The 230,686-nt window shown below is 38.4% G+C and carries 197 protein-coding genes, 2 tRNA genes, 1 pseudogene and 1 riboswitch (1 of these 201 cut by a window edge); of the genes and pseudogenes, 97 read left to right on the plus strand and 103 right to left on the minus strand.

The annotated features are described in order from the left end of the window. Window positions 1-250 precede the first annotated feature (250 nt). Window positions 251-2,563, minus strand: a complete 2,313-nt coding sequence (locus tag ND2E_RS19065) for an AAA family ATPase (protein WP_033092239.1) — start codon at window positions 2,561-2,563, stop codon at window positions 251-253. A 545-nt stretch (window positions 2,564-3,108) separates the two neighbouring features. Between ND2E_RS19065 and ND2E_RS19060 the strand changes: the two genes are divergently transcribed. The 4 genes from ND2E_RS19060 to ND2E_RS22895 all read left to right on the plus strand — a co-directional run bounded on the left by ND2E_RS19060 (window position 3,109) and on the right by ND2E_RS22895 (window position 5,500). Further along, a complete protein-coding gene (locus ND2E_RS19060) occupies window positions 3,109-4,020 on the plus strand; it encodes a TolB family protein (protein WP_052056202.1) in 912 nt (303 codons plus the stop codon). Window positions 4,021-4,449: 429 nt separating this feature from the next. Continuing rightward, window positions 4,450-4,944, plus strand: a complete 495-nt coding sequence (locus tag ND2E_RS0121160; protein ID WP_052056203.1) for a nuclear transport factor 2 family protein — start codon at window positions 4,450-4,452, stop codon at window positions 4,942-4,944. A 71-nt stretch (window positions 4,945-5,015) separates the two neighbouring features. Then, window positions 5,016-5,228, plus strand: a complete 213-nt coding sequence (locus ND2E_RS22890) for a hypothetical protein (RefSeq protein WP_150113696.1) — start codon at window positions 5,016-5,018, stop codon at window positions 5,226-5,228. A gap of 68 nt (window positions 5,229-5,296) precedes the next feature. After that, the gene (locus tag ND2E_RS22895) at window positions 5,297-5,500 is read left to right on the plus strand and encodes a hypothetical protein (RefSeq protein WP_150113697.1); all 204 of its coding nucleotides are present in this window, start codon (window positions 5,297-5,299) and stop codon (window positions 5,498-5,500) included. Between the two features lie 187 nt (window positions 5,501-5,687). Here the strand turns inward: ND2E_RS22895 and folA are convergent, their stop codons facing one another. From folA to rplU, 4 genes are all read right to left on the minus strand, one after another. After that, complete coding sequence (folA, locus tag ND2E_RS19055) at window positions 5,688-6,200, minus strand: type 3 dihydrofolate reductase (RefSeq protein ID WP_033092240.1); 513 nt, start codon at window positions 6,198-6,200, stop codon at window positions 5,688-5,690. 101 nt (window positions 6,201-6,301) lie between these two features. Next, the gene (gene cgtA / locus ND2E_RS19050; RefSeq protein ID WP_033092241.1) at window positions 6,302-7,465 is read right to left on the minus strand and encodes an Obg family GTPase CgtA; all 1,164 of its coding nucleotides are present in this window, start codon (window positions 7,463-7,465) and stop codon (window positions 6,302-6,304) included. Between the two features lie 163 nt (window positions 7,466-7,628). After that, window positions 7,629-7,886 carry a 50S ribosomal protein L27 gene (gene rpmA, locus ND2E_RS19045; RefSeq protein ID WP_033092242.1) on the minus strand — a complete coding sequence of 86 codons (258 nt, stop codon included), beginning with the start codon at window positions 7,884-7,886 and terminating at the stop codon, window positions 7,629-7,631. Window positions 7,887-7,901: 15 nt separating this feature from the next. Then, a complete protein-coding gene (gene rplU, locus ND2E_RS19040) occupies window positions 7,902-8,213 on the minus strand; it encodes a 50S ribosomal protein L21 (protein WP_033092243.1) in 312 nt (103 codons plus the stop codon). A gap of 272 nt (window positions 8,214-8,485) precedes the next feature. Between rplU and ispB the strand changes: the two genes are divergently transcribed. Next, on the plus strand, window positions 8,486-9,469 hold the full coding sequence (gene ispB, locus ND2E_RS19035; RefSeq protein WP_033092244.1) for an octaprenyl diphosphate synthase: 984 nt from the start codon (window positions 8,486-8,488) through the stop codon (window positions 9,467-9,469). Window positions 9,470-9,584: 115 nt separating this feature from the next. Here ispB and mdh read toward each other — a convergent pair whose 3' ends face one another. Beyond that, on the minus strand, window positions 9,585-10,520 hold the full coding sequence (gene mdh / locus ND2E_RS19030) for a malate dehydrogenase (RefSeq protein ID WP_033092245.1): 936 nt from the start codon (window positions 10,518-10,520) through the stop codon (window positions 9,585-9,587). Window positions 10,521-10,751: 231 nt separating this feature from the next. On the opposite strand from mdh, the gene argR reads away from it, so the two are divergent. Further along, on the plus strand, window positions 10,752-11,225 hold the full coding sequence (gene argR / locus ND2E_RS19025; RefSeq protein ID WP_033092246.1) for a transcriptional regulator ArgR: 474 nt from the start codon (window positions 10,752-10,754) through the stop codon (window positions 11,223-11,225). Window positions 11,226-11,245: 20 nt separating this feature from the next. On the opposite strand, the gene ND2E_RS19020 is transcribed toward argR, so the two are convergent. Both ND2E_RS19020 and ND2E_RS19015 read right to left on the minus strand, forming a co-directional pair. Further along, window positions 11,246-14,656 (minus strand): PAS domain-containing hybrid sensor histidine kinase/response regulator, encoded by a 3,411-nt coding sequence (locus tag ND2E_RS19020; RefSeq protein ID WP_033092247.1) that lies wholly within the window; start codon window positions 14,654-14,656, stop codon window positions 11,246-11,248. 143 nt (window positions 14,657-14,799) lie between these two features. Further along, window positions 14,800-16,221 carry a PhoH family protein gene (locus ND2E_RS19015; protein WP_052056256.1) on the minus strand — a complete coding sequence of 474 codons (1,422 nt, stop codon included), beginning with the start codon at window positions 16,219-16,221 and terminating at the stop codon, window positions 14,800-14,802. 265 nt (window positions 16,222-16,486) lie between these two features. Here ND2E_RS19015 and rapA point away from each other — a divergent pair, with 265 nt between their 5' ends. From rapA to ND2E_RS19000, 3 genes are all read left to right on the plus strand, one after another. Then, window positions 16,487-19,414, plus strand: coding sequence for an RNA polymerase-associated protein RapA (rapA, locus tag ND2E_RS19010; protein WP_033092248.1), 2,928 nt, complete (start codon window positions 16,487-16,489; stop codon window positions 19,412-19,414). 82 nt (window positions 19,415-19,496) lie between these two features. Continuing rightward, a complete protein-coding gene (locus ND2E_RS19005) occupies window positions 19,497-20,180 on the plus strand; it encodes a pseudouridine synthase (protein WP_033092249.1) in 684 nt (227 codons plus the stop codon). Between the two features lie 88 nt (window positions 20,181-20,268). After that, entirely contained in the window at window positions 20,269-21,207 is a 939-nt protein-coding gene (locus tag ND2E_RS19000) for a DUF3530 family protein (RefSeq protein WP_223303511.1), read from the plus strand. 109 nt (window positions 21,208-21,316) lie between these two features. Here the strand turns inward: ND2E_RS19000 and djlA are convergent, their stop codons facing one another. Continuing rightward, window positions 21,317-22,144, minus strand: coding sequence for a co-chaperone DjlA (gene djlA, locus ND2E_RS18995; protein WP_033092251.1), 828 nt, complete (start codon window positions 22,142-22,144; stop codon window positions 21,317-21,319). A 218-nt stretch (window positions 22,145-22,362) separates the two neighbouring features. Between djlA and ND2E_RS18990 the strand changes: the two genes are divergently transcribed. The 7 genes from ND2E_RS18990 (at window position 22,363) to ND2E_RS18960 (ending at window position 31,409) form a co-directional block, all read left to right on the plus strand. Beyond that, entirely contained in the window at window positions 22,363-24,624 is a 2,262-nt protein-coding gene (locus ND2E_RS18990; RefSeq protein ID WP_223303512.1) for an LPS-assembly protein LptD, read from the plus strand. A gap of 35 nt (window positions 24,625-24,659) precedes the next feature. After that, window positions 24,660-25,982 (plus strand): peptidylprolyl isomerase SurA, encoded by a 1,323-nt coding sequence (surA, locus tag ND2E_RS18985; RefSeq protein WP_223303539.1) that lies wholly within the window; start codon window positions 24,660-24,662, stop codon window positions 25,980-25,982. Next, window positions 25,982-26,962, plus strand: coding sequence for a 4-hydroxythreonine-4-phosphate dehydrogenase PdxA (pdxA, locus tag ND2E_RS18980; protein ID WP_033092254.1), 981 nt, complete (start codon window positions 25,982-25,984; stop codon window positions 26,960-26,962). The genes surA and pdxA overlap by 1 nt, the downstream gene beginning before the upstream one ends. A gap of 18 nt (window positions 26,963-26,980) precedes the next feature. Next, window positions 26,981-27,886 (plus strand): 16S rRNA (adenine(1518)-N(6)/adenine(1519)-N(6))-dimethyltransferase RsmA, encoded by a 906-nt coding sequence (rsmA, locus tag ND2E_RS18975; protein ID WP_033092255.1) that lies wholly within the window; start codon window positions 26,981-26,983, stop codon window positions 27,884-27,886. Window positions 27,887-27,889: 3 nt separating this feature from the next. Further along, window positions 27,890-28,756: a symmetrical bis(5'-nucleosyl)-tetraphosphatase gene (locus ND2E_RS18970; RefSeq protein ID WP_033092256.1), complete on the plus strand. Its 867-nt coding sequence runs from the start codon at window positions 27,890-27,892 to the stop codon at window positions 28,754-28,756. A gap of 142 nt (window positions 28,757-28,898) precedes the next feature. Continuing rightward, entirely contained in the window at window positions 28,899-30,917 is a 2,019-nt protein-coding gene (locus ND2E_RS18965) for a methyl-accepting chemotaxis protein (RefSeq protein ID WP_033092257.1), read from the plus strand. A gap of 285 nt (window positions 30,918-31,202) precedes the next feature. After that, the gene (locus ND2E_RS18960) at window positions 31,203-31,409 is read left to right on the plus strand and encodes a cold-shock protein (protein ID WP_033092258.1); all 207 of its coding nucleotides are present in this window, start codon (window positions 31,203-31,205) and stop codon (window positions 31,407-31,409) included. A gap of 368 nt (window positions 31,410-31,777) precedes the next feature. Here ND2E_RS18960 and murA read toward each other — a convergent pair whose 3' ends face one another. From murA to mlaF, 7 genes are all read right to left on the minus strand, one after another. Then, entirely contained in the window at window positions 31,778-33,040 is a 1,263-nt protein-coding gene (murA, locus tag ND2E_RS18955; RefSeq protein WP_033092259.1) for a UDP-N-acetylglucosamine 1-carboxyvinyltransferase, read from the minus strand. 108 nt (window positions 33,041-33,148) lie between these two features. Next, window positions 33,149-33,412, minus strand: coding sequence for a BolA family protein (locus ND2E_RS18950; protein ID WP_033092260.1), 264 nt, complete (start codon window positions 33,410-33,412; stop codon window positions 33,149-33,151). A 32-nt stretch (window positions 33,413-33,444) separates the two neighbouring features. Next, window positions 33,445-33,747, minus strand: coding sequence for an STAS domain-containing protein (locus ND2E_RS18945; protein WP_033092261.1), 303 nt, complete (start codon window positions 33,745-33,747; stop codon window positions 33,445-33,447). 3 nt (window positions 33,748-33,750) lie between these two features. Then, window positions 33,751-34,521, minus strand: a complete 771-nt coding sequence (locus tag ND2E_RS18940; RefSeq protein WP_033092262.1) for an ABC transporter substrate-binding protein — start codon at window positions 34,519-34,521, stop codon at window positions 33,751-33,753. A 4-nt stretch (window positions 34,522-34,525) separates the two neighbouring features. Next, the gene (gene mlaD / locus ND2E_RS18935) at window positions 34,526-34,999 is read right to left on the minus strand and encodes an outer membrane lipid asymmetry maintenance protein MlaD (protein ID WP_033092263.1); all 474 of its coding nucleotides are present in this window, start codon (window positions 34,997-34,999) and stop codon (window positions 34,526-34,528) included. Window positions 35,000-35,087: 88 nt separating this feature from the next. Next, the gene (gene mlaE, locus ND2E_RS18930; RefSeq protein WP_081961960.1) at window positions 35,088-35,864 is read right to left on the minus strand and encodes a lipid asymmetry maintenance ABC transporter permease subunit MlaE; all 777 of its coding nucleotides are present in this window, start codon (window positions 35,862-35,864) and stop codon (window positions 35,088-35,090) included. A gap of 26 nt (window positions 35,865-35,890) precedes the next feature. Further along, a complete protein-coding gene (gene mlaF, locus ND2E_RS18925) occupies window positions 35,891-36,721 on the minus strand; it encodes a phospholipid ABC transporter ATP-binding protein MlaF (RefSeq protein ID WP_033092265.1) in 831 nt (276 codons plus the stop codon). 266 nt (window positions 36,722-36,987) lie between these two features. Between mlaF and ND2E_RS18920 the strand changes: the two genes are divergently transcribed. From ND2E_RS18920 to mgtE, 12 genes are all read left to right on the plus strand, one after another. Beyond that, the gene (locus ND2E_RS18920; protein ID WP_033092266.1) at window positions 36,988-37,971 is read left to right on the plus strand and encodes a calcium/sodium antiporter; all 984 of its coding nucleotides are present in this window, start codon (window positions 36,988-36,990) and stop codon (window positions 37,969-37,971) included. Window positions 37,972-37,993: 22 nt separating this feature from the next. Then, window positions 37,994-38,959: a KpsF/GutQ family sugar-phosphate isomerase gene (locus ND2E_RS18915; protein WP_033092267.1), complete on the plus strand. Its 966-nt coding sequence runs from the start codon at window positions 37,994-37,996 to the stop codon at window positions 38,957-38,959. After that, on the plus strand, window positions 38,959-39,504 hold the full coding sequence (gene kdsC / locus ND2E_RS18910) for a 3-deoxy-manno-octulosonate-8-phosphatase KdsC (protein WP_033092268.1): 546 nt from the start codon (window positions 38,959-38,961) through the stop codon (window positions 39,502-39,504). Before ND2E_RS18915 ends, kdsC begins: the two co-directional genes overlap by 1 nt. Next, on the plus strand, window positions 39,501-40,070 hold the full coding sequence (gene lptC, locus ND2E_RS18905; protein WP_033092269.1) for an LPS export ABC transporter periplasmic protein LptC: 570 nt from the start codon (window positions 39,501-39,503) through the stop codon (window positions 40,068-40,070). Before kdsC ends, lptC begins: the two co-directional genes overlap by 4 nt. After that, window positions 40,057-40,695, plus strand: coding sequence for a lipopolysaccharide transport periplasmic protein LptA (gene lptA, locus ND2E_RS18900; RefSeq protein WP_223303513.1), 639 nt, complete (start codon window positions 40,057-40,059; stop codon window positions 40,693-40,695). The genes lptC and lptA overlap by 14 nt, the downstream gene beginning before the upstream one ends. A gap of 19 nt (window positions 40,696-40,714) precedes the next feature. After that, window positions 40,715-41,440: an LPS export ABC transporter ATP-binding protein gene (gene lptB, locus ND2E_RS18895; RefSeq protein ID WP_033092684.1), complete on the plus strand. Its 726-nt coding sequence runs from the start codon at window positions 40,715-40,717 to the stop codon at window positions 41,438-41,440. Window positions 41,441-41,546: 106 nt separating this feature from the next. Then, window positions 41,547-43,064, plus strand: a complete 1,518-nt coding sequence (locus ND2E_RS18890; RefSeq protein WP_033092271.1) for an RNA polymerase factor sigma-54 — start codon at window positions 41,547-41,549, stop codon at window positions 43,062-43,064. A gap of 26 nt (window positions 43,065-43,090) precedes the next feature. Then, window positions 43,091-43,378: a ribosome hibernation-promoting factor, HPF/YfiA family gene (hpf, locus tag ND2E_RS18885; protein WP_033092272.1), complete on the plus strand. Its 288-nt coding sequence runs from the start codon at window positions 43,091-43,093 to the stop codon at window positions 43,376-43,378. 100 nt (window positions 43,379-43,478) lie between these two features. Next, window positions 43,479-43,931, plus strand: coding sequence for a PTS IIA-like nitrogen regulatory protein PtsN (gene ptsN, locus ND2E_RS18880; protein ID WP_033092685.1), 453 nt, complete (start codon window positions 43,479-43,481; stop codon window positions 43,929-43,931). Window positions 43,932-43,970: 39 nt separating this feature from the next. Next, the gene (gene rapZ / locus ND2E_RS18875) at window positions 43,971-44,825 is read left to right on the plus strand and encodes an RNase adapter RapZ (RefSeq protein ID WP_033092273.1); all 855 of its coding nucleotides are present in this window, start codon (window positions 43,971-43,973) and stop codon (window positions 44,823-44,825) included. A gap of 15 nt (window positions 44,826-44,840) precedes the next feature. Further along, complete coding sequence (locus ND2E_RS18870; protein WP_033092274.1) at window positions 44,841-45,116, plus strand: HPr family phosphocarrier protein; 276 nt, start codon at window positions 44,841-44,843, stop codon at window positions 45,114-45,116. Window positions 45,117-45,320: 204 nt separating this feature from the next. After that, on the plus strand, window positions 45,321-46,679 hold the full coding sequence (mgtE, locus tag ND2E_RS18865) for a magnesium transporter (protein ID WP_033092275.1): 1,359 nt from the start codon (window positions 45,321-45,323) through the stop codon (window positions 46,677-46,679). 118 nt (window positions 46,680-46,797) lie between these two features. On the opposite strand, the gene pmbA is transcribed toward mgtE, so the two are convergent. Then, window positions 46,798-48,159, minus strand: a complete 1,362-nt coding sequence (gene pmbA, locus ND2E_RS18860; RefSeq protein WP_223303514.1) for a metalloprotease PmbA — start codon at window positions 48,157-48,159, stop codon at window positions 46,798-46,800. Window positions 48,160-48,504: 345 nt separating this feature from the next. On the opposite strand from pmbA, the gene yjgA reads away from it, so the two are divergent. Continuing rightward, the gene (yjgA, locus tag ND2E_RS18855) at window positions 48,505-49,074 is read left to right on the plus strand and encodes a ribosome biogenesis factor YjgA (protein ID WP_223303515.1); all 570 of its coding nucleotides are present in this window, start codon (window positions 48,505-48,507) and stop codon (window positions 49,072-49,074) included. Between the two features lie 89 nt (window positions 49,075-49,163). Here the strand turns inward: yjgA and tldD are convergent, their stop codons facing one another. From tldD to ND2E_RS23525, 16 genes are all read right to left on the minus strand, one after another. Further along, window positions 49,164-50,609: a metalloprotease TldD gene (gene tldD / locus ND2E_RS18850; RefSeq protein WP_033092276.1), complete on the minus strand. Its 1,446-nt coding sequence runs from the start codon at window positions 50,607-50,609 to the stop codon at window positions 49,164-49,166. Window positions 50,610-50,660: 51 nt separating this feature from the next. Further along, window positions 50,661-51,482 (minus strand): carbon-nitrogen hydrolase family protein, encoded by an 822-nt coding sequence (locus tag ND2E_RS18845; RefSeq protein ID WP_033092277.1) that lies wholly within the window; start codon window positions 51,480-51,482, stop codon window positions 50,661-50,663. After that, a complete protein-coding gene (locus ND2E_RS18840; RefSeq protein ID WP_033092278.1) occupies window positions 51,475-55,419 on the minus strand; it encodes a YhdP family protein in 3,945 nt (1,314 codons plus the stop codon). The genes ND2E_RS18845 and ND2E_RS18840 overlap by 8 nt, the downstream gene beginning before the upstream one ends. Window positions 55,420-55,770: 351 nt before the next feature. Further along, complete coding sequence (gene rng / locus ND2E_RS18835; RefSeq protein ID WP_033092279.1) at window positions 55,771-57,228, minus strand: ribonuclease G; 1,458 nt, start codon at window positions 57,226-57,228, stop codon at window positions 55,771-55,773. A 22-nt stretch (window positions 57,229-57,250) separates the two neighbouring features. Beyond that, window positions 57,251-57,880, minus strand: coding sequence for a Maf family protein (locus ND2E_RS18830; RefSeq protein WP_052056204.1), 630 nt, complete (start codon window positions 57,878-57,880; stop codon window positions 57,251-57,253). A gap of 45 nt (window positions 57,881-57,925) precedes the next feature. Then, window positions 57,926-58,405 (minus strand): rod shape-determining protein MreD, encoded by a 480-nt coding sequence (mreD, locus tag ND2E_RS18825; protein ID WP_033092280.1) that lies wholly within the window; start codon window positions 58,403-58,405, stop codon window positions 57,926-57,928. Next, window positions 58,405-59,280, minus strand: coding sequence for a rod shape-determining protein MreC (gene mreC, locus ND2E_RS18820; RefSeq protein ID WP_033092281.1), 876 nt, complete (start codon window positions 59,278-59,280; stop codon window positions 58,405-58,407). Before mreC ends, mreD begins: the two co-directional genes overlap by 1 nt. Before the next feature lie 218 nt (window positions 59,281-59,498). Beyond that, window positions 59,499-60,542, minus strand: coding sequence for a rod shape-determining protein (locus ND2E_RS18815; RefSeq protein ID WP_033092282.1), 1,044 nt, complete (start codon window positions 60,540-60,542; stop codon window positions 59,499-59,501). Between the two features lie 307 nt (window positions 60,543-60,849). Further along, the gene (locus tag ND2E_RS18810; protein WP_033092283.1) at window positions 60,850-65,544 is read right to left on the minus strand and encodes a DUF6701 domain-containing protein; all 4,695 of its coding nucleotides are present in this window, start codon (window positions 65,542-65,544) and stop codon (window positions 60,850-60,852) included. A 179-nt stretch (window positions 65,545-65,723) separates the two neighbouring features. Beyond that, entirely contained in the window at window positions 65,724-66,092 is a 369-nt protein-coding gene (locus ND2E_RS18805) for a hypothetical protein (protein WP_033092284.1), read from the minus strand. Between the two features lie 146 nt (window positions 66,093-66,238). Next, a complete protein-coding gene (locus tag ND2E_RS18800; protein WP_033092285.1) occupies window positions 66,239-66,841 on the minus strand; it encodes a hypothetical protein in 603 nt (200 codons plus the stop codon). 164 nt (window positions 66,842-67,005) lie between these two features. Then, window positions 67,006-67,446 carry a PilX N-terminal domain-containing pilus assembly protein gene (locus ND2E_RS18795; protein WP_033092286.1) on the minus strand — a complete coding sequence of 147 codons (441 nt, stop codon included), beginning with the start codon at window positions 67,444-67,446 and terminating at the stop codon, window positions 67,006-67,008. Continuing rightward, window positions 67,436-68,185, minus strand: coding sequence for a PilW family protein (locus ND2E_RS22305; protein WP_052056205.1), 750 nt, complete (start codon window positions 68,183-68,185; stop codon window positions 67,436-67,438). The genes ND2E_RS18795 and ND2E_RS22305 overlap by 11 nt, the downstream gene beginning before the upstream one ends. After that, window positions 68,185-68,748, minus strand: a complete 564-nt coding sequence (locus ND2E_RS18790) for a prepilin-type N-terminal cleavage/methylation domain-containing protein (RefSeq protein ID WP_033092287.1) — start codon at window positions 68,746-68,748, stop codon at window positions 68,185-68,187. Before ND2E_RS18790 ends, ND2E_RS22305 begins: the two co-directional genes overlap by 1 nt. Continuing rightward, window positions 68,738-69,313, minus strand: coding sequence for a prepilin-type N-terminal cleavage/methylation domain-containing protein (locus ND2E_RS18785; protein ID WP_033092288.1), 576 nt, complete (start codon window positions 69,311-69,313; stop codon window positions 68,738-68,740). The genes ND2E_RS18790 and ND2E_RS18785 overlap by 11 nt, the downstream gene beginning before the upstream one ends. Then, window positions 69,313-69,828, minus strand: coding sequence for a type II secretion system protein (locus ND2E_RS23525; protein WP_033092289.1), 516 nt, complete (start codon window positions 69,826-69,828; stop codon window positions 69,313-69,315). Before ND2E_RS23525 ends, ND2E_RS18785 begins: the two co-directional genes overlap by 1 nt. Before the next feature lie 200 nt (window positions 69,829-70,028). Here ND2E_RS23525 and ND2E_RS18775 point away from each other — a divergent pair, with 200 nt between their 5' ends. Continuing rightward, the gene (locus ND2E_RS18775; protein WP_052056207.1) at window positions 70,029-71,675 is read left to right on the plus strand and encodes a PglL family O-oligosaccharyltransferase; all 1,647 of its coding nucleotides are present in this window, start codon (window positions 70,029-70,031) and stop codon (window positions 71,673-71,675) included. A 216-nt stretch (window positions 71,676-71,891) separates the two neighbouring features. On the opposite strand, the gene ND2E_RS23530 is transcribed toward ND2E_RS18775, so the two are convergent. The 12 genes from ND2E_RS23530 to ND2E_RS18715 all read right to left on the minus strand — a co-directional run bounded on the left by ND2E_RS23530 (window position 71,892) and on the right by ND2E_RS18715 (window position 83,398). Then, window positions 71,892-72,365, minus strand: coding sequence for a type II secretion system protein (locus ND2E_RS23530; protein ID WP_052056208.1), 474 nt, complete (start codon window positions 72,363-72,365; stop codon window positions 71,892-71,894). Window positions 72,366-72,415: 50 nt separating this feature from the next. Next, window positions 72,416-73,090 carry a type II secretion system protein gene (locus ND2E_RS18765; protein ID WP_052056209.1) on the minus strand — a complete coding sequence of 225 codons (675 nt, stop codon included), beginning with the start codon at window positions 73,088-73,090 and terminating at the stop codon, window positions 72,416-72,418. A gap of 208 nt (window positions 73,091-73,298) precedes the next feature. Then, a complete protein-coding gene (locus ND2E_RS18760; protein ID WP_033092290.1) occupies window positions 73,299-73,790 on the minus strand; it encodes a hypothetical protein in 492 nt (163 codons plus the stop codon). Window positions 73,791-73,801: 11 nt separating this feature from the next. Then, entirely contained in the window at window positions 73,802-75,028 is a 1,227-nt protein-coding gene (locus tag ND2E_RS18755) for a type II secretion system F family protein (RefSeq protein ID WP_033092291.1), read from the minus strand. Between the two features lie 53 nt (window positions 75,029-75,081). Next, window positions 75,082-76,794, minus strand: a complete 1,713-nt coding sequence (locus ND2E_RS18750; protein WP_033092292.1) for a GspE/PulE family protein — start codon at window positions 76,792-76,794, stop codon at window positions 75,082-75,084. Window positions 76,795-76,802: 8 nt separating this feature from the next. Further along, window positions 76,803-77,999, minus strand: a complete 1,197-nt coding sequence (locus tag ND2E_RS18745; RefSeq protein WP_033092293.1) for a tetratricopeptide repeat protein — start codon at window positions 77,997-77,999, stop codon at window positions 76,803-76,805. Next, window positions 77,996-78,898, minus strand: a complete 903-nt coding sequence (locus tag ND2E_RS18740; protein WP_033092294.1) for an ExeA family protein — start codon at window positions 78,896-78,898, stop codon at window positions 77,996-77,998. The genes ND2E_RS18745 and ND2E_RS18740 overlap by 4 nt, the downstream gene beginning before the upstream one ends. Before the next feature lie 54 nt (window positions 78,899-78,952). Next, window positions 78,953-80,755 carry a pilus (MSHA type) biogenesis protein MshL gene (gene mshL, locus ND2E_RS18735; RefSeq protein ID WP_223303516.1) on the minus strand — a complete coding sequence of 601 codons (1,803 nt, stop codon included), beginning with the start codon at window positions 80,753-80,755 and terminating at the stop codon, window positions 78,953-78,955. A gap of 20 nt (window positions 80,756-80,775) precedes the next feature. Then, the gene (locus ND2E_RS18730; protein WP_033092295.1) at window positions 80,776-81,150 is read right to left on the minus strand and encodes a hypothetical protein; all 375 of its coding nucleotides are present in this window, start codon (window positions 81,148-81,150) and stop codon (window positions 80,776-80,778) included. Then, window positions 81,143-81,835: a hypothetical protein gene (locus ND2E_RS18725; RefSeq protein WP_033092296.1), complete on the minus strand. Its 693-nt coding sequence runs from the start codon at window positions 81,833-81,835 to the stop codon at window positions 81,143-81,145. Before ND2E_RS18725 ends, ND2E_RS18730 begins: the two co-directional genes overlap by 8 nt. Continuing rightward, window positions 81,835-82,440, minus strand: coding sequence for a PilN domain-containing protein (locus ND2E_RS18720; RefSeq protein ID WP_033092297.1), 606 nt, complete (start codon window positions 82,438-82,440; stop codon window positions 81,835-81,837). Before ND2E_RS18720 ends, ND2E_RS18725 begins: the two co-directional genes overlap by 1 nt. Further along, window positions 82,427-83,398: a hypothetical protein gene (locus ND2E_RS18715; protein ID WP_033092298.1), complete on the minus strand. Its 972-nt coding sequence runs from the start codon at window positions 83,396-83,398 to the stop codon at window positions 82,427-82,429. The genes ND2E_RS18720 and ND2E_RS18715 overlap by 14 nt, the downstream gene beginning before the upstream one ends. Before the next feature lie 268 nt (window positions 83,399-83,666). On the opposite strand from ND2E_RS18715, the gene ND2E_RS18710 reads away from it, so the two are divergent. Beyond that, window positions 83,667-84,614, plus strand: coding sequence for a 1-aminocyclopropane-1-carboxylate deaminase/D-cysteine desulfhydrase (locus ND2E_RS18710; RefSeq protein ID WP_263281867.1), 948 nt, complete (start codon window positions 83,667-83,669; stop codon window positions 84,612-84,614). 53 nt (window positions 84,615-84,667) lie between these two features. Here the strand turns inward: ND2E_RS18710 and ND2E_RS18705 are convergent, their stop codons facing one another. The 12 genes from ND2E_RS18705 to gspC form a co-directional block, all read right to left on the minus strand. After that, complete coding sequence (locus ND2E_RS18705) at window positions 84,668-85,423, minus strand: type II secretion system protein N (protein WP_033092300.1); 756 nt, start codon at window positions 85,421-85,423, stop codon at window positions 84,668-84,670. A gap of 46 nt (window positions 85,424-85,469) precedes the next feature. Then, complete coding sequence (gene gspM, locus ND2E_RS18700; RefSeq protein WP_033092301.1) at window positions 85,470-85,940, minus strand: type II secretion system protein GspM; 471 nt, start codon at window positions 85,938-85,940, stop codon at window positions 85,470-85,472. After that, window positions 85,940-87,280, minus strand: a complete 1,341-nt coding sequence (gene gspL / locus ND2E_RS18695) for a type II secretion system protein GspL (protein ID WP_033092302.1) — start codon at window positions 87,278-87,280, stop codon at window positions 85,940-85,942. Before gspL ends, gspM begins: the two co-directional genes overlap by 1 nt. Beyond that, the gene (gene gspK / locus ND2E_RS18690; protein WP_052056211.1) at window positions 87,280-88,368 is read right to left on the minus strand and encodes a type II secretion system minor pseudopilin GspK; all 1,089 of its coding nucleotides are present in this window, start codon (window positions 88,366-88,368) and stop codon (window positions 87,280-87,282) included. Before gspK ends, gspL begins: the two co-directional genes overlap by 1 nt. Further along, on the minus strand, window positions 88,368-89,030 hold the full coding sequence (gspJ, locus tag ND2E_RS18685; RefSeq protein WP_033092303.1) for a type II secretion system minor pseudopilin GspJ: 663 nt from the start codon (window positions 89,028-89,030) through the stop codon (window positions 88,368-88,370). Before gspJ ends, gspK begins: the two co-directional genes overlap by 1 nt. Further along, the gene (gspI, locus tag ND2E_RS18680) at window positions 89,030-89,413 is read right to left on the minus strand and encodes a type II secretion system minor pseudopilin GspI (RefSeq protein ID WP_033092304.1); all 384 of its coding nucleotides are present in this window, start codon (window positions 89,411-89,413) and stop codon (window positions 89,030-89,032) included. The genes gspJ and gspI overlap by 1 nt, the downstream gene beginning before the upstream one ends. Next, window positions 89,406-90,035 (minus strand): type II secretion system minor pseudopilin GspH, encoded by a 630-nt coding sequence (gspH, locus tag ND2E_RS18675; RefSeq protein WP_033092305.1) that lies wholly within the window; start codon window positions 90,033-90,035, stop codon window positions 89,406-89,408. Before gspH ends, gspI begins: the two co-directional genes overlap by 8 nt. A 130-nt stretch (window positions 90,036-90,165) precedes the next feature. After that, a complete protein-coding gene (gene gspG, locus ND2E_RS18670) occupies window positions 90,166-90,597 on the minus strand; it encodes a type II secretion system major pseudopilin GspG (RefSeq protein WP_033092306.1) in 432 nt (143 codons plus the stop codon). 58 nt (window positions 90,598-90,655) lie between these two features. Further along, window positions 90,656-91,894: a type II secretion system inner membrane protein GspF gene (gene gspF / locus ND2E_RS18665; protein WP_033092307.1), complete on the minus strand. Its 1,239-nt coding sequence runs from the start codon at window positions 91,892-91,894 to the stop codon at window positions 90,656-90,658. An 85-nt stretch (window positions 91,895-91,979) separates the two neighbouring features. Further along, window positions 91,980-93,509, minus strand: a complete 1,530-nt coding sequence (gspE, locus tag ND2E_RS18660) for a type II secretion system ATPase GspE (RefSeq protein ID WP_052056212.1) — start codon at window positions 93,507-93,509, stop codon at window positions 91,980-91,982. Next, window positions 93,509-95,602 (minus strand): type II secretion system secretin GspD, encoded by a 2,094-nt coding sequence (gene gspD, locus ND2E_RS18655; RefSeq protein WP_150113698.1) that lies wholly within the window; start codon window positions 95,600-95,602, stop codon window positions 93,509-93,511. The genes gspE and gspD overlap by 1 nt, the downstream gene beginning before the upstream one ends. A 109-nt stretch (window positions 95,603-95,711) precedes the next feature. Next, a complete protein-coding gene (gene gspC / locus ND2E_RS18650; protein ID WP_033092308.1) occupies window positions 95,712-96,641 on the minus strand; it encodes a type II secretion system protein GspC in 930 nt (309 codons plus the stop codon). Window positions 96,642-96,916: 275 nt separating this feature from the next. Between gspC and ND2E_RS18645 the strand changes: the two genes are divergently transcribed. The 4 genes and pseudogenes from ND2E_RS18645 (at window position 96,917) to ND2E_RS23030 (ending at window position 100,601) form a co-directional block, all read left to right on the plus strand. Then, window positions 96,917-97,321 (plus strand): RNA-binding S4 domain-containing protein, encoded by a 405-nt coding sequence (locus ND2E_RS18645; RefSeq protein WP_033092309.1) that lies wholly within the window; start codon window positions 96,917-96,919, stop codon window positions 97,319-97,321. 5 nt (window positions 97,322-97,326) lie between these two features. Further along, a complete protein-coding gene (gene hslO / locus ND2E_RS18640; RefSeq protein ID WP_033092310.1) occupies window positions 97,327-98,199 on the plus strand; it encodes an Hsp33 family molecular chaperone HslO in 873 nt (290 codons plus the stop codon). A gap of 336 nt (window positions 98,200-98,535) precedes the next feature. Beyond that, the gene (gene pckA / locus ND2E_RS18635) at window positions 98,536-100,146 is read left to right on the plus strand and encodes a phosphoenolpyruvate carboxykinase (ATP) (RefSeq protein WP_033092311.1); all 1,611 of its coding nucleotides are present in this window, start codon (window positions 98,536-98,538) and stop codon (window positions 100,144-100,146) included. Between the two features lie 176 nt (window positions 100,147-100,322). Then, window positions 100,323-100,601 (plus strand): annotated as a pseudogene (locus ND2E_RS23030) (hypothetical protein). A 19-nt stretch (window positions 100,602-100,620) separates the two neighbouring features. On the opposite strand, the gene envZ reads toward ND2E_RS23030, so the two are convergent. The 3 genes from envZ to ND2E_RS18620 all read right to left on the minus strand — a co-directional run bounded on the left by envZ (window position 100,621) and on the right by ND2E_RS18620 (window position 103,572). Then, window positions 100,621-101,910: a two-component system sensor histidine kinase EnvZ gene (envZ, locus tag ND2E_RS18630; protein ID WP_033092312.1), complete on the minus strand. Its 1,290-nt coding sequence runs from the start codon at window positions 101,908-101,910 to the stop codon at window positions 100,621-100,623. Window positions 101,911-102,127: 217 nt separating this feature from the next. Continuing rightward, window positions 102,128-102,850, minus strand: coding sequence for an osmolarity response regulator transcription factor OmpR (gene ompR, locus ND2E_RS18625; RefSeq protein WP_033092313.1), 723 nt, complete (start codon window positions 102,848-102,850; stop codon window positions 102,128-102,130). Between the two features lie 203 nt (window positions 102,851-103,053). After that, window positions 103,054-103,572 carry a hypothetical protein gene (locus ND2E_RS18620; RefSeq protein ID WP_033092314.1) on the minus strand — a complete coding sequence of 173 codons (519 nt, stop codon included), beginning with the start codon at window positions 103,570-103,572 and terminating at the stop codon, window positions 103,054-103,056. A 110-nt stretch (window positions 103,573-103,682) separates the two neighbouring features. Here ND2E_RS18620 and ND2E_RS18615 point away from each other — a divergent pair, with 110 nt between their 5' ends. Then, a complete protein-coding gene (locus ND2E_RS18615; RefSeq protein WP_033092315.1) occupies window positions 103,683-104,159 on the plus strand; it encodes a TlpA disulfide reductase family protein in 477 nt (158 codons plus the stop codon). 244 nt (window positions 104,160-104,403) lie between these two features. Here the strand turns inward: ND2E_RS18615 and ND2E_RS18610 are convergent, their stop codons facing one another. From ND2E_RS18610 to ND2E_RS18595, 4 genes are all read right to left on the minus strand, one after another. Beyond that, the gene (locus ND2E_RS18610) at window positions 104,404-105,186 is read right to left on the minus strand and encodes a PepSY domain-containing protein (RefSeq protein WP_033092316.1); all 783 of its coding nucleotides are present in this window, start codon (window positions 105,184-105,186) and stop codon (window positions 104,404-104,406) included. 104 nt (window positions 105,187-105,290) lie between these two features. Further along, a complete protein-coding gene (locus tag ND2E_RS18605; protein ID WP_223303517.1) occupies window positions 105,291-105,749 on the minus strand; it encodes an FMN-binding protein in 459 nt (152 codons plus the stop codon). A gap of 205 nt (window positions 105,750-105,954) precedes the next feature. Then, window positions 105,955-107,133, minus strand: coding sequence for a porin (locus ND2E_RS18600; RefSeq protein WP_033092318.1), 1,179 nt, complete (start codon window positions 107,131-107,133; stop codon window positions 105,955-105,957). A 220-nt stretch (window positions 107,134-107,353) separates the two neighbouring features. Then, window positions 107,354-108,181, minus strand: coding sequence for a mechanosensitive ion channel family protein (locus ND2E_RS18595; protein ID WP_033092319.1), 828 nt, complete (start codon window positions 108,179-108,181; stop codon window positions 107,354-107,356). A 161-nt stretch (window positions 108,182-108,342) separates the two neighbouring features. On the opposite strand from ND2E_RS18595, the gene ND2E_RS18590 reads away from it, so the two are divergent. The 5 genes from ND2E_RS18590 (at window position 108,343) to ND2E_RS18570 (ending at window position 114,007) form a co-directional block, all read left to right on the plus strand. After that, window positions 108,343-110,910: a DUF748 domain-containing protein gene (locus ND2E_RS18590; protein ID WP_033092320.1), complete on the plus strand. Its 2,568-nt coding sequence runs from the start codon at window positions 108,343-108,345 to the stop codon at window positions 110,908-110,910. Window positions 110,911-110,988: 78 nt separating this feature from the next. Continuing rightward, entirely contained in the window at window positions 110,989-111,837 is an 849-nt protein-coding gene (locus ND2E_RS18585; RefSeq protein WP_033092321.1) for a VOC family protein, read from the plus strand. After that, a complete protein-coding gene (locus ND2E_RS18580) occupies window positions 111,837-112,064 on the plus strand; it encodes a hypothetical protein (protein ID WP_033092322.1) in 228 nt (75 codons plus the stop codon). Before ND2E_RS18585 ends, ND2E_RS18580 begins: the two co-directional genes overlap by 1 nt. Before the next feature lie 60 nt (window positions 112,065-112,124). Beyond that, a complete protein-coding gene (locus ND2E_RS18575; protein WP_052056214.1) occupies window positions 112,125-112,847 on the plus strand; it encodes a potassium channel family protein in 723 nt (240 codons plus the stop codon). A 53-nt stretch (window positions 112,848-112,900) separates the two neighbouring features. Then, complete coding sequence (locus ND2E_RS18570) at window positions 112,901-114,007, plus strand: AI-2E family transporter (RefSeq protein WP_033092323.1); 1,107 nt, start codon at window positions 112,901-112,903, stop codon at window positions 114,005-114,007. 106 nt (window positions 114,008-114,113) lie between these two features. On the opposite strand, the gene ND2E_RS18565 is transcribed toward ND2E_RS18570, so the two are convergent. The 4 genes from ND2E_RS18565 to ND2E_RS18550 form a co-directional block, all read right to left on the minus strand. Continuing rightward, window positions 114,114-116,168 (minus strand): glycoside hydrolase family 3 protein, encoded by a 2,055-nt coding sequence (locus ND2E_RS18565; RefSeq protein WP_223303518.1) that lies wholly within the window; start codon window positions 116,166-116,168, stop codon window positions 114,114-114,116. Window positions 116,169-116,180: 12 nt separating this feature from the next. After that, window positions 116,181-116,837, minus strand: a complete 657-nt coding sequence (gene elbB, locus ND2E_RS18560) for an isoprenoid biosynthesis glyoxalase ElbB (protein WP_033092324.1) — start codon at window positions 116,835-116,837, stop codon at window positions 116,181-116,183. Window positions 116,838-116,857: 20 nt separating this feature from the next. Continuing rightward, window positions 116,858-118,069 (minus strand): Bcr/CflA family efflux MFS transporter, encoded by a 1,212-nt coding sequence (locus ND2E_RS18555; RefSeq protein ID WP_033092699.1) that lies wholly within the window; start codon window positions 118,067-118,069, stop codon window positions 116,858-116,860. A gap of 68 nt (window positions 118,070-118,137) precedes the next feature. Further along, on the minus strand, window positions 118,138-119,613 hold the full coding sequence (locus ND2E_RS18550; protein ID WP_033092325.1) for an aminotransferase-like domain-containing protein: 1,476 nt from the start codon (window positions 119,611-119,613) through the stop codon (window positions 118,138-118,140). A gap of 131 nt (window positions 119,614-119,744) precedes the next feature. Here ND2E_RS18550 and ND2E_RS18545 point away from each other — a divergent pair, with 131 nt between their 5' ends. Continuing rightward, window positions 119,745-120,674, plus strand: a complete 930-nt coding sequence (locus ND2E_RS18545; protein ID WP_033092326.1) for a DMT family transporter — start codon at window positions 119,745-119,747, stop codon at window positions 120,672-120,674. A gap of 192 nt (window positions 120,675-120,866) precedes the next feature. After that, on the plus strand, window positions 120,867-121,835 hold the full coding sequence (locus ND2E_RS18540) for a class 1 fructose-bisphosphatase (RefSeq protein ID WP_033092700.1): 969 nt from the start codon (window positions 120,867-120,869) through the stop codon (window positions 121,833-121,835). An 86-nt stretch (window positions 121,836-121,921) separates the two neighbouring features. Here the strand turns inward: ND2E_RS18540 and ND2E_RS18535 are convergent, their stop codons facing one another. The 4 genes from ND2E_RS18535 to ND2E_RS18520 all read right to left on the minus strand — a co-directional run bounded on the left by ND2E_RS18535 (window position 121,922) and on the right by ND2E_RS18520 (window position 127,210). After that, on the minus strand, window positions 121,922-123,211 hold the full coding sequence (locus ND2E_RS18535; protein WP_033092327.1) for a YdgA family protein: 1,290 nt from the start codon (window positions 123,209-123,211) through the stop codon (window positions 121,922-121,924). Window positions 123,212-123,260: 49 nt separating this feature from the next. Continuing rightward, window positions 123,261-124,016 (minus strand): 23S rRNA (guanosine(2251)-2'-O)-methyltransferase RlmB, encoded by a 756-nt coding sequence (rlmB, locus tag ND2E_RS18530; protein ID WP_033092328.1) that lies wholly within the window; start codon window positions 124,014-124,016, stop codon window positions 123,261-123,263. A 54-nt stretch (window positions 124,017-124,070) separates the two neighbouring features. Then, window positions 124,071-126,497: a ribonuclease R gene (gene rnr / locus ND2E_RS18525; protein ID WP_033092329.1), complete on the minus strand. Its 2,427-nt coding sequence runs from the start codon at window positions 126,495-126,497 to the stop codon at window positions 124,071-124,073. A 77-nt stretch (window positions 126,498-126,574) separates the two neighbouring features. After that, window positions 126,575-127,210: a tetratricopeptide repeat protein gene (locus tag ND2E_RS18520; protein ID WP_033092330.1), complete on the minus strand. Its 636-nt coding sequence runs from the start codon at window positions 127,208-127,210 to the stop codon at window positions 126,575-126,577. A 418-nt stretch (window positions 127,211-127,628) separates the two neighbouring features. On the opposite strand from ND2E_RS18520, the gene ND2E_RS18515 reads away from it, so the two are divergent. Then, a complete protein-coding gene (locus tag ND2E_RS18515) occupies window positions 127,629-128,786 on the plus strand; it encodes an HD-GYP domain-containing protein (RefSeq protein WP_033092331.1) in 1,158 nt (385 codons plus the stop codon). 156 nt (window positions 128,787-128,942) lie between these two features. On the opposite strand, the gene ND2E_RS18510 is transcribed toward ND2E_RS18515, so the two are convergent. The 4 genes from ND2E_RS18510 to ND2E_RS18495 all read right to left on the minus strand — a co-directional run bounded on the left by ND2E_RS18510 (window position 128,943) and on the right by ND2E_RS18495 (window position 134,831). Further along, window positions 128,943-132,089 (minus strand): efflux RND transporter permease subunit, encoded by a 3,147-nt coding sequence (locus tag ND2E_RS18510; protein ID WP_033092332.1) that lies wholly within the window; start codon window positions 132,087-132,089, stop codon window positions 128,943-128,945. Window positions 132,090-132,097: 8 nt separating this feature from the next. Next, window positions 132,098-133,261, minus strand: coding sequence for an efflux RND transporter periplasmic adaptor subunit (locus tag ND2E_RS18505; RefSeq protein ID WP_223303519.1), 1,164 nt, complete (start codon window positions 133,259-133,261; stop codon window positions 132,098-132,100). 204 nt (window positions 133,262-133,465) lie between these two features. After that, on the minus strand, window positions 133,466-133,807 hold the full coding sequence (gene erpA / locus ND2E_RS18500; protein ID WP_011045350.1) for an iron-sulfur cluster insertion protein ErpA: 342 nt from the start codon (window positions 133,805-133,807) through the stop codon (window positions 133,466-133,468). A 307-nt stretch (window positions 133,808-134,114) separates the two neighbouring features. Continuing rightward, on the minus strand, window positions 134,115-134,831 hold the full coding sequence (locus ND2E_RS18495) for a DUF6776 family protein (RefSeq protein WP_033092702.1): 717 nt from the start codon (window positions 134,829-134,831) through the stop codon (window positions 134,115-134,117). Between the two features lie 23 nt (window positions 134,832-134,854). Here ND2E_RS18495 and ND2E_RS18490 point away from each other — a divergent pair, with 23 nt between their 5' ends. The 6 genes from ND2E_RS18490 to hemL all read left to right on the plus strand — a co-directional run bounded on the left by ND2E_RS18490 (window position 134,855) and on the right by hemL (window position 142,137). After that, on the plus strand, window positions 134,855-136,579 hold the full coding sequence (locus ND2E_RS18490) for a chloride channel protein (RefSeq protein ID WP_033092333.1): 1,725 nt from the start codon (window positions 134,855-134,857) through the stop codon (window positions 136,577-136,579). After that, the gene (gene hemJ, locus ND2E_RS18485; protein WP_033092334.1) at window positions 136,579-137,025 is read left to right on the plus strand and encodes a protoporphyrinogen oxidase HemJ; all 447 of its coding nucleotides are present in this window, start codon (window positions 136,579-136,581) and stop codon (window positions 137,023-137,025) included. The genes ND2E_RS18490 and hemJ overlap by 1 nt, the downstream gene beginning before the upstream one ends. A gap of 38 nt (window positions 137,026-137,063) precedes the next feature. Beyond that, window positions 137,064-137,414, plus strand: a complete 351-nt coding sequence (locus tag ND2E_RS18480) for a hypothetical protein (protein ID WP_033092335.1) — start codon at window positions 137,064-137,066, stop codon at window positions 137,412-137,414. Window positions 137,415-137,538: 124 nt separating this feature from the next. Beyond that, window positions 137,539-139,641, plus strand: a complete 2,103-nt coding sequence (locus ND2E_RS18475) for a trypsin-like serine protease (RefSeq protein WP_033092336.1) — start codon at window positions 137,539-137,541, stop codon at window positions 139,639-139,641. Window positions 139,642-139,797: 156 nt separating this feature from the next. Beyond that, window positions 139,798-140,811 carry an aspartate carbamoyltransferase gene (locus ND2E_RS18470; RefSeq protein WP_223303520.1) on the plus strand — a complete coding sequence of 338 codons (1,014 nt, stop codon included), beginning with the start codon at window positions 139,798-139,800 and terminating at the stop codon, window positions 140,809-140,811. Between the two features lie 42 nt (window positions 140,812-140,853). Further along, complete coding sequence (hemL, locus tag ND2E_RS18465) at window positions 140,854-142,137, plus strand: glutamate-1-semialdehyde 2,1-aminomutase (RefSeq protein WP_033092337.1); 1,284 nt, start codon at window positions 140,854-140,856, stop codon at window positions 142,135-142,137. Window positions 142,138-142,266: 129 nt separating this feature from the next. On the opposite strand, the gene ND2E_RS18460 is transcribed toward hemL, so the two are convergent. Together ND2E_RS18460 and moeA are read right to left on the minus strand one after the other, a co-directional pair. Continuing rightward, window positions 142,267-142,668 (minus strand): hypothetical protein, encoded by a 402-nt coding sequence (locus ND2E_RS18460; RefSeq protein ID WP_033092338.1) that lies wholly within the window; start codon window positions 142,666-142,668, stop codon window positions 142,267-142,269. Window positions 142,669-142,774: 106 nt separating this feature from the next. Next, window positions 142,775-144,007: a molybdopterin molybdotransferase MoeA gene (gene moeA / locus ND2E_RS18455; protein ID WP_033092339.1), complete on the minus strand. Its 1,233-nt coding sequence runs from the start codon at window positions 144,005-144,007 to the stop codon at window positions 142,775-142,777. A 223-nt stretch (window positions 144,008-144,230) separates the two neighbouring features. Continuing rightward, window positions 144,231-144,421: riboswitch (molybdenum cofactor riboswitch) on the plus strand. Here moeA and moaA point away from each other — a divergent pair. The 10 genes from moaA (at window position 144,408) to ND2E_RS18405 (ending at window position 151,363) form a co-directional block, all read left to right on the plus strand. Next, window positions 144,408-145,379, plus strand: a complete 972-nt coding sequence (gene moaA, locus ND2E_RS18450) for a GTP 3',8-cyclase MoaA (protein WP_033092340.1) — start codon at window positions 144,408-144,410, stop codon at window positions 145,377-145,379. (Overlaps the previous riboswitch by 14 nt.) A 2-nt stretch (window positions 145,380-145,381) precedes the next feature. Then, a complete protein-coding gene (gene mobA / locus ND2E_RS18445; RefSeq protein WP_033092341.1) occupies window positions 145,382-146,026 on the plus strand; it encodes a molybdenum cofactor guanylyltransferase in 645 nt (214 codons plus the stop codon). A 92-nt stretch (window positions 146,027-146,118) separates the two neighbouring features. Then, a complete protein-coding gene (gene moaB / locus ND2E_RS18440; protein ID WP_033092342.1) occupies window positions 146,119-146,661 on the plus strand; it encodes a molybdenum cofactor biosynthesis protein B in 543 nt (180 codons plus the stop codon). Beyond that, window positions 146,661-147,188, plus strand: a complete 528-nt coding sequence (moaC, locus tag ND2E_RS18435; RefSeq protein WP_033092343.1) for a cyclic pyranopterin monophosphate synthase MoaC — start codon at window positions 146,661-146,663, stop codon at window positions 147,186-147,188. Before moaB ends, moaC begins: the two co-directional genes overlap by 1 nt. A 21-nt stretch (window positions 147,189-147,209) precedes the next feature. After that, a complete protein-coding gene (moaD, locus tag ND2E_RS18430; protein ID WP_033092344.1) occupies window positions 147,210-147,458 on the plus strand; it encodes a molybdopterin converting factor subunit 1 in 249 nt (82 codons plus the stop codon). 3 nt (window positions 147,459-147,461) lie between these two features. Further along, complete coding sequence (moaE, locus tag ND2E_RS18425) at window positions 147,462-147,932, plus strand: molybdopterin synthase catalytic subunit MoaE (protein ID WP_033092345.1); 471 nt, start codon at window positions 147,462-147,464, stop codon at window positions 147,930-147,932. 1 nt (window position 147,933) lies between these two features. Continuing rightward, window positions 147,934-148,758 (plus strand): molybdate ABC transporter substrate-binding protein, encoded by an 825-nt coding sequence (gene modA / locus ND2E_RS18420; RefSeq protein WP_052056215.1) that lies wholly within the window; start codon window positions 147,934-147,936, stop codon window positions 148,756-148,758. After that, window positions 148,755-149,459: a molybdate ABC transporter permease subunit gene (modB, locus tag ND2E_RS18415; RefSeq protein ID WP_033092346.1), complete on the plus strand. Its 705-nt coding sequence runs from the start codon at window positions 148,755-148,757 to the stop codon at window positions 149,457-149,459. Before modA ends, modB begins: the two co-directional genes overlap by 4 nt. 2 nt (window positions 149,460-149,461) lie before the next feature. Continuing rightward, window positions 149,462-150,586, plus strand: coding sequence for a molybdenum ABC transporter ATP-binding protein (gene modC / locus ND2E_RS18410; protein WP_033092705.1), 1,125 nt, complete (start codon window positions 149,462-149,464; stop codon window positions 150,584-150,586). 27 nt (window positions 150,587-150,613) lie between these two features. Then, window positions 150,614-151,363 (plus strand): HesA/MoeB/ThiF family protein, encoded by a 750-nt coding sequence (locus ND2E_RS18405; protein ID WP_052056216.1) that lies wholly within the window; start codon window positions 150,614-150,616, stop codon window positions 151,361-151,363. Window positions 151,364-151,375: 12 nt separating this feature from the next. Here the strand turns inward: ND2E_RS18405 and ND2E_RS18400 are convergent, their stop codons facing one another. Then, window positions 151,376-151,918 carry a DUF1285 domain-containing protein gene (locus tag ND2E_RS18400; RefSeq protein ID WP_033092706.1) on the minus strand — a complete coding sequence of 181 codons (543 nt, stop codon included), beginning with the start codon at window positions 151,916-151,918 and terminating at the stop codon, window positions 151,376-151,378. Between the two features lie 289 nt (window positions 151,919-152,207). Here ND2E_RS18400 and ND2E_RS18395 point away from each other — a divergent pair, with 289 nt between their 5' ends. The 5 genes from ND2E_RS18395 (at window position 152,208) to ND2E_RS18375 (ending at window position 161,117) form a co-directional block, all read left to right on the plus strand. Then, window positions 152,208-154,268, plus strand: coding sequence for a S9 family peptidase (locus tag ND2E_RS18395; protein ID WP_223303540.1), 2,061 nt, complete (start codon window positions 152,208-152,210; stop codon window positions 154,266-154,268). Window positions 154,269-154,460: 192 nt separating this feature from the next. Further along, the gene (locus ND2E_RS18390; RefSeq protein ID WP_223303521.1) at window positions 154,461-155,156 is read left to right on the plus strand and encodes a substrate-binding periplasmic protein; all 696 of its coding nucleotides are present in this window, start codon (window positions 154,461-154,463) and stop codon (window positions 155,154-155,156) included. Between the two features lie 140 nt (window positions 155,157-155,296). Continuing rightward, a complete protein-coding gene (locus ND2E_RS18385) occupies window positions 155,297-156,703 on the plus strand; it encodes a TolC family protein (RefSeq protein WP_033092350.1) in 1,407 nt (468 codons plus the stop codon). A gap of 2 nt (window positions 156,704-156,705) precedes the next feature. Beyond that, on the plus strand, window positions 156,706-157,992 hold the full coding sequence (locus tag ND2E_RS18380) for an efflux RND transporter periplasmic adaptor subunit (RefSeq protein ID WP_052056217.1): 1,287 nt from the start codon (window positions 156,706-156,708) through the stop codon (window positions 157,990-157,992). After that, window positions 157,992-161,117 carry an efflux RND transporter permease subunit gene (locus ND2E_RS18375; RefSeq protein WP_033092351.1) on the plus strand — a complete coding sequence of 1,042 codons (3,126 nt, stop codon included), beginning with the start codon at window positions 157,992-157,994 and terminating at the stop codon, window positions 161,115-161,117. The genes ND2E_RS18380 and ND2E_RS18375 overlap by 1 nt, the downstream gene beginning before the upstream one ends. 241 nt (window positions 161,118-161,358) lie before the next feature. On the opposite strand, the gene ND2E_RS18370 is transcribed toward ND2E_RS18375, so the two are convergent. Together ND2E_RS18370 and ND2E_RS18365 are read right to left on the minus strand one after the other, a co-directional pair. Continuing rightward, complete coding sequence (locus ND2E_RS18370) at window positions 161,359-162,606, minus strand: HAMP domain-containing sensor histidine kinase (RefSeq protein WP_190277795.1); 1,248 nt, start codon at window positions 162,604-162,606, stop codon at window positions 161,359-161,361. Between the two features lie 117 nt (window positions 162,607-162,723). Further along, a complete protein-coding gene (locus ND2E_RS18365; protein ID WP_033092353.1) occupies window positions 162,724-163,383 on the minus strand; it encodes a response regulator transcription factor in 660 nt (219 codons plus the stop codon). Window positions 163,384-163,601: 218 nt separating this feature from the next. On the opposite strand from ND2E_RS18365, the gene ND2E_RS18360 reads away from it, so the two are divergent. From ND2E_RS18360 to ND2E_RS18300, 14 genes are all read left to right on the plus strand, one after another. After that, entirely contained in the window at window positions 163,602-165,644 is a 2,043-nt protein-coding gene (locus tag ND2E_RS18360) for a TonB-dependent receptor domain-containing protein (protein ID WP_033092354.1), read from the plus strand. A 71-nt stretch (window positions 165,645-165,715) separates the two neighbouring features. Continuing rightward, complete coding sequence (locus ND2E_RS18355) at window positions 165,716-166,471, plus strand: DUF3450 family protein (protein ID WP_190277796.1); 756 nt, start codon at window positions 165,716-165,718, stop codon at window positions 166,469-166,471. Then, window positions 166,468-167,739 carry a MotA/TolQ/ExbB proton channel family protein gene (locus ND2E_RS0121170; protein WP_052056218.1) on the plus strand — a complete coding sequence of 424 codons (1,272 nt, stop codon included), beginning with the start codon at window positions 166,468-166,470 and terminating at the stop codon, window positions 167,737-167,739. Before ND2E_RS18355 ends, ND2E_RS0121170 begins: the two co-directional genes overlap by 4 nt. Continuing rightward, a complete protein-coding gene (locus ND2E_RS18350) occupies window positions 167,729-168,121 on the plus strand; it encodes a MotA/TolQ/ExbB proton channel family protein (RefSeq protein ID WP_033092356.1) in 393 nt (130 codons plus the stop codon). The genes ND2E_RS0121170 and ND2E_RS18350 overlap by 11 nt, the downstream gene beginning before the upstream one ends. Then, complete coding sequence (locus tag ND2E_RS18345) at window positions 168,111-168,515, plus strand: ExbD/TolR family protein (RefSeq protein ID WP_033092357.1); 405 nt, start codon at window positions 168,111-168,113, stop codon at window positions 168,513-168,515. Before ND2E_RS18350 ends, ND2E_RS18345 begins: the two co-directional genes overlap by 11 nt. Before the next feature lie 14 nt (window positions 168,516-168,529). Further along, complete coding sequence (locus ND2E_RS18340) at window positions 168,530-169,141, plus strand: energy transducer TonB (RefSeq protein WP_150113699.1); 612 nt, start codon at window positions 168,530-168,532, stop codon at window positions 169,139-169,141. Beyond that, entirely contained in the window at window positions 169,138-170,472 is a 1,335-nt protein-coding gene (locus ND2E_RS18335) for a tetratricopeptide repeat protein (RefSeq protein ID WP_033092359.1), read from the plus strand. The genes ND2E_RS18340 and ND2E_RS18335 overlap by 4 nt, the downstream gene beginning before the upstream one ends. Next, a complete protein-coding gene (locus tag ND2E_RS18330) occupies window positions 170,473-171,048 on the plus strand; it encodes a PepSY-associated TM helix domain-containing protein (protein ID WP_033092360.1) in 576 nt (191 codons plus the stop codon). 24 nt (window positions 171,049-171,072) lie between these two features. Next, window positions 171,073-171,564, plus strand: coding sequence for a DUF2271 domain-containing protein (locus ND2E_RS18325; protein WP_052056220.1), 492 nt, complete (start codon window positions 171,073-171,075; stop codon window positions 171,562-171,564). A 2-nt stretch (window positions 171,565-171,566) separates the two neighbouring features. Beyond that, window positions 171,567-172,382, plus strand: coding sequence for a DUF4198 domain-containing protein (locus ND2E_RS18320; RefSeq protein WP_033092361.1), 816 nt, complete (start codon window positions 171,567-171,569; stop codon window positions 172,380-172,382). A 282-nt stretch (window positions 172,383-172,664) separates the two neighbouring features. Beyond that, window positions 172,665-172,740, plus strand: a tRNA-His gene (locus tag ND2E_RS18315). Between the two features lie 46 nt (window positions 172,741-172,786). Beyond that, window positions 172,787-172,863 (plus strand) — tRNA-Pro (locus ND2E_RS18310). Between the two features lie 344 nt (window positions 172,864-173,207). Beyond that, window positions 173,208-174,197, plus strand: coding sequence for a lipase family alpha/beta hydrolase (locus tag ND2E_RS18305; protein ID WP_033092362.1), 990 nt, complete (start codon window positions 173,208-173,210; stop codon window positions 174,195-174,197). A 69-nt stretch (window positions 174,198-174,266) separates the two neighbouring features. Further along, window positions 174,267-175,322, plus strand: coding sequence for a lipase secretion chaperone (locus tag ND2E_RS18300; RefSeq protein ID WP_052056221.1), 1,056 nt, complete (start codon window positions 174,267-174,269; stop codon window positions 175,320-175,322). A 20-nt stretch (window positions 175,323-175,342) separates the two neighbouring features. On the opposite strand, the gene ND2E_RS18295 is transcribed toward ND2E_RS18300, so the two are convergent. Next, a complete protein-coding gene (locus tag ND2E_RS18295) occupies window positions 175,343-177,619 on the minus strand; it encodes a bifunctional diguanylate cyclase/phosphodiesterase (protein WP_033092363.1) in 2,277 nt (758 codons plus the stop codon). Between the two features lie 376 nt (window positions 177,620-177,995). Between ND2E_RS18295 and ND2E_RS18290 the strand changes: the two genes are divergently transcribed. Together ND2E_RS18290 and ND2E_RS18285 are read left to right on the plus strand one after the other, a co-directional pair. Next, window positions 177,996-178,871 carry a helix-turn-helix domain-containing protein gene (locus ND2E_RS18290; protein WP_033092364.1) on the plus strand — a complete coding sequence of 292 codons (876 nt, stop codon included), beginning with the start codon at window positions 177,996-177,998 and terminating at the stop codon, window positions 178,869-178,871. 88 nt (window positions 178,872-178,959) lie between these two features. After that, window positions 178,960-179,823 (plus strand): nuclear transport factor 2 family protein, encoded by an 864-nt coding sequence (locus ND2E_RS18285; protein WP_033092365.1) that lies wholly within the window; start codon window positions 178,960-178,962, stop codon window positions 179,821-179,823. Window positions 179,824-179,948: 125 nt separating this feature from the next. On the opposite strand, the gene ND2E_RS18280 is transcribed toward ND2E_RS18285, so the two are convergent. The 5 genes from ND2E_RS18280 to ND2E_RS18260 all read right to left on the minus strand — a co-directional run bounded on the left by ND2E_RS18280 (window position 179,949) and on the right by ND2E_RS18260 (window position 185,442). After that, the gene (locus tag ND2E_RS18280) at window positions 179,949-180,641 is read right to left on the minus strand and encodes a response regulator (RefSeq protein ID WP_033092366.1); all 693 of its coding nucleotides are present in this window, start codon (window positions 180,639-180,641) and stop codon (window positions 179,949-179,951) included. After that, entirely contained in the window at window positions 180,641-182,170 is a 1,530-nt protein-coding gene (locus ND2E_RS18275) for an ATP-binding protein (RefSeq protein ID WP_033092367.1), read from the minus strand. The genes ND2E_RS18280 and ND2E_RS18275 overlap by 1 nt, the downstream gene beginning before the upstream one ends. 108 nt (window positions 182,171-182,278) lie before the next feature. Then, entirely contained in the window at window positions 182,279-182,659 is a 381-nt protein-coding gene (locus tag ND2E_RS18270) for a hypothetical protein (protein WP_033092368.1), read from the minus strand. A 118-nt stretch (window positions 182,660-182,777) separates the two neighbouring features. Beyond that, complete coding sequence (locus ND2E_RS18265) at window positions 182,778-183,311, minus strand: hypothetical protein (protein ID WP_052056222.1); 534 nt, start codon at window positions 183,309-183,311, stop codon at window positions 182,778-182,780. A gap of 13 nt (window positions 183,312-183,324) precedes the next feature. After that, a complete protein-coding gene (locus ND2E_RS18260) occupies window positions 183,325-185,442 on the minus strand; it encodes a YHYH protein (RefSeq protein ID WP_033092369.1) in 2,118 nt (705 codons plus the stop codon). Between the two features lie 583 nt (window positions 185,443-186,025). Between ND2E_RS18260 and ND2E_RS18255 the strand changes: the two genes are divergently transcribed. Continuing rightward, on the plus strand, window positions 186,026-186,244 hold the full coding sequence (locus ND2E_RS18255) for a TIGR02922 family protein (RefSeq protein ID WP_033092370.1): 219 nt from the start codon (window positions 186,026-186,028) through the stop codon (window positions 186,242-186,244). Between the two features lie 164 nt (window positions 186,245-186,408). Here ND2E_RS18255 and dsdC read toward each other — a convergent pair whose 3' ends face one another. Continuing rightward, window positions 186,409-187,368, minus strand: coding sequence for a DNA-binding transcriptional regulator DsdC (gene dsdC, locus ND2E_RS18250; RefSeq protein WP_033092371.1), 960 nt, complete (start codon window positions 187,366-187,368; stop codon window positions 186,409-186,411). Between the two features lie 228 nt (window positions 187,369-187,596). On the opposite strand from dsdC, the gene ND2E_RS18245 reads away from it, so the two are divergent. Then, complete coding sequence (locus ND2E_RS18245; protein WP_033092372.1) at window positions 187,597-188,928, plus strand: D-serine ammonia-lyase; 1,332 nt, start codon at window positions 187,597-187,599, stop codon at window positions 188,926-188,928. A 66-nt stretch (window positions 188,929-188,994) separates the two neighbouring features. On the opposite strand, the gene lhgO is transcribed toward ND2E_RS18245, so the two are convergent. Together lhgO and glaH are read right to left on the minus strand one after the other, a co-directional pair. Continuing rightward, window positions 188,995-190,194: an L-2-hydroxyglutarate oxidase gene (gene lhgO / locus ND2E_RS18240; protein ID WP_033092373.1), complete on the minus strand. Its 1,200-nt coding sequence runs from the start codon at window positions 190,192-190,194 to the stop codon at window positions 188,995-188,997. 278 nt (window positions 190,195-190,472) lie between these two features. Continuing rightward, entirely contained in the window at window positions 190,473-191,432 is a 960-nt protein-coding gene (glaH, locus tag ND2E_RS18235) for a glutarate dioxygenase GlaH (RefSeq protein ID WP_150113700.1), read from the minus strand. A gap of 206 nt (window positions 191,433-191,638) precedes the next feature. Here glaH and ND2E_RS18230 point away from each other — a divergent pair, with 206 nt between their 5' ends. Then, a complete protein-coding gene (locus ND2E_RS18230) occupies window positions 191,639-192,520 on the plus strand; it encodes a LysR family transcriptional regulator (RefSeq protein ID WP_033092375.1) in 882 nt (293 codons plus the stop codon). Between the two features lie 134 nt (window positions 192,521-192,654). Here the strand turns inward: ND2E_RS18230 and ND2E_RS18225 are convergent, their stop codons facing one another. From ND2E_RS18225 to ND2E_RS18215, 3 genes are all read right to left on the minus strand, one after another. After that, window positions 192,655-194,010 carry an aspartate aminotransferase family protein gene (locus ND2E_RS18225; RefSeq protein WP_033092376.1) on the minus strand — a complete coding sequence of 452 codons (1,356 nt, stop codon included), beginning with the start codon at window positions 194,008-194,010 and terminating at the stop codon, window positions 192,655-192,657. Between the two features lie 79 nt (window positions 194,011-194,089). Then, complete coding sequence (gabT, locus tag ND2E_RS18220; protein WP_033092377.1) at window positions 194,090-195,376, minus strand: 4-aminobutyrate--2-oxoglutarate transaminase; 1,287 nt, start codon at window positions 195,374-195,376, stop codon at window positions 194,090-194,092. A 103-nt stretch (window positions 195,377-195,479) separates the two neighbouring features. Continuing rightward, complete coding sequence (locus tag ND2E_RS18215) at window positions 195,480-196,964, minus strand: NAD-dependent succinate-semialdehyde dehydrogenase (protein WP_033092378.1); 1,485 nt, start codon at window positions 196,962-196,964, stop codon at window positions 195,480-195,482. Window positions 196,965-197,069: 105 nt separating this feature from the next. Between ND2E_RS18215 and ND2E_RS18210 the strand changes: the two genes are divergently transcribed. Beyond that, window positions 197,070-197,993 (plus strand): LysR family transcriptional regulator, encoded by a 924-nt coding sequence (locus ND2E_RS18210; RefSeq protein ID WP_033092379.1) that lies wholly within the window; start codon window positions 197,070-197,072, stop codon window positions 197,991-197,993. Window positions 197,994-198,137: 144 nt separating this feature from the next. Here ND2E_RS18210 and ND2E_RS18205 read toward each other — a convergent pair whose 3' ends face one another. Both ND2E_RS18205 and ND2E_RS18200 read right to left on the minus strand, forming a co-directional pair. Beyond that, a complete protein-coding gene (locus ND2E_RS18205) occupies window positions 198,138-199,322 on the minus strand; it encodes an acyl-CoA dehydrogenase (RefSeq protein ID WP_033092380.1) in 1,185 nt (394 codons plus the stop codon). 58 nt (window positions 199,323-199,380) lie between these two features. Next, the gene (locus tag ND2E_RS18200) at window positions 199,381-200,553 is read right to left on the minus strand and encodes a CaiB/BaiF CoA transferase family protein (RefSeq protein ID WP_033092381.1); all 1,173 of its coding nucleotides are present in this window, start codon (window positions 200,551-200,553) and stop codon (window positions 199,381-199,383) included. Between the two features lie 739 nt (window positions 200,554-201,292). Between ND2E_RS18200 and ND2E_RS18195 the strand changes: the two genes are divergently transcribed. The 6 genes from ND2E_RS18195 to ND2E_RS18170 all read left to right on the plus strand — a co-directional run bounded on the left by ND2E_RS18195 (window position 201,293) and on the right by ND2E_RS18170 (window position 209,556). Further along, window positions 201,293-202,711: an aldehyde dehydrogenase family protein gene (locus tag ND2E_RS18195; RefSeq protein WP_033092382.1), complete on the plus strand. Its 1,419-nt coding sequence runs from the start codon at window positions 201,293-201,295 to the stop codon at window positions 202,709-202,711. Window positions 202,712-203,215: 504 nt separating this feature from the next. Further along, window positions 203,216-204,301 (plus strand): polyamine ABC transporter substrate-binding protein, encoded by a 1,086-nt coding sequence (locus ND2E_RS18190; protein WP_033092383.1) that lies wholly within the window; start codon window positions 203,216-203,218, stop codon window positions 204,299-204,301. 183 nt (window positions 204,302-204,484) lie between these two features. After that, a complete protein-coding gene (locus ND2E_RS18185) occupies window positions 204,485-205,615 on the plus strand; it encodes an ABC transporter ATP-binding protein (RefSeq protein WP_033092384.1) in 1,131 nt (376 codons plus the stop codon). Continuing rightward, a complete protein-coding gene (locus tag ND2E_RS18180) occupies window positions 205,612-206,565 on the plus strand; it encodes an ABC transporter permease subunit (protein WP_033092385.1) in 954 nt (317 codons plus the stop codon). Before ND2E_RS18185 ends, ND2E_RS18180 begins: the two co-directional genes overlap by 4 nt. Beyond that, on the plus strand, window positions 206,565-207,368 hold the full coding sequence (locus ND2E_RS18175; RefSeq protein WP_033092386.1) for an ABC transporter permease subunit: 804 nt from the start codon (window positions 206,565-206,567) through the stop codon (window positions 207,366-207,368). The genes ND2E_RS18180 and ND2E_RS18175 overlap by 1 nt, the downstream gene beginning before the upstream one ends. 82 nt (window positions 207,369-207,450) lie before the next feature. Beyond that, on the plus strand, window positions 207,451-209,556 hold the full coding sequence (locus tag ND2E_RS18170) for a methyl-accepting chemotaxis protein (protein ID WP_033092387.1): 2,106 nt from the start codon (window positions 207,451-207,453) through the stop codon (window positions 209,554-209,556). Between the two features lie 94 nt (window positions 209,557-209,650). Here ND2E_RS18170 and ND2E_RS18165 read toward each other — a convergent pair whose 3' ends face one another. Together ND2E_RS18165 and ND2E_RS18160 are read right to left on the minus strand one after the other, a co-directional pair. Further along, window positions 209,651-210,934, minus strand: coding sequence for an NAD(P)/FAD-dependent oxidoreductase (locus tag ND2E_RS18165; protein ID WP_033092388.1), 1,284 nt, complete (start codon window positions 210,932-210,934; stop codon window positions 209,651-209,653). A gap of 38 nt (window positions 210,935-210,972) precedes the next feature. Further along, window positions 210,973-212,343: a glutamine synthetase family protein gene (locus ND2E_RS18160; RefSeq protein ID WP_052056223.1), complete on the minus strand. Its 1,371-nt coding sequence runs from the start codon at window positions 212,341-212,343 to the stop codon at window positions 210,973-210,975. A 249-nt stretch (window positions 212,344-212,592) separates the two neighbouring features. Here ND2E_RS18160 and ND2E_RS18155 point away from each other — a divergent pair, with 249 nt between their 5' ends. The 5 genes from ND2E_RS18155 (at window position 212,593) to ND2E_RS0121190 (ending at window position 219,916) form a co-directional block, all read left to right on the plus strand. After that, window positions 212,593-213,363: a gamma-glutamyl-gamma-aminobutyrate hydrolase family protein gene (locus ND2E_RS18155; RefSeq protein WP_223303522.1), complete on the plus strand. Its 771-nt coding sequence runs from the start codon at window positions 212,593-212,595 to the stop codon at window positions 213,361-213,363. A 77-nt stretch (window positions 213,364-213,440) separates the two neighbouring features. Further along, on the plus strand, window positions 213,441-213,983 hold the full coding sequence (puuR, locus tag ND2E_RS18150; protein ID WP_033092389.1) for an HTH-type transcriptional regulator PuuR: 543 nt from the start codon (window positions 213,441-213,443) through the stop codon (window positions 213,981-213,983). A gap of 321 nt (window positions 213,984-214,304) precedes the next feature. Then, window positions 214,305-214,970: a TorF family putative porin gene (locus tag ND2E_RS18145; protein ID WP_033092391.1), complete on the plus strand. Its 666-nt coding sequence runs from the start codon at window positions 214,305-214,307 to the stop codon at window positions 214,968-214,970. A 343-nt stretch (window positions 214,971-215,313) separates the two neighbouring features. After that, on the plus strand, window positions 215,314-218,391 hold the full coding sequence (locus ND2E_RS0121185; RefSeq protein ID WP_052056224.1) for a diguanylate cyclase domain-containing protein: 3,078 nt from the start codon (window positions 215,314-215,316) through the stop codon (window positions 218,389-218,391). Window positions 218,392-218,860: 469 nt separating this feature from the next. Then, window positions 218,861-219,916, plus strand: a complete 1,056-nt coding sequence (locus ND2E_RS0121190; protein WP_052056225.1) for a GGDEF domain-containing protein — start codon at window positions 218,861-218,863, stop codon at window positions 219,914-219,916. 498 nt (window positions 219,917-220,414) lie between these two features. Here the strand turns inward: ND2E_RS0121190 and ND2E_RS18140 are convergent, their stop codons facing one another. From ND2E_RS18140 to ND2E_RS18120, 5 genes are all read right to left on the minus strand, one after another. Then, window positions 220,415-223,249 (minus strand): FAD-binding and (Fe-S)-binding domain-containing protein, encoded by a 2,835-nt coding sequence (locus ND2E_RS18140; protein WP_033092393.1) that lies wholly within the window; start codon window positions 223,247-223,249, stop codon window positions 220,415-220,417. Between the two features lie 21 nt (window positions 223,250-223,270). Beyond that, complete coding sequence (locus ND2E_RS18135; RefSeq protein ID WP_052056226.1) at window positions 223,271-223,957, minus strand: LutC/YkgG family protein; 687 nt, start codon at window positions 223,955-223,957, stop codon at window positions 223,271-223,273. 4 nt (window positions 223,958-223,961) lie between these two features. Further along, window positions 223,962-225,440 carry a LutB/LldF family L-lactate oxidation iron-sulfur protein gene (locus tag ND2E_RS18130; protein ID WP_033092394.1) on the minus strand — a complete coding sequence of 493 codons (1,479 nt, stop codon included), beginning with the start codon at window positions 225,438-225,440 and terminating at the stop codon, window positions 223,962-223,964. After that, entirely contained in the window at window positions 225,437-226,222 is a 786-nt protein-coding gene (locus ND2E_RS18125; protein WP_033092395.1) for a (Fe-S)-binding protein, read from the minus strand. Before ND2E_RS18125 ends, ND2E_RS18130 begins: the two co-directional genes overlap by 4 nt. A 458-nt stretch (window positions 226,223-226,680) precedes the next feature. Then, window positions 226,681-228,375 (minus strand): L-lactate permease, encoded by a 1,695-nt coding sequence (locus ND2E_RS18120; protein ID WP_033092396.1) that lies wholly within the window; start codon window positions 228,373-228,375, stop codon window positions 226,681-226,683. Between the two features lie 127 nt (window positions 228,376-228,502). Here ND2E_RS18120 and ND2E_RS18115 point away from each other — a divergent pair, with 127 nt between their 5' ends. Continuing rightward, on the plus strand, window positions 228,503-229,405 hold the full coding sequence (locus ND2E_RS18115; RefSeq protein WP_033092397.1) for a LysR family transcriptional regulator: 903 nt from the start codon (window positions 228,503-228,505) through the stop codon (window positions 229,403-229,405). A gap of 33 nt (window positions 229,406-229,438) precedes the next feature. Here ND2E_RS18115 and ND2E_RS18110 read toward each other — a convergent pair whose 3' ends face one another. Further along, window positions 229,439-230,686, minus strand: the 3' portion of a protein-coding gene (locus ND2E_RS18110; RefSeq protein WP_033092398.1) for a methyl-accepting chemotaxis protein. 354 nt of this gene lie beyond the right edge of the window; only the last 1,248 of its 1,602 coding nucleotides appear in the window; the start codon falls outside the window, past its right edge; it ends in the stop codon at window positions 229,439-229,441.

A 230,686-nucleotide genomic window follows, 5' to 3' on the forward strand; every position in this document is an offset into this window, starting at 1 on the left:
ATGCGAAAAAAACTAAATTCCTTGACTGATGCCGATCACTCAAGTTAGATTTTACTGAGGTCTACTGGCAGACAAAAAAGTGATCGGCTTGAATGGTATTGAGCGATCGGCATCATAGTATTACGCAGTTATTTACCAAGCTATTCAAAAAGGACTTATTGAGGATGGAATTACTAGTGTCATTGACTCTAAAGTTAATAGTTACAATTACTAAAAGCCTTCATTAATTCATATGAGTACGGAACTTAAATTACAGGCCAGTGATAAACTGTAATGTCTCTTTTGCGTATGATTGAACAGTTTGAAAATCAAGTTCTTGGATCTTTGTATCAAAGCCGTCCGCATGGTGATAGTCTTTGGAGAACTCATTTATTTTAGCTATTGAGTCAATTCTCCCGTTAGTGTCGAAGAAGTGACTATTATTATCTGTTTCTTCACGGAACATAGTAATCATTCCCCCCAACCAAATATTTTCATCAAAATCTTTTGGATATAGGAATCTCAGGTGAGCTTCTAGGATAGGTCGAATTGAACGAGCGACCTCAACTTTTTCTGATTCACTCCCAACGGAAACAAAATCCCAAAGCTTATTATATTCTTTGTGATATGAGTGAAGAACATATGAGTCATAGTTAGCCTTATCAACCAATTTACTAGAGATATACTTAGTGCTATCGGGAGCAAGCGGATTTGAATCCTTATATGAAACTTCAATCTCAAAACACTTAGCGTGTTGGGATAATATTGAATGTTTATAAATATCAGATAAGAAAAACGCATCGTGGCTTAACACAATAGTCTGATAGTTATTGTTAACCAGTTTTTCAATTTGAATGATGGTAGCGTCTTTTCGATAACTATCTAGTGAACTCATTGGGTCATCTAGAATGATGATCGAATTATCATCATTTGTCCTCGAAAATCGTGACAAAAAAAATGCTAATGCAAGGGCGGATCTATCTCCGAGGCTTAAAACATGCTCAAATATGTGTCTGTTTTCGTTCTCGTTTTCTACCGATAATTCTTTACCTATAAAAGTAATGACATACTTCAGTCGAGTAGAACCACCTTTACCTTTGTTATCTTTACCTAACTCTTTGAGACGAATCATAGAATGAAAATTCTTCAATATTTCATTGATAGAATCTTTATGAACTTTAATATTATCTTCTTGCTCTTGATTTATCTCTTCACGAAGTTTTTTGACTTTTTTGGTTTTAGCAGACTTATCATCACTTAAAGTCTTATGATTAGCTAAATCATCTACAACATCATTAGTGAATCGCAACTTAGTCTCATTAATGGTATCGATCTGAGATTGAAGTGGTTGAGTTGAACCTGTTGCCAAACCGCTAATGAATGAAGTGATGGAGGTGTTAAAATCAGCTACGGCTTTGTTGTATTCAGTGAAATCCAACCCGTGAAAAATCTGGTCAAATATCTCGTTGAACTTAATTAAATCTGTAATTGAAAGAAGATCTTTCTGTTTGTTTTTGATAAGTGTAGAGCACTCTAATGATAGAGACGTTGTTCGCTTTTGTTGTTCAGAAAAATCAAAATTCAGTGGGATAGGGTCGATTCGGTCTAACCATTCATTGATGATTTCATTGTTTGTTTCGACAAGCTTTGCAAGAGTTTCAAGCTTAATTCCAATATCAAGCACACTTGATTCCAGCTCACCGCTTTGCTTTTCAAAATTATCGCTTGCAGTTAGGTATGATTCGTTAATGAACTCTTGATATAGCCCAAAAACACTTGAGTCTGATAGCGGTTGAGAGCAGAAGGGACAATTACCTGAATCTGTTATTAGCTTAGTTCCAGTTTCAATCCATTGCTTATTTTGCTCTTTGAGATTCTTAGTAATGTGCTCATCTACTTTTTCTTGAGCTTCTTTAGATAGAGACTCGATGTTTAAAGTAAATACGCTAGTATCAAGTTCAGGCTTATCAAAACTCAGTTGAGAAAGGGTTCTACGCTTATTGAAGTGTTCAACGCTTTTAAGATCTTGAATTTGTGATTCTAGTTTTGTTATCTCTTCATCAGCATTTGGAGTTGCTTTAATTTTGCGTATTTGAGTAGGAGTTTTAGACAAGAATTTGGTAGTGAGTCTTGTGGTTATTGGGCTTAACTGACTTGTTAGTGTGTCAATTTCCGCTTTAAATTGCTCAATCTGTTGTTCTTTCTGAACAGACACACTACCAAGCGAAAACTCATAATAATTAGCTAGTTGGCTACGATCCTTAGCGTTAGAGATATAAAGGTTATTGTCAATAAACTCTTGGTTAAAAACCTGAAATCTATGCGTGGCTTGTAAAGCGTTCAGAGTTACGTTTGAGCCACCAATTCGAAGAGTTAGGTTCTGGTTTCCGTTTGACTCTATAGGTTTCAATGCTTCGATACTTGGTTTGTTATCTTCGTTGATAAAGTTGAATAGTTTACAAAGAGTAGACTTACCAGAACCATTTCGCCCGTAGATCAAGTTTAGCTTATCAAAGCTTTGATTTAAGCCGCCTTTATGTTGCCATTGCTTGATGTTTTCAATTTTTATTATTTTTTCTAACATTCTATATCCTTATAATGTAATGCAAATAAGTAAACTTCTATAGGCTAAAGCATACGCCCTATTGAGATTTAGATCGAGTGTCTGCTCATGGAGCTTTGAAGTAAATTCAAACTAACGGCTAACAGCATGACTGGCTCCTTTGGTGGCTAAGCGGACTATTTGTTGTGATAAATTCCAGCCGGAATTAAGACCGCTTGGTGGCATTTTCTGTCATGTCTTCATCGTGCGCATTGTTGACGTTAGAGTTTGCTCTACTAACGGCAGTTCCAAAACTTAAAGCAGTCGTTAGCATTAATGACTCCCTTATGACTTCTGATCCGACATTACTGTCATTCGTTCTAACTCGTTTTTGAACCAAGGTGAATTATCAATGGCCATTTTTTAGTACCAATAAGACACTCACAAGTTATTCAACGTGAATTCCGCCACTTTGGTCTTGTTTGTACTACGACTATGTTGACCTTCATCATGTGGACGTAATATTAATAGGTGTTATTAGAGCCAGATGTTTAGCATTCTACTGAATATAGAATAAGGACAATAATATGAAATATATTGGTATTTTAATTACTCTGCTATTTTTTATTCTAGCTTGCAGTAGCAAGAGTTATAGTCAGGATCAGTTTCCCATCCCAGATGGTCCCTATCTCGGTCAAACGACACCAGGCTCAACACCTGAGATTTTTGCACCAGGTATTGTTAATAGAGAAGAATCTACCGATCTTGAGGGCATGTTCGGATCGGACATAAATACCTTTTATTTCGTTAGAGAAGGTGAAGAATATGGCGGCGTAGTTAAAGTTGGAGCATTTAAAGGAGATGAAGTTTCCTATGGACTGGCAGTCATTGAATATAAAAATAATAAATGGCAGCATTCAGTTGTCGCGAAGGCCGTGAGCGAACCATCTATCTCTCCCGATGGAAATACCATTTTGTTCAAAAATGGATATATAGAACGCACAAGCGACGGTTGGTCAGAGATGAAAAGTCTTGGTGAACCTTTCGCAAGTATCGGCATTATGCGGTCTGCTATTTCCTCGAACGGAACCATTTATTTTGATACCTATACTAGAAAGTTGGATACGCCTCTGCGCTATTCACGTTTGGTTGACGGTAAATATGAGACGCCGAAGTCACTGGGCCCGCAGTTTGGCATCGGCAAATACAATGCCCACCCCTTCATTGCACCGGATGAAAGCTACATTATCTTTGATAGCATCAGAGAAAGTGGATATGGCAGATCTGACCTATACATCAGTTATAGAGCGGCAGATGGTTCATGGGGCCCTGCCATCAACTTGGGCGACAAGATCAATACCGATGCCTCTGAAAAAAATCCAAGTGTATCACCCGATGGCAAGTTTCTTTTCTTTGATCGTCGGGTAAAACGCGGAAACGCAGATGTGACTATCTATTGGGTGGATGCTCAGATTATTGAGACACTCCGACCCAAATAGCAAACCATATAACAAGCTACTCCAGCGGAGCAAGACTCGCTACGCCCCATTGCCCGCAGAGTAGAGCGTTATCGATACAAAATCTAATGAAAATGAACAATTTCATATAAATGGCAAATGTCTTCAATGTGGCAAAAGTGATTATGTCTCGATCCATTGAATTCACCGCGCTTAGCTGACACTAGTAATTAATCTTTCTCCAATATTTTCTAATGAATAAATCATGTGTGTTACTAAGAAGTTTTAGTAACACACATCGAACAGTACAATATTTTATTTAAGCATATGAAAATAATGCAATAAGACTTTGAAATTAAAGAATATTGAGTTACTTTATTTAACCATTAAGTGGATGAGAGTTACTGAGAGATCTGCATAATAAGCTACTATAGGCATTTACCTTCTGATACAGCTGATATAAGGGAATATATGAATACTGGAATGATATCTATTAAAGCTACGCTCTTTGGGATTTTCACGCTTACTTTAGGCGGTGAACTTCATGCAAAAGAAAGCGAAAGAACAACTCTAGAGGAGTCGAACCTAAATAAAGCTTTGTATTGTATGGAAATACTTGAAAATCGCCCCGATCTTGAGTCATCGCATCGGTTAGATATTTTGCGTAATAAATGCTATAGCGAAAACTTTATTGAGCATGCACCGAACATACATGATGGGCGAGATGCATTATTAAGCTTATTTGCAAGTAGATATAAGAAATACCCTGAACTTTCAATGTCTATCAAGCGAAGTGCTTCCGAAGGTGATCTTGTTTGGCTCCATCTTCACGTCAAACATACACCTAAATCCCTTGGTGGTGCAGGCATCCATATATTTCGAATGAAAGAGGGTAAAATTGTTGAACATTGGGGAGTTGGGCAGCCTGTTCCAAAGGAGTCGAAAAATAATAACACAATGTTTTAGGCTAGTTTATGGGTTTATTATCCATACAAGAGCAATAAGCGTTATGTGTTTAATCAAACTCAGGAATAGTTATGTATTTTTGGAATACAAAAGCACTATCGGAAGATATAAAAAATAGTAAGTTAACTGATAATGACTGGAAGAATTATTATTTAGCTGGATCGATATTTTTAACGTTATCAATTTATATAATTGCGTTAAGTCCTAGAGAAAGTATTACCCCAGTCCGTCGAGGCAATATTGATGATTGGAGTTCTTATTTTTGGCGTCAGTGCTACTTTTAATACTCATATAGTCGGCAACAATAATGTTGCAAGTTATATATCAAAAATGACTGCTTTGTCATTTCCACTTGCGGTCAAATTCTTTACTCTTTCCTTTGTTATGGGTTTTCTTATGGGTATTTTTTGAAGATGCCGTTTTATCAACTGAATTTTCCCAAACATGGTTAGTTGTCGTGTTATCTGTATCTGTATCTGTATCTGTATCTGTATCTGTAGAAGTGTTAATGTTTTGGCAGTTAAATACTCACTTAAAAAGCATCAATACAGAATAAGACGCTCAAGCGGATATCTTAGGTTGCCTAATCTTGTAACTCACAGCTTTTATCTTGATACAAGCTTATCTAAACCTCAGTTCTCTGAACAATAAAAAAGGGCACGTTAATAACGTACCCTTTTTATATTTTCACAACTTGGTATATCTCTTTATCGAGTCAAAGAGCTGCTCTTACTCAAGTTTTGCTAGCCAGCTATGCGCTCATAAACGCAAAAGTCTAATTGATGGGCATTCTTTTCATCGCTGTCTCTAACGTCACTATTAACTTTTTTCCAGCTACCATCATCATAGTTGGGGAACTGGGTATCACCATCAATTGCCGCTTTAATATGGGTAACATATAAACGGTCTGTCTTTGCTAAACAATGTGCGTAAATAGCACCGCCGCCAATCACCATGATTTCTTCAGCACCTTCACTACCATCGCTGCCATCAACTAAGGCGAGTGCTTGCTCAACTGAAGTAACGCTATCAATGCCATCTGCTTGATAATTTTCATCCCGAGAAATAACGATATTACGTCGACCGGGCAAAGGTCTACCTATGGATTCAAACGTTTTACGTCCCATAATAATTGGCTTACCTAAGGTAACTTTTTTAAAATAGGCTAAGTCTGCTGGTAAATGCCAAGGCATATCATTATCTTTGCCAATTATATTGTTATCAGCCGTCGCAACTATCATCGATAAAATGGTCATACAAAACTCTCAAAATTATTTTCTATATTATCGCTAAAAAAAAGATAAAAAAAAGCCCTTGTTTATAAAAATAAACAAGGGCTTTATGTCAACAGGTAATGTTATTGACGATATTCTACTTCAACATCGTAATCATCTTCATCCCAGTCGTCGTCATCTAAGTCATCACCTAAAGTATGAGCAGCGATAGTTTCTTCGTGATAAGTATCCCATTTAAACTCAACGGTTTTACCATCAATCACTTCTTCAACTTCTTCAGGTAATTCTTCAATAAAGGTCATCACTTTTTGTGTTAACTCTTTAGTACCTAACTGGTTAAATGCAGAGATACTATGCACTTCACCTTGCCAATCAAGCCCCTTCAGAATAGCATCAGTAATTTCTTTCGCTTCTTCTTCTAAGACTAAATCAAGCTTGTTAAAGACAATCCAGCGTGGTTTCCCTGCTAGTTTTTCATTATGCTGCTCTAGCTCACTAATAATAACTTTAGCGTTCTCTAATGGGTCTGAGCCATCCACAGGCAAAATATCAATAACGTGAAGTAATATACGACAACGTTCAAGGTGTTTTAAGAACTGTGTTCCTAAACCTGCACCGTCTGCTGCACCTTCGATAATGCCAGGAATATCGGCAATAACAAAACTACGTTGTGAGTCTAAACGTACTACACCTAAATTAGGCACTAACGTGGTAAACGGATAATCAGCTACTTTTGGTGTCGCTGCTGAAACACTGCGTATTAAGGTAGACTTACCTGCATTTGGAAGACCTAAAAGGCCTACATCAGCAAGTAACAATAACTCTAATTTAAGGTTGCGAATTTCACCTGGCGTACCATCAGTTCTCTGACGAGGTGCACGGTTAGTACTACTTTTAAAACGTAAGTTACCTAAACCATGCCAGCCACCCTTAGCAACAAGTAGCTTTTGGCCTTTATGCGTTAAATCACCAATTTGCTCACCAGTATCTTGATCGATAGCACGCGTTCCAACAGGTACTTTTAAAACTAAGTCATCAGAGCTTTTACCCGTACAGTTTTGCGGCTGACCATTTTGGCCACGTTTCGCACGATGAAAACGTTCAAAACGATAATCAATTAAGGTGTTTAAGCCTTCGTCAGCGATCAAGAATACATCACCGCCATCGCCGCCATCACCACCATTAGGGCCGCCGTACTCAATAAATTTTTCTTTACGGAAACTGACACAGCCGTTGCCGCCATCACCCGCTTCAACTCTGATCTCAACTTCATCAACAAATTTCATGGAATCTCAATAACCCTAATATGGTAATTTTTGTTCAATTATCGCTAGTATAAACTATTTTTGACCGACTAAAAATGAATCTCTAATTAGTCTCGAATAAGTCAAAAAAAAGCTAAAAAAAAACCTCGCTATGAAGCGAGGTTTTTGGAGTTCTCAGTTCTTATTAGTCAGCGATGATGCTAACGAACTTACGACTCTTTGGACCTTTCACTTCAAATTGTACTTTACCGTCAGATAAAGCAAATAAAGTATGATCTTTACCGATACCCATGTTGTTACCAGCGTGGAAACGAGTACCACGTTGACGAACAATAATGTTACCAGCTAAAACAGATTCACCACCAAAACGTTTAACACCTAGGCGTTTTGCTTCTGAATCGCGACCATTTCGAGTACTACCCGCAGCTTTCTTATGTGCCATGTCTAAATGCTCCTATTAGCCGTTAATACCAGTAATTTTCACTTCAGTGAACCATTGACGATGGCCCGCTTGCTTACGTGAATGCTTACGACGTTTGAATTTAACAATGGTAACTTTAGGAGCACGAGCTTGTGTAACAACCTCAGCAACTACTTTACCACCAGCAACGTAAGGCGCGCCTACATTGATGTCTTCGCCATTAGCGATCATTAAAACGTTATCAAATTCTACTGTTGCGCCTACTTCAAGCTCAAGCTTTTCTAGACGAACTGTTTGTCCTTCGGTTACACGATGCTGTTTACCACCGCTTTGGAATACCGCGTACATAGCTACTCCGTACTGCGTCATCATATTAGTGACGCTAAATTTAAAAATATAGGGCGCGAATTCTACGCGAAGAAAACACCAAGGGCAAGCGTAAAAGTGATCATTTATTAACTTTATTGGTCATTTTTCGCTTTTAATTACTTTTACGCTAAGAAATTGGAACTAAGCTATCAGAAAGCTACTTTTGCCTACAATTTAGTGTAAACTTTAACATCTCAACTAATTGAATACTTTTGATTAATAATCAATCAATACAGCTAAAGAAAAGTAGTATGGGCAATAAAGTAAATATTAAAGCAATACAGGCATTAGCGCAAAGCGATATGACAGCAGTAAATGATCTTATTTATGATCAATTGCAATCAGATGTCGCACTCATTAATCAACTCGGTATATACATTGTTAACGGTGGCGGTAAGCGTATGCGCCCTATGTTAACAGTGCTTGCAGCCCGAGCATTAGCATACCAAGGTGAAAAGCATTGGGAAATTGCAGCAATTATTGAGTTTATCCATACGGCAACCTTACTCCATGACGATGTCGTTGATGAATCAAATATGCGTCGTGGCAGAGAAACGGCTAATGCTTTATTTGGTAATAGTGCCAGCGTATTAGTTGGTGATTTTCTTTATACTCGCTCTTTCCAAATGATGACTAAATTGGGTGATATGCGCATTATGGATATTTTATCTGATGCGACAAACATTGTTGCTGAAGGTGAAGTATTGCAATTAATGAATTGCAACGATGCAAGTACCACTGAAGAAAGTTATATGCAGGTTATTTACTGTAAAACAGCTAAATTGTTTGAAGCCGCAACGCGTCTTGCAGCGGTAATAGCTAAGCAAGACAGTAAAATAGAACAAGCTATGGCTGATTATGGCAAGTACTTAGGCACGGCTTTTCAGTTGGTTGATGATATTATGGATTATACCGCTGATGCTAAAGAAATGGGCAAAAATGTCGGTGATGACCTTGCTGAAGGAAAACCAACACTACCCTTGTTGTATGCCATGGAGCATGGTAGTGAAGCCCAACGAAAATTAATTAAAGAAGCTATTGAGCTTGGCAACGGCATGGATAACCTTGAGTTAATTCTTGCCGCGATGGAAGAGACAGGTTCTTTACGTTATACCCAGAAACAAGCTGAAATTGAAGCTGACAAGGCCATTAAGGCACTTGAAGTCATTGCTGATAGCGAACACAAAGAAGCACTTATTGCGTTAGCCCATATTGCTGCTAATCGCAGCCATTAAGTTCAAAATAAAAACAACAAGCACCTATTGCTTGGCTTAAGCAACAATTTCTGGCAACAAAAAAGCCCCGTTATCGATTGATAACGGGGCTTTTTATATTTTCGTTTACGGCAGCTTAGCTAGCCATAAAGTCAACACCTTCTTTGATGTCTTTCTTTAAAGTATCAAGCATATCTTCTTTTGCTTGTTGTTCAAAAGCGCTTAACTCACCGTAAGGTAAAATTTCAATCACACCGTTAACGCCTAAACGTACTGGTTGTGCGAAAAATTGTGCATCAGCACCATTGCCTTCAACATAAGCATAATCTACAACATCTTCACCTTGTAGGCCTTTCACTAAAGACATACAAAAACGTGCCGCTGCAGCGCCCATTGAAAGTGTAGCAGAACCGCCACCAGCTTTTGCTTCAACTACTTCAGTACCTGCGTTTTGGATACGAGGAGTTAATGCTGCAACTTCTTCATCTGAGAAAGTAGCGCCTTCAACTTGAGATAATAATGGTAAAATAGTTGTGCCTGAGTGACCGCCAATAACTGGTACTTTAACTGTTGCAACATCTAAGCCTTTAAGTTCAGCAACAAATGCTTCACTACGGATAACATCTAAAGTAGTTACACCGAAAACACGAGCAGCATCATAAGTACCTGCTTTTTTGAATACTTCAGCAACAATTGGTACAGTGCCGTTAACAGGGTTAGTAATAACACCAACTAATGCTTTAGGACAGTTGGCAACAATGCCTTCAGCCAATACTTTAATAATACCAGCATTTACGTTGAATAGATCTGCACGGTCCATACCTGGCTTACGAGGCATACCTGCTGGGATCAAAACAATATCAGCACCAGTTAATGCACCGCTAAGGTCGTCACGACCAAAACCTGCAACTTTAACGTCAGTTGGGATGTGTGATAAATCTACGGCAACACCTGGAACTACAGGCGCAACATCATATAAAGACAACTCAGAACCTGCTGGTAATTGAGTTTTTAATAATAATGATAATGCTTGACCAATACCGCCTGCGGCGCCTAAAACAGCTACTTTCATGTGATCTCTCCGGAACTAAGTGAGTTTAATTGTTGTAAAATTTGTTATTAAAATATTATTTGAGTAAATACGTTAATTTTTTGCTGCCCAAAAGATATAGCATAAGCAAGTAAAAAACAATTGTTATACTCAGATATTAACTTTCAGTATTCTGATGCGATGACGTATACTATCTTTATTTACACTGATTACAAACGCCACTTTAGTCTACTACAGGGTTGATTACGCATTATGAGCGGTTTACAAAAACAAGAAGCACTCGTACAAGAATTCAAAGATTTATTAAAACAAGAACAGTTTGGCTCTCAAGGTGAAATCGTTGATGCGTTAAAAGCCAATGGTTTTGATAACATCAGTCAATCAAAAATATCTCGTATGCTCAGTAAATTTGGCGCCGTGAGAACGAGGAATGCTCGTCAAGAAATGGTCTATTGTTTACCGGCAGAGTTAGGTGTTCCTACAGCACAAAGCCCTCTTAAGCAACTCGTCTTAGAAATAGAGCACAATGAGGTTATGATCATCATTCAAACGAGTCCTGGCGCAGCACAGCTCATTGCCAGACTACTTGATAGTTTAAGTAAAAGTGATGGTGTTCTTGGTACTATTGCCGGAGATGATACTATTTTCATTGCGCCAACTGATGTGAGTAAAATTAATGAAACCATCAAAAAATTAGAGCAACTATTCTCTAAAAACTTAACTTAAAAGTATGATCTAAACGCTATTTATACGGCGCTTAGGTTACTTAGTACTTTCTTTATGCTGCTGAGCAAAGCTTGTCCTGTAACGGGCTTAGACATATGTAAGTTCATTCCCGCCGCTAAGCTTTGCTGCTTGTCTTCTTCTCGCGCATGGGCTGTCATGGCGATGATAGGTAAAGATTGATGCTTATCTTGTGCTCTAATATGTTTAGCTGCCGTAAGCCCATCCATAATCGGCATTTGAATGTCCATTAAGACGACATCAAAACGTTGTTCTGCTAAGAAATCCAAAGCCCCTTGACCATTATCAGCTATCGTCACTTTCGCCTGCATCTTCAATAATAGTTCTTTAGCCACTAATTGGTTAACTAAGTTATCTTCGACTAATAAAACTGACACACCTTGCAAATTCTGTTCATCAGGCGTCATCAAGCGTTCCTGAAAATCAGTATCAGGCTCTTCCAAGACTTTCAGTCGATTAACCGGATCATTGTCAGCGACAAGTCTATTCTTGTTATTCTGTTGCCCAGTGTGATCTACGTTATCAAATAATGTTTGTGATATTTGGTCAAGCGCATAACGGAATAAAGGCATATCCACCAGAAGGTAAGGTATAGAAAGCTGGTCCAAATAATGGCAGGTTTTATTGTCTAACTGTATCAAAGCAGGTTGGCACAAACAAAGTAATCTAAACTCAGCTAAAGGTACTTTTAACTCTCGTTCACTTTGTTGCTGAACAAAATCCGTCTCATTTATAAGCAAGACACTATTTTTTACTATCTTCACATGGCGTAATGCTTCAACATTACTAACAACATGCAGCTGCCAATTCATTTTAGTAATACTTCGGGTAAAGCTAGTTGTAACGTTTTGATTAACGACATAAACAGTAATATTAGATAATAATGGCTGACTTAGCTCAGCAGGCAATTTTGGTTCGGACTCGGCTGAGATTTGCTGAGCAGCCTCGCCTTCTATCACTGTTTTTTGCTTATTGAGAACATCACGTTGCACAAGTTGGAATGGTAAAACAAAACTAAGTTCACTGCCTTTACCTAACTGACTAGTGAGTTCAATTTTCCCACCAAGCAGCTTAATTATTTGTTGGCAAATAGACAAACCTAAACCAGAGCCACCATATTTACGCGTCATAGATTCATCGGCTTGACTAAAAGCTTGAAACAGGTGCTTTTGATTATGACTGGCAATACCAATGCCAGTATCGCTCACTCGAAAACGTAATTTGGCCACGGTATCATCTATTGATAGCACATCAATTGATAACCTAATTTCGCCTTGTTCTGTAAATTTTATTGCATTGTTAAATAAATTAGCCAGCACTTGTACTAGACGCATTTCATCACTGATAACATTACTAGGAACATCGGCACTCATATCAACAATGATTTCAACGCGTTGATGATCAACATTAGCAATATTAAGTTTTAATGCTTTATTAATAACAACTGGCAGATTGACTGCATCTTGGGCGATAACCATTTTGCCTGCTTCTATTTTAGATAAATCTAAAAGCTCATCAACAAGATGCAGTAAGATTGACGAGGCACTTTGTGCATTCAGTAAATAATGCTGTTGACGAGTATCTAGCGAAGTCTGAGCTAATAAGTCCATCATACCCTGCATGGCATTGATGGGCGTTCTCACTTCATGGCTCATGTTGGCAAGAAATTGAATTTTCACACGGTTAGCATACTCGGCTTGATCTTTCGCTTTTTCCAATGCCGATTGTGTCTTTTGTTGTAAGGTGACATCTTGAAAAATACTGATAGTACCGAGAATGTTACCTTGTTCATCAGTGAATTGATTACAATAACCTTGATAGATAAACTCGCCTGCTTTTATCAAGGCTTGTTGAGGGTAAACATTATCATTCAAAGCATTGAGTATTTTAATTTCTTCAGCCAGAGGGGTTGGCATAAAACTAACTGAGTGCCCTCCTAACATTTGCTCAACTGAATGATTAGTCAAGCGTTCAAAAGCCTTATTACACCCCATTAATCGTCCATCGGGATCATTAAAAACAATCAATTCAGGAATAGCATTCATTACCGATCGCAACAGCGCGTAATCTCGTTGATGTTTAGTACTCGTTTCCTGTAGTGCTTTGGTCTTTTCAATAACACGACTATCTAATACATCATTTTGCTCTGTAAGTTGTAGTAACAAACTACGGTTTTGGGCAAAAATATCCTCAACCACTTGAAACCAATGTAACCAATCTGCTGCAGGTGAAACTTTACCAGGATCTCCTACAGCACAGTATTCAATATGACTTATAAACTCAGTAGTAGGCTTAATAAATGTACGCTTTGTCATGGTATTAACTAACATCAGAAACGCCAATAAACCAATAAAAAGCATCGAAAAAACAAAAATAAAATCACTATATTGAGGCGCTGAAAAATCCTCATATTGCTGATATTTAAGTAAAGTCCAACCATTAGCTGTCAGCAACTGCTTTTCAATAAACCAATCACCTAAACGTTCATTGTCGCCTATTGTAGCTAAATGCTCGGCAGTTAGGCCTTGAAGTGATTCAGGTAACAAATCTTGCCAAGAAGCACGGTAGCTTAATGACTCCTTCCCTAACCGCTTAGAAAGTAAAACGTCATTCTTTTCATTATATAAAACAAAACCTTGAGTATTTAATTCTAACTCAGGCAAACTAGCATGTAATCGAGATAAGTTTAGGTCAATAACTACCGAACCTAATAACTTGTCTTGATGAAAAACACCTGTGCCTAGTGAAGCATTCATCCCTCCGCCCGCAGCATCTAAATAAGGGGGCGACCATATAACCCGATTGCTTTTTGCCGTTAACCCCCTCATCGATTTGTTGTGATGACTATCAAGGGCTTTTTCACTGAATTGCCATATTTCACGATCCACCCAAGGGTATATGTTCACAAAGTTATCCAAGGAAATATAATAAAACCAGGTTGCTTCTTTGATAATATTTTGCGCAGCAACAAATGCAGGTGTTAACGCATTAGCCATGGCTATTTCTTGTTTTTTTAGCGCTCTAAACTGACTTATTTGCCCTAAGCCAGTAATATTACTGCTTAAGCGCTTCCCTTGTTGAATCACATCATGAAGAGGCTTATTTAAATAAAACATGTCTTCCTCTTGTAACAAGGAAGGCATAGGGATATTAATTTCATTGGGGTGTTTTAGCAGGTATTCGGCATATTCTTGTATACCAACTACTGCTTCTACACTTTGTTCTAACATCAGATTTAGCTGCAGAGCTTCTTGTTTTAGCTCTGCTAAACTTTGCTGTTTATGGTGTGAAATTTGATTGAAATAACGAAAAGAAGCGGCTGAAAAGGCAATAAGTATAATGACAATAAAGGCAACTACAACAGTGATATTATAGCGCCTAAAAACTGTATTAATACCTGCTTGGTAATACACTAAAATGCCTTAACTATTCGTTTACATAGTGAGATAGCCTGATAAGTTAAAGCAGTCTCCCAATTTAAACAAGGATTAAACAAGAGTTGAGCAAGGAAAAGTAACGTATTTTACAAAGTTACTTTTCCAAGTACATAAATCAATTATAGATTTTCCTCCGCAAATGAAGCCAGTCGACTACGTACTACACCGTTTAAGTTAACAGTAGCCGAGCCAGGAAAGTTTTTAAAGCGCTCTACAATATAGGTCAGTCCAGAGGTAACCGCTGTTAAATAATTACTATCGATTTGCGCCAAGTTACCCGAACAAACGAGTTTAGTACCTTCACCACACCGAGTAATAATAGTTTTTAATTGAGCTGCCGTTAAGTTTTGACATTCATCAAGCAAGACTAAAGCGTTTTGAATACTGCGCCCACGCATAAAGTTCACCGACTTAAATTGGATATTCGCTTTATCCATAATATAATTTAAGCTGCCATGCATACTTTCATCTTGTTGGTGTAGTACCTCAAGAGAATCAGTTATAGCAGCAAGCCATGGCGCCATTTTTTCTTCTTCGGTGCCCGGTAAGAACCCAATAGACTCTGCAATTTCAGGAGTACTTCGTGTCACAATTATTTTGTCGTAAAGCCCTCTTTCTATGACTTGCTCTAAAGCAGTTGCTAAGGCCAGTAACGTTTTACCACTTCCTGCTGGTCCTGTGAGAATAACCAAATCAATAGTTGGATCTAGCAAAGCATCCATTGCCATGCCTTGATAAATATTTTTAGCATTAATGCCCCAAGCACTTTTCGCTAACAATCGGTCACGTCCAAGGTCTAAAATGGAAACTTTATCATCATCCCAACCAGTCACTTTACCAGCAAAATTGTCACCTTCATCAAGTAAATATTCATTTATATAAGTGAAAGGGATTGTCTCTTTAGCAATGTAATGAGTCGTGTTTCTTCCTTCGGTTTCACTATCAACAGCATTAATGTGTTGCCAAAAGTCGCCTTCAAATTGGTGATAACCTTTAGTTAGGAACTGTATATCATCAATGAGTTGATCGGTTCTATAATCTTCAACATGGGCTAAGCCTGCTCCCTTAGCTTTCAATCGCATGTTGATATCTTTAGTAACTAAGACGATTTTTTTATTCGGCGTTTTTTCTTGAATATGTAATGCCGCATTAATGATGCGGTTATCATTTTCATTAAAAGATAGTGTATGAGCTGTTTTCTCAAGTGCATAATCATTAATAATGGCAAGACAGCCACTGGGGTGTTGATCATCATTTTGAGGTAACTTTACTCCAGTAAGTACTTGTTCAGGACTCGCATCTCGCAGCGTGTCTTCAAGCGCCCGAATGGCTACTCTAGCATCTCGACTAACATCTTTACGTCTATCTTTAATTGAGTCGAGTTCTTCTAACACTGTCATTGGAACAACAACATCGTGTTCTTTAAAAGATAGAAAGGCGAAGGGTTCGTGCAAAAGGATGTTGGTATCTAATATATAGATTATGGGTTGATCACTTGTCTCTTCGATTTGAGACGTTTGGTTTAAATTATCACTTAACATATTCTCATTAATCATATTCTCTTTAGTCATGAGCAATCTCCGTGAGTCACTGACAAAACAAATATAAAAGAACAATACTGTATTTGAAGTATAGCCTATTCACAATAATATCTTAATAATCACTAAGCAAGCATAATTTTTTAATGATTCCGTCTATGATTAGGAGTACTATAGCGCTTTTTTTTTACCCCTAGTTTTTAATGTTTAGTCTCGCTTTAAATCAAAGACAAAGTAATAACTAAGCAATCGTTGGAGAAGTAAGTTTATGCCATTTCAGGTAGGTCAGCGTTGGATCAGTGACAGTGAATCAGATCAAGGATTGGGAACGGTAACAGGGGTTGAACACCGCTTTGTTAATATTGTTTTTACTGCCACAGGTGAATCGCGCAAATATGCCAAAGATAACGCGCCTCTAACACGTGTTATTTTTAATAAAGATGATCTAATCCCTAGCCACGAAGGCTGGTCTTTAAAAGTAATTTCACATAGTGAAAGCCAAGGCATCATCAGCTACGAAGGCATACGACAAGATACCAATGAGCAAATAGTCTTAAGAGAAGTGATGATAGATCATTTTATTAAGTTCAATAAACCTCACGACCGTTTACTCAATAGCCAAGTTGATCGTTTAGACTGGTTTCGTTTACGAAAAGATTGTCTACAACATCAATATCAGCAGCAGCAATCTGATTTAACAGGTTTGACTGGTGGCCGAGTTAGCGTAATACCTCATCAACTTTACATAGCTGATGAGGTTGGTAATCGTTTTGCCCCTAGAGTTCTACTTGCCGATGAAGTAGGTTTAGGTAAAACGATTGAAGCAGGACTAATCATTCATCAGCAATTAGTTACTGGTCGGGCAAAACGAATTCTGATCATAGTGCCTGAGTCATTAATGCATCAATGGTTGGTAGAAATGCTGCGCCGCTTTAACCTTAACTTTAGTATCTTTGATAATGAACGTTGTGTTGAAACAAGCCAAGATAACTATGTTGATGGCAAAAAAGCAAATCCCTTTAGTTCAGAGCAATTGGTCTTAGTAAACCTAGGTTTTATTACCAATAATCCCGAGTGGTATGAAGCACTCGTTAGTGAAGACTGGGACTTGATGGTTGTCGATGAAGCACACCATTTAAATTGGCAACAAGATAACCCAAGTATTGAGTATCAATGTATTGAGCAACTCGCCCAAGTTATCCCTGGTGTTTTATTATTAACGGCGACGCCTGATCAATTAGGTCATGAAAGTCACTTTGCTCGCTTACGCTTACTTGATGCAGACCGCTTTTATGATTATCAAAAGTTTACCGAAGAAGAGTCTCATTATAGCGAAGTGGCTGATGCTGCCAATGCGTTAGTCGAAGGCAACAAGCTTTCCAATGAACAAGAAACAACGCTCACTGATTTATTGAAAGAAGCCGATATCAGTAGTCAGCTTGCTAATTTAAATCAAGCAGATGACGAGCAATCAGCAAAAGTACGCCAAGGCTTGCTAAAACAATTATTGGACAGACACGGTACGGGTCGTATCTTGTTTAGGAACTCTCGAAATACCATTAAAGGTTTTCCTGCTCGTCAAGTCGTGCCTGCAGCACTGGAAATGCCGGAGCAATATCAAGACAACATTAATGAGTTTATGCTCAGTGATTGTCCAGAAGCGTTAGCAAAATCAAAACAAGCTAAGTATCTTTTCACCCCCGAAATGCTACACGGTTTAGAACAACAAAGTGAAACGTGGACTGATTTTGACCCGCGTGTAGATTATTTAATTGAATTGTTACAGTCACTTAAAAAAGAAAAAGTCTTAGTCATTTGTGCTCACGCCCAAACAGCGATGGATTTAGAAGCCGTACTTCGTATAAGAGAAGGCATTCGCAGTGCAGTGTTCCATGAGGGGCTATCTATATTTGAACGCGATAAAGCTGCCGCTTATTTTGCCCAAGACGAAGATAGTGCACAATTATTACTTTGTTCTGAAATTGGTAGTGAAGGCCGCAATTTCCAATTTGCTCATCACCTAGTATTGTTTGACTTGCCTAGTAACCCAGACTTATTAGAGCAACGTATTGGTCGTTTAGATCGTATAGGACAAACTGAGATAATTCGTATACATGTGCCTTACTTTGAAGATTCAGCACAGCAGTTATTATTTGATTGGTACCAACAGGGTATGCAAGCATTTGAACAAACGTGTATTACCGGTCGCGTCGTTTTTGAAACCTTTGGCGAGCAATTACTTTCATTAGCGTTAACTTGCCAACAGCAGTCAGCTGAGGCGGAATCACTCATCAGTAATAGTTGGCAGAAACATTTATCAATTAAAGCAGAATTAGAGTCTGGCCGAGATAAGTTATTAGAGCTGAATTCATCTGGCCAAGGACGTGCCCTTGAATTAGTTAATAAAATTCAAAAAGTCGATAATGACATAGCTTTACCTCAATTTATGTTTCAGGCACTCGATGTGTTTGGTGTGCAGCAAGACGACAAAGCCGATAACGCTATTGCCCTTAATCAAAGCGAGCACATGCTTAATAGTAATTTTCCTTGCTTACCAGAGGATGGCACTACCGTTACCTTTGATAGGGACACTGCCTTAGTTAATGAAAATTATCAATTACTAACTTGGGATCATCCTATGGTTCGCGGTGTGTTGGATTTAGTCTTGAGTGATGAAATTGGTAATGCCAGTATTGGGTTATTAAAAAATGAAGCGCTACCCGTAGGCACCTTTTTCCTTGAATGCTTATTTACTGTTGAAGCAACGGCACCAGCTCACTTACAACTGGGCCGATACTTACCAACAACGCCAATACGCATTTTAGTAGACAAAAATGGCAACAATTTAGCCGATAAAGTCAGTGAACAAGTACTTGATAAACAATTGTCACCTGTTAAAAAACAGATGGCATTACAGCTTATTAAAGCACTGAAATCACAAATTACGCCTTTGGTTGCTAAAGCAGAAGCACATGGCACACAACACATTGTTGCCATCCAAGAGAAATCGTTAACGGCAATGCAAAACAAGCTTTCATCGGAGCAACAAAGATTAACGGCACTAAAAGCTATTAATCCTAGTGTACGCCAAGAAGAGATTGACTTTATTAGTCAGCAACAAGAGGAATTAACTCACTATATTGATAAAGCGCAATTGACCTTTGAAGCAATTCGCATGATAGTGGTTACCCACTAATGCCAGCGGTCTAACTGGCTACCCATTAACAAATTATAGGGCTAAGTTCACCAGAACATAGCCCTCTATTTCTGAGAAAGTAATGAGCGCAAACCCTGATTTTATCTACCTCCCTCCTATGTCTCCTTATCTTGATATTATTTACCAAGATGATGATATTGTTGTCTTAAATAAAGCAAGTGGTATTCTGAGCGTTCCTGGTCGCTTACCTGAACATAAAGATTGTTTACAAAATAGAGTACAAAGAGTTTTACCTACTGCTACGGTTGTTCATAGGTTAGATATGGCAACATCAGGCATAATGATTATGGCATTGAACAAACCTGCCCATGTTGCTATAAGCCGTCAATTCGAACAAAGAAAAACTCAAAAAAGCTATCTTGCTCGTGTCTGGGGTTTAGTCGAACAAAATGAAGGCAGTGTTGATTTACCTTTAATATCAGATTGGCCTAATAGACCAAAGCAAAAAATTGATCATGAAAATGGTAAAAAGTCATTAACGCATTATCGCGTGCTTAGTCACAATAATTCTACCGAGGAACACGCAAGTACTTTGCTTGAATTGACACCGGTTACCGGACGCTCTCATCAGCTTAGAGTTCATATGTTAGCCTTAGGTCACCCCATTTTAGGCGATAAACTTTATGCACCTAAAGAAGCGTTAATAATGAGAAGTAGATTACAACTACACGCCTTAACTTTGAGTTTATTCCACCCAAATACAGAACAAGCAATTACGTTTAATGCTCCTTGCCCCTTTAATTAATTCTTTTTATGTCACGCTTTTTATTCTATGGTCGTTATAGAATCATTGCTAACGGATAAACACCCTTGAGACCACTAAGGAAAAAAAGTTGCATATAGTAGGTTTACCTGACATCAGCCGAAATAAACTCAGCCCAACGTTAATCGTTGCGCTTATGTTTACACTTCTTTTTATTAGCTGCGCGAGCATGGCAGAAGAGAAAAAGCCTGAGAGCGCGACAGAAAATAAGCCAAAAGTAGTCAATAAAACTACTGCTATTAAAAAGCCGATCGAATTAACCAAGCAGCATAAAGAAGACTTAAAACACTACCTAGCAACTGAGCAAGTGCAACCTCTTCTCGCTGGGCCTGATGACTATTTAACCTTAGTGAAAAGGTATACCAGTGCAAACAGTAAAGGCGTTGTAATTTTATTACCCGAATGGCAACAAGGTGCTACTAATCCAAAGGCAATTAATTACTTACGAAATGAATTGCCTGCTAAAGGCTGGAGTACTATTGCCATTCAACCGAGTAATAAACCTGAAGGATACCCCTCATCAGCCATTACCGTGGAGCAACAAAAAGAAGAAAACCAGTTAACGCTAAAAGAGTATAAAAGTAAACTCAATAGCATGCTTAATGCCGTCATGAATACCGCAAGAAAATACCCCGGAATAGTACTAGTGATTGCTCAAGGTAATAATGCCGCCCTACTCATCGATATATACAGTCAAGATAGCAGCCTACAGCCTAATGCACTTATTATGCTAAGTAGTTACCGACAGAGTAACCACGCATTCATTAATAGTCTCAATGAACAGTTTGCCCATCAGGTTGCTTCGAGTGAATTGCCTATTCTTGACCTTTACCTTAAATACGATAATCCACTTGTATTAAACAAAGCAGCACAAAGAAAAGCCTTTTCAAAGCAAGAGATGAAAGTATATTATCGCCAACGTCAGCTGAACAATACCGTGACGGGCTATTATCCCGAAGAAGAATTATTTAGCCAGATTAACAGCTGGCTAAAAGCTATTGGTTGGTAGAATACCTTCCGAGATAGGAAAAAAGGCTATTCGATTCAAAATAGCCTTAAGATCTCAAAAAAAGTTGGTATTAGAAATTACGAGTATTGCCACAAAGGTACTTTCGTGGTTATTTTTTCTGTTTTTCAATTAAATCATATGCGGCTTGAATTTCTTGTGTTTTCTGTTTAGCGCTTTCCATCATTTCTGGCGGTAAGCCCTTAGCCATTAACTTGTCCGGATGATGTTGCGACATTAATTTTTTATAAGCCTTTTTAATGACCTTTATTTCTGAGTTTTTATCGACACCAAGTACTTTAAAAGCATTATCTAATTGTTGCCCACTTGCTGGTATATTGCCCGTTCCTTGTTGGCGATAACTTCTGCTACCTTGTTGTTGATGAAAATTAGCTCCAGCAATAATCATTTCAAGTAATTTATCAAGCTCACCAGCGGAGTAACCTAAAAATTTTGCTATGGTGTGTAAAACAGAACGTTCCGAATCATCTAATTCTCCATCGCTAAAAGCCACTTGAACTTGGATTTCTAAAAACATTAATAACAAGTCATGCCTGTTACCCATCAAACGTTTAAATTTGACCAGACGGTCTTTAAGCGGAAATCCTGCTGACTTTCCTTCACGAAAAGCATCTTGTGCCTGTTCACGCAGTTCACTGCTTAACCCCAACTTATCCATATAGGCACTAGCGAACATAATTTCATGGCTAGTCACTTGCCCTTTGGCTTTAGCAACATGGCCCATTACCGAAAAAGTAGTATAGAAAAACGCAGCTTGTCGAGCTATCTCATCTTCTTTACCACCAGCTATGCCATTAAAATTAAAACCACGACCTCGATCAAACATATGACCAAGCCAAAGACCTAATAAAGCGCCAAACAGGTTTTTACTGAGCATGAAGCCAAACAAAAAACCTAAAATCTTACCCCAAATATGCATTTTTTTAAGCATTCCTTACAATAATATCTAACCAACTGATGAACTATGCCATAAGAAGTTAGTCCAACTGAAAAAATTGCTATATCATAAAGCAATTAGCCGTTAAAATACTTGATTCATCGCTATAAAATCAATTTATAAATACTTTTACCATTTCCGGACAATAGATGTTTTTTTCCCGCACATTAAATTTTAGCCTAGTTACACTATTAGTTTGCTTGTCATCAGTAGCTCAAGCTAATGTAGAAAATACAAGCCCAATGCCTGAAACTCGGGTAATGATGTGTCCATTGCCCGTATTTGATGATATTGCCATTGGCATGCCAGAGGTGCTTGATAGCACAATCCGTATATCCTCTTTAGAAGCAAGCATTGAACAAGATCAAACCGCACTTTTTAATGGCTCTGTTATTCTAGTAGACAAAGACCAAAAGATTATTGCCGACAAACTTTCTTTTAATCGTTTAAAAATGCAAATTGAAGCCATTGGAAATATTCATTACCAAGGTAAACAAATTAATATTTTTGCTAAGACACTAAAAGCGAGTAAAACGGATAGATCAACCGAAATGACTGCGGCATCATATCAATTAGATGGTAACCCAGGCCATGGTCAAGCAGGGAAATTATCCATCAACAATGATGGTATGATGAGTTTAACCGATTCAACCTTTACCACTTGTTTACAAGAAGTTCCCGATTGGCAAATAAAAGCCTCTGAGATTAACCTCTCTGCAAAGGGAGATTTTGGTGAAGCTTATCATGCCCAATTTAGAGTACTCGATGTACCTATTCTTTATGTTCCCTACTTTTCTTTTCCAATCTCTAAAGAGCGTTTAAGTGGCTTTTTATATCCAGAACTGAGCTCATCAAGCAATTCTGGTGTAGAGTTTTCCGCCCCTTTTTATTGGAATATTGCTGAAAATTATGACGCAACAATCACGCCGCGTTATATGTCTAAACGTGGTACGCAAGTGCAAACTGAGTTTCGTTATTTGATAGATCAACAAACGGGTAAAATTGATCTTGAATATTTGCATCATGATAAAGAAATCAAAACCAATGATGATCCTCGGTACTTAGCACGTTTTCAACATATCGGCACTTTTTCAGAGGATTTCCGTGCTTATATTGATTACACCACCATCAGTGATGATAACTATTTAGTTGATATTGGTAGCAGACAGTATAATTCAAATGATGCTTACCTCTATCAAACGGGTGAACTGGCTTACTTTGGTGAGCAGTGGCAAGCAACATTGCAACTACAAGATTTTGAAGTACTCGGTGATCATCAACCGAGTTATAAAACTTTACCTCATATTGAACTATCGGCTCAGCAACCATTAAACTTTTTATCAGGCCAATTTGAACTGTATTCTGAATTAACTAATTTTCAATCATCAGAGAAAGATCAAGTTGAAGCAAACCGTTACCATGTTGAAGCCGGCTTTACCTTCCCAATTACAAGGCCCGCTTGGTTTTTGAACTCTGAAGTAAAGTTGCTGCATACTTATTATCAACAAGACAATATTACTGCAGGAAGCTCATTAGAAGAATCGGTAGAAAGAACCTTACCTAAGGTGCGTATACATGCAGGTGTAAATTTTGATAGGCAACTGTCGGCTTTTGGACAGAACTATCGCCATACCCTAGAACCACAATTGCAATATCTGTATGTTCCAGAGAAAGATCAATCCAATATTGGCTTATATGATACCACTATTTTGCAAGACGATTTTCACGGGATTTTTCGTGATACGCGTTATAGTGGTATAGATAGGATTGCTGCAGCGAATCAATATACTTGGGGTATTACTAGTAGACTACTTGATGAACAGAATTTGGAAATAATTCGTGTTAGTCTAGGTCGTATTCAATATCTTGGTGATAATAATCTCAACCTTGCCAACGATGCCTTGTTAACTGATAATGACGACACTAACAATAAACAATCATCTGTTGCAGCTGATTTGTTTTACCGAATAAACCACCAATGGCAAGTAAGTGGAGATATTCAATACAACACCCTAGAGAACTTTACTAATAAAGGGCAAGTTAATATTGATTACCAAATCAATAAATATAACTTAATTCAATTGAACCATCGCTATACTCGTAATGTCTCAGGAGATAGCTTAGAACAAGCTTCCCTTTTAACAAGTATTGCCATTAACGAAAACTGGGCATTTGTTGGGCGTTTAACGCAAGATTTACAGCAAGATAGAAGTTTAGAGTCATATGCCGGCTTTCAATATGAAAGTTGCTGTTGGGCAGTACGTATAGCTTATCAACGTCATATTAACTCAAACTTAGATGCTGCCAGCTTTGTTAACGAAGGTCGTGAAGAGTTCGATACAGGCATTAGTATCAAACTCATTATCAAAGGCTTAGATGGAAAGCAGTCAGCCATAGGAACGCAAGAGATGTTTGATAAGAGCATATTTGGTTATAAACGCCCTTATTATTTACAGAACTGATTTACAATATTAGCACCATACGCAATATTCAAAATATAAAACAAGATAACAAACATATGAAATATAGAATTAAAGCATTACTGTTAGCCTCTAGTCTTATCATTACCACTATCACTTCAGTACAAGCTAAAGAAGAACTGCTGGATAGAGTGGCTGCTATTGTTAATAGCGGTGTAGTACTAGAATCTGAAGTGAACGACCTACTTGTTAATATTAAGCAACAGGCTAAAAAAAATAATCAGAGCTTACCTTCCGATAAAGCTTTGCGCATTCAAGTAATGGATAAATTAATAAATGACTCCCTGCTCAGTCAAATGGGGCAGCGTATGGGTATCCAAATCAGTGATGCACAACTTGATCAAACCTTAAATAACATGGCGAAAGAAGATAAGCTAACTTTAGCTCAATTTCGTCAACAGGTAATTAGTGAAGGCACGAGTTATGAAAAATACCGTGAAAATGTTCGAACAGAACTCGTTTCTGGCGAAGTCAGTCGCAATAGTGTTAGACGTCGAATATTTGTCTCTCCACAAGAAGTGGCAAACTTGCTTAAAGTAATGAAAGAACAAAGCACAAATAATGTCGAATACCACTTAGGTCATATATTAATAGAGTTCCCTGCAGATGCTAGCCAAGAAGAACTCGCTGCAGCAAAAACCCGTGCGACAAAAGTGGTTGAATTGCTCAATGACGGCTCTGACTTTGCTAAAATTGCGATCACATCATCAGGTGATGCTAATGCATTAAAAGGCGGAGATTTAGGCTGGAAAAATGTTAATGAAATGCCAACACTCTTTTCAGAATTAATAAACGATAAACCTAAAGACACTATTGTTGGCCCAATTCGAACTGGTTTAGGTTATAGCATAGTTAAAATATTGGATATTCGCGGAAGAAAAGTAGTTGAAGTGGAAGAAGTAAAAGCTCGTCATATATTAATTACACCATCAATTATTTTAAGTGATGAAAAAGCTCAGAGTTTATTGCAAGGCTTTTTAAATCAAATAGAAGCTGGAGAAGCAACCTTCGAAGAATTAGCTAAAGAACATTCTGAAGGGCCGACTTCCGTTCGTGGTGGTGACTTAGGCTGGGCGGATCCTAAAAAATATGACCCTGCCTTTACAGAAGCCCTAGCTTCGATGGAAAAAGGTGGCTACCATAAACCATTTCGCTCTTCTTTTGGTTGGCATATTATTAAGCTAGAAGACCGTCGAATGGTAGATGCCACTTCACAATTGAATGAAAACCGTGCTTATCAAATCCTTTTTAATCGTAAATATGGTATGGAAAGTACCCGTTGGTTAAAAGAGACACGCGATGAAGCCTACATTGAAATTTTTGAACAGGATAGCAAGTAATGACTCAACGCATTGCCATTACACCCGGTGAACCTGCAGGTGTTGGTCCCGACTTAACAATTACTATCGCTCAACAAGATTGGCCAGTTGAAATGGTAGTTATTGCTTCAAAAGTATTATTAGAAGAAAGAGCAAAAGCACTTTCTTTACCGTTAACCATTATCGATTATGATCAAAATGCCCCCGCGCAATCACAACAAGCCGGGAGTTTAACAGTCCTTGATGTAGAATTAGCAGAGCCTTGCGTGCCTGGAACACTAAATAGTGCTAATGGCGCTTATGTGGTAGAAACACTACGAATTGCCAGTGAAAAAAATATCTCTGGTGAATTTGATGCAATCGTAACTGGGCCTGTGCACAAAGGATTAATCAATAAAGCGGGCATAGCTTTTAGTGGACACACTGAATATTTTGCAACGCAAGCTAATTGTACTGACGTTGTGATGATGCTTGCAACTAAAGGCCTTCGAGTCGCATTGGTTACCACACACATACCGTTGGCCTATGTATCTAAAGCAATTACTTATGAACGCTTACAGAAAGTCACTCGGATTTTACATAAAGATCTGCAAGAAAAATTTGGCATAAAATCGCCTAAAATTTATGCCTGCGGTATTAACCCTCATGCTGGTGAAGATGGCCATCTTGGCCGTGAAGAAATTGAAATAATGGAACCTGCTTTTAATGAGCTCCGTGCTGAAGGTGTCGATATCATTGGTCCCTTACCTGCAGATACTATTTTCCAAGAAAAATACCTGGCTGAAGCCGATGCAATTTTAGCTATGTACCATGATCAAGGTCTTCCTGTTCTGAAGTACAAAGGTTTCGGTTCTTCAGTAAATATTACCCTAGGGTTGCCGTTTATTCGTACTTCTGTTGATCACGGAACAGCACTTGAACTTGCAGGTAAAGGTACCGCAGACTCGGGCAGCTTTGTCGAAGCAATGAGCAATGCCATCAACTTAGCTAGTAACAAATAGTTTAATAAAGAAGTAGTTATGAACGACAAAAAACATTTAGGCCACCAAGCCAAAAAACGCTTTGGACAAAATTTTCTCCATAATGATGCAGTGATCAGTGACATTGTCGATGTCATTAATCCTGAATCGGGTGAAAACTTAATAGAAATTGGTCCTGGTTTAGGTGCCTTAACAGAGCCTGTCGTCGAACGCGCAGGGAAATTATCCGTAGTTGAATTAGATAGGGATCTTGCTCATAGACTACGCCATCATCCCTTTTTGGCTGAGGATCTTACTATTTATGAAACTGATGCGCTGAAGTTTGATTTCTCTCAATTAGCAAGCGAAGAAAAACCACTGCGAATTTTTGGTAATTTACCTTATAACATCTCTACACCGCTTATTTTTCATCTCTTGACTTTCAAAGATAAAGTAAAAGATATGCACTTCATGCTGCAGAAAGAAGTGGTAGAACGTATGGCAGCAGGGCCGCACTGTAAAGCTTACGGTCGTTTATCAATAATGACCCAATATCAATGCCAAGTATTCCCTGTCATAGAAATAGGGCCTGAGGCCTTTAAACCTGCTCCTAAAGTTGATTCCGCAATAGTGCGTTTAATACCTCACACACATATTGAAAACCCTGTTAAGGATATTAATGCACTGAATACTGTTTGTTTAGCTGCATTTAATCAACGAAGAAAAACCATTCGAAATACTTTTAAGAAAATGATTTCTGAAGCACAATTAGCTGAGTTGAATATAGATGCTAATTTGCGACCTGAAAATTTAACGCTTGAAGAATATAAAAAACTTGCCGATTTTATTGTTGATAATCCACCAGAGGTTGCTCCAGTGAAAGAAAAAAGACGTATGGCAAAAAGCAAAAAGACTGAGAATGTAAACATTCATTTGCAAGAGAACTCTGTCCCCAAAGCTGAATAACCAATGGCTATCTATCTGGTAGGCGACATTCAAGGTTGCTTTAACGAGTTAACCTCCTTGTTATCGCAAGTTAACTTTGACCGTAACAGTGATGTGCTTTACCTTGCGGGTGACTTAGTCGCTCGCGGGCCAAACTCTCTTGAAACCTTGCGTTTTGTTAAATCTCTTGGTGAATGCGCTAAAGTAGTTTTAGGTAATCACGACTTACATTTACTTGCTGTCTATGCTGGTATTAAAAAAACTAAAAAATCAGATCACTTATCTGAACTATTGGCTGCCCCAGATATTAAAGAGCTTATGGATTGGTTAGCCGGCCAACCTTTAATACAAAAAATACCGAACCCTGGCTCAAACTCGACCAGTGTTTCCTCGACAAACAAAGCTAGCAATGACTATGCCTACATGACCCATGCGGGTATCTCGCCCCAATGGCAGTTATCGGATGCGTTAGAACAAGCAGAGCTTATTCAGACTAAATTAACAAGTCCTGATCGTAATACTTGGTTAGCACTTATGTATGGTGAAAAACCAAACGATTGGCATCAAGCAATCACGGACGTGGATAAATTTCGTTATAGCATTAATGCCTTAACTCGTATGCGATTTTGCTTTATGGATGGGGCGCTGGAGTTTGACCAGAAAGACTCGCCAGAAGCGATTACTGTTTCTAATATTGTTCCGTGGTTTGAGTTGTCTCAAACTATCAATAATACCCATTGGGTTTTTGGTCATTGGGCTTCATTAATGGGCAAAAGCTCTCACCCTAATATATATCCCTTAGATACGGGCTGTGTTTGGGGTAATCAATTGACCATGCTTCGCTGGCATGATAAAAAATACTTTATACAAAGCTCTGAACTGAGTGATTAATTATAACAATTTATCATTGAGTATAATAAAAAATTATTGTCGGTTAAGTATTTTCTAAACTTGCCGATACAAACATAGCTTAATGTATCAAAACTAACTAACGTATTAACAAGGCAAGTAGCCTTTCAATTGGGTGGATTCAATGAATTTAACTGTAGCTGTAAAAATTATTGGTGGTTTTACCATCATCTCAACTTTACTGATAGTCATTAGCACCATATCCTTATCGAATTTAAATACCATCAGCGAGTCGACTCAGCAGCAGAACACTTTAGCTATTCCAACACTCAAAGCGAGTAATAAACTCGCCCTTGAGATCAGTCAAATGAGTAATTTAACATTAAAAGGTTACTATCAAACTGATTTGACTCTCTTAGCTGGCAACCTTAAAAATTATAAAAATACTGAGGCCGTTTTCACACAGCAATTATCAGAGTTAAAGCAAGTGGTTGCTTCTGAACAAGATTTACTGACTAACTTAACTCAAGTAGATCAACTATATTCTAAGTTTAATAATGCGAATATTGAGATATTCAACCATCATAAAGTTAGCATCGAACAAAAACAGCTGTTAGCTGAGAAAGTTGATAGTTTAGAAGAAAAAGCTGACAACACTATCATGTTATTACTTGATCTAGCCGATCATGAACTCGCAGATACTAAACTGCAACGAGCAATCAACTTAAGTGACTATTTCGAAAACCAATTAAACTCAATTGTCTCATCTGCCTTAGAATATCGCGATATCTTAAATGAAAATACTGCAGAATTTATTAGCAGTGAGCTGACACGTAGTATTAGTGATGCAAGACATTCAGTGGATAATATTATCTTTGAATTAGATAGCAATAATGTCAAAAACATCTCTGAACAAGTTAGCGAAGCTTTTAACGAAATAGAAAGCCTGTTATCTCAAGAGAATGGCATCATAGCCCATAAAAATAAACAACTAAGCTCTAATCAACAGGCATCTCTTAAGCTGCTAGAAGAAGAAAAGGTAGCGAAACAAGTTAACAAAATATTAGAAAAGCAACTTGAGCTAGCTAACCAGACAACTATCAATTCTAGTCAAAGAATTGAAGACTCTGTAAGTAATGGTACAACGCATACCACCATCATAATGCTCATATCCATTGCTGTTGCACTCATAATTGCGCGTATTACCCTTGTTGGCATTACACGTCCACTAGCGCGAGTTAACGAAATGCTCAGTATTGTTGCTTCTGGTGATCTTTCGTTAAAACTCGATGAAAGTGGTAAAGACGAATTCGCTCAACTATCAAAAAACTGTAATTTATTAATTGATAGTTTACGTAATCTGATTGAAAGTATTGTTAACCGTTCGGCACAATTAGCTGCTGCTGCTGAACAAACTTCAGCGGTGACAGCACAAAGTACAACCGCGATTGAAGAGCAACGAAATCAAGTGGAACAAGCAGCCTCAGCAACGACAGAAATGAGCAGTACTTCACAAAGTGTACTTTCGAGTGCGAACGATGCGTTAGGTGAAATTAAGCATGCTGATGAAGAAGCAGAGCGTGTTAAAGGTATTTCAGCACGAAATCGCCAAACGATTGAACTGCTCGCAAATGAAGTTGAATCAGCCGCCCAAGTTATCAACCAATTGCAACAAGACAGTGCCTCAATTGGTGGCATATTAGATGTAATTCGCGGTATTGCTGAACAGACTAATTTATTAGCATTAAACGCTGCTATTGAAGCTGCACGAGCTGGAGAACAAGGCCGTGGTTTTGCTGTTGTTGCCGATGAAGTACGTACTCTAGCGAGTCGAACTCAAGAATCAACCTCTGAAATTCAAACAATGATAGAAGCATTACAAACGGGTGCTGGTAAAGCTGTAACCGTTATGGATGCAGGTAAGTCTAAAGCGAGTGATTGTGTAAATCAAAGTGAAGAGGCTGATCAAGCGCTTGAAATCATAACCCATGCAGTACACGAAGCATTCGACCGCAGCTCACAAATTGCAACAGCAGCAGGAGAACAAAGCGTCGTTGCTCATGAAATTAGTGAGAACCTCGAATCTATTGTAACTATTGCTGAACAAACGACAGCGGGCTCTCAACAAACAGCATCATCAAGTAGTGAAGTTGCTCGTTTAGCTGAAGAATTACAACAATCTGTGCAAAAATTTAAACTGTAGAGAACAAACCAAACGGCAAGTAACAATAACCTTATACTTGCCGTTTAGGGTACTGTTATAGTTGACAAGGGTTATTCTAACTATATAATGCCTTCAGCTTGAAGTTAGTTTTATTTTTTTGTACACCATTTCGATGTTATCTCATGCTTACCTAACTTAGATAAGATATCTGTAACACGTCCTGATTTATAAGTAATAGCAACTCTTTTTAGCAAACCCCTAACGACTTCGCTTACTGCAAAGTTTGTTAGTACAATTACTCTTAAATATTAATAGGATACACTTATGTCTACTACTACTGGTACAGTAAAATGGTTTAACGAAGCTAAAGGTTTTGGTTTTATCGAGCAAGAAAACGGTCCAGACGTTTTTGCTCATTTCAACGCTATCGTTGGTGAAGGTTTTAAAACTCTTGCTGAAGGTCAAAAAGTTGAATTTACAGTTACAGACGGTCAAAAAGGCCCTCAAGCTGAAAACATCGTTGCACTTTAATTTGCAATTATTAAGTTAGTTATTCAATAACAAACTTAAAGATGTACAAAAGGACATACCATAATGGATGTCCTTTTTTGTTGCCTGTTTTATAAGTTTTCAAGACTAGAATAGCTCTCCCTCATGTCTTAATTTTCTCTTCGTACGTTTAACTGAATACAACACCGCACTAATAAAAAGTCATAGTATTTTTTGCTTCTCCCCTATTAAAAGGCTTAGATAAATTAGCGACAATAAGTCAGTCATTTCACATGACAATGGATAATCCGCTCGCTTTCAGGAGACACAAAAAAGGCCAGTTCCCATCAAAGAACTAGCCCTTTCGACACTGTCATTGACATGACAATAATTGAAATTATTGCGAAACGTTAATCAACTTTGATTCGAGTAATATTTGCACCTAGGCTTTGTAATTTATCTTCTATGCACAAATATCCTCGGTCAATATGATAAATCCTATCAACTTGGGTTGGTGATTTTGCCACTAAACCAGCGATAACAAGGCTTGCTGAAGCACGTAAATCGGTAGCCATTACTTGAGCACCATTTAAACTAACTACCCCTTTAACTATCGCGGTATTACCTTCTAAAGTGATATCTGCGCCCATACGCTGTAATTCTGGGACATGCATAAAGCGATTTTCAAAAATAGTTTCGATCACAGTTGCCGTACCTTCTGCTAATACATTCATAGTCATGAACTGTGCTTGCATATCGGTAGGAAACGCGGGATGAGGAGCCGTTCTAACATTAACCGCTTTTGCTGGTGCCGACATTTCTAATTCAATCCAATCATCACCTGTAGTGATTGTAGCACCTGCTTCTTGAAGCTTGCTTAATACAGCTTCTAACGAAGATGGATCTGTATTTAAACATTTAATATGCCCTTGGGTTACTGCAGCAGCTACGAGGAAAGTTCCTGTCTCAATACGATCAGGCATCACTGAGTATTCTTTACCGCAAAGTTCACTAACACCTTCAATAGTCAAGGTATCTGTACCCGCACCAGTGATTTTTGCGCCCATACTAATTAAACAATCAGCTAAGTCAACAATCTCAGGTTCGCGAGCAGCATTTTCTATAACAGTAATACCCTCTGCTAATGCAGCAGCCATCATTAAGTTTTCGGTGCCGGTAACACTAACAGTGTCCATGAAAATAGTCGCACCCGATAACCGGCCTTGCTTTTTAGCGACAATATAACCGTCTTCAACCGTTATGTCTGCGCCCATCAGCTTTAAACCTTGGATATGCAAATTAACAGGTCTTGCACCAATAGCGCAGCCACCTGGTAACGATACTTCGGCATGCCCCATACGTGCTAACAAAGGACCCAAAACTAAAATTGAGGCGCGCATGGTTTTTACTAAATCATAAGGGGCACGACAAACATCAATGCTGCTAGCATCAATCATGAGTTTATCTTCACTTAACCACTTTGTTTTAGCGCCTAATTGTCCTAATAACTTAACGGTTGTCAGAATATCATTTAATTGCGGTACGTTACTAAAAACAATAGGCGTTTTAGATAACAGCGCCGACATTAAAATAGGAAGAGCAGCGTTTTTTGCTCCAGAAATCACGACATCGCCGCGAAGTGGTTTACCACCAATAACTTTAAATGCGTCCAAAATAACTACTACTTACTTAAAATGATTAAAAAATATCGAGCCAGTATACACAAAAATGCCCAGCATTAAAAAACTAGGCATTAATAATACAATTTAGTAACACTATAATTAACTATTAAATAATTTATCGCGTTGCCACTGTGCTTTATTGAATGTTTTCACTGTCACCGCGTGAATGGTGCCATCTTTTATAATATCAGATAATGGTTTTAGGACTGCTTGTTGGCGCTTAACACGACTTAATTCATCAAACATATCACTTACTGCATTAATTCGGCATTGAGAGCCGTCAAAAACCACATAAACTTCATCAAGTTCAAGGGCATCATTTATTAATTTTTTTACTAATTCTTCAATCTCGCCAACTTCCAAGGGAGTCTCCTTCGTTCGTTTCTTTTAAGATACTAATCACATGTTATAGGTAATAAACCATCAACGCCACTTAAGGTGATCAATTTAGTTAATTTTTCAGGTATATTGCTAAAGCTTAACTGGCACGAGTGATTTGCAGCCTGCTCTAAAAGATAAAATAACCAAGCAAGTCCAGCTGTATCAGCTTTATTAACTTTGCTTAAATCAACGTTAACAGCACCATGAGCAAACCAATTTACATATTCACTATTTTTAATATGCGCAACACTATGTCGGCTCAATTGACCAGATACGGCTAAGGTACCATGATTAAGAACTATATTCGCTTTGCTCACTACTTATCCTTGCTGTTCTTGTTTTTCGGATGCAGCTTCATCCTCTACCGAACGATTTTTAAAAACAATATCTCGTGTGCTTTTACTTTTTAATAATTCAGTAACGTAAGGCAAGCCTTTTTGCCTGATAATACTACCTAGTTCAGCTTGTTTGGAATCAAGTAAACTAATCCCTTCTGCTACCATATCAAACGCTTGCCACTGCTTCGTCTTTTTATTCAGCCTAACTTTAAAAGCTACATCAATATTATCTCTGCCCACCATAATTATGCGCGTATTCACTGCCACTATTTTTTTGCCTGCGAAAGACCTTTGTGGAGCAAACTCCACTGCTTGATTATCATATAGGGTAAAAACCTGAGCATAAGAGCTTACTAAATATTCACGAAATACTGGCACAAAGGCACGACGTTCGGCATCGGTAGTTTTTCTTAAGTGTTTGCCAATGACTTTAAAAGCCGAATATTTATAATTGACATAAGGCATCAGTTCTTCTCGAACGATGTTTTTCAATAAATTAGGGTTCTCTTGGATTGCTTGCTGCTCACGGGCAAAGCGTTTAAAAGTCTGATCTGCTGCACCTTGAACCATTAAGTATGGATTACTTTGATCAACCACTTGCGCTGCAGGTTCACTAGGTAGCTCACTTTCCTGAGCAGATATTTGCGTTGTTGATGCTTCTCCCTTAGCATAAACACTATGACAAATGCTCAGTGATAGGCCTAAGACTATGCTCAAAATTACATTATTTCTACGTGATAAACTTATGCTCACCTATTTACTCCTCACCACTTCCTTGGCTAAATAAAAACTGTCCAATCAACTCTTCTAATACTAAAGCCGGTTTAGTATCTTCGATAAAATCACCTGGTTGTAAAGTATCAACAGACTCATCTACAAATCCAGGTTGTACACCTAAATATTGCTCTCCTAGCAGACCTGCCGTTAATATTGCGACAGAAGTAGCTTCTGAGAATTTATCGTATTGCGTATATATATCAAGGGTAACTATGGGTGTATAGTCTTCTTCATCCAACGATATATCACTGACTCGACCAACAACAACCCCGCCAACTTTTATTGGTGAGCGTACTTTTAAGCCACCAATATTATCAAATTTAGCAAAAAGCTGATAACTTTCTCCATTACCACCAATGCCTGAATCTGCCACTTTAAGTGATAACATCAATAAAGCAGCTAGACCTAATGCGACAAAAAAACCTACCAATAATTCTACTTTCTTAGACACCATGTCTTCCACCAACGCCTTGTAATAAATAATTAACAAATAAACTTCTAACGAGATAACAATGTGCAATATTTACTTTTATGAGCATAAATTACTTTACGAACATTAATGCTGTTAAAATGAAATCCAAAAATAACACCAGTAATGAAGATTGCACCACAGTTGAGGTAGTCGCTCGACTAATCCCTTCAGAAGTAGGCTCACAATCATAGCCTTTGTATACCGCTATCCACATGACAACAAAAGCAAACACAATACTTTTAATAATACCGTTGAGAATATCTTTTTGGAAATCGACCTGATCCTGCATTACTGACCAAAATGTACCGCCATCAACACCTAACCAATCCACACCAACCAAATGAGCACCAAGAATACCCACCATAGAAAATATAGCCGCTAACAAGGGCAAACTAATAAATCCAGCCCAGAAACGTGGTGCAATAACTCTCCTTAACGGGTCAATCGCCATCATTTCTAGGCTTGAGAGTTGCTCAGTCGCTTTCATTAAGCCTATTTCGGCAGTCAGTGCTGAGCCTGCTCGACCGGCAAATAATAAGGCCGCAACAACAGGACCAAGCTCTCGTAATAATGACAAGGCAACCATAGGTCCTAAACTAGCTTCAGCACCATAACCCACCAGTATAGTATAGCCTTGTAACGCCAAAACCATACCAATAAACGTGCCTGATACCATGATAATTAATAAGGATAAGACACCAACGCTGTATAGCTGCTGCATCAACAAAGGTGTACCTTTTCGCACGTTAGGAATATGCAATAACGCAGAGAACAACAAAATGACTGCGCGGCCTAAACCACTTATTATATTGAGCGTTTGCTTCCCTAAAAACTGTATCTGCTGCACTATTTTCCGCCTTGAAACTGATTCATTTAGTTAACTCTGTTTGACGATATTTTAATAAGTTCATCACGATAGGCTGGTGCTTCATAATGGAAAGGCACAGCACCATCAGCTTCACCTTGAATAAACTGCTGGACCAGCGGAGAACTATCTTGGCGAATTTGCTCGGGTGTTCCGTGACCAATAATTTTCTTTTCCGCAACAATATAAATATAATCTGCGATGCTCATCACTTCAGGAACATCATGTGAAACCACGATTGATGTTAACCCTAAGGCATCACTTAACGAACGTATTAATCGGACAATAACGCCCATAGATATAGGGTCTTGGCCAGCAAAAGGTTCGTCGTACAAAATAAGTTCAGGATCTAATGCTATCGCCCTTGCTAGTGCAACCCGACGAGCCATTCCCCCAGAAAGTTCGCTGGGTTGTAAATGCCTAGCACCTCGCAAACCAACGGCTTCAAGTTTCATCAAAACAATTTTTTCTATAATCTCTTCACTTAATTGCGTGTGCTCTCTGATAGGAAATGCGATGTTATCGTAAACACTCATTTCAGTGAATAATGCACCACTTTGAAAGAGCATACTCATATCTTTACGGACTTCATATAGATCAGCCCGTGATAGTAAGGGAATATTTTTCCCTGCAAACAGTATATTGCCACTTTCAGGCTTTATTTGCCCACCAATCAAGCGAAGTAAGGTGGTTTTACCTATACCACTTGGTCCCATAATAGCGGTAACTTTTCCTTGAGGTATGGATAAACTGATATCATCATAAATCACCCTTTCACCTCGTTTAAAGGTCAGGTTTTCAATTTCAACCAAATTTGCTTCAAGTGCAGGATTTGTCATGATTCAACGTCACTGTTTTTTATTGTCTAAATCTATAATAAGAATTCTTTTGATAGGAGGGATTTTACCTGAGCAGTAACAATTCTTCATTAGAAATAAACCAATAACAGCGCAATAAATGTAAAATTCCAAGGTTAAATTGTAAGAAAGTGATCGTTTTTGCTTAAAAGTAAGACAAAAGAATATTTTTTTTGTTCTAGTGACAATATTTACTTCTTTTTTGCTCAACAACCAGCGACAATTTACTCTTAACCTTGGAGTCATTAATGCTAGAACAAATTTTTATATTACTCATTGCCCTTGTTGCTTTAGTTTGGAGTGCCGATAAGTTCGTTTTTGGCGCATCTTCATTAGCAAGAAACTTAGGTATTTCACCAATGATAATTGGTCTAACTATCGTTGCTATGGGTTCTTCAGCACCTGAAATGATGGTGGCAGGAACAGCATCAATGCAAGGAAATCCCGATACAGCAATAGGGAATGCTATTGGATCAAATATTACTAATATTGCCTTGGTTCTTGGTATTACCGCGTTACTGCAACCACTAACCGTTTCTTCGCAAACGATAAAACGCGAAATCCCTCTTATTCTAGCCGTCACCGCTTTAGGCTATTGGTTACTTATTGATAATCACTTTAGCTTTATTGAAGGTATGCTCTTAATGGCTGGCTTTGCCATTTATATTATTACTCTACTCGTTATTACACTGAAGAAAACAAAAGGTAAACCTAGTGATGATCCATTAATTATTGAAGCGGAACAAGATGTTGCCCCTGCAGTCAGTATGAAGCTATCATTAATTTGGCTTAGTGTTGGTATCATTTTATTACCATTAAGCGCGAGCTTTTTAGTTGATTCTTCGGTATATATTGCAAAAGCTTATGGCATTAGCGATTTGGTTATAGGATTAACTATTATTGCAATTGGTACCAGCTTGCCAGAGCTAGCAGCAAGCATTATGAGTATTATCAAAAAAGAAGATGATTTAGCATTAGGTAATATAATAGGGTCAAATATTTTTAATATTCTAGCCGTCTTGCCGCTAGCAGGCTTAATAGCCCCGGGTAATATTGACGCATTAGCTGCAAGTCGAGATGCGCCTTATATGTTAGGCGTGACGTTATTGTTGTTTATTTTATGTTTTAGCCGTCGTTTAGGCGCATTTAGAATCACTCGTGCCAAAGGCATGCTATTACTGTTAAGCTTTATTGCTTATCAAGTATTACTTTTTAGTCAATTGTCATCATAAAGGCTGATATTAATTAATCATTATGAAAAACTTCAAACAGTTAGCAAAAAACGTTATTGAGATTGAACAGCAAGCAATTGCTGAACTAATAGAATTTGTAGATGATAATTTTGAGCTTGCCTGTCAACTCATGTTTCATTGTACAGGCCGTGTGATTGTTATTGGCATGGGGAAATCTGGTCATATTGGCGGTAAAATTGCTGCCACGCTCGCAAGTACTGGCACCCCATCATTTTTTGTTCATCCTGGTGAAGCCAGTCATGGCGATCTCGGCATGGTCACTAGTAATGACGTCGTGTTAACCATTTCTAACTCTGGTGAAACCAGTGAAGTACTTGCTATTATTCCAGTGATAAAGCGCATCGGTGCTAAATTAATATCCATGACGGGGAATACTGAGTCGACTTTAGCGAAATTAGCCGATACTCATATTTGTATTAAAGTATCAGCTGAAGCGTGTCCACTTGGATTAGCGCCAACCTCAAGTACGACAGCAACGCTTGTCATGGGTGATGCTTTAGCCGTCGCTCTGCTCAATGCGCGTGATTTTACTGCCGAAGATTTCGCTTTATCCCACCCTGGAGGTAGCCTTGGTAAGCGGTTGTTACTTCGTCTAAATGATATTATGCATCAAGGCGATCGTGTTCCTATCATTTCAGAAAGTGCCCTGATCAAAGATGCTTTAGTTGAAATGTCCTTAAAAGGCCTGGGCATGACTGCTATAGTTAATGAGCAACAACACCTAGTTGGTTTATTCACGGATGGCGATCTTCGCAGGGTATTAGATAATAGAATAGATATCCATAGTGAATGTATTAACACGGTAATGACCCATAACCCTAGTGTTGCGCAAAGTGATATGTTGGCAGCACAGGCACTAAAAATAATGGAAGATAAAAAGATAAACGGTTTAATTATTATCGATAGCAATAATAAACCCGTAGGTGCAATGAATATGCACGACTTCCTAAGTTCTGGAGTGCTTTAATGAATACTCTTTATGGTAATGTAGAAAGTCATATTTTAATAAAAGCAAAGCAAATAAAGCTATTGGTTTGTGATGTTGATGGTGTATTTTCCGACGGAAGAATATATTTAGGTAATGATGGTGAAGAATTAAAAGCTTTTCATACCAAAGATGGCTTTGGTATAAAAGCCCTAGGTGCCAGTGGCGTCGATGTGGCAATTATTACGGGAAGAAATTCAGCTATTGTCGCAAATCGCATGAAGGCATTAAACGTTGCACATATTATTCAAGGACAAGAGGATAAATTACCGGCCTTAATTGATTTAATTGAACAATTAGGCATTACTATTGAAGAGGTAGCTTACATTGGTGATGATGTACCTGATTTACCCTGTATTAAAGCCGTTGGCTTAGGTATTAGTGTCTGTGATGGGCATCCCTTAGTTCTTGAAGCTGCCGATTATGCTACTTTTACTCGAGGTGGTTTTGGCGCGGTACGAGAGACATGTGATTTGATCATGCAAAGCCAAAACACCTTAGATAATGCATCAGGCGCAAGTATATGAACCGATTAAATAGCCTAGCGCTATTTGTCTTACTGCTTAGTGCGCTAATTTATGGCATTATTGAATGGCGTAGTGCATCAATAGAGCAAGATACTTTAATTGTTGATGAACAACGCCCTGATTTTATTGCTGAGCAGCTACAAAGTAAAATTTTTAGCGACTTAGGGCAACTTTCCCACACCATTAAAGCGGAAAGAATGGAACACTATTCTGATTTAGAAGTCAGTTATTTTGAATTGCCAAATTACACGTTATACCCGCAAAAGAAAGGTCAACCATGGAAGGTCAGTGCGCAAGAAGCGACACTTTATAAAGACAACCGTGTAGAGCTAAAGAATCAAGTACGTATTAAAGCGACAGAAATTAACAGCTTAATAAAAGAGATTCACTGTAAAACAATAGCATTAGATTTAAAAACCAATATCATTAGTTCAGAGCAAGCAGTTGTTGTGGTCGGAAAAGATTTCACCATGTATGGCTCAGGATTAATTATAGATTTAAACACTAAACAAATGACCCTAACCCAGCATGAACGTACTATTTATAAAAAACATGATGAAAGCTAATCTAAGCCGTATTACCTTCAAACGTAGTACTCTCAAACATAATACAGTAAAAGTATTAGCGCTAACTTGTAGCCTATTTCTTTCCAGCACTACTTTTGCTGATAAAACAGACTTAGAACAAGAGATCACTATTAAATCTCAGCGACAAGCTGCGGATCTTAAAAATAAAATAGCGAGCTATTTAGACAACGTAAGTATTCGCCAAGGTTCCATTTCAATTACTGCGGATATCGTTAAAGTCTTTAGCCAAGTCGACAAAAATAACGGTGAGAAAAATGATACTTATTTAGCAAAAGGCAAACCTGCTATATTTGAGCAACAGCTTGAAGATGGTAGCTTTATCACTTTGCAAGCAGATGAAATCACTTATAACCCTAACTCAAATACAATTACTATTTCTGGTAACGCACTAGTCAAGCAAGCAGGTAGTGAAGTCAGTGGTAATGAAATAACTTATAATACCTTAAGTGAAAAACTAGAAGCACAAAGCGCAAATAATCAGTCGGTTACCACCATACTACAACCAACAATCCTCAAGAAACAAAAAGAGACTTACGAAGAGTCTAAAGAAGAAAAACCAACAGATAAAGTGATAGAGAAAGAAGGCGACAGTAGTGACAACTAATGCAAAAAACGCAGCGCCTGTGAATACGCTGATCGCTGATGGTTTATCAAAGTCATATAAAAGCAGACAAGTCGTTAAAAATGTTAGTTTGCAAGTTAATGCGGGGCAAATAGTCGGCTTGTTAGGGCCAAATGGTGCAGGCAAAACGACTTCATTTTATATGATCGTAGGCTTAGTCCCTAATGATAACGGCCATATCAAACTCAATGGGCAAGATTTAACATTGGCTCCTATGCATGAAAGAGCACGCAGTGGTATTGGTTATTTACCCCAGGAAGCATCTATTTTTAGAAAGCTCACCGTGACAGATAATATCATGGCGATATTACAAACACGCAAAGAGCTCAATGATGCTCAGCGCGCTGAAAAACTAGAACATTTATTAGAAGAGTTTCATATTTGTCATATCAAAGATAATACAGGTATGAGCCTATCAGGTGGTGAAAGGCGTAGAGTTGAAATAGCTCGAGCGCTTGCTGCAGATCCACAATTTATATTATTAGATGAACCCTTTGCCGGCGTCGATCCTATTTCGGTTGGCGACATTAAAAAAATCATCTTACACTTAAAGCAACGCGGCATAGGTATATTAATCACAGACCATAATGTTAGAGAAACACTGGACGTTTGTGAACATGCTTATATCGTTAGCCACGGTGAAATTATTGCACAAGGTAATGCAGATCAAATTCTTGCTAATCAAAAAGTCAGAGATGTATACCTTGGCGAACAATTCACGCTATAGTAAAGCAATAGGTTAGAAAATCTAACCGGAATACTTAATTGCAAATTTAGTTATACATTGTAAAACGTAATTGTCAGAATAATATATAGGAAATCACATAACCTAGATGCGCCCTACACTACAACTCCGTATTGGACAACACTTAACGATGACCCCACAGTTGCAACAAGCGATTAAGCTATTGCAATTATCTACGCTGGAGTTACAACAAGAAATTCAAGAAGTTTTAGAAAGCAACCCATTACTTGAACTTGATGAAAAAGCCCAAGGTGACAGTGCGAGCGAACAAAATAATCTTGAAGAAGCCTACTCGTCCAAAAGTAATGAAGAAAAAGCTGATCCACCTACAAGTGATGGAAGTGAAGAGCAGCTAGCGACTATTGATGAAATCAGTACAACAGAAGCGATGGAAAAAAGTGACATACCTGAAGAGCTGAATATTGATACTACCTGGGAAGAAAGTTACAGTGCAGGCGTATCCAATACCGGCGCAGTAAATACTCCTGCTGATGACTTTACTTATCAAGGTGAAACGACCGACTCTATTCAAGATCATTTATTATGGCAAATGGAGTTAACCCCTTTTAGCGATACTGATAAAACCATCGCCATTGCTATTATTGAAGCAGTTGATGATGCTGGTTATTTAACAGTATCACCAGAAGACATCTTAGAAAGTGTTGGAACTGAAGACCTTGAGCTAGATGAAATAGAAGCTGTTTTAAAACGTATTAATATGTTCGACCCTATTGGTGTCGCTGCACGCTCAATACCTGATTGTTTGCTGATTCAATTAAATCAATTTAGTGCTGATACCCCTTACTTAGAAGAAAGTAAATTAATAATAAATAATCATATTGATTTATTAGGGAATCGTGATTATCGCCAGTTAATGCGTAAAACCAAATTGAAAGAAGATCAACTACGTGAGGTAATGCGTTTAATTCAGAGCTTAAATCCTCGACCTGGGGACACAGTTATTAAAGGCGATGATCAGTATGTCATCCCTGATGTCACTGTTGAGAAAAAAAATGGCCGCTGGGTAGTTGAATTAAATTCGGATACCGCACCAAAGTTATCTATCAATCAGCAGTATGCTGCAATGTCTAAAACCATGAAATCATCAACTGATGATGGACAGTTTATAAGAGCCAACTTGCAAGAAGCAAAATGGTTTATAAAGAGCTTAGAGTCTCGCAATGATACTTTACTTAAAGTATCTAACTGCATCGTTCAACGCCAACAAGGGTTTTTAGAGCATGGCGCAGAAGCCATGCGTCCTATGGTTCTTAATGATATAGCTGAAGCAGTTGATATGCACGAATCAACCATCTCACGTGTTACCACCCAAAAGTATATGCATACACCAAGAGGTATCTTCGAATTGAAGTACTTCTTCTCTAGTCATGTCAGTACAGAAAATGGAGGCGAGTGCTCTTCTACAGCAATTCGCTCATTAATTAAAAAGCTTATCTTGGCGGAAACACCTGCTAAACCGTTGAGCGACAGTAAAATGGCTGATTTATTAGCTGAGCAGGGAATAAAAGTGGCACGACGTACAATCGCCAAATATCGAGAATCATTAGCGATACCACCGTCAAATCAACGTAAGAGTTTACTTTAGAAAACTACAATAAAAGGATCATGTTTATGCAAATTAATCTTTCAGGACACCATGTTGAAGTGACCAGTTCACTACGTGAATATGTCGATACAAAGTTTTCAAAATTAACACGACATTTTGAGCATATTAATAATGTTCATGTAGTACTTACCGTAGAAAAGTTAAACCAAAAAGCTGAAGCTAATGTTCATATGAATGGCAGTGAAGTATTTGCTTCTGCAGTAAACGCCGATATGTATGCTTCTATTGATACTTTAGTTGATAAACTCGATAGACAGATCCTTAAATATAAAGGCAAAGTATCTCAGCATTAAACTGGGTTAGATCGCTTTAAAGTAATTAAAGCATGTTAGAGCAGGCGTCCTAAGCTAAATGACTTAGCCTATGTGGCGCCTACAAACCATTTACACGATTATGCAATTATCCGAAATATTAACCACAAGCTGTACTAGTTGTGATGTAGCTGTTACCAGTAAAAAACGTATCCTAGAAAGAATTTGTCAACTCGCTGCGATTCAAATATCAGATATTGAGCCAGATGAACTACTAGAGAGTTTGCTCAATAGAGAAAAAATGGGCAGCACAGGCATAGGTAACGGCATTGCTATCCCTCATGGTCGACTGCCCAATACAAGTAAAGCTGTTGCTGTATTAATAACAACAGAGAAAGCTATCGATTTTGATGCCATAGATAACAGAGACGTAGATATTTTTATTGCCTTATTCGTTCCCGAAAATAGCTGCCAAGAACATTTAGATACATTACAAAATATTGCCAAGTTATTTAGTGATAAAAAGATGATCAAGCAAGTTCGAAAATGCAATGATAATCAGGTACTTTATAATTTGATTCAGCAAGCTGGCTAACAATAGAAAAGTCGACAAAAAGTATTTGGAATAATATAAATGAAATTAATCATTGTCAGTGGTCGTTCAGGCTCGGGTAAATCAGTTGCATTAAGAGTTTTAGAAGATCTTGGCTATTATTGTGTAGATAACATCCCTATCAACCTCCTGCCCGCATTAACCCATACGGTTATCAATGATTATGAAAACGTAGCGGTAAGTCTTGATGTTCGTAATTTACCAAACGACCCGCAAGATATTCCAGAAATCATTGCTTACTTGCCAAAAGCGGTAGATGTTAATACATTATTTTTAGATGCCGATGATAATGATCTGATCAGAAGGTTCAGCGAGACACGCCGTTTACATCCTCTTATTAGAGAAAATATGCCACTTGATCAGGCTATTGCTCTAGAAAAGTCACTATTAGAGCCGATATCAACTCAAGCTGATTTATATATTAATACCAGCCAACTTAGCCCGCACCAGTTAGCTGATTTAGTCAGAGAACGTATTTTAGGCAAGAAAACTGGCGCTATGGTCTTAGTGTTTGAATCCTTTGGCTTTAAACACGGTATTCCCGTCGATGCTGATTATGTTTTTGACGCTAGATTCCTACCTAACCCTTTTTGGGAAAAGTCACTAAAAGGTCAAACCGGTGTTGATCAAGAGGTTAAAGATTTTCTTGCCAGCCAAGCGATTGTCACTAAATTCATTTGGCAAATAAATAGCTTTATGATGACCTGGTTACCCCATTTAGAGCGGAATAATCGTAGTTATGTAACGATTGCTATTGGCTGTACCGGTGGTAAGCATAGATCTGTTTATATCGCCGAAATGTTAGCAAAAAATTTCCGTAAAGACCGCGATGATATACAGACTCACCATAGAGACATTGATGTGAAATCAACCTAAGAAGCGAGCAGCCCTTTGAATGTTATCTCTCAACAAGTAACCATTTGCAATAAATTAGGTTTACATGCACGTGCCGCGACAAAATTAGCACAGTTAAGCCAAAAATTTTCTGCAAAAATAACCCTTGAATTAGCCGGAAAAGAAGCTGATGCAAGCAGTATTATGGCGCTAATGTTATTAGCCGGCGGTCAAGGTAAAATAGTCAATATCACTGCGCAGGGTGACGATGCACAACTAGCACTTGCTGAAATTTGCCAACTGATTTCTGATAAATTTGATGAAGCTGAATAACAGACCCTATATAAAAACTCCTCTCATAAGATAAAAAAGCTGATAAAACCACTAAGTTACGATAAACTTAAGCCGACTTTCAGCTGCTTTCCAAAGAAAGCTGTTTTATTTTCATCTTAAGCAACCCTCCGTTTCGCGACGTTCTCAGCGATACACTCTTTAGAGGGTTTTCTGTCTACTATTCATTACAGAAGCAGAGTCGCTATGCCAGAAGCATCAGAACAAGAGTATAACCAACAAAGATTACAACAAGTCAACGAAGCGCTTGGCAGTGGTATGTTCGTTTACGTGCGAAAACTACTACAACATATGCCAGCTTATGATTTAGCCCTGATATTAGAATCTTCCACTCCAAAAAGCCGTCCTGTTTTATGGCAACTTATTGATCCAGATTTTCATGGAGAGGTGCTTGAAGAGTTAAATGAAGAAGTCCGTAAGGGAATTCTTAAAAGCATGCGGCCTGAAAAGCTCGCAGCTGTCGCCGAAGGCATGGACATTGATGATTTAGCCGAAGTTTTCCGTACGCTACCTGACAGTATTTATAATGAAGTACTGAACTCAATGGACTCACAAGACCGTAGCCGAGTCGAAACGGCATTATCTTATGAAGAAGATACTGCCGGTGGTATGATGAATACTGATACCATCACCTTACGTCCTGAGGTGACTGTTGATGTGGTATTACGATATCTACGCCTTAAGGGAGACCTCCCTGATGCAACCGATTCATTCTATGTTGTTGATCGTAATAATAACTTTATTGGTGCAGTCTCTCTAGCTTCCATAGTGACGGCTAAAGCAGAGATCATCGTATCAACCTTGATTAATGCTGAAGTTGAAGCAGTTCAAGCAGATATGGATGAGCAAGATGTTGCACAACTTTTTGAACGCCACGATTGGTTTTCTGCTCCCGTTGTTGATGAAGAAGGTCACTTACTCGGCCGTATAACCATTGATGATGTTATCGATATTATACGTGAAGATGCAGAGCATTCCATGATGAGTATGGCGGGTTTAGATGATGAGGCAGATACCTTCGCGCCTGTCATTAAAAGTACTAAACAGCGTTCGTTATGGCTTGGCGTTAACCTTATCACCGCCTTGATGGCCGTTGCCGTGACCAGCATGTTTGAGGGCGTTTTTCAACAGTTAGCCATTTTAGCTGTGTTAAATTCACTGGTACCTAGCATGGGCGGTGTTGCCGGAAACCAAACCTTAACACTAGTTATCCGTGGTATGGCGTTAGGTCATGTAGGTGACAGTAACGCTCGAGCTTTGCTCACTAAAGAAGTAGCCATTGGTTTTTTAAATGGTATTATTTGGGCAGCATTAATTGCTAGCGTAGTCGCTATTTGGAAGCAGGATTTAATGCTTGGTGGTGTGATTGCATTTGCTATGTTAATGAATATGACTGCGGCAGGGCTTGCTGGTGTAAGCATCCCTTTATTACTAAAGCGCCTCAATATCGATCCAGCTTTGGCAGGTAGCGTTATTATTACCACAGTAACTGATGTCGTCGGTATTTTTGCCTTTTTAGGCACTGCGACCCTTCTGCTTACCTAGTTATAATCATCTACTTTCAAAAACAAAAAAGCGTTACCAATGCTCAAATTGATAACGCTTTTCTTGTAGTAAACTTAGCCGTAAACTGAGTGATAATTTACTTAATCAGTCTTATTTTCTAATGTCCAGCAACTTGCATCTCATCAATTAAAATGGAGCCTGTACGGATACTGCAACGCATATCCACATCAGATCCAACGGCTACAATGCCTTTGAACATCTCAGCTAGATTGCCAGCGATAGTTATCTCGCTTACCGGGTAAGCAATTTCACCATTTTCTACCCAAAACCCTGCCGCGCCACGAGAGTAATCTCCATTAACAACATTTACTCCTTGGCCCATTAACTCAGTCACTAATAGACCGGTTCCTAAGGCTTTTAACATAGCATCGAAACTGCCATCATGTCCTTGAGCATCAACTAACCAATTATGAATGCCGCCAGCGTGGCCGGTCGTTGTCAATCCCAGTTTACGAGCAGAATAACTCGTCAATAAGTACGTTTGTAGAGCACCTTCTTTAATAATCTCACGGTCTTGGGTAAGTACACCTTCACTATCAAAAGCGCTGCTAGCTAGACCTTTGGCAATGTGTGGCCTCTCACTTATGTTTAGAAATTTAGGAAAAATATCATTGCCAATGGCATCAAGTAAGAAAGAGGATTTTCGATATAAATTTCCACCGCTAATCGCCGCAATAAAGTGTCCCCAAACCGTATTGGCAATATCTGCTCTAAATAACACAGGGACTTTGCCTGTTGGTATTGTTTGTGGTTTTAAGCGAGATAAGACTTCTTGAGAAGCTTGAAGGCCAATCTTTTGAGCACTTTCAAGTGAAGAGAATTCACGATTTACCGTATAAGCGTAGTCGCGTTCCATATCATCACCGTCATTGGCAATCATCACACAACTTAAGCTGTGTCGAGTACTCGGATAACCGACTAACTGTCCATGACTATTGCCATAGACCTTAAAGCCCGAGAAGGTATCAAAGCTGGCACCATCTGAATTACTGACACGTGGGTCAACGGACAAAGCGCTTTCTTCGCATTCTTTAGCAAGTTCAATTGCCGCTTCAGTGCCTATTTCATGAGGATGATATAAATCTAAATCAACCGGCTGCATTGCTAACAATGACTTATCAGCTAAACCTGAACAGTCGTCTACCGAAGTATATTTGGCAATATTTATCGCTGCTGTCACCGCTTTACGCAAAGCTTGCTCTGACAAATCTGCCGTAGAAGCACTGCCTTTTCGGCCTTCACGATAAACAGTAATACCTAAACCACCATCATTAGTAAATTCAACGTTTTCCACTTCCCCCATGCGTGTACTGACACTTAACCCTTGCTGGCGACTCATAGCAACTTCAGCACCATCGGCGCCAAGTGATTTAGCTAACTCAAGAACGGTAGCTACACGCTCTTTGACATCACTAAGCTGTTTAGTCATTGGATCATGAGATTTAGAGGTTTGGGTCATATTGGTTCTACTTTCTCTTTCTTTTTAAGGAGTAACAAGGTTAAAACAGCGACTTAGAATATTTATAGCAATCAGATTAATTAATTGACCAACTTAGAGCTACACTAGCGAGCTTAGAATAAACAAAATGGCTTAAACATAGTTAATCTATATTCTAATTCACTTTGTGATGTTACCAGCTTGCTAATAAACTCCCAATGAGCGTCTTTAAAAGGCTTATATTCGGCGTTATTGAATTTAATAAGGGAATAACCCTTCTCTTCAATCAATGCCTTACCTCTAAGCCTTTTAATTCTCGCTAAGTGATCAATAAATTAGTCCGATTGGTATTCATTTAGTGATATAATGAGCGCAATTATTATTTATTTTAACATAGTATTAGACATTATTATGCCTCAGTCAGCCAACGATATCGACGAATCATCACAAGAATTAGAAGAAGAGTTAAAAAGTAAAACCGAAATAAAGCGTGAAATGCATCAATTACAAGATTTCGCACAGAGTTTAATCGAAATGTCTAAGCATCAACGCAGTCGCTTGCCGTTAACTGAAGACTTGAAGGATGCGATGATTTTGGCTGATAAAATCACTAATAAGCATGAAGCATTACGCCGTCACATTCGTCATACCGCAAAAATACTGTTAGAAACAGATCTTGCACCAATTCATCACGCAATTGAAGTAATGGCAAATAAACATCAACAAGAAACTGCGAAATTTGTTCGTTTAGAAACGGTGAGAGATGAATTAATTGAACAAGGAAAAGAAGCAGTTGAAGCCTTGATCAGTGAGTTTCCTCAAATCGAAAGACAAAAAATCAAGCAATTGATCCGTCTAGCTGCAAAAGAGAAAAAAGCTGAAAAACTGGGTAAGCATTATAAAAACCTATTTACTTACCTAAAAGAGAATACCTAAAAGAAGACAAAGACTTAATAATTGAGAGTATCGAAATATCACCAAGCACTATGAATACATGTGCTTGGTGACTTAGTAACTTTAGCTAATTATTGAGTACCGCCAATAGTCATTTCATCAACCTTAAGTGTAGGCTGACCAACACCAACAGGTATACTTTGGCCATCTTTACCACAAACACCAACACCAGCATCGAATTTTAGATCATTACCCACCATGCTAATTCGCTTCATCGCTTCAGGACCGTTACCTATCAAAGTAGCACCTTTGACTGGTGACGTTATTTCACCATTTTCGATTAAGTATGCCTCTGAGCTGGTAAATACAAATTTACCCGAGGTAATATCTACTTGACCGCCAGCAAAGTTTGGTGCGTAAATGCCTTTTTTAACGGATTTAATAATATCCTCAGGGCTAGACTCTCCTGCCAACATATAGGTATTGGTCATTCGCGGCATTGGTAAGTGAGCATAAGATTCTCGTCTACCATTACCGGTTGGATGTACCCCCATCAAACCTGCATTATGCTTATCTTGCATATAGCCTTTTAAAATTCCCTTTTCAATTAGTACATTATACTGCCCAGGCGTGCCTTCATCATCTATAGAAATTGAACCACGACGATCAACCAAGGTGCCATCATCAACAATAGTACAAAGTTCAGAAGTAACCTGCTGGCCAACTTTTCCTGAAAATGCTGAAGAGCCTTTACGGTTAAAATCACCTTCTAAACCATGTCCTACTGCTTCATGCAGTAATACACCAGGCCAACCTGCCCCTAATACAACAGGGAAAGTACCTGCTGGTGATTCGATAGCAACCAGGTTAACTAAAGCCTGTCTAACCGACTCTTCAGCATAAGAAAGATAACGAGCTTTGTTATCTCCAGGGGCTACTTCAAAGAAATAACTGTAATCAGTTCGTGCACCGCCACCAGCACTTGCACGCTCACGTTTGCCATTTTCTTCAACTAAAACGGAGCAATTTAGCCTAACTAGGGGACGAACATCGGTACCATAAGTGCCATCACTAGCGCTAACTAAAATAGTTTCATAAACCCCAGACAAGCTCGCTATCACTTGAGTAACACGACTATCAATTTGACGAGCATGTGCTTCAACTTGATGCAGTAAATCAATTTTTTGCTCTTGCGTTAAACTGCCAAGTGGCTCAATTGACTGGTAAATTTGAATGGGTGATTGACGACTAAACGCTTTAACGGTTGCCCCCGTACCGATATCAGCAATACCTTTTGCCGCATCAGCCGCTTTTTGCAGTGCTTCTGGGGTAATATCATCAGAATAGGCGAAGCCAGTTTTTTCACCTGAAATAGCTCTTACGCCAACGCCACGCTCAATATTATATGAACCTTCTTTAACAATACCGTCTTCTAGAACCCAAGTCTCATGCTGACTGGCTTGAAAATACAAATCTGCATAGTCAACTTGTCGCCCCATCATACTATTTAAGGTTTTTGATAACACTTCATCATCAATATGACTATCACTTAATAAGGATTTTTCAACACTATTCATTAGATCTTAGCTCTACTTCTATATTCTTTAATTATAATCAAATTGCTGCAATTATCTATTAAGCGGCGAATTCAAAGGCATGTTTTGACGTATACGTGTTATTTCTTTTTTTTGGTATTCTACACTAATATAACCTTCACCTACTTCAATACTATTTTCAATTTCTCCCCAAGGATTAATGATCATAGAGTGACCCCAAGTTTCACGACCATTCTCATGAACACCTTCCTGTCCTGCAGCGACAATATAAACTTGATTTTCAATAGCCCTTGCCTGCAGTAATGTTTGCCAATGTGCTTTGCCCGTTACTTTGGTAAAAGCGCTTGGAATTGTAATAATGTCAGCACCGGCAATCGATAATTGTTGAAATAAATTAGGGAATCGTAAATCAAAGCACACTGATAACCCAATATTAGCGAAGTCGGTATTGACCACACTTATTTCTTTACCTGGTTGAGTATAACGTGATTCGCAATAGCTCTTGGTGTTATCACTGACATTAACATCAAATAAGTGAATTTTATCATATTGCCCGATCAACTCACCATCAGGATTGAAAACGCAACTGCTATTAGTAAATTTTGTTGCACAAGGCGCTAAAAGAGGGATAGTGCCTGCAACTAAATAAACGTTAAATTTTTTGGCAAGCTCTCCAAGCGCTACACAAAGGTTATTGTCTTTAGCCGATGCCTTTGCCAAATCCAATTGTTCACTGTCTTTACTACCAAAATATAGACAACATTCAGGCAGTACGACTAAGTGTTGCGTCTCATCTTGGACTGCAGTAATTTTAGATAACTGCTCAGCAATCTTGGCTAGGTTAGTTTCAACATTAGCCGCTGAGGATAACTGTATTGCACTCAATTTAACCATCGGTTGCTTTATCCTTCTTAGAAGTAGGCTGGGGTTCAATAATTGATTCATCTTGCTTAGCATCTTCAGTGGGGACTGTGCCCTCTATGCTAATACTCTTACTTTTACGATCTATTTCTTTAAAGTCAGGGTTGTCTACCGTACCAGTTAATTCAAACTTAAATTCAGAAACCACTTGCGACTTAACAACTTGGTCAATAGCGACGCCGGCAAGAAATGTTACCGGATTTAGGGAGGTAGCTATCCACGCCAATACAGGTAGGCTTGAAGTTAGATTTGGTTTATAGGACATCTCATAGTCAAGCTCGCCACTGACTAAATTCGTATTGCCTGTCATAAACAAGTTACCAGCAGTGCCATTCATTTTAGTATTGTTTGTCGTTAATAACCCTTCCTCTAATTGATAGCTGCCTTTAATGCTACTATAAAACATACCATCGCTAAAAATATCACGAAAATCGAGTGTTAATTTACGTACTAAAGATTGTAAACTTAATACTGAGAAGATACGCGCAGAATCACTTACATCTGCTAAATAACCATCATCTAGTTGGCCTTCGACCGTACCATTTAGGTGGTTGAGCATAAAGTCATGTAAGCCACCTTCCCAATTAAGGTTTACATCGAATTTAGCGCCACTATCCTTAATGATCGAGTCATATCCAGTTGCTTTTAATTCTTTTTCGACATCTTCCAGCGATAGGTTGCCGACTAAAGTGGTTGTAGACTCATCTTCATTATGAAGCCAATTACCAGCAAGATTTAGCGTTGTTTTACCTCGTTTAGCAGTAAAATCTACAAACTCAATGGTTTGCTGATCAGTACGTTTAACCTCTACATCTACTTCCCCTAAGTTTACAGAGCCTAGAGCACAGCTATCACAATGAAATCTCAAAGGGGGTATTTCAGCAAAAATAAGATCATTTTCCGCTTTATCTGGCTGTTGGTTTATCTGATCAACTGTTGTCTGATGAGTTTCACTTTTTTGTGGGAGTGTTAAGAACTCTGCATTTATATCTAGTCCTTGCGCTAACCAGTCAGGATAAATTTTTATTTGACTGCGAGTTTCTTTCGCGTTGAATTGTAATAACCACCACTGTGACTTATCTAATAAGTTAAAAGAAATATTATTGAGCTCTTGACCTAACAAGCTCAGTTGACCAATTGAACCTCTAATTCTTTTTGGCTTAGCTAGTAATGGAATTGATTTTTCTTGTTCAGTGCTTGTTGAGGACTGTGGAATGCTATCAAGTATACTGCTAATTAATGGCTGCCATTTTGAAAAATCAGCATGTGCTAGTTGAGTGGTTATATGAAAGCCATCTCCGGGTAACGCCATAGAGCCTTCACCCAACATTAAGTTAGCACGAGTAAATGCAGTATTTTGATGTTCGAGCACTCCTGAAAAGTGCATTTTATCCCCATAATTAAGGACTATTTTAGACTGAGCTATATCACCATTAACTTCAACAGATAGAGCATTTTCTTGATTATTATTTCGCTGATAAGGTACAGGTAATAAAAGTTGAGTATTTTCTAGTTCAGAGGCAAAGCTAGCAGAATATGAAAAGCCGCCTTGGTGATGCTCATGTAGTGATAGTGAACCTTTCCAAGGTAATTCGCCTTGAGTATATCGACGTAAATCTTCAGGTACAAAAGACAACCATTCTGTCTCTTTCCATAACGCCACTAAGTCAATATCAGTATCATAGTAATCGGCTTTATCCCTGCCAGAGATATCAACTTTAATAGGTAACCCGTGCCAATTAAGCTGTAAATCTTTCGTGCTAATTTTATCGTTACTGAAACTAAACTGCCCTTGAACTTCACTAAAATCCATTCGCGGAGTTTGCAAAGCGACTTGGTTTTTATCAAAATTAATAATACCGCTCGCTAGTGCTTGGTCACTATCATTAAGCGGTAAATTCAAATGAAATTCACCGCTGACCTCACCAGCAATTTGTAACTGCTTTAATACACTACCAACACTATCTTTGAATGGGCTTTGATCCATCAAGTCACCAATAAAGCGTGCTTGAGTCGGCATTATTTCTGCATCAACCTCCAAAATTTGTCCATTCGCTAGATCAGCAATTCCAGCACTTACCCCTGTAACATCGAGGCCAGTTAATTTACCACCGCGTCCTGTTATTAACATTGAGTTATTAGTAAAATTCAAATTAGCGACAAAGTCAGTTATTGCTGGCCAGTCATCAACAAACTTAAACTCTGATTCACTCAGCTCAGCATCAACAACAAAAATACCGCTACCATCGGTAAAGGGGAAATGGCTAATTGGTCCATTAATTAACACTTGTGCATCTTCAACACGCCCTGAAACTACAGCAGCATTTAAGTAACTAACTAAGTTTTCACTCATTATTGGTAAAGGTAAATAACGGCCAACTAAGCCTGCATTACCATTGGAGACATTCGCTAATAACGCTAAATTGACCTCGCCTTCAATAGGCGCTTCCACTTTAACTTTCGCTGATAAATTAATTTCTTTTGATAAAAAATCTAATTCTTCGACCGTCAACGCCCAACCTCTGTCGTCAAAAATCGCATTTAACTGGCCTGAGAGTGTTTGGTAGGGAAACGCTTGTACGAATAACTTATCAAAATCTAGCTGACCTTGCTCAGCCTTAAAGTCCACTGATAAATAATTATCTGCATAACTAAGGTTCCCTGAAACATTTTCTAGGCCTGGAATGCCATGACTATAGCTATTATTAAATGTGGAAAACTCTGTCACTATTTGCAACGAGTTATTTTGATTTCGAATATAGAGATCTTCTATTTTTCCCGTTAACGTCATCTTAGAGAGTAATTCGCGAGTGTCTTGGTTCTCTATAAGCAACGGCGCTAATTGGGTCAGCATAGCAACATCAATTTCAGACAAGTTTAAAGAAAATTCATTCGCTGTTTTCGCTAACATAACGGTAAATTGTTGTGGAGTCTGATCATTAAGTCGTAATGCTAGCGGTGTACTATAAAGACGTAAGCTTCGTTCGCTCTTCCCTTTAACAAGTAATAATTGCCCTTGCTCTAAGGTTAATTGCTGTTTTTTGTCTTCAAGTTGCCACTGCACACTGCTATCGGAAAAGTTTATTTTTAAACGATTAATATCACTACTATCAACATGTAACCAAGCAGAAAAATTAATATCAGTTTTGGTTTTATCATCTTCAAGTACCAAGAAATCATCTAACCAAGGTGTAATATCAATTTGATTTGCTTGTAAATAGATTTGCCCTGTTAGCTCACTTGCTTCTTCACCCAGTACATCTAATTTCACTTGTAAGTTATTAGAACTTAGACCATTAAGCACGACACTACCTTCGGCCTGATGGCGTTCACCAGTGTTTAACCATCGCAACTGATTTAACCTTATACTCCTTGTTATTGCTGCATTCCGTACTGTTATTTGACTATCGCGGATAGAGAATCGCTTTATACGGTTTAAAAAAAGGTCACTAATAATGTCAATGTCATCTGCATCGTTATTCTTTTTCACTTGCCCGACAGTAGCTTTATCCTCTTTACTACTTAGCCATAGTTTTTCGGATAAATTAACTCTAGCTCCTGACAGAATAAGATCTTTTGAAATCAAACTCTGTTCAGTGAGTGTTCGCCAAAAATCAACTTGTATTTCAAGTTGCTCGATAAATACAGACGCTTTTTCGGTTTCAAGGACTTCAACATCTCCAATAACTAAAATAGGCCCTGACCTTTGCCAAGTCATACTTAACGTACCAATGACAATGTCTGTTTGCGATGTTTCGTTTAAATAGTTTTGCAGGGGAAGTTTATAATGATGGACATAAGGTAAAAACAAACGAAAAGCACTAATAACTACCGCTAACAGCACTAACAAAATAGCAACTGTTTTATATAGGCGGTTTAGCCAACGGTTTGAAGTACTTACAATGCTCATTAAAACTTAGCGTGTCCTATATTTATTATGCTGTTTTTGCCACAAAGGACATAATAATCTTTTTTGTAATATCTCACTTAGTGAAAATTACAAACCGTAGCGGTAGACATTGTTCGAAATAATGATTACCTAGCAGGGTATGCCCTGCAACGATGTAAACTCATCATCAAGACCAATAAAGAGTATGTAAAACTCTCACTTACTCTTTATTAACGCCCTTACAGCTCTTATAGGCAAGTTAATAACGAATCAAAATTAGCGAGAGATTGATAAACTCTCTTCATCATATTGTGATCGTTCTATGTCCGTTCATTTAACGCGAAGAAATACGGCAATTTTACAAGATGAGTATTACATCATAACAACGTCAAATTGTTCTTGATTATACATGGGTTCAGCTTGTACTTTAATTAACTTACCAATAAAAACTTCAACTTCAGCTAAGTTATGGTACTCATCATTTATCAGTGAATTACTCACTGCACTTGATGCATACACAGTGAACTTATCTGCGTCATGAGCACGATTTACTCGTACTATTTCTCTGAGTATTTCAAAACAAACTGTTTCGACTGTTTTAAGATGACCACGGCCAGTACATAACGGACATTCACCACACAATACATGTTCTAAGCTTTCACGGGTTCTTTGTCGTGTCATTTCAACCAAACCAAGGGCAGAAAACCCATGAAGACTGTACTTAACCTTATCTTTGCTCATGGCCATATCTAGGCTGTGTAAAACACGATGCTTATGATCGTCATTATGCATATCAATAAAGTCAACAATGATAATACCCCCAAGATTTCTCAACCTTAGTTGCCTCGCGATAACTTGTGTTGCTTCGATATTAGTACTAAATATGGTGTCAGCTAAGTTTCGATGACCGACAAAAGCCCCGGTATTGATATCAATAGTCGTCATGGCTTCAGTTTGATCAATAATTAAGTAGCCACCTGATTTTAGCTCTATTTTTCGATGTAAAGCGCGTTGAATTTCTCGCTCAACAGAAAACAAATCAAAAATAGGTAATTCGCCAGGATAGTATTCTAATAATGGTGTCAGCTCTGGAACAAACTCTTCAGTAAAAACGGTTAACTCTTGAAAAGTTAGATTAGAGTCAACACGAATCCGTTCAAGCTTAATCCCCACAAAATCTCTCAACACTCGAAAAGATAAAGAAAGATCTTGATATAGAGGTAAGTTTCGTTGTTTACGTTGTTTGCGGGCTAACACCTTATGCCATACTCGACGTAAAAATTCAGCATCATGCTGAAGATCTAACTCATCAGCACCTTCTCCCGCAGTACGAACAATAAAACCCTGTTGTTCATCACAATACGGGGTAACGATCTCTTTTAAACGATCTCGCTCTTTAGAATTTTCAATTCGCAACGATATACCCGCATGCTGAGAATTAGGCATGAGAACGAGATAACGTGACGCAATAGTAATATCGGTGGTTAAACGAGCTCCTTTAGAGCCAAGCGGGTCTTTAACCACTTGCACCATAATATGCTGACCTTCATGTACTAAAGAGCGAATATCAGGAACTTGGTCAGTTTCTTCTTTTAACATGAGTTTAGTATTAATGTCTGAAGCATGTAAAAAGGCTGCTTTTTCAAGGTTAATATCTACAAAAGCTGCTTGCATGCCCGGTAATACACGAATAATTTTACCTAAATAGATGTTACCAACAATGCCACGTTTTGCTTGTCGCTCTATATGTACTTCTTGCAGTGAGCCATTTTCGATCAAAGCAACACGTGTTTCGCTAGGAGTAACATTGATCAATAATTCAGCACTCATAAATATCCCTTATTTCAATAAATTATTTTGTCTGGATACTGCCAATAAAACCAGCATTAGCCAGTAATTGAGCGGTTTCATATAGTGGTAGACCAACAACAGCTGAATAACTACCGTTAATACTTTTAACAAATTGTCCAGCAATTCCCTGTATACCATAGCTTCCCGCTTTATCTTGGGGCTCACCTGTCAACCAATAGGCTGAAATTTCAGCTTTTGTTAAAGCCTTAAAAGTGACTTCAGTTGTAACGACTTGCCCCTTCATGCCCTCTTCACTCGCAAGCGCAATAGCCGTTAATACTTGATGCTGTCTGTTTGATAATAATGACAAGGTGTTAATACACTCTTCTAGATTATCTGGTTTTCCTAGAATTTTACCATCAAACACCACACTGGTATCTGAACCTAAGACATAACTATTTTCGCGCTCTGCTTTAGGTAATAAACTAAGTACATGCTGAGCTTTCTGCTCAGCTAATCTTAATACGTAGCCATAGGCAGTTTCAGCACTTTCTACAGTTTCATCGATATCACTTGCTTGAACAGAAAATTGATAACCCAGTTGCGCTAATAACTCTCTTCGCCTAGGGGATTGTGAGGCTAATATCAGCTTTGGCTTAGTCTTTGTTGAGTTAACTACTTTGTTAGTCATAAAATCACTTACTACTGTTATAGCTAGCCCTTAAAAAGTTTGGAATTAAGCAATACGAAAGTGGCGGCGAACACGGCGTAATAGTAAAAACACCCATGGCCACAGTACAATTGTCGTTATCACTGGGTATAGATAATTAGGCAAGAATACAACATCACTTAGAAAACGTTGCAACCAAAAAACAACTAAATGATATTGTGCTGACAGCACACCAATAATAAGCGCCTGTTGCCAAACAGAGAAATTTCTAATCTTTTGAAAATTAACGACAACAATATAAATAGATAAAGCCATAGCACAAGCATGAACACCCAGCACAGAGCCGAGTAAGACATCAAGAATAAAGCCCATAACCCATGCAGTTACTATATTCACTTTATTGGGTAATGCTAGACACCAATAGACCAATACAATCAATACCCAATCAGGACGAAAAGCATCTACACTCAATGGCATAGGGGTAATACTTGCCATTAATGCGATTAATAGTGTGAGTAAAATAATAAAGCCATTATTACTAAACATTATGATTTACCTACCGCGGCTTTACTGGAACTTATAGGAGGAACAGCGTTAACAGTTTCATCTTTAGAAAGCAGTAACATATAACGTAATCGATCAATCTGGGCCACTGGCTCACTATAAATAGTCGCAAACTCTCGTGACTCATCGGTACGTACTAACACGACACGAGAAACAGGATAACCCTCAGGGTATTTACCACCTAAACCTGAAGTGACCAATAAGTCCCCTTCTTGTACATCGGCGCTATGTGGAACAAAGTTATGGATAAGACGATCAATTTGACCACTGCCAGAAGCAATGAGCCTCAAACCATTTCGCTGGATACGGACAGGTATTGCATGGGAGATATCGCTGATCAAGAGCACTCGAGAACTGCTCACTCCCACATGTAATATTTGACCCACAATACCTTTTTCATCAAGGACAGGCTGGCCTTCATAGACCCCGTCAGTAGCGCCGCGATTAATCAATACTTGATGGGAATATGGGTCACTATCAACGGACAATATTTCGGCAAACATTTTTTTTATTTCACCGCGAACAGGTGAAGAAAGTAATGAACGCAATCGCGCATTTTCTTGACGCACTATATTTAGCTGCATCACTTGTTCATGAAAGAACAATTCATTTTCACGAAAGTTTTGATTTTCTTCCATCAGCTGCTGTCGAATCACTATATTCTCTGAAGCCCAAGTCAGCATTTGCTTTGGCGCATTAGCCATATACTGCAGCGGACTCACTAATGATTGTAAATAGCCTCGTGCCGTTTCAAAACTTGCCATTTTGTGGTCGAAAAAAATCAAGGCCACCGAACAGCAAAGCACCATGATAAGTCGGTGCGCTGGGGATGTGCCTTGATTAAAAATTGGGTTCATATAAGTTACAGGCTAGATGTGTATAGCTTAGTGTTTTAAAAGGTTATAGCTCAAAAAATATAGCACCATAACTCTCAAATAATGTATATCTAGTTTCAATCCATTCTTTATTCATAGGCATTTAGCTCAAGTACAAGGCAATAGCACGGAGTTGACGTTAGTCAATGAGTACTATTAACGCCGTAATTGAGCAAAATGGCACAGAAGAAAAATTGATTTTATTCATATGAGAACAGATCGCCACCATGCATATCAATCATCTCTAATGCTTTACCGCCACCACGAGCAACACAGGTTAATGGATCATCAGCAACAACAACCGGAATACCTGTTTCTTCCATTAATAAACGGTCAATGTCTTTTAATAAAGCGCCACCGCCAGTTAACACCATGCCGCGCTCAGAAATATCAGACGCTAGCTCTGGGGGTGATTGCTCTAATGCCACCATAATTGCACTGACAATGCCAGATAAAGGCTCTTGCAGTGCTTCTAAAATTTCATTGCTGTTTAAGGTAAAGCTACGTGGAACACCTTCAGCAAGATTACGACCACGAACTTCAATTTCAATTAACTCTTCACCTGGGTATGCAGAGCCAATTTCATGTTTAATGCGTTCGGCTGTGGCTTCACCAATTAAGCTACCAAAGTTACGACGCACATAGTTGATAATCGCTTCATCAAATTTGTCACCACCAATGCGTACAGAAGAAGAATAAACCACACCGTTCAATGAAATAATACCTACTTCAGTAGTACCGCCACCTATATCAACAACCATTGAACCAGTTGCTTCTGACACTGGCATACCAGCACCAATAGCGGCAGCCATTGGCTCATCAATTAAATAAACTTCGCGAGCACCTGCGCCCATCGCTGATTCACGAATAGCACGACGTTCAACTTGAGTAGAACCACAAGGAACACACACTAAAACTCTAGGGCTAGGACGTAAAAAGTTATTACTATGCACTTGTTTTATAAAGTGTTGTAACATTTTTTCAGTAACAAAAAAGTTAGCAATTACACCATCTTTCATCGGACGTATCGCTTCAATATTACCTGGGGTTCTACCTAACATAGCTTTTGCTGCAACACCTACTGCTGCAACACTTTTAGAACCACCAGCACGGTCTTGGCGAATAGCGACTACAGAAGGCTCGTTTAATACAATACCTTGGTCTTTTACATAAATAAGTGTATTGGCGGTACCTAAATCGATAGAAAGATCGTTAGAAAACATGCCGCGTATTTTTTTAAACATAAGCTCAAAATGTCCTGTGAAGTACTAATTAAGTAGACGCTGTCAATGTGCGAAAAGCAGATCGGATAATGATACCTTAGAATTTATCTAATGTGTTGCTTTTTTACAATAAAAAGTAAAGAAAAAGTACATAAATATAAGGTAGCCTCATTCTTGAAGAATTTGCTACTTAGAAGGGAAAACAGAGCGCTTTGTTCGAGGAAAAAGCGACAAAATATTTTGATTATCATCACACTTCTTCCTCGTTACTCTATTGAGGGTTTATATCATTTAAATAACTTTCAATTTGGGTATTAAGCCAATTCATTTAGCGAGAAATTTCACGCTGATAAATAATGCGATCATTACCACGGTAAATGCCAAAGGTTAATGTTGATGTTGGGTTGTTGGTGAAGCTACCATCATCATTCCAATCATACTGTAGCCAAGGCGACACTTGATATTCAAGTTCAAGTGAACCTATATTACCTGCTCCTGGTGCAGAAAATAGTAATGATTGATATAAACCACTAACAAATCTTTCATTTTCATCTGCGAAACTAGCAAGTGTATCAGCAGGGGTAAGAGTGTCATCACTAATATTATCAACTAAACGGTAATCCCATAACTTTAATCCCGCATCGCCAATAGCACCAGAAGGTTGCTCTTTATCACCAACAGTTGGTACAAGACAGCTTTCCTTATCATTAATAATGAAGCTACTACCATCAAAATGCTGAATAACCATGGTTACCGGCAACGGTGAGGTTTCAGGACCATAACTATTCTCAAGTAACCAACGTCCAAAACGTACTTCAACTGTATTATCAAAACCACTTGCCTCTAGTTGATAAAAATGAGGGTTTTCAAAATAATTAGTACTTCCACTTGATGGCTTAAAAGTGACATCGTCAGAATCTTTAAATTCGCTAAACGGTAATTCAAAATTTGCATTAAAAGGCGCAACTTCACTTGCTAAATTACGAATATAAACAAAGTGATGTTGTTCTGGCAGCTGATACGTTAGGACTCCACCACTCTCAGTATCCATCTCTCCAGTACCAGTGACATTCCCTAATAAAGGTAATCCCGCCGTTGAAGGCCCAGCAAAGGTTATTTTATTCTTAGAGGTAAGTGTCTCATTATCGACATTAAGTAATTTAGCAAAATCACCAATATAGTTAACTGTTTTTACTCCATCGGTATTTTTTGCGGTAATAGTCAAAACTGGTTCAATCGAATATCTAATTGTGCCTTCGTTATCTGTAAGTTGCCCTGTGTACACCCAATCAAGCATATTACATGTGAGAGGATGATTATTATCATGATTTGCAGTGAGACTACCTTGATTGCCGTCTTCAATGGTTTGTACAAAGTGATCAGGAATAAAACGTCCAACATTGGTGACTTTACCTAATATATCTCCCGCACCGAGGTAATCGTTATTGGCTAATGTGCTTTTTAGCTCAATGATACCTACTTCTCCAAAGCTATACTTGTTATCAAGTGAACTAGTACCAGCATTAAAACTGTTACTTTCAATAATATTTAACACAGGGTTATTTCCTAGATTAGGGAGTAACAAGTCATTATTAATACTGATCTCTGCACCAGAAAAGTTTTCAGATTTAAGGGTGTTTTGGTTAAAAACAGCAAAATTATCTGGTATACCGTCAGGCACTCCAGCATCACCCGTTACATCTTGTCCGCTTACCCACTGCATAGCAGTAGCCGTTAAAGTAAAAGATTCTCCTGCTTTTTTAAACCAACTACCATCTGCGTCTTGAGCTAAGGCATTGCTACTATTACTATCATTAGAGAAGTCTAATTTAATACCGAAAGGACGCTCTACAAAGGCGTTTGAACTCACACTAAAGTCTTTTATTAATTTATTACCATCTATGTCTTCCACTTCCACATCTTTTTGCGCGTTAATAATGAATTTTCCTGCATGAGGATAATTCAACGTAAAAATGGCCGTTGAGTCTGTACTAAAATGTAAATCCCGTGCCGTAGCCGTTTCTGTTAAGTTATAACTGTTACCATTATTACCCAGCGCTAAGAAATCTTTACAATCACCGCCAGCACAGCTATAAGATAAATTCACCGCAACATCGGTATCATCTGGGAAAGTTCCGATACATGCTCCTGTCGTAGTATTAGTTTCTACTGCCCGAAGCGACAGCGTCGTCGCATTAAACCCCTCATCAGAGGGCTTCCCTGAAATTTGCATAGGTATGTCACTGATAATAAAACCACTATCTTTAAAATCAACAATACACGGTTTGCTATTACTATCCTTACATTCATATTCTTGATCTAAGCTTAACGCTGCATTACCTACAGTAGTATAAGAATAACTTGTTGAGGTGCCATTATTCCCTGATACGGTAACGGTTTTATTTTCCACACCATTAATCGATAATTTAACATCAACAGCATCTGGATTAATGGTACTGCATGATGCATCAGTACAGGCCTTGATGATAATCTCATCTGCTTCACAGGTTATCCCTTGTGCATTCAGTGTATTGATTTCAAAGTGATCAATAAAACTATCACAGGGATGAGTTTCACGATAAACCTCATCAATTTCAGCTGCGGATAATGCTGAATCATACATTCTTACTTCATCAATTGCGCCAGTAAATCTATTGGCCGTCTCTCCAGAATCGGTTTCTCCACCAATAGAGGCAATACCCGTATCGATTCCCCAAGTGTCTGTATATGTATTACTTAGCCCAATTTGCCCGTCATTACTAACAACTGTTTGAGCAACACCGTTAACATAAATTTCTCGGGTTTTTGTGTCTAAGTTATGCACTGCAGTGACAAAGGTCCATGTGTCTGCAGCGATGACTGCTGATTGTGTATCAACAGAAATAGGGATAACATCTCGAGAATAAAAGCGCAGTTTACCACTACCAGGATCTCCCAAACTAAAGGCATACCCTTGCGTATTATTCTCATCATCAGCAAAAATTCTAGAGCCACTTTGCAAGTTACTTGGTCTTATCCAGGCGGTTATCGTGAAACTACCTTGTTGATTTTCAAAAGAGGTTGGTAACGCCACATAATCATTGTTCCCATCAAAAGTACCGTAACCACACGTTCCTGGGTTACCTACAATAGCTGGGAATGACTGAGCCGTATCAGCGCCGTTTTTCGATTGACCGTTAAAGTTTCCAGTCTCATCGATGACTTCTCCGACAGCGCCAGACCATGAATTTTCATCAAACTGCATATTAAGAATTGCAGCTGCTGGTGTTGGACAATCTCTTGGCGTTCCGTCATAGTTTAAACCCGCACTTTCATTATCAAATACCGTAAGTACTTGAGCTGCAGTCATAGCTTTATCAAAAATCAATAACTCATCAACTAACCCTTCAACTGCTTGGGAAGCATCAAAAGTACCACCCAAAGAGTCTTGTTCTTGCCCCAATATTAGGCTAGTTATATTAAGTGCACCCGTTGATAATATTGCGCTGCCCGTTTGCAATACACCATCACGATAAAATAAGTTCCTGCTACCTGAACGAGTCCAGACTAAATGGTGCCAAACATTTTCTGAAATACTCTCGGTCGCAATCGATCGAGTCCCACCTTTTATATGAGGGCTGAATACAGTGCTATTTGTAAACCAAAAAATTAATTCATTAAAGCTGGATATACTAGAGCCAGAAATAATACTTTGCGGACCTGTTTTTGGTGTTTGATACCATAAGGATATTGAAAAATTGCTAAGATTATTCATAGCTTCACTGTCTAAAGTAATGTAATCATTAATACCCGTAGCAGTTAGATCTGCAGCTTTACAAATAAAGCCCTCTGTGGGTGTTACATTTACCGCAGTAGCATGATAATCATTACCACTAATATCGATAATTGAGTCATCAGCATCCCAATTAAGTTCATCAAAGTGAAGATCTAATACCGGAGAAGGAAAAACTGGAATAGGGCAATCTCGAGTACTACCGTCATAACCCAAGCCTGCATTTTGGTTATCATAAATACTAGCTATTTCATCAGACGTTATAGCAGAATCAAAGATTAACAATTCATCGAGTAAACCATCAAATGCTTGGCTAGAAGAAAAACCTCCACCAACAGAGTCTTGTTCTTGCCCTAAAATTAGGCTTTGTATATTTAAAGGCAAGGTCGTCAGTGAAACACAACCTACTAATTGTTTATCTACAAATAAGCAATTTTGACTACCCTCTCGCGTCCAAACTATGTGTTGCCAATTATCATCTGCAATTGAGGGTGTGGTAATTACTCCGTTTTGGGTGCCTTTTAAATAAGGGCGAAAACTAGTGTGATTCGTAAACCACAGAATTAGCTCATTACTACTATTATTACCTGCACCTGAGAGAATACTCTGAGTGGAAGTTTTACTGGTTTGTGACCATAAAGAAATACTAAAGTCTGTTTTTCCAGTTAAAATATCTTTATCTAACACCGCATAATCACTTGTCCCTGTAGCACTTAGATCTATAGCATTACACACCTTGCCTTCTACTGGTTGACTATTTTTTGCCTGCCCATGAAAACCACCGATGCTATCTATGATCTCGTCAGGCGTATCATTATATTCTGTTTCATCAAAACGGTATTCCGCAATTAAACTAGAAACGACAATGCCATCTGGAACGGAAAAAATATCGCTAGCAGAGCCATTATCACAACCATTTTTTCGATGGGCATAAAATGAAATGTTATAGCTGCCTGCAATTGTGGGTGCTGTAATGTCAAAAGAATCTGTATGAATACCGGCGCTAGTTTCGTTATCTGTATCTACACAGATTGTAGATCCACTTGGAACTAGAACATAGGACGTGGATTTCCAATGGCTGTTATTGCCACCTCCTGAAGTAGTGACTTCAATAGCTACAGTAACTGTTTCGCCAGCAGCAACATTTGTCGTTGTACTTCCATTTAGCAATACGCTATTAATAACCCTAGCCGCTTGAGCAGGTAATGAAAGGCAATATAATAATATGGCAAATACCAAGGCACTTTTCACAACGAAGTTCCTTTCGATTTTATCTGACTAAACTGCATCCATTCGCTGTAATTCGAGGTATAACTAAAAAAATAATTCAGATGTTCAATACTGATAACGGTTAATTTATCTACTCGATTTTGAACAAAATTTACGTAAGGAAAAGTTACAGAAGGGAGACAAATACTTAAAAAACACATTTATAAACTCCTCGCTTCAGATTGGAGGGTTCTATTACTAACACTATCTTTAATATTATTCACTAGTGCCGAACTAGCGCATTTATCTATAATCATTAAGCGATAAAACATGTCGCCTATTTGTTGGTACACAGCATACCAGCTACCTGATGCTTCAGCATTACAATAATAGGGATTGTCTATTTTCATTTTCGATGTGGAAAAATTATGGGATTTTAACAATGCAGCCAACGAGGCTCTAGTCGCTAAGACTGTCAATATTGTATTAACAAATATGGGTAACACTATAGAATTACCTTGCTGATTAATTCTATTTAGTAAATTGACAGGAGGTCTATTTTCAGGAAATTGTTGAAGAGGATTAGACATCACGACGTTAATGCTACAATTTATATGACAGAAGTTAGTACAAAGGTAACGCTAAGCACTTATTTTTGCAATATAAAGCATAAAAAAAGCCCTGTAAACAGAGCTTTCTCAGAAGAGTGGTCTAGTACATGAACGATATCGTAGAACTAAACTGATTTCTTTCTCAACTTAGTGTGTAATAAGATAAAAGCTGATGCAAAAATAAGTATAGTTAAAGGTTCTGGGATAGGCGTTGGACTAATACCGGCAGTTGGTGCTTCTCTGACATAAAAAGTTTCTTGTCCGCCAAAAAGGCCACTCATAAATGACCCCTCAACAGTCCACTCACTATTTACAAAATCTGAATTAAAGTCAGCTACATCAACATGCTCATAATTAGAATTAAAAAATTCAACTGAGTGAATGATATCGCCACTATCGTTAGTAAAATCAGCTAACGTTAATTCATTCTTTAAAATATTAAGTAATGCATTATCTGCAAATAGCCAATTTTTTTGCAATTCAGGTGCATATAAAGTATTTCCCCCTGAAGTTTCTAAGTTAACAGGCGAAACCCAAGCCCAATCGTAACCTTTATAATTAATGTAATTAACACCTAACAAATCATCAGTAAGATGATCTTCAGCATTACTATAATCAGCGGAATCTATCTCTACTTGAGTTAAATTAGTGATCAAGGTCGCTTGAGAAAGGGAAGAAAAGGAAAGAGCGACAATAAAAATCACGATATATACTACAAATTTATTCATTTAAAACTCCGAGCGAGGGATACAACATATCATTATACTATTACCAACAGTTAGGCAAAATTCAAGCCAAGAAAAAAACATCATTATATTCAATCAACTAAGAGCAGTAACTTTGACGCAATTAGATTTTTTGTAAAAAAAACAGACACTAAATTAAAGAGAAATTATTCTAAACGTCTAGCTTTAATTTCGATTGTTCTTGAAGTAAAAACCTCTGCTACATTGCACTGACCCGTGCTGGTAATAGTATAATAAACAATATCATCGACAGTAGGCCCCTCGACGCAGTCAACATCTATAGCCACGCAGTTTTCTAATCCCTGTACCGTAGAGAATTCATTATACAAAGTATTTTGTGTACATTGGACACTGCCCGGTAATAAAGGAAAAACCTCACTCAGTTTTCTTTGCGCTCCCGCTTGAGCGGCTTGATAAGCTCGAGTACCAATAACTTCATAAACAATAGTTTCTGAGTTAGCGCTAATCATTCTGACTAGCGCGGCTCCCAATAAGGTAGTCACAACGATGATAAAAAGAGCAAGCACCAAAGCACTGCCGCGTTGTTTATCTGATATTACCGTTCTTATTGATAGTTTAGGGCACATTTAGCACCTGTATTTCATTATTAAAGGTGACTTGCTCACTATTTTTTTCAAATCTAAAATGCGTTTGCACCATAGCATTACGCTGCAAAGTTGCAGGCTGAATCTCAAACGGGTTAGTATTAACTATATCTTCTGCCATCAAAATGCCATTTCTTGTTAGGTTTCCACCTATTAAACAATACTCAACCGTATCATTTATATTGATAAAATATAGCCTTTGAGTAGGTGAATCTTCTGAAAATTGAACACTATTTTCTAAAGTTATTACTCGTTCATCATTTGGAGGGCTAATACTGCTAACATCGAAGACTTTATCATTGCTATCGTATACATCTTCAGGGTTTAATGGATAAACAACGACGCTCCAATTAATATCAGAGGTTTCACCGAAGGTTTCATCAAACTCGATAATATTAACCGTATTACTATTACTTTCAGGTGCTACAGGGATGTTTGTGTAAGTAGTGCTTTCAATGATAGGTGTAAATTCTAAACATTGATTTACGTTTGTAAGTCTTAGACTATTAGGCAGTGCATTACGAATATCTCTGTTCAAGCGTTCAATAGCAAAGCGTGCTGAGGATACTAACTGCTCTCTAGCAGTTGATTCAGTATAAATTTGTGTCGAAAGTGAAACGAAGGTACTAATTCCCGCAGCAAGTACCCCTAAAATAATAATGACAACTATCATTTCAATTAAGGTAAAACCCGATGATTTTTTTGGTCCTAGCAACTTCATCAGAAATTCGCTCTATAGGTTGAGAAACTCATGGAAAAATCGGTCGGTGTGGTAATGGTTACGGTAATTAGTTTCGCTGTTGATATATCATTTGGAAAACTTCCATCATAATTAGCATCATTGCGAACGGTAATCCTCATTGAATAACCTAAATATAAATCTATTACTACTCCTTGTGAGTTCTCAATCTCCCCTGCAGCGTACACCAAGCCATCATAGTCATCGACATCATTAAAAATAGCTCTCGTTTCTTCAACCCCAGATATAGTATCTGGCCCCATATCAGTAGAACAGTCATCTGCACCTGCATCACCACAGCGAACTCGTCCACCAGCCATGTCTGAATTCTCATCAAAGGCTTTGTTTTGAATTTCATTGAGTACCGACTGTGCTAATTCTGCTGCTTTTACTTGATGTAATTGGTCAGCACTTTGCTGTGAAACAGGATAAATAAGTGTGGTGAGTACAGAGAAAGATATCGCTAAAACAACCATACCAACAATCGTCTCTATTAACGTGAAACCTTTATGGCGTAGATAAAAACCCAAACGACTAATTTGCATTTATATAGCCTTCTGAGTTTATAAGAATTTCTAGTGAGTTTTCTCCTGTTACTGTGATTGTAATTTCACAGGGATCTTCGACAATGCAACCTATTGGCCTACCCAATGTCGAGAAATTGAAACTAGTTAGACCTTCAGAAAGTGTAAAACCAACACTGTGTTTGCTATCAATCACTACTCTGGTGGTCTCACCTGCATAGCAAATTGTCTTGTCGTCTGATGTGTAACAGAGTTCGGGATGATCTACATTAGATATTCGACACCTTTCAACAGCATTTTCATCTGGGACAGTATCTTGCAAGCCTATGATATAAGGGATGGTTTGAATATGAACTTGATTGCACATTTCGTCATTAGTTTGCTGCATTGAACGCAGCTGAATTGCTCTTAATTTAGTGATTATCTCATCACGATAAGTAAACTCTTCAAAACCGTTTGAGCTAAAAAATTTTGGCAGCACTGTTACCGACATGATTGATATAAGAATAATAACAACAATCAACTCAATCAGCGTAAAACCTAAAGCTTTTTGGTTATTCGAACGGTTTAAGTTTTTAGAATGCATTAAATACAATCATTGACATTAAACGAAGGACTTTGACCAGGTCCTTCTGGTATTTGATAAACCACAATGCAAGGATCTTCGATAGTAGTCGGTGTAACAGGATCCTTATAATCTTCTTCAAAATAGACAAGTAAAGTTTTAATACTTGTACCTAACTTATGATATTTATATGTTCCCGCAGCATCAAGTGGTACTAGCCTTTCAAATTCATCCTCATCACCAATAGGGTAACCATATGTGATAAATAACTCGCCATTCCCATAAAATCCAGCCTCATCACCAATATTTACGGTATTTGAAGTACTAAAAGCCTCTTTATGATTACCTTTAACAATTGACTTGCCATAAACAAGTGCAGCAGCACTTTGCATAGCCGCTTGCACTCCATACAATGTTGAAGTTTTTGCATCTGCTTTTAAGTTCATGAATTTAGGAGCAGCCGTCACCGCTAATATGCCTAAAATAACAATCACTACGACTAGCTCAATTAAAGTAAAGCCCTTATTATTCATCATATGTCTCTATCTAATTTCGCATGAGATTAGTGTAAGTAACCAATTTAGTATCAACAAACTTATTACCAAAAATTTAATTAATATCTTACAACACTTTAGCTATAGATTGTATACTCAATCACCGTATTTTATAACCAGTATTTATTTTGACTTTATTACCCTATTTTAAATTTTTCCTTGTTCTTTATTTCTTGGTAGGAATGCATGTCATTCTTGATACTCCAGGTGGGGTCGGCTTATATTTATCCTATAATGTGTTTGCCTGGTTAATTACCTGCATCCTGATTGCTTTGAGCCTTTGGCAAATTACTCTTAACAAAAAAATTTACTATAGCAAAATGTTGTTATGGCTAAGTCTAGGGTGCACTTTTTTAATCATTCCTGTTTTTTATCATTTTGAATTTACCGATCACGCCATCCCACGAGTTTTAGCCTTGATAGGTGGTTTACTCTTTCTTTTTTCTCTCTATCAATTCCAATTATCAAAACTCGAAGCATTACGCTTGCTTGCCCTTATCCTGCTGGCTGTTGTTATAGAAGCCACCTTTGGTTTAGTGCAATTCTTTTTATTCGAGGAAGGTGATTGGGGTGGTTATATTGTAGGTAGTAGTCGACCACACGGTGTATTTTTGCAACCAAACGTTATGGCAAGCTTTATGGCTACCGGTTTGGCCATTGCTTTATTTCTATCAATCCAGAAAAAGCTGTTTAAGAATACACTAGTGATTAAATGCATTATCTATTTTGGTCTATTTTCGACAAGTTTTTTACTTATTTTATTGCAGTCTCGTACTGGCTTTGTTGCAGCTATCGGTGTTCTTTTACTCTCAGTACCTTACCTTTATAACAACTCTAAGAAGCAATTATCTATTAACTTAACCATAGTTGCGATTGGAATAATGAGTGCGTTTATTAGCCTTAATAACTCTGAAACGCCCATTCGTGGGCAGCAAGTTTATGAAAATGTCGGCGCTCGTGATGCCCAATTCATCGTCAGTGTAGATATGATCATAGAAAAACCACTACTGGGCTACGGCTATGGAGGCTTTGAGCGTAGTTTCATAGATCACTTTAATAAGTATGCTATTGAAAATCCGGATATAGGTAATACCATCACCCGATTATCACACCCACACAATGAAATACTATTTTGGGTTGTTGAAGGTGGTATTGTTGCCTTATTAGCGTTTGTTTTTTTCACTATCGGTTATATATTCACTTGGCGTAAAATCCCCTTTAGCATTGGTTTAATATTATTTTCCTTAATATTTCCAATACTTTTACATAGCCAGTTAGAGTTTCCATTTTATAGCTCAGTTAGTCATTGGCTTGTATTTTTGATTATGCTTTGGTTAGTAGATCGCTACTCATTAGGAGATAGTGCTTTAACTGAAAATAAAAGTTATCCGTTTATAGATTGTCCACAAACATTTTTAATACGCTTTTTTGCGCTGTTAATTCCTAGTATCTTTATTCCTTTTTTAGTGACTACTTTACACACGGCAAATATTCTTGTTGAACATGAAAAGAACCCTAAAAAATCATTAGAAAGATTTAACGACATTGTTAACCCCATCGCCTGGCAGAGTCGTTTAGATGCAGCGGTTTATGCCCACATTCTAGTTTCTGGTATTCGAGATAAGGATGCTACTAAGCTTAAGATTTATGTCACTTGGGCATTAAAGAGAATAAGACATCAGCCAAGAGTTATCCTATATCAAAACTGTTTATTAGTATTAAAAGCATTAGAACAAACAGAAGCATATTTACTATTGCTTGAGGAAGCTAAGCGCTCCTACCCACAACAAATCAACTGGAAAAGCGATATTTTTCACACTGATGAATGACTTTAATAAGTAATTAATTTAATAAATTATTAAATTAATTACTGGCACTAGTATGAGCCTTCGGGGCTTAAAATACTCACTATTGATTTGCCTAATCTTTATAATAAATTAGTAAGGTCTTGCTTAAACCCTAGGCAAACCAGCTTAAATATCAGGCAAAAAAAACCGAGAGTATCTCGGCTTTATTCAAAAAAGTAATCTAAAGATCACGTGTAATTAACAACCTGTAGTAACACTATCGATTACTGGTTTAACATTTGCGTCCGCTGTTTCAGTATAAATTGCATAACATTCTGCAGGTGTTGTAGCTTTAGCATGGGTATACGTTCGACCACTACCTGATGTTGCAAGTACAAAATCTGCAGGGGTTCCACTTGCCTCAGCATCAATATCCATCAGTAAATCAATAGATGCAGCATTAGGATATGTGTTTGCAAAAGTGATAGTTTGTCCCGCGATGCTTAAAGGGTCGCCTGTTCCATCAACCAAAGCTTTAGCATGTGCCATATCGGCAGCCGAGTTAAGAGCCCCTTCTACCGCTTCCACGACCGATTTTTTAGCATCACCTGTTAAATCTATAAACTTAGGAGCCGCTGTTACCGCTAAAATACCTAAAATTACAATCACTACAACCAATTCAATTAAGGTAAAACCTTTTTGACTTGCTTTTACATTCATACTACTTCTCATGTTTTTTCCTCAATTTATGAACAAATTTAATTAAAATACTTTAGAAACTTTTACGGTTGTTTGTCATTGATATAAATAATGACCGAACTATTTGCCGGTTGGTAAGTAAAACTATTACCTACTCCTGTTAAGGGCGATGGGGCGATGTAAGCGCCATTACTATCGCGTGCTAAGGTTTCTTTTAAATGATAATGACACAAGGTAGATGAGCCACCGCCAGAAACATTGGCTAAATACCTGTAACTACTATCTGCATTTATATCAGTCACACTACTCGCAATTGCTGGTGGTTGTTGTAATAAGCTGTTCCACACAGAGATACAATCAACAATCGCCATACTTTTATTACTATTGATTCCTGAGCTACTGTTAGTGCCAACAATATAACCTGGGCTGATCGTCGGCGATGTTGTTCTATCTTCACTGGTTAGATAAACAACAGTACCATCATAGTTAACCATGTTAACATCATTGGTATCTTTCGGGCGTGCTTCAGCTTCCCACTGAGAGCGTGCTAACGAAACACCGGTAGCAAATCCGCCTGCCATACCCTCTATATTTGCCTGTTTAGCTTGTTCAGTTAAGTCAACAAACTTCGGAATAGCAGTAGCTGCTAAAAAACCTAATATAACCACGACAATAACCAACTCAATCAAGGTAAAACCTGCTTGAGTTGATACCCGAGTATTTGGAGAAGTTCTGGTAAGAGAAATACTTTTTATCATTGGGATAACCTTTTATATCCGTTGCTGCTTAGTGCTCATGCGTTCAAAATTTATATACACTAGCATCAAATTATATAGTGACCTAACCTAAATACTTATACTAACATTATGAACACTTGCATACTATTTTTCAATGTTAATTATATGTAATTACTTGTAGTTATTAACTAAATTATCAAATGATCAATACCAATTCATTCATTTAAAATTAATTAACCAATCTTACTTTTCCTGTGTCACTACGATAATCAAAATATTGACCATTAGCAATACTGTAACGACATAAGCGACCGATTTTATTAGCATTATTTTGAATTTCAATGGCAATAACTTTAGACTTTACCACCTGTAATGGCATTGCTAATATTTGCTGCCAAATTTTGTGACAAGCCAAGCTAGTGTGCTCGCTGTCTACCCACCCTTTACTATTAACGTTAATAAATGCCCTTTCATTACTATTTATCCGATTTAAAACAACAATATTAGGCTGTTTATCCATAAGCCATTGCCCATGTACAACATTAACTTTACTAGTAAAGTTTTGCGACAAACTACTAAATGCGGTATTAGTTACTTTCGCCTGTTGGCTAAAAAAAACATCGATTAATAGCTTCATCATAATAGCAACAATGACAACCACAATAACAAACTCATACTCTGAGCGCTGTTTCTTATCAATACCGTTAGGCGTTTTCTCCATGAGTTTTATAGCTACCCTTGCATAGCCGAGGCCATATCCCACATAGGGGTAAAAATACCTAACGCGAGCACTAGCACCATGGCGGCGACTACCACTAAAAGTAAAGGTTCAATTCTCGCGGTAAGCGTTGCCAACTCATAATCAACTTCGCGTTCATAATAATCGCCAACTTCGGTGAGCAATTCATCAACCCGACCTGTTTCTTCACCTACAGCTACCATTTGCAATACTAAAGGAGTAAATAAGGCACTTGCAACAGAAGAGCGTAATAAGCTCTCACCGCTTTCAATACCTTGGCGCATAGCCGATATTTTTTCTTGCATGTAGCTATTATCAACTGCTTCAGCGACTAATGTAAGACCAGTAGTCATGGGAACGCCAGCCTTTAACACGATAGCAAAACTATGAGAAAAGCGTGCTAATATTGAGCGCTCAATAATACTTCCAATAATAGGAATCTTTATTTTCCGTCTATCCCACTGATATCGGCCTTTCTTTGTTTTTAGTGATTCTCTGATCGTCACTATAATTATAAATATGCCGAATAACATGTAATGCCAATAATTTATAAATAAGTTAGAACTGGCAATAATAAAACGGGTAGCAAAAGGTAATTCAGCGCCTAAGCGAGAAAACATATCGGCAAAGGTTGGAATAACAAAAATATTTAAAATCACCATGGCTGCTGAAATGGCTATCAACACCATACTGGGGTAGCGCAGTGCCGCCTTGATCCGTTTACGGGTATCTAATTCACGCTCAAGATAAGTAGTTAGTTTTAAGAATGCTTGGTCCAGTTGACCGGTATTTTCACCCACGTGTACAAGCGAGATAAAAAGGTGATCAAAGATTTTGGGGTGACTATTTAACGCCGAAGAAAAGGTATACCCCCCTTCAAGTTGTTTACCTATATCCGCTAAAGCTTTTTTCAAGGCGGTTGAATTTGCTGATTCTACCATACCATTTATTGCTCTTAATATAGGTACGCCAGAGCGCATCAAAGCATACATTTGTCGACAAAAAACGATTAATTCTTCTAATGAGACACGACCATTGTTGAACATTTCAAAAACATCAGTATTTGCAGCATTATGGCCAGTTTTTGCCGCAATAATGGAGATCGGAGTAATACCCTTTTTAAATAATTTTTCCGCGGCAATATCTATATTAGCAGCATCGATGCTGTCTTTTACTTGGCTACCGCCAGCATTTCGCCCTGTATAATTAAATGATGCCATAAAACTCTCGATGCTCTAAAATATGTTACTGATTTTGTTGTCTATTTGTCTGGTTAATTAATATCAATAGTTTCAACTAGGCGTAATACTTCTTCCACTGATGTTATGCCAGTTGTAGCGTAATCAAATGCTGCTTTTGCCAGCGGAGTAAAACTAGGGTTTTCTTTAGATAGTTTAGCAAATAACTCACTGTCGTTACGCTTTAAAGCAGCCATCATACCTTCATTCATTTCGAGTATTTCAAAGACACCAATTCGCCCTTTATAACCCGTATAATGGCAGGTTTGACAACCCTTACCCTTCATAAACTGAGTAGTTCTAGCCCGTTCACCGACTAGGTTGGTTAGCCAAAACAACTCTTGTTCATCCGCTTGATATTCGATTGCACAAGAATCGCAAACTCTTCGAACAAGTCGCTGTGCTATAACAGCTCGCAACGCACTACCTACTAAAAATCCAGCAGCCCCCATATCAATCAAACGTAAAGCACTGGTAATGGCATCATTGGTATGCAGTGTTGATAACACTAGATGACCAGTTATTGCGCCTCTAAGGCCAATTTCTACTGTTTCTTGATCACGCATCTCACCAACCATCATAATATCTGGATCTTGACGAAGCGCTGTACGTAATACACTTGAAAAAGTTAAGTCAATTTTGGTATTTACCTGTACTTGATTGATTCGCGGTAAGCGATACTCCACCGGATCTTCTACTGTGATAATTTTTTTACTTGCTTCATTTAGTTCACTTAAAGCAGCATATAGTGTTGTCGTTTTACCACTACCTGTTGGTCCCGTAACTAAAACCATGCCGTGCGGACGGTGAATCTGCAAGCGTATACGCTTAACAATATCTTCGGGCATGCCTGTCTGCTCAAGTGATAATAAACCTGCAGATTGATCTAACAAACGCATGACCACAGACTCGCCATATTGAACTGGCATGGTAGACATACGAACATCAATATTATGACCACTAATATCTAAGTTGAAACGACCATCTTGCGGAACACGCTTTTCTGATATATCAAGGCCAGCCATTAATTTAAGGCGTAATACCATGGCAGCAGCAATTTTATTTTCTTTCAGTATTTTTTCTTGTAACACACCATCAATACGTTGGCGGATACGTAATTGGTATTCTTCTGGCTCAATGTGGATATCTGATGCGCGCATTTGTACAGCATCTTCAAATACTGATTGCAATAACTTCCCTACGGTAGCATCGCCACCTTCATCAAGAAATGTTGTTGCGAGATCAAAACTGGATGACTCTTCATATTCTTCTTCTAATTGACTAGCAAATGATTCAATTTCAGCTGTACGACGATATAAACTATCAAAAGCATCAAATATCTGAGACTCCATAACGACGGCAAGTTCAATACGCCTAGGTGACAACATTCGCTCTAACTGGTCTAAACCACTCAAATCGGCAGGATCACTCATCCCTAATAAAACCGAAGCGCCTCTGTCTTCAATAATCAGGGCTCTTAGACGCCGAGCATGAACTTCAGGTAGTAAACTGGCAACAGCTGGTGATATTTTATATTGAGAAATGTCCATAAACGGCACACTTAATTGCTGTGCCAAAAACTCTAATAATTGTCTTTCAGATAGGTAATTTAACTCAATTAAGGTATCTCCGAGCTTTCGACCCGTTTGCTTTTGACTTGATAGCGCTTGCATTAGTTGATCATTAGAAATGATATTTTTATCAACCAATAAGTCGCCTAAACGCATCTTTAATTTGGGAGCTGCCATAATGTATCCTACTGTCCTATCACTTGTATGCGTTGTTTAACAAAATTCTCAGAAGAGACTGATAAATCATTTTTTGTTAATGCCTTTTTATAAGCCTCACTGGCCAAAGCAAACTGACTATTTTTATCATATAAAACAGCTAAACCTAGCTGCCAACGACCAATATCTGGCTTCATCGCTATTAGCACTTTATACGCATTAACTGCTACTTTGTTTTGCTTGGCTTGCTGCGCGGTATTTGCCAACATGACTTGGTATTGCTCATCTCTTAAATCAGCAAGTGGCTTGAGTGTATTTAGCGCAGCTGAATATTGCCCTTGTCTTAAATGAATGCGGGCTTTCATTTCACGTAAACTGCTGTCTTTACCATTTAGAGCAATCCCCTGTGATAACAGGTTCACAGCATCTCGATAAGCCTGTCGGCCAAACCATAAAGCTGCTAATTTTTTACGTGTTTGACTATCCATTGGCCTAATAATGACTACATCTTCCAGCAATTTTTCAGCCTTTTCAACTTGCTTTGCAGCTAATGCTTTTTCCACGAGCACTAATTTTTGTTCTGCCAACTCATCTGCAGACAATTGACGTCGAGATACTGACATCTTATTGGCTTTAGCCTTAGGCTCTACTGTACTCGTCAGTGTATGACTATGACTTGAGTTGCCCTCTGAGTGGCTGTGTTCATCAGCGAACGCCTCAATTTTCTTTGCCGGTGTTATTTTGCTATTACTACTATCCAACAAAGGTTTTAACGATTCTATCTGTGTTCTCTTTTCTGTAGATTTATTCGATGAAACATTTTTGGCCTTATTTGAAACAATATTCTGAACATTGCCCTTCGCTTCATGTTGTTCACTCTCAGCTTTGGCGGCTGAAAATTTTATTGCCGCTTTGGAAGCTTTATTTTCATTGTCGTTTGATTCTTTAATAGTAATCGTTGAATTATCAATAGTTTCAGCTTTATTTACTGAAGTAACGCCGACAACATTTTTTGTTAATTGTTGAGCTTTTAAAGCATTATTTTCACTGATTAATTGCCAAATATAAAAGCTAATTAAACATAGAATTAACACCAATACACCCGTAATAATTGCTGTTTTCTTTGATGAATGCACTTGCATGTTGTTACTTGAGTGCACTGAGTCGGCATTCGATTCAGGGCTGCGCTGCTCTAAGTCCTTCAACATCTGATTAATAACACTCATAGTTTAACCACCAAGGCATAATATGCTAACCACAAAAGACTTAGTCCTAATAAACATGAAAAAGCCAATAAATTCTTTTTTGAGCCTTGTTCAATACTTTCAGTATCCTTTACTGCAGCGTTGAGCAACTTCATTGTTATTTTGTAATGTCCTTGACCATAAGCAAGCATGAGCATTTTGTGGCACAAAATATTAACTAATCGTGGGACGCCCTTACTCACTCGAGCAATACCTCGACAAATCCTTACAGGGAAAAGTTCTGCTCCCTTATAACCTGCTACTTGTAACCTGTGTTGAATATATTGTTGTACTTCATGCGCATTCATAGGTCGTAGTTTATAAGCAAATGTTATACGTTGTCTTAATTGCCTAAATTCTGTTTTTGCCAAGCGAACATCAAGTTCAGGCTGTGCGAACAATACCACCTGTAACAACTTACGAGTCTCAGTTTCTAAATTAGTAAACAACCTTAATGCCTCTAAGCTATCTTCAGGTAAGGCTTGTGCTTCATCAAGAATAAGAACCACAGAGTGACCTTGTCCATGCAATTCTAATAAACGAGCCTGAATACGCTGAGTAAGCAGTTGTACCGACATCCTTTGCGCTTGTTTAACGCCAAGTTCAACAGCAACAGCTCGTCTTAACTCATTCGGATTTAGATAGGGGTTTGGTATATACGCTGTAACAAAGTGATCGGGAATTTCATTAAGCAGTTTCCGGCACAGTAATGTTTTGCCTGTGCCGACTTCGCCAACAACTTTGATGAACCCTTCCCCCGTCTGCAAGGCAGTTGACAATACTGCTAATGCTTCATCATGCATCGCCATTGGCATATAAAAGTTTGTATTAGGAGTTAAGGTGAAAGGCAATTCTCCTAAGCCAAAATGATATAAGTACATAGAAAGCCTACTCAGTGAACTAATTAAGCTAAATTAAACAAAAAAGCTGCTCGCTTAATCATTGCTTGCTGCATTTTGCTCTGCCGCTTGGCAAACAAGATGCTCTGATGCATATTCGTCATCAGAGCACTGTTCTTGGCATTCTTGTGTCAGTTTACCGTCATCTGATAACTCACACGCTTCCACCTCTTCAGGGAACCACTTTGTTAACAAGCTTCGTGCATCTTGAAGTTGATTTTTCCAAGTATCTTGACCCACCACAACAGGTTTTAACATAATAACTAATTCACGTTTTTGCGACTTTTGCGACTTGTTCTTAAATAATTCACCCAAGTAAGGAATATCACCTAAGATCGGGGTTTTAGATTCCATGTCAATATTATAGGTTTCTATTAAACCACCAATAACAACCACTTCACCTGAATTAGCACGGATAATAGTATCTGATTCTCGCACACTACTTTGCGCTAATGGCAAGATTAACTGCTCACTACCAATTTGAATGGTTTTGTTTTGCTCTTCAGTAAGAGTAACCGACGGGTGAACATGTAGAATAACACTACCGTCTTTACCTATTTGCGGTGTAACATCTAATGCGATGCCGGAAAAAAATGGTGTCAGTTCGACTTCTGGCGTTGTAGTCGTTGATGTTCCTGTTGTAGTAGTGCTAGAAACTTCAGTAACAAAGTACTCGTCTTCGCCTACTTTAATAACCGCTTTTTGATTATTCGTTGCAGTTATTCGTGGACTAGAAAGCACTTGTACATTGCCTTGCGTTTGTAAAAGCTCAATAACCCCTGAAAAATCACTACCGTTAGTTTGTTTACTAAACGCCATAGTATTAACACCACCGATAGTATTTGAAATAACATTACCGACAACATTACCCGTCGTTGAATAAACGATTTCAGCACTGCCCACTTGGTCAAGTACCTTGTTCCACTTTATGCCTTGCTGAAAGTCATCACTCAGAGTCACTTCCATTATTTTGGCTTCAATAATCACTTGGCGATGTAAATGGCTTTCGGTAGCCGTAATAAAATTCTTAACCGCGGTAATTTCTTGTGGTAACGCGCGTACTGTCACTAAACCTGCCTGCGGCGAAACAATCACTGAACGGCCCTCTCCAGTCCCAACGAAAGCAACTAAAGACTCTTTCAATTCTTTCCAGAAATTAGACTCGTTTTCAGTATATAAATTGATACCACTGTTTTGGTTATTCGAGCCATTATTACCATTTTGGTTGTTATTACCGCCACTATTGTTATTGCTACTATTATTGTTATTGTTGCTACTATTGCCACTATTTGGATCATTTTCAGAGACTCCACCAGAATTGATAGTCGTACTAGATGATCCAAAACGCTTAAGGAATAAGTAGTTTAATGCAATAGTTTCGGTGCGTATGCCTGGAGGGAAAACCTTTACAACGTTGCCACGGCGAATGATTTCATAACCATATACATCTTCAACAACCGTTAATGCTTCTGATAATGTTACATTATTCAAGCTTAACGATATTTGACCGGTAACCTCAGGGTGAATAATGACGTTATAGCGTGACCCTCTGACAATGGCTTGAAAAAAATCTTTTGCCTCAACTTCTGTTGCTGAAACCTCTAAACGTTTTTCCGCTAACATACCCTGCTTGGCTAGATTCATGTCATTCAACATCAATTCTTGCTGTACTGAATTTGGTATTTGCGTTAATGGTTTCGGTCCATCAAAGCTTTTATTTTCTTCAATAGCGGTATCTAGGCCTTCTTTTATATCGACAGCGTCATTAGGCACTGATTGACAACCAATTAAGGAAAACATTAACGTTAACAAAGTAATCTTTAATTTTAATTTATTCATAGGAGGATTTATTTTTATCATTAATTAGCTACCGTATTGTCTACGACGTTACTTTTAAAACCTTTACTCTTAAAAACATTAATTTTCAATCGCTTAGATTTACTACGTAAAATCACGCTATGACTATTGATTGCGGTGATGCGATATTCATCAACATAGTCAAACATCTTGTATATTTTGCCATTGATTACCGCAGTATGAATGCCATCACCATGAATGATGGAGCTCAAGACAAAACCACCATCACGCTTTAACAGGTTAATACTGCCAGAGCCATTAACACCAAACGGGCGAGTAGGGTCAGTATCCGCAGCAAAACTTATCGGCGAGGTCAGCAAAAGTACCGTTGTAACAGCACCTGAAATGACTATTGAATTAAACTGAGTTTTAAACACCAATAAACTCCTTTTTTAACCCTAAACTATAAATAGTTATATCTACTTCACCGCGGGGATATTCTTTGACTTCAAATTGAAAGTCTTTCCAAAAAAACTTCCATGATAATAGTTCCAACTGGCGCAAGTAATTACGCAATTGAAAATACTGACCTGATAATTTAATTTTAATACCATGCTTATATAAATTTAACCCAAGTTGCTCAGAAGTTGGCGAAGTTATGCTTGCCTGGGCATCAGGTTGCTCTGTAGTTAAATCCAATAAAGGTTTAGCGCCAATTAGCTCAAAAGAAAGTAAAGATACGCCAGGTTCTAACTTAAGTAATTTAAGTAATGCTTCGCGCATTTGGCTAGGACTAATAAGATCTGTCGTCAAAAGAACTAGCTGCTTATCAATATTCGCTAGTTTAGTTTCAAGCTGAGCAATCTGTTTAACCGTATTTATATTCGGATCTTGCTCTAAGGCTCTTTGGTATTCTTTGATTGAATAATTAAGGCTTTTGTTACCAGAAACCATCGCCCGACTTTGTTTATCAAAAGAGATTGTTTTGGCACTTTTCTCATCAATAAAAGCATATGAAATAATAAAAAATATTGCCACTAACCCTGTCAGCAACACTAAAAACTGTTCTCGACTCGTCAGTTGAAGAAACTTATCACTGTAGTTATTCCATTGCTCTTTCATTAGCCTTTGCCTCCTGCCACTTCAGAGCTAACGACAAACTCAGTAATATTTTGTTCATTTTTCGCAAGTTTAAATTGCACAAATGCTTTGCCTGATAATAATCGAGATTGCTTAAAACCAGCTAACCATGCAGGCACTGCTTGAGGAGTTCGAGCTTGCCCGGTAAAAGTCATATTCTGAGCATCAATACGAATAGTTTGTAATCGAATATCTTTATGATGCATTGCAGACAGATCATTCATTGCCATAACAAAACCACCTGCAAAGGTCTCATTTGAATCGGTAAGTTTATCTAATAACGCATCTTTATGCTGCATAACTAACTTTATAGTCGCAAGATCTCTTTGCAAAGAAGGAGATACTTGCCTATTTTGTATTTGCACTTCCAAATTCTTAGCAAGTTTTTGTTTTTGCTGCTTCTCTTTCAATAAATCATCATATCTTGCTGCTGACTGATTGAAATTAAGTTCAGTAATAATCCCCCAGATTAACATAAGAGACAGCAAAGCAAACCAAGCTCCCATAACTCTTGTCAAAGTTAAGAGCGGTTTTTCAGGGAAAAGCTCTGCTTGTAATAAATTAATACTATTTTTAGTTGTCATCATTTCCCCCCGCTAAATCCTCGGTCTCTGTCTTGTAAGGGACATTATCTAAACTAGCACCAATTGCGGCGGCAAAGTCCCTATGTTGATGATACGGGCGAGGTAACTCTAATAAACTTACAGGGACAATTGAATTTTCAGCTAACTTTTCAACAAATACCTTTTCTAATGCAATCGGCAGTAATACTTTAATCGCTTTGATCGGTGCTTGTTTTAATTGACGTTCAAAATAATCTGTAGAGCGTTGAATTTCTAGGCCAATATCATCAATAATCGAAAAGGATAATTCTTCTGCTGATTTACTACCAATTTGGGCAAAGCCACGTAACCGGCGCTGGAAGAATATTTTCTGCTGCTTTACGATGATTAACACTATTTCTTCATTTGGTTGCTGACAAACCAATAAATTAGCATCATCTTGCGGCGCTAATAAATTAGCAAAAGCAAATTCTTGGGTAGTGATTTCACTGATTTTCACTGCACCCTGTTCAGTGGTTTCAACCAGTTTTTTTAGTTCGTCTAAAGGAGCACAAACCACATTAATTTTTTCTTTGCCGCCGGCAAGCATGGGTGCGTCATAATAATCTACCACCATATTATTAGGAGATACGCTGACCAAGTCTTTAATTTGCCATTTCAATGCGCTGTTCATTTCATTGTCAGGTAAACTCGGCTTGTCTATTTGTACAACTTGAGATTGTGCCTCATTTAGGACCAAACAAGCACTTCCCTCAAGCTCACGTTTACTATGGAGTGCTTGAACAGCACTTGTAAAATTAGCTGAATTAACTTTTTCATGCTCAAAAATAACTTTAGCGGCCGTACTTTCATCAATCGTACTATCAGATTTTTGCATTGGAATTGAGCATAAGGAGACACCTTGTTGCTGAAAAGCAATGCCAAGACGTTGACTTGAACTATTTTTTGAAAAAAATTGGCTTAATTTTGTTAAAAATGACATTTATCGGCAAAATCGCTCAAAGCTAAAATTATAAGCAATACTACCCTTTGTTACATATGAAGAGCAAGCATTACTAATGATGATTAACTAAGTTTATTAATCATTTATACTGCGAAGGGCAATATGAATCATTGACAAATTTTCATTTAAAAACAGGCACATTTACCATGTGATTAGAAAGAAAAGCCATGTTAAAGACTGATATCGTTTATAATAACTTCCAACCTGTTACAAATTAATATTTCAATAAAATTTTATGTATAAGCCATTGTCAAAATTACAAAAATTAGAACATCCCCTTTTTGATAAACATAAGCTTGATGTTCGAGTGAAACGTGATGACCTACTGCATAACATCATTTCTGGTAACAAATGGCGCAAACTGAAGTACAACCTTAAGCATCTTAAAGCTAACGACCACCAAGGTGCACTAACATTCGGCGGAAGTTACTCAAATCATATTCATGCCTTTGCTTATGCCTGCAAGCAGCAAAATATCCCCTGCATCGGTGTTATTAGGGGGGAAGCTAACTATGCGGATAACTTTACTTTGAGCTGGGCGAGGCACTGGGGCATGCAATGTCACTTTGTTGATAGAAAAACATACCGTCGTCGTTTTGAGACGAGCTTTATTAATGAACTAAAAGAATTATATCCCAATTACTTTATCATCCCAGAAGGGGGCAGTAACTCACTTGCCATACCTGGCGTAGCCGAGATATTGCTTGAACTAGATAGCCAAGCAGATTTCGATACTTTGATGACCCCAGTGGGTAGTGGTGGTACTTTAGCGGGCCTGATTTCAGGAGACAGTGTCGCTAATCAGAAACGTCATAACATTTTAGGTGTGGCGGTATTAAAACAAGCAGAATATTTAATTAACGATATTAAGTCTTTACTGACACAAGAAGCTAAAGCCCATGATAACTGGCAGTTATTAACCAATTTCCATCGTGGTGGTTATGGCAAGTTCAGTAATGAGGATGCCAAACGAATCATAAGCTTTAACCAACAAACTGGCGTCTATTTTGAGCCCGTTTATTCCGGTAAAATGGTATTAGCATTACTTGATTTAATCGCACAAGACTATTTTAAACCGCAAGAGCGCATCGTTTTGTTACACACCGGTGGATTACAAGGACTCGGCGGCATGATAGAACAAAATCGTTTAGACCCTAAAGACTGGCCGCCGTTATTAAAAGTCGACCATCAATAAGCCTTTTCTCTCTTCTCTAACCTCTATTACTAAAGTTAAGAGAAAAACATGGACTAAAACCTTAGCTGATAGCGGCCTTGATTATCCGGTCGGCCTATAAAGGACAATGTAGATCTCAGTTGCGGAGGAAACTTAGCACCGGGTTTTAAATACCCATTACCAGATACTTTTTGAGTAGCTAAGGTTAACACCCCATCAAAGCTCAAACCTAAGTTGTTCTTGGGTGATACTTTGGCTAACAATTTCCCTTGGTTGCAACTTATCTCAGTGGTAAATTTACCTAGTTTTATATTTTGCTCTAATGCCACGACGCCAGCGCGCGACCACAGCAACTCACCCTCTGCTTTTGAACATGACAATTGAGCTCCTGTTGTAATCACTAATTCGGATAAAAATAATTCAACATTTCCTTGAGCGCTCAGCGGGATTGGTAAGGGTAGCTGTTTAGCAATATCATTTGCTGACATAAAGATCTCTACGTCTGTTAATGTGAGCTGCTCAGACGAAAGCGTAAGACTAAGCTGACCTTCAGGGCCTGATGACATGGCATCACCGAATGTCACTTGAACATTTGGAGGTAAACTAAAAAGAGACCAAAAACTAACCGCTGTTTTTACTTGTTCAATCTCATTATTATTTATAATTACCTTGGTAATTTCACCATGCCATATAGAGCCAGATATACCCTGCAACACTATATTCTTTGGTAACTTAACATTATTGATTACCAGTGCTAGTGGCGTACTTGCTAATAAAAACACCATATAGCTACTTAAAAAAATCGCCGTAAAGGCAAACCACTTCTTCATTAAAATTCTCTGTTATATCTAGGATAAACTGTTAACGCGCTGATTATTATAACCTTGCTAAATGCAAGCGGCGTACTTTCACTTCGCCAGCACTATCACCGCGAGTTAAATCAATAGCTTTTACTTGCATTCCTTCATTATTAGCTAAGTGCTCAAGCCAAAAAAGTAGTTGTGTAAAAGGAGTACTATCTATCCATACCTGCAGATCATCTCCTTGAGGTTGCATACGTGTAATAGTTAACTTATAGGTTTTTGCGCTGCGATTAGCAGCGCTTGAAATGCTACCAGTGAACTTTTGTTTACCGCCCGAGCGTTTAGCTTGCTGATACAAGGCAGTATTTTCTTGAACCCAAGTTAATAACTGCTTTTGCTTTGCTAACTTATTGTTAGCCTCAGTTAAGCTATTATTTATCGGTTGCCATATAGTACTATAAAAAATAAAGACCATAAAAACCAAGGCCATTGCTGTGACAAGACGCTGCTCTCTACTGTTTAATTGTTGCCACCATGCTTTCATTATGATGCATCCTTATTGCTAGTGTTGCTGCGTTGCTTGGTCGTGCCTTTCTTGTTATTGGAACTTTTCTTTGCTCCCTTAGTAGAAATACTAAATGAGCCTGTAACTTGACCTCCTTGATTACTTTGCGAGCCTTGCTTAACAAACAAGTTTGCTGTAGTTAATTCAACACTAAATTGTTCAAAGGCCTGATAATCCTTAGCAGTTGCTTGAATACGCAACTCTTGCCGTTTGCCATCAAACTTTACCGACTCTGGCTTTATTGCCGACACTTTTGCAAAAGCAGGTTGTACTTTAGCAAGCATTGCTAAGAACCCTTGCCTATCTCCAACACCACCTAGTAATGCTAATTCTCGATTCAATTGAGATTTTATGGTTGAAACTCTAACTCGTTTTGTCTTTGGAAAAGCAGCTTTATAACTGGCAACTATATCTTGCTTAACCTTTTCTTGTTCTGCATTTACTTGCCATAGTTGTGCACTTTTATGCCCTAAACTAAGCAAAAGAGCAAACATAGCAACACCTGCCACCCACAACCATTGTCGCCCTGTATGACTGCGATTTTCTTTAATCTTGTACTGCCCTTGCAGCAAATTAAAGTGACTTAATTGATTACCATAATTTGTCGCCATTAGTGCTAAAGGCAATTCTTCTGGCATTGTGCTGACATTACAATGTTCAGTATGGGCTAAGGGAGAGTATGCCTCGATAAAAATACTCTCTGTCTGCTCATTGTCCTCTGGGTCCTCAGATTGCTTAGCAATAGCTTGGCATTGAAGTTGCCAAGCATTGGCGTCTACTGTAAAACCCTGCCAACGGTTTTGACGAACAATAACTTGCGCTTGATCCGTCTCACCAAGGGTGATTGCACTCCAAGTATTAACGGTAACTGGCATTGCCAATACATCAGGTAAAATAGTATCAGTTTCAATACCTGCCTCCGCCAACCATGATAACCATAGCTGCATCTGCGCATGAGAAACAATGGCAGTAAAACAATTATTTTCCTGCTCATCACTCGCCAGATCTGCATAAGCAAAAAATAGCTGCTCGACATCTTCTGCTAAGCTGTCTTCTAACATATACGGGGTTGCTAAGCGCAATGCTCTGGAAGATTTTGCCGGAACCTTTAACGACTTTAAAAGCACGTCACAACCAGGGACCAATACTTTGACCTGTCGTTTATCTGCTTTACTGGTAAGTTCAGTGAGCAGCTGAGCTCCTTGTAGCTCACCACTGGCGATAATTTCTTGCGCATTACCGCTAGCTTCAGCCACCACTAACCAATGAACGGTATCGTGTGCTTGACTCCCAAGGCGGATAAATAATGTTTCTGTCACTAGTTACGTCCTATAGTACGACTAATTACTTGAATTTGTTGTGTATCATTAACTTTCATCATTGAGCTCATCGAAAAATAGCTATTATTAAAACGTGCATTAGCTTTTAATTTAAAGTATTTACTATCAATAACAAACGCTGCAGTTTGCCATTTTTCCAATCTAATTTTTGTCAGTTCTTCTATCTTTAAAAAATCTGCCACTTTTTCATAACCTGAGCTATCACGGGCACTTAATACTTCTTGTGCCTCTTCTATACTTGAGCCAAGCAAAGCCTGTAATAATTCAGGCTTTTCCGCATCAAGTGTATTGATGTTAATAAAATGCTGCGAATTTTGAGGCAGTACACAGACATAAGGCGTCAAGGCTAAAATAACAGCAGGGGTAAAATGCTCAATTAATCTTAACTCATTAACACTAGCCAAATAACTATTAGCAGCAAGGTAAGGAAACTCGCGTGCAGCATAATCATTATCCTCTGCGCCCCCTGACCCCGTTATGATGTCATTGCCGTCTAACCAGTCAGTTAAGGCATTGACCATAGCCTCAGCTTCAAAATTGCCAATACCGTCAATATTTAAATTGACGATAAGCGCTTCTAATACAGTTGCCGCTGGTAACTGTTTGTCGTTAGCGCTAGCTGATTTAGGCGCTTTTGCCGTTGTACCCGTTTTTTTTGGTGAAGCAGGAGTGTCCTTAGTAGACTCCACTTTTGTTTTTGCTTCAGGATGCAAAGCGTTTAAATTCAGACAACTTTGTAGATCCGTAATCTCACCACTGATTTCACCAAAATCGACAGGGTAATTACTCCCTTCTGTCGCCCAAATTTGCTCCAAGTGAGTAACATCTGGCTCATCTTTAAACGCTTTGATTAACACCCTTTTGGTGAATGCTTCTGCGCCCAGCGCATACCAATAGGCTTGTTGGTTAAAACTGATATTGGTGCTTCGTTGCATTTGTGTTTGCAAACGTGTGGTCATTTGCGCTGCAATAATAGAGGCCAAAGCAACAATAAGCATCACGGTAATTAATGCCACACCGCGCTGCCTTATTTTACTGTAACTAGGTAATATGCGTTTAATAACCATTAGCTAGTTTTACTCTTATCATCCGCGGCAAGGTCGCCCGCCACTAAAAACTGACGACGAATAAGGCCATAATCACGCGTGTCAATTTCAATAGCTATCGCTTGAGGCAAGGTGTTAGCAGACCATTGCTTTTGCCATTTTTGACCATCATAAAATTCAAACGACAAACGAGTAACTTGCGTTATCAGCGGCCTTACTTTTGGTTCTTGTCCAACAACGGCGTCAACAAAATTATAATGCAAGCGCTCTAAGGTTTCATCAACAAGCCGGTAAGCTACGCTTTGCATATCGCTACGCGGTAATAACAAACCAGGGTTAGTCCATCCATTACGCACAAAAGCAATCGCCTGTTCATCGGCTAAAAAACTATCATCCGAAGTGTGTAAAAAACGGTTAGCCGCCGCTTCGCCGTTAATACGTATGTTGCGTTTAGCTATTTGGGTAAAGTCTCGCTCCATTAATAAAAAGGCGCGCTGCAATTCATTCTGCCTTTCACTGCGCATTTTCGAATTTTCATCACCGCGTAACACGGTATCAAAAATAGTAAAACTGGCGAGACTCACCACAGAAAATATCGCAATAGCAATCAATACTTCTAACAGGGTAAAACCCTGTTGATTATAGTTAACTGCGTAATTAGCTTGGCTTGTACCTAATTTCATTAGGGTTTATCCTGAGCGAGGTAAGTCATTAAGCTCGCACTCACTAATTCATCATCTTCGTTTAACCGTACTTGCATAGTGACAGCACGTAATTCTTTATTTGTCGTTTTACTTACCTTCTGTTGCCAATACCAAGTTTTCCCAGCCAGTTCAACTTTGCCTTTACGGTTATTTTTAGGTGGCCAGGTTTTATCTAAACTCACTTCAACAAGTTGGTTCGATGCGACCCAATTGGCAAACATCTGCTGTTCAATATGGCTTATATGGCGATAATTATTATCAGCCACGCCTAGCAGTGCAACACCTGCGATAGCAAAAACAGCCATTGCCAACATAACTTCAATCAGGGTAAACCCACACTGCTTAGTACAATTACTATTCATCAAGCACAGGCCCTTCTATCACCAGTGGCACACTGTATAACCCAGTGACACGATACGCTAAATCTTCGGCGTCTTCGATATAGGCTAACTCTTCCGTTAAACGAAAGGTGACACTAAAAGGACTAAGATCCCCCCCTGAGAGAATATAGACTTGTGGGGTTATTTTTTTTTCTCGCTCTTCCTTTGAAAACAAGGTGAAATCGTCTTCATCCTTTTCTTTAAAGGTATCAGCATCAAAGAGCATTGGCTCTTCAATGGGTAACTCGTCAAGCTCTATGCTAAGCTCTATCTCTTCAGGTAAGGTAATATTAGTCTGCCAGTCTTGTTCGGGGATCTCAGCCCACTGTGTGCCATCATAGGCAAGAAACTGATAGCTATCTTTTTTAACAATCAAACCCAATTCAATGTTATTGAGCATGCCATACTCAGCGGCCACTTCAAATATTGCCGCAAAACGAGCACTTTCATAGCTCAATTTGTCCTCCGGGTTGTTACCGGAGAAATTAAATTGCACCAAGCTAGCCATAAGACCAATCAGCACAACAACCACCATCACCTCAATTAAGGTGAAGCCGCGATTTTTTACTATTAATGCTGCTCGGTTTAATGGCTTAAGTTTCATAAGATAATGAGTTACGTTTTAACTTTACGCTGTAAAACTCAATTAAAAGGAAAATGCACGGAGTTGACGCTAGTCAATGAGTACAATTGACGCCTTAATTGAGTTTTACAGCAACAAGGTAAGACAGAAACTATTGGAAGTCGCCTAAATTCCAATTACCTATGTCATCTTCTGTGCCGGCTTCACCATCTGGACCAACAGAAAACACATCCATTCTACCCTGCTCACCTGGGTTCAATAATACATAGTCATTACCCCATGGATCTTTTGGTAAACGCTTAATATAGCCATCTTCAGGAAAACGACGTGGCTCTGGTTCGATGTCCGTTTGCTCAACTAAAGCTTCCAAACCTTGCTCAGTAGATGGGTAATCGTAATTATCCATTTTGTATAAACTCAACGATGTTTCTAATGCAGTAACATCTGACACGGCTTTTTGCATATTGGCTCTGTCTTGACTACCCAATAAGTTAGGCACAACCATGCTGGCTAAAATCCCTAAAATAACAATAACCACCATTACTTCGAGTAAAGTAAAACCTTGTGCTTTTTTCATATTCATATTGCATTCCTAATGTCTGAAAAATTATATAATAACAGCAATATTGCCGAAAATATTTTTAGCCTCCCACTAGGCTATTGAGTTGTAATATGGGTTCTAAAATAGCCATAACAATAAAGAGTACAACGCCGGCCATAGCGACCATTAGCGCTGGTTCAAATGCCTTTAAAGAAATACTCACTAAGGCATCAAACTCTCTATCTTGATTATCTGCAGCGCGGCCTAACATATGCTCTAACTCACCACTTTTCTCTCCACTCGCTATCATGTGTAACATCATAGGAGGAAACAGTTTAGTTTGCTCTAACGACACACGTAAACTTGCACCCTCACGTACTTTGTCGGTAGACGCTTTCACTTGTTTTTTAATATACAAGTTATCAAGGACTTCACCTGATATTTTCATACTTTCTAACAAAGGTACGGCACTGGCTGTCAAGATACTTAAGGTACGAGCAAAGCGTGCTGTATTAATACCTCTAGCAATTTTACCAATGCCAGGTATCTGTAATAAATATTGATGATATGCCATTTCAAAATCAGGTTTTTTCAACAATTGTGAAAAAAGTAGCATAAGTGCCGCAACTACGATCACAAGTATCAAACCATAATCACGCAGAAAATCACTGCTAGCAATCAGAAATTGAGTGGTACCAGGTAAGTTTTCACCCATGTGCTCAAACTGACCTACAATTTTAGGTACCACAGCAGTTAACAAAATAGCGATAACACCCACGGCAACTACTGTCATAATAATAGGGTAAACCAGTGCTTGAATTAATTGCGAGCGCATTTGTTGGCGCTTCTCTGTATAGTCAGCCAAGCGATTAAGCACTTTATCAAGATGGCCAGATTTCTCACCTGCCGCAACCATAGCACGATAAAGACGGTTAAATATTTTAGGGTATTCGGCCATACTTTCCGATAAACCGTAACCTTCAGTCACCTTGGTCCGAACACCCATGATCATGCTTTTTATGCGATTTTTTTCACATTGCTCAGCAACTGCCATTAACGATTCTTCTAACGGTAATCCCGACTCAACTAACGTTGCCAATTGTCGGGTAATAAGAGCTAACTCTGTTGCCGAAACTTTACCGCTTCCATTTTGGCCAAAGCTAGTCGGTGATCCGGTTTTATCAACATTTTTTTTATTCGCCAATGTCGCAGTGACTTCGGTTGGCATTAAACCTTGATCTCGTAATAAGCCGCGCACTTGCCTAGCCGTATCACCTTCGATAACACCTTTTTTAGTTTTACCCCGGCTATCAACCGCTTGATATTCAAATGCTGCCATAATTACTTAAATTGGTTATATTAGTTACTATTATAGATTCGATTAATTCACTATTGAGCTGATATAAATTAGAAGGTTCGACACGTTAATCTTCACGAGTAACGCGTAAAACCTCCTCTAACGTGGTTTTTCCTAACATAACTTTATCAAAACCATCTCGGCGAATACTTGCATTACTATGACGAACACATTTTTCGATGGCTTGTTCACCTTGACCATTGTGAATAAGTTCTCGCACTTGGTCATCAACAGGCAATAACTCATGGATGCCCATTCGACCACGATAACCTTTAAAACTACATTCGACACAACCAACTGCACGATAAATCACAGCCTCATTATCTTCTGGCAAGGCTAATAATTGCCTTTCTTCATCATCAGGTAGGTGACTTTCCCGACAATGTGGGCAAATGGTTCGTACTAATCTCTGAGCCAAAACACCAAGTAAACTAGAAGACAGTAAAAACGGCTCTACGCCCATATCTTCCATCCGTGTAATCGCACCTGCCGCTGTATTAGTATGCAATGTGGATAATACCAAGTGACCCGTTAAACTTGCTTGCACTGCAATTGCGGCGGTTTCTAAATCTCGTATTTCACCGACCATAACGACATCAGGATCTTGACGTAATATAGCACGTAATCCTCGAGCAAAAGTCATATCAACTTTTGTATTGACTTGTGTTTGTCCTATTCCTTCAATGGCATATTCAATGGGGTCTTCACAGGTCAAGATATTACGTTCTTTTGCATCTATTTGTGAAAGGCCGGCATACAAGGTTGTACTCTTTCCTGAGCCAGTAGGTCCAGTTACTAAAATGATACCGTGAGGTTTTTCGATGAGCTTAGAGAAGTTGACACGGGTTACATCTGTCATACCTAGGTCTTTTAAATCGAGACGCGCAGCATTTTTGTCGAGTAAACGTAACACCACTCGCTCACCATGGCCCGTTGGCATAGTCGACACACGGACATCAACCGCTCTACCGCCAATACGCAAAGAAATACGACCATCTTGCGGGATACGTTTCTCAGCAATATCGAGCTTCGCCATCACTTTAATACGAGAGACCAGCAAAGATGCCAATTTTCGATTGGGTTTGAGTACTTCTCGCAATACGCCATCGACACGAAAACGTATTTGCAAAGTATTTTCAAAGGTTTCTATATGAATATCAGAAGCGCTTTCTTTTATAGCTTCACTGAGCATAGCATTAATCAATTTAATGATTGGTGCATCATCTTCATTTTCTAATAAATCTTCACTTTCAATAAACTCATCAGCAAGTGAGTATAAATCAACTTCATTGCCAATGTTTTCCATCATTTGTTGTGCTTCAGAAGAGTCTCTTTGATATGCCTGAGTGAGCAGTAATTCAAAGGCAGAAAGCGATAAAAAATCAAACTCAAATGGCGCTTTAATAATACGACGTACTTCTAAAACAATATCAAAATTAACATCAGCCAAACAATGTAAGATATAACTACCCGTTGCTTCATCAGTTGAGATAAGCACGCTATGGCGTTTGGCAAACGCAAAGGGTAATAACCAAGTGCTATTCACTTGTGCTTCGACTTGTTCATCAACCTCAGTTGTTACTACTTCATCAGACATTATTGCTTCTCTTCCGCAGCAACGCCTTCTGTTGATATCGGTGGCTTGGGCAATTGACTACCTTTATCTTCTAACTTTTGCTGATATTCATCGAATGACGGTGGTAAAGTCAGGTTATCTTGCCACTGTGGTAAGATTGGCATATTTTCGTTACTCATTAACGATAAACCTTCCTCATGCTTACGGATTTGATCAGCACGAATATAATTATATTTAGATTCACTTATTTCAGTCATTAAGGCAGAATCTCGCACAATAGTTGAACGTAAAAACACCATTAAATTTCGTTTCCGCGTACTATTACTAGTCGATTTAAATAAATGCCCTAAGATTGGAATATCACCTAAAATCGGCACCTTTTGCACGCTTTCTTGCACATCTTCATCGATTAAGCCACCCAATACTACGGTGTCACCGCTCTCCGCCATAACAGTTGTTTTTATCTCTCTTTTATTGATTGAGATATCAACACCTGTGGTACCACTGACTGAAGACACTTCTTGCTCAATAATTAATTGAACTGCATTACCTTCATTCACCTGGGGTGTGACGCGCAGCTTAATACCAACTTCTTGACGATCTACCGTTTGGAATGGGTTTGAGTTATTACTACCCGTTTGTGAACCAGTAATAATAGGCACTTCTTGACCGACAATAAAATAGGCTTCTTCATTATCTAAGGTGGTAATACTTGGTGTAGCGAGAATATTTGAATTAGTATCACTGCTCACCGCATTAACAATAGCGCCCCAATCATTTTTAGCAATACCAAACATCATACCGCTTACGTTGCCGAGAACTTGGGCAAGAATGCTGTAATCGCCATCGGTTGAAGGGTTAGTTGTTGTTACTGGGTTACCATTTGAATCTATGGTAGTCACTGTATTGCCTTCTTCACCTTCCGCCGCTTGAACACCAGCAGCCACCGATGAAATACTGGCAGGACCATTAGTAAACTGAGTAAAACCACCTGCCTCGTTATACCACTGCACGCCTAAACTAACACCATCACTTTCAAAGACTTCGACAATAATGGCTTCAACAAGTACTTGTGCACGACGCACGTCTAATTGACGAATCACTGCCTCTAATGAGCGTAACATATCGGGTTGTGCGGTAATAATTAAGGCATTGGTTGATTCATGCGCTTCAATACTGACATCACGCTTTTTAGTGGTACGTGTTTTTGTTTTTGCCGCTTTTGCTTCTGAGGCAATTGAGTCACTAACACCTTTCAGCACCTTGACTAAATCTTCGGCTTTAGAATATTTTAGGTAATAGACGCGAGTATTACCGTTACTCTCTAATTCACTGTCTAAGCGCTTAACCAAACGTGCGACTCGCTCACGCGCTTTTACTTCACCACTGACAATCACACTGTTAGAGCGATCATCCGCAACAATTTTAGGAATTAAAAAGGTAGGTTGACCTGCTTTACCGCTCGTTGGTTTGTTCATTGCTTCGATGATACGTACCATTTCACCAGCTGATGCAAATTGTAGTTTGATAATTTCAACATCTTGATCGCCAGCTCTATCAACACGCTCAATAATTTTTACCAGTCTATTAACCGTTGATGCCGTTCCCGTTAACATGATCACATTAGCGGGGTCATAGTTAACAACATTACCGCCACCTGCCTGATCTGATAATTGTCTTAATAGCGGCACTAACTCTCGAACAGTAACATTTTTTACTTCAACAACACGGGTAACCATCTCATCACCGATGACATTGCTTTTATCACCGACAACGGGGATAGAAGCCGTTTTAGCATCTTTATTTCGAATGATTTTGACAATATTATTGTCCATTTCAACGGCAGCATAACCGTAGACTTCAAGAACATTGAGAAAGAATTGATAGTATTGTTTTTCAGATAATAAATCATAACTGCGTACATTAATTTTTCCGCGAACATTGGGATCAACTATCATGGTTTTTTTCAAGTTTTTACCAACGATATTGACAAACTCAGTGATTTCAGTGCCCTTAAAGTTAGGAGAATATTGCGCAGCACTTGCTTGACCAACGAAACATAAGCAATTGATGGCTATCGCTGTCGTTAGAATGAGTAAAAACTGTTTCATCATTAGGGGGATCTCTGCTTTATTATTTTAATAGATAATCTATTTAGAAAATCTTTAATCGCTAATTATATGGTGTAATTGTTACGTTTATTAATTCGATTGGCCTAGCCGTTTAATTTAAGCTAATCAGTATCTCAGTCAAGTTACCTTGGCGGTCAACCAATAATGAAATATCACGCGCTTTTTTCATTTCTGCCATCGCTTGCATTGCCTGCGCTGGAGCAATTAAATCAAAACCATTCATTTGAACGGCTACATCGCCTGTTTTTAAGCCAGCAAGTTTAAAAAACTCTGGTTTTTTACCTGGGCGTAGGCTGTATCCGACTATATCTCCGTTTTTACGTTTAGGTGAAATACGTAAATAGTCACTTATTTTTGCTGGGTTTTTAGATAACTCATTTCGCAAGTTTGTCGCTGTCGCGGTTAAAGCCTTATTGCTTCTTTGATCAACTACTCCCATACCTGCAGAATTTGCTCTTACGTTAGAGCGTGTTTTTCTGGGTTCTGTTTTATTAGCAACGTCTCTCGCAGGTTGATTATAATCAAAACCATCTAGCATCAAGGTCTCTAAACGACCTGAGTGTTTAATGATTACTCGGTCAATTAAGACTTGCTCGAGATTAGCACGCGTCCCAATGATAATATCGCCAATGCCATAAGTCTCTTGCTTACCTTTATTTTCAATAATAGCTGCAGCAATCGCTTTATCGTCACTTGCAACAAGGCCTGCTAAGGTTAAATTTAATTGGGTTTCAGGCACATTAGCCATTTCCACAACAGCTTCTTCAGCATTTTCATTATATTGACCAAAAAGGTTCAATGATTGAATTTTAGCAACATCGATCACCTTATTTGCTTTGCTAGCATTGGCATTGGTTGATTTACTATTCACCGAAATGTTTTGACTTGTTTGTTCTTGCGGCACAAGTGACCAAGTGATCTTTGCACTGACATAAGCAATATAAACGACTAATACTGCCATCACTGATTGCGCAACTCTTCGATGACCCAATTGTGTAAATAATGATGCGAACGTTGTCATGTTAGTCGGAAATGCCATAGCTACTTATATTATTGTTATCTTGAAATAATCTACTCATTTATAGCCATCACTATATGTTAGATTTATGTTAAGTAAATACGAATGATACTTGACCGCAAGGTAAGCAACAAGCCATAGCCTGAGATTTTACGCTTTTTAAGCAAATTAAATCGTAACTAAATAACAATTAACTCGCGAAAGCTAGATAAATAAAGGTTGTAATGCTAGTTTTCAGACCAATATATTTCTTATAAGTTCCAGTTTTCAGGTTTATTATGTCAACAAGTCAAGATCCCAAAAAAAACGCCACCCGCTTAGATAAATGGCTTTGGGCAGCCCGTTTTTATCGCACTCGCGCTATTGCCAAACAAATGATTGATGGTGGGAAAGTTTTTTATAATGGTCAACGCACTAAGTCAGGCAAAGCCGTGTCAATCGGTGATATAATAAAAATAAGACAGGGGTTCGAAGAAAAAGAAGTCACCGTTATCGCATTAGCCGACAAACGCAGTGATGCTACTTTTGCTCAAACTTTATATCAAGAAAGTAAGCAAAGTATAGCAACCCGTGAGAAAAACTCTCTAGCGCGAAAGCAAGGCATTTTACTTAGCCCTGCTAGTGATACTAAACCAGATAAGAAACAACGTAGAAAACTACGTGAATTTAAAGAAAGGATCTAATAACCATGAGCCAATCCAATGTATTAAATCGCTACCTATTTACCGATGCCCATGCCCGTGGTGAATTAGTGCAATTAAATAGTAGCTTTAAGAGCATTATTAAAAACCATAACTATCCTGCTGGCGTAGAAAAATTATTAGGTGAATTGCTTAGTGCCACTTGCCTATTAACAGCAACACTGAAATTTGAGGGTGATATTACTGTGCAATTGCAAGGTGATGGTCCTGTTGGCTATATGTCGGTTAGCGGTAATAATAATCAACAAATGCGTGGAATCGCTAAAATAGCAGAAGAAACCTCTGCTGACACACTGCAAACGTTAATTGGTAAAGGCACAATGATTATTACCATACGACCCAGTGTAGGTGAAGCTTATCAAGGGGTTGTTGCGTTAGATAAAGAAAGCCTTGCTGATTGCTTAGCACACTACTTTGAAGTTTCAGAACAAATTCCAACTAAAATTTGGCTATTCACTGATACTGAGCAGCAATTGACCGCAGGTGCTTTAGTACAATTACTGCCTGACGGTGATGGTAGTGCTGAAAATAAAGAAAAACAGTTAGCTGACTTTGAGCATTTGTGCCAACTAACCAATACGATTAAAGCTGAAGAGGTTTTCTCGTTAGAAGCCGAAGCTTTGCTTTATCGTTTATACCATCAAGAACAAGTGAATATCTTTGAGCCTCAACCCGTCAGTTACTTATGTGGTTGTTCTGCCGATAAGTGTTTGGCGGCAATTTCACAAATAGAGCCGAGTGAAATAAAAGCAATTTTGGCAGAGCAAGGTAAAATTTCAATGACCTGTGATTACTGTATCACCACTTATGATTTTGATGAACTCAGCCTTCAAAGTTTCATTTCGAAAGTTAATCATTAAAAAAAGCACGCTTTTTTATCGATAAAAGCAATCGAAAGCTTCGTTGTTAATTATCACTTATTCCATATAGTGATAATTAATAGCTGAGTACACCTCCCCCAAAGCCCTTATTTTTATTGACTTAATGTTTTTATACTTGAAACAGCTGCAATTTTCATAGTCACCATTTATTTTATTTATAGTGAAAACTTTCACAATAAACTATTTTTTACTTTCGTTTTGCTCGTTATTACCCTAAAATACCCCGCAATAAAGACAAAATGAAAACTTTCATGACGTCCTTCAATAACCGACTTACTTAAATTAAAATTTGTCATACTTAGGAGTGAACTTGCTATGACCGCCCCGAAAAACTCAATTGATTTGTCACAATACGGCATCAACGATGTTAACGAAGTTGTTTATAACCCATCGTATGAGTTACTTTTTAGTGAAGAAACTAAAGCTAGCCTCGAAGGTTTTGATAAAGGCGTAGTGACTGAGCTAGGTGCAGTTAATGTAGACACGGGGATATTTACCGGTCGCTCTCCTAAAGATAAATATATTGTTCGCGATGATGTAACTCGCGATACCGTATGGTGGTCTGATCAAGGTAAAAACGACAATAAAGCCATGACCCCTGAAACATGGGATCACTTAAAAGGTCTAGTAACTACACAACTTTCTGGCCAACGTTTATTTGTTGTTGATACTTTTTGTGGGGCTGATGAAGCAACACGCTTAAAAGTTCGTTTCATTACCCAAGTTGCTTGGCAAGCTCACTTTGTTAAGAACATGTTCATTCGCCCAACTGATGCTGAATTAGAAAACTACGAACCAGACTTTGTCGTAATGAACGGTGCTAAAACAGTTAACGATAAATGGCAAGAACAAGGTTTAAATTCTGAAAACTTTGTTGCTTTTAACTTAACAGAAAAAATTCAGCTAATTGGTGGTACTTGGTACGGCGGCGAAATGAAAAAAGGTATGTTCTCTATGATGAATTACTACCTTCCGCTTCAAGGTATTGCTTCTATGCATTGTAGTGCTAACGTTGGTAAAGATGGTGACACTGCAATTTTCTTCGGTTTATCTGGTACAGGTAAAACGACCTTATCTACAGACCCTAAACGTGAATTGATTGGTGACGACGAGCATGGTTGGGATGATAATGGTGTATTTAACTTTGAAGGTGGTTGTTACGCAAAAACAATCAACTTAAGCAAAGAGAATGAACCAGATATCTACAACGCAATTCGTCGTGATGCATTATTAGAAAACGTTACGGTTGATGCTGAAGGTAAAATTGATTTTGATGATAATTCAAAAACTGAAAACACACGTGTTTCATACCCTATACATCACATCGATAATATCGTTAAACCTGTTTCTCGTGCAGGCCACGCTAAGAAAGTAATTTTCTTAACTGCTGATGCTTTTGGTGTTTTACCTCCAGTGGCAAAATTAACGCCAGAGCAAACTGAATATTACTTCCTTTCAGGTTTCACGGCTAAACTAGCAGGTACGGAACGTGGTATTACAGAACCAACACCTACTTTCTCAAGCTGTTTTGGTGCTGCTTTCTTAAGCTTACACCCGACTCAATATGCAGAAGTGTTACATAAACGTATGGACGCTGTTGGCGCTGAAGCTTACTTAGTTAATACCGGCTGGAATGGAACTGGCAAACGTATTTCAATTAAAGCAACTCGTGCCATCATTGATGCTATTTTAGATGGTTCAATTGATGATGCCGAAACCGAAATCGTACCATTATTTAACCTAGAAGTGCCTAAAGTGTTAGCAGGTGTTGAAGGTGATATTCTTGACCCAAGAAACACCTACGAAGATGCTAGCATTTGGAATGATAAAGCAGCAGATTTAGCAAAACGCTTTATTAATAACTTTGATAAATTTACTGATACTGAAAACGGTAAAGCACTTGTTTCTGCAGGCCCTCAGTTATAAAGTATTAAGTTCAAAGCTAGCATTTCATAAGCTTTACTTGAGATAGTTTAAAGCCAGCTGTTAATGTATTAACAGCTGGCTTTTTTATTGTTTTTATTTAATTAAAGTACTAGGGTCTGTTGATCTTTCGCGGTTAAATTTTGTTCGAGATAAAAGCGTTTTAATCGCGGCGAGTAGTGTGTAGCCTAGTTACTCTAAGCAAATACTATTCAACAATGAGTAAGACGCTTATAGCCGAATCCTTCGGACAGCATTTGTTGGTCATTTTTACGGCGTTATCGCCTATTGATGTGACGCGATATGGATATCGCTTATTAGACAATGCAGGAGCATATTGTCCTGAATAACCACATGACAAAGGCTCTGCCTTGTATAAATACCCAACAAAACGCTGCAAAAACAATCTCGAAAGTTCAGCAGACCCTAATGAACTCAAGAAAGGCAAATTTAAATAGCTTAAAAGTAGCGGTGTCGTTAGAACTCCAGAGGAAGGTAGACTTTTGCCTGTAAACCACCTAAAGGTTTATTTGACAGTTCAACTTTACCACCATGAGTGTCGACAATTCGCTTGATAATAGCTAAACCTAAACCACTACCCTCTGTCCCCCTAGCGGTATCTCCTTGGGTAAATGGTTGAAACAATCGCTCAATATCAGCATCTGGAATACCAGCACCATTGTCACTAACGATGAAAAATGCATAGTCATTTTCTACACCAGTGAACACTTCGATCTTATCTTCAGTATAACGAATGGCATTTTGTACCAAATTAGCTAGCGCGCGCCTTACCGCTACGTGTCGTAATGGAATTTTAGCGCACTCACCGGGATGAAAAGTGATTAATCTATCGTTGGGTGTTTCTACATTCAACACCTCTTCAACCAGAACATTTAAATCACCAAGCTCTGCTTTATCTTTCGAATCATGACGAATATAATCAATAAATTGGTCGATAATATTATTCATATCATCAATATCCGTTTCAATGCCTTCCTTTAGAAAAGCATCTTGTTCGTGCATCATCTCACTCGCCAAGCGAATACGAGTCAAAGGCGTACGTAAATCATGTGAAATACCCGCCATAAGTAAATTTCGATCTTCTTCGAGCTGTTTAATACCTTTTGACATATGATTAAAGGCTTGAGTTACCGCCATAACTTCTGAGGTTCCTCGTTCAACAAGAGGGTCTGGAAAATCTCCCCGACCAACATCTTCTGCCGCAATTTCTAATGACTTTAACGGTCGATTTAGTTGTCGAACAAAAACCCAACCGCCCATAACACTTAATAAGCCAATGACAACCATAAAAAAGATTAGCGGTGAAAAACTCCCTTTTTCCATGCCAGTTAGCGGGATTTTAACCCAAAGGTGTGGTGCTTGAGGAGCTCGTATCCAAAACAGATATTCATCCCCTTGTGAAATTCTTACTTCAGCAGGTCCACCGAGTAATGCAGACATTTGTTCAGACCTATAAGGGTATAACCCCGCATTTGCTAAGCCAAAATTGTAAGCATCTTCTTCACGGTAAACACCAATACCCGTTTCAATATGAAAGGCCTTAGCCATTTTAGGGCTTAATTTAGCATCATCAATATCAATGAAAACGACACGTATTTGTTTAGCCAACAATTGATTCATTTGTTGCTGATTTGGCTCAATAACATAGAGCGCAAAAGAAATGTAGGAGACAATTTGATTGATAAAAAGCAAAAAACCTATCAATAAAACAGTTTGTCCAAAAGCACTACGCGGCAATATTTTCATATAAGTAACTTAACTTGAAAGAATAACGAGCATATATCGGTTCCACTTGAAGATGCTCGCTCCAGCAAACCTGAACGATTCATATTTAAGGCACATTTTCTTTTTAAGGGTTATTTCCTTAAAAAGAAAATGTAATACAGAGCATAATTAGACCAGCTTTGTCTGTAAACGTTTCTAACTGCTCAATCCAACATATTCAAGTGGATTGGAAATATAACTAAGCAGGGCTACCATCAGGTACAAAGACATAACCTAAGCCCCAAACCGTTTGTAAGTATCTTGGTTTAGCAGGATCTTCTTCAAGCATTCTACGCAGCCGTGATACTTGCACATCAATACTACGCTCGAGTGCTGAGTAATCTCTACCACGTGCAAGGTTCATTAATTTATCACGAGATAACGGCTCTCGAGGGTGAGTGACGAGAGCTTTAAGCACGGCAAACTCACCGCTTGTTAAAGGCATGCTAATATCATCTTTTTGCATTTCACGTGTCGCTAAATTTAAACGATAGCCACCAAAGCTAATCACATTCTCTTCTAACGCAGGAGCTCCTGGCGCTTCTTGGGTACGACGTCGTAATACCGCCTTAATACGAGCAAGTAGTTCTCTTGGGTTAAATGGCTTAGGCATATAATCATCTGCACCTAGCTCTAAACCAATAATACGATCAACCTCGTCACCTTTCGCGGTTAACATAACAATAGGGATATTATTAGAGTTTTGACGTAAACGCCGGCAAATGGATAAACCATCCTCACCAGGTAACATAAGGTCGAGTACTAATAAATGAAAGTTTTCTCGTTCAAGTAAACGGTCCATTTGTTCGGAATTAGCGGCACTTCGCACGGTAAAACCTTGCTCAACTAAATATCGCTCTAACAATGAGCGTAAACGCATATCATCATCTACTACTATAATTTTAGGTGTTTCTTGAGTCATTTGTTGTATCACCTTGCTCGGTTTCCTTTCATAATAAATATATATCTGATGCCAATCAACTTGCATGCTTGTCAGGGCACTTCGAATAACAGCGTTTATAAGTTAACGCTACTATAAGTGAAATTGCTAACAATAAGAAACTGGCAAAAGTAAAACAGTCTAAGTATTTGTTACAATTTATGTAATTTCTAGGCTAATCTAAATTATTTTAAATAATGAATACTTTGTTCTGTTACACATTGCGTGAAGCTTTTTTTGCGCTCGCTATGTGAAAGAGAAGAGACAGCTTGTTTAACTAAATGCATTTTTTGTTCTCGCTCTGCTTTTGGTAAATGGGCAAGCTGTCCTTGAAAACAGCCCAACAAGCCAAAATTTAATGCCACATCTGACTGCATTGTATCTTCACCTAAACAGCGCCCAAGCTTTTCTGCTAATATATTTTTATCCATTTCTGTGATTAAGAAATTAAGCTTGTAGTCAGCCTTATCAAATTTTCTCACCTGATTACAAATGAAAAATATATCAGCAACGGCAACAACAGGTATTAACTGTTGATGTTGTTTACTAAAGCGCTTTTTTAACCATTCATCATTTGCCTTTTCATGAGTAGGACTAACTCCAACAGATTCGCTCGCCGTATTTACAGAAAAAAACCACCATGCTTGGCTGGGAAATACGTAACAAGCGAGCACAATTAATAATAAATTTAACGGTATTTTCATTTCACTAGGCTCTAAAAAATATACATTGAATTGAATCTCTCATAAGATATTGTGCACCACAGCTAAAACTAAGTATAGTTAACTTATGTTTAAAAAATGTAGGAAGTAATATGGCCAACTCACTAAAAACTTTAGTAAACCTGATAATTATCACTATGGCATTATTTTTTACAACTAAAGGAGTACTCGCCAGTGGTCCAGTTAATGAATTTGAACAAGCAATGGCACAACATAGAGGTAAAATCATATATGTCGATTTTTGGGCTTCTTGGTGCGTTCCTTGCCGTAAATCTTTCCCTTGGATGAATGTTATGCAGGCAAAGCATCAAAACCAAGGTTTTGTGGTACTGAGCATTAATCTGGATGCTGAGCAGAAACTAGCTAAAAAGTTTTTACAGCAAACCCCCGCTAACTTTGCCATTATTTATGATGCCAAAGGAAAATTAGCGCAACAATTTAAATTAAAGGGTATGCCTAGCAGCTACCTATTTGACCGAAAAGGTAAGCTCATTAGTGCCCATTCAGGTTTTAATGGCAAAAAACAGCAGCTATATGAAGGCGAGATTGAGCAAGCACTCGCGCAATAATGAATACTCAAGAAAATAAAAGTTCGGTGTTCAACTAATATTTAACGCCTATTTAAGCTGAACTTGGTTTTATAGACACTTAACCAATTAAAATACCTACAAAATCACCGGGATATTTTGGCTTGATAGTTTTTTCTTCATTCAAGGCAAATTTCGCGTCAATAGCGGGTCTATTGCCAGTAAATTTAACGCAGAAGTTAGGAAAAATAGCGGCTAGATAAACATTTGTTAAGCCGAGCACAGGTTATTTAGTTCTAGAGTTCTTGGTGTACTTCATCCAAATATAAAGGCCACTGATTGATAGAATAATCAATAATAAGGCAATAAGATCCATAAAATATACCCCAATTACTCCCAAAATACGGCCACTATGACTATCAATAATAATGCGTTCTAATGTTAAAAATTGCGCACGATAAGCAAGTGTGGCTTGCTGTGTCTCAACATCAGAGGCTTTTTCAGGTTTCAGCCAATTAGGAGCAATTAATGGTTGAATAACTCGCCAATCAAAAAAATCACTATCCGTTTGAAAATAACCATTGGCACTGTCTACAATCACCTGACCGCTGTTAATACTCATTGCTTTAATCATTTCAGGTACACCCGATTCAGTACCGAGCATATCAACTAAACCGCCGTTTAGATCATATAAATAAATACTGTTGCGAGTGGCGATAATTAGCACTTTTTCTTGATTATGCTTCAATGATAATAGGCCAACGCTCACCACTGTAGTATCGCTTTCAAACAACATATCGCCTTTATACCAGACGCTATTATTAATCACCTGAATGGTTCGTTGTTGATAAAAACGAACGTCTTGGGGGGCAGCAATGCCATAATAATCAAGTAAAAGTGTGCTTTTAATCGGTTGGTGAGCTAACGATAAACTATCGGTATGGTTAAGAGCGACTCCCGTGAGAGATAAAAAGACAATGAAGAATGCTGCAAACACGCCTAACTTTCGGTGCCACTTTCTGAAAGTGCGATTAAGGTGTTGAGAGAATGGTTTAACTGTTTTTTTCATAAGTAGGCAGCAACTAAATAAAGACTTATTAGCGTATTAAGCTAGAGAATAAAAAAATAAGTCGTTATTTTGCCTGAGCAAGATCGTTTTAGCTAGTCTCGGTTTTAAAGAGTAACTTTAGTATTTAACCACAGGGCAAGTCTGGCAACTTTTGTAGTTGCTCGTACTGATAAAGTTGCACCAGTAATACCATCAATTTGCTGACTTAGGGTTTTGTCTTTTGTTAATGTCGCTAGGGTAAATTGCTCACTAAAAAAATCATGACGAACTTCATCACCACGGCTTTCTCTAAACGTGAGTACTTTGAGCTGTTTAATTGCATTTTTATGAATATGGACGGCAATAGTGATAGGTTTTTCTTTGCCAACTTCATTTAATACCCAAACACTGTCATTTTCTTTTTGCCAATACCGTACTCGCATACGATTATATTTATGACTAAGTATGTCAGCGACATTTTTTCTATCTTCCGCACTTAACCACAGCACTTGCGCAGCAGGTACTTGCTCAGTAAAAACCCCCTTAAGGAATTCCTCTGATGTTTGATATACTCCTTTAGCCATAACATTCATCGCTAAAAAACAGTATAAAAGGACAAAAAATAAAATTTTCTTCACTAGTTTACTCTGAGTTTTTCATGATTAGTTGACGCCACTAAAATACGTGTCAATTCAACTTAACATGAGCATCACTTTTCATTTGTAAAAAGCTCAACACTGCATAAAACAGTATTGAGCTATTTAATTTAATAGCAGTAGCTACTATAAATTAAAATTGATAACCAAAACCTAAGTTAAAGCCTTTTGAGTCTTTAGAGCCACCTAAGTCTTCATAATCCGCTTTTAATACTACGTCTTCATGTAAGAAATAGCTAACACCAACGCTGGTCGACTCAACAGCAGTTGAATCGCTATTTCCAGCATTGTTATCATATTCTGCATAACGAGCAAAAACGCCTACTTTTTCACTTATTTTATAAGACGGTTCAAGATACCAACCTGTTTGCTCATCACGACCTAACGCTTTTGCTTCATCACCATTGATATCCCAACGCGCGTATAAAGCACGTACAGAGAAATCATTTACTTGATAAACAGCATGCGCTTCTAGCAATGTCGCATCTGCTTTATCAATAGGAGCGTCAAAGTTATTGCCACCTTGAGTGATATCTGTTTGATACTGTACTGTCGCTGCTAGTTCTAAACCAGTAATGGCGGTGTACTTAACACGACCTGTGTAAGCAAGGTTTTCTGCTGTTGCTTTAGCTACTTTTTGACGCCCGTTACGGATTTTAAAATCATCACCTACTTCTAAACCACTAGTCACGGCACCATCAATGCTTACACCGCCAACAGGCTTGTAATTAAATGATAAACCAGCTTCCCACCAGGTAGCAGGAATAATATTTTTCTCTACACCGTTACGTTCAACACCATAGAATGTTGGTGGCTCATGCGTTTCATTGATAAGACCGACAGGAATTAAGAACAAACCAACTTTAGAACTGATCGTTTCATTAATATCAACTTCAACATACGCTTGTTCAAGTTCAACTTCGCCCGGTTTACCATCGCCAGAAAGAGAATGTTCTAGTTCAAATTCAGAGAAAAAACGGATGCTATCTGAAAACTCATGGCCGAAAAACAAGACAAAACGGTGAAAATCTATCTTAGCATCTTGATCTTCATAGTTGTTGTAATGTAATTCACCATAGCCGCCAATTGTAGTGTTAGCAAACATACCACCTTCGCTTTCAGCAACAACTTCAACTTGATCAGCCGTAGCTTCAAGTTTTTTTTCTGTTTCATTTAAACGTTGTTCTAGTGACTTAAGCACTTCTTGTTGTTGAGTGATGACTTTACGTAATTCAGTAGTTTCATCGCTAGCGATAGCTGCATTGCTTGTAAGCAAAGTTGCTATAACTGAGGCAATTAATGTTTTATTCATGTTATTTATCCAGAAAGTTATGTTATTTAATGTATCTTATATTTATTTTGCGACATTAAACCACAAACCAAACAAGAATCAATAGCATTTGCATTATTTATTAGATTAAAAAGTTATTTCTTGATTTAAATCAGAGAAATTATAAGTAAATATGCTACTAAAACGAAAAAAACCTATTTCAGAAATACTGAAATAGGTTTTTTAAAGAAAACACTGTTAATTATTTTTGCTGTATGTGTACATCTCGTTGTGGGAATGGAATGCTGATACCTGCTTTATCAAATTCAACTTTCACTTTTTCCATCATTTCAAAATAAATGCCCCAGTAATCCTCAGCCTTCGCCCAAGGACGAACAAATAAATTCACTGAGCTTTCACCGTGTTCACCCACCCAAATATCTACACCCTGATCTTTAAGCACACGTTCATCCGCTTCAATTAATGTACGCAGCAGTGTTTTTGCTTTAACAATATCATCGTCATAACCAATACCAAAAACCATATCAACACGTCGTGTACCATTGACATTAATATTAGTGACACAGCCATTTGATAACAAACCGTTTGGAATGATAATACGTTGATTATCAAAGGTTTTTAATATAGTGTTAAATATTTGAATTTCTTCAACACTACCCACATAACCTTGTGCTTTTATGGCATCGCCATTTTTAAACGGTCGGAATAATAATATTAAGACACCACCAGCAAAGTTAGCCAAACTACCTTGCAATGCTAAACCAATGGCCAAACCTGCCGCACCCAAAATAGCAATAAAGGATGCGGTTTGAATACCCAGCATAGAAGCAATAATAATAATTTGAATTGCTTTTAATAAGGTAGTTAAAATACTTAATAAGAAACGATGTAAGGTAATCTCAACCTTTTTCTTTTCTAAACCTTTACCAACTAGGCTAAGCACTTTATTGATAATAAAATTACCGATGAAATATACAACGATGGCTAATAAAAATTGTACGCCAAATTGCAGTCCCATTTCACCAAGCATTTGCATATAATGTTCGATTTTTTCTATGTTGATTTCCATGAAAATGATATCCTAAGCCATGTTAAATAATAGTTAACTTTAAAGTTAACCTTTAATTTACAATTGTAAGCTTTCTACAAAATAGTGTAAATTATAATCCGCTTTATTTTCAGTCTTCAGTACACATTAAATATTAAACTTAACAAGGAGCGTCCTTCTGTATGGCAACTCTACTGTCTTTTTTTACCCACAAATTTTTTAAAGTATTGTTAGCTTTATATTTAAGCCTGTTTTTATTTCTTTGGTTAGTTTCTTCTCCCGTAGCAAAGCACTTTATTACCCCTGTTTTAGCTAAGCATCAATTACAGCTAGCAGATAATGCAAGTATTCGATTTAATCCATTCTTGATGCGTCTTACCCTAAGTGATATAGACTTATCAAGTACAAAAAGCAAGCAACAAGAAACTGTATTTGCCCTAAGAGAATTAACATTACAAGTGGCTTTATGGCAACTTGCGTTTGATAAAATTACCTTGAGTAAATTTTCACTTACACAAGGTAAAATGAAAGTGATTCAGCATGAAGATCACCTAATTATTGCTGGTATAACAATTCCTTCTGCAACAGAAGAAGCTGAGTTCAGTACTAAGAAAGCGACTAAAGATGTTGAACAACAAGTCCATGAAGAAACCAGTAATGAGGTAGCAACAAGTTTCCCTTACCAGTTGGTATTACCAGATTTTATCTTAAAGCAGTTTGCAATTGACTTTGAAATCAATAATCACAAAACAAACAATAAAACGCATCATATAACGATTGAACAACTCGCATTAAGTCAAATAAAGGCGACTGAAACTAAGCAAGAAGGTAACTTAGCATTAAACGCTTTAGTTGATACTACCCAATTATCATTCACCGCCAATACACAACTATTATCTGGGAAAGGTGATATCAATAGTAATTTACTTATCAACAATTACCCTATTGAAAAGTTGGCACAGCATGCCGAGCAGCTCACGGCATTAAAAGGCACTATCTCTTTTCGTAGTCAGCAAACTATTACCCTTGCCGAACAAGGGGTAAATTTTAGAATACAAAAAGCCAATTTAACATTAGAAGATCTCCTATTAGACATTGCTAAACAACGTTTTACACTGCAAAGTTTCCAACAGAAGCTATCTGATGTTGCCGTCAATCTACAGGAAAATAAAATTATTCATTTAGCAGGCAAGAGCAGCATAACACTAACCGATGCCCTTCTTAGTCAAAATGAGAGCAAAGCAACAATTGCCGCATTTAAACAGCTTAGTTTAGATGATATCAACTTTTTGTTAGATGATGAGCCTAGTATTGATATCACAGATATCGTTTTAGATGATTTATTATTTTCTAAAAAAACGACTTTAGCTGATGAGGTAGCTCAAAAGGCGATGGATAGAATTAACAAACGTGCTGCTGAGGATGGACTTGATATCGCTGCAGCTGCAATTGTGAAACTACCACCGGTTATACAACTAAAGCAATTAACGTTAAACAACTTACATATCCACGAAAAAAGCATTGATATCAATAGTATTATTTTTGATACCTTAACCGGAGAAATTATTGTTAAGGAAAACAAAGATATTGCTAACTTAGTTAATTTAGATGACAAATCCAATGATGAAAGTGCTGCAGCGCCTAGGGTTAGTGAAGAAGTAGTTGCTATCGAGACTGAACTCGAAGTAGAGGCAGCAGAAGTGAAGCGTGAAGCTTTTGTTTTCAGCTTCAAAGAGCTTAGTTTTATTAATGAAGGTTCATTTGCTTTTACCGATTTTAGTGTTGATCCAATTTATCAGCGAACTTTATTTCTAGATACCCTCAATGTAGGGGCATTGAGCAATAGGAAAGAAAATAAACAACAGAAAACACCTTATACGCTAGTAGGTCGTAGTAATAAGTATGCCAACTTCAACTTATCAGGCTATGTACAGCCTTTTACAGACATAGCAACTTATCACCTTAAGGGAGATTTCAAAGAATTTTCATTACCTGCTATTTCGTCTTATCTAAAGGCCTCAACGGGCATTGAAGTGAAAACGGGTCAACTCAATACCGCTGTTGACTTAACCCTTACAGATGATGAAGTTGATGGAAATATTATCTTGCTGCTTCAAGCATTAGAGACTGCCTTGGTTGATAGTGAAGAAGCAGGTAACCTAATTGATCAAGGTGCATTACCCTTAAATATGGCGATGGGTATGTTAAAAGATAGTGATGGAAATGTAGAGCTTGATGTCCCATTAAGTGGCTCTATCTCTGATCCAAACTTTGGTTTAGGCAGCATTGTGACTTTAATTACCAAAAAAGCCATTATGTCAGCAACACAAGACTACTTAATGACCACTTTTGTGCCTTATGCCAATATAGTTTCTATAGCAATAACGGCGGGTGAATTTGCCTTAAAATTACGCTTTGATGATTTAGAATACCAAGTCAAGCAAGTTAAACCAGACGATCAACAAAGCGCCTACTTAAATGATTTCATCGCCTTGATGCAAGATAAGGAAGATACTCGTGTAACGATTTGTGCTATCAGCACCCCAGCAGATATTGGCCTAGAAGCAGGAGTTTCTGTAGAAAATAAATCAGATATCAAAAAATTACTCGACATTGGTGAACAACGTGAGCATGCTTTTAAAGATCATTTAATTGAACAAGGTAAAATTGATTCATCAAGGATTTTATTCTGTAAACCTCAAATAGACAGTGACGTAGGTGCAATACCTCGCATCGGAATATCTGTTTAAATAATGGTTATCAATAACAATTCAGTGTAGTAATATCAATTAGTTAAATAAACTAGCTAAATAAAAGGGAAGTATCAGATGAAAGGGTTTAGTCAATTTTTTATTGCGCTATTGTTACCATTATTTTTCTATAGTCATGCTTTGCAAGCAACACATGTTGAAACAACTAATCAAGAAATAATAAAAAATCAACACGGTAAACTCGTCTGGGCTGACTTATACACTGGCGATGTTGAGGCTTCACTTAAGTTTTACCAACAGACCTTTGATTGGACAGTTAAAGCGTTTGCAAAGGAACAAAGCAAATATCATTTACTCTACGATAATGGTCTAGCGGTTGCCGGCGTACTTGAACGTGATTCAAATCGTAACAAAACTGATAAGGCATTATGGGTAGGCAGTATAGATACTGATAGTGTCTCAAGTAGAAGTGATCGTGCGGCTAAAAACAATGCTACCATCATTTTAGCGCCTCATGACTTTACCCTTTACGGCAAAAGATCGGTGTTAGCAGATCCGCAAGGCGGCATTATTGCTTTACTTGAGTTAGACCTTACGAACAAAAATCATAAGAAAATAAGTAAAAAGTGGGATTGGGCACAATTGTTTAGTACCAATACCAGACAAGCAGCTATGTTTTATCAAGACACTTTTGGTTACAGCCTAGAAGCAACTAATACTAACAATGATAGCTACTTTCTGATACAAGCAGAAATGGTACAAGCAAGCATTGTTAAACTACCCGAATCTTTTGAGCAAAGAGATCGTTGGGTCAACTTTATTGAAGTGAACAACCTCTCCACCACCTTAACCAAAGCCAAAAACAACGGCGCAACTGTTATTTATCATCCCACAGACAGAGGCTTAGCCATCATTGCAGATCCTAACGGCGCGTTACTTGGTTTAACACAGCAGGAGAGTGAATAATGAAGCAGCTTAAGATTTTTCTACTCGCCGCTACTGTTGTTTTTACTACGCTTTTATTAACCGCGTGTGAAAATACTCATGTCAGTGGCTCAGTGAGCTATGGTATGGGGTATGGCGCTGGGTATCCCATGTATTATGGCAACAGTTATCATCGCCATTCTAACGTTGTGGTAGTTAAACCAGCTAGAAAGAGTCGGTCTAGACCGGTAAGAACTCAAAGACGTTAATTCTGTTTGCATAACTTATACGTCACTACGCATGTTTGAAGAGAGGCGCTTTTGAAAATAATGACACGCCAAGATAATTTTATTTATCTCACTTTTGCTTTAATTTTATTATTACTTGGTACCTCGTTAGCCCAGCAGTTTTTTGAGGGGTCAGTACAACGGTTAGTGCAATCGGCCACTATCGTGACACTGCTAGTGGCCGTTTGGGGGGTAGACTCAAAAGACTTCGTGCTTCGTAAAACCTTCATATTCCCCATCGCTATTTTGTTTTTCTCATTTTTTGGTGCTTGGCTAGATGATGCTGGTTTTGATCAAGTATATTTACTTTTACTACTAAGCTTTTTTATCTCCAGTGCCCTGCGTACTGCTAAACAGGTACTATTTACTGGTGATATTGACGGCAATAAAATTCTAGGGGCAATTTGCTTGTATTTATTAATGGGGCTTATTTGGGCTGTACTTTATACCTTAATTCAACTGACCTTTCCGGAGTCATTTACTAACATAAGCAGTAACAATGAATGGTTTAGCTTATTCCCTGATTTTATCTATTTTTCATTTGTTACTATCACAACATTAGGTTTTGGCGATATTTCACCTCTATTACCTATTTCAAGATTCTTAGTTTATTTTGAAGCAATCGTTGGGCAATTTTACTTAGCGATATTAGTTGCCAGTCTAGTGGGATCACATATGAGTAATTTTGGTGCACACAATAATTTAACTCAAAATACCGCGACAAAGAGTAACCCTCCGAATGAACCACCCAATGCAGGTTCATAGAGCTAATTCACCATGCAAACACATTATTAAGTAATTAACGTAAGGAAACTTCAATGAAAAACCAACAAGAGTTAACCAGTGATCAGGCATTCAACCGCCGGGTTATTGATATTGCTATTAAGCTTGCCGCCATGGCGATGATTATCCTATGGTGTTTTTCTATTATTAGGCCCTTTATATTAATTACCATTTGGGCGGCTATTTTAGCCGTTGCTTTATACCCATTGCATGAAAAGCTTACTGGAGCACTTAAAGGTAATAAAAAAACTGCTTCCACTATTATTGCCATAGTTGGAATATCTCTTATCGCTATCCCATCCATTAACCTTTCTTCTTCTGCTATTGATTCTGCCCAACATATTTATACAGGAATTGAAGAAGGCACATTAAAAATACCCGCGGCGGATGAAAGCATCAAAGAATGGCCTGTTGTGGGTGAAAAATTATTTAACCTGTGGCAGGACGCTTCACAAGATATTCAAAAAGTTGCAGGTCAGTACCCTGAGCAACTAAAGTCACTTTCAAGCACCTTACTGTCAGCTGTCGCTGGTATAGGTGGTGGTATATTACAATTTATTGTTTCATTAATTATTGCGGTAGTCTTTATGGCTAAGTCTGGCCCATTACATCAAGGAGTGAGTAAATTAATGCGTCGCTTAATGAATGATTTTGGCGATAGAACAATTAGTACTACTATTGCAACTATTCGCAGTGTTGCTACTGGTGTCTTGGGTGTTGCCGTTATTCAATCACTGTTGTCAGGTGTTGGTTTAATGATTGCAGATATCCCTGGGGCTGGTATTTGGGCAATTGCGGTACTTATTTTAGCTATCGCGCAACTACCACCTATCATTGTTTTAGGTCCAGTTGCCGCGTATTACTTTACCGTTGCAGAGACGACACCTGCTGTTATATTTTTAATCTTTAGCATTATCGTTAGTGCAAGTGATGCTTTTTTAAAACCACTATTTCTGGGGCGCGGCATGAGTATCCCTATGTTAGTCATTTTATTGGGCGCTATTGGTGGCATGTTACTTTCTGGCATTATTGGTTTGTTTGTCGGCGCTGTAGTCTTGGCATTAGGCTATGAATTAATGATGGATTGGTTAAGCCATACCCCAGAAAGTAAAGCAGAAGTTAGTGAGCTTGAACAGAACTAATTTTAAGCCTGTCTCATTAGCAGTTCACGTGATTATTGACGTGAGCTGTAATAAAAAAAAGCGGCATAACCATTAATGTGTATGCCGCTTTTTGCTATTTGTTTTTCTATTGATTATTCAGGGTAACAGGTAACTTACCTTGTGCTTTCTTTTCATCAAAAATGACTGCCATGCTGGCATTAAACCCAGGACTGATTACTTGCTGGTAGTCGGTCTCAAAAAGCCTATCATCAAAATTTAACAATACGCTATCTGCAAGTTCACTGTACTCATTGATTAAAAAGGGTGAACCTTTCGCAATTACAATTGAGGGCGTTTTTAATTTGCGCGCTAGTGTTAATTGCTGTTTTAAAAAGGTTGAATAAGTCCGTTTCTTCCGTTGCTGAGCAGCGCTGCCATAACTTGGAATTAAATCATCCATACCACCTAAATCCACCAAACTAGCCGTTTTGATATCAACTGTAGCAATAACTGCATCCGCTTGCTTGATCAACGACTGCATTTGGATATTTAACTCACTATTCTCGTTGCTAGTATCAGCAATAAAATGGCTAACATTGATTTGATCAACATCACTTGTCGATAGTGAATTTTGTATCACCTGATTTAGTGCATAAGTTAAAGCAGCAAGCTCCTGTTGATTTGCGACAATAAGGTGTAATCGCTTAATACTAGTCATATTAAGGGGTAACACTTGGTTCGTTTTTAACAACGTTATTGCCGCGTTGGCAAGTGCTTGCTCTGTTTTAATATGATTTTCGCTGGCAATGACCGCATTAGCGAATAATAGTTGCTGTGATACCGATTTACTGTTTTCTTCAACATATTGTCGCTTATATCGATTTAATCTCGCAATAGATTGCTTAAATTCAGCTAATTGATATTCATTTTGTTCAATACGCGATGATAAAACCTTGGCCACTGCTTTTATAAAGCGATAAAAATTATCAATATCTGTCGGTGTTCTCACTTTAAATGGCATTACTGCCAGATCGGCCCCCGCTACAAAAGTTTCTACAACGGCTTCAACTTCAGTGAAAAAATGAGTAACACCCGCCATATCAAGGGCATCTGTCGCAATAATGCCTTCAAATCCCATTTCCTCTCTTAATAATGTCGTTAAAATTTTGCGAGACATGGTGGCAGGTCGAATCAGTTTTTCGCCACTTTTACTGATAAATGAACTGTTATCAAGGGCTGGATATTGAATATGAGCCGTCATAATCATGGCTGGCTTAGCGTGTTCAATTGCCCAAACAAAGGGAGCCAAATCAACCTTATCTATGGTCGCCCTATCATGGTCAACTCGAGGTAGGCCTAGGTGACTATCCACATGGGTATCTCCGTGACCAGGAAAGTGCTTCAATGTCGCCATTACCCCTTGTGCCTGAATGGCGCTAACCGCGCTCCCCCCTAACTCTGATACTTGACTTGCCGACTCTCCAAAAGATCGCGTATTGATCACTGGATTATCAACATTGGTATTTACATCAATAACGGGGGCATAGTTATTGTTAATACCTAAAGCTTTTAGCTCTTTTGCAATAACTGCATTCACTTGCGTAGCAAAGTAAGTACCGTGTTGAGGGTAACTAGCACCAATAGCCATATTGCCAGCAAAGCCAGTCATTTTAGCAAAGCGTGCTACTCGACCACCTTCTTGATCCATTGAGATAATCAAGGGTTTTCCATGGGCTGACTTTACAGCTGCCTGTTGAATATCATGAGTTAACTTAACCACTTGCGCTATCTCTTGCACATTTTCAGCAAATAAAACAATGCCACCGACGTTACTGATGCTGATCATTTGCGCAAGTTCTGTCGGTAACTCTGTTACCGCTTGTCGACAATGTTTCGACGTTGGCACACTGGTTTTGCCGTTTATATTCGAGCAAAAGTAGCGAATATCAAGCGACATTTTTTGTGCGACCGCTCGCTCAAAGGGGGTAAATGACAAAATACTAGTGGAGTTATTGATCATATTTCTTTCTTCTGCCTGACTTTGACAAGCGCTAAGCGTAATTAAAACCATCATTATAAGCGCGCTTAATGATAAATAAGTTTGCTTATTGCTCGGCACAATGCTCCGTAAAGTACTCGGTAAACGATTGAGTAATTTACCTGTTAAAGAAGCCGTTAAGGTGCTGGGGCGATTAGCCATTAACAATAAACCCTACTGACTAAAAGCAAGAACATATTTTACCAGTTTATTAATGCCGACTGCTGCTTTACTGATCGATTCAGCCAGCATATAGGCTGGTGTTGTAACTATTTTATGCGCTTCATCAATGACAACATCAGCAACATCACAATCAATATGGGCTAAACCTTTGGCGGAAATTAATTTTGCTGTCGCAGTATCTTTACCAATAGTTCCCTTTACGCCCGCCGGATAAATCAAGGGTAATAAAGCAGGGGCAATACACATAAAACCAGCGGGTTTTTCGACCTTAGCAAACGCTTTAGCTGCGGTTAGTACTTGCTCGTTTACACTATAATCATCATTGTTTAATGCAAAACTACTTAAGTTTTTCGCCGCACCAAAACCACCAACAAATATAATAGCATCAAATTCTTTTTCATTAAGCTCTGTTAAGTCTTCTACATCACCACGGCCAATACGTGCGGCCTCAACGAGTACATTACGACTTTCATTTTCGCTCACTTCACCGGTAAGATGGTTAATGACATGATGCTGAGCGATATTTGGTGCAAAACAACGATAAGTGGCACCTTGCTGTGATATCGCGAGTAATGTAAGAACCGCTTCTTGGATTTCACTGCCATCATAAACACCACAACCACTGAGAATAACTGCTATATTTTTCATCTTTTATCCTTACTGTTAATCTATTTTTTATCATTAAACCATATCATTAGCTGGCAACTTAATACTAGCAGTACCGCGAAGAACATTAACAAAGCGAATGGCTTCGAACTACCATCGTAAAAGAACGCTAAAATAGGCCCCGCTAACGCACCAATTCCCCAACGAAGGGTACCAATGACTGCTGTAACTGTCCCTGAATGCGCTGGAAATTTAGTTAATATTAAGGCATCACTATTTACCGCTACCATGGAAATACTGCCCATAAGTGGAAAGATAGCGACAACGGTATAAATTAATGGTAATTCAAATATATTAACCAGCATCAATACGGTTGCAGCGATTGTCGCTATCGTTAAGCCAAAGCGTAACATTGTCCTTGAACCTTTGCGTACTACAAAACGGGTATTAGTAAAGTGTGCTGTCATTAACGCTAAAATATTTAACGCAAACAACAAGCTAAAAGTGTATTCTGACACGCCAAAAATAGTTAAGTAGACAAAAGGAATGGCAGTAAGATAAGCAAAAAAAGCCAGTGAGATCATCATTGATGAAATGATATCTAACCGAGCTTTCCCATTGCTCAACACAATTTTGTAGCGCTGTATAAAGCTCATCTCAATTTTTTTATCAGTCTCCCCTTCAGGCAATGTCACAACGTTAGCATTAGGTAAATAGTAGCTGACAAGCACTAGTACAATAAGGCTGTAAGCTGCTAATACATAGAAGATAAGTTGCCAGCTATGTGCTAATAACAAGACACTACCTATGCTTGGGGCAATCATCGGGGCTAACATCATAATCATACTGACATAGGATAATCCTTTCGCTGTATCCTTGCCGTAATATTCCCGTACTGCGCCTGGAACAACGACAGTTGCTGCACTACTGACAAAGGCTTGAAAAAATCGAATCGTAAGAAATTGTTCTATGCTACTGACAAAAGGTAGTAACAGGCTAGCAATAAAAAAACCGCCTATACCCAACAATACTAGGCTCCTACGAAGGTATTTATCGGCCATAGGGCCAAATAAGATTAAACCAAGTGCATAACCTAGTAAGTAAATACTTAAACTATTTTGCACCATACTCATGGGCGTATTGAAATGCTTTGCTAGCGTTGGCATCGCCGGTAAGTACATATCCACCGCCAAAGGTGAAACGGCTAATATTGATGCTAATAAAGGCAATAATAACTTTAAAGAGACGTTAAGCTGCGCAGGAGCTAGAGGCATATTTCCATGTTGCAATGAAGCATTATTTTTCGAGACTTTTTTACCTAACACTTGCTCGTTTTTTTCTGTCATTTTTCTTCCAACAATTGTGCTGTTTTTTGCTTAATTGTGTATTCATAAACCAATTGACCTAATACCTTAATCGCGGTTTCAACATCTTCTCCCCATTGCACGCCATAACTCACCCTCATATAGTTTTGATACTTTCCAGAAGGAGAAAAAATGGCTCCTGGGGCAAAGCTAACCCCCTGTGCTAATGCTTGTTGAAAAAATTCACCCGTTTTTACATGCGATTGACAACGCAGCCAAAGCACACTGCCCCCTAGCGGTTTTGAAATACAGACTTCGGGAGGGAAGTGCTCAGCAATTAGTGCCCGCATTCGTTCACAGTTGTATGCTAATGTCTTTCGTAGGACACAAAGGTGACGATCGTAATCGCCACTCAGTAAATACTCATTTAATGTCCATTGCTGTAACATGGGTGTCGAGGCCGATTGAGCTCGTTTAATGCGTTTGGCTTGCTCTTCAAACTTACCCGGTAATAGCCAGCCAATGCGATAACCTGGCGCTGCTGTTTTAGAAAAAGACGAACAAGTCATCACCAATCCCTTCTCGGAATACAATTGAGCAGGTTTTGGCTTACTCGCACTGAAGTATATTTCGCTATAAACTTCATCTTCAATCAAAGGGATGTCGTGCCTCTCTAATAGAGACACCATTGCTTGACGTTGTTCATCAGTTTTCATTGATCCTAACGGATTATTTATCGCGGTTGAAAATAAACAGGCGGTGATTTCATATTGGTTAATTGCTTCCGTTAAGTCTTCGAGACAAACACCATCTTCCGTGCAGGTATACACTTCTAATGCCCTCATACCTAAGCTTTCAATTAACTCAATAATGCCAAAAAAGCACGGCGACTCAATGGCAATAATATCACCACGTTTTGCTACACATTGCAGGGCAATAGAGAGTGCTTCTTGCGCACCATTGGTGATAACAATATCATCAGGGTTTATTTCAACACTCTGCTCTTGATAACGAAATGCTAATTGCATACGTAACTTTGCATCACCCGTTACTGGACCATAACTCACAGCTTTTTCTGATACTTTACTTAATACCGATCGCATTAATCTAGCGAGTGCTTTATCAGGTGGGTGTGCTTGAATTGGGTTTGAAATGCCCAAGGCAACTGTATCAGGTAAATGTACTGCCGCATGAACCTGTTCAATCATACTGCGACTTTGCACTTCGACCGGGTCACATTGCGCCCACTTAGCTGGCCTTGGTTTTAATGTACGAGCTTGTATAGCTTGCAAATAATAGCCCGACTGTGGTTTTGCACAGACTTGTCCTTGTCTTTCCAATTCAATATATGCCTGCTTAACCGTGGGTACACTTATGTCAAACTGGCGGCTTAATTTACGTAAGCTAGGCAATTTATCACCGGGATGCAAGGCACCTATTTTTTGTTGGTGCTCTATAAAATCAATGACTTGTTGATATAAGTATGCCGAAGAGCTCTTATCTAATAATTTCATTTTCATGGCCTTTATTAGCAATAAAACTGTATAGGTTGCATTTCCATATTTTTGTATATGTTATTAAATCAAAATACCAATACAATGTCACGCTTATGCTATTAAGTCCTAATCATGGAGTGGCAAAGTAAATGAACAATACTTTTTTATACGTTATTACCGTCATCATTTGGGGATCAACTTGGATCGCCATTAATTACCAGTTAGGTGAAGTTGCCGCTGAAGTTTCTATTGTTTACCGTTTTGGACTCGCGGCTTTGTGTATGTTCGCATATTGCCGTTACAAAAAATTGCCGTTAACATTTGCAATAAAGCAACACCTGCAGCTATTTGCCTTTGGTTTAACTTTATTTGGTTTTAATTATTATTTACTTTACAGCGCACAAGCCCATATTAATTCTGCATTAACCAGTATTGCCTTCTCAACCTTGATGATGGTTAATATACTTAATGCACGTATTTGGTTTAAAACACACATTTCTAGTCAGGTTTATTATGGTGGTGCACTTGGGTTACTAGGAATTGTCACCTTATTTTGGCCACAAATTCGAAGTGTCCATTTTGGTGACAGTACTTTATTGGGTTTAGGTTTTTGTCTAATTGGCGTGATGTTCGCTTCGACTGGCAATATGATTTCAATTAAGAATCAACATGACAAAATACCTGTATTACCGGCCACGGCTTGGGGTATGATGTACGGCTGCATATTTATGCTTCTTGTTGCACTTATTCAAGGTCAAACCTTTAACTTTTCATACACCTTTGAATACATCAGTTCATTATTGTATTTATCAATATTTGGTTCCGTTATCGCATTTGGTTCTTACTTAACTTTATTAGCTCGCATCGGTGCACATAAAGCCTCTTACGCAACGATTATGTTTCCTGCAGTCGCTGTAGTTATTTCAAGCTTTGTCGAAGGCTTTATCTGGGATAGTTATACTTTTATTGGTTTAAGTTTAATGTTGGCCGGTAACTTAGTCGTACTTGCTAAACCTGGTTTATTGAAACGTTTGTCACCGACCAGTTCAAAGCTGGCAAACTGTAGTACAACAAAGTAATAATACCTAGATTTAAGCCGTTAATATGTTAATACAAAGTACAAACTTGCTATAATATCTGCCCGTTATCACTCAATCTGCATGTTTACTGTGTACTTTGGATGGTAACGAGTATATAAGTCGTTTAAAATAATGACAGATAGATTTAATTTAAACTTAGCCAACCCACTTTTAAGTAATTTAGGTAACCTAATGCAACGACTAGCCCCAGCTTTACGTCAAGACAATGTACCTCTTGATTTAATTTCATTAATAAAAACTATTTTAGCTGCAACGAAAGAGATTTCGTTTCGTGTTAGCCAAGGCCACTTAGGTGACGTGATGGGCTCAACTCTTGATGAAAACATTCAAGGTGAAGTTCAAAAGCAATTGGATGTGGTTGCCAATGAGTTATTCAAAGATATTTTACTCGAGTCAGGCTTCGTTAAAGCGATATCATCAGAAGAAGAAGATCACTCAGTTGCTGGAGATGAAAATGGCAAATATATCGTTTCTTTTGATCCCCTCGATGGCAGCTCTAACATAGATATCAATTCATTAATTGGTACTATTTTTTCTATACATGAAGCACCTAAAGATATGGCTGCGGGTGATGATGACATGTTTAAGCAATCGGGTAACAAGCAAGTTTGTGCTGGTTATGTACTTTATGGCCCATCAACGATGTTAGTAATGACAACAGGTAGTGGCACGCACTTCTACGTACTAGATAGAACCCATGGTGGCTTCTTATTAGTAGAACGAAATGTGCAAGTACCTGTTGATACAAATGAGTTTGCGATTAACATGTCTAACCAACGTTTTTGGCAAGCACCTATGCAAAATTACATTGCCGACTTAATTGCTGGTGATACGGGTCCACGAGAGAAAAACTTCAATATGCGTTGGATTGCAGCCATGGTTGGTGATATTCATCGTGTATTATGCCGTGGTGGTATTTTCACTTACCCTGCCGATAGCAAAAAGCCTGAACAACCCTACAAACTTCGCTTAATGTATGAAGCTAATCCTATGGCATTCTTACTTGAACAAGCAGGCGGCCTCGCAATGACTAGCCAAGGACGAATTATGGATATTGAACCAGAAAGTATCCATCAACGAGTTGAGGTTATTATGGGTTCTAAGAACGAAGTTGAGAAATGTTTGAGCTACTATAAGTAAGATTTACTGAAAGTTAGATTCATAAAAAGGCTTAGTAATAAGCCTTTTTTTATTTCTAAAGCCCACTGTGAGTTGGGTTCTGAACGCTATAATTGAAACGCTTTGCCATTCATCGTTAGTTGGCTTTGAACATATTTAGCTTCTACCGTAATTTCATTATTCTGGCGGTTTACGTAACCTTGTTCAACAAAGTTATCTATCATAGGCGCCATACCTAATTTACTCAAAAATTCCATCGGTGCCTTACCTTTAGCATCGGCTTCTAACGCGGTAATCAAAGCCAATGAATTTAAGTTTGCACCATCAAATAAGTGTTTATTTATATTAAAATTAAACTCAGTCTCTACTTTTCCTTGTTCAGTAACAACACTTAAATCCGTTATTTTCAAGTTAGGATCTTTTGCAAGTAGTTTTTCTGTCAGCCCTGTTAGCACGTTGAGGCTTTCTTCAGAGTCATATTCACCAGAAGCACTCCTCGACAAATTAGCCATAGCCGTGTTTAATTCCTGTAAAGCATCAACATCAATATTTGCTAACACCATCGTTACGTTTGGCTCTTTAAAGTATTGTCCTGAAGCACTAATTTCATTTGCTTGATAGTTTAAGGCAAGTGCTAATAAATCATTATCTAATGAAACCTCACTGGTTAAGACTGCTTGATCTACAGAAAAAACTTTACTGTTTTCGTGGTAAACATTAAGCCCTGCGACTTTAAATAAAGCATCACCCGTTAAGATTGCTGTCCCTGCGAGATAATCCCCGCTAACAACCTTTTGCTTAGTTGACATGCCAACAGCACCGATGACTAGACGTTCATCTTGCCCATTAACTTCTAAGCCTCCCCAGGAGAAATCACCGCTGATATATTCATTATTACTCAAGCTAAATTGCATAGAAGCGGGCTCTGACACAATCAAACCATCGGTATCTTGATAACTAATTTTATCTGTATCAATAAAAGTGGTTACCGCTTTATTAAAGCCAAGCAACCCACCGACATGCAGTTTTTCGTTAATGATTTCAACTATATTTTCATCAACATCAAGCGCCGAAAACTTGAATTTTACCGAGGAGTAACCGAAAGCTAAATGCCAACTTTGCTCAGTAACAATTACAGGACCAAAAGAAAGGCTCTCTTCTAAAATAACCGTTACATCAGCGATGTTTTTATCATCTACAGCGATTGTCATTTCAGAGACAGCATCAGCACCGAACCAACCACTATGATATTCACTCGTGGTTAAAGTAAAACCATCCGTTTCATTAAGTTTTCCAACTATACGCTCTCGTTCTGTTTCAACAATAGAACCAATGAATTTAGGCGCTATCAGTAAACTTGCTAGCAATAAAACCATCGCGATATATAATTTTTTCATTTTTAAAATTCCCTTTTATAAATAAATAGTTAAATTTAATATTCCTTTATCATAATGAACGTTGGCGTACCATTTCAAATAAACATATACCCGTAGCTACTGAAACATTCAAACTAGAAACACTGCCTGCCATTGGAAGTTTCACAAGTTGATCACAGTTTTCACGGGTTAATCGGCGCATACCTTTCCCTTCAGCGCCCATAACAAGGGCCATAGGCCCTGAAAGCTTAACATCATACAAACAAGTATCTGTCTCACCTGCAGTACCAACAACCCATACACCTTGCTGCTGCAGCTGCTTCATTGTTCTTGATAAGTTAGTGACTTGCACCAAAGGTACACTTTCGACTGCCCCGACTGCCACTTTGCGCACGGTAGGTGTTATTTGTGCGGCATTATCTTTTGGAACAATAATGGCTTGTACGCCGGCGGCATCGGCATTACGTAAACAAGCGCCTAAATTATGTGGGTCTGTTACTCCATCTAGGATAAGAAAAAATGGCGCGATAGATTTCTTTTCCGCAGCACGAATAATGTCATCCAAATCATTCTCTGTATAACTTTTCCCAGGCCTTACACGCGCCACCACACCTTGATGTTGCTCTCCTTCACTTTTATCATCAAGTACTTTACGACTTACCATTTGTGAGCCAATACCGTATTTTCGTGATAAATTAATTATCGGCATCATGCGATCATCTTCTCGGCCTTTTAACAGCCATATCTCAATAAAGCGCTCTGGAGCTGCGTTAATTAAAGCGCTAACTGCGTGAATACCAAAAACTAATTCTTCATTTTTTGCCATGATTTTTCTCTGTATTTAATGTAATAGCCTGAGTGATTATCAGTATATTAATGATTACTTCGCTGCATTTTTACGGGCATTTTTCCCTGGGCGTTTTTTGCGAGCACTGCGTTTCTTCGCCTTGCTTTTTTCTTTTGGTTTGCCTTTCACGCCACTCTTAGCCCCAGATTTCTTAGACTTTTCCTTGGCAGTAGAGCCGTTTGTCAGTTCTTTTTTCTCAGGCTTTTTGCTTGAACGATGAGCGTTTTTACCTCTAGATTTTGCTTTATTTGGGCTTTCAATCTCAGCGCCCTCAAGTCGTAAATCTATTTTCTTCTCATCAAGATTAACCGCTGCTACTTGTACTCGAATTTCATCGCCAACACGGTACTTTTTGCCACTATGCTCTCCAGTCAAACACATACGAACATCATCAAAATGATAAAAATCACGACCAAGAGAAGTGATATGAACTAAACCTTCAATATGTAAATCTTGTAAACGAACGAACATACCAAAATTAGTGACGGTAGAAATAACACCTGTAAAGCAATCACCAACATGGTCTTGCATAAATTCACATTTGAGCCAATCAGCAACATCACGTGTTGCTTCATCAGCACGTCGCTCTGTCATAGAGCAATGTTCACCCAATTCAATCACTTCTTCTAAAGAGTATTCATAACAACCTTCATTAGCCGCATTTTCAGCTTCTTTTTCCAAAATAGCTTTTATAACCCTATGTACGACTAGGTCAGGGTAACGACGAATAGGTGAAGTAAAGTGGCTGTACGAGGGAAGCGCTAGCCCAAAGTGCCCTTCGTTATCACTTTGGTAAACAGCTTGTCGCATTGAACGTAATAACATGGTTTGGATCAATTCTTGATCTGGACGACCTGCCACTTTCGCTAAAATATCACCATAATCGCGGGGCTCAGGCGCCTCTTTGGCAGGCAATGACAACCCCAGCTCATTTAAATAGGTAACAAAGTTGCGGTATTTATCTTCACTTGGTTTTTCATGAACACGAAAAAGCCCAGGTTTTTCATGCTTTTCAATAAACTTAGCTGTCGCAACATTCGCCAAAATCATGCATTCTTCGATAATTTTATGGGCATCATTACGAATGAGTGGTACTACACCAGAGATTTTTTTGTTTTCATTAAACAGAAAAATTGACTCTTGTGTTTCAAAAGCAATAGCCCCCCGTTTAAGTCGAGCATCGGTCAATGCATGGTACATTAGTTCAAGGTTTTTTAAATCGGGCACTAAAGGTTGATATTCTTGCGATAGCGCTTCATCACCGTCAAGAATAGCCGCAACTTTCGAGTAAGTAAAACGAGCATGTGATTGCATAACTGCAGGATAAAACTTGCTGCCAGAGAGTTTTCCAGCGGCACTAACTGTCATTTCACATACCATGCATAAACGGTCGACATCAGGGTTTAATGAGCATAAACCATTCGACAGTTTTTCTGGTAACATAGGGATAACTTGGCTAGGAAAATACACCGAGTTGCCACGTGATATTGCTTCATCATCCAAGGCAGTGCCATTCTGAACATAATAACTTACATCAGCAATGGCAACCCATAAGCGCCAACCACCTGATTTTTTCGCTTCACAATAAACAGCGTCGTCAAAATCACGGGCATCTTCACCATCAATAGTTACCAGTGGTAAATCACGCAGATCTTTGCGGGGTACTTTAGCCGACTCTTCAACCTCATCAGCGATACTAGCGACTTCAGCTTGCACCGTATGGGAAAACTGATGTGGTAAATCATGGGCGCGTAGGGCTATTTCAATTTCCATTCCTGGCGCAAGGTGATCACCTAACACTTCGATTATCTTGCCAATAGCATGGGAGCGCTTAGTGGGTCGTTGTACTAACTCAACCACAACCATTTGACCGTGTCTTGCCCCCATTTTTGTCTTAGGATCAATAAGCACTTCTTGTTTGATTTTAGTATCTTCAGATACGACTGTGCACACATGATGGTCAATATATAATCGCCCCACTATCGGTGCTTTTCTTGGTTCTATCACATCAAGAATTTTAACTTCTTTACGCCCTTTACGATCGGTACGGTCAACCAAAATAGCTTGCACGATATCACCATGAAAGACACGCTGCATTTCATGAGAAGAAATATAGAAATCCTTACCTCTTTTATCCGTAATAGACGAATCATCAGGAGAAAAGAAACCAAAACCGTCACGATGACCAATAACTTTGCCGCTTAGCAGGCTATTTTTTTCCGGTAATGCATATTGCTTAAATTTATTAAAAATCAACTGTCCACTGTTTTCCATCGCACGTAAACGACGCTTCAAGCCAATGAGTTGATACTCTTCTTCATACTTTAGTGTCTTGACTAAGGTTTTAAAACTTGGTGGCGGTGAGCATTTTTCGATGATTGAAAGCAATAATTCGCGTGAGGCGACTGGCTTTTCATATTTTTTGGCTTCGCGTTTAGCGTGTGGATCGTTAAAGGTCACTATAAGGGGTCAATATTTAAGGATAACTATTTGCAAGTATACCATAAACTTTAAATTTACCGATGCAACGCATCGGCTTAATTTGTATAACTGGTTCTTTTTGCTTGCTCTATAACTTTACTCGGCATCTTACTGGCAAGATTTGACAGTAATCCACTGATTTTTTTATGCAAGACTTTGTCATCAGTTAAAGAGTGATGTAATTGAGAATACAGCGCAGGATAATCCAAAGGGCTCCCGTAACCTTGCTGGTAAATTTCAGCTAATCGTATTTGCGCGGCTAAGTTATTTGAGCTTGCTGCTGTTTTTAAGTAAATAATGGCGCGATCAATATCTACCTGCATGAACTTACCAATATGATAGTAACGTCCTAGCTGCTCTAACCCTTCAGCTAACCCTTGATCGGCGGCTAAATGCATATAATGCAGTCCTAACGGAATATCTTTTTTAACACAAACACCATAAGCCAACATATCACCCCACAAAAATTGATATGAGGGCATCTTGGATTTATTCGCGCGCGCTTCAATATCTTGCACTAATTGACATTCATCTAGTACCACTTGACTTAAGTGCTTATTTTCTTTAATTAAATCAAGCAATTGATTATCAGTATAAATCTGTACTGCTTGTAAGTTTTTCTTAATAGCAAATGCTGAAGTACTGGAAAATAAAAACATAACACAGAGAATAAAGAAAAATAATATACGCATAACAATCCTAACTAGGCTAAATCAGCTGACCCCTTTGTATCGGCAAGTAAGCTGTATGTATGAAATTTATTTAAATAATGTGACCATATTAAAATAAAAGCAATTTTAGCGCCAATATAGAATCTTGCAGCTATTATAAAATGATAATACTTAATTAACCTGAACTCGGTTTAAGAGATATTTAATCCATTGAAATATCCACACACACTATTCCGATGAGTTTCTGGCTTGATAGTTTTTCTTAATTCAAGGCAAATTTCGCGTCAATAGCTGGTCTATTGCAAGTAAATTTAACGCAGAAGTTAGGAAAATAGCTGCTAGATCAACATTTGTTAAGCTGAACTCAGGTTAATTTACGTATAGTAACCTTTAAGTAAAATATTAACTATTTGATCATTCCATAATAACGGCGCTTGATATGCTAATTGAAAAAGAAGTTTCTGAGTTAAAGGTCGGCCATTTCGTGGTAAAAATTATTCAGCAAAAGGGTCACTTTGCTTTAACATCCGCTGGACATATCAAAAGTAAAGCAGTCATTAATCACCTCAAAAGCAAAAATATTTACCGTGTTTTAATTGATGATAGTAAAACATTAGTGCCCAAAAACATCGATTCTGACGAAAACTCAATTATGAATAACAAAGACCTTGAACACGCAAAGGCAATTATTGACCAATCGAAATCTATTCAAAAAAAATTATTTGAAGATGCCCTTAAAGGTAACTGCATAAACTTATCACCTGTTGTGAATATTGTTAATAAGTCAATCGATGCAATATTTAATAGTCCTGACTCACTTTCCTGTATGTTAAATATTCGTGAGAAAGATGAATACCTATTTGAGCATTCTGTCGCTGTTTCTATTTACATCACGATTTTTTCTCGCTACTTAGACTTAAAAAGAGACATTATTGAGCAGCTTTCAATCGGGGCTTTCCTACATGACATTGGTAAAATAAAAATCCCAGATGCCATTTTAAATAAGCCTGGTAAATTAACTGACGATGAATTTACCATCATGAAAACTCATGCTAATCATTCAATAAGTATCATTAAAGACACGTCTGGCATTAGCGAACTGAGTTTGGAGGTTGCTGCATTACATCATGAAAAACTTGATGGTAATGGTTACCCTTTTCAAGTGAAAGCCGATGCCATTACTCTGTATGGCCGAATGATTAGTATTTGTGATATTTTTGATGCGTTAACAGCTACCCGAGTTTATAAAAAAGGGTTTGCTCATAATAAAGCGTTTGCCATATTACGAGAATTGGGCAAAAAAAATCAGTTAGACGCTAATTTAGTTGATCATTTTATTAGATGCGTAGGGGTATTTCCAATTGGTTCTTTAGTGCAATTAGAATCAAACAAACTAGCCTTAGTTAAAGCGCGTAACGATAAAGACCCAACAAATCCGCACGTCCAATCATTTTATCATGTTGAACAACACCAGTTTATTAATAAGCAAGAAATTAATCTTGCTAAGAGTCAAGATTCAATTGTGAAAGGAGTTAGTGCTGAAGAATTTAACCTCGATATGGGAAAAATAGTCGAGATGATATTGATGGAGGGGTAGGCTAGCTATGGTAAAAGCCTCTGTAGCATATAACCAAACCACCTGAAGAGACATCTTCAAGTGGCTTGGGTATAAATATAACCTATGATCACACGAGGACTTAGCATAAGCTCATAACACTCAGCATTGATGAGCTAGCTTTAATGTACTAAATACTTAGGCTGCGCTACTGACCTTTTTAACTTGTTTATTTTCACTTTGCAGCGTAATTGTTGTCGCATGTTTTTTTTCCTTCCGTTTATCTCTTAAAACCAGTAGACACGGCGTTAATACTAAGGTTAATACAGTGGCAAAAGCCAGGCCACCTGCGATAGCTGTTGCCAGTTGTGTCCACCACTGTGTTGAGGGGGCACCAAAAACAATAGTACGTTCAAAGAAGTCTAGATTAACCTGCAAGACCATAGGCAATAAGCCCAAAATAGTCGTTATGGTAGTTAACATAACAGGTCGTAGGCGCTGTGCACCTGTTCGTAAGATTGCTTCAACGACAGGGTAACCTTCTTTACGCATCACATTGTAGGTATCAATCAACACTATATTATTATTGACCACAATACCTGCCAATGAGATAACACCAATGCCGCCCATCACAATACCAAAGGGTTTTTGCACTAATAGTAATGCTAAAAATACACCGACAGTTGAGAATATGACGGCACTTAAAATTAATAACGCTTGATAGAAGCTATTAAATTGCGTCACTAAAATTATTGCCATAACAAAGAGAGCGATAGCAAAAGCATTTACAAGAAACGTTTGTGATTCTTGCTGATCTTCATTTTGTCCCTTAACATCAATCTCTACTGATGGATGCAAGCCAAGTGTCGGTAATTGCGCTTGCAAAATAGGCAACTCTTGCAGTAATTGAGCACCTGCAATTAAATTTGCCTGGACAGTCACCACGCGTTTAGCATCAACACGCCGAATGGTATCTACTTTAGGCGCCGCTTTTCGTTCAACAAAACTGCCAACGGGTACTAACCCAGATGTTGTTTTTAAACGCAGTGAATCTAATCGACTTATATTACGTTTTTCTTGAGGAAAACGAACGCGAATATCCAGTTCATCGTCGACATCATCTGGACGGTATTCACCAAGCTTTAAACCATTAGTAACCATTTGCACACTTGAGCCAACTAAAGCAGCATCAGCTCCATAAGTGGCCGCTTTATTGCGGTCAATAATGAGTTGCCATTCGATCCCTGGTTTAGAGCCGGTATCTTCAATATCAGTAAATTTCCCCGATGCTGCTAACGCATCACGTATAACTTTTACTGATTTATCGAGTTCTTCAGGAAAACGTGAGCTCAATTCAAGTTTAAGATCTTTACCACTTTGTGGGCCGTTTTCATTTTTTCTTACTTCAATTTCAACGCCGGCTAAATCATTCGTTAACTCATGAATATTTGCTACTATGTCATCTGCTGAACGCCTTATTTGCCAATCGACAAAGTTTAATTTGAACGTACCTATTTGATTATTCCCACCCGTGCGAGTATATAACGTCTCTATCTCCTTAAGAGGCAAAATACGCGTTTCGATTGAACGCATAATCACATCTTTTTCTTTTACAGATAAATCACCATGTGAGCGCACGACCATAGTCGCACTTTGTGGTTCAACATCAGGAAAGAAGCTCACACCAAGACCTGATGCTCCATAGAGCCACATCACGATAATAGATATTGCAAAGGTACCTGCAACTATTTTCCAAGGGTGTTTAATTGCCGTTGCCAGCACACGTATATATCGACCAGTAAACCCCGATAAATGAGTAAACTCTCCCGCTTCAGCATGTTCTATTTGCTGCTGTTCCTTCTGACTGACAACGCGAGCTTTACCTAAAACAGCGCCTAATGTTGGTACAAATATCAGTGCCATAGCTAAAGAGGCTGATAACACCGCAATAAGGGTGAACGGTAAATATTTCATGAACTCCCCCATGATTCCTGGCCAAAACATCAAGGGGGCAAAAGCTGCTAAAGTCGTTGCCGTTGAGGCAATTATTGGCCATGCCATACGTCGAGCTGCGGTGCCATAAGCAACTATTTTGCTGTGGCCTTCATTCATTTGCCTATCGGCAAACTCGGTAACAACAATGGCACCATCTACCAGCATTCCTACTGCCATGATCAAACCAAATAACACGACAATATTCACTGTCATTCCCGCTAAGGCGATGACTAATATGCCAGTTAAAAACGCTCCTGGAATTGCTAAACCTACCAGTAAAGCAGTACGACCGCCTAAAGCAGCAATAATAACAATTACAACTAATAGTACCGCCGAAAAAACATTATTTTGCAGATCTGTTAGCGTATTTTTAATTTCTATAGATTGGTCACCAACATAATCGACATTGACTTGTTTTGGCCATTTAATACGACTTTCACGAATAATTTCTTTTACTTTATTAACCGTATAAATCAGGTTCTCACCAGAGCGTTTTTTGACTTCTATCGAGACTGAGCGATGACCATTTAACCGAGCAAAACCGGTAGGATCTTTATACGCACGGCGAACAGTTGATACATCTTGAAAAGTAATAACACGATCACCATCAACTTTAATCGGTAGTTCAAGTAAATCCTGAATATTTTCGAAAACAGAAGGTACCTTGATGGCAAAGCGTCCTTTGCCAGTATCCATAGTCCCTGCTGGCACTAAACGGTTGTTGCGCTCAACAAGGTTATAAATATCAGTCTGATCAAGCCCATAGCTTTCCATTAATAAAGGGTCAACGATGATTTCAACCATATCTTCACGGTCTCCACCAATATCAACTTCTAGCACTTCTTGCATGCCTTCAATTTTATCTTTGACATTTCGCGCGATTGTTATCAAACCTCGCTCAGTCACTGCACCTGATAAAACAACGGTGAGTGCTGCTTCTTGGTTTGCCATAGTAACTTCATTTACTACAGGCTCTTCTGTTTCATTGGGCAATTTAGCTTTAGCTAAAGTCACTCTATCACGGACATCGGCTAGCGCTTCTTTAGGATCGAGTCCAGCGATAAACTCTAAGGTAACAGAGGCATGCCCTTCCCCCGCATTTGAGCGCATTTCTTTAATGCCGGCAATGGATTTCAACTCATTTTCCATCGGCCTTACCAGCATGCGCTCTGCATCTTCAGGAGAGATACCATCATGGATCATGGAAACATAGATAATCGGAATAGTAATATCTGGATTGGATTCTTTTGCTATATTGTTATAAGTCACTGCTCCTGAGATAAGCAATAGTACAAACAACATCAAAACAGAGCGTGTGCGCGTCAATGCGGCTTCTATAAGCGTTAACATAACAGCTCCTAGTTCTGTGTAGTTAGAGCTACAGAAGCAGCTTGCGTATCTGTACTTTTATCAGCGCCAACATCAGGGGTATCAAAGATGGCCTCAACCTTATCCCCTGCACGCACAAAGCCTTGTCCTAAAACAATAATATCGGCTTGCTCGCCAAGGCCCATCAACCATACACCATCATTTTCACTTTTGATGATCTGTATTGGCGTGAAGTGAACAATAGAATCTTTAACAGACTTAACACCAATATTGCCTTGCTCATCTAATGCCAATAGTGCTGGTGATATTTTTATCGCAGACATTTTGACTAAATCTATGGTTAATTCACTGCTCAACCCTGCAAATAAATTCGCATTTTTATTATCGATTGCCACTTCAATCTTAAAAGTATTGGTCGCATCATTACCAACACTTGCAATGTAACGCAGCTCACCTTGTGCTTGTTTACCATTTAATAAACTTACTTTTGCCACTTGACCAACAGACAGCTGACTGATCTGTTGTTCAGTTGCATGAGCTCTAACAATCAGTGGGTCTAAATCGGCAATCATAGCAATATCATCACCAGAAGCTACGTAATCACCAACTTCAACATAGCGTGTGTTAAGAATACCTGTAAATGGGGCTGTTATAACGGTATGGGCAATGTCTAATTCTAATCTCTGTATTTCAGCTTTGACAGATTCAAGTGCAGCATACGATTGCGCTAGATGTACCTTACCTTGATAACCTTGTTTATTTAACTTTAAGGCGCCTTCATATTCGACTTCACGTTGCTTCAATAAAGCTTGGCTACGGATTAATTGGGCGGGTAAATCATTTAACGCAATTTTTGCAATAATTTCGCCTTTAGATACAGTTGAGCCTCTTTTTGCTAAAACCTGAATAATTTTGCCACGCACTTCAGCTTTCAATGTCGTTATACGATCTGGCTCAGTGCGACCATAGAGATCAATTGTTTTGTGAATGTGTTGTCCAAATCGTCTTTCAACTTTAACTTGAGCGATAATCTGTTGTTCATCATGGCTAGGAATTTGTGCTTTTATCTCAGACTTTTGCTCTGCAACACTCGGTCCAGAAGCCATCCATAGCACTAGAACAAGGGTGATTAGTGCCGCAATAAGGTAAGGGCGTTGCGCTAACCAGCTAGATTTTAGGGTAAATTTCATCATTATATCTCCATTTTATCGGAATATAATAACGTGTTTTATAAAGGGGAGATAAACTAAGTTGCAACAATTTGTTTATTTATTGAGGGCGTTAAGAAGCAGAAATAACAATGCCGACAAACTGTCGGCATTGTATTGTCATCACAACATAATATTACTTGCTCTGCTGAAATGTTAATCCTATCTATTGGTAAAGTGACTAGAATACTAGATAGAAAAAGATGAACCACAACCACAAGTAGTTGTGGCATTGGGGTTATTTACCACAAAGCGGCTACCTTCTAAACTTTCAAGATAATCAACTTCGCCATCCACAAGGTATTGCAAGCTCATAGGATCGATAACCATCATAACGCCTTGTTTTTCGATGGTCATATCGCCATCATTGACTTTTTCATCAAAGGTAAAGCCATATTGAAAGCCTGAACAACCACCACCGGTAACATATACACGTAGTTTAAGTGCTGGATTTTCTTCTTCCGTGATTAGCGATAGTACTTTACTTGCGGCAGAATCGGTAAATTTAATGGGTAATTCAGGGTTTGACATGGTGCTCTACTTAGTACAACAAGGTACAAAAAAATACGCTACAAAGTGGGTGAGTAACAACAGCGCTAATTATCTTAAACTTGACTAATTTAATCAAGTATTATTCTTGACAGTAAAGAGACCAATTTGCATAAGGGATAATAATCTAAAAAACTAAAAAACTGTAAGACTGGTATATGACACACTATGATAATATTAAAGATCAGAAAAAAGATTGTTAAGTGCTAAATTAGTTTATGCTGTTTCTTCTAGTTTTTTATTTAATTCTCACTGGCTATTTCTAAATTTAAAGCAAGAATGAATACTGTTAATTGACTTGCCAAGGAACACTTTTTTCTTTTTTCGCATATTTCTGCCAGCGCGATTTAGTCAAAATTGCAGAGATTAAGACACGTTCAGGTGTAAAGTTAGGCGGTAAAGTAAATTCACCATTTATAATCTGAAAATATTGAAAACTGAATTTAAGATCTTTTTTACTCAGCGCTGCTACTTCTGACAATGTGAACTTTACTGCCTTGTTATCTTGTTGACCTTCGAAGACTAATTCAATATAACCTTTGCTATAACGACGTTTTAACTGCTGCTGCACTAAAGTAACTTGGAAGTGATATTGATTAGCCGTTTTGCTGGCTACAATATTAATATTTTCGACAAATAAACCTGCAGCTTCTTTTTCTGGTGCCATTATTTTTTCGTAAAAAGCCAATTGTTTTTTTACTTCAAATTTCTGTTCAGCAGCCTCTTTAAGTAACTCTTGCGCTTTTATATTAGCAAGTTGTTCAACGGTCAATTCAACTTCCAGTGTGTGAATACGCGCAATATTTTCTTCTTGTTGCTGATAAAGTTGTTCTAACCTACGCTTTTGTTGCTCAAGGCTTGTCACTTGAAAGTGATGATAATAATTACCGACGCGGTAACCAGTAAATAAGCATAGAGCTATGACTGTTATTAGAAACACAGCCGATTTAAAAGTGCCTAAGCGCTCAATAACAACACCCAGATTTATTTTTGCTAACCATTTCATTTGTAAAGTATTATAATCCCGTAATGATAATATCAATCGCAACAATAAGAAAACACTTAGCTTTGCCAAAAACGTCTTGGCAAATATGCTTACTCGCCATTGTTGGTGGCGCGGCTTCTGCTTTATTAGTCGTACTATTTACGCTGACTATTGAAGAGATCCAACAGCTCTACTTAATCAAGCGCGACAACTATAACAGTTTAGATGATGTAAGTCGTTTTCATTTACCTATCATAGGTTCGCTTATTATTCTTTTCATTGCTTGGCTCACTGGATATCAATATTTGCGTACTGGTATCCCATTTGTGCTTCATCGATTAAAAGTAGCCCACGGCATTATCCCCTTTAAAAATACCTTAAATCAATTTTGGGGTAGTGCCGTTGCCTTAGCTTCTGGTTTTTCTGTTGGTCGTGAAGGACCAGCGGTGCACCTTGGCGCAGCCTGCAGCAGCTATATTGGCAGCGTACTAAAGTTACCCCATAATAGTGTTCGTACTTTGTGTGCCTGCGGTATAGCCGCGGGTATTTCTGCAACCTTTAATACCCCTATCGCTGCAGTAATTTTTGTCATGGAAGTTATCATGCGTGAGTACAAAGCGCATGTTTTTGTACCAGTAATGCTTGCCTCCATTGTAGGCTCTTTGATTACCCAAAATATTTTGGGCACCAGTCATAACTTTGAGTACTTCCGTACTATTGCCCTTGAGCAACAGCATTATTTCTCATTAGTCTTATTAGCTATAATATTGGGCATATTGGCAGCCTTATTTAACAAGTACTTAGTGTTAATCGTTAAACGCAGTGTTAAATACCATATTGTGCCGCGATTAATGCTTGCGGCACTTATCACTGGCATTTTAGGCTATTTGGTACCAGCAGCTATGGGTACAGGTACCAGTGCAATCGATATTTCTTTGACCGGCAATGTACAGTTAGGTTTCTTGTTTAGTTTACTTATGGCTAAATTATTGATGACAATGTTTGCTTTGGGTCTAGGTATACCAGGGGGTATTATAGGTCCAACAATGGGAATTGGCGCGATCACTGGCGCATGTGCCGGTGCATTGATAATGCAATTATTGCCAGGAGAGCAGCTCGGTAATGATTTTATCTTGATGGGTATGGCAGGTTTTATGGCCGCCTGTTTAAATGCTCCGCTTGCAGCTTTACTTGCTGTCGTTGAACTATCCAGCCAACTCGAATTGGTACTGCCTGCCATGATAGTTATTACGATCGCAAGTATCGTCTCTCGACAGCTGTGTAAAAATGAATCTATCTTCACCATGCAATTAGATGCGCAAAACTTGCTCTATCGCAAACCTCCAATTGAAGAATCATTGCAAAATATTGGCGCCTTGGCAGTTATGAAGGATAATTTATTAATTTTAGCGCAAGCAAGTCCTCGTACTATCATTGGAGAGCTCCTTAATAGCCATGAGACTCAATTAATTATTAACCAAGAGCCTAGCAATCAACATGATAAAATAAACAATTTTTATTGGGCGCAATTTGATGCAGACCAACTTGATGATGAAAATGAAGATGCTGATGCCAACCTTGCTAGCAAGTTAATATTGCATAAACTCATTCCATTAAACCAACAAGCAACATTAGCTGAGGCTTATGTGGCCTTGATAGATCAACGTGCTGGCGCTGTTTATATTTACCATGAAGATATTAACAATTGCATTGGCTTAGTGACTTTTGAGCAGCTTAGATTTTATTTACTAGAAGGAAAACTCATTTAATGGACACGTTTTTAATCAACAATATCCTTTGGTTTAAAGCATTTCATGTTATTTTTATGGTCGCTTGGTTTGCTGGCATATTTTATTTACCACGTTTATTTGTCAACCATGCAGAAACCAACTCTGAGCAAGTAGCTCAACAACTCAAGGGAATGGAAAAGCGTTTACTTTTTTTTGTCACGCCTTTTGCTCTTTTCACCCTTTTGCTCGGCCTCACAATAATATATGCCTACGGTTATGACTGGTTTGTTGCGGCAAAATGGCTACATATCAAGTTAAGCTTAGTAATAATACTTTTTGCTTATCACGGATATTGTTTCAAATTGGTCAGTACCTTTGCACATGACAAAAACAATCGCTCAGGACGCTTCTATCGGATATTTAACGAAATCCCAGTGTTCATATTGTTTATTGTTATTATCTTAGCTTACGTTAAGCCAATGTAATTATAGAATATTTAAGAATTGTAAAGGTAAGATAACTTATGTGGTATTTATATTTGGGTTACGTGGTAATACAGTTTTATGCAATCATTGATGTCTTCTCAAGGAACTCCCTTGCAGTAAGTGCTGTGCTGTTCTCCATAGTAGTATTTATTATCTGGTCTTTTATCCCTATATTGGGTTACATTTTGGCCAAAGCGTTAGGGGCAAAAGGATACGCAAAAAGAATCCCCCTACTTCTTTGTGGTGTGATCATTGGTTTAAGTGAAAATGCGCTAACTTATTTTAATTTAATCGCAGAAAAGCAATATAATATAGGCACAGCACTTGTGTTTATTTTGTGCTTTGTTATCGCCTACTTACCATTGAATAGGCAAGAGTTGGCAAGCTAAAAGTCAAAGATAACCTCAATTGAAGGCTTCATTTTTCAAGCTTTACCGTTATAATCAGATAAGATGATTCGTTATCTTGAAACGAATCATTGCTATTTTGTTTACTTTATTGAGAAACATTAAAATGAAGTATTTATTATTCGCTGTTTTAATAATTTCAACATTATTATCCTCCGCAAACGCAGCGAACCATTCTCCCCTGCTTATCTCAAAACCTAAAATTGTCGGTGGTGAAGTTGCCAATAAAGACTCTTGGCCTTGGATGTCTGCACTGGTTTTTACTTTTAGTGATACAGATAGCGATTTAAATGTAGCTGGCACCCAATACCAGAGTGAGCCTTTTTCATATTCTCCTGCCGGTCAAGCCAGCGCCAACATGGTTGATTGTGGTCTTGGTGATAAAGTCTGTACTTTAGCGACAAATAAAATCTGTTTAATTGCCCGCGGTGACATTGATTTTTCGGACAAAGCCATGAATTGCCAAGCAGCAGGTGGTATTGGCGCCATTATCTATAACAATGTTTCAGGAGTTATCAACGGTACTTTAGGTGAAGATTTTAGTGGTAACATCCCGGTTATTGCTATTAGCCAAAATGATGGCATCATTTTACTTAATAACCTTGATAACATTGCCACGATCAGTTTAACGATAAAACAACAGCTAGCACAAAATGCCAGCTGCGGGGCAAGCTTTATTGGTGATAAATGGCTACTTACCGCTGCACATTGTGTTGAAGATGCCAATATTGAATTTTTAAAAGTGAATATTGGCGAATTTGATTTAAGCGATGGCGCTAATAATGCTAAAGCAATAAAGCAGATTTATCTTCATCCCGAGTATGATGAAGGTAGTGCTTTTAATAATGATATTGCGCTGATTGAGTTAGTAGAATCGATCGACAATGCTTCGGTTAAACTGCTCGATAACAGTAGCAGCACGCAATTGGCTATGGCAAAGAGTCCTGCAACTGTTATCGGCTGGGGAAACGTCAATGCTTACGGCCCAAATGACGAACAGCCTGACAATAGCCAGCCCAATCAGTTACGCCAAGTTGAGTTGTATTTACTCAGTAATGATGAGTGCAAAAATAAATTAGCCCAAGCCCATGGTGAATTAAATAATACAACCTTTACCCCCGATCAAGTGGGCATTACTGACAGCATGATTTGTGCTGAGTTTTTCGGTGACGTTCAAAAAGGATCATGTCAAGGCGATAGTGGCGGACCTTTAGTCGTAAATACCAATCAAGGTTGGCAACAAATTGGTATCGTTAGTTACGGTGTTGGTTGTGCTAATGCGGCTTTTCCCGATGTCTATGCCCGCGTAGGACATTTTACTGAGTGGATAAATAACATCACCCAAGGCATTGCGATTGAAGCGAGTTATGACTTTGCAATAACGCCACAAGATAGATCACAAATAACACTACTAACGGTCACTAATAATAGTGAGTTCACCGCGAATTTACGCTTTGAACTATTTTCTGATAATTTTGATACTCATGGTTTTAGTTTGAATACCGATGACTGCACCCTGTTAACGGCAAAACACAGTTGTCAAATCCAAGTAAACTTCGACGCAAAATTAGTTGGTAAGCAAAAGGTACGCATTGACATCACTACCGTCGCCGCAGATATTCCTACCAGCCAGAGTTATATCAGTGCTCAAGCCGTTGCCGCTAATAGCGATATTGAAAGTCAGTTATCCAATGGCTCAGCAGATTTTCGTTGGTATAGTGGTGGCGACCAACCATGGCAACTCGATAATACCGAACCGGCAATAATCAGCGGTATCATTGGGGAAGATCAACAAAGTGCTGTTTTACTAACTTTTTCAGGTGCCGGTAGCTTATCATTTGACTGGTCCGTGTTTTCTGAAGAAAACCCTGACGCTGCTGACGAACCGTTTGGAGTTTTATCTTTGATTATTGATGAGCAACAAATCAACTTCATCACTGGAGAAGTTGCTTACACTAAGGTAACTATCGATGATTTAGCCGAAGGGAAACATCAAATAACTTGGTTATATCAGAAAGATGGTGGCACTAGAGAAGGCCAAGATAAAGCCTCCTTAAAAAATGTTATTTTTACCCCGCTAATTACTCCTCCCGCTGGAGAACCGATTTCAGCGCCTAGCGAGCAAATAACGAATAAATCGAGTGGTGGTGCTAGCTATTTTATTTTGTGTCTACTTGTTATGTTAACGCTTAAACGTCGACAAGTTTAACTGTTAGCCCTTCACAATTAACAGGCAGTATTCGCTGTCTTTTTTTATTGATATAGCATTATTGAAGACGGTTAAAATTCGCTTTAGCATTCGCAAAGTAAGCGTTTTATGCTATATTCTTGGCAAATTTATCCCCTTTCAATGTAATAAATCAAGATGATGAAATTTCAAGGTAACCATATTCTATCGGTATCTCAATTTGACCGTGAAGCTATCGCAAAAATCCTGCAAGTTTCAGCGCAAATGGCGCCCTATGCGTCTCGACAAAAACGTTGTCATGTACTTGAAGGCGCCATATTAAGTAATTTGTTTTTTGAACCAAGTACCCGGACCCGCGTAAGTTTTGGTACCGCGTTTAATTTACTTGGTGGCTTCGTACGTGAAACTGTCGGCCAAGAAAATTCATCGCTCAGTAAAGGTGAGTCTCTATTTGATACTGCTCAAGTGATCAGTGGTTACTCTGATGTGATTGCGATGCGTCACCCTCAGATGCATTCAGTGGGGCAGTTTGCAAAAGGAAGCTCAGTGCCCGTGATCAATGGCGGTGACGGTGCTAATGAACACCCCACACAGGCATTGCTTGACTTATTTACCATTCAATCTGAAATGATGCATTTTAACAAAGGCTTAGATGACTTAAATATTGTTTTGATGGGTGACTTAAAACACGGTCGTACAGTACACTCATTATCAAAATTACTTAGTCTTTATGATAATGTAAAAATCACTATGGTTGCGCCAAAAGCGTTACAAATGCCAGACAGCGTTATATCTACCTTAAGTAATGCTGGTCATGAAGTGGTGTTGACAGAGACCATGGCCGGTAACTTATCTGCTGATGTTATTTATCAGACCAGAATTCAGCAAGAGCGATTTGCCAGTAAAGATGAAGCCGAGTTATACCGTGGGCATTTCAGTTTAAATAAAAATGTTTATCAAAAATATTGCCGAGAAAATACGGTTATTATGCACCCATTACCACGTGATTCTCGTCCAGAAGCCAATGAACTTGATACCGATCTTAATGATCTAGATAACCTCGCTATCTTTAGACAAGCACAAAATGGTGTTTTAGTGCGCATGGCATTATTTGCCTTAACGTTAGGTGTTGAAGATCAACTAACGGATCATGAAAAACCTGTAAACTGGTTCACAAATAAAAACGCCTAATGGCAACACTCCTTATTAGTAACGATTTTAGAAGAAACAATTATGAATAAATCAGAACAGTTATTTGAACAAGCTCAAAAAATTATCCCTGGTGGTGTTAACTCTCCTGTACGTGCTTTCAATGGCGTAGGTGGTACTCCGTGTTTTATAAAAAGAGCTCAGGGCGCTTATATTTATGACGCTGATGACAATGCTTACATCGACTATGTTGGTTCTTGGGGACCTATGATTTTAGGCCATAACCATCCAGCAATTCTTGAAGCAGTTATTAGTACGGCTAATAATGGCTTAAGCTTTGGTGCTCCGACTGAAGTTGAAATTACCATGGCCGAGAAAGTACGTGAGTTAGTACCATCAATGGAATCTTTACGTATGGTTAGCTCTGGTACAGAAGCAACCATGAGCGCTATCCGTTTAGCACGTGGTTACACTGGTCGAGATAAAATATTAAAATTTGAAGGGTGTTATCACGGTCATGCTGACGCATTATTAGTAAAAGCAGGCTCTGGTGCATTAACATTAGGCGTACCAAATTCACCTGGTATTCCTGAAGATTTTGCTAAACATACGCTGACTGTTAGCTACAATAATATCGAAGAAGTAAAAGAAGTTTTCACAAAGTATGCCGATGAAATTGCCTGTATTATTGTTGAACCTGTTGCAGGTAATATGAACTGTATCCCTCCTGTTGAAGGCTTCCTTGAAGGTTTACGCGACATATGTGACCAATACAGCAGTGTATTAATTTTTGATGAAGTAATGACTGGATTTCGTGTGGCATTAGGCGGAGCTCAAGCTCACTATAATATTAAGCCTGACCTAACCACTTTAGGTAAAGTCATTGGTGGTGGAATGCCTGTAGGTGCCTTCGGCGGTAAACAAGAGATAATGGATTATATCGCTCCTGTTGGTCCTGTATACCAAGCTGGGACTTTATCAGGCAACCCTATCGCTATGGCTGCCGGTTTAGCTTCATTGACTGAATTAGCTCAAGGAAACAAACACCAACAGCTTTCATCTGCTACAGAAAAATTAGCCATGGGCTTAAAAGCTGCTGCAGAGAGAAATGGTATTAGTTTAAGTGTTAACTATGTTGGCGCTATGTTTGGCTTTTTCTTTACTGAAGATAAAAATACCATTACAACATATGAACAAGCCACGCAAAGTGATGGAGAAATGTTTAAGAAGTTCTTCCATTTAATGCTTGATGAAGGCGTATATTTAGCACCATCATCGTATGAAACTGGCTTTTTATCTACAGCACATAGCGATGACATTATTGAAAAAACCTTAGTGGCTGCCGATAAGTGTTTCGCTCAGCTATAACGAAATAACGTTAGAGACTTATCAATAGTCAATAAAAAAACGCTGTTCTTAATATAAAAGACAGCGTTTTTTAGTATCTATAACTTTATCGTGACCTAAGCTTTCAATAGCAATTTTTTTAGCAAAAAGTTAATTGTTCAATACTTCATTATTCAGCTCACTTTGCAACCAATCTAAGCCTGCTTGCCAACCTAAATTTAAGCCATTAAATACCTTTAAATTCCAACCATCGCGTTGACGTATCGCAGCAATTTTATCTACCGATGATTTACTTTGCTCATCATAAGTTACAACGGCAATTGCCGCTAAATTTTCATGAGAAGCAACACTTAACTTTGCTTCAAATGAAAAATCATATTCATTAATTTTATTAATCAACAGAGCAAAATTATCAGAAAAAATCTTGGTCAAAAAATCATCATACTCTTCTGACATTTCTAAAGAGATAACAACATCTTGACCGACAATAACTTCAGCAATATGCTCACTTAAAATATTAACTTTAGCAAAACTAAGTTGATATCTTTGCATAACGTCCTGCCCACATATTTATGTATTTAGTACAACAATACTAGACCTATATTTTCAACTTAACAAACATGTGTTTGAATCTTTTTGTTCACTGTTATTGATAAAGTTAAAGGTAGTGATCAAATAATTGTACATTTACCATTTCACCTGCTTTAACTCCACCTTGCTCACTTGGTAAAACAATAAAACAATTCGCTTGTGCTAAGCTAGATAATATACCTGATCCTTGGGCACCCGTTGAAGTAACAACATTTTCACCTGATTCGTTAACTGATAACACACCGCGTTGAAAATCCATACGACCTGGAGATTTTCGTAAGTCGCTGCTACATTTCACCGATAAATAGGTACGCTTTAACGCTTTTGCATTTTGCATTTTAGTCAAAGCCACCAAAGCTAATTGATGAAAGGTCACTAACGCTGAAACGGGGTTGCCTGGCAGTCCGAAAAAGACACTATTAGCAAGTTTTCCAAAGGCAAAAGGTTTACCTGGTTTCATCGCTATTTTCCAAAAACCTATTTCACCTAATTCATCTAACACTGTTTTTGTGTAATCTGCATCACCCACCGAAACACCGCCAGAAGAAATAACCGCGTCGGCTTGTTCATCAGCACTAACAAAAGCCGTTTTTATTGCCTCAAAGTCATCAGGAATGATGCCAAAATCAATAATGTCAACATGTAATGTTTTAAGCATGGCTGCTAGAACAAAACTATTAGACTCATAAATATCACCTGACCGCAGCGCTTGCCCTGGCAATTTAAGCTCGTCTCCAGTCGCAATTAACGCCACTTTTAATTTTCGATAAACTACAACATTAGCCACCCCTAAAGAAGCTAGCACACCAATATCAACCGCCGATATTGTATGGCCAGAATGCAGTACTTGTTGATTGATTTTAATGTCTTCACCGGCATTTCTTACATGAGAGCCTAAAGCCTTCTCTTGTAAAAAGGTAATCTTTTCACCCTCCGCAGTGACATTTTCTTGCATCTCAACTGAGTCACAACAATCAGGCATTTTCGCCCCGGTCATAATTCGAATACATTCACCAATTTGACAACGTCCTTTAAAGGGTGATCCCGCCATAGAGCGTCCGATCAGCTTCAGTGTTTTACTCTCTTTTAAGCTTTCAATAGCAAAAGCATAGCCATCCATAGCAGAGTTATCGTGTGGAGGTACATTTAATGGGCTAGCAATATCTTGCGCTAAAACATAATGCAGCGCTTGCTCAATGGGCAAGGTAAGTGTTTCAGTGATAGGTGATATTTGCGATAACATATTCGCCACGGCTTGTTCAAAAGGCAAAAGCCCTGGAGCTGAGCAACAATCTGACATAAAAAAACTCGCTTAAATTGAGATTACGATAAGTTTCGCTCTAAACGCGATAAAATTGCAAACTTGTTTAGAGCAATATTGGTATAGGCGATAGTATCGCTTAATTACTAATAAAATTAATAGTGGTTTAACCGTAGATTTATTGATTACAATCAACAATGGGGTAGGCAAAAAAAATTACCATCCCGTCGCACAATGGGTATATACTCATTTTAGAGCAAAATTTTATTTATTACACCGAGCTATCACAGCTAACAATGTTTTTTCATGGCGACAACAAGCCAGCTTATTTAAGACAATCATGTTGTGATATGCCGTAACTAAGTCTATGAGTATATTAGATTTAGTTGCCAGGGTTAACAAGGAAACGCGTTAGCCTCCCTACATTTGGAAAGGTGACATGTTAACAGATAACTTTGGCCGTAGGTTTTCTTACCTACGCCTTTCAATTACCGATGTTTGCAATTTTAGCTGCAATTACTGTTTACCTGATGGTTATCAGTGTGATCAGCCGCGTGATTTTTTATCACTATGTGAAATCAAACGTATAGCAAAAGCTTTCGCCGAATTAGGCACTGAAAAGATCCGCATAACCGGTGGTGAGCCAGCCCTGCGTAAAGACTTACCAGAAATCATTCGAATTTGTAAAGAAACATCAGGCATCAAAAAAGTTGCGATTACCAGTAATGGTTTTAAGTTACCAGAACATCTGCCTCAATGGTTAGATGCTGGTATTGATGCAATTAATATCAGTATCGACAGTTTAGACCCTCGTCAATTTCATGCAATAACCGGTCACGATAAGCTTAAGACCATCCTTAAAGGCATTGATATGGCTTTAGCTGATGGTAGAGCCTCCGTTAAAGTTAATACGGTATTGATGCGTGATCATAGCGGTAAAGAGATTCAAAGCTACCTTAATTGGTTAAAAGACACGCCTATTACCTTACGCTTTATTGAATTGATGCAAACAGGAGATAATCAGAAATTTTTTGATGCACAACATGTTCAAGGCGCTCGTATTAAGCAGAATTTAATTCTTGATGGCTGGCTTCCAGTCATTCAAAATAAATCTGCAGGTCCAGCGCAAGAATTTTATCACCCTGATTATCAAGGTAAAGTAGGCTTGATCATGCCTTATTCTAAGGATTTTTGTAGTAGTTGTAACCGCTTAAGAATAAGCTCAAGTGGCAAGTTACATTTATGTTTATTTGGTGAAGAAGGTTTGTCACTACGCGAAGAGTTGCAAAGTGATGATATTGAGCCTTTGCAAGCAAAAATATTAGCATTACTTGGCGATAAAAAAGCCACCCACTACTTACATGAAAAACTAACAGGTGCGACTAAACACCTTGCTATGCTTGGAGGTTAACTATGACTATTCAAGCTATCGAATGTTTAGGTGTGGTACTTGCGGGTGGGTTATCTTCCCGTATGGGGCAAGATAAAGCGCAGCTCAAACGCCAGCAAAGGCTCCCTTTTTCAACAGAAAAATCAGCAGAAAGCATGTTAGACTTTTCTAAGCAGCTTTTAGCTAATGCGGGTATCAAAAATATTGTTGTCAGCGGTGATAATCATCAAATTCCTGACCGTGTAGCAAACGCTGGACCCGTTGGTGGAATTTATAGTGTACTTGCGCATTACCCTGAGCAGTTACAGCCTAAAGCCTTATTAATTTTACCTGTTGATTTACCTTTAATGACGGCTGCTGCTTTATCCGATTTAAGACGCAAAGGAGAGCTTAGTCATAAAGCGACTTTTTTTCATGATAGTCAAAAAAATAGCCATCATATCCCTTTGTACTTACCCAACAATGCATTTTTGCAGCTATTTTTAAAGCAAGCATTTCAGCGAGAGACAATGCAAGCAAATAACGTAAAGAGCAACAACAAAAGTGGCCCCTCTGTAAGGGGCATGTTAGAGCATGTACCACACCAAGCGATTGCTAGTCTTAATAGTCAGGTACTTTTTAACAGCAATACACCTGAACAATGGCAGCAAGCACAAAAACAATTTTAAGCCTCTCGTATGATAGTAGCAGTATGCTTAACTACGAATGGCAACAAATATGACTACAATTTTAATCATCAGTTTCAGTAAAGGATAAACCTATGTCAGCACATGGCGGCACCACTTTCATCCCCTTAAATATCGCCGTATTAACGGTTTCGGATACACGCACAGAAGAGAATGACACCTCTGGTCAGGCGCTTGTTGAACGCCTAACACAGTCAGGGCATAACCTAGCAGATAAAGCGATTGTCATTGATGATGTCTATCAACTACGCGCGCAAGTGTCTCAGTGGATAGCGGATGATAACATTCATGCCATTATTTCTACCGGCGGAACAGGTTTTACCTCACGTGATAATACTCCTGAAGCCTTGACGCCTTTATTTGATAAAGCGGTTGAAGGCTTTGGTGAAGTATTTCGCCATGTTTCATTACTTGAGATAGGCACTTCAACAATCCAATCACGCGCTTTTGGCGGTATTGCAAATAAAACCGTAGTGCTTTGTGTACCAGGCTCCACTAACGCCTGTAAAACCGCTTGGGATAAGGTAATTAAAGAACAGTTAGATGCGAGTCACCGCCCTTGTAACTTTGTACCACACTTAAATTTAACTGCTGAACAATGTGAGACGCGTAACTAATGACATCAAATACTACTCGCACAAAACAGACAGTAGCGGAACAAACACCTGAGTTAAGTCATCTTAACCAACAAGGTGAAGCAAACATGGTTGATGTGACCGAAAAGGCAATGACATCACGTACCGCCACCGCGCAAGGTTTTATCAAAATGAACCGAGCAACTTTTGAATTAATCACTACAGGTAAGCATAAAAAAGGCGATGTGTTTGCGGTAGCGCGAATTGCTGGTATTCAAGCCGCAAAAAAATGCAGCGATTTAATTCCACTATGTCATCCTTTGATGTTAAGTAAAGTGCAAGTAGATTTCACTCTTGATAGTGACAACAATCAAGTACAAGTAAAGAGTTTATGTCGTCTAACGGGGCAAACCGGCGTTGAAATGGAAGCCTTAACAGCTGTGTCTGTGGCATGTTTGACTTTATTTGATATGTGTAAAGCTGCAGACCCTGCCATGATGATTCACGGCATTGAGGTATTAACTAAAGATGGTGGCAAATCTGGCCATTGGCAAAGCCCTTCAACTTAAACTTAATAAAGAGAAAAACTTATGATTAAAATTGTTTTTTTTGCCGCACTTAGAGAGCAACTTGATTGTTCGGAGTTATCTCTACCAGTAGGAGAGGCTAAAACAGTCAACGATATAAAACAGCTATTGAGTGATAAAAATGCGCTGTGGCAGCAAACGTTTAGTAATGCATCACTGTTATCAGCAGTAAATCATGACATGGTTGATGGTACTCACTTGGTGAAGTCAGGTGATGAAATTGCCTTTTTCCCTCCTGTGACAGGTGGTTAACTCATGTTTACACAAGAGATATCTATCCAAACTAATGACTTTAGCTTAGCTGATGAAGTTGCTTTACTTGAAAAAGATAACTTAACCGATGGCGCGGTTGTTACGTTCACCGGCAGGGTTAGAGATAACAATAACGGTAATTCAGTGACTACTTTAACGCTAGAGCATTACCCTGGCATGACAGAGAAATCTCTCGCTAAAATCATCATGCAAGCAAAAGAGCGCTGGCAAATAGGTAGAGTAAAAGTAATTCACCGTATTGGTGAGCTCAACATAGGCGATCAAATAGTTTTTGTCGGTGTTACCAGTAAACATCGACAAGATGCCTTTGCTGCCAATGAGTTCATCATGGACTATTTAAAGGTTAAAGCACCGTTTTGGAAAAAAGAAAAAATTACTGATGAAGGCAAGACCTCTGAAAATTGGTTAGACGCTAAAAACAGTGATACTGACAAAGCAGATCTTTGGAGCTAACGTGCTACGACTTCTGTTAGCTTCAATTTTGCTTGTAAATTTACTGGTTGTAAACACTAGCCTAGCTCAACAATTAAATGCTAGTAACATTAAAAATCAAACTAACAGACCATTAAGAATTGCTGTTGCCGCAAATTTCACCCCTGTACTCGAGGTATTACTAAAAGACTTCACCAGCCAAACGGGCATAAACACTCAAGTGATCAGCGGTGCTAGCGGTGCAATGTTCTTACAAATCAAATATGGCGCTCCCTTTGATATTTTTCTCAGTGCTGATAGTCGCCGCCCCAAAGAGCTTGAGCAAGCTGGCTATGCGGTAAAAAATAGTCGGAAAACCTATGCGATCGGTCAGTTAGCACTATATTCACCCTCAAGTGATTCGACTACAAACTCGCTAGAGCGCCTTAACAAACCACCTGCACGTTTTGCGATAGCGAACCCCGATAGCGCTCCCTATGGCAAAGCAGCAAAGGAAGCATTAATCCATTTGGGCTTATGGCAAGTTTATCAACCTCGCTTGGTTAAAGGCATTAATATTGGTCAGACATTTACCCAGTTGCGCAGTAAAGCCGTCGCCAGTGGTATTGTTGCAAATAGCCAATTAATGATAAATAATTTATCTGGGACTATTATCCCAAGTAGCTACCATCAAGCGATAGAACAACAGTTAATTATATTAAGTAGCAGTGAGCAGCAAGTTGCTGCAGAGCAGTTAAGTTATTTTTTGCTTTCACCTGCAAGTCAAAACCAAATTGCCAGTTATGGTTACGCTCAACGTAAGCAAGATGCACAAGTTACAACGTTAAGCGAGTCAACGGCGAGATGATAAATTCAGACTTTCAAGCACTTATTACCACACTAGAAATGGCGGCATTAACCACCATTATTTTATTGATTATTGGTACTCCTCTCGCTTGGTATCTGGCCAAAATGACCAGTCGATGCAAAGTTATCATTGAGGCGATAGTGGCGTTACCACTCGTTTTACCACCAACCGTGCTTGGTTTTTATTTGCTTATCGCATTTTCACCTGAATACTTGCCTGGCAAGTTATGGCAACAGGTCACGGGTCAACAGCTCGCTTTTAGCTTTTCCGCAATCGTGATGGGTTCCGTTTTATATTCACTGCCATTCGTTGTTCAGCCATTACAAAAAGCATTTGAGCAATTGGGCGACTCTTTATTAGAAGCTGGCGCATTACTCGGTGCAGGCCCTATCGATCGATTTTTCTCTATTGTTTTACCATTAACAAAGGCGAGTTTTATTACTGCAGCCAGTTTAGGTTTTGCTCATACGGTAGGAGAGTTTGGTGTGATTTTAATGATTGGCGGTAATATTCCGGGGGAAACAAGAGTGCTTTCTATTGCCTTATTTGATCATGTCGAAGCTTTTGATTATGCCAGAGCGCACTTACTCGCCATCAGCTTATTAATAGGTTCAATGCTATTATTGGCTGCTATTTATTGGCTAAATTTACCGAAGAGAAATCCCAGTGTAAGTGCTAACCAACTAAGAATACATGAATGAAGATGAGTGATAATACCTTGAAGAAAGTGTCTGCTGATGAGTGTTCTCAACTCAATATTGATATTAGTATTAACTATCAACAATTTGAGTTAACCATTAACTTAGCAATGCCATTAAAAGGCATCACGGGTATTTTTGGTCATTCAGCTTCGGGAAAATCAACCTTATTGCGTGCCATCGCAGGTTTAGAAAAAAAACTATTTGGCGACATAACATTAGGTGAAACAAACTTAGTCAATAGCGAACAAGGTAATTACCTCAAACCCGAAGCCCGTCACATTGGCTTAGTTTTCCAAAATAGTCGACTATTCGAACATTTGTCCGTTTTAGGTAACCTAGAGTATGCCGTTAAACGCTGCAAACATAATAAACTCGTATTAAATGAAGTCATCAAATTGACCGAGTTATCATCATTGCTTGAACACCGAATACATCAATTATCGGGTGGACAACAACAAAGAGTCGCTCTAGCAAGAGCGATTTTGGCTGAGCCAAAATTATTACTGCTCGATGAACCATTAAGTGCACTCGACCAACACAGTAAAACTAAGTTATTAAAGATGATGCTGAACATTCAGAAACAGCTCAACTTGCCAATGCTGTATGTCAGCCACTCATTAGATGAGTTACAACAAGTCTGCGATACTTTATTAGTGCTATCCCAAGGTAGGGTTGTTAATTTTGGTAGTATCCACCACGTTATTCATCAGTTAAATAATTTTGGTGAAGACCCCCTTATTCATCAGCAAACCAGTTTATCATTGCCTATTAAAAAGTTTAATAATGGTCATGGTTTAACCGTATTATCACTCAATGCACAACAAGACATTTACCTAACCAGCGATAAAGCCTTTGAACATCAAACGCAATTACGTTGCTTTATATTGGCTAGTGATATTAGTATTTCTCTTACTGAACCGATTAATAGCTCCATTGTTAATCACCTCTTTGGTAGTATAAAGCAAATAAGTTATATAAAGAGTAACGTACTTCTAACCATTAACTGTGCTTCTCAAGAGTTTTTTGTCACTATCAGTGCCTTCTCTCAGCAAAAGTTATCGTTAACCAGCAGACAACAAGTCTATTTGCAATTCAAAGCCAGTGCCGTGCGCACTTTCATCCATTAGCGTAATTTAAAGTAACTAGGAATCAAAGTGTTAAGCAATCAAGAGCAACTCAAATACTCCCGCCAAATAATTTTGGACAAAATTGGTACTCCGGGACAAGTCGCACTGCGTAATGCTAAAGTTCTCATTTTGGGTGTCGGCGGTTTAGGTAATCCAGCCAGTTTATATTTAGCTGCTGCTGGCGTTGGTACACTCTATATCGCAGACGGCGATTGCATAGAAGTCAGTAATTTACCCAGACAAATTCTCTTTAGTGAAGACAATATTGATGACAATAAGGCTGATGTTGCCGCTGAGAAATTACAAGGTCAATTTCCCGATGTCACAATTGAAGCAATTGATGAAATGTTCGATGAAGAATTATGTGATTATTACCTGCCACAGATCGACCTAGTGCTCGATTGCTCTGATAATATCCAAACACGTTACTTAATTAACCAAGCCTGTGTACAACATAAAGTACCTCTGATAGTCGGTGCCGCTACTGGCTTTGATGGTCAGCAATTAACAATAGATCCCCGCGATGAAACGAGTGCTTGTTATCATTGCCTTTTTCCTGCCAGTGAAAAAGCACCTAGCAACAACTGTCAAACCCTAGGTATTATTGGCCCTGTACTCGCTATGATTGCAGGAATGCAAAGCTTACAAGCAATTAAGCTACTAACGGGAAATAAAGTACAGCTCAATCAGCTTAATTTACTTGATGGTTTAGCGAATCAATGGCAACAATTTACCATGAAAAAACAAAAAAACTGTACTGTTTGTGGAGAAAAATAAGGCTTAAACCCGTTACAACTTGCCTAACGTGAATTGGCAGCCGGCACTTGATAAAATCAATTCAGTGCCATTTTCAGTCACCAATTCTTGTGCTATATCTGCCCATTGGTAATAAACATTCCGATGTACTTTCGCCAGTAAGTTTCTGCGAACAGTGACATACAAATCACCACTTTCGGTCACCATTAGCGGATGATTTTCATCGAGCGTAAACTCATCATCCAAGTTAGTACTAACCTGCATACATTTTTCGTCTGTATCCAGCCAGCGCCATTGCGTTAATAAAAATGGCGCATCATCAACTTGAATTTTTACTTTTTCAACAGGGGTTATTAAAAAGTGCTCTACCACACCATGCTTAACTTCTTTAATTAACACAGAGGCAAATAGCTTCACCAAAGGTAAACGTTTAATCACACTGCCGCCGTAAAACCAATCTCCATTGTTCTTTATCTGTATATCAATCTCTCCACAATACGGGGGATTCCATGTTTCCACCGGTGGCATTTTTGTATCAGTTCCACCTAACTGAGTCGAAATTTTATCTAATGACATAATCCCCCCTTGCACAAGCACTTCAATTTTCCAAATACGATAAGCTAACGGTAATAAGCGATAAGTAAATTTGCTTATCACTATTATCGTGCTAACTTAACGCTTGATACATTTTTTTAACATTTACTACCATCTACGTATTACTATTTGTAGTAATCATCGTAAGTTATCTTACAAGGAAAGATCTTTTATGTCACAAATCCTATCAAAGACTAAGCTAAGTTTATTAGTCTCTTCTGCCCTGCTTATCGCAGCATGCAGCAATCAAAATAATGAAGCAACAAATGCCATGAACGATATTACCGCCCCTATAGCTAAAAAAGTTCCTCATAAAATGGTTATTCATAACCATACTCGTGTCGATGATTATTACTGGATGCGTGACGATACGCGTAAAAACCCAGAAGTGTTAGCCCATTTAGCCGCAGAAAATGATTATACGAAAGCACAGCTTCTACATACTGAAGCTATGCAAGAAAAAATCTTTCAAGAGATTAAGGCGCGTATTGAAAAAGACGATAGTTCAGTACCAACCAAAAAAGGTGATTTTTACTATTCAAGTCAAATGCAAGGTGAAAATGAATACCCTATTTACGTAAGATCTTCTGATTTTTCAGGTAGTAATCTTGAAGTATTACTCAACGTGAATGAGCTAGCTAAAGCACATGATTATTACCAAGTAAGTGGCTTGAGTGCCAGTCCAGATGGCAAGTTACTCGCCTACGGAGAAGATACCGTTAGCCGACGCATTTACACCGTACAATTTAAAGATATCGCAGGTAATTCCTTACTCGATGACAAACTTGAAGGGACCAATGGTGGCATTGTTTGGGGTAATGACAATAAAACAGTGTATTACATCAAAAAAGATCCACAAACCTTATTAGGTTATCAAGTATTTCGTCATACTTTAGGTACACCACAGGCTGAAGATGAAATGGTCTATGAAGAAAGTAATAAGGCTTATTATACTGGCCTTAGCAAATCTAAAGATGGCAGTAGTGTCTTTATATGGCACTCAAGTACCGAAGCAAGCGGTGTTTCAGTCATTGATGCTGATAATGCCAACGCAATGCCGAAAAGATTCATTGATCGTGAGGAAGGTCATGAATACTCTATATCCAAAATGAATAACTGGTATTACATCAATACTAACTGGCAAGCGACTAACTTTCGTTTAATGAAAGTCCATAAAAAGCACCTTGGTGATAAAACACAATGGCAAGATGTGATTCCAGCCAATGATGCAGTTAAGCTTGAAGATTATGAATTATTTGCTAACCACCTTGTTTATCAACAACGTGAAAATGGTATTAGCCGATTGACTATTCAAGAATTATCAAGCGGGAAAAAGCAACCGCTGAGTTTTAATGACACGGCATATACCCTAGCGCTATATGGTAATAATGAAATAACAAACAGTAAACTGCGCCTTTATTATTCGAGTTTTACTACGCCAGGAACACATTACGATGTGGACTTAAATACCTTAGATAAAACGCAATTAAAGCAAGCAAAAGTATTAGGAGATTTTGACAGTAAAAATTATGCCTCTGAGCGTATTTCTGTAAAAGCCCGCGATGGTAAAAAAGTACCGGTTTCTTTAGTTTATCGTAAAGACAAATTCAAAAAAGACGGTACTAACCCATTATACCAATATGCCTATGGCTCATACGGACACACAATAGATCCTTCTTTTTCAGTGAGTCGATTAAGCCTGTTAGACCGTGGATTTGTCTACGCTGTTGCACATATCCGTGGGTCAGAAATGTTAGGCCGTCCTTGGTACGAAGACGGTAAGAAGTTAACAAAAATGAATACCTTTACTGACTTCATTGATGTCACTAAAGACTTAACAGCGCAAGGTTATGGCGATAAAGAAAACGTCTTCGCCGTTGGTGGTAGTGCTGGCGGTTTACTGATGGGCGCAGTTATGAATATGGCACCAGAGCAATACAAAGGCATTGCTGCAGCCGTCCCCTTTGTTGATGTAGTCACCACTATGCTCGATGAAAGCATTCCATTAACAACCAATGAGTTTAAAGAGTGGGGTAATCCAAAAGACAAAGCTTTTTATGATTATATGTTGTCCTATTCACCTTATGATCAAGTAAAAGCGCAGGACTATCCTAATGTCTTAGTTACCACTGGCTTACATGACTCGCAAGTACAATACTTTGAGCCAATGAAGTGGGTTGCTAAGTTACGTGAATACAAAACCGATGATAATGTATTATTGTTTAAAACGGATATGGAAGCTGGACATGGCGGTGCTTCTGGCCGCTTTAAACGCATTCATGACACCGCTTTACAATATAGTTTCTTCATCGATTTACTTAACAAAGGCTAATTAATAAGGCTTGCTATACCCACACCTGACGCTAGTTGGGTGAGGGTAATTTCCTTTCTTCACTCCCCCTAAAATTTAGCTTCCATTTCCTTTACTAATGACATTCGTCTTAATGTTCTTTATATTTATATGACCGATATACTACCGATGCCTGTGTCAATGAAGACTATAATCCAGATCTTTTGTCTTAGTATGCTTAGCATCAGTTATCACAGTAATGCCGACTATAGTAAGACAACGCTGCAAGTGAGAACCATCGCAATTGCCCCCTATGGCATAGATAACTCAGGGCAACTAAGCGGTATTTACTATGATCTAACGCATTCATTACTTGTCAAAAGTGGTTTAGCCGCTGAGCATCATATATTTCCCTACGGCCGTATAATACATGAACTAAAGCTGGGTAAAACAGATCTCACTATCATGTTCAAATATAAAGAGCTCAGCAATTACGTTGATTATATTCACCCACTCCCAGCATTAAAGAATGTTGTTATTGGTCGACACGGCAGTGATTATCAGAGCATTAAGCAACTTGAGGGTTTAAACATAGCATACCTAAATGGGGCAAAATTTAGCGATGAGATAGATAATAACCCTAAGATTTTCAAACAAGTTGTTGTAGATTTCCATCAGGGCTTATTAATGTTAAAGAAAAATCGTGTAGACGCTATTATTGGGCCAATGAGGCCAATTATTAGTAGTGCAAATAAACTGGGGCTAAACGAAAGCTATTTTGGTAAAGCCCTTGTTGTGTCTGAACGTACACCTTGGTTACAGCTTTCGAAACAAAGTAAAAGCCATATTTCTGCCGAAAAACTCAAGATTATCTTTAGTGCTATGATTGACCAAGGAGCATTAGAAAGCATTCAAAAAAATTACCCGTAATGTGTCATTGAAGTGATTAGTTTAACACTGAAACGGTAATTTAATACTCAGTGTAAACTTATGTAATGTCGCTATTATCATCAATCATATTTGATTACACTAGTATTAAGAGTTATTTTTTTACCTGAGTTAATCACATTATGACGCGTCGATTTCGACTACTATTTCCACTGCTTTCGAGTCTTTTTTTATTGGCTTGCAATAGTAACTCCGAAGTAGATGAAAAACTAAAAGACTTGCCTCTTCCCCACAATTGGCAAGATAGTTCACAATCGTTAACTGTTAAACATAATTGGTTATCTGAACTTGATAACTTACAAGCTCATCAGTTGGTCGAAAAAGCATTAACGTCTAACCAGCAATTTGCCATGCAAGCATACTCGTTGGAGATAGCCAAACAGCAACTTATTATTTCAGGCAGCCAGCTTTGGCCGGAGCTTGATTTAGCCTTTCGCAGTGGTCGCAATAAAGATAATCAAACTGACAGTTATTCAAACAGTAACTCTGTTAATGTAAATTTGAGTTATGAGGTGGATATTTGGGGTAAATTATCTGATGCCGATCGCATAACTAACTATAACTATCTTGCACAAAAAGCTACTTTCGAACAATACAAGCAACAGCTGGTTGTCAACGTATTAACCACTTGGTTTCGTGTGATTGAAGCTGAAAAGCTGCTAACCCTTTATCGTAGCAGAGTCGCAAACTCCCAACAAAACTTAGCGATAATTGAAGCGGGTTACCATTCAGGCTTAAGCCCTGCGCTTGATGTCTATTTAACGCGTAACGATTTAAACAACGAGTTAACCAGAGTCTCAGAGCAAGAAACTGAGAAAACTAAACTTATTAGGCAGCTTGAACGCTTAATTGGTGAATACCCAAAAGGTGAGCTGCTGGTCAATGCTAATCTACCGCTACTAACTACAGACATTCCTGTTGGTTTACCGTCAGAATTAATCAGCCGCAAACCTGAATTAAAAGCAAGTTGGTATCAATTATTATCACAAGATGCCGGTTTAGCTTATGCACATAAACAACGTTTTCCCAGCATAGTTTTATCTGGCTCAGTAGGTGATTCTAACTCCGACATTGGTGATTTACTCTCTAGTTCATCTTTAGCTTGGTCATTGCTGGGCAGTGTCTCAGCACCTATTTTTAATGCAGGTCGTCTGAAAGCAAATGAAGAAAAAGCTCGTATAGAACTTAAACAAGGAGAACAATTATACCTTGATACTTTATATAATGCTTTTAGTGATGTTGAAAATGCTATTACCACAGAGAAGAATTTAAAGAACAGCTATTACACCATGTTGGCAGCTCAAGAGAATGCCAAAATTGCCTCGACCCTTTCTTTCGAACAATACCAAAGTGGTTTAGTGACTTATACCACTGTGCTTGATGCACAAAACCGTTCTTTTGAAGCGCAATCAACACTGATAAAAATCAAAAACCAACTGATTGCCAATCGAATCAATCTACACCTTTCCTTGGGTGGCGACTTCTCCACACCGTCACTTGCCTCATCACCTGCACCAAAGGCCGAATAACCATGTCTCTCATCAATGAAAAGAAAAGCACGAATTATAAAAAAATATTATTGCCGGTCATTATCACCATTGCCACCGCAATATTAATGGTGGTTATTATTAAAAACCCACCAACAAGTAACCGTGCTAAGCCTTCAAAAGCGCCACAAATGACAGTAGAAACCACTACCCTGACGCCTAAAACCTATCAGGTGATGGTGCAAAGTTTTGGCACAGTAAAACCCAGAACCCAAAGTGTGCTGTTCGCTCAAGTATCAGGGCAGATTAATTATGTAAGTAAACAATTTAGAGCCGGAGGTTTTTTCGAGCAAGGAGACATTCTCATTCAACTTGATGATAGAGATCACCGTGCTGAAGTTAACATTGCTCAAGCAAGTCTTATGTCAGCTAAACAAAATTTACAAGAAGAGTATGCACGCGTTAACCAAGCAAAAGCCGACTGGAAAAGACTGGGCAATGATAAAGCGCCTAATGCGCTGGTATTACGTCAACCACAATATGAGGCGGCCAAAGCGCAAGTCCTCTCTGCAGAAGCTCAGCTCGATAAAGTAAAACTATCACTTGAACGCACTAAGATTGTTGCGCCTTACGCCGGCAGAATCTTAAAGAAAAATGTTGATATTGGTCAGGTCATTTCGAGTAACACTCAGTTAGCCGATATATTTGCTGTTGATTATGTCGAGATCCGCCTGCCGATTAAAAACAAAGATTTGCCACTCATGAAATTGCCAGAAGAATATAGCAATTCCGACGAAACATCAGAGGTGAATAAGATGACCTCTGACAAGACTGATAACGACAACGCCATGATTAGTAATGTTATTATTTCATCTGATCTGATGGGTGATCAAATTTGGCAAGGGAAAATCGTCCGTACTGAAAGCGCTATTGATGAAATATCGCAGCAACTCTATGTAGTGGCACAAATTATCCGCCCCTATGATGGCGAGTATAATCAAGGTGCACAAATTAAAATGGGGCAATACGTCACCGCAGAAATTACCGGTCGAGAAGTTGAAAATGCGTTAGTCATACCAAGTAGTGCCATTTATCAGGGCAGCTATGTATATATTGTTGAAGACGGCCTTTTGATGCGAAAAGAAATTAAATTAGGTTGGCAAAATGGTACTGAGTCTATCGTTACTCATGGGCTAATTGCTGGAGATCAATTAGTACTCACCTCCTTAGGGCAAGTCAGTTCTGGCACTCCCGTTGCCATTGCAGGTCAAACGCCGAGACAGGTCACCAACAAAAGTAATGCTACACCCGTTGCTAAGGTGAACAACTAATGATTGCTTGGTTTGCACGAAATCATGTTGCCGCCAACTTACTATTAATTACTATTTTAATAGCAGGTTTATTTAGTTTATCTAATCGCATTCCGCTGGAAGTGTTTCCTTCGTTTGCCACCGATCGTATCAACGTAAATGTGTCCTTACGCGGTGCGACTCCAGAGGATGTTGAAAAAAGTATCTCTATTCGCATAGAAGAGGCGGTACAGGACTTAGAAGGCGTAAAGCAAATTGCTAGCCGTTCACAAGAAGGCTCTTCCGCGGTCAATATTGAAGTAGAGTCAGGTTATGATCCGCGTGAAATGCTCGCCGACATCAAAAGCCGCGTAGATGAAATTAACACCTTTCCCGTTGACGCAGAAAAACCCGTGGTTTCTTTAGCAACACGCAAACGTGAAGTGATTGCCGTGACTATTGCCAGTATTTATAGCGAGAAAGAGACGCGTGAATTTGCTGAAAAAGTCAGGGATGATTTATTAAAAATCCCCGCTATCACTCAAGTAGAGCTCAGTGGTGTGCGCGATTATGAAATATCCATTGAAGTACCTCAAGATAAATTACGCCAATATGATTTAACAATCGCTAAAATATCTACTGCTATTTCTGATTCAAGTACAGACATTTCTGCCGGTAATTTAAAAACCCAAGGCGGAGATATTTTATTGCGTTCAAAAGGACAAGCTTATCGCAAAGATGAGTTTGAGAAAATAGCGATAAAAACCAACGTTGATGGCTCTATCATTCGCCTCAGTGATATAGCGATCATCAAAGATGACTTTGAAGAAACGCCGGTACGAACTCGCTTTAACGGTAAACAAGCTGCTTTTATCGATGTATACCGAATCGGGCAGCAAAGCGCAATTGACGTTGCTGATGCCGTAAGAACCTATATTAATGATCAACAAAGTACCTTGCCGGTAGGTGTTGAATTAAGCTTTTGGGATGATGATTCACAAATCGTAAAAAATCGTATTTCTACACTAACCACCAGCGCCCTACAAGGTGGCATATTAGTTCTGGCGTTATTAACTTTGTTTCTTAGACCGTCCATTGCTTTTTGGGTATTTATTGGTATTCCTATTTCTTTTATGGGCGCCTTTATTATGATGCCTGTATTCGGTATTACTTTAAATATCATGAGTTTGTTTGGCTTTATCTTAGTATTGGGTATAGTAGTAGATGATGCCATTGTCACGGGAGAGAATATTTATACCCACCTAAAAACGTCTGAATCAGGTGAAATGGCTGCCATTCGTGGCACCGAAGAAGTGGCCACGCCAGTAACCTTTGGCGTATTAACAACCGTAGCGGCATTTCTACCACTGGCTTTTATTGAAGGCGCACGGGGCGCGTTATTTGCGCAAATTCCAGTAATCGTTATTCCAGTGCTCATCTTCTCTTTAATCGAATCAAAATTCGTTTTGCCCTCACATTTAAAACACTTGAAATTACGTTCAGAAAAAGAAACAAAATCAAAATTTAGTCAGTTACAACAATCATTCGCAGATGGTTTTGAGCGGGCAATCATTCGTTTCTATCAACCTTTATTAAAGCGTGCCATTAGCAACAAAACGACCACCTTAGTTGGCTTTGTTGGTGTTTTCCTAATCATTCTTGCCCTGATTATGAGCGGCTGGACTAAGTTTATTTTCTTCCCACGAATCCCGAGTGAAACGGTCAGAGCAACGCTAACTTTGCCAGCTGGTACACCGTTTGAAGTGACTAATAAATATATTATAAAGATGGCTGAAAAAGCAGAGAAATTAAAGCAAAAGTATATTGAACCATCGACTAACAGCAGCGTCATTATTAATATATTAGCCACCACAGGTGGCCGTGGCGGTGTGTCAAACTCCGGTAGCGTGCGTTTCGAAATAACGCCGCCAGAATCACGCGAGTTAGCCATTTCTTCTCGTGAATTAGTCCGTGAGTGGCGAAATTTAATTGGACCTATTCCCGGTGCTGAAAGCATTACCTTTAGAGCTGAGATTGGCCGTTCATCAGACCCTATACATGTACAATTTAAAGCGAGCTCACTGGACACTTTAAAAGAAATAACCGATAAAGTGAAAGTCCGTTTAGCTACCTACCCTACGGTATTTGATATTGCTGATAGTCTGTCTAATGGTAAAGAAGAGCTGCAGATTGAGCTAACTGAACAAGGCAAGGCCTTAGGATTGACCCGAGTGAGCATTTCAAATCAAGTAAGACGCTCTTTCTTTGGCTCACAAGTGCAGCGTATCCAACGTGGCAGAGATGATGTCCGCGTCATGGTACGCTTACCTATAGATGAACGCCGAACTATGGCTGATTTAGAAGATATTCTTGTGATCACCCCTTCTGGCGGCTCAGTGCCACTTTCTCATGTTGCCAAACTTATTCCCGGCAAAAGCCCATCGACCATTTCAAGAATTGACCGCTACCGCACAGCCAATGTAAGTGCTGATGTTGAAAAATCAAATACCAACATGACGGTATTGCAAGCGGATTTAAAAAGCTATTTAGATGAGTTAATCGTGCAATACCCAGGGGTTAGCCACTCACTTGAAGGCGAAGCTAAAGAGCAACGTGAGTCATTTGGCTCTCTTAGCTGGGCACTGCTTTTTGTATTTTTTATTATCTATGCGTTATTGGCTATTCCTTTCAAATCTTATATTCAGCCCATCATTGTCATGAGCATAATTCCTTTTGGCATGATAGGCGCGGTGGTTGGCCACTGGATTATGGGCATGGAACTAACCATTATGAGTTTGTTAGGCATGTTGGCGTTAATCGGCGTCGTCGTGAATGACTCGCTAGTATTAGTCGATTTTATCAATAAAAAACGCAGTGAAGGCGGAGAGTTAATGGCGGCGGTACTAACGGCAGGTGCTGCTCGGTTTAGACCTGTCATGCTAACCAGTTTGACTACCTTCATTGGCTTAATGCCATTGTTGTTTGAGCAATCTACCCAAGCGCAGTTTTTAATTCCAATGGCGGTATCATTAGGGTTTGGTATTTTATTTGCAACCTTCATCACCTTAATATTAGTGCCAGTAAATTATTTAATTGTTGAGCAGTTAAAAAACTTGTTTTCATCGCAGCCAACTAAAGAACTTAAAAATTTAACACTGCAAAGCTAAGCTATATCTCCTGCCCATAGCTAATTATTGGGCAGGTTCAAATGATGAATCCCTGAGAAAGATACAGATAAAATGGCACTTATTGTGGAGCAATGAAGATTATGAAAGCCATTTACTAGACAAGATAAACAGTGTTCTCGATATAGTTGGCCGAATAATGAGAAGAGCAGAAAAACTGAACACAAAATTTATAACTTTGTCTTTTATCTTTTACCTTCTATCTTTTAAGTAACCTATTTACTTATTTCACTGTTGGCAAATAGCACCGAATAGTAAGGCCTTCTTGCAATATGGACTCTGCAGTTATTCGACCGTTCATTTGCTCAACATTGTACTTCATAATAGCCATTCCTAAACCGTATCCCTCTATTTCTGTAGTGGTATCATTATTTGCACGGTAAAAAGGTTCAAATATTTGCACTAGCTCAACTTCGGATAAGCCTGGACCATTATCACTGACTTCTATGACTACCTGGTCTTTATCTAGCAAAATATTTACCTCAATTTTACAGCTACCTCCTGCATATTTAAGTGCATTATTAAGCGCATTTTGTAACACTCCAGCGAATAAGTCGCATTCGACAAGGGCAACTATATCTGAACGTTGAGTTACAAGCTTAATTTCTTGTGTTGATTTAGCTTGCAAAATTGATTCATTAATAACCTTAGTTACAATGGGCATAAGTAAAGTTCGCTGTAGTTTTACCGAGTAGTTTTGATTATCTAATCGACTAAAATCTAAAATTTTCTGAATTAGATGGTTCATTTCATTGGCATCATCTTCTATTTGAAGGAAATATTTTACTTGTTCAGGTTGCAATCGCGTTTTTAACAGATGAATAGCAAGATTTTGTCTGGTTAATGGTGTTCTAAGCTCATGAGATATATTACGAAGTAGATTTTTATGGCTCATGACTAACTTCTCTATTTGCCCTGCCATATGATCAAAATCGTTTGCTAAATCATTAAACTCTTTTATATTGCTATTAAGTGTATTTGGAGCACGAACAGATAAGTTTCCAGAAGCTAATTGATGGCTGATACTCTGTAAATGCTTAAGAGGTCGTTGAAGGTGCTTTGCAAATAACCAAGACACAATGGCAAGAAAAATAGCAGACACACATAAGCGTACTGTCCATAAATAATATTTTGCCCGCTCAGCAGGGTGCAGTTGCCAAGGTAATTGAACCATAAGATGTAAACCTGATGACAAGTGAATCATTATCATAGGTTTACTGACCCGGTTATTCATCGGTTTATGAAGTTGATGACTAAAAGACATTTTAGATTTTATATAAGGATGTATGGCATTATTAGTCACACTTTGATTGTTATCATCAACCACATAAAGTGTATATTTTTGAGTCTTTTCCCATACTTTCAAACCAGACGTATCATTGATTGAAATATACTGCTCAGCTTCTTTTGCTAGGGTTTTAAATTCTCTTTGCAGTTCATCAGGTAAGGTCAATAGGTCATCTAACAACATCGATTCAATTATTGTTGACAGGGTAAATATAATTAAAAAAATACTGCTTAAGTAAAAAAAAAGCTTTTGTGTTATAGCCAAATTATCAAAATTTTCTGTTATTTTCATAAAATTAATTTATTGATTAGAAACAAAGACATAGCCTACATTTCTCACAGTTAAAATAACATCTTTAGAAAAACTAGCTTGTGTCAATTTTCGGCGGATATTACTGATGTGCATATCTAAATTTCGATCAAATTCACAAAAATCACGGTGTAAAACGTTAATTTGTAACTCTGCTTTTGATACCGGCTTTTCTTTGCGTAACATAAGGTAGTTAACCAGCTCACTCTCGGTATTGGTAAAAGGGAGTGAACAGATAGCCTGCTCATATTCATTTTCTGGTGTAGTATGTTTGTAGCGTGTTCGCTCTAATGACACCCTTCTTAAGATAGCTTTCATGCGTATTAATAACTCTGGAACACTAAAGGGTTTAGGTAAATATTGATCTGCGCCCGCGGCAAAACTATCTATTTTAGAGGATTCATCATCCAATGCTGTCAGCATTAAAATAGGCGTTGAAAACCGCTTACAAACTTGTCGAGCAGTTTGTATACCATTAAGTTTTGGCATCATGACATCAAGCAACACTAAATCGATACTGGCTCGACTTAAAATTTCTAGCGCTCTTTCACCGTCATTAGCAATATAGACTTGATAAGACTCTTCTTTTAAAACGGTTTCTAAAAGTTTACATATACGCAGATCATCATCTGCGACGAGTACCGAAGGCATAACAATTAAAACTCAAATAAAAATAATTACCATTATCACTTCGATCAAAGCGTAATTGCAAGTAAATTTCAGTGTGTTTTTCCCTTGAACACTATCATCACCTCTTAGTTTTTAATCTTTACATTACAATTGTAAAGTTTGTAAATTTAATGCACATGATAATTATTATCATTTAGAATCCGCGCAATTTCAAAATCATAGTCTAAGAGGACGTTAAAATGAAAATGCGCTATTTATCATTAATTATCGCCGCATCATTGAGTAATCAATTATTAGCGAACGATATTCAAGAATTAGAAACAACAGAAGTTACAGCTCAAAAAAAGAGTCAGTATAAAGTTTCATCTGACGAATTACTTGCTGAGCAGGTTAATGATATCAAAGGTATTTTCAAAAAAATTGCGGCTGTAGAAGTGAGCAATAGTGTACGTTATAGCCAAAAAACTTATATTCGTGGTGTGGAAGAACATTCAGCCAACGTCACTATAGATGGCGCACGTCAAGATGGGCAAATGTTCCATCATGCAGGCAACCAAATGGTTGACCCTACCATGTTAAAGAGCGTTTCTGTTGAACTAGGGGCCTCATCTGTACTGAGTGGTTATGGGGCAAATGTAGGTGCAATTAAGTATGAAACGTTAGATCCCAAAGATATGTTAGCACCTTCGCAACAATTTGGTTTTAAAACCTCAGCAGCGATGGATACGGCAACAGAGTTCAAACAGGTAAACATGAGTGGTTACGGCATGTTAACGAATCAATTGAGCGCGTTAGCAACGCTTAATTGGAATGAGTCGGGTGACATTGAAACACCAGATAAAGATCCTATTGTCAATAAACATAGTGAATTAAAAAGTGGCTTAATAAAGCTCGTTTATGATTTTAGTGACATTGAGCAGATAGATTTTTCTGCACAACGTTATGAAGATAGCGGTCATAGAGCTTTATCAGGCGAAAAACCAGGGGCAACCACAATTGAGGAAGCACTCGGTTTTAATGGTTATGAGCGAGATACCTACACGGTGAATTACCATAACAACAGTGATAATCCACTGTTAAACCTTGCCGTAGATGCATACTTTAATGAAAAGAGAATGGTTAGAAGTGGCTCATCCGGAACAAATTGGTACCGTGATAGTGAAGGAGAGTGGCATAAAGATGGCACTGCAACTAATCCAGCAAGAGATTATTCTTATAAAACTATTGGTTTAAATATCCGTAATACTTTTATTCTAAATGATATTGCCTGGACCGCGGGTATTGAAAGTTTTAAATCAGAACAAGCAATTGATACTGCGGGATTAAAAGAGATCACCACAGCTGAAGGCACTAAAAAGTCTGAAGATATTTCTGTAAGCCATGGCCCAGAGTCATCGTTAATTGGTACCTATATTCAAGGTGAATTTGAATTTGGTTCATTGACCATTATCCCAGGTATTCGCTATGACTCCTACAAACTAAGTGGTGCTTATGATAGTTCATTTGATCAATTTTCACCTAAATTGACTGTTGATTGGCAAGCCAATGAAGACCTTATTTTAAAAGCTGGCTATGGTCGTATTTTCAAAGGTCCTGGTTTACCTGAAACTCTCATGATTACTGAAGGCATGAAACAGTCTGCAGATGCAAAAGCTGAAACGGGTAATCATATTGAGTTCAATATTATTCAAGATTTACAACGTGCACTCAATGTTGATAGCGCGAGTACCTACATCAATTTATATCAATACACTATTGATAACTCATATCATCCAACCAAAAATACTAGCTTAAATAGAAGCAGATTTGATCTCACGATGACAGGGGTTGAAGCAGGCTTCAATATTAGCCATCAAGATTTAACCGCCTATGTGAGTTATAGCTATAACACAGGTGAAAATGCGTATCCTGAGTACACCACAGATAATTACTATTCAGGTACCCATGTCGTCAGAGTGGGTGCTGACTACCAAGTTAATGATTCATTACTACTAGGTTGGGACAGCAATTTTTCTAGCAGCGCTAGTTTAAATAACACCTCAAGTGATGATGGTACTTTGGTTACAGAAGAAATTAATAAAAGTGGCTTTGGCGTGACTAACTTCTGGCTCGATTATCAAGTCGCTGAAGTTGAAGGATTATCTCTTAACTTAGCGGTTGAAAATGCCTTTGATAAAGCCTATCAAAACCACAATAGCTTTGGCATGTACTGGGGCAGCTCAACGTATAACGACAATGAAGTGGGTCGTAACTTCAAGTTTGCAGCTAGCTACCAGTTTTAGTTAAGTCATTCTATTAATGTATAAAAGTAGGTGATTTATTAACATCAGCTACTTTTTTGATGGTAAAACCAATGAATAAGATATCTCGAGTATTTCTAAACTTTACTACGATAGCTATTTTGCTGTTATGTTCAGTTAATGTAGTTGCGCAAAATAATGTTGATCAATTGACTAAGCAATGGCTTGAGCTGGACAAGTCAGCCAATCAACTTAATCAAAATTGGCAACAAGAAAAGCAGCAATTAACACTTCGAGTATCTTTATTATCACACCAAAACAAGAATTTGCGTGAGAAGATCAATAATACCAATAATCAAAAAGATCTAGTTAATCAACAACGACAAGATATTTTGACTCAACAAACATTGATCGAACGAAAGGTAGCACAATATCGCCAAGCGTTACCTAACATACTCGATAAATTACAACAATTAATGAGTAGTTTACCGCCTTACTTAGTCCAACAACTCTCCCCTGAGTTGACTAATGCAACAACGCAAAAAGAACTAACAGGTAAATATCAAGCCATTGCTAATCTCGTCAAGCAAGTCGCTAAAAACAGTGAACTCATTCACGTTAAGCAGGGCATTATTCAACTCGATAATAAAAAATTGTTGACCAAACAATTGTATTTTGGTCATGACCAAGCATGGTTTGTCACGCAAGATAATAGTCGAGCGGGGGTTGGATTTCGAAGAAATAAACACTGGTTTTGGCAAGAAGAGGCTCAATACGCAAGTAATATTCGTCAAGCAATTAATCATGCACAAAACCAAATGCCAGGCCCGTTGTTAAACTTACCAACCTACTTGGATGCTAACGAATGAAAGCTTTCTTAACACTACTTTTCACGATACTTTTCACTTTGCCATTTTTGGTTAAAGCAGATATTAGTTCGGTAGAAGCTGAATTAGTAAAAGAAGTGAAGCATGCCAATGCCTTTTATCAGCAACAGACAAAAAAAATAGCCAAAGAGCGACGTCACCTGCTTAAGCAACTTGCAACCCAAGAACAGCAGCTAAAAACACTGAGTGTTGAAGCAGCCTTAATTACTCGGGCCAAAGATGAACAAAACCTTAGCGTCGAAAAATTACAGCAGCGTTTACAAACATGGCAACAGCAACAAAATTATCTAGAACATTTATTCGCTGGCATTGATGCTGAAAATCCTATTTTATCCGTTAAACAGTTAAGTGAGCGCATTAATGAACAAGGTCATTTCAATGCAGTTCACCCTATAACTATCGCCCTAGAAAATGGACAGATGAGCAGTGGAAAAATGCTCACGATTGGCCCCGCCCATCTATTCATAAATAATGACCATACGCTAGGAGGTTTGATCAACCAGGTCGAACAGCAATGGCAATTGGCACTGGCGTATGACACTTCACAATTAACAGCACTTAACGATGTGTTACAAAACAAACACGGCTTAATAGCTTTTGATGCAACCAATAACCGTAGTGTCGTATTGAGTCAGCACCAGGAAAGTATCACTGAACATCTGCATAAAGGTGGTCTTTGGGTTGTTCCTATCTTAGCTTTTGCTGTATTAGCCGCTATCATTTCGGTAATTAAAGCGATCAGCCTTATGCGCTTACCTGCGCTAAGTTTGCTATCAGATAAACCGATGGGGAAACACCAAAAAGCATTATTTGCTATCTCTAAGAAATATCACAATGCAGAGCGTGACGATTTATTATTTGATCAATTAATGCAGACAAAGCGTATAGTTGAAAGAGGCTTAAGTACCATTGCAGTTACCGCATCCGTTGCGCCACTATTGGGTTTATTGGGTACGGTAAGTGGCATGATCCAAACATTTAAGCTAATGACATTATTTGGCGCTGGTGATGCAAATGCCGTTTCGGGCGGCATATCAGAGTCATTAGTTACCACTGAGCTTGGACTAATCGTTGCTATACCGGCTCTAGTAGCACATGCAATTATGTCTCGTCGCTGTCATCATTATATGAGTGAACTTGAGTCATATGCCGTCAAAGTGTCACAGGATCCGCGCACAGTAGAAAAAGTTCAAGAGCAATCAACATCGCAAAAATCAACAACTGTGCATGAGGTAACTCATGTTGCTTAATGCTTGGTTGCCAGAAGAATTAATCACCGGAGGTACCGTTCTTTGGTTGATTATTGCCTTAGCTTTATTTTGCTATAGCCTACTATTTGAAGCCTTCTATTGTTGTTATACAAATATCCGCTTATCTTGGCTAAAAAGTTGGCTAAAACCATTGCATGCACTAGTTAGTGCGCTGCCATTACTCGGGTTATTGGGCACAATAATTGGTTTACTTGATACTTTTTCAGTACTAAGTCACAACAGCTCAATGTCAATCAGTGATGCCATTAGCAAAGCCTTATTGACGACGCAAGCTGGTTTACTCGTATCTATTCCTGCAATGGTTATGTTGTGGAAACTTCAAACCATGGTTGAAAAAATGGATGATAATCATGCGTCCTAATTTACAGCAACGAATTGATAATAAAGTGCAACAAATTGATTTGTCACCGTTGTTAGATGTGGTGTTTATTTTACTTATCTTTTTTATTGTCACCACAGTATTTGTCAAAGAAACCGGCGTAGAAGTCAAAAAACCTCAAGCAATGAGCGCTGCTGATTTAGAGAGGAAAAGTATATTAATTGCCATTACCGAAGATGGCCGTGTTGTGTACGCAGGACAAGATATTGGCATTGCCGGTGTAAAGCCAACAGTCAGTCAATTACTCGCGCAAAGATCCATGCCTGTTATTTTACAAGTCGATGAAAATGTGACCACTAAAACCTTAGTCGCTGTGATGGACGAGGCAAAAATTGCTGGTGCGACAAGCGTTAATTTAGCGACATTGATGCAATGATTAAAGTTAGGTTTATGCTCATTTCATTCATAATAATCATCGTATTAATGGCCTTATTAATTCTAAATAATCGCCGTAACGTATCAGCACCAGATCAACTTATGGTTCGGCCGCTTGACATAATCGCTGTATTACCACCACCACCGCCGCCAAAAAGCATGAGTAAAGTCACTTCATCACCCACCTTAAAGCTTGATTTAAGGTTTCAAGGTGACGGACCAAGTTTGAACTTAACTAAAGCTAACGTCACTTTAGCTAAACCAACACTTGATACCCCTAACTTAGATAATTTAACACCTGATTTAAACGTGCAATCAACAATCTTTGACTGGAGTGGTTTTTCGTTAAAGGAGTTGGATCAACAACCCCGCTTGATGACTGCATTGCACATTGTATTTACTGACAAAATGCGCAGATCTGGTGTAAGAAAATTCAAAGTTAAATTGCATGTGCTTATTCTTAAAAGTGGCAAAGTGCATCTAAAAGGTATTAAAGAAAATCCGTACCCTGAGCTTAATCCTGCTATTAGAAAATTAACTAAAAAAGCAAGATTTAGTCCGCCCCAACGTCATGATAAAGCTGTCCAAGCAGAATTTATCTGGCCATTAGTGTTGAAAGAATCATGAAAAAATATTTATTGTTAATGTTGCTATTAATAAGCAGTTTTGTTGAAGCTAAATTACAGATTAAGTTAACGCAACCCACGCTGTTATTACAGCAAATATCGGCCAATGATCTGGGTATTAAACCCGTACTTAATGAAGATGAACGTCAATATAATTTAGTTATTAGCCAAAAGCTTAAGGCAAAAAAATACCAATCTTTACTGAATGAACTCACCGATAAAGTCTCAGCTGAACACGCAAGTGCTGCAATGGCCTATTTAGTGGGGCAATTAGCCCTGCAGCAGAAAAAATATAAAATGGCACGGCGTTACTTTAAACAGGCGATTAAACAACAAACCAATTATGGCAAAGCCCACCATGGTCTAGGCCTAGTAGAACTCAAGTTATCGTTATTTAGTGAAGCGAACAAAAACTTAAGTAGAGCATTACAATTAGGTATTAATGACCCCCAGCTTTATAGCTACCTAGGTTACGGTTATATACAAGCGAATAATTTTCATAGTGCGGTTGTTGCCTATCAACACGCCAAATTATTTAAGCCTAATGATGAACAGTTAAATCAAGCATTACTTTATGCCTACAGCCAAGCAGGACAAAGTGAAGCTGCCTTAAGTCTGTTAACGCAAATGCTGATAGAGCAACCTAGCAAGTCAAGCCTATGGTTGCATCGCGCGAACGCATTATTACAACGTAAAAACTACCCTCTGGTAATTGCTAGTCTAGAAACAGCATTACGTTTAGGCGAAAAAGGGAAAGAGAATATTGCATTAACTGCACAACTGCAAATGCAATACGGTAGCATTGAGCGCGCTATTCAACTTTATCATCAAATTTGGCTACAACATGCTAACCCGCAATTAATATTGGATGCGATCGAGTATTTAGTCTCCATTGAACAGCTCAGCTCTGCCAAAAGTCTATTAAATAAAGTGACTTCAGCTAACGCCGTTACCAGCGAACAACAGAGTCAGTTATCTTATTTGCAGGGTAAAATATCTCTACATCAAGGTGAACTAAGTGAGGCTGAAGCTGCCTTTGCACGAGCATTGAAACACAATAGTGTTAATGGTTATGCGTTATTAGCAGCTGCTCAGGTCAAGCGAAGCTTAGGCAAGAGCCATCAAGCACAAATGTTATTACTCAGAGCGAGTAGCATAAATGACGTTAAGGTATCTGCGGTAACCGAACACGCTGATTTAATGATGTCACTGGGACGGTATGCTAAAGCGCTTGAGCTATTACAACAAGCATTAGCTTATGCGCCCAATGAAAGCAGCATTTTTGAAAACGTACAAACATTGCAACGTTTAGTTAACCAGAGTGAAAGCTAAATGCGCATTAATAAATCATTTTTGTCCTTTTCTCGATTTATCCATGTCTACGTTTCCATGGCTTTACTCACCCTAATGATATTTTTCTCCATTACCGGTATCACGCTTAATCATCCTGAATGGTTTGCAGATAATAAAGCCGAGGTCATCGAGGTCGATTTTATTACGCCCGCTGAATTGCTTACACAGAAAAATGAAGGGAAGTTACTTAATTTCTTGCTAAAAGCTAATCATCTTAATGGTAATAGGTTAACTATCGAACGAGAGGAGGATGAACTTTTTATCACCGATAAAGGACCAGGTGCCTACTTGAGTTTAACCATAGATTTAAGTTCAGGAGAAACCTATAGAGAGGCCACGGATTATGGCTATTGGGCATTACTTAATGATTTACATAAAGGAAGAAATAGCGGTGACTTTTGGCGTTTTATCATTGATTTAAGTGCAGTACTTATGATCGTGTTTAGTCTTACTGGTTTTGTTTTAGCGCTAGCACAGCGCCGCATAAATCGTACGATAGCGGTGAGCATTATGAGCTCTTTATTTGTGATAAGTATTTATTTTATTTGGGTTTAATTTTGGTTTACTTTGGAAGGCATTATGAGAAAAAATTTATTGTTGATTATATTTATCTGGCTGAGCAGTACCACGACATTATTTGCAACAGAGCTGCAATTATCACTGAATCTCCCGCAACAATCAGGGGAGTATCATAACCCTTATGTTGCCGTATGGATTGAGAACAGCAAAGGGAAAAGTGTGAGAACCCTAGTGCTATGGCGAGAAGGCAGTAAATGGCTGAAAGATATTCGTCGTTGGTGGCGCAAAGTCGGTCGCAAGGACGAAACCTTGGTTGATGCTATCACATCGGCCACACGTGCCGCAGGAAGTTATCAATTAACTTTTCAAGCGCTTGACGATGATAAGAACCCGTTAGCATCAGGCAATTATATTTTACACCTTGAAGTTGTCCGTGAAAATGGTGGCCGTGCCATCATCAAACAAAAATTTACCCTAAATGGTACCAGTCAAACATTCACACTGGCGCCAAATCCAGAAGTTGCAAAATCTATCTTTACTATTAAGGAATAACTATGAAACTTAAAAAATTATTTATCGGCGTAAGTGCTTTATTGTTAGTGGCTCAGGCATCAGCACATAATCGTTGGATATTACCTAGCCACTTTAATTTATCTAACGATAAAGGTGAATGGATAGTGGTTGATGTAACAGCCTCAAATGAAACCTTCAATGTTGATAAACCAATGGGCGCTGAAAAAATGGAGGTAATTGCGCCAAGTGGCAAGCGAGTATTCCCAGGTTCTAGCTATCGCGGTCAACGTAAAAGTGTTGTTGATATTCACCTTGAAGACAGTGGTACTTACCAACTAAAAATGGGTGGAGAAGCCTCTTATTGGACAGGTTATAAAATAAAAGGTGAAAAAGAAGAGCAATGGTTACGTAATGTAAATAAGCAAGATCGTAAGAAAAAACTACCTAAGGCCGCATACGATGTTAAAACAATTGAATCATCAGGCAGTATTCTAAGCTATGTTACCTTAAATTCACCGTCAGAAAGCTTTGCGGTTAGCAATCAAGGACTGGAGCTTGTACCTGTTACACACCCATCCGATATTGCCCAAGGTGAAGAAGCCAAATTCTCATTCATTCTCAATGGCAAAGTACAACCGGGTGTTGAGGTTGAAATTATTAGAGAAGGTGTTCGTTATCGTAATGATCCTGAAAGTTTGAAATTAACCTCAGATGCTAACGGAGTTATTAACTTTACGCTTGAGCAAGCAGGACGTTATTTATTAATGGCTGAGTTTGAAAGCGAGGCAAAAGAATATGAACTAGCGGATGTTATTGCTGGTAAAATTTTCCTTACTTTTGAAGCCGTACTGGACTAACCTTTACTGGCTGAAAACATATAAAAATATCGCACGCCTTGACCATGCTAAGACAGCAACAGAAAGGTTGCGATATTATTTATATCCACATAAATTTTTGATTTACTCAGGATTAGTCTTTCACTGTGTTCTCAAATTTTAAGCAAATGGTTCAAATAACAATCAACAAATAACTAAAGCATATAAATACCATTAAAATGTGAATTTTTTCTTGTCAATCTATATAAAAATGCCATATAATCCGCCGCGTCTTATCAATAGACGTTTTAAGTAAGTTCAGTGGTGGCTATAGCTCAGTTGGTAGAGCCCCGGATTGTGATTCCGGTTGTCGAGGGTTCAAGTCCCTTTAGCCACCCCATCTTTTCCCCTCAAAAAGTTAGAATAGAAAACCACAAAAGAATATTCGGTGATTAGCGCAGCTTGGTAGCGCACTTGGTTTGGGTCCAAGGGGTCGCAAGTTCGAATCTTGCATCACCGACCACTTTTGCTAAATCCATAGTATAAATCTTCACAAAAGCTCATTGTAAGCTCCTTGTATATTTTCAAGCTTTAACGAATAGCTTCCAAAAAAGTCTATTCGACTCTCAAAAGATATAAAATTTAATTTTTCACTAAAAAACAAATAAAATGCTTGTTTAAAACTAACGTATCAAACATGAGTATTAAAAGGCGCTAAGACCTATTAATTCCACTACCTTGTTTTAATCTAAATCCCCCCTTTTCTGCTGTTGCATTTGTTTTTTATATTCATTATAAGTGATGAGGTATGACCAGTTTTGTTCATATGCATTTTTCTCAATTACAACTATAAAAAAGGTGAAAAAAATGATTAAAAGATTGATGTATTTACTGCTTGTCTCAGTGATGGTTAGTTGCTGTCTATCGATGCCAGCAAAAGCAGATAGTTCAGGCAGTACTAAATATCCCATCGTATTAGTCCATGGTTTATCGGGCTTTGACACGGCATTAGCCGACTACTTTTATGGTGTAAAAGGCGCTTTAGCCGCCGTTGGCTCGGTACAAGTTTATACCCCTCAAGTCTCTGGCTATGAAACGAGTGAGGCTCGTGGAGAAGAACTGTTAACTTACCTTGAAGAGTTAAGTGCTATATCCGGAGCAACTAAATTCAATTTAATTGGTCATTCACAAGGTGGTATAGACTCACGCTATGTCGCCTCAATCCGACCTGATTTGGTTGCCTCTGTAACATCAGTTGGTTCGCCACATTTTGGTTCGGGTACCGCCGATTTTATTAAAGACTCTCCCTTAGAAGGTATTACCCTATCCATTGGTAATGCAGTTGGTACTTTTTTAGCAGCAGCAACAGGTGATAATTCACAACACGCTAATGCTATGGGCTCATTAGAAGCGTTAAATTCAACAGATGCTGCAACTTTTAATGCCAAATATCCTGAAGGATTGCGTCAAGGTGCTTGTCAGGAAACTCCCAGTTATAATGCTGGCTCTTGGTGGTGGCCTAATTGGCAAAGTGATTACTCTGTCAATGATGGCGCACATCAGGTGAATGGTGTTGCTTATTACTCATGGGCAGGTACTTATAATCCTCTCTTTGACTCAAACGTTTTAGATTTGGCAGACGGCCTGTTGTCTGTGACTTACCTAACGATTAATGAGGCCAATGATGGCGTAGTTGGGCGCTGTTCTACCCATTTGGGTAAAGTAATTCGTGATGACTACACTATGAATCATGCCGATGAAATCAATGGCATGTTTGGTCTACGTGGTTTGTGGAGTGCAAATCCACTGCAACTATATAAAGACCATGCCAGACGTTTAACGGCTGTTGGTTTATAAAAAAATTAAGGTTCACTGTGTGAACCTGTTACTCCTTTTTAAAATACTCCAACTGTTAAGGTGTTAATTTTGAATCTGAATATTTTGAACGTTTCTTTTGTTTTCATTAGTTTAACTATGTTCGCTATCGCGCTATTTAGCATGTTTGAAAGTGATATAAATACAGAACAACAGCAACAGACAGCAATATTAAATGGTCAAAGCGCGACCAATACACCATTAACACCTGAACTGATCACTGAATTAGTTTTATCATCCACTGACAAGGAAGTACCTGCTGAATATGTTATAAAGTTGCCAACGTCATTACGTGATACACCGATGCCAGAGCACCTTGAGATGAATGTTGATGGTAACTTAATTATTAATAAGAAAATTCTTCATTTATTTGAGTTTTATTTGTCGGCAATAGGAGAAGAGTCTTTAGACCTCATCATCAGTCGGATTAAAAACAATCTTAAAGCACAGTTAACCACTCAAGGTTTAGAAGAGGCACTACACATTCTTGAGGGCTATTTACAATACCGTAATGCGATCACTGCACTCAAGCAAGACTACAATCAAACTATTGGCATTAATGACTATTCATTTGAGCATGTTATCAATGTTAGGAATGAGCTTATAGACGCACGTTGGCGTTTTTTCTCAGAGGAGGTTATTGCCGCCTTTTTTGCGCAAGAAGATGCATATGAAAATTATATGTTTGGCATTGCGGCCATAACTAAAGATAACAGTTTAAGCGAAGAGCAAAAAGGCAATGCTATTTCGCTCCTTAATACTCAAACACCTCGCTGGTTGATTGAGCAGCAAACTAAAGCCAACCAATTAAATACATATCGACAACAACATAATGAACTCATTACTCAAGGAGCGACTGATAACGATTTAAGACGTCTCAGGGAGCAAACATTTAATAGTGAAGTTTCTGATAGGTTATCAACCCTTGATAGTCAGCGATACCGCTGGCAACAGCGGCTAAATGAATATAGAACTGAGTTGGCCACTATTCTAGCCGTTGAGCCAGATAGCCAAGCTCAGCAATTGCTGGTCGATGAATTACGCAGCCAACACTTTACTGAACAAGAAGTAAGACGTGTCAATGCGCTAGATAGTAGCTATTTATAACCATACCATTGTGGTGCTAATCATTGATTTTCTAATAAGATTGAAACGTCATTGGCACTCACTGGTTTACTGAAAAAATAGCCTTGTGCATAATCACAGCCAAGACCTTTAAGCATAATATACTGCTCTTTACTTTCAATACCTTCGGCTGTAATTTTATGTTCAAGGTTGTGCCCCATTTCTATCATCGAACTAACCAAGAGTTTTGCTTTATGATCGAGTAAAATATCATCAATAAAATACTTATCAATCTTTAAGTAATCCACGTTAAGGTGTTTAAGTGAAGCGAAAGATGAATAACCAACACCAAAATCATCAATGGATAATAAAACTCCCAATTGTTTTAAATGTTCAAAAACGGCAAGATTTTCTGGATTAGTCTGTATCACTCCTTCAGTGACTTCTAGTTCAAGCTCGCCCGGCAGTATGCCTGTTTCTTTAATGACACGTGTAATCAGTGGTACAAGATCACTATCGAGAAAATGACTTGGTGATATATTAACCGCCATAATAAGTGAAGAAAAACCAGCTTCTTTCCACAAATTTGCCTGATTACAGGCTGTTTTTAAGACCCACTCGGTCAGTGGCTTAATCATGCCTATTTGTTCAGCCATAGCGATAAAGTCAACCGGAGAGACTTGACCGAGTACTGGATGATGCCAGCGAGATAGTGCTTCAACGCCTATAATACTACCCGTTTGAATATCCACTTTGGGTTGGTAAACTAGTGATAATTGCTGATTTTCTATCGCTTCCCTTAGGTATTGTTCAATTTTAAAGCGGTATTCAGCTTTATCCGTCAGCTCTTTCTTATAAAAAGCATACCTATTTTTCCCAAGATCCTTAGCTGCATATAATGCAGTATCTGCCGCTTTTATAATCGATTGCAGGTCAACTCCATCGTCAGGATAATGTGCAATGCCAATACTGCAGGCAGGTGTAAACTTTCTTCCTGCTAACTCTACTGGTTTTGAAATCAGCTCTAGGCAACGTTGAGCAACATGAGCCGCGCTATAGTCATTCATCACATTATTAACGGCGATACAAAATTCATCCCCACTGAGTCGAGCAATATAGTCAATTTCACGGCATGTCTTTTTTAAGCGCTGTGCAACATGCTTGAGCAGTAGGTCACCTACATCATGACCGAGACTATCGTTAACTGTTTTAAAGTTATCTAGATCGATATATAGCAGACCAAATTTATTCTTATTACGTGCAGATATTTTTACTAGCTCTTCAATATTTATATAAAAATGAGGCCGGCTTGAAAGACTAGTAAGCTCATCGGTATAAGCTAAATCTTGAATGCGTTTTTGGTTTTGTTCTCGCTCCATAACAATACCGGCAAGTCGAGCTGCAGCTCTAAGATCATAAGACTCTTGCTCGTTAGGCAATGCCGGATAGTCATGATACATACCAAAAGCGCCGAGCACTTTTCCTGAAGAATGTTTAATGGGCTCAGACCAACAACTGCGCATGCCGTGAGGCAGCGCAACATGTTTTAAATCAGCCCACTTAGGATCTGTGGCAATATTTTCGACCAAGACACGTTTTCCGGTATAGGTTGAGGTTCCACAAGAGCCTACTTCAGGGCCATATTCAAGACCATGTACTGCTTTGCAATAAGATTCTGGTAAGCTAGGTGCCCCCGCATGAAGTAGTTTACCCTTATCTAATTCAAGCATTGAACAGCGTAACCCCGAGTGGCGTTCTTCATACATCAAGGCAATTTCATCATAGATCCTCGACGCAGGCTCTCCTTGAGCAATTAACTCGAGAATTTTAGTATTTCTATCATTGAAAAATTCGGCTTTTTTTTGTTGTGTTATATCAACGTGGGTACCAACTAAACGAACCGTCTCATCACTGTCACCTCGGGAGACTTTAAATGCACGAGAGCGAATAAAAACATCATGCCCTGCTTTATGCCGCATACGCATTTCAACTTCAAAGGTATCTACTTCTCCGGATAAAAAGCTCTGAACATCCCCGAGCACCATATCTTTATCATCAATATGAACCATTGCAGCCCAAGTATTTAAAGTATTTTCAAGCTCATCTTCACTGTAACCCAACATGCTTTTCCAGCGAGGGGAGTAATAAACCTCATCCGTCGCTAAATCCCAATCCCACAGACCATCGGATGCACCGCGCATAGCTAAGGCAAAGCGCTCCTCACTATTAAGAAGCTCGGCTGTACTAACATCCTTACTCAGCTGTGCTGCAGCAAGCTCTGAACGTAATTGTTCAATTTCTTGTTGTAGTTGTATTTCTTTGTTTGTTATTTCTGTCATACATCCTCAAATCACTACATCAAATAATTCAAACGATTAACGTTCTATTATTTGCAAAGTTTAACTAGGAAAAATGACATCCCTTCACACATTTAAACTAGCAAACAATACCAAATACACAAAGCGCTATATTTGTGGTCAGAGCTGTTTATATTCGCTAGGAAATAAGCATAAAACTTTCATTTTGATATAAATCATAGAAGGATGAGCTCCTCTTGTTATGTTATTTAAAAAAATGAGTTAAGGGGCGAACTCATCTTTAGCGTAATTAATTTCTTCTCACTTTAGTTTTATCGTCGTTGTAGTAATAAATCACTATACAAAGGTAACTGATTGTTTTAAAAATAAGTAACCCAGAGCAGAAAATTAGATCTCAATGAGCATACCCAAAGTCCAATTTGCCCCCAAAGCACACAAAGATATTGGGATAGAAATCATAGAATTATCTGATATATATGAGCGTTATAATGATGAGACTGAAAATTTAATTTCAATGCCACATCGAATAAAATTTCATAATTTTTTGTACATTACGCAAGGTAATGGCACACATTTTATCGATTTTAATACCTATTCCATTCAAGCTGGCAGTGTTGTTTTTATTAATAAAAATCAAGTTCATGCCTTTGATTTAATCAACCAGCCACAAGGTAAACTGATTATTTTTACTGATGAATTTCTTGATACTATTTTTACCACGATTAAAACACCTTTATCCGCTCATAACTACCTACTCAGCTCCTACTCCCCTACCTTTTCATTATCAAAAGAAATAAGAGCCACCTGTGACGTATTGCTCACAGAAATTGTCAATGAATATCAAGTAAACAAACCTAATTTGAATTTCTTGAACTTAATATTTTCGGCGGTATTAACCAAGTTATCAAACGAGCGACCGCGATCTTATGAGCACTATTTGAGTGAGACGCGTACGGAAAAGTTTATGACGTTTATTCATTTACTTGAAATAAATTACACCAACACACGCGATGCAAAAGTATATGCTGACATGCTGCATATGACATATAAGTCGCTTAATCAAATCTGTAAACTGGCAACAAATAAAACGGCAAAGCAGTTAATTGATGCGTATATTATTTTGGAAGCAAAGCGAAAACTTTCTATTGAAAACATCCGCGTACAGCAGCTTGCTGACGATTTAGGCTTTGATGAGGTTACTAATTTCGTCAAGTACTTCAAAAAATACACCCTACTTACCCCTTCACAATTCAAAAAAGTCTCCAAAGGTTAGATATTTACCATTTAATTGCGTCGATTCACCTGAACGGTTACTAAGCAACAACCTATAATTTCCTCATCTTATTTAGAAGGAAATAACGATGAAAAAAAACTTATTAACAACTGCCATCGTAGGATTATTAGCCATCACTGCTTGTAATGCTGCCCCTGTAAATTCGGAGATCAAGATGAATATATCAAAAAAAGAAAAAGCCGTTGCCTTGCTTAATAGTATTGAAACTGGTGATCAAACAGCTATTAGCTATGTAAACCCGACGGAATATACACAGCACAACCTGGCCGTAGGAGATGGACTAGCTGGCTTTGGTGCCGTTTTGCAAGCCTTACCTAAAAATAGTGCTAAGGTAAATGTAGTGCGTTCATTTGCTGATGGTGAATATGTATTTACTCACACAGACTACAATTTCTTTGGTCCAAAAATTGGTTTTGATTTATTTAGATTTGAAAATGGCTTGATTGTTGAGCATTGGGATAATTTAGACGAAAAATCAGCAACAAAAAATCCAAGCGGCCGAAGCCAAATAGATGGTCCAACAACAATTAAAGATTTAGAAAAGACAGCTGAAAACAAGATATTGGTGGCTAAATTTGTCGATACTATATTAGTTAACGGCCAATTTTCTCAATTAGGCGACTTCTTCGAAGGCGATTTTTACCATCAGCATAATACCGCAATTGCTGACGGTTTATCTGGATTAGGCCAAGCCCTAGAAACAATGGCGAAAAACGGTATTAAAATGGTCTATAGCAAAAACCATAAAATACTAGGAGAAGGTAACTTTGTCTTAAGTATCAGTGAAGGCTCTTTTGCCGATAAACCGACTTCATTCTACGATTTATTCCGTGTTGAAAATGGCAAAATTGTTGAGCACTGGGATGTAATGGAGACGATTACACCAAAAGAACAATGGAAAAATACCAACGGTAAATTTGGTAACTTATAATAAATGTTATGCCATTATTAAAGAAATATATCGCGCACTTCAACACGCTATCTTTCTATATTTAGTTAAAAGCAACCATTACTTGAGCAGGTATATAGTGGTAACTGGTTAGCTGCCTAGCCTGCTCATTTTTCGCATTTATAACCAACACCATACACAGAACTAATAGGATTTGAATCTGAGGAATACTGATGGATTTTTTTCCGAATATTTTTAATATGAGTATCAATGTTACGGTCACTAACATCAATTGTATCTAGATAAACCTTATTCATAATTTCATCACGACTGAAGACACGTTCAACATTGTTCAAAAAGAGCTCGACTATTTTAAATTCAATCGGTGTTAAATCTAATAAGTGTTTTTTAAAGGATACCTGATATTTTTCGCAGTTCATCTCAAAGCCAGACTGTTTAATGACCTTCTCATTTGCTTTATCAGCCGAGTTATTATCGAAACGACGTAATACGGCTTTTATTCTTGCGATCACTTCTCTCGGGCTAAAAGGTTTACAAATATAATCATCCGCACCAAACTCTAAACCAAATAATTTATCTATTTCTTCACTTTTTGCCGTCACCATAATAACGGGCAAGGATGAAAATACTCTTAGCTGTTTGCAGATATCAAACCCGTTTACATCGGGTAACATCAAGTCAAGCAGCATTAAGTCAACCCTATTTGATTTTATGTAGTCGATGACACCATTACCAGTACTAAGATGATGCACGTCATAGCCATTATTTTGGCAATATGCGACCAATACCTCAGCAATGTGAGCTTCATCTTCAACAATTAATATAGTTTGTCTATTCATCAGGAAAGTTTCTTTAAAAGAGGAAACATCATTTTTATACTAAGGCCTCCAAGGTGTGAATCAAATGCGCTTATTGTGCCTTGATGCGCTTCGACTATTTGTTTACACAGTGCTAACCCCAGTCCAGAGCCACCATGATTACGATTACGAGATTGTTCAACGCGATAAAAACGGTCAAAGAGCTTTTCTTGTGCCGCCCTGACTACGCCTGGCGCAGAGTCCTGAATCATAATAGTGATAAAGTGCTTATCATGACTGGCAAAGATAGTGAGCTTACCGGGCGCTTGAGTATAGCGACAAGAGTTCTCTAATAGATTCGCGAACAATTGTCTTAATCTGTCTTTATCTGCAAGTAGTTGACAGTTATTATCACCCAGCAGTTCCTTGAGTGTATGAACATCAACAATAAATGACTGTTGCTTAAATTTAACAGCAAAACTATCAATAACCTGCATTAATAATTCGATAGGGTTCAGTTCAATTTTTTGATACGTTAGCCCACCGGCATCAGAACTCGATAACTGATAAAGATCATCAACAATATGGCTTAAGTTATCAATTTCATCGACAAATAATTGCACGCGCTTTTCATCAGCGACAAAAATTCCATCTTGGATGGCAATCAATTGCGCTCGCAAAATCGTTAAAGGCGTTCTGAGTTCGTGGGAAGTATCAGACATCCATTGGAAGCGATTTTTTTGATTTTTTTCTAAAGTCTCAGCCAATACATTAACGTGATCTGACAAGATGGCTAATTCATCACGTGTGGTGTTTTTAATACGACTTTGATAATTGCCTTGAATAAGTTTGTTAGTACCACTGATGAGCTGCTTTATCGGCGCCATCAGATGTCTAGAAAATACAAATGCCATGATAAAAGCGAGTAAAACTGTGGCAGCAGCCATTAAATAGTAACTTTCATATTGCTGTGTTAAGAACTCGCTAGCTGGACTATTTTTCGCCAGCTGAGAAGGTTGTAAACCTAACCAACCGATAACCTGTCCTTCAAACTCTATGCTTTGAGTAACCTGATTGTCGTGTAAATAACGTTTACCGACAATAACCTTTTTATGATGATCATATAAACTCAGTCGTTTGCCAGTTTGCAGAAAGTTGCTCGAATTCACCTTTTTAGGACTATGTTTGGCTGGTTGATTTTCTCTTGCTCGAGAGCCTTTAGCTTGGAGGTATTCAGATTGAACAGGCCTTGTTCTTTCACCTCTTGGTTTTGGATCTTGGCTATACCTGCCATTTCTGCGGGGCTCAACTGGTGGTGGTCGACGTTTAGCTTGAGGGTCAACAATATCCCGCCAAATTTGTACATTATTTACTATAGGCTGCCAGCTATTGCTCTGTTGATATACACTAATAAGTTGCTGTTCAGTTTCAGCTAAATGTTTATTTTCTACTGCCGTTACAAAGTCATTAAAGCCAGCAGATAAATTAACGGCAATTAACACCAGCAGTAATCCTACCAAGGTAAGGTTAGTAATAAAAAAAGCAAAAAAGAATTTATATAACAGCTTCAAACCTTGTTTCCTCTTTTGCTCTTATTATGGTTTTAATTGAGTTTATTCAATAGAGTAGACTGATTATCATAACACGCTCTTTATGAACTACTAGTTCAAACACAATCGCTAATTTTGATGAGTTGCCAAATGTGAGGGCAACTGCCTTAGCTGTTTACTTGAAGCTTTATCTCTCCTTGGGTTGCAAGCGAAGTATTGTTTATCGGGAGTAAACTCACAAGCCCCCTTTTCTAATGCACTTGGACCGTGGAAACTACACGCACTGTTTTCATTTTTATTTAGGCAGATATCAATCGCTTGTTGTGGTGGTTTCCTAGCATGAGTCTTCGGTAAAGGCGGGCTATTTTGCTTGTAACTCTGCTTATTATTTGTCTCTATTGTTTCATTAGCTGCGTTATCAGTATTAGCTGAAGATGCGTGTGTTCCAGTGAGTGATAACACTATTAGTATCGAACCTATTACCTTGGGTAAAACTTTCACTTTGTTCATTAATTATCCTAAAGGTTTGCTACATAATCGTCTAGTGATCAATGCTTGGTTTTGCTTGAATACGTTGTCATTTTTCACCATCAGTTGTCGGGCATTGACTGAGTTTTTTACTCCAATGCTAATATGAGACTTGTACGCTCCTTCCGGCAGAAACCAGCTGATATTTGGGCTTAACGAAGCTGGCATGAACAGCCCCTAAGCTTTTAGGGAAAGCTATATTTAACTGTTCAACCGATGACTGCTTATGCCTTCCTGTTAAGACAAACTCAGTATAGTCATGGGACTCTGTGCTATTTTTTGCCGCTAAAACCGTCGATAACTGTAATGATATAGATTGATTATTCAAAGTTAGTGCAATTTGATTATGCAAAATATTTTCAACATATTGTTCCGTTTCTTTTGGGGTTAAACCAAGTGGCATAACCTGCTGATTATCACCTAACAACCAAGCCTGACTATCTTTTAAATGTGACAGCCAGCGATTCAAATCTAACCATAGGCGAACTTCAACTTGGCCATCTCTAAGGCTAATACGCGCAGTGGTTTCTTTTAGGCTATGCGCATTTGTTGTCATAGAGAACGTTGCAAATAACATCAGCATTGAGATAACTCTAAAGGCTTTATTTATGATTATTATCATCTTCTTTTTCATTATGGCTCTCCCTTTAAGGCTTATCTATGGTGATACGACAAATGAGTGTATTATCTGTTTCTAAGTCTGCGCCCCATATAAGTTGAGCAGTCTCATGCCAACTGATGTCATCATAACCACCTTTTGGACTAACATCGGCAACGCTATGCTGCGTAGCATAATCCCATATTGAGTCATCGAAACTACTTTCTTTCCAATCATTGGGCTCTTCACTGCGATTAAAAGTACACGAGCCTGCACCGACAATAGGGTTAATTTCACTTTCACAAGACTTATCTAATGGTGCTTGATGCAGCACTTCACATTTCCATTCCTCATTACTCACAGCAATAACTTGGTTAGTGTCTGTGTCAGTAATTTGTGCAATAAAACCACCATCGCCCATTTGTTGGTTGCTTTGTCCAATGTATTCCAAGCCAGTGTCATTTTCTTTATAGTCTTTTAAAATGAAATTTAGTTGCATCGGATAAGTACCTGAAAAAGTTACACTTTCAGCATTAAAAGATCGTTCAGTAGTAATAGAAACAGAATCTTCAATGATTAGCTCATTACCTAAATAAGCAGCAAACCAATTATCAGACCAGGCTTCTAGCTTAAAGGTGTGAGATTGTGTTGATAGGTTATCTTCCATTTGAGTGTCGCGACAAAAAGTCCCTGTTTCTATAATACCGCCATTGCTAACCGTTTTTTGCTCAAAATCATAACAGTCAGATTGAGTTGTCGATGGAGTATAGCGGACATAATAACTAGTATTATTGTAGTTATAACTCATAGTGCGAGTACCATCATCACTCATAGTATGCAGCAAGTTTTCTACACCACCCTGTGGCGGAGTTAGGTTTGCACGGGCACCATGAGTATCACCACTTAATGGAGAGACTCTAGGTAATATGCTGGTATCAACCTCACCAACAAGACATTGAATAATATAAGGAGCTTGATTTGATGTATGGTAACGATAGCCAAAATCATAATCAATTTGTCCATTACAAACATCTAAATCACCTGCGGTGATGGCACTGCCATCTGGGTTATTATCACCATATAGCGGGTAACCATCATAACCCCAACCAATAATGGTACCATCATCATTATTAGGTAAGGTGTCGATCATACAATTAGGTGAAGCATGATAGTGGTAATCGTCACCACGCCCAGCATGACCTCCACAATTATCTAATTGCCCCAATGCCACTGTGTCGCTATCAGCATCATAAGTGTAAAGATCGAGTTCACCCTGTGAAGAATAATCATAAATGGGTACCCCATTCACTGCCACACCTACGGCAGCATCGATAGTGGTTAAATTAGTTGCTACTTGCGGCGCTAACTTTATTGGTGCCGCATAATTTGTTGCCGGTACAGGAAGTTGTTCATTCGTCCCAGTAATGCCATTCATTAACTCATGATCAGGGTATGTATCTGAGCTAATATAGGCATATTCATTATCACAAGTTACGCCAACACTCTCATTAAACCCTGCTTCACTGACCGATTGTTGTATTGTTTCACAACGTGTTAACTCCACGTCAGCGAAACGTTCAAAGTTAACCGTCAGATCAACAGAGTTTAACGTGATGTCTGCCATTGCTGTTAATAGCGACTCTCGATCGACACTTAAAACATTGCTCAATTCTGGCGATTCAGACAGTGCATATAAGGTAAAGATATAACTTTTCGCGCCAGTTCCTTGAGAGCAAGGTGCGGCATATTCATTTAAACCATTAACACTATTTGTGCCTAACACACCTTCGAAATCACCAGTATTAATCGAGTTAATACCCGCATCAATACCATACATTATCCAATACCATTTAGCTTCATCTGCGCCTGGGACATGATGCATAATTAAGGCATATTCACTCGTATTTTCAGGAGCTCCACTCCAAGTCAGAGGCGGAGAAATACTGTCCCCATCACAAGTAAACATTACAGGAAGATCACCATTGTTTACCATGGACTCACTACTGAGTGTAAATTCAATATCTGTCGACTCATTTTCTACAGCGCCATCTGACGTAGTTAACTCAGCTGAAGTATCAAGCTCACTGGTTGAGCTTGAATCTGAGCCACAAGCCACAAAGGTAAGACTAAACAAAACAGTAATTATTTTTGCTAAGTGATTTTTCATATTAATACTCTACAGCTGATTGATGAAAGACTTCATTCTTTATTGACTGTTAGTATAAGGAAGGAATGTAGGGTAAAGATGAAGAAAAATTGTTATTTATATCTTTGTTTTTGTTATAAATTATTATATCTAGGTTAGATTGTGTGGAAAATATGTGGAGTGACGTTGTAGAAGGAGAATAGTATGAACTTGAACTCTACATTAAATTTAACAGTGACCATTGAAAAAAATTTTCTTAGATTGTTCAATTTATTATGCAACAATAAAAGCAGTAATGGATAAGCTAAAAATGTCAGATTATTTAACAGTTAACTATTCTTTCGTTAATTAACTTTCATTATCATACTGAAATAATTGACTATTATTAACTTGGCGCGCTTTGTGCTATTTTTTTCGCCGAACAACGAATGTAATCGTACCTAAATTATAAAGATAATGATTGATCTTTTTTCTATGAGTAGTCATCTGTAAGGACTACGGACTACTATTGATTTAGATCTAAACAAACCTATCGTTCATGTGGAATAATCCATGGCCGATTTACGACATAAATTTAAGATGGCATAACTAAAAAGAGTACATTATGGAGCAAGATTTAATCCAAGTAACAGTCATTTATTATCAAGTAGAGTCACTTGAGTTACTACATGAAGTGAAATCCTTCCCCAAAAATCGCCACGGAAGAGTTGTCTTACCTGAAGAATTTAAAAAAGGTAAATCCATTATTGCGGTTTGTGAGGGTGAAATCACCATTTTAAATAAAGTAGGTGACCGTATTTTATCTGTTGGTAAAGTGGCATAAGAAAGCTGTAACCTTTAGTTCGGATAATAATACTGATCAGTTTTCAATCATCCCCAGTTGAAACTTATCAAGTAATTTTGGTTTAAATACATAAAGGCACTCAAGTCCCCTTCAGTAAGCAGTTTCTAGTTAATCTAATGATTAACTCTGTGGATATTGATAAATCACCTAACAGGTATAACGTTTTCATTTTTTAACTTGTTTTTTAGCCAACCAATAAATAATGCTATCTTTGTGTTTGTACTATTAGGTAATGTAGCAACATAATAGCGCTGCGGGCATAGTAGTTTTTTATCAGCAAAAGGTTTAATCAACTCCCCTTTTTTGATTTGACTACGGGTCAAACTCTCCCTGCCCATCGCGACACCAGCATGATTAATAGCCGCGATAACAGCCAAATCTGAGCGGTCAAACCTAATGTTGACATTAGAGTCTAAGCCATTGATATTAAAGTTATCTGCCCACAGTGCCCACTCATCCATGTTGGAGTCGTATCCCCATGCTTGATTATCATGTAATAAGGTACATTGACTTAAATGACTTGTATTACCAACTAAGTCAAATTCTTCTGCATACTCTGGACTACAAACTGGCACTATCGCCTCGGTCAAAACATCTTGGCAATCTAACTTATTCGGTTGTTTTTCATCAAAATAGATCGCCACATCAATACCATGGCCATAAAAGTTAATATTTTCATTTCCCGTTAAAATATTAAGTGAAATAGCAGGGTATTGCTTTTGAAAGTCGGCAACTTTAGGCACCAACCAACATTGCGCAAAAGAAGGTCGAGAATAGACAGTTAACTCGCCAGAAACATCATCACTTTTTGCTTCAAGTATTTCTTGATTTAAATGAGTTAAAGACGCTTTGACCGCAATATAAATACGTTCACCTGCCGCGGTCAACTCAATCTTTCGGTGTGAACGTTTGAATAATAAAATAGCTAATTCATTCTCTAAGGCATTTATTCGATGAGATATTGCACTTGGTGTCATCGACAGTTCTTCAGCAGCAAGTGCAAAAGAGCGGTGCCTAGCTGCTACTTCAAAGGTATGCATTTTAGCAAGTTGAAAACTACTTAAGCGTTTATTTTTAGGAGTAACATTGTCTTGAGTATACATAACACAGACTCTTCTATTGGCATTTTTCGACGAACTCTGAGCACAACAATATCATTATGCATTACATTAAATAACCCAAATTAGATTTTACATGCTTTTTTCCCTTAGCAATGCTCTCTTGATTTAATTTATTTCACGTGAAGTTGAATTATCATCGTTTGTCAGTAAGTGACGATTATTGTTTAATACCCTTAACTCCAACAGCATAAAGCAGATTGAGAAGTGATAATGAACAACGATAACATTACACAGTTAATGGCTGATTTTCCCCTCATCAAAAACATGGTCAACCTATCAGAGGTAAGCTGGTTCAACCCTAAGGTGACGTCGCTGCAAGAAGGCCTTCCTTATGTTGGTTTGGATGAAAGTAATATCAAAGATGCCAGTGACCGACTAGCCCGCTTTGCGCCTTACATGGTAAAAGCATTTCCTGAAACAGCAAAAAACAATGGCATTATTGAGTCTGAATTAATAGAAATTTCAGCAATGAAATCGCAACTGGAGCAGCAATATAAGGTGGAAATTAAAGGTAAACTGCTGCTAAAAAAAGACAGTCACCTGCCCATTTCAGGTTCAATCAAAGCACGCGGTGGTATTTATGAAGTATTGACTCATGCTGAAAAACTAGCACTAAAAGCAGGATTACTCGAACTGACAGATAATTACACTAAACTGTTTAGCGAAAAATTTAGAGTCTTTTTTAGTCAGTACAGTATCGCTGTTGGTTCAACGGGCAACCTTGGTATGTCTATTGGTATTATCAGTGCAAAACTGGGTTTTTCAGTGAGTGTGCATATGTCTGCAGACGCCCGCCAATGGAAAAAAGAAAAACTACGCTCTCATGGTGTTAATGTTGTTGAGTACAATCAAGACTATGGTGTGGCAGTGGAGCAAGGCCGTAAAGAAGCAGAACATGACCCCAAGTGTTTTTTCATCGATGATGAAAACTCCCAAACATTATTTCTTGGCTACGCTGTAGCGGGTGAAAGACTGAAACAACAGTTTGATGAGTTGCACATTGTGGTAAACAAGGATAATCCACTCTTTGTCTACTTGCCCTGCGGTGTCGGTGGTGGTCCTGGTGGTGTCGCATTTGGCTTGAAGATGGCTTTTGGTGATAACGTACACTGTATATTTGCCGAACCTACGCACTCCCCTTGCATGTTGCTCGGCATTCTTACTGGATTGCATGATGACATTTCCGTTCAAGATATCGGCATTGATAACATTACCGCTGCTGATGGTTTGGCTGTTGGCAGAGCTTCTGGCTTCGTTGGCCGAGCAATGGAAAGACTGTTAGATGGTTTTTATACTATCAGTGACCAAAGAATGTATGATCTACTTGGCTTATTAAATAAGGTTGAAGGCATTCAATTAGAGCCGTCTGCCTTGGCTGGTATGTTAGGCCCAATTGTTGTCACCAATGATATTGAATATCTAAATCGTATAGAGATGAACAATGATAAATTGGCAAAGGCAACACATCTTGTTTGGGCAACAGGTGGCGGTATGGTTCCAGCGGTAGAAATGCAAAAATACTTATCAAAAGGCTGTTATTAGTATTGAGTGTTTAATCATTGTTCGTTATAGACCAGCTCACTGGTTTGCTGGTCTATAAATAGCCTCTTAAGAGCATAAGTGTTCAGCAACTTTATCAACAATATAACCACCTATGGGAATTGCTGACGTCGCCGCTGGCGATGGTGCATTACAGACATTAATACTGCGTTTACTGTTAGCAAACAAAAAGTCATGTACTAAGCTGCCATCATTCATCACGGCTTGTGCACGAATACCCGCAGGGTAGGGTTTAAGATCGACAAGCTCTATTGAGGGGCAATACTTTCGCACTAAGGTTAAATAACCGCTTTTAAAGAGTGAATTCTTAAATTCAGTTATGCCAGAACTCAAATTATTCCATAATACCTTCCAGAATCCAGTGAACAGTAACATTTCTTTCATATCACGTAAGTTAATATTAACCTTGCCATAACCTTCTCGTTTAAAGCCTAATACCGCATTTGGGCCAACCGTAACACTCCCGTCAATCATCCGCGTTAAATGCACACCTAAAAACGGTAATGTTGGATCAGGAATTGGATAAATTAAATGATTAACAATCGCGTTTTTATCGGCTGGTAACTGATAGTATTCACCACGAAATGGTACAATTTGAAAATCAACTTGAATATCTAACATTTTAACCACACGATCAGCCATGAGTCCTGAGCAGGTAATTAAGTAACGGCTAGTAAACTCACCCGCGCTTGTACTCACACAAACTGCTTCTGTCGTTTCCTTTAATTGAGTTACTTTGGTATTTAGTCGGTATTCACCGCCTAATGACTGAAACTCTTGCGCCATTTTAATGGTAATCAATTGATAATCAACGATACCTGTCGACTTCACCAAAATAGCACCTAGCCCAGTAATATTAGGCTCCTGAACTTTAAGCTGCTGCTTATCAAGTAACTCCACTTCAATATTATTTTTTTGACAGCGTTGGTAAAGCGCCTCCATGCGCTTAACTTCTAATTCATTCGTAGCGACTAACAACTTCCCGCATTGATTAAACGGGATATTATGCTGTTGGCAAAAGTTAATAGTAGCATCGACTCCAGCTCGACAAAACTTAGCCTTCAAGCTGCCGGGCTCATAATATACGCCAGCATGAATAACACCACTATTATGTCCAGTTTGATGGGTTGCAAACTCACTTTCTTTTTCCAGTAATAGTATTTTCTTATCCGGATAGCGTTGTTGTAGTTGCCACGCAGTCGACACACCAATAATACCACCACCAATGATTATGTAGTCATAGATCATATAATTACCCTATATACCAATTCAAGTAAGTTTCTTCCCACGCAGCGAGACTTAAAAGGCTTAGAGGCAAGGCATTGATTGAAGATAATGGTTTTTCCCTTATCAAAATCAATAACGCTGCATGTAAACCTTTTAAACTCGCCCTTTGGGAGTTTGTCAGCAATCTGATAACTGCACATAATTCTCTTAAGATAGAATGACTATACATAAAAAATTCTATTTGTTCTCAAACTGCTGACAAGCTCTGAGTGGGAACAAACTTATTTGATTTGGTATTATTATTTCAGTTTTGCATTTTCATAATAAGCGCCACGCTGACGCAGTAATTCGCGGTACAGTCCTTTATCAGCAACAAATTTATCACGACCATGTAACCAAGCATGGTTATTTACTACCAGCATACTACCCACAGGAACACGGACATTGAAGGTATTCTGCTCTGCTTCTAACGATTCCCCCATATCAAATAGATACTGACCTTGGCGCATATTTAAAGGCTCAGCAAATTGATCGATAAATAGCATTTTTGGTCGACCTAACTCATCTTCTTCAAAAAATACCGGATGATCTATTTTATAAGTAATATTCTTACTCGCTGGCGATGTCCATTGAATGTCTTCTTTTGCTAGAGGATGGTTATAAAACTTTTCTAACTCTTGCCATTCATCGACGTGTAATAATAAGGAATCACCACCTTCCATATTTTCTTCCGCTATTTTTTGCATAATAACCCAGTCGGTGCGCTCTTTTACATAGGTGCCATCATTATGTAATTCCATACGGCGATGTGCTTGACGTAAGTAACTATCACTATTGTCATCATTTTTAACGCTAAAACGGGCATAAAATTTTCCGTACATAGCATCTAAATTAGGTACGCCAATTAAGTGAGATACCGCAGTCGATAATAAAATATTAAACTCAAGTTGATCAAACTCAGCAGCGACAGGTTCACATTGCAACATAAACGCACCCGTCCCTCGATTTTTGATGATATTTAGCAATAAAGCACCTAAAGTATCTTGAGTGAGGCTATTAAGAATACTGGCAACACGAAAACGTAAAAAAGGTTTGTACTCTATAGCTTGTACCCCTAACGGTAATGCCTGTTCGATAAACCCCTTCACTATTTCAGAGGATAGCTTTATCACTTGTAAACGAGGATTCGCTGCAAATGGCGTTACTGAAAAGCCTTGTGGACTTGAGTCATTGTTCAATTTTATTGCTGTAGTATTCATATTATCACCCTCTTGTGCTTTTGATGTAAACCGATGAAGTTAAGACCTGGATAACTAACGGTAGCATTAGCAAATTGCTAAACACTGTTACTTTCAAGGTAATTTTTTTACGCTTCATTAGTGGTTAACTCTATCTAGAAAGTGAAAATAAATATAATATATAGTTTTTATAAATTTCATAACTTTTACTTATTGATTTCATTATTATGAATTTAAAGCGCCTTGAATACTTCTGCCAACTTGCCAATCTGGGTAACTTCACTCGGACAGCACATAAAATAGGAATTGCCCAACCGGCATTGACTATTGCCATTCAAAAATTGGAACAAGAAGTGGGACTGAAGCTGATCAATCGGGCAGAAAAAAATGCCTTATTAACTGCTGAAGGTGAAGTATTGTATAAACTGGCAAGCCAGCTATTGAGCCAAGCAAATCAGCTCGAATTAGAGTTAGAGGAACTCAAAGGCCTAGAGCAAGGTAGTATTCGATTTGGTGTTTCTGCCATGATGGGATCTTATTATTTCCCCAAAGTGCTTAGTGCATTTAAACAAAAGTACCCTAAAATAAAAATTCACTTAGTTGATCAAGGTACGGCAGCTTTAGAAAAAATGCTGCTCAATGGCGAGCTTGATTTAGCTTTGGTGCGCAGTGACTCCGAGAATCCACAATTGCGCTATACAGAGCTTTTCAATGAAGAGGTTGTTGCCGCTATGGCCAGTACACACTCACTCGCGAACGAACAAAGTATATCACTAGCTCAATTTTGTCAGCAGCCATTGGTGTTGTTTCATGAAGGATATTTCTTGCGTGAAGTTGTCAGTCAATATGCGAAAAAGCATCACCTAACACTAGATATTCGCATGGAAACAAATCTTATTGAGCTGCAAAAATCTTTGGTGCGCAGTGAGGTGGGGATCACCACATGCTTGTCACGTATTTTACAAAACGAACAGCAAATGACATCGGCCCCTTTTGAACCAAAAATTGAATTTAAGCTAAGTTTGGCATGGAAAAAAAGTCACTACCTTTCTAATGCCAGTAAAGCCTTTATGACCTATTTGAGCTCAACGATCGATTGTATAGATTAGTTGTCGTCAATTACTTAACAGCCATCAGTGAACGAACAACAAGAAAAATTCGGTCACCCCAAAAAAACAAAGCCACTACTAATGGGTAGTGGCTTTCTTGTCAGCAGAAAAGCGATAATTCAAACGAACTACGCTTAGATAAGGTTATAGAACCTTGCCGTATCGTCTAGTGTCTTTTTAGCTTTCTCTATTAATTCATCAATTTCAGTTTTGCTAATAACCAACGGCGGTGAAATAACCATGATGTCACCACATGAACGCATGATTAAGCCATTATCCATTGAATAATCACGACAAACATTGCCACCCGCGGCATTAGGCGCTAAACGCTCTTTAGTTGTTTTATCTTTAACTAGCTCAATAGATGCAACCATACCTAGACCACGCGCTTCACCCACAATCGGATGATCCGCAAGCTCTTGCCAGCGTTGTTGTAAATAAGGTGAAATCTCTGCTTTAACTTGCTCAACAATACCTTCAGACTCTAATAGCTCGATATTTTTTAGCGCAACTGCCGCAGCAACAGGATGACCTGAATAGGTATAACCATGGTTAAAGTCAGCACCTTCTCCAATCACTACATCAGCCACTTTATCTGAAATAATAACGCCGCCAATCGGTAAGTAACCTGACGACATACCTTTAGCGATAGTAATCATATCCGGCTTTAAATCAAAGTACTCACTAGCAAACCATTCACCTGTACGGCCAAAGCCAGAGATGACTTCATCTAAGATAAAAAGAATATCATACTTAGCTAAAATTCTTTTGATTTCAGGCCAGTAAGTATCTGGTGGTGTTATAACTCCGCCAGCCCCTTGGAAAGGTTCCGCAATAAAAGCAGCAATGTTTTCTTCGCCTACTTCTAATATTTTCGCTTCCAACGATTGCGCAGCTTTAAGACCAAATTCATCTTTAGATAAATCACCACCTTCAGCAAACCAGTAAGGTTGGTCCACATGGACAACACCATCAATAGGTAGATCGCCTTGTTCATGCATATACCCCATACCACCTAAACTTGCCGCAGCAACGGTAGAACCATGGTAAGCATTTTGACGACTGATAAAAGTTTTCTTTGATGGTTTGCCTTTTAAGTCCCAGTACCGACGTACCATTCTAAAGTTTGTATCATTTGCATCAGAGCCAGACCCAGTAAAAAATACTTTATTCATATGAGCAGGCGCAATAGAAGCTATTTTTGCTGCCAACTCAGTTGCTGGTTCAGTTGTGGTTTTAAAAAATAAATTGTAATAAGGCAGTTCGGTCATTTGTTGACTTGCGGCTTCAACAAGCTCTTTACGACCATAACCTATATTTACACACCACAAACCAGCCATACCATCGAGGTATTTTTTACCATTATCTTCATAGATATAAACACCTTCCGCTTTAGATATTAATTTAATACCCTTTTCTGCTAGCTCTTTATTATCACTAAATGGTTGAAAGTGATGTGCTGTATTTTTTTGCTGAAATTCTGACTTCATAACATAACCTTTTAATTTTTATTATAAATTATCCGCCCGATGAGGGCGGTCTGTTTAAAACGTTTTTAAAAATTACACTTTACTTAGCAAGCTCTTTGAACATATTTTCAAATGCATCTAAGCCTTCTGTTAGCACTTCATCTGAAATGGTTAATGGCGGTAAGAAACGGATAACATTACCGTAAAAACCACAGGCGAGTAATACCAGTCCGTTTTTGGCTGCATTAGCAATAAGCGCTTGCGTTAATTCAGTATTTGGTTGCTCTGCATCGCCATTTTGGATTAATTCCATAGCAATCATTGAACCTTGGTTACGAACATCTAAAACGAGCTCTGGGAATGCCGTTTTTAGCAAGTTTAAACGGTGATTAAATTGTTCACCGATATGTGCTGAACGTTCTACTAAACGTTCTTCTTCCATAATATCTAAAACCGCTAAAGCTGCAGCACAAGCTACTGGTGAGCCGCCATATGTTCCGCCTAATCCACCAGGTAAAGGTGCATCCATCACTTCACTTTTACCAACAACGGCCGCAATAGGGAAGCCACCTGCGATACCTTTTGCCATCGTCATTAAATCAGCTTCGACACCTGAATGTTCAAAAGCAAACATCTTACCTGTACGACCAAAACCAGTTTGGATCTCATCAGCAATTAACATAATGCCATGTTGATCACACAGTTGACGTAATGCTTGCAAAAACTCAGTAGGTGCAGCATAGAAACCGCCTTCACCTTGAACTGGCTCAACAATAATTGCTGCCACATCGCTCGGAGCGATATCTACTTTAAATAAGTTTTCAAGGGCTTTTAACGATTGCTTAACCGTAATGTCATGACATTCAATTGGGAACGGGGCGTGAAAAATGTCACCAGGAAATGGACCAAATAAATTTTTATACGGTGTAATTTTACCTGTTAGTGCCATAGCTAAATTGGTACGACCGTGAAAGCCGCCATTAAAGGCAATAACACCACGGCGTCCCGTATGAGCACGTGCAATTTTCACGCAGTTTTCAACGGCTTCAGCACCTGTTGAAACAAAGATGGCTTTTTTCTCAGAATCACCAGGAGCTAGGTCAGTTAGTTTTTCTGCCAACTCAACAGCAACTTCATAGGGGTTAACCATGACACAAGTATGGCTAAATTTATCTAACTGCTCTTTTGCTGCAGCAACAACTTTTGGGTGGCTATGACCCGTATTACATACAGCAATACCTGCGCCAAAATCAATATAACGATTACCTTCTACATCCCATATCTCTGAATTTTCAGCACGCTCAACATATACTGGGTACATATTGCCTTGGCCGCGTGCTATCACTTTAGTCTTTCTGTTTTGTAATGCTTGATTTGATGTTGTCATTGTATTATCTCTACATTCTTTTCATTAAGTAAACTGCGAGAAAGTCATTCTTTTATTGCTCTCTCAACATTATATAAATCGGGCTAATATTGCCTAAATTAGGCTATTTATCTAAACCGCCCATACATAGGTATTTAATTTCTAAGTAATCGTCTAAGCCGTATTTTGACCCCTCTCGACCGTTACCTGATTGTTTAACACCACCAAACGGAGCTGCAGCGTTAGAAATAATGCCTTCATTAATGCCTACCATGCCAAACTCAAGACCTTCGGCTACTCGCCAAACTGTGCCTATATCGCGAGAATAGAAATATGCTGCTAGGCCATATTCCGTATCGTTGGCAAGTGCAATCGCTTCTTCTTCTGTTTCAAAGGCAATCACTGGTGATACCGGACCAAATATTTCATTGGCTGCAATTGGCATATCATTGGTAACGCCCGTTAAAATAGTAGGCTGATAGAACAACTCACCAACGTCAGAACGTTGTCCACCAAAGGCGACTTTTGCACCCGCACTGATGGATTCAGCAACCAATTTTTCCACATCATTAACTGCTTTGTCTGATATCATAGGGCCAAGGTTCACGCCATCTGCTAGACCATCACCCATGCGCAATTCAGCCACAGCATTTTTGAATTTTTCAGTAAATTCTTCTAATACCCCTTGTTGAACTAGAATGCGGTTTGTACACACGCACGTTTGACCAGCATTACGGTATTTAGAAATGATTGCACCTTGTACTGCTGCATCAATATCTGCATCATCAAATACAATAAAAGGTGCATTACCGCCTAATTCCATTGATACTTTTTTCACCGTTGTCGCACATTGAGTCAACAATAATTTACCTACTCCCGTCGAACCAGTGAAAGTAAACTTTGCAACATCAGGATGTTGCGTTAATACTTGTCCCATTCCGCGAGAGTTACTGCCGACAACAACGTTAAAGACACCTGCAGGAATGCCTGCCCGTTCCGCTAACTCAGCCATTGCTAAGGCCGATAACGGTGTTGATTCAGATGGTCTAACAACAAAAGTACAACCTGCTGCTAATGCCGCTGCTGCTTTACGGGCGATCATCGCATTAGGGAAGTTCCATGGTGTTATAGAAGCCACTACGCCAACAGGTTGCTTGATAACAACAATTTTTTTATCGCTGGAAAGCGCAGGGATAGTATCGCCATAAACACGCTTGCCTTCTTCAGCAAACCATTCTAAAAAGGCAGCACCATAGGCAATTTCGCCTTTAGCTTCAGTCAGTGGCTTACCTTGCTCTAACGTTAAAATACGTCCAAGGTCATCTTGATTTTCCATTACTAAATTAAACCAATTACGTAGCAAGGCAGCACGTTCATTGGCAGATTTAGCTGACCACATTTTTAATGCATCTTTGGCAGCTGTAACAGCCAATTCAGTTTCTGCTACATCTGCATTACTCACCTGAGCAACCACTTCACCCGTTGCTGGGTTGGTTACCGGAAATTGAGTTTCACTGCTATGCCAGCTGCCATTAATATATGAAAATGGTTTAATAAGCTGGCTATCTTTTATGCCCGCCGCTTCTAAATTACAAGTAACTTCAGTCATGGTTTTATCTCACTAGTTATTTAATAAACAATATCAGTATTGAAACCCAGTTTTAATTAAGGTTAAATACAAAACAATAAACCTTTAGTTTGAAGTAAACAAAACATGTATAAACACTCAATTATTCCGAAACCAGTAAGTGAATATGATTTACGCTTGCTGCGTATATTCATCTCAGTGGTTGAGCATGGCGGCTTTTCCTCGGCAGCTAATGCTTTAGGCATAACGCGCTCAACCATTAGCGTGCACATGTCGAACCTAGAAACTCGCATGAAATTGAAATTGTGTTTACGTGGCCGAGGTGGTTTTTCTTTAACCGAAGATGGTCAAGCGGTATACCAAGCGGTGCTTGACTTGTTTGCAACAATGGATGATTTTTCTTTATTAATTGATAGTTTAGGCAGTGAATTAAGTGGCGAATTAATTATTTTATGTGCGGATCAACTGGATGAAAGCAAACAGCATAAAATGGCACAAGTGATACAAAAAATTAATGCTGTCTCACCCAATTTGCATCTAGTGTTAGATGGTGACTCTATCTCAAACATAGAAAAGTCTTTGTTAAAAGATAAGGCCCATATTGGTGTATTTCCAAGTTATCAGCAAATAGAAGGATTGAAATATCAGCCATTATTTAGCGAATCTATTTATTTATGTTGCGGCAAAAAACACCCCTTTTTTAATCAGGTAGATACTGCAATATCAGAAGAAATGTTAGGCGAAGCTGCTGCAATACATCCTGGTATCAATATAGATTTAGCCGGTAAACGGCAATTAGAGAAACTCAACTTATCGGCAAAGTCTTATCAATTTGATACGCGTAAAGCGATGATACTATCTGGGTGTTATATAGGGTTTATGCAACAAAGTTTTATACAAGCCGAACTAAACCGTGGCGAAATCAGAATAATAAAGCCAAATAGTCATCACTATCAATTTAGACTCTCTTTAGTCAGTAAAAAAACGCCTAGGGAAGTCAAAAAAGTTGAGTTATTAACTGACGTCTTTTCACAAGTATTTCAGTTATAGAAACCACAAGATTTCATCTTTATAATGGTGATCATAACACTGTGATTCATACTGACTTTAGCAAGTAATGCCATGAATATAGAACACTCTCATGGACAAATAGCGATGAGAGTGTATTCAATCATTTGAAGCACTAGTTTTGAATTAACAAAATGCTTGCAAACCCGTTTGTGCACGACCCAGAATTAAACCATGTACATCGTACGTACCTTCATAGGTATTTACTGTTTCTAAATTCACCATATGACGAATAACATGAAATTCATCTGAAATACCATTGCCGCCGTGCATATCACGCGCCATACGAGCAATATCAAGTGATTTACCACAATTGTTGCGTTTGACCATTGATATCATAGTAGGATCCCACTTTGTGGTATCAATAATGCGACCAACACGAAGGGATGCTTGTAAACCTAACGATATTTCGGTTTGCATATTAGCCAGTTTAGTTTGGAATAACTGTGTTTGTGCAAGCGGACGTTTAAATTGAATACGGTCTAACCCATACTGACGCGCAGCATGCCAACAGAATTCAGCAGCGCCTATTGCCCCCCAAGAAATACCATATCTCGCCATATTTAAGCAACCAAATGGGCCAGCTAAACCACGTACTTCCGGAAACATGTTTTCTTCTGGCACAAAGACATTATCCATAACGATTTCACCGGTAATTGAAGTCCGTAACGATATTTTACCTTCAATTTTTGGTGCTGTTAAACCTGCCATGCCTTTTTCTAATACAAAACCACAAATTTGATTTCCTTCGGCTTCATTTTTTGCCCACACGACAAAGACATCAGCGATTGGTGAATTGGTGATCCACATTTTTGAGCCCGTTAAACGATAGCCGCCATCTACTTTCTTAGCGCGAGTAATCATACTTGAAGGATCAGAGCCTGAACCTGGCTCAGTTAAACCAAAACAGCCAATGTATTCACCTGTTGCAAGTTTTGGTAAGTATTTTTCTTTTTGTTCTGTTGTACCGTACGCATTAATAGGATGCATAACTAGTGAAGATTGCACGCTCATTGCACTTCTATAACCACTGTCCACACGCTCTACTTCACGAGCAACTAAGCCATAACTAACATAGTTAACACCTGAACAACCGTAACCGTCAATCGTTGCGCCTAATAAGCCAAGCTCGCCAAATTGACGCATAATGTTAGGATCAAAATTTTCGTTACGGTTGGCCATTAATACGCCCGGCTGCAACTCCTCTTGACAAAAAGTATGTGCCATGTCGCGCACCATACGTTCATCTTCTGATAATTGGTCGTTAAGTAGCAGTAGGTCATCCCAATTGTTTAATACTGAATTTGTCATGTTATTGCTCCGTTATAAATATAGGGTTATAGCTAATAAAGTTTAGATTTAGTTAGGTTTACTTAGGATTTAATATTTCATCAGTGTGCTGACCCAATATGGGCGGGGCAGCGTTATAATCAATTGGTGTTTGTGAGAACCTAATTGGGTTAGCTACCTGCGGTACTTTACCTGCGGTGGGATGCGCTAATTCAAAAGCCATATTGCGATGCTTAATTTGTGGATTATCAAACACACGATCAATTGAATTAATTGGACCACAAGGTACATGTACTTTTGACAGAGCTGTTAACCAATCATCTAACTTACCTTCAATAAAGTAAGATTCAAGTATTGGAATAAGAGTTTCACGATGTTTAACTCTTAGGGCGTTTGTTGCAAACTGTCTATTATCACCAACCTCTGAACAACCTAATACAGCGCAGCATTTTTTAAATTGCTCATCATTGCCAACGGCTAACAGAATATAACCATCTTGTACTTTCATGGCTTGATATGGAACAATATTTGGATGAGCCGAGCCTAACCTTTGTGGTACTTCGCCACTCACTAAATAACTACTGCCTTGATTGGCTAAGCAGGCGACTTGTGTATCTAATAAGGCAATATCTATCTGCTGGCCTTCATTGGTTTGCGTGCGATGATATAGTGCCGCTAGAATACCTGAAACAGCATACATTCCCGTCATCAAATCCGTAGTAGCTACCCCCACTTTTTGCGGTCCACCACCAGGCAGATTGTCTTTTTCTCCGGTAATGCTCATCAAGCCACCCATTGCTTGGATCATAGCATCGTAACCTGCTCGATTCGCATAAGGCCCATCTTGACCAAAGCCAGTAATCGAGCAATATATAACATCATTACGAATATTTTTAATACTCTCGTAATCTAAACCGTACTTTTTAAGTCCGCCAACCTTATAATTCTCTACAACAATATCGGCTTGTTGTACTAACTTATAAATGATTGCTTGGCCAGCAGCAGTAGTCATATCAACTTCAATCGATTTTTTGCCTCTATTTGCAGCAACATAATAGGCAGATTCAGTTGTATCATTACCTTGGACATCTTTTACATAAGGAGGACCCCAGTGGCGAGTATCATCACCCTGACCAGGTCGTTCTATCTTCCAAACTTCCGCACCATAGTCAGCCAGTACCTGTGTAGCCCATGGGCCAGCTAAAATTCGACTGAGATCGAGTACTTTAATTCCGTTGAGTGGCCCTGCCATTAAATAATCCTTAAGTAAGAGTGATGATTACTACATGCATACCTGAGCAATTTGAAGATGCGTGTTTCAGAACGCCTACACGATTCACGATCAAGGCGTCTCATTTTATTAAAAGTTATCCCCTTAAAAAATGAGACAATAATGAACATGGCTTGTTCAGATATTCCCACAGAGCTTTTCTATATACGCTTTATACTGTGTTATTGATTTCGACAAGGAAAATAATTTAAGCATAATCATTCTAGGATTTGATTAGTTAACGCCGTATAAAGTTATGTTAATCACATCGAAGAAGCGCTTTAAAATATGCATCTTGATTGGTATCGGGTATATCTTGTATTGGTTTAATTTAGGCTTTCACTCTATCCATAAAACATCAATAAATATAATATATAAATTATATAACTTTCATAACTTTTTCTTATCATCAACACAAATATGAATGTGAAACGTCTTGTATATTTTGTCTGTTAACCAGTCTAAGTAACTTTGCTTCCCGTGAGTGGGCCTGCCATTAAATGCTATTAAAGTGAGAATGATGATGATTGCCCCCTTAAATAGCTAGATTAACTGAGTAAAGGTCAGTTTAACCTTTACACAGCAATTTTCACGTAAGCATTTCAAGCCTTAACGAAGTATTATTTACAACAAAAATTAATATTTATTGATGTTCAGCGCTTTTTTGTTTATTTTATCCAACACTAAAACAACCTAAAATATGCTAAAAGGCAATGTCTTTATGAAAAATTTAAGCCACTTCTATATTAACGGACAATGGGTAACTCCAGATACAGCCAATGATTTTATCGTGGAGAACCCTTCGAATGAGCGTCAAGTCGGTGTTATTTCTCTAGGCTCTAGTGTCGATGTTGATAAAGCCGTTAGTGCAGCTAAAAACGCATTTATTCAATATGGCTTTAGTTCAATAGAAGAACGTATTTCACTTTTAGAAAAACTATTGGCTGCCTATATGAATAGGTATGACGAAATGGCGCAGGCCATTTCTCAAGAAATGGGCGCCCCCATTGATTTTGCCACTGCTGCTCAGGCTGATTGTGGCCGTGGTCATATTCAAACAGCCCTAGATGCTTTAAAAAATTTTGAATTTGAGCACATTTCAGGCAACGCCACCATCACGCATGAACCAATTGGCGTTTGTGGTTTCATCACACCATGGAATTGGCCAATTAACCAGATAGTTTGCAAAGTTGCTCCTGCATTAGCCACAGGTTGCACCGTGGTTTTAAAACCAAGTGAAATTGCGCCTTTATCAGCACATGTTTTCGCAAAAATAGTCGATGATGCAGGTTATCCCGCTGGAACGTTCAATTTGGTTAATGGTGATGGAATGGGGGTTGGCTCTACAATATCGTCCCATCCAGATATTGATATGGTTTCTTTTACTGGCTCAACAAGAGCAGGTTCATTAATTTCTAAAGCCGCTGCAGATACAGTAAAACGCGTTGCACTAGAATTAGGGGGGAAATCACCGAATATTATATTTGACGATGTAGACTTAGAAGCAGTCGTATCCAAAGGTGTTGTTGGTTGCATGGAGAATACCGGTCAATCATGTAATGCGCCAACACGTATGCTAGTGCAGGCATCTGTTTACGATGAAGCCGTAGCAATAGCAACTCGTGTTGCTAACGACATAAAAGTCGGTAGCGCTGATAAACCAGGAAAGCATATTGGACCATTAGTGAGTAAGGCCCATTTCGAAAAAGTGCAAAGCATGATTAAAGAAGCGATAGATTCAGGCGCGACCTTATCAGCCGGAGGCCTTGGTAAACCTGAAGGCCTTGAACTTGGCCATTTTACCAAACCAACAGTATTTTCTAATGTGAACAATAAAATGAACATCGCTCAAGAAGAAGTCTTTGGCCCTGTTTTGGTGATCATTCCATTTACAGATGAACAAGAAGCGATCACGCTAGCAAATGACTCCCCTTATGGTTTAGCTGCTTATATTAATACTCCTGATGAAGAAAAAGCGAGTCGTGTTGCACGGAAAATGCGGGCTGGTATGGTAAGGATTAACTGGGCTTCGCATCACTACACCTCGCCATTTGGTGGCTATAAACAATCTGGAAATGGTCGTGAGTGGGGAGTATATGGCTTTGATGATTATTTAGAAATTAAAGCGACCAGTCGTTAGGCGCTATTTATCTTGCTAGATTGTTTTGGCAGAAATTTAACGGATATTGAGAACAAAGCAGAGCCATTACCATGTAATTATCTAGGGCAATATACTGCTGCACTGTTACTCAACTAGTTGCAAATAACATCACACAAAAAAGTGACTCATGCTGTAAACGTCGAACACACTGTGTCCTGTGAATTCGGCTAAAAGCGTTTTACCCTTTGTTGAGTAATAATGACTTAGCTCGCCTAGGTTATATGCTACTCGCCGATATTAAAGCGCTCTACCCTCTTAAAAAAGACGAGGCAGTTTTAACTGTGAAAGATCAACAGCCCCTCGTCTTTAAGTGTTAATTATATTTACTCTGAACTGAAATTTCCCCTAAAAGGGTGTTGATTTATTTACTTGACTATGTTTCTATAAATAAGAATTTGAAGAATATATTTAACACAACAATGTCATTCTGAGTTTTATAATAGCTTTTATAAGTAAATAACAAACAAAAACAGGGTATGAACCATGAAAAAGAAAAGTATATTACTAATTACAACAATGCTTGCTTCGCTAGCCGCATCGGCATCAGAAAAAGTCGTAAACGTCTATAACTGGTCAGACTATATTGATCCTGCATCAATTAAACAATTTGAAAAAGAAACAGGTATTAAAGTTAATTACGATGTTTATGATTCGAATGAAATACTAGAAGCCAAGTTAATGGCTGGTGGTTCAGGTTATGATGTTGTAGTGCCTACTGGTTCATTCTTAGAACGCCAAGCAAAAGCTGGAATTTACACAAAAATTGATAAAAGTAGCCTTTCCAATTACAACAACATTGATAAAGCAATGGCCAGTAAAATGGCGCTTCATGATCCAGACAACAAGCACAGTGTACCTTACACTTGGGGAACAATTGGTCTAGGTGTTAACCCTGACATGGTAAAAGCTCGCTTAGGTGATATTGAACTGAATAGTTTAGATTTAATCTTTAAACCTGAAGTTGCAGCAAAGTTAGCTGACTGTGGTATTGGTATATTAGACTCACCTGCTGAAGTAATGTCTATCGCTTTAAACTATAAAGGCTTAGATCCTAATTCAGAAAGTAGTAAAGATCTTTCCGCAGCCAAATCAATGGTTAAAAAGGCACGTCCTCACTACAAATATTTCGATTCAAGTCGTTTGATCGCAGATTTAGCCAATGGTGATATTTGTGTTGCCTTGGGTTACAACGGCGACATGTTACAAGCTAATAGCCGTGCAAGCGAAGCTGGACAGGGTATTAAAGTTGAATATTTGATCCCTAAAGAAGGCACCATCGCTTGGTTTGATATGATGGCAGTTCCTGCCGATGCACCGCATAAAGAAGAAGCATATGCTTTTATTAACTACATTTTAAAAGCTGAAACTGGTGCCGCTATTTCTAACTATGTTTATTATGCTGTTGCTAACGAGGCAGCTACTAAGTTTGTTAACGAAGACATTAAATCTAATGTCGGCATATACCCTGTTGGTGAAACAAAAGAAAAATTGTTTTCTCAACTTGCTCATACCTCTCGCTTCGATCGTAAATTAACGCGTGCATGGACACAAATCAAAACAGGTAGATAGTTTTACTTAGTGGTCGTAAGGGCATTAGCTTGTCCTTACGCTTAAGAACATAACTACAATAAAAAACCTATTATCGCTCAAAGTGCAATGTATCAGTGGACGTCAAAAGCTCCTGTACTCGAAACATCCAGTTTGAATGGTAAAAAGGATACATCCTGTTGAAAATATCCCTAGGAATCTCGAATGACTCAAGAAACAACTATGCCTCTTTGGAAGCAAGATGGCGCTAAACCTTTTATTCAAATAAAAAACGTTACTAAAAAATTCGGTGAATTTACCGCGGTAGATAATGTTTCATTAGATATCTATGAAAACGAATTATTTTGTTTATTAGGAGGCTCGGGATCAGGGAAGAGTACCCTGTTAAGAATACTAGCCGGTTTTGAAGAACTAACCACAGGACAGGTGCTTATCGATGGTGTAGATATGGCTAACATAGAGCCTTGGAATCGCCCTATCAATATGATGTTTCAATCATACGCATTATTTCCTCATATGAGTGTCGCCAAAAATATTGCCTTTGGCTTAAAACGAGACAAAGTACCTAAAAAAGAAATTGAAGAACGTGTTGCTGAAATGCTAACTATGATGCAAATAGAAGCATTTGCGGACAGAAAGCCAGACCAATTATCTGGCGGACAACGACAACGTGTTGCCTTAGCAAGATCTTTGATCAAACGCCCCAAATTGCTATTACTTGATGAACCTTTAGGTGCGCTTGATAAAAAGCTTAGAGAAGAAACTCAATTCGAATTGGTCAATATTCAAGATAAATTAGGAGTTACCTTTGTTGTGGTAACTCATGACCAAGAAGAAGCCATGACACTGGCCACCCGAATTGGCGTTATGGGTAATGGCGTTATTACCCAAGTAGATGAACCTCGTGATGTTTACGAATACCCTAGCAGCCGTTTTGTTGCAGAATTTATTGGCTCAATTAATTTATTTGAGGGCCGAATTTATGAAGATGAAGTTGAACACGTAAAAATAAAATCCAAAGAAGCCGACTGTAACTTCTATGTAAACCATGGCATCAGCTGTGCTCCTAATCAAAAAGTAACGGTTGCTATTCGCCCTGAAAAAATGAAAGTTTCTAGAAGGAAACCAGAGCAAGAATATAACTGCTTGCATGGTCAAATCATCGACATCGCCTATATGGGCAACCTGTCAATTTTTAGGATCAAATTGAAGAGCGGTATTATTGTTCGTGTCACCTTACCTAATCTTGTTAGAGAAAATCGTAACCCACTTACATGGGATGATTTCGTTTACCTTTCATGGGATTACGACAGCAGCGTGGTATTAACATCATGAGTAAAGTAACCGGTACTTTTTGGCTAGGTCGTTATGACACAGTCAAAACTCGATTTAGTTCACTAAAAAAAATCCGCTGGGGTAGATATTCTGTTATTTCTATTCCTTCTTTGTGGTTAGCCTTATTTTTCTTTATTCCTTTTTTGGTAGTATTTAAAATTTCATTGGCTGAATCTGCGATTGCAGTGCCTCCTTACACCGATATGTTTGGCTGGAATGTAGACGATGCAATCATTGATATAAAAATAAAGCTGGGCAATTATTTATACCTTTTTGAAGACACTTTTTATTTAGATGCCTATTTGAGTTCCGTAAAGATCGCTGCTGTCTCTACTTTTTTTACTTTAATAATTGGCTTTCCCATGGCCTATTATATTGCCAGTAAAACAGGCTCAATGCGCACATTGTTATTAACACTGGTTATCTTACCTTTTTGGACCTCTTTTTTACTAAGGGTCTATGCATGGATGGGCTTTCTTAAAAAGAACGGTATCGTCAATGAATTTCTACAAGGTATTGGCATTATTGACCAACCCATTCAAATGTTACAAACCGATTTCGCTGTATACATAGGCATTGTCTACACCTATTTACCTTTTATGATATTACCTTTATATACCACCTTAGAAAAACTCGATGGTAGTTTGATTGAAGCAGCTAAAGATCTTGGTGCGGGACCAATCAGAACCTTTTTCTTAATTACGTTACCTATGTCAATGCCGGGGATTTTAGCGGGTTGTTTATTAGTGTTCATACCAGCTGTTGGCGAATTTGTTATTCCTGCCCTTTTAGGTGCATCTGACACCTTGATGATTGGACGAGTACTGTGGGATGAGTTCTTCCAAAATAGAGATTGGCCAATGGCTTCAGCTGTGGCAACCATGATGCTACTTATTTTAGTGGTTCCAATTATGTTTTTACGTAATGGCAAAAAAGAAGGGACAGAATAATGACTAGAAATTCAAAGTTTTTATCAATCTCATCATTACTTGGTTTTATATTTCTTTATGCACCAATACTTTCATTAATTATTTATAGCTTTAATAAATCAAAGCTAGTAACGGTATGGGGTGGCTGGTCGATAAAGTGGTATGTTGAGTTATTTAGTAACCAACAAATTATTGATGCGGCACTGGTGAGCTTAAAAGTAGCATTTATAACAGCAACACTCGCCGTAGTTCTTGGCGTATTGGCTGGTTATGTACTAAGCAGAATGGGCAAATTTCCGGGGAAATTAATCGTATCAGGCTGGGTAAGTGCGCCACTTATCATGCCTGAAGTGATCACAGGTTTATCACTTTTATTATTGTTTGTTTCCTTGGAGAACTTAATAGGTTGGCCCGCAGGTAGAGGAATCACCACAATTATCATTGCTCATACGACCTTTTGTATGGCTTATGTTGCTGTGATTGTGCAGTCTCGATTATCACAAATGGATGACTCATTAGAAGAAGCTGCAATGGATTTAGGCGCAAAACCACATAGCTTGTTTTTTCTAGTCACCTTACCCATTATTTCTCCCGCGATAATTTCTGGCTGGTTACTGGCGTTCACTATGTCACTGGATGACTTGGTTATTGCAAGCTTCGTTTCTGGTCCTGGTAACAGTACGCTGCCGATGGTTATATTTTCTAAAATAAGGTTAGGGGTATCACCTGAAGTAAACGCATTAGCAACAATTATGATTCTAATTGTCGCTATTGGTGTAGTAGCGGCCATGTGGCAAATGAGAAAAAAAGAAAATACCCTCTAAAAAACGCTCATTTTTAGTATTACAGATTAAGGTTGTATCGTTTTTCTTTACAACCTTTTTTATTTTCAAAGGGATCTGCTACATGAACAAATCCGTAAAAACAAAAATTATTTTTTCTACTTTATTACTCCTTATTATCACCATTTCCGCATTACTAATCGTCTCCTCACTCTCTATTGATAAAACAGCAAGCTCTCTGTCTAGCTACCTTGAACCTAAAATCAAAGAAAGCAGTTTAACGCCAATGGTCATTGCCGCAGAGGCTGAAACAGCTAGAAATGAAGCGTTTTTTAGCCAAGTCATTAATGAAGCCAACCGTCTTTCAAATGATATTGCCTTTCTACGGCAACAATTTCGCGCACTTTTTTTATCTGCTGAAGATGTTCGTCATATTTTAAATATGTATATCAAAAGTGCGATTGAAAGTAACCAATCGGCCATTGGTGTTTATGCCGTATTTCTTCCCAATGCCCTTGACGGTGCCGATGAAGTTAATAGAGGTGCAGACGACCTTGCGACAAACGAAGCAGGGAGATTTGCTGTTTATTGGGCCCTTAATGACCAAGGTCAAGCGGTTGAAGAGATAATGCCAGAGGACATGATTAAGGATACGCGCCCTAACTCAACAGGACAGCCTTATAACTCTTGGTTTATTTGCCCTATTGAACAACAAAATAAATGTTTATTAGAGCCCTATATTGACAAAGTTGATGGAAAAAATACTTTAATGACGTCAGTCGCGATGCCAATTAAATTCGGTGGTAAGGTCGTTGGCGTTGTCGGAATTGATATTGCTTTAGCCAGTATTCAAGCAAAAGCACAAGCATTCTCTGCTAACGTTGCTGATGGTAATAGCCGAGTTTTGATCCTATCTGAAGATAAATCAGTGATCGCAGATTCCAATAATAGTGCAAACCAAGGCGCTCAGTTCTCTGACATCATTACTAATGCAGAGTTATTTGAGGGCGTTAGTGAAAATGCTCATAGTTACACCTTAGTAAAACACATACATTTAGGCGAGATTGCAAAGTGGAGCATCTATACTGAAGTACCTAAACAATATGTCAGTAATGAAGTTAATCAAACCATGTTGGTATTAGATACAGGCACTGAAAAGCAGTTAACCAGCGTATTTTATATGAGTTTACTGGTGTTAATCATGGGTAGTATTTTCACCTTTTTCATGGCAGAAAGATTAACTATACCATTACGTTCTGTGGCGGCAGCCTTAAAACAAATAGCCAGTGGTGATGCCGATTTAACACAACGAATAAAGGTTAAATCAAAAGATGAAACAGGTGAGCTAGCAACGTCATTTAACCAATTTGTAGCAGGACTGGCCAATATTGTCAGTCAATTTTCTCAAGGCGTTAACACCACCTTCTCTGCCTCAGAAACGGGTAAATCGTTATCGACAATCACTAATAAACAATTAGCAAATCAGCAATTAATGATTGAAATGGTTGCTACTGCAGCTGAAGAAATGTCACAAACTTCTACTGAAGTAGCACAAAATGCCGTATCCACCGCTGATGCCACTAAAGAAGTTAAAGGCGCAGCTTCTAATGGCATTATTAAGTTAAAACAAACCACGAGTACCATTACCAAACTAACTGAGCAAATGCAGTATTCAAATGGGCAGGTCGCTAAACTTTCAAGCAATAGCGATAATATTGTTAATGTGCTTAACGTGATTAAATCAGTCGCTGAGCAAACAAATTTACTGGCGTTAAATGCTGCCATCGAAGCCGCAAGAGCGGGTGAACTAGGTCGTGGTTTTGCCGTTGTTGCTGATGAGGTCAGAGCGCTAGCAGGTCGAACGGCTAGCTCTGTATTTGAAATTGAGGTGGTAATTAATGAACTACAAGTTTCCACCAAGGAAATGGTTGCTACCATCAGTGAAAACGTAAAAAGAGCTGAAGTTTGTACTGAACAAGCGCAAGAGACACAAGCTATCTTTGAAGTTATTGAGCAAGAAGTAGCGAATATGAACGATATGGCCGTGAATATTGCTTCAGCCGCTGAAGAGCAAAGTCATGTGTCAGAAGACATTAGTAGTACCCTACAAAATATTAATACTACCTCTGATGAGCTATCGAAAAGTGCAAAGCAGACGTTAAAAGTCAGTGAAGAGTTACTGGTCTCAGGACAAGATCAAGAACAGCTTATCGGACGTTTTAAGTTTTGATGTCCATATAATTAAATTTACTGCATAAAAAAAGCTAACAACAAGTTGTTAGCTTTTTTATTTTCATAGTTATAACAAGCATAAATAAATGAAATTAAATGCCTAGCTTATCTCTCATATTGTAATACCAAGCGCCCATAGAGATATAAGGCATCCTTAATAATCTGCCACCAGGAAATGGGTATTGCGGCAAGCCTGCAAACACATCAAAGCGCTCTGCTTGACCGGTAATTGCATCAGCAATAACTTTCCCTGCTAAGTGCGTTGAAGTAACCCCATGACCACTATAACCTTGAGCATAATACACATTATCATTAATACGACCAAATTGTGGCAAGCGCATTAATGTAAGCAAGAAGTTACCTGTCCAAGCATAATCAATTTTGACATCTTTAAGTTGAGGGAAAGTTTTCAACATCTTGGGAATGATAATAGATTCAATTGCCGAAGGCTCTCTAGCACCATACGTTGTACCACCACCATAAATAAGGCGACCGTCTCCCGATAAACGGAAGTAATCTAGTAGATAGTTACAATCTTCAACACAAACATCTGTCGGTAGTAATTGCTGTTGCACCGCTTCTGGCAGTACTTCTGTTGTAATAATTTGCGTGCCACACGGCATTGACTTTTTCTGTTGCTTCGGTAAAAGACCTTCTAAATAAGCATTACCTGCGACAACAACAAAATCAGCCGTTACACTGCCAGAATCAGTTTTGATTACCGCTTTTTTGCCATGAACAATGTCAGTAACAGTGCTATCTTCATAAATAACACCACCTAATTTTTCAAACGCTGCCGCTTCACCAAGCGCTAAGTTGAGCGGATGAATATGACCACCTGACTTATCTAATAAGCCACCAACATAACGGTCAGTTCCGACATGTTTTTGAATGTCACTTGAACTTAATAGCTCTGTCTCATGGTGACCATGTTTATTCCAAAGCTTTTGCTTTTGCACCATTTCGTCAAACTGTTTGTTATTACACGCAGCAAAAATTCCCCCCGGCTTTAAATCACAGTTGATATCATAGTCATTAATTAAACGTTTAATTATTTGGCTACCTTCAAAAGCCATTTTACCCATTTCATTACTAACCTGCGCTCCATAATTACGCTCGATAAAATCCATATCTCGACTATAGCTGTTCACCAGCTGACCACCGTTACGGCCTGAAGCGCCAAAACCAATGCGACTGCCTTCAACAACGACCACTTTGAAGCCTTTTTCAGCTAAATGTAATGCGCTAGATAATCCAGTAAAACCCGAACCAACAACGCATATGTCAGCGGTAACATCTTCTGTCAGCTTCGATCGCTGAACTTTATCATTTGCACTTGCCGCATAATAAGAGCCTGTGTGGGAAACGTGATTCATAACTTGCCTCTGAAATTTTAAATTTATTAACTATTTTCTTAACTATTAGATAAGTACCATTTAACTTCTAACTCGCTAATGTTCATATCAAATTGCTCTAACTCTTTTTGTTTAACAAGATGATAGTTTTTAGTAAATGCTTCACCTAAATAACTTGTCAGTATTTGATCATTTTCTAATACCTCAAGTGCCCTATCTAATTTCAAAGGGAGTGCTTCACAGTCATCATCAAACGCATTGCCAACAGTAGGCGCTATTGGACTAATTTTATTAGTTATACCGTAATGAATAGAGGCTAATATGACAGTCATCACTAAGTAAGGGTTGGCATCGGCACCAGACACTCTATGTTCTATACGTGTAGCATTTTTTGGCCCGCGTGGCAGACGAAGTGCGACAGTTCGGTTATCTACGCCCCAGTTTTTAGCCATTGCGACATAATATCCTGGCATAAATCGGCGATATGAATTTACATTAGGGCATAATAGCGGCATAGAGGCCGGCATTAGCTCAAGCATGCCACCAATAGCATGTTCTAATGTTTCATTGTAATCATGGTTATCATCAGCAAAAACATTGTTACCACACTCATCTAAAAGACTTGCGTGTACATGCATGCCACTACCCGCTTCGTTTGAGTAAGGTTTAGCCATAAAAGTCGCATCAAAATTATGTTTATCAGCAACTGTTTTTATAATACGTTTTAATAAAATCGCATTATCACAAGCAGTAATGGGATCGGCTTCATGTTTCAAGTTTATTTCAAATTGTCCTGGCGCACACTCAGCTACAGCAGTATCTGCAGGTACATTCTGTTCAATACAAACTCGATTAATGTCATCTAATAAGGCGCTATAATCATTGATGGTATCAACGGAATACACTTGAGTATGTTCATCTCTTTTGCCCGTTTTAGGCGAGATAGGTGCTTGCAAGTTGCCATTGCTATCTTTATTTTTATCTAACAAATAAAATTCTAATTCAACGGCAACAACAGGGAATAAGTTAATGTCGGCTAATTGCCTAACAACATTACTTAATATATTGCGAGGATCGGCAAAAAAAGGCGTGCCATCGTGGTTAAACATGCTCATTAAGACTTGTGCTACAGGACGGTCATGCCAAGAGGCCATATGAAGTGTATTCGCAATGGGCTTGCAAACCATATCTGGTTCGCCAATATCTTGTCCTAACCCACACTCTTCAATAGTTTCTCCAAGTACGTTCATGGAAAATATCGTGGCGGGCATATTCAAGCCACTGCTATAAATTTTTTCTAAACTACTTTTTTCAATACGCTTTCCTCGAGCAAAGCCGACTAAATCAGAAATGAGGACATCTATAGCCTCAACTTCTGGGTGATTGGAGAGAAAATTTTCTACCTCAGTTGTCTGTCCAACTTTTATCATAAAGTTACCTTCGAAATTGATACATATAATTTACCCACCACAAACTGATGAATATTTGCTTCACTATCTATTAGTAAGTAATTGTAATGGCTACGTCAAGATAAAATCAAATAATTAAGCTATATTTTTTACAAAAAACACCATTAACACCTTTTTATTGTGTTTTTGTAAAAAATATTCATTGAAACTCGTTGTTTTTTAATTTACCTTAGAGTTATTGAAGTGACACAGTACTTATTTGGAATGAATATGATGGTTAGTAAAAGTCAGAAACCTATTGTTGGCATTACCTGTTGCAGTAGCCTTAACGGGATTCATCACCAACAAGTTGTTGGTGATAAATATATCAGAGCCTTGATGGCCGGTAGTGATGTTATCCCTGTATTAATTCCTAGTTTTGGTGAAGCCATGTTAGAAATATTACCCCATTTAGATGGTATATATTTAACAGGCAGTTATTCGAATATGGAGCCACATCATTTTGGCGGTACTGAATTAGCCGTCGAAATGCCCCGAGATCCTAGTCGCGACATCACCAATTTGACCTTATTAAAAAAAGCGGTAGAGCTAAAAATTCCTGTCTTGGGTATTTGTCGAGGTTTTCAAGAAATGAATGTTGCCCTTGGCGGCACCTTACACCAGCAAGTATTTGAGCTCGACAACATGACAGAGCACCGAGAAGATAAATCGCTTTCAATGAATGAGCAATACAGTTTGTCTCATAACTTAAATCTTTCTGAAACTGGCATATTATCTACGATCATGAAGGGAGAGTTAATCCAACAAGTTAATTCATTGCATGGTCAAGGCGTAGATAAATTAGCAGACTCTTTAAGAGTTGAAGGCACTGCGCCTGATGGCCTGATTGAAGCTTTTTCATTGGCTGATAACGCCAGTTATTATTTAGGATTACAGTGGCACCCTGAGTGGAAAATAGCTGAAAACCCTTTTTATAATGAAATTTTTAAAAGCTTTGGTGATGCTTGCCGAAAATACAAAGAAAATGAAGCATACAGTTAAGCCCATTAATGTAATAAACTAACTCTTTTTCAAAACAGGTACTGCCTGTCAGTGTAGTTAGTTTATTAAGGGTAATTATGGACGTAGGCAAAAGATTAAAAGAAGTTAGAGAGATGTATGGGCTTTCACAACGTGAATTAGCAAAACGCGTTGGTTTAACAAATAGCACGATTTCAATGATAGAAAGAGATGCTGTAAGCCCATCAATAAGCTCTTTAAAGAAAATTTTAGAAGGTGTTTCCTTAACGGTTACTGAGTTTTTCACCTTAGAAATTCCAACTGAATCTCAAGTAGTCTTTAAAAAAGACACTTTAGTTGATGTTGGCAGTGATGGCGTCGAACTACAGTTAGTTGGCTCAAACCAACCCGACTCTAAGCTTGCCTTTTTGATTGAACGTTATCAACCCGGTTCAAGTACTGGCAAAGATATGATCACTCACATCGGTGAGGAAGCAGGTACGGTAATCGAAGGAAGTATTGAGATAACAGTGGCAGGACGTAGTTTTAAACTAACTAAAGGTGATAGTTACAAATTTTCGACAAATTTACCGCATAAGTTTAAAAACACATCGAAAAAGGTTTGTAAAATTATTAGTGCGCATACGCCACCATCTTTTTAGCGTAACTAGGTATACCCGTTCCACTTGAAGATGCATGATTCAGCTGGAATTAGAAACGCCTTTAGGGAAGGCTTGGCAAATCATACTCTGCGTTACATTTCTTTTTAAGGGAATAACCCTTAATAAAAAATGTGCCTTAATTATGAATCGCTCTGACTTGCTGAAACGAGCATCTTCAAGTAGAGCGGGTATGGCCTTTAAAGCGAGCTGTTATTTATTTTTTAGCACCCATATGGGGGTTAATTAAAAAGCGAAAGTACATTAAATTGTATTTAATTTGATTTAATTTAAAAACCATAAAACCATAAAAAAAGGAATAACATGAATAAAATTAAATTGTTAGCAGCAACACTCGCCCTTACGGCTATAGCTCCACTTGTCTCTGCAGAAGTAAGTGTCACCGGAACATTAACGTCGGATTATGTGTTCAGGGGTGTTAGTCAAACAGATAGCTCGCCAGCTATTCAGGCTAGTTTAGATTACGAACATGAAAGTGGATTTTTTGCTGGTGTTTGGGCATCAAATGTTGACTTTGAAGATGATGCCAACGCAGAAATAGATTTCTACGCAGGTTACTTTGGCGAAGTAAATGATACTTTTTCGTATGATGTAATGTATAACTACTACACCTATCAGGGTTACAGCTCAGCAGATGACTCTGATTACGGCGAACTTCTTTTTAACGCTTATATTAACGCATTCACGCTAGGTCTTGGCTATGCATCTGATTATGTAAATACTGGAGATTCAGCACAATATATTTCTGCTGCTTACGATATCGAATTACCTCAAGAGTATGCCTTAACTTTGCAAGCTGGTTATACCATGGGTGATGCATTTGACGATGCTGAGTATATAGATTACAGCGCAACTGTTGCAAAAACATTTTTTGATTTTGATTTTACTGCTGCCGTAATAAATACTGATATTGATGATGCAGACAATGCAGATTTCCGATTTGTTTTAGGTGTTTCTCGCACTTTTTAAGCACTTTGTTCACATACAGTGAATTTCTGTTTGCTTTACATTTAGCCTGTTCATCCAACAGGCTATTTTTTTATTTGTTAATTAAATACCATTCACTTTCAATAATACTAACCTTATTGAAGTACATAAAACCTCACCGTTAGGCGATGGGAAAGTCATAATCGTCACAAATTCGAGTATTACTAATTAGCCTGCCTTTTTATTTTTGTTTTTTCGTTTAAAATATAATCTTGTCATAAGCAAAGCATCACCTTTTTATCATAGTAATCGCCTGATAAATAAACTAAAATAGTACCTTTGGTGCTTTTTTGTTCTGCGCTTAGCTTTAATAGCTTTACCGTCTATGAGATATATTTCATTGTTTTTTAATCGCTTTATGTATTTTATTCTATTTCTTGTTGGCATTTGTATGCCAGCATATAGTAATGAGCTCTCTTCAGAGCTTATTAATGAGTACTCTGTCGAAATGTTAACTGAAGACGATGGTTTTGTTTCTTCTGAGATATATTCAATTATTCAAGATAACCAAGGTTTACTTTGGTTTGGCACTGCCGAAAATGGCGTTATGCGTTACGACAGTCGAAAAGTAACCCTCTTTGAATTTGATAGTATGAGTGCAAACGGATTATCGCATAATGATGCAGGTAATCTCATGCTAGATCGTGATGGGAGGATATGGGTTGGCACTTGGGGGGGCGGTGCGAATCTTTATGAACCAAAAACAGGAACGTTTCACCATTTTATCCAAGATCCTCTCCGCAGCGATTCTATCTCATCTAATCGCATACAATCCTTATTTCATGATCAAGATAATACTATTTGGCTCGGATCTTATGATCATGGCTTAAACCGATACTTAGGTGATAATAGCTTTGAGCATATTGAGAAAAATAATGAGCTAGGCGCTGGTTTATCTCATAATAGAATATGGGATATTGAAGAGAATGATAAGCAAAGCTTATGGATTGCGACGAGCTTTGGCTTAAACTTATACGATAAAAAGAATAAAACCTTTTCTCATTTTTTTCCTGATCCAAATAACCCAACTCCAACGGGTGCAAACGAAATTAGAAGTATTTTAAAAACATCAAACAATAAATTATACGTCGGTACACAAAAAGGCCCCTATAAATTCGATAAACAAAGCGAACGGTTCACACCGTTAAAAAACCTTAATGACGAATACCTAGGTCAAGTCAATTCCATGATTGAGGATCACAAAGGAGACCTTTGGTTTGTTTCAAGCAAAGGTCTGTTCCGACAATCAAGCTCAAGTCTTCAAATCGAGCAGTTTGAACTTGAGCATAACAACGGCTTAAGAATTATATTCGAAGATAGCTCTAGAACCATCTGGGTGACTAGTGAGACACACGGTATATATAAAATAGTACCTCATCGTAAATTTAAATCTATTAATAGTTCTTCTCTGACAGCGCCTAATGGTATAACCATTGATGCTAATGGTGATTTATTAATTGTCTCTTCTTCATCTGAATTATATAAATGGAAAAATTCATCGCAAAAGCTAGAGAGATTATCCGCACCAATCTTTAGCAGTAAAAATGGTTATGGGGAAAATAGGTTATTAGAAAAACCTATTATATTGCTTGATGAAAACAATATTTTATGGATTGCACAAGATGATGGTTTAGCAAAATTTGATTTGAAATCAAAGAAAATTGATTTAATAAAATATCCGAAATCTGATGCCAGCTTTAACGAATTTAGAGAGTTGCGCGCGCTTAATACTGATAAAGATGGCAACCTTTGGATTGGGACTTATAAAAATGGTATCTATCGCTATAACCCTTTAACAAAGTCTTTTAATCATTTGGATGATTCACTAGGCTTATCTCATCCAGAAGTGTTAGAGATATTTAAAGATAACGAGCAAAACCTTTGGGTTGGCACGGGTGATGGTATCAATCTTTGGGATGATATTAGCCAAGGATTTATTTCATTTAAAAGTGAGCATAATAAACAAAATAGCTTACTAGGGAAAATAGTTCAGGATATACACCAATCTAGCGATGGAAACATTTGGGTAGCTACGCAAAAAGGCCTCAATTTATACCTGCCGGAAACAAATAGCTTTAAACATTTTAGCAAAAAAAATGGTTTACCGACCTCGTTAATACGTGCAATTGAAGATGATAATAATGGTCACCTATGGCTGACAACAAATAAGGGGATTTCGAAGCTAAACCCAATATCCGGAACTGTGACCAATTTTGACAGTTATAATGGATTATTAGGATTAAATTATTATCCAAATAGCTTGGTAAAAGGTGGAAACCAAACGCTTTTCACTAGTAGTCAAAGAGGTATTGAATTTTTTAATACTTCAGCTATTGAAGCGAATAACAGTGAGTTCAATATTATTTTAACCGGATTCAATACAATGGGGCACTCGGTAAAGCTTGAAACTCCTTATTCTTATGTAACTGATATTCAGCTTTCTTACCTTGATTACTTTTTTTCATTTGAATTCTCAGTATTAGATTTTATTTCCCCTAATAAAAACCTCTATGCTTATAAACTAGAAGGTTATGATGATCATTGGATTGATATTGGTAATCGAAATGTCGCTTCTTTTACTAATTTAGATGGTGGCTCATATAAATTTTTAGTCAAAGCTACAAACAGCAGTGGTAAATGGGGTGAGAAAATATTATCTATAAACTTATATGTCTCTCCCCCACCTTGGAAAACTTGGTGGGCATATAGTTTATATACATTGTTAACGCTACTTATTGTGTTTATTGCTATTTATTTTCGAACACGATTGCAACAGACAGAAATAGCGAGGCAGAAGCAGTTTGTTTTAACACTAGAAGAACAGGTAAAAGAAAAAACGGCTTCCTTAAACGCAAAAGCAAGTGACTTGATAGCTGCAAATAAGCAGCTGGAAGTACTCACCTATCAGGATGGCTTAACGGGGATGTATAATCGCCGATATTTTGATAAGCAACTGACAATAGAGATAAGTAGACATTATCGCCAAAAGCAACCTTTATCTCTCATTCTTTGCGATATTGATCACTTTAAGTTATTTAATGATTTTTACGGTCATCAACAAGGCGACAATTGCCTGAAACAAGTAGCACAATGTATTTGTACCAACGTAGCAAGAATGACAGATGCAAATTGTCGTTATGGTGGTGAAGAGTTCGCCATTATCCTTCCCAACACATCTGAGCAACAGTCTACTCTGGTGGCAGAACGTTTATGTTCTGCGATAGAGAATATGAAGATTCCTCATGAAAAGTCTAAAACGAGTCACTTTGTCACCTTAACGGTAGGTGTTGTTACTATTGCACCTGAGCAAAAAACATCTGTTGATTCTATAGTTGGCGCTGCAGATAAAGCACTATATCTTGGTAAAACAAATGGACGAAATAAAATTATCCGAGCAGATTAGCTGATGTGACGCTAATCAAGTATTTACTAATGCACTTATTACCCTATAAGCTTTCATTCGCTATTTACCCACCTCCAAAAAATACATAACCTGAACTCGGTTTAAGAGATATTTGAGCCATTGAAATATCTACATAAACTATTCCGGTGACTTTCTGGCTTGATAGTTTTTCTTAATTTAAGGCAAATTTCGCGTCAATAGCTGGTCTTTTGCCAGTAAATTTAACGCAGAAGTTAGGAAAAATATCGGCTAGATAAACATTTGTTAAGCCGAGCTCAGGTTATATAACATTGATCATTAATTTTTATTCTTAGGCACGATAATTTAAATCTATAGCCCCACAACGGCTTTTCATCCCAATGATACAGACACTTGTCTTTTATAAAATCGCACGCTAGTATTTATTACAAAAGTGTCATGCTAAGTTATCCTGTGACATTTGCTTATTGTACTATTAGGATTATATTCTTTGTATGAAGATCCCCAACTAAACAGTCTTGTTAATGAAGGTCAACAACAAGCGCATGTTGTGTCTTTATTCGCCTTGGTCGGTATGTCAATTACCGCTATCATGGGACTCATTGGGCTATTCAATAACAATTTTGTCTTAGCTGCCTGGTTATTTTTTGCTTCTTTTACCTACTTCCTTGGTTATTTTGCTTACCATAAATACAATAATATAAAGTTAAGTTCCGCTATTATTCTCTATTCTCTTTATTTATTAATGTTCTACCTTATCTACTCAGGCGGAGTTGAAAATACTGGGCCTTTATGGATATTTATTGTTGCACCTGTTTCAGTTTTTATTCACGGTTTAAAGCGCGGACTGATCGATATTGCACTATTTGTAGCCATCATCAGCACCCTGATGTTTATGCCCACAGATATTATTGCTCATGCACCCTACAGTAGAGAGTTTAAATTACGGTTACTCTATTCTTTTTTAACCGTTACCTTTCTATCGGCTTTGTACGAATATTCACGGGAAAAATCTTATAAACACACACTAGAATTAAGTAAAAAATACCAACAACTTGCCCATTTCGACCCCTTAACTCAACTGTCCAACCGCCGTGATGCACTCTGTATTTTAAAGCGAGCACAGGCAAGATTACTACGAAGCAAAGAACCCTTGTCTATCATTATTTGTGATGTCGATCATTTTAAAAAAATTAATGATCTATACGGACACAACGCTGGTGATACTGTATTAATAGAACTTGCAAAAATATTTACCCACAGTATAAGAGAACAAGATTGTGTTGCTCGTTGGGGCGGGGAAGAGTTTTTATTTATCTTACCGCAAACAGTTGCAAAAAATGCGCATGCTTTAGCAATAAAGATTCAGCAAAAACTGCAAGGTCACCTAGTCAATTATCAAGATAAACACATTGAAATAACAGTGAGTATGGGCATTGCGCAATTTAAAGACGATCAAAGTATTGATGAATTAATCAATTGTGCAGACAAGTACTTATACCAAGCAAAAAATTCTGGAAGAAATCAAGTATATCCAAAACTTTAACGGATAATTAAGTAGCCTCCATACATTTTCTTAAGCAAGTAGTCGCATTATTGTTATCAAAGAAAAAGCGATGATTCACGCCGGAATCTGTGTATGCTTTTTGCAAAGTGCCTCTGTGGTTGAAAGACTTTCTGTATATTGCAAGATAATGGCTACAGCACGCACTTGTACCGTTTTCAAATAATTAGTGAAGTAAGTCATTGCTTCAGGTGTAGCGAGAGCTTCATCACGAAGAATGACTAAAGCAGTATAGTTATCGATATTAAGTTTTGCTCTTAATGACGTTAATTTCTCAAAAATCAGTTCAAAAAACTCAACATTACAAGCTATTAATAGCGGGAATAGATTTGATAGTATCAACTATTGGTTAAGAGTTTGCCAGAATCAGTTAGCCATTTATCATGTAATGAAGTCTGACTATAATTTTTCATGGCGATAACGCTTAACGGCTTATCTCCATGAAAATGTTAATAACAACACTTACTTTATTTATAGTGCCTAAACTTCTTTACTCGTTGTTGCTTTATCTACCAAATAAAGAATGGATTGATAATCGATTCCCGCATGATGTGATAAACCTATTTCGCAGGTTCTGCTGTTGCTATACCCGACAGAACAGCCCGAAGGCACTTGTTCTTTTAACGTTGCTAATGCATTTTCATTCAGCTCAGGGGTGGTAAAACCTTTATCTCCAGCAAAGCCACAACACTGGATATGTTCAGGGATGACAACATTATGACTACATAATTTGGCAACTTGTTCCATTTTATCTGTTAAACCCATACGCCTGCTGCTACAGGTGACATGCAACATGATGGTATCGTTTAATTGCTCAAACACTAGATGTTCCGCCAGTACATCGGCAGTAAAACCTACCGGCTCATAGATGGATAAATTTGCCGTCGCGGCTGTGTTTTCTAACAACATCGATTTACATGGGCTGGTATCAATTAAAATAGGATGCTGACCATTTTCACTCAACTCTGTTAACTTAGTTAACAATGAACTCCTTTTCTGCTCAGCTTCATCAAACATACCTTTACTATTAAATGGCATACCGCAACATTCACCGGTAAAGTCAGGGCTAATAATGTCAAAACCTGCCTTAGCTAACACTGCATAGGTCACTTCAGTTAATGAACGTTGCTCAGTTGCATCTACCGCTTGTCCCATACTTCGGCTGGCACAACTTGGTATATAGACAACTTTGGGTTTAACGCTACTATAGTTTGAAATCACTTTAGGTTGATAGCGAGCTTTATTTGGCAAGTATTTACTCCATAAAGGAATATTATTGGCTGATAATTTACGCACCGTTCCCGTTAATCCGCCCATCACACTATTACCAAGTAGACGTTGGCTAAAACCAGCAATGGCCAAAGAAACCCGGGTCATTTTTTCTATACTGGCAAAGTTGTTCGCAAGCTTTTGCGATAGCCCTTGGTACTTAGTATTTCTAACATTGCGAAGATCTCGGATCAGATCACCAGTGTTAATGCCCACAGGACAGCGATCCGCACACAAGCCTGTTGCAGCGCAGGTATCGACGCCAAGGTAGTTGAAATCTTTTTCAAGTTCTCTTAACTGTTGAGGATTATCATTTGAGGCTGTTAAACGACGAATTTCACGATAAGTGGTAATACGTTGCCTAGGCGTTAGGCTCAATCCTTTTGAAGGACATACTGGCTCACAAAATCCACATTCAATACATTTATCGACAATGTCATGTGCTGCAGGTAAATTTTTTAAATTTTTAATATGGGCTAATGGATCATCATTGATGATAACGCCAGGGTTTAGTAAGAAACTCGGGTCAAATAATGCCTTTAACTGCTGCATTAAACTAAAGCCTTCTTTGCCCCACTCTAATTCGATAAAGGGTGCCATATTTCGCCCAGTACCATGTTCAGCCTTCAGTGACCCTTGATAATCGACTGCCACTAGCTGACAAACATCATCCATGAAAGACTGATAACGGTCTACTTCTGCTTGTGTTGAAAAGTCCTGTGTGAAAACAAAATGTAAATTACCATCAAGGGCATGACCAAAAATAATCGCTTCATCATAGTGATATTTTTCGAAAAGCCCTTGTAACTTAGCAACCGCATCAGCAAGTTGTTCAACAGGAAAAGCAACGTCTTCGATGATAACCGTAGTACCTGTTTCTCGCACCGCACCAACGGCTGGGAATGTGCCTTTTCGAATAGCCCACAGTTGTGAGTACTCACTTGCAACATCAGTAAATTTGATAACATTGGTTTGCTTGAAATCACTTAATAAATTTTCTAGATCTGCAATTTGCTCCGTTAATAATTGCTGATTTGCTGCGCGCGTTTCAATCAGCAGTGCGCCAACATCTTTGCCGAGTGTTTTGATAAATTCGGGCAAGCCTTTCATATCACTAACTGAAGCTAATGATCGCCTGTCCATTAATTCAACCGCAGATACATTGGCATCAGCTAATGCGCTAACCGCAGAACAAGTAGTGCGCATATCGGGAAAAAACACTATCGAGGAAGCACGGTATTTATGCTCTATAACCGTGTTATAGGTGATAGAAGAAATAAAACCTAAAGTGCCTTCTGAGCCAATCATTAAATGGGCAAGGATATCGATAGGGTCTTCAAAATCAATCAGAGAATTAATAGCATAACCCGTGGTATTTTTTAATCGGTATTTATGCTTAATTAACGCACTTAATTTCTCATCACTGCGGGTTTTAATGGCGAGGATATGTAAGCGTTCTAACAGTTGTACATGGCTTTTTTTAAAGGCAGAAATACTCGCTTGGTCAGCGGTATCCAGAATGCTACCATCATGTAAAACAAGACGAATATTATCAAGTGTTTGATAACTGTTTTGCGCAACACCACAACACATGCCACTGGCATTATTAGCAGCAATACCTGCAATTTTACAGGTATTGATTGAGGCCGGATCAGGGCCAATTTTTCGCCCATAAGGTAATAAATACTTGTTCGCATCGGCTCCAATAACACCCGGCCCCAATTTTATCTTCAGGCCAAGATCGACTATTTCATGGTTACGCCAATTATTGGTCAGCATGATCAAAATAGAGTCTGATTGTGCTTGTCCCGATAGACTGGTACCAGCAGCCCTAAAGGTGACCGGTAATTTAGCGTGAGCTGCCGCTTTAATTACCCTTACTACTTCAGTTTCATCATCCAAAATAAGGACTAATTGGGGTACTAAACGATAGAAACTGGCATCAACGCCATAAGCCAAGCGTCGAGTATAATCGGTAATAATACGTGATGCTGGAATAAACTCTGCAACTTGCTTAGCAAGCAATTGATAATGCTCAGGTAACATAAAACCTTCCCAAATTAACTATTAGATATTTATTAATAAAACAATAAGCGCTTTCGGGCCATGAGCACCATACGCTAACGTTTGTTGAATATCGGCCGTTTTCGATGGGCCTGATACTAAGACAACGTTAGTTGGTAATTTATCTTGCCATTGCTGCGCCTTAATCAAGCTGGTAAAGTCGGCATATAATTCATTGGCATCGACAATCACAAAGTGCACTGGCGGTACCAATGATAAACTTCTTGGCTCATTTTCGTCAGGCCATAACACGATAGATCCTGTTGCTGCAATTGAACAGCGCGAGCTAGACAAAGCTGCTGGGCATTCATTAAAGAGTCTTTCTTTATTGTTATCAATCGAAAAATCATAGGTTTGCAAATCTATCTTACTATCTAACGCTGCAATGACTTCACTATGTTCATCATTTTCACCATACAAAAGTTTGGTAATATTTAGCGCCTTAAGCTGCTCACTGATAACCGATGCCATATTTGCTTTTGTGGTTTTGATCACTTGTGCATGGTTTTTTTCTAGTTCAGAAATAAACTGAGCTAAGTTTTCTTCACGACTGAACTCTGGATAGTTAAAAGGAACTTCTTCAGGCAATTTGTCATAATCTGCACCACTGACTTCCGCTTTTAATTTTGCAAGAATATTGCCACGTGCTGTTTTACTGACTGCTTTGATATCCGCTTTAGTATTTGTCATAAGGTTAGCCTCGCTCTTGCTGTGATTGCTTTGCTTTTTCTTGTTTAGCTTTCACTCTCTGATGTAACGTCGTTGCTGCCGGTTTAGGTGCCGTTCTAACACTCGTCCAGCCTCCAAGCTTCTTAGGCATTAAAAAGCGAAAGCGTGTTAACCCCCACATTGATAAAGCATACATAGTTGGTGATTTATGCACTTGTGCCCATACTTTCCAAATGAGTGCTTCGACACTACTGCGGCCTGCTCCCTGCCCTTTCATTACTTCAGGTTGTTGAGACTTAGGTTTGACGCTTTCTTGGCGCAAACGCAATAGTATCTTAGGAATAGGGATTTTAACGGGACAAACCTCACCACAAGCCCCACATAGGGTTGATGCTGTCGGTAAATTAGTGGTCGCTTCTAATCCCAACATGTGCGGTGACACCATTTTACCAATAGGTCCCGGATATACAGTGCCATAAGCATGACCGCCAATACGGGTATATACTGGACAATGGTTCATACAGGCACCACAACGAATACATTGTAATGTTTGCTTTAATTCTTCATCGGCAAAGGCTTGACTACGTCCATTATCAAGTAAAACTAAGTGCACTTCCTGAGGGCCATCTTTTTCACCTGGCTTTCGAGCTGAACTGATCATATTAAAGTAGGTTGAAATAGCTTGTCCGGTAGCGCTTCGCGTTAACAAACTTAGCAGTGGTGGAACGTCAGATAGGTGTTCAACGACTTTTTCTATACCTGTTATGGCAATGTGTAAGTCAGGTATCGTAGTACACATACGACCATTACCTTCATTTTCAACTAAACAGAGTGTACCCGTTTCAGCTACCGCAAAGTTAACACCTGAGATGCCGACATCAGCTTGACAAAATTTATTTCTAAGTACTTCTCTACCTTGCTGAATTAAGGTGTCAACATCGGTGCTGTACTCAAAGCCCTCAATATTATCAGCAAATAATTTAGCTACTTGTTTTTTATTTTGATGAATTGCGGGCATGATGATATGAGACGGATGCTCTTTCGCCAATTGTACAATGTACTCACCCATATCTGATTCAAGACATTCGACATTTCGTTCTTCAAGGTAGTCATTTAGTGCCGTTTCTTCTGACACCATAGATTTACCTTTAACGACTGAACTGCCCTTTTTATCGGCAATAAGCTGGGCAATAATTTCATTTGCTTCAGTTATTGTTTCAGCCCAATGCACCTTGATGCCATTTCTTTCAAGGTTACCCTCTAATTGCTCAAGCAAATGTGGTAACTTCGCTAAACAGCGCTGTTTGATTAATTTGCACTGTTCGCGTAATACTTCAAGTTCATCTTCTGATGAAAAAGCACTTTTCCGCTTATCCATCAAATAATCCATCGCACCCCGAAAGTTTGACCTCAGTTCTTCATTGCCAAGGTCTCGTGCAACATTCGCACGAAAGGCTTTTGCAGAGGCGGCATATTTGCTTTCTTCTTCAATTATATGTTTCATAGTGAGCCCTTAGATGAATTACCTTTGATACGATTAAGTAAGTAACTCGCAATATGCTCACCACGTAATGATTGTTTTTGATAATCGAGCGCGCCATTTATATTCATCATGCAACCATGATCAGCACTAACATACCTAACGGCATCAGTTGCAACAAGATGTTTACTTTTATCAGCCACCATGGCAGCTGATATATCTGCATGCTTTACTGCAAATGTTCCACCAAAACCACAACACTCACTTTCATAATCATGTATAACCAATTCAACATTGGCGAGTTGAGAAATCAGCTTATTACCAGTGAGATGTACGCCCATTTCTCTTCTAGCCGCACAAGAAGTATGTAACGCAACTTTTTCTTTTGGACCTTGATCCACAGGTTTTAAATGCAGTACATGCACCAAAAATTCAGTCAATTCGAATACACGTTGACAAAAGTTATTGATTTCAGGGTCATCACCAAGCAGATCAAGGTAGTGATGACGCATCATGCCACCACAAGATCCCGAAACGACAACAACAGGAATATCAAGAGGGAATTGTTTCACTTGTGACAAAGCTACCGCTTTAGCTTCATCTTTATAACCAGAGTTATAGGCCGGTTGCCCACAGCAACTCTGCCCCTGCGGGTAAATAACCTCAATGCCTTCGCGTTCAAGTAATTCGATAGCATCCATGCCCGTATCAGGAAAAAAACTATCAACGATACAAGTACCAAATAAATAAACCTGCTTTGGCTTTTTAGGATAGTCACGGAGATGCTGAGTGTTAAGTTGTTGCATAGATTGCTCTCTATTAGTGTAATACCAATCGAATTAATTTATTGATCACTTAGCGAGAATGAAAAGGTTTAGAGGTAAGGCATTGATTGAAGAGAATGGTTGTTCCCTTATCAAAATCAATAACGCCGCATGTAAACCTTTACCTTTAATTAGGAACTCGCCCTTTAGGAGCTCATTAGCAAACTGATAACATCACAAAACGAATGAAATATAGACTAACTATGCTTAACTCATTTTGTTTGTTTTAAGCTCGCTAATATAACTCTGAGCTGACCAATAAATTAATCCGCTTGGTATAAATTACAGTTTCAAAAAATAGCATTAATCAATCATTTCAAAACTGCTGAAATGGCTACCTGATAAAAATAGCTACATTAGTTTGTCAACTTGCAAACCTAGGCATAATTTAGGACAAGCCTAGCTGCAAGTTTTTGATGGCTATTTAATTAGCCCATTACTTAGCCGAGTAGAGGATCACTGACGTTGAAGACATTGATAGCAATAAATCCAAGCACACCGACAGCTATTACATAATAAATAGTTGGTAATATAGTTTTGCGCAATGTTCTACCTTCTTGCCCCAATAAACCAACCGTTGCGGAAGCTGCGACCACATTATGAATTGCTATCATGTTGCCTGCTGCTGCACCTATAGCTTGTGAAGCGACGAGTACAGCACCTGAAACAGACAGCGCATTAGCCACTTCAAACTGAAATTGACTTAACATCATATTGCTCACGGTATTTGAACCCGCAATAAAAGCACCAAGCGCACCAATGCTAGGTGCAAATAACGGGTACAGATCACCAAACGTTTGCGCAACAAAACTTGCCATGGCAACCGGCATGGCAGCGAGGTCAGCACCATTAACACCGGAGTTAATTAGTATACGTACCATAGGAATAGTAAAGATGAGGACAAAACCTGCGCCCACTAGCGTAGTCGTTGACTGTTTAGCTGCATCTACCACTTGTTTAAACTTCATCTGATGTAAAAATAACGTCAGGATACACACAAAAAACAAGATACCACCGGGTAGATATAAAGGCTGAACACTTGCACTAATGCCTACTTCGCCAAGAATGTTGCTAAAGCCAAATGAAAGGCTCTTTAATAAAGCTTTAAATTCAGTTGAAACACGGCTAAGCACAAGAATAACTGCCACAAGTAAATACGGTAACCACGCTCTTGTTAACGACATTGATGTTTTAGCTTGTTTGTTATCTTGTTTAAATGATATTTTGCCTAACCAGTGAGCAGGCCATTGTTCTTTCGGTGCGAAATCCCATGCCTTCTTTGGCATAAGAAAGCCACGTTTTGCAAGCGGTACAACAATAGCCATACCAACCAAGGCACCAATAAGTGAAGGGAATTCAGGGCCAAGAAAAATACCCGTTAGTGCGTAAGGTAGGGTAAATGCTAAGCCGGCAAAGATTGCAAAAGGAGCGATTTCAAAACCTTCTTTCCAACTTTTATTTTGACCAAAGAATCGCGTCAACATTACCACCATAAAGAGTGGCATCAAGGTACCTACAATAGCGTGCCCTACGGCAACCTCTGAGGTAATGAGTCGTAAAAACTGCTCCCAACTACTGCCATTAGCAATAAGCTGTTCGGTGAGATTACTTTTATCTAAACCACTGCTAACACCAATGATAATGGGGGTACCTACCGCGCCAAATGACACTGGTGTTGACTGAATCATCATACCAATCATCACTGCTGATATAGCAGGAAAACCAATCGCTACCAGTAAAGGTGCTGCAATAGCGGCGGGTGTTCCGAAACCTGATGCCCCTTCAATGAAACAGCCAAAGAGCCAAGCAATAATAATGGCCTGTACCCTACGATCCGGACTGATATTAGTAAAACCAGCCCTTATCCGTAAAATAGCGCCAGAGTGTTGTAAGGTATTGAGCAACATTATTGCGCCAAAGATGATCCACAGCACAGCAATAGTGATCATTAGTCCTTGCATTGAACTAGCAATGATTCGATTAAAGCTCATTTCCCAGGCAAAAAAGGCTATAGCTGCTGTTACGGTGTAAACAACAGGCATAGCCTTTTTTGCTGGCCAATGAAGACCGATGAGTAATACTGCCGACAGGGCAATCGGCATAAACGCGAGTAAAGCTTGTAGTGTAATTGACATATTTTATCCTCGCCCTACTTTCATGTTCAGTAGGTGCTTTGTTATAGTTTTATTCAATCTATACCTAACGACATTATTTATGAATAGGGCTATAATAAATTCATTATTAACAAAAGGAACGTAATAGATGCCTAATGCTAGCGAATTGGCTTTGTTTTCATTAATTGTTGAGGCTAAATCCTTCAATAAAGCTGCCCAGTTGGCAGAGATATCACCTGCAGCACTGAGTAAAAAAATTTCAAAACTTGAGAAAAGTTTAGGCATACAGCTGTTATATAGAACAACAAGACGATTAAGTTTAACAGAAGCAGGAGAAGTACTTTACAACCACTCAAAAGACATTAATAAGCAAGTAAATGATGCAGTTAGTGCTGTGAGCAGTTTTAGTGAAGGCTTGTCGGGTACTATCAAAATGACAGTGCCAACCATTTCAGGGGAGTTGATTCTCGCGCAAGCCGTTGCTGAATTTTGTCAGCGCCACCCTAAATTAAGTGTAGAGATGCGCTTAGAAAATGAGTTCGTTGATTTGATTAAAGAGGGACAAGACTTAGCTATTAGAACTGGGGTATTAAGTGACTCAAGTTTGATTGCAAAACCGCTATTGCAATCAAATTGGATCGTATGTTGTGCGCCAACTTATATTGAAAAACATGGTATCCCAAAAACACCACAAGAATTATCAAGACATAACTGTATGGCATATACTTATCAAGATAAAGGTGCCCATGATTGGTACTTTAGTCAATCAGACGAAGCCTATTACGTAAAAATATCGGGAAACTTTGCTACCAATAACTCACAAGCCCTACGTAAAGCAGCACTTGCTGGATATGGCATAGTATATGTGCCACGTTGTAGTGTTTATGATGACATGCAACGTGGTGATTTAGTGCAATTATTACCTGAGTTTCACGGCCGCCAATTGGGGATTTATGCGGTATACCCTTATACCAAACATCAATCTCAAAAAGTACGTCTGCTGATCGAACATATAAAAGATTGCTACCAACGACAGGCCGAATATTTTTAACACTTTGATAGTGGTTGTAGCCTTAATATGCGATCAAGTGCGGAAGCGTTCTACCGATTTATTAAAACTGATCGCTAACTCAGTCATTTTCAATGAGGTCTCTCGGCCTTCCATACTGCCTTGGCAAACCGCATCGCCTACTGTTTTAAAGTCTTCTACCCATGAGCGCATATCAACAACTTGATGATGTGATTGCTCAGCTTGACTTGCCACTTCAGTACTTACATTGCTTAAACTTAAAATACTAGATTGAATTAATGACAGTGATTCAACTGTTTTTTGCGATAAAGCAACCGCTTGATCAGCCTGCGTTTGGTTGCTTTCCATTGACGTAACGATTTTAGAAATGGCACCCACAATGCCCGCCAACATGGTATTAATTTCAATAGTTGACTGATGTGTACGTGTTGCAAGCGTACGAACTTCATCGGCAACAACAGCAAAACCTCGACCCGACTCGCCTGCTCTTGCTGCCTCTATTGCAGCATTTAATGCTAGCAAGTTTGTTTGATCGGCAATTGCGGCGATAGTACTGACTACAGTAGAGACTTGGTCACCCGACTTACGTAATTCAATTAACATTTCAGATGAAGCTTCAATATCAGAGGCTAATGATGAAATGCTTGTCGAGGTTTTGGCCACTTGTTGTGCACCATTTTCAACAGCTTGTGCACCATCTTTAGCTTGTTCAGCTGCACTATTTGATTGCTCAAAACCAGTGGAAATTTGGCTCTCTAAAGTCATCATGCTCGATAATAATAATTCAATTTTTTCATTTAATAAATTGACCTGTACATCGGCATTTTCTGACGTTGAACCGAGAACATCAACCAAGTCGTTTATATTATTTGCAATATGTCTTACATCGGTAATTCCACTATTAAAAGCCTTAAGGAGTCGATTCACACTTTCTCCGGCAAGGCCCGTTTCATCATTAGAAAGTGTAGGTACGACTCGGGTTAAGTCATAGTTTTGTGCAACATGGTCTAATTCTTCAGCAAGCTCGCGAATAGGTAAGGCTATTTTTTTGTGAGAAAGGGTATAAGCAACTATTGCAACTGTCACTATGCTAGCAAGCAATGCTAATACCAGGAGTTGTATGTCAGCAATTTCAGTGTCAATTGCTGTTGAACTATTACTAGCATCTTGGCTAACATCTTTACTAATTTCAGTTAATTTTTCAGATATATTTTTTGAATGCGTATCAACATCAACCAAAATATCACGCGCGCCATCCCAATCTACTTCGTCAGCGGTCATGACACGCTGAAGCTGAGTCAT

Source organism: Colwellia psychrerythraea (assembly GCF_000764225.1).
In the GTDB taxonomy this organism is placed as follows: Bacteria; Pseudomonadota; Gammaproteobacteria; order Enterobacterales; family Alteromonadaceae; genus Colwellia; species Colwellia psychrerythraea_D.

What these genes read in the sequence shown, in the direction of transcription:
- ND2E_RS19065 (WP_033092239.1), bottom strand. Translation starts at nt 2,563, where the DNA reads ATGTTAGAAAAAATAATAAAAATTGAAAACATCAAGCAATGGCAACAT.
- ND2E_RS19060 (WP_052056202.1), top strand. Translation starts at nt 3,109, where the DNA reads ATGAAATATATTGGTATTTTAATTACTCTGCTATTTTTTATTCTAGCT.
- ND2E_RS0121160 (WP_052056203.1), top strand. Translation starts at nt 4,450, where the DNA reads ATGAATACTGGAATGATATCTATTAAAGCTACGCTCTTTGGGATTTTC.
- ND2E_RS22890 (WP_150113696.1), top strand. Translation starts at nt 5,016, where the DNA reads ATGTATTTTTGGAATACAAAAGCACTATCGGAAGATATAAAAAATAGT.
- folA (WP_033092240.1), bottom strand. Translation starts at nt 6,200, where the DNA reads ATGACCATTTTATCGATGATAGTTGCGACGGCTGATAACAATATAATT.
- cgtA (WP_033092241.1), bottom strand. Translation starts at nt 7,465, where the DNA reads ATGAAATTTGTTGATGAAGTTGAGATCAGAGTTGAAGCGGGTGATGGC.
- rpmA (WP_033092242.1), bottom strand. Translation starts at nt 7,886, where the DNA reads ATGGCACATAAGAAAGCTGCGGGTAGTACTCGAAATGGTCGCGATTCA.
- rplU (WP_033092243.1), bottom strand. Translation starts at nt 8,213, where the DNA reads ATGTACGCGGTATTCCAAAGCGGTGGTAAACAGCATCGTGTAACCGAA.
- ispB (WP_033092244.1), top strand. Translation starts at nt 8,486, where the DNA reads ATGGGCAATAAAGTAAATATTAAAGCAATACAGGCATTAGCGCAAAGC.
- mdh (WP_033092245.1), bottom strand. Translation starts at nt 10,520, where the DNA reads ATGAAAGTAGCTGTTTTAGGCGCCGCAGGCGGTATTGGTCAAGCATTA.
- argR (WP_033092246.1), top strand. Translation starts at nt 10,752, where the DNA reads ATGAGCGGTTTACAAAAACAAGAAGCACTCGTACAAGAATTCAAAGAT.
- ND2E_RS19015 (WP_052056256.1), bottom strand. Translation starts at nt 16,221, where the DNA reads ATGTTAAGTGATAATTTAAACCAAACGTCTCAAATCGAAGAGACAAGT.
- rapA (WP_033092248.1), top strand. Translation starts at nt 16,487, where the DNA reads ATGCCATTTCAGGTAGGTCAGCGTTGGATCAGTGACAGTGAATCAGAT.
- ND2E_RS19005 (WP_033092249.1), top strand. Translation starts at nt 19,497, where the DNA reads ATGAGCGCAAACCCTGATTTTATCTACCTCCCTCCTATGTCTCCTTAT.
- djlA (WP_033092251.1), bottom strand. Translation starts at nt 22,144, where the DNA reads ATGCATATTTGGGGTAAGATTTTAGGTTTTTTGTTTGGCTTCATGCTC.
- pdxA (WP_033092254.1), top strand. Translation starts at nt 25,982, where the DNA reads ATGACTCAACGCATTGCCATTACACCCGGTGAACCTGCAGGTGTTGGT.
- rsmA (WP_033092255.1), top strand. Translation starts at nt 26,981, where the DNA reads ATGAACGACAAAAAACATTTAGGCCACCAAGCCAAAAAACGCTTTGGA.
- ND2E_RS18970 (WP_033092256.1), top strand. Translation starts at nt 27,890, where the DNA reads ATGGCTATCTATCTGGTAGGCGACATTCAAGGTTGCTTTAACGAGTTA.
- ND2E_RS18965 (WP_033092257.1), top strand. Translation starts at nt 28,899, where the DNA reads ATGAATTTAACTGTAGCTGTAAAAATTATTGGTGGTTTTACCATCATC.
- ND2E_RS18960 (WP_033092258.1), top strand. Translation starts at nt 31,203, where the DNA reads ATGTCTACTACTACTGGTACAGTAAAATGGTTTAACGAAGCTAAAGGT.
- mlaD (WP_033092263.1), bottom strand. Translation starts at nt 34,999, where the DNA reads ATGGTGTCTAAGAAAGTAGAATTATTGGTAGGTTTTTTTGTCGCATTA.
- mlaF (WP_033092265.1), bottom strand. Translation starts at nt 36,721, where the DNA reads ATGACAAATCCTGCACTTGAAGCAAATTTGGTTGAAATTGAAAACCTG.
- ND2E_RS18920 (WP_033092266.1), top strand. Translation starts at nt 36,988, where the DNA reads ATGCTAGAACAAATTTTTATATTACTCATTGCCCTTGTTGCTTTAGTT.
- ND2E_RS18915 (WP_033092267.1), top strand. Translation starts at nt 37,994, where the DNA reads ATGAAAAACTTCAAACAGTTAGCAAAAAACGTTATTGAGATTGAACAG.
- kdsC (WP_033092268.1), top strand. Translation starts at nt 38,959, where the DNA reads ATGAATACTCTTTATGGTAATGTAGAAAGTCATATTTTAATAAAAGCA.
- lptC (WP_033092269.1), top strand. Translation starts at nt 39,501, where the DNA reads ATGAACCGATTAAATAGCCTAGCGCTATTTGTCTTACTGCTTAGTGCG.
- lptA (WP_223303513.1), top strand. Translation starts at nt 40,057, where the DNA reads ATGATGAAAGCTAATCTAAGCCGTATTACCTTCAAACGTAGTACTCTC.
- ND2E_RS18890 (WP_033092271.1), top strand. Translation starts at nt 41,547, where the DNA reads ATGCGCCCTACACTACAACTCCGTATTGGACAACACTTAACGATGACC.
- hpf (WP_033092272.1), top strand. Translation starts at nt 43,091, where the DNA reads ATGCAAATTAATCTTTCAGGACACCATGTTGAAGTGACCAGTTCACTA.
- ptsN (WP_033092685.1), top strand. Translation starts at nt 43,479, where the DNA reads ATGCAATTATCCGAAATATTAACCACAAGCTGTACTAGTTGTGATGTA.
- rapZ (WP_033092273.1), top strand. Translation starts at nt 43,971, where the DNA reads ATGAAATTAATCATTGTCAGTGGTCGTTCAGGCTCGGGTAAATCAGTT.
- mgtE (WP_033092275.1), top strand. Translation starts at nt 45,321, where the DNA reads ATGCCAGAAGCATCAGAACAAGAGTATAACCAACAAAGATTACAACAA.
- pmbA (WP_223303514.1), bottom strand. Translation starts at nt 48,159, where the DNA reads ATGACCCAAACCTCTAAATCTCATGATCCAATGACTAAACAGCTTAGT.
- yjgA (WP_223303515.1), top strand. Translation starts at nt 48,505, where the DNA reads ATGAGCGCAATTATTATTTATTTTAACATAGTATTAGACATTATTATG.
- tldD (WP_033092276.1), bottom strand. Translation starts at nt 50,609, where the DNA reads ATGAATAGTGTTGAAAAATCCTTATTAAGTGATAGTCATATTGATGAT.
- ND2E_RS18845 (WP_033092277.1), bottom strand. Translation starts at nt 51,482, where the DNA reads ATGGTTAAATTGAGTGCAATACAGTTATCCTCAGCGGCTAATGTTGAA.
- ND2E_RS18840 (WP_033092278.1), bottom strand. Translation starts at nt 55,419, where the DNA reads ATGAGCATTGTAAGTACTTCAAACCGTTGGCTAAACCGCCTATATAAA.
- rng (WP_033092279.1), bottom strand. Translation starts at nt 57,228, where the DNA reads ATGAGTGCTGAATTATTGATCAATGTTACTCCTAGCGAAACACGTGTT.
- ND2E_RS18830 (WP_052056204.1), bottom strand. Translation starts at nt 57,880, where the DNA reads ATGACTAACAAAGTAGTTAACTCAACAAAGACTAAGCCAAAGCTGATA.
- mreD (WP_033092280.1), bottom strand. Translation starts at nt 58,405, where the DNA reads ATGTTTAGTAATAATGGCTTTATTATTTTACTCACACTATTAATCGCA.
- mreC (WP_033092281.1), bottom strand. Translation starts at nt 59,280, where the DNA reads ATGAACCCAATTTTTAATCAAGGCACATCCCCAGCGCACCGACTTATC.
- ND2E_RS18815 (WP_033092282.1), bottom strand. Translation starts at nt 60,542, where the DNA reads ATGTTTAAAAAAATACGCGGCATGTTTTCTAACGATCTTTCTATCGAT.
- ND2E_RS18805 (WP_033092284.1), bottom strand. Translation starts at nt 66,092, where the DNA reads ATGTCTAATCCTCTTCAACAATTTCCTGAAAATAGACCTCCTGTCAAT.
- ND2E_RS18800 (WP_033092285.1), bottom strand. Translation starts at nt 66,841, where the DNA reads ATGAATAAATTTGTAGTATATATCGTGATTTTTATTGTCGCTCTTTCC.
- ND2E_RS18795 (WP_033092286.1), bottom strand. Translation starts at nt 67,446, where the DNA reads ATGTGCCCTAAACTATCAATAAGAACGGTAATATCAGATAAACAACGC.
- ND2E_RS22305 (WP_052056205.1), bottom strand. Translation starts at nt 68,185, where the DNA reads ATGAAGTTGCTAGGACCAAAAAAATCATCGGGTTTTACCTTAATTGAA.
- ND2E_RS18790 (WP_033092287.1), bottom strand. Translation starts at nt 68,748, where the DNA reads ATGCAAATTAGTCGTTTGGGTTTTTATCTACGCCATAAAGGTTTCACG.
- ND2E_RS18785 (WP_033092288.1), bottom strand. Translation starts at nt 69,313, where the DNA reads ATGCATTCTAAAAACTTAAACCGTTCGAATAACCAAAAAGCTTTAGGT.
- ND2E_RS23525 (WP_033092289.1), bottom strand. Translation starts at nt 69,828, where the DNA reads ATGATGAATAATAAGGGCTTTACTTTAATTGAGCTAGTCGTAGTGATT.
- ND2E_RS18775 (WP_052056207.1), top strand. Translation starts at nt 70,029, where the DNA reads ATGCATGTCATTCTTGATACTCCAGGTGGGGTCGGCTTATATTTATCC.
- ND2E_RS23530 (WP_052056208.1), bottom strand. Translation starts at nt 72,365, where the DNA reads ATGAGAAGTAGTATGAATGTAAAAGCAAGTCAAAAAGGTTTTACCTTA.
- ND2E_RS18765 (WP_052056209.1), bottom strand. Translation starts at nt 73,090, where the DNA reads ATGATAAAAAGTATTTCTCTTACCAGAACTTCTCCAAATACTCGGGTA.
- ND2E_RS18760 (WP_033092290.1), bottom strand. Translation starts at nt 73,790, where the DNA reads ATGGAGAAAACGCCTAACGGTATTGATAAGAAACAGCGCTCAGAGTAT.
- ND2E_RS18755 (WP_033092291.1), bottom strand. Translation starts at nt 75,028, where the DNA reads ATGGCATCATTTAATTATACAGGGCGAAATGCTGGCGGTAGCCAAGTA.
- ND2E_RS18750 (WP_033092292.1), bottom strand. Translation starts at nt 76,794, where the DNA reads ATGGCAGCTCCCAAATTAAAGATGCGTTTAGGCGACTTATTGGTTGAT.
- ND2E_RS18745 (WP_033092293.1), bottom strand. Translation starts at nt 77,999, where the DNA reads ATGAGTGTTATTAATCAGATGTTGAAGGACTTAGAGCAGCGCAGCCCT.
- ND2E_RS18740 (WP_033092294.1), bottom strand. Translation starts at nt 78,898, where the DNA reads ATGTACTTATATCATTTTGGCTTAGGAGAATTGCCTTTCACCTTAACT.
- mshL (WP_223303516.1), bottom strand. Translation starts at nt 80,755, where the DNA reads ATGAATAAATTAAAATTAAAGATTACTTTGTTAACGTTAATGTTTTCC.
- ND2E_RS18725 (WP_033092296.1), bottom strand. Translation starts at nt 81,835, where the DNA reads ATGAAAGAGCAATGGAATAACTACAGTGATAAGTTTCTTCAACTGACG.
- ND2E_RS18720 (WP_033092297.1), bottom strand. Translation starts at nt 82,440, where the DNA reads ATGATGACAACTAAAAATAGTATTAATTTATTACAAGCAGAGCTTTTC.
- ND2E_RS18715 (WP_033092298.1), bottom strand. Translation starts at nt 83,398, where the DNA reads ATGTCATTTTTAACAAAATTAAGCCAATTTTTTTCAAAAAATAGTTCA.
- ND2E_RS18705 (WP_033092300.1), bottom strand. Translation starts at nt 85,423, where the DNA reads ATGAAGAAGTGGTTTGCCTTTACGGCGATTTTTTTAAGTAGCTATATG.
- gspM (WP_033092301.1), bottom strand. Translation starts at nt 85,940, where the DNA reads ATGAAAGCATGGTGGCAACAATTAAACAGTAGAGAGCAGCGTCTTGTC.
- gspK (WP_052056211.1), bottom strand. Translation starts at nt 88,368, where the DNA reads ATGGTTATTAAACGCATATTACCTAGTTACAGTAAAATAAGGCAGCGC.
- gspJ (WP_033092303.1), bottom strand. Translation starts at nt 89,030, where the DNA reads ATGAAATTAGGTACAAGCCAAGCTAATTACGCAGTTAACTATAATCAA.
- gspI (WP_033092304.1), bottom strand. Translation starts at nt 89,413, where the DNA reads ATGAATAGTAATTGTACTAAGCAGTGTGGGTTTACCCTGATTGAAGTT.
- gspH (WP_033092305.1), bottom strand. Translation starts at nt 90,035, where the DNA reads ATGAAACTTAAGCCATTAAACCGAGCAGCATTAATAGTAAAAAATCGC.
- gspG (WP_033092306.1), bottom strand. Translation starts at nt 90,597, where the DNA reads ATGAATATGAAAAAAGCACAAGGTTTTACTTTACTCGAAGTAATGGTG.
- gspF (WP_033092307.1), bottom strand. Translation starts at nt 91,894, where the DNA reads ATGGCAGCATTTGAATATCAAGCGGTTGATAGCCGGGGTAAAACTAAA.
- gspE (WP_052056212.1), bottom strand. Translation starts at nt 93,509, where the DNA reads ATGTCTGATGAAGTAGTAACAACTGAGGTTGATGAACAAGTCGAAGCA.
- gspD (WP_150113698.1), bottom strand. Translation starts at nt 95,602, where the DNA reads ATGATGAAACAGTTTTTACTCATTCTAACGACAGCGATAGCCATCAAT.
- gspC (WP_033092308.1), bottom strand. Translation starts at nt 96,641, where the DNA reads ATGACAACGTTCGCATCATTATTTACACAATTGGGTCATCGAAGAGTT.
- ND2E_RS18645 (WP_033092309.1), top strand. Translation starts at nt 96,917, where the DNA reads ATGTCAACAAGTCAAGATCCCAAAAAAAACGCCACCCGCTTAGATAAA.
- hslO (WP_033092310.1), top strand. Translation starts at nt 97,327, where the DNA reads ATGAGCCAATCCAATGTATTAAATCGCTACCTATTTACCGATGCCCAT.
- pckA (WP_033092311.1), top strand. Translation starts at nt 98,536, where the DNA reads ATGACCGCCCCGAAAAACTCAATTGATTTGTCACAATACGGCATCAAC.
- envZ (WP_033092312.1), bottom strand. Translation starts at nt 101,910, where the DNA reads ATGAAAATATTGCCGCGTAGTGCTTTTGGACAAACTGTTTTATTGATA.
- ompR (WP_033092313.1), bottom strand. Translation starts at nt 102,850, where the DNA reads ATGACTCAAGAAACACCTAAAATTATAGTAGTAGATGATGATATGCGT.
- ND2E_RS18620 (WP_033092314.1), bottom strand. Translation starts at nt 103,572, where the DNA reads ATGAAAATACCGTTAAATTTATTATTAATTGTGCTCGCTTGTTACGTA.
- ND2E_RS18615 (WP_033092315.1), top strand. Translation starts at nt 103,683, where the DNA reads ATGGCCAACTCACTAAAAACTTTAGTAAACCTGATAATTATCACTATG.
- ND2E_RS18610 (WP_033092316.1), bottom strand. Translation starts at nt 105,186, where the DNA reads ATGAAAAAAACAGTTAAACCATTCTCTCAACACCTTAATCGCACTTTC.
- ND2E_RS18605 (WP_223303517.1), bottom strand. Translation starts at nt 105,749, where the DNA reads ATGGCTAAAGGAGTATATCAAACATCAGAGGAATTCCTTAAGGGGGTT.
- ND2E_RS18600 (WP_033092318.1), bottom strand. Translation starts at nt 107,133, where the DNA reads ATGAATAAAACATTAATTGCCTCAGTTATAGCAACTTTGCTTACAAGC.
- ND2E_RS18595 (WP_033092319.1), bottom strand. Translation starts at nt 108,181, where the DNA reads ATGGAAATCAACATAGAAAAAATCGAACATTATATGCAAATGCTTGGT.
- ND2E_RS18590 (WP_033092320.1), top strand. Translation starts at nt 108,343, where the DNA reads ATGGCAACTCTACTGTCTTTTTTTACCCACAAATTTTTTAAAGTATTG.
- ND2E_RS18585 (WP_033092321.1), top strand. Translation starts at nt 110,989, where the DNA reads ATGAAAGGGTTTAGTCAATTTTTTATTGCGCTATTGTTACCATTATTT.
- ND2E_RS18580 (WP_033092322.1), top strand. Translation starts at nt 111,837, where the DNA reads ATGAAGCAGCTTAAGATTTTTCTACTCGCCGCTACTGTTGTTTTTACT.
- ND2E_RS18575 (WP_052056214.1), top strand. Translation starts at nt 112,125, where the DNA reads ATGACACGCCAAGATAATTTTATTTATCTCACTTTTGCTTTAATTTTA.
- ND2E_RS18570 (WP_033092323.1), top strand. Translation starts at nt 112,901, where the DNA reads ATGAAAAACCAACAAGAGTTAACCAGTGATCAGGCATTCAACCGCCGG.
- ND2E_RS18565 (WP_223303518.1), bottom strand. Translation starts at nt 116,168, where the DNA reads ATGGCTAATCGCCCCAGCACCTTAACGGCTTCTTTAACAGGTAAATTA.
- elbB (WP_033092324.1), bottom strand. Translation starts at nt 116,837, where the DNA reads ATGAAAAATATAGCAGTTATTCTCAGTGGTTGTGGTGTTTATGATGGC.
- ND2E_RS18555 (WP_033092699.1), bottom strand. Translation starts at nt 118,069, where the DNA reads ATGCCTCTAGCTCCTGCGCAGCTTAACGTCTCTTTAAAGTTATTATTG.
- ND2E_RS18550 (WP_033092325.1), bottom strand. Translation starts at nt 119,613, where the DNA reads ATGAAATTATTAGATAAGAGCTCTTCGGCATACTTATATCAACAAGTC.
- ND2E_RS18545 (WP_033092326.1), top strand. Translation starts at nt 119,745, where the DNA reads ATGAACAATACTTTTTTATACGTTATTACCGTCATCATTTGGGGATCA.
- ND2E_RS18540 (WP_033092700.1), top strand. Translation starts at nt 120,867, where the DNA reads ATGCAACGACTAGCCCCAGCTTTACGTCAAGACAATGTACCTCTTGAT.
- ND2E_RS18535 (WP_033092327.1), bottom strand. Translation starts at nt 123,211, where the DNA reads ATGAAAAAATTATATATCGCGATGGTTTTATTGCTAGCAAGTTTACTG.
- rlmB (WP_033092328.1), bottom strand. Translation starts at nt 124,016, where the DNA reads ATGGCAAAAAATGAAGAATTAGTTTTTGGTATTCACGCAGTTAGCGCT.
- ND2E_RS18520 (WP_033092330.1), bottom strand. Translation starts at nt 127,210, where the DNA reads ATGCGTATATTATTTTTCTTTATTCTCTGTGTTATGTTTTTATTTTCC.
- ND2E_RS18515 (WP_033092331.1), top strand. Translation starts at nt 127,629, where the DNA reads ATGCTAATTGAAAAAGAAGTTTCTGAGTTAAAGGTCGGCCATTTCGTG.
- ND2E_RS18510 (WP_033092332.1), bottom strand. Translation starts at nt 132,089, where the DNA reads ATGTTAACGCTTATAGAAGCCGCATTGACGCGCACACGCTCTGTTTTG.
- ND2E_RS18505 (WP_223303519.1), bottom strand. Translation starts at nt 133,261, where the DNA reads ATGATGAAATTTACCCTAAAATCTAGCTGGTTAGCGCAACGCCCTTAC.
- erpA (WP_011045350.1), bottom strand. Translation starts at nt 133,807, where the DNA reads ATGTCAAACCCTGAATTACCCATTAAATTTACCGATTCTGCCGCAAGT.
- ND2E_RS18495 (WP_033092702.1), bottom strand. Translation starts at nt 134,831, where the DNA reads ATGAAATGGTTAGCAAAAATAAATCTGGGTGTTGTTATTGAGCGCTTA.
- ND2E_RS18490 (WP_033092333.1), top strand. Translation starts at nt 134,855, where the DNA reads ATGATAATATCAATCGCAACAATAAGAAAACACTTAGCTTTGCCAAAA.
- hemJ (WP_033092334.1), top strand. Translation starts at nt 136,579, where the DNA reads ATGGACACGTTTTTAATCAACAATATCCTTTGGTTTAAAGCATTTCAT.
- ND2E_RS18480 (WP_033092335.1), top strand. Translation starts at nt 137,064, where the DNA reads ATGTGGTATTTATATTTGGGTTACGTGGTAATACAGTTTTATGCAATC.
- ND2E_RS18475 (WP_033092336.1), top strand. Translation starts at nt 137,539, where the DNA reads ATGAAGTATTTATTATTCGCTGTTTTAATAATTTCAACATTATTATCC.
- ND2E_RS18470 (WP_223303520.1), top strand. Translation starts at nt 139,798, where the DNA reads ATGATGAAATTTCAAGGTAACCATATTCTATCGGTATCTCAATTTGAC.
- hemL (WP_033092337.1), top strand. Translation starts at nt 140,854, where the DNA reads ATGAATAAATCAGAACAGTTATTTGAACAAGCTCAAAAAATTATCCCT.
- ND2E_RS18460 (WP_033092338.1), bottom strand. Translation starts at nt 142,668, where the DNA reads ATGCAAAGATATCAACTTAGTTTTGCTAAAGTTAATATTTTAAGTGAG.
- moeA (WP_033092339.1), bottom strand. Translation starts at nt 144,007, where the DNA reads ATGTCAGATTGTTGCTCAGCTCCAGGGCTTTTGCCTTTTGAACAAGCC.
- moaA (WP_033092340.1), top strand. Translation starts at nt 144,408, where the DNA reads ATGTTAACAGATAACTTTGGCCGTAGGTTTTCTTACCTACGCCTTTCA.
- mobA (WP_033092341.1), top strand. Translation starts at nt 145,382, where the DNA reads ATGACTATTCAAGCTATCGAATGTTTAGGTGTGGTACTTGCGGGTGGG.
- moaB (WP_033092342.1), top strand. Translation starts at nt 146,119, where the DNA reads ATGTCAGCACATGGCGGCACCACTTTCATCCCCTTAAATATCGCCGTA.
- moaC (WP_033092343.1), top strand. Translation starts at nt 146,661, where the DNA reads ATGACATCAAATACTACTCGCACAAAACAGACAGTAGCGGAACAAACA.
- moaD (WP_033092344.1), top strand. Translation starts at nt 147,210, where the DNA reads ATGATTAAAATTGTTTTTTTTGCCGCACTTAGAGAGCAACTTGATTGT.
- moaE (WP_033092345.1), top strand. Translation starts at nt 147,462, where the DNA reads ATGTTTACACAAGAGATATCTATCCAAACTAATGACTTTAGCTTAGCT.
- modB (WP_033092346.1), top strand. Translation starts at nt 148,755, where the DNA reads ATGATAAATTCAGACTTTCAAGCACTTATTACCACACTAGAAATGGCG.
- modC (WP_033092705.1), top strand. Translation starts at nt 149,462, where the DNA reads ATGAGTGATAATACCTTGAAGAAAGTGTCTGCTGATGAGTGTTCTCAA.
- ND2E_RS18400 (WP_033092706.1), bottom strand. Translation starts at nt 151,918, where the DNA reads ATGTCATTAGATAAAATTTCGACTCAGTTAGGTGGAACTGATACAAAA.
- ND2E_RS18395 (WP_223303540.1), top strand. Translation starts at nt 152,208, where the DNA reads ATGAACGATATTACCGCCCCTATAGCTAAAAAAGTTCCTCATAAAATG.
- ND2E_RS18390 (WP_223303521.1), top strand. Translation starts at nt 154,461, where the DNA reads ATGCTTAGCATCAGTTATCACAGTAATGCCGACTATAGTAAGACAACG.
- ND2E_RS18385 (WP_033092350.1), top strand. Translation starts at nt 155,297, where the DNA reads ATGACGCGTCGATTTCGACTACTATTTCCACTGCTTTCGAGTCTTTTT.
- ND2E_RS18380 (WP_052056217.1), top strand. Translation starts at nt 156,706, where the DNA reads ATGTCTCTCATCAATGAAAAGAAAAGCACGAATTATAAAAAAATATTA.
- ND2E_RS18375 (WP_033092351.1), top strand. Translation starts at nt 157,992, where the DNA reads ATGATTGCTTGGTTTGCACGAAATCATGTTGCCGCCAACTTACTATTA.
- ND2E_RS18370 (WP_190277795.1), bottom strand. Translation starts at nt 162,606, where the DNA reads ATGTTGTTAGATGACCTATTGACCTTACCTGATGAACTGCAAAGAGAA.
- ND2E_RS18365 (WP_033092353.1), bottom strand. Translation starts at nt 163,383, where the DNA reads ATGCCTTCGGTACTCGTCGCAGATGATGATCTGCGTATATGTAAACTT.
- ND2E_RS18360 (WP_033092354.1), top strand. Translation starts at nt 163,602, where the DNA reads ATGAAAATGCGCTATTTATCATTAATTATCGCCGCATCATTGAGTAAT.
- ND2E_RS18355 (WP_190277796.1), top strand. Translation starts at nt 165,716, where the DNA reads ATGAATAAGATATCTCGAGTATTTCTAAACTTTACTACGATAGCTATT.
- ND2E_RS0121170 (WP_052056218.1), top strand. Translation starts at nt 166,468, where the DNA reads ATGAAAGCTTTCTTAACACTACTTTTCACGATACTTTTCACTTTGCCA.
- ND2E_RS18350 (WP_033092356.1), top strand. Translation starts at nt 167,729, where the DNA reads ATGTTGCTTAATGCTTGGTTGCCAGAAGAATTAATCACCGGAGGTACC.
- ND2E_RS18345 (WP_033092357.1), top strand. Translation starts at nt 168,111, where the DNA reads ATGCGTCCTAATTTACAGCAACGAATTGATAATAAAGTGCAACAAATT.
- ND2E_RS18340 (WP_150113699.1), top strand. Translation starts at nt 168,530, where the DNA reads ATGCTCATTTCATTCATAATAATCATCGTATTAATGGCCTTATTAATT.
- ND2E_RS18335 (WP_033092359.1), top strand. Translation starts at nt 169,138, where the DNA reads ATGAAAAAATATTTATTGTTAATGTTGCTATTAATAAGCAGTTTTGTT.
- ND2E_RS18330 (WP_033092360.1), top strand. Translation starts at nt 170,473, where the DNA reads ATGCGCATTAATAAATCATTTTTGTCCTTTTCTCGATTTATCCATGTC.
- ND2E_RS18325 (WP_052056220.1), top strand. Translation starts at nt 171,073, where the DNA reads ATGAGAAAAAATTTATTGTTGATTATATTTATCTGGCTGAGCAGTACC.
- ND2E_RS18320 (WP_033092361.1), top strand. Translation starts at nt 171,567, where the DNA reads ATGAAACTTAAAAAATTATTTATCGGCGTAAGTGCTTTATTGTTAGTG.
- ND2E_RS18305 (WP_033092362.1), top strand. Translation starts at nt 173,208, where the DNA reads ATGATTAAAAGATTGATGTATTTACTGCTTGTCTCAGTGATGGTTAGT.
- ND2E_RS18295 (WP_033092363.1), bottom strand. Translation starts at nt 177,619, where the DNA reads ATGACAGAAATAACAAACAAAGAAATACAACTACAACAAGAAATTGAA.
- ND2E_RS18290 (WP_033092364.1), top strand. Translation starts at nt 177,996, where the DNA reads ATGAGCATACCCAAAGTCCAATTTGCCCCCAAAGCACACAAAGATATT.
- ND2E_RS18285 (WP_033092365.1), top strand. Translation starts at nt 178,960, where the DNA reads ATGAAAAAAAACTTATTAACAACTGCCATCGTAGGATTATTAGCCATC.
- ND2E_RS18280 (WP_033092366.1), bottom strand. Translation starts at nt 180,641, where the DNA reads ATGAATAGACAAACTATATTAATTGTTGAAGATGAAGCTCACATTGCT.
- ND2E_RS18270 (WP_033092368.1), bottom strand. Translation starts at nt 182,659, where the DNA reads ATGAACAAAGTGAAAGTTTTACCCAAGGTAATAGGTTCGATACTAATA.
- ND2E_RS18265 (WP_052056222.1), bottom strand. Translation starts at nt 183,311, where the DNA reads ATGAAAAAGAAGATGATAATAATCATAAATAAAGCCTTTAGAGTTATC.
- ND2E_RS18260 (WP_033092369.1), bottom strand. Translation starts at nt 185,442, where the DNA reads ATGAAAAATCACTTAGCAAAAATAATTACTGTTTTGTTTAGTCTTACC.
- ND2E_RS18255 (WP_033092370.1), top strand. Translation starts at nt 186,026, where the DNA reads ATGGAGCAAGATTTAATCCAAGTAACAGTCATTTATTATCAAGTAGAG.
- dsdC (WP_033092371.1), bottom strand. Translation starts at nt 187,368, where the DNA reads ATGTATACTCAAGACAATGTTACTCCTAAAAATAAACGCTTAAGTAGT.
- ND2E_RS18245 (WP_033092372.1), top strand. Translation starts at nt 187,597, where the DNA reads ATGAACAACGATAACATTACACAGTTAATGGCTGATTTTCCCCTCATC.
- lhgO (WP_033092373.1), bottom strand. Translation starts at nt 190,194, where the DNA reads ATGATCTATGACTACATAATCATTGGTGGTGGTATTATTGGTGTGTCG.
- glaH (WP_150113700.1), bottom strand. Translation starts at nt 191,432, where the DNA reads ATGAATACTACAGCAATAAAATTGAACAATGACTCAAGTCCACAAGGC.
- ND2E_RS18230 (WP_033092375.1), top strand. Translation starts at nt 191,639, where the DNA reads ATGAATTTAAAGCGCCTTGAATACTTCTGCCAACTTGCCAATCTGGGT.
- ND2E_RS18225 (WP_033092376.1), bottom strand. Translation starts at nt 194,010, where the DNA reads ATGAAGTCAGAATTTCAGCAAAAAAATACAGCACATCACTTTCAACCA.
- gabT (WP_033092377.1), bottom strand. Translation starts at nt 195,376, where the DNA reads ATGACAACATCAAATCAAGCATTACAAAACAGAAAGACTAAAGTGATA.
- ND2E_RS18215 (WP_033092378.1), bottom strand. Translation starts at nt 196,964, where the DNA reads ATGACTGAAGTTACTTGTAATTTAGAAGCGGCGGGCATAAAAGATAGC.
- ND2E_RS18210 (WP_033092379.1), top strand. Translation starts at nt 197,070, where the DNA reads ATGTATAAACACTCAATTATTCCGAAACCAGTAAGTGAATATGATTTA.
- ND2E_RS18205 (WP_033092380.1), bottom strand. Translation starts at nt 199,322, where the DNA reads ATGACAAATTCAGTATTAAACAATTGGGATGACCTACTGCTACTTAAC.
- ND2E_RS18200 (WP_033092381.1), bottom strand. Translation starts at nt 200,553, where the DNA reads ATGGCAGGGCCACTCAACGGAATTAAAGTACTCGATCTCAGTCGAATT.
- ND2E_RS18195 (WP_033092382.1), top strand. Translation starts at nt 201,293, where the DNA reads ATGAAAAATTTAAGCCACTTCTATATTAACGGACAATGGGTAACTCCA.
- ND2E_RS18190 (WP_033092383.1), top strand. Translation starts at nt 203,216, where the DNA reads ATGAAAAAGAAAAGTATATTACTAATTACAACAATGCTTGCTTCGCTA.
- ND2E_RS18185 (WP_033092384.1), top strand. Translation starts at nt 204,485, where the DNA reads ATGACTCAAGAAACAACTATGCCTCTTTGGAAGCAAGATGGCGCTAAA.
- ND2E_RS18180 (WP_033092385.1), top strand. Translation starts at nt 205,612, where the DNA reads ATGAGTAAAGTAACCGGTACTTTTTGGCTAGGTCGTTATGACACAGTC.
- ND2E_RS18175 (WP_033092386.1), top strand. Translation starts at nt 206,565, where the DNA reads ATGACTAGAAATTCAAAGTTTTTATCAATCTCATCATTACTTGGTTTT.
- ND2E_RS18170 (WP_033092387.1), top strand. Translation starts at nt 207,451, where the DNA reads ATGAACAAATCCGTAAAAACAAAAATTATTTTTTCTACTTTATTACTC.
- ND2E_RS18165 (WP_033092388.1), bottom strand. Translation starts at nt 210,934, where the DNA reads ATGAATCACGTTTCCCACACAGGCTCTTATTATGCGGCAAGTGCAAAT.
- ND2E_RS18160 (WP_052056223.1), bottom strand. Translation starts at nt 212,343, where the DNA reads ATGATAAAAGTTGGACAGACAACTGAGGTAGAAAATTTTCTCTCCAAT.
- ND2E_RS18155 (WP_223303522.1), top strand. Translation starts at nt 212,593, where the DNA reads ATGATGGTTAGTAAAAGTCAGAAACCTATTGTTGGCATTACCTGTTGC.
- puuR (WP_033092389.1), top strand. Translation starts at nt 213,441, where the DNA reads ATGGACGTAGGCAAAAGATTAAAAGAAGTTAGAGAGATGTATGGGCTT.
- ND2E_RS18145 (WP_033092391.1), top strand. Translation starts at nt 214,305, where the DNA reads ATGAATAAAATTAAATTGTTAGCAGCAACACTCGCCCTTACGGCTATA.
- ND2E_RS0121185 (WP_052056224.1), top strand. Translation starts at nt 215,314, where the DNA reads ATGAGATATATTTCATTGTTTTTTAATCGCTTTATGTATTTTATTCTA.
- ND2E_RS18140 (WP_033092393.1), bottom strand. Translation starts at nt 223,249, where the DNA reads ATGTTACCTGAGCATTATCAATTGCTTGCTAAGCAAGTTGCAGAGTTT.
- ND2E_RS18135 (WP_052056226.1), bottom strand. Translation starts at nt 223,957, where the DNA reads ATGACAAATACTAAAGCGGATATCAAAGCAGTCAGTAAAACAGCACGT.
- ND2E_RS18130 (WP_033092394.1), bottom strand. Translation starts at nt 225,440, where the DNA reads ATGAAACATATAATTGAAGAAGAAAGCAAATATGCCGCCTCTGCAAAA.
- ND2E_RS18125 (WP_033092395.1), bottom strand. Translation starts at nt 226,222, where the DNA reads ATGCAACAACTTAACACTCAGCATCTCCGTGACTATCCTAAAAAGCCA.
- ND2E_RS18120 (WP_033092396.1), bottom strand. Translation starts at nt 228,375, where the DNA reads ATGTCAATTACACTACAAGCTTTACTCGCGTTTATGCCGATTGCCCTG.
- ND2E_RS18115 (WP_033092397.1), top strand. Translation starts at nt 228,503, where the DNA reads ATGCCTAATGCTAGCGAATTGGCTTTGTTTTCATTAATTGTTGAGGCT.